Source organism: Variovorax paradoxus, assembly GCF_029919115.1.
GTDB classification, from domain to species: domain Bacteria; phylum Pseudomonadota; class Gammaproteobacteria; order Burkholderiales; family Burkholderiaceae_C; genus Variovorax; species Variovorax paradoxus_O.
In genome coordinates this window covers 3,356,143-3,576,838 of the sequence record NZ_CP123990.1, presented here as the reverse complement: position 1 = coordinate 3,576,838, position 220,696 = coordinate 3,356,143, and the positions used below count along the sequence as shown (strand labels likewise).

At 65.4% G+C, this 220,696-nt stretch carries 220 protein-coding genes, 2 tRNA genes and 3 pseudogenes (2 of these 225 running past the window's edge); 95 read left to right on the top strand and 130 right to left on the bottom strand.

The annotated features are described in order from the left end of the window. Window positions 1-1,065: the 5' portion of a WS/DGAT/MGAT family O-acyltransferase gene (locus tag QHG62_RS17315; RefSeq protein ID WP_281146786.1), read on the bottom strand. 627 nt of this gene lie to the left of the window's left edge; only the first 1,065 of its 1,692 coding nucleotides appear in the window; the start codon lies at window positions 1,063-1,065; the stop codon falls past the left edge of the window. A gap of 188 nt (window positions 1,066-1,253) precedes the next feature. On the opposite strand from QHG62_RS17315, the gene QHG62_RS17310 reads away from it, so the two are divergent. Continuing rightward, entirely contained in the window at window positions 1,254-3,302 is a 2,049-nt protein-coding gene (locus tag QHG62_RS17310) for a prolyl oligopeptidase family serine peptidase (protein WP_281146785.1), read from the top strand. Further along, window positions 3,299-4,222 carry an arginase gene (gene rocF, locus QHG62_RS17305; RefSeq protein ID WP_281146784.1) on the top strand — a complete coding sequence of 308 codons (924 nt, stop codon included), beginning with the start codon at window positions 3,299-3,301 and terminating at the stop codon, window positions 4,220-4,222. Before QHG62_RS17310 ends, rocF begins: the two co-directional genes overlap by 4 nt. Before the next feature lie 22 nt (window positions 4,223-4,244). Here rocF and QHG62_RS17300 read toward each other — a convergent pair whose 3' ends face one another. The 4 genes from QHG62_RS17300 to QHG62_RS17285 form a co-directional block, all read right to left on the bottom strand. Further along, window positions 4,245-4,940 (bottom strand): DUF2242 domain-containing protein, encoded by a 696-nt coding sequence (locus QHG62_RS17300; protein ID WP_281151689.1) that lies wholly within the window; start codon window positions 4,938-4,940, stop codon window positions 4,245-4,247. A 98-nt stretch (window positions 4,941-5,038) separates the two neighbouring features. After that, window positions 5,039-5,692, bottom strand: a complete 654-nt coding sequence (locus tag QHG62_RS17295) for a nucleoside/nucleotide kinase family protein (RefSeq protein WP_281146783.1) — start codon at window positions 5,690-5,692, stop codon at window positions 5,039-5,041. A 29-nt stretch (window positions 5,693-5,721) separates the two neighbouring features. Further along, on the bottom strand, window positions 5,722-6,993 hold the full coding sequence (locus QHG62_RS17290; protein WP_281146782.1) for a Glu/Leu/Phe/Val family dehydrogenase: 1,272 nt from the start codon (window positions 6,991-6,993) through the stop codon (window positions 5,722-5,724). 132 nt (window positions 6,994-7,125) lie between these two features. Then, window positions 7,126-10,104, bottom strand: coding sequence for an L-glutamate gamma-semialdehyde dehydrogenase (locus QHG62_RS17285; protein WP_281146781.1), 2,979 nt, complete (start codon window positions 10,102-10,104; stop codon window positions 7,126-7,128). An 88-nt stretch (window positions 10,105-10,192) separates the two neighbouring features. Between QHG62_RS17285 and QHG62_RS17280 the strand changes: the two genes are divergently transcribed. From QHG62_RS17280 to QHG62_RS17265, 4 genes are all read left to right on the top strand, one after another. Beyond that, window positions 10,193-10,666 carry an Lrp/AsnC ligand binding domain-containing protein gene (locus QHG62_RS17280; protein WP_281146780.1) on the top strand — a complete coding sequence of 158 codons (474 nt, stop codon included), beginning with the start codon at window positions 10,193-10,195 and terminating at the stop codon, window positions 10,664-10,666. Between the two features lie 171 nt (window positions 10,667-10,837). Then, the gene (locus QHG62_RS17275; protein WP_281146779.1) at window positions 10,838-12,625 is read left to right on the top strand and encodes a type IV secretory system conjugative DNA transfer family protein; all 1,788 of its coding nucleotides are present in this window, start codon (window positions 10,838-10,840) and stop codon (window positions 12,623-12,625) included. Window positions 12,626-12,948: 323 nt separating this feature from the next. After that, window positions 12,949-14,184 (top strand): WD40 repeat domain-containing protein, encoded by a 1,236-nt coding sequence (locus QHG62_RS17270; RefSeq protein WP_281146778.1) that lies wholly within the window; start codon window positions 12,949-12,951, stop codon window positions 14,182-14,184. A gap of 108 nt (window positions 14,185-14,292) precedes the next feature. Then, window positions 14,293-16,818 (top strand): hypothetical protein, encoded by a 2,526-nt coding sequence (locus QHG62_RS17265; RefSeq protein WP_281146777.1) that lies wholly within the window; start codon window positions 14,293-14,295, stop codon window positions 16,816-16,818. A gap of 3 nt (window positions 16,819-16,821) precedes the next feature. On the opposite strand, the gene QHG62_RS17260 is transcribed toward QHG62_RS17265, so the two are convergent. After that, window positions 16,822-17,523, bottom strand: a complete 702-nt coding sequence (locus tag QHG62_RS17260) for a YggS family pyridoxal phosphate-dependent enzyme (RefSeq protein ID WP_281151688.1) — start codon at window positions 17,521-17,523, stop codon at window positions 16,822-16,824. 51 nt (window positions 17,524-17,574) lie between these two features. On the opposite strand from QHG62_RS17260, the pseudogene QHG62_RS17255 reads away from it, so the two are divergent. Beyond that, a pseudogene (locus tag QHG62_RS17255) lies at window positions 17,575-18,411 on the top strand (type IV pilus twitching motility protein PilT); the annotation flags it as partial. An 84-nt stretch (window positions 18,412-18,495) separates the two neighbouring features. Further along, window positions 18,496-21,246 carry a ligase-associated DNA damage response DEXH box helicase gene (locus QHG62_RS17250; protein WP_281146732.1) on the top strand — a complete coding sequence of 917 codons (2,751 nt, stop codon included), beginning with the start codon at window positions 18,496-18,498 and terminating at the stop codon, window positions 21,244-21,246. A gap of 15 nt (window positions 21,247-21,261) precedes the next feature. On the opposite strand, the gene trxC (QHG62_RS17245) is transcribed toward QHG62_RS17250, so the two are convergent. Further along, entirely contained in the window at window positions 21,262-21,711 is a 450-nt protein-coding gene (gene trxC, locus QHG62_RS17245; RefSeq protein WP_281146733.1) for a thioredoxin TrxC, read from the bottom strand. An 80-nt stretch (window positions 21,712-21,791) separates the two neighbouring features. Here trxC (QHG62_RS17245) and pdeM (QHG62_RS17240) point away from each other — a divergent pair, with 80 nt between their 5' ends. Next, window positions 21,792-22,475, top strand: coding sequence for a ligase-associated DNA damage response endonuclease PdeM (pdeM, locus tag QHG62_RS17240; RefSeq protein ID WP_281146734.1), 684 nt, complete (start codon window positions 21,792-21,794; stop codon window positions 22,473-22,475). A gap of 115 nt (window positions 22,476-22,590) precedes the next feature. Here pdeM (QHG62_RS17240) and QHG62_RS17235 read toward each other — a convergent pair whose 3' ends face one another. The 3 genes from QHG62_RS17235 to QHG62_RS17225 are packed head-to-tail and all read right to left on the bottom strand — an operon-like array spanning window position 22,591 to window position 24,662. Beyond that, window positions 22,591-23,109 (bottom strand): TPM domain-containing protein, encoded by a 519-nt coding sequence (locus tag QHG62_RS17235; protein ID WP_281146735.1) that lies wholly within the window; start codon window positions 23,107-23,109, stop codon window positions 22,591-22,593. Between the two features lie 2 nt (window positions 23,110-23,111). Next, window positions 23,112-24,050, bottom strand: a complete 939-nt coding sequence (locus tag QHG62_RS17230; protein ID WP_281146736.1) for a TPM domain-containing protein — start codon at window positions 24,048-24,050, stop codon at window positions 23,112-23,114. Between the two features lie 12 nt (window positions 24,051-24,062). Next, a complete protein-coding gene (locus QHG62_RS17225) occupies window positions 24,063-24,662 on the bottom strand; it encodes a LemA family protein (protein ID WP_281146737.1) in 600 nt (199 codons plus the stop codon). A 46-nt stretch (window positions 24,663-24,708) separates the two neighbouring features. Here QHG62_RS17225 and QHG62_RS17220 point away from each other — a divergent pair, with 46 nt between their 5' ends. Beyond that, window positions 24,709-25,476, top strand: coding sequence for a hypothetical protein (locus QHG62_RS17220; protein WP_281146738.1), 768 nt, complete (start codon window positions 24,709-24,711; stop codon window positions 25,474-25,476). Here the strand turns inward: QHG62_RS17220 and QHG62_RS17215 are convergent. The 7 genes from QHG62_RS17215 to QHG62_RS17185 form a co-directional block, all read right to left on the bottom strand. Further along, a complete protein-coding gene (locus tag QHG62_RS17215) occupies window positions 25,473-26,159 on the bottom strand; it encodes a cysteine hydrolase family protein (protein WP_281146739.1) in 687 nt (228 codons plus the stop codon). The genes QHG62_RS17220 and QHG62_RS17215 overlap by 4 nt on opposite strands. Beyond that, entirely contained in the window at window positions 26,156-27,088 is a 933-nt protein-coding gene (locus QHG62_RS17210) for an ABC transporter permease (RefSeq protein WP_281146740.1), read from the bottom strand. Before QHG62_RS17210 ends, QHG62_RS17215 begins: the two co-directional genes overlap by 4 nt. Further along, entirely contained in the window at window positions 27,085-28,236 is a 1,152-nt protein-coding gene (locus QHG62_RS17205) for an ABC transporter permease (protein WP_281146741.1), read from the bottom strand. The genes QHG62_RS17210 and QHG62_RS17205 overlap by 4 nt, the downstream gene beginning before the upstream one ends. Beyond that, a complete protein-coding gene (locus QHG62_RS17200; protein WP_281146742.1) occupies window positions 28,229-29,761 on the bottom strand; it encodes an ABC transporter ATP-binding protein in 1,533 nt (510 codons plus the stop codon). The genes QHG62_RS17205 and QHG62_RS17200 overlap by 8 nt, the downstream gene beginning before the upstream one ends. Window positions 29,762-29,792: 31 nt before the next feature. Beyond that, window positions 29,793-30,899: a BMP family ABC transporter substrate-binding protein gene (locus tag QHG62_RS17195; RefSeq protein WP_281146743.1), complete on the bottom strand. Its 1,107-nt coding sequence runs from the start codon at window positions 30,897-30,899 to the stop codon at window positions 29,793-29,795. Window positions 30,900-30,965: 66 nt separating this feature from the next. Further along, window positions 30,966-31,352, bottom strand: a complete 387-nt coding sequence (locus QHG62_RS17190; RefSeq protein ID WP_281146744.1) for a VOC family protein — start codon at window positions 31,350-31,352, stop codon at window positions 30,966-30,968. A gap of 2 nt (window positions 31,353-31,354) precedes the next feature. Continuing rightward, window positions 31,355-32,359 carry an isopenicillin N synthase family dioxygenase gene (locus QHG62_RS17185; protein WP_281146745.1) on the bottom strand — a complete coding sequence of 335 codons (1,005 nt, stop codon included), beginning with the start codon at window positions 32,357-32,359 and terminating at the stop codon, window positions 31,355-31,357. Window positions 32,360-32,557: 198 nt separating this feature from the next. Between QHG62_RS17185 and rutR (QHG62_RS17180) the strand changes: the two genes are divergently transcribed. Next, window positions 32,558-33,301, top strand: a complete 744-nt coding sequence (rutR, locus tag QHG62_RS17180) for an HTH-type transcriptional regulator RutR (protein ID WP_281146746.1) — start codon at window positions 32,558-32,560, stop codon at window positions 33,299-33,301. Between the two features lie 76 nt (window positions 33,302-33,377). Here rutR (QHG62_RS17180) and rutF (QHG62_RS17175) read toward each other — a convergent pair whose 3' ends face one another. From rutF (QHG62_RS17175) to rutA (QHG62_RS17150), 6 genes are read right to left on the bottom strand one after another with little or no spacing between them, the layout of a single operon-like run. Further along, complete coding sequence (gene rutF / locus QHG62_RS17175) at window positions 33,378-33,920, bottom strand: NADH-dependent FMN reductase RutF (RefSeq protein WP_281146747.1); 543 nt, start codon at window positions 33,918-33,920, stop codon at window positions 33,378-33,380. Between the two features lie 20 nt (window positions 33,921-33,940). Beyond that, window positions 33,941-34,537: a malonic semialdehyde reductase gene (locus QHG62_RS17170; protein ID WP_281146748.1), complete on the bottom strand. Its 597-nt coding sequence runs from the start codon at window positions 34,535-34,537 to the stop codon at window positions 33,941-33,943. After that, window positions 34,534-35,334: a pyrimidine utilization protein D gene (gene rutD / locus QHG62_RS17165; RefSeq protein WP_281146749.1), complete on the bottom strand. Its 801-nt coding sequence runs from the start codon at window positions 35,332-35,334 to the stop codon at window positions 34,534-34,536. Before rutD (QHG62_RS17165) ends, QHG62_RS17170 begins: the two co-directional genes overlap by 4 nt. A 2-nt stretch (window positions 35,335-35,336) precedes the next feature. Then, window positions 35,337-35,729 carry a pyrimidine utilization protein C gene (gene rutC, locus QHG62_RS17160; RefSeq protein WP_281146750.1) on the bottom strand — a complete coding sequence of 131 codons (393 nt, stop codon included), beginning with the start codon at window positions 35,727-35,729 and terminating at the stop codon, window positions 35,337-35,339. A gap of 24 nt (window positions 35,730-35,753) precedes the next feature. After that, complete coding sequence (gene rutB / locus QHG62_RS17155; RefSeq protein ID WP_281146751.1) at window positions 35,754-36,545, bottom strand: pyrimidine utilization protein B; 792 nt, start codon at window positions 36,543-36,545, stop codon at window positions 35,754-35,756. A gap of 14 nt (window positions 36,546-36,559) precedes the next feature. Further along, window positions 36,560-37,672, bottom strand: coding sequence for a pyrimidine utilization protein A (gene rutA / locus QHG62_RS17150; protein WP_281146752.1), 1,113 nt, complete (start codon window positions 37,670-37,672; stop codon window positions 36,560-36,562). A 218-nt stretch (window positions 37,673-37,890) separates the two neighbouring features. On the opposite strand from rutA (QHG62_RS17150), the gene QHG62_RS17145 reads away from it, so the two are divergent. From QHG62_RS17145 to QHG62_RS17135, 3 genes are read left to right on the top strand one after another with little or no spacing between them, the layout of a single operon-like run. Continuing rightward, entirely contained in the window at window positions 37,891-38,343 is a 453-nt protein-coding gene (locus QHG62_RS17145) for a YybH family protein (protein ID WP_157616167.1), read from the top strand. A 36-nt stretch (window positions 38,344-38,379) separates the two neighbouring features. Then, entirely contained in the window at window positions 38,380-39,360 is a 981-nt protein-coding gene (locus QHG62_RS17140; RefSeq protein ID WP_281151686.1) for a YheT family hydrolase, read from the top strand. 35 nt (window positions 39,361-39,395) lie between these two features. After that, entirely contained in the window at window positions 39,396-39,944 is a 549-nt protein-coding gene (locus QHG62_RS17135; protein ID WP_281146753.1) for a DUF2946 family protein, read from the top strand. A 77-nt stretch (window positions 39,945-40,021) separates the two neighbouring features. Here the strand turns inward: QHG62_RS17135 and QHG62_RS17130 are convergent, their stop codons facing one another. The 4 genes from QHG62_RS17130 to QHG62_RS17115 all read right to left on the bottom strand — a co-directional run bounded on the left by QHG62_RS17130 (window position 40,022) and on the right by QHG62_RS17115 (window position 46,637). Beyond that, window positions 40,022-40,633: a c-type cytochrome gene (locus QHG62_RS17130; RefSeq protein ID WP_281146754.1), complete on the bottom strand. Its 612-nt coding sequence runs from the start codon at window positions 40,631-40,633 to the stop codon at window positions 40,022-40,024. Between the two features lie 114 nt (window positions 40,634-40,747). Further along, a complete protein-coding gene (locus QHG62_RS17125) occupies window positions 40,748-42,172 on the bottom strand; it encodes an efflux transporter outer membrane subunit (RefSeq protein ID WP_281146755.1) in 1,425 nt (474 codons plus the stop codon). Next, window positions 42,165-45,329, bottom strand: a complete 3,165-nt coding sequence (locus QHG62_RS17120) for an efflux RND transporter permease subunit (protein ID WP_281146756.1) — start codon at window positions 45,327-45,329, stop codon at window positions 42,165-42,167. The genes QHG62_RS17125 and QHG62_RS17120 overlap by 8 nt, the downstream gene beginning before the upstream one ends. Before the next feature lie 18 nt (window positions 45,330-45,347). Then, on the bottom strand, window positions 45,348-46,637 hold the full coding sequence (locus QHG62_RS17115; RefSeq protein WP_281146757.1) for an efflux RND transporter periplasmic adaptor subunit: 1,290 nt from the start codon (window positions 46,635-46,637) through the stop codon (window positions 45,348-45,350). Window positions 46,638-46,813: 176 nt separating this feature from the next. Between QHG62_RS17115 and QHG62_RS17110 the strand changes: the two genes are divergently transcribed. From QHG62_RS17110 to QHG62_RS17075, 8 genes are all read left to right on the top strand, one after another. After that, window positions 46,814-47,482 carry a TetR family transcriptional regulator gene (locus QHG62_RS17110; protein ID WP_281146758.1) on the top strand — a complete coding sequence of 223 codons (669 nt, stop codon included), beginning with the start codon at window positions 46,814-46,816 and terminating at the stop codon, window positions 47,480-47,482. A 43-nt stretch (window positions 47,483-47,525) separates the two neighbouring features. After that, a tRNA-Arg gene (locus QHG62_RS17105) sits at window positions 47,526-47,600 on the top strand. A gap of 459 nt (window positions 47,601-48,059) precedes the next feature. Continuing rightward, on the top strand, window positions 48,060-50,249 hold the full coding sequence (locus QHG62_RS17100) for an AAA family ATPase (protein ID WP_281146759.1): 2,190 nt from the start codon (window positions 48,060-48,062) through the stop codon (window positions 50,247-50,249). A 26-nt stretch (window positions 50,250-50,275) separates the two neighbouring features. After that, window positions 50,276-51,154, top strand: coding sequence for a hypothetical protein (locus tag QHG62_RS17095; RefSeq protein ID WP_281146760.1), 879 nt, complete (start codon window positions 50,276-50,278; stop codon window positions 51,152-51,154). 431 nt (window positions 51,155-51,585) lie between these two features. Next, complete coding sequence (locus QHG62_RS17090; RefSeq protein WP_281146761.1) at window positions 51,586-54,222, top strand: AAA family ATPase; 2,637 nt, start codon at window positions 51,586-51,588, stop codon at window positions 54,220-54,222. Between the two features lie 420 nt (window positions 54,223-54,642). Further along, window positions 54,643-55,200: a hypothetical protein gene (locus QHG62_RS17085; RefSeq protein WP_281146762.1), complete on the top strand. Its 558-nt coding sequence runs from the start codon at window positions 54,643-54,645 to the stop codon at window positions 55,198-55,200. Continuing rightward, the gene (locus QHG62_RS17080; RefSeq protein ID WP_281146763.1) at window positions 55,161-56,078 is read left to right on the top strand and encodes a hypothetical protein; all 918 of its coding nucleotides are present in this window, start codon (window positions 55,161-55,163) and stop codon (window positions 56,076-56,078) included. The genes QHG62_RS17085 and QHG62_RS17080 overlap by 40 nt, the downstream gene beginning before the upstream one ends. Window positions 56,079-56,103: 25 nt before the next feature. After that, on the top strand, window positions 56,104-56,277 hold the full coding sequence (locus QHG62_RS17075) for a hypothetical protein (protein WP_281146764.1): 174 nt from the start codon (window positions 56,104-56,106) through the stop codon (window positions 56,275-56,277). Window positions 56,278-56,462: 185 nt separating this feature from the next. Here QHG62_RS17075 and QHG62_RS17070 read toward each other — a convergent pair whose 3' ends face one another. Continuing rightward, window positions 56,463-56,969 carry a hypothetical protein gene (locus tag QHG62_RS17070; RefSeq protein WP_281146765.1) on the bottom strand — a complete coding sequence of 169 codons (507 nt, stop codon included), beginning with the start codon at window positions 56,967-56,969 and terminating at the stop codon, window positions 56,463-56,465. Between the two features lie 400 nt (window positions 56,970-57,369). On the opposite strand from QHG62_RS17070, the gene QHG62_RS17065 reads away from it, so the two are divergent. From QHG62_RS17065 to QHG62_RS17055, 3 genes are all read left to right on the top strand, one after another. After that, a complete protein-coding gene (locus QHG62_RS17065; RefSeq protein WP_281146766.1) occupies window positions 57,370-58,068 on the top strand; it encodes a hypothetical protein in 699 nt (232 codons plus the stop codon). 303 nt (window positions 58,069-58,371) lie between these two features. Beyond that, complete coding sequence (locus QHG62_RS17060) at window positions 58,372-58,632, top strand: helix-turn-helix domain-containing protein (RefSeq protein ID WP_281146767.1); 261 nt, start codon at window positions 58,372-58,374, stop codon at window positions 58,630-58,632. A gap of 58 nt (window positions 58,633-58,690) precedes the next feature. Next, window positions 58,691-59,119 (top strand): hypothetical protein, encoded by a 429-nt coding sequence (locus QHG62_RS17055; protein WP_281146768.1) that lies wholly within the window; start codon window positions 58,691-58,693, stop codon window positions 59,117-59,119. Between the two features lie 32 nt (window positions 59,120-59,151). Here QHG62_RS17055 and QHG62_RS17050 read toward each other — a convergent pair whose 3' ends face one another. Beyond that, on the bottom strand, window positions 59,152-60,039 hold the full coding sequence (locus tag QHG62_RS17050) for a LysR family transcriptional regulator (RefSeq protein WP_281146769.1): 888 nt from the start codon (window positions 60,037-60,039) through the stop codon (window positions 59,152-59,154). A 109-nt stretch (window positions 60,040-60,148) separates the two neighbouring features. Between QHG62_RS17050 and QHG62_RS17045 the strand changes: the two genes are divergently transcribed. Together QHG62_RS17045 and QHG62_RS17040 are read left to right on the top strand one after the other, a co-directional pair. Next, entirely contained in the window at window positions 60,149-60,781 is a 633-nt protein-coding gene (locus QHG62_RS17045) for an FMN-dependent NADH-azoreductase (protein WP_281146770.1), read from the top strand. A 54-nt stretch (window positions 60,782-60,835) separates the two neighbouring features. Next, window positions 60,836-61,564 carry a glutathione S-transferase gene (locus tag QHG62_RS17040; protein ID WP_281146771.1) on the top strand — a complete coding sequence of 243 codons (729 nt, stop codon included), beginning with the start codon at window positions 60,836-60,838 and terminating at the stop codon, window positions 61,562-61,564. 2 nt (window positions 61,565-61,566) lie between these two features. Here the strand turns inward: QHG62_RS17040 and rsmI (QHG62_RS17035) are convergent, their stop codons facing one another. Beyond that, window positions 61,567-62,526: a 16S rRNA (cytidine(1402)-2'-O)-methyltransferase gene (rsmI, locus tag QHG62_RS17035; protein WP_281146772.1), complete on the bottom strand. Its 960-nt coding sequence runs from the start codon at window positions 62,524-62,526 to the stop codon at window positions 61,567-61,569. A 45-nt stretch (window positions 62,527-62,571) separates the two neighbouring features. Here rsmI (QHG62_RS17035) and QHG62_RS17030 point away from each other — a divergent pair, with 45 nt between their 5' ends. From QHG62_RS17030 to QHG62_RS17020, 3 genes are all read left to right on the top strand, one after another. Beyond that, on the top strand, window positions 62,572-62,937 hold the full coding sequence (locus tag QHG62_RS17030) for a YraN family protein (protein ID WP_281146773.1): 366 nt from the start codon (window positions 62,572-62,574) through the stop codon (window positions 62,935-62,937). Between the two features lie 92 nt (window positions 62,938-63,029). After that, on the top strand, window positions 63,030-63,674 hold the full coding sequence (locus tag QHG62_RS17025; protein ID WP_281146774.1) for an SIS domain-containing protein: 645 nt from the start codon (window positions 63,030-63,032) through the stop codon (window positions 63,672-63,674). Continuing rightward, complete coding sequence (locus tag QHG62_RS17020; protein ID WP_281146775.1) at window positions 63,671-64,441, top strand: BON domain-containing protein; 771 nt, start codon at window positions 63,671-63,673, stop codon at window positions 64,439-64,441. The genes QHG62_RS17025 and QHG62_RS17020 overlap by 4 nt, the downstream gene beginning before the upstream one ends. A gap of 55 nt (window positions 64,442-64,496) precedes the next feature. On the opposite strand, the gene QHG62_RS17015 is transcribed toward QHG62_RS17020, so the two are convergent. From QHG62_RS17015 to QHG62_RS17005, 3 genes and pseudogenes are all read right to left on the bottom strand, one after another. Next, window positions 64,497-65,405 carry an NAD(P)-dependent oxidoreductase gene (locus QHG62_RS17015; protein ID WP_157616145.1) on the bottom strand — a complete coding sequence of 303 codons (909 nt, stop codon included), beginning with the start codon at window positions 65,403-65,405 and terminating at the stop codon, window positions 64,497-64,499. Between the two features lie 41 nt (window positions 65,406-65,446). Beyond that, on the bottom strand, window positions 65,447-66,583 hold the full coding sequence (locus QHG62_RS17010) for a PilT/PilU family type 4a pilus ATPase (protein WP_281146776.1): 1,137 nt from the start codon (window positions 66,581-66,583) through the stop codon (window positions 65,447-65,449). A 27-nt stretch (window positions 66,584-66,610) separates the two neighbouring features. Then, window positions 66,611-66,823, bottom strand: a pseudogene (locus tag QHG62_RS17005) (twitching motility protein PilT); the annotation flags it as partial. An 87-nt stretch (window positions 66,824-66,910) separates the two neighbouring features. On the opposite strand from QHG62_RS17005, the gene QHG62_RS17000 reads away from it, so the two are divergent. Next, window positions 66,911-68,047 carry a PilT/PilU family type 4a pilus ATPase gene (locus tag QHG62_RS17000; RefSeq protein ID WP_281146776.1) on the top strand — a complete coding sequence of 379 codons (1,137 nt, stop codon included), beginning with the start codon at window positions 66,911-66,913 and terminating at the stop codon, window positions 68,045-68,047. Window positions 68,048-68,088: 41 nt separating this feature from the next. Beyond that, a complete protein-coding gene (locus QHG62_RS16995) occupies window positions 68,089-68,997 on the top strand; it encodes an NAD(P)-dependent oxidoreductase (protein ID WP_157616145.1) in 909 nt (302 codons plus the stop codon). A gap of 55 nt (window positions 68,998-69,052) precedes the next feature. Here the strand turns inward: QHG62_RS16995 and QHG62_RS16990 are convergent, their stop codons facing one another. The 3 genes from QHG62_RS16990 to QHG62_RS16980 form a co-directional block, all read right to left on the bottom strand. Further along, window positions 69,053-69,823, bottom strand: coding sequence for a BON domain-containing protein (locus QHG62_RS16990; protein ID WP_281146775.1), 771 nt, complete (start codon window positions 69,821-69,823; stop codon window positions 69,053-69,055). After that, entirely contained in the window at window positions 69,820-70,464 is a 645-nt protein-coding gene (locus QHG62_RS16985; RefSeq protein ID WP_281146774.1) for an SIS domain-containing protein, read from the bottom strand. Before QHG62_RS16985 ends, QHG62_RS16990 begins: the two co-directional genes overlap by 4 nt. Window positions 70,465-70,556: 92 nt before the next feature. Then, window positions 70,557-70,922 carry a YraN family protein gene (locus tag QHG62_RS16980; protein WP_281146773.1) on the bottom strand — a complete coding sequence of 122 codons (366 nt, stop codon included), beginning with the start codon at window positions 70,920-70,922 and terminating at the stop codon, window positions 70,557-70,559. 45 nt (window positions 70,923-70,967) lie between these two features. On the opposite strand from QHG62_RS16980, the gene rsmI (QHG62_RS16975) reads away from it, so the two are divergent. Then, window positions 70,968-71,927, top strand: a complete 960-nt coding sequence (gene rsmI, locus QHG62_RS16975) for a 16S rRNA (cytidine(1402)-2'-O)-methyltransferase (protein WP_281146772.1) — start codon at window positions 70,968-70,970, stop codon at window positions 71,925-71,927. A 2-nt stretch (window positions 71,928-71,929) separates the two neighbouring features. Here the strand turns inward: rsmI (QHG62_RS16975) and QHG62_RS16970 are convergent, their stop codons facing one another. Together QHG62_RS16970 and QHG62_RS16965 are read right to left on the bottom strand one after the other, a co-directional pair. Next, window positions 71,930-72,658: a glutathione S-transferase gene (locus QHG62_RS16970; protein WP_281146771.1), complete on the bottom strand. Its 729-nt coding sequence runs from the start codon at window positions 72,656-72,658 to the stop codon at window positions 71,930-71,932. A 54-nt stretch (window positions 72,659-72,712) separates the two neighbouring features. Beyond that, the gene (locus tag QHG62_RS16965; RefSeq protein ID WP_281146770.1) at window positions 72,713-73,345 is read right to left on the bottom strand and encodes an FMN-dependent NADH-azoreductase; all 633 of its coding nucleotides are present in this window, start codon (window positions 73,343-73,345) and stop codon (window positions 72,713-72,715) included. A 109-nt stretch (window positions 73,346-73,454) separates the two neighbouring features. Between QHG62_RS16965 and QHG62_RS16960 the strand changes: the two genes are divergently transcribed. Continuing rightward, window positions 73,455-74,342, top strand: coding sequence for a LysR family transcriptional regulator (locus QHG62_RS16960; protein ID WP_281146769.1), 888 nt, complete (start codon window positions 73,455-73,457; stop codon window positions 74,340-74,342). Window positions 74,343-74,374: 32 nt separating this feature from the next. On the opposite strand, the gene QHG62_RS16955 is transcribed toward QHG62_RS16960, so the two are convergent. The 3 genes from QHG62_RS16955 to QHG62_RS16945 all read right to left on the bottom strand — a co-directional run bounded on the left by QHG62_RS16955 (window position 74,375) and on the right by QHG62_RS16945 (window position 76,124). Then, window positions 74,375-74,803, bottom strand: coding sequence for a hypothetical protein (locus QHG62_RS16955; RefSeq protein ID WP_281146768.1), 429 nt, complete (start codon window positions 74,801-74,803; stop codon window positions 74,375-74,377). A 58-nt stretch (window positions 74,804-74,861) separates the two neighbouring features. After that, on the bottom strand, window positions 74,862-75,122 hold the full coding sequence (locus QHG62_RS16950; protein ID WP_281146767.1) for a helix-turn-helix domain-containing protein: 261 nt from the start codon (window positions 75,120-75,122) through the stop codon (window positions 74,862-74,864). A 303-nt stretch (window positions 75,123-75,425) separates the two neighbouring features. Then, window positions 75,426-76,124 carry a hypothetical protein gene (locus tag QHG62_RS16945; protein ID WP_281146766.1) on the bottom strand — a complete coding sequence of 233 codons (699 nt, stop codon included), beginning with the start codon at window positions 76,122-76,124 and terminating at the stop codon, window positions 75,426-75,428. A 400-nt stretch (window positions 76,125-76,524) separates the two neighbouring features. Between QHG62_RS16945 and QHG62_RS16940 the strand changes: the two genes are divergently transcribed. Beyond that, window positions 76,525-77,031, top strand: coding sequence for a hypothetical protein (locus QHG62_RS16940; RefSeq protein ID WP_281146765.1), 507 nt, complete (start codon window positions 76,525-76,527; stop codon window positions 77,029-77,031). 185 nt (window positions 77,032-77,216) lie between these two features. On the opposite strand, the gene QHG62_RS16935 is transcribed toward QHG62_RS16940, so the two are convergent. The 8 genes from QHG62_RS16935 to QHG62_RS16900 all read right to left on the bottom strand — a co-directional run bounded on the left by QHG62_RS16935 (window position 77,217) and on the right by QHG62_RS16900 (window position 86,680). Further along, window positions 77,217-77,390 (bottom strand): hypothetical protein, encoded by a 174-nt coding sequence (locus QHG62_RS16935; protein ID WP_281146764.1) that lies wholly within the window; start codon window positions 77,388-77,390, stop codon window positions 77,217-77,219. Window positions 77,391-77,415: 25 nt separating this feature from the next. Beyond that, complete coding sequence (locus tag QHG62_RS16930; protein WP_281146763.1) at window positions 77,416-78,333, bottom strand: hypothetical protein; 918 nt, start codon at window positions 78,331-78,333, stop codon at window positions 77,416-77,418. Further along, on the bottom strand, window positions 78,294-78,851 hold the full coding sequence (locus tag QHG62_RS16925; RefSeq protein WP_281146762.1) for a hypothetical protein: 558 nt from the start codon (window positions 78,849-78,851) through the stop codon (window positions 78,294-78,296). Before QHG62_RS16925 ends, QHG62_RS16930 begins: the two co-directional genes overlap by 40 nt. Before the next feature lie 420 nt (window positions 78,852-79,271). After that, on the bottom strand, window positions 79,272-81,908 hold the full coding sequence (locus QHG62_RS16920) for an AAA family ATPase (protein WP_281146761.1): 2,637 nt from the start codon (window positions 81,906-81,908) through the stop codon (window positions 79,272-79,274). Window positions 81,909-82,339: 431 nt separating this feature from the next. Further along, window positions 82,340-83,218 (bottom strand): hypothetical protein, encoded by an 879-nt coding sequence (locus QHG62_RS16915; protein ID WP_281146760.1) that lies wholly within the window; start codon window positions 83,216-83,218, stop codon window positions 82,340-82,342. Window positions 83,219-83,244: 26 nt separating this feature from the next. Then, a complete protein-coding gene (locus tag QHG62_RS16910; protein ID WP_281146759.1) occupies window positions 83,245-85,434 on the bottom strand; it encodes an AAA family ATPase in 2,190 nt (729 codons plus the stop codon). A 459-nt stretch (window positions 85,435-85,893) separates the two neighbouring features. Beyond that, window positions 85,894-85,968: transfer RNA gene (locus tag QHG62_RS16905), tRNA-Arg, on the bottom strand. Between the two features lie 43 nt (window positions 85,969-86,011). Then, window positions 86,012-86,680, bottom strand: a complete 669-nt coding sequence (locus QHG62_RS16900; RefSeq protein WP_281146758.1) for a TetR family transcriptional regulator — start codon at window positions 86,678-86,680, stop codon at window positions 86,012-86,014. 176 nt (window positions 86,681-86,856) lie between these two features. Between QHG62_RS16900 and QHG62_RS16895 the strand changes: the two genes are divergently transcribed. The 4 genes from QHG62_RS16895 (at window position 86,857) to QHG62_RS16880 (ending at window position 93,472) form a co-directional block, all read left to right on the top strand. Beyond that, complete coding sequence (locus tag QHG62_RS16895; protein ID WP_281146757.1) at window positions 86,857-88,146, top strand: efflux RND transporter periplasmic adaptor subunit; 1,290 nt, start codon at window positions 86,857-86,859, stop codon at window positions 88,144-88,146. Between the two features lie 18 nt (window positions 88,147-88,164). Further along, entirely contained in the window at window positions 88,165-91,329 is a 3,165-nt protein-coding gene (locus tag QHG62_RS16890; protein ID WP_281146756.1) for an efflux RND transporter permease subunit, read from the top strand. Then, window positions 91,322-92,746: an efflux transporter outer membrane subunit gene (locus QHG62_RS16885; RefSeq protein WP_281146755.1), complete on the top strand. Its 1,425-nt coding sequence runs from the start codon at window positions 91,322-91,324 to the stop codon at window positions 92,744-92,746. Before QHG62_RS16890 ends, QHG62_RS16885 begins: the two co-directional genes overlap by 8 nt. Window positions 92,747-92,860: 114 nt before the next feature. Further along, a complete protein-coding gene (locus QHG62_RS16880; protein ID WP_281146754.1) occupies window positions 92,861-93,472 on the top strand; it encodes a c-type cytochrome in 612 nt (203 codons plus the stop codon). A 77-nt stretch (window positions 93,473-93,549) separates the two neighbouring features. Here the strand turns inward: QHG62_RS16880 and QHG62_RS16875 are convergent, their stop codons facing one another. From QHG62_RS16875 to QHG62_RS16865, 3 genes are read right to left on the bottom strand one after another with little or no spacing between them, the layout of a single operon-like run. Then, the gene (locus tag QHG62_RS16875) at window positions 93,550-94,098 is read right to left on the bottom strand and encodes a DUF2946 family protein (RefSeq protein WP_281146753.1); all 549 of its coding nucleotides are present in this window, start codon (window positions 94,096-94,098) and stop codon (window positions 93,550-93,552) included. A 35-nt stretch (window positions 94,099-94,133) separates the two neighbouring features. After that, complete coding sequence (locus QHG62_RS16870) at window positions 94,134-95,114, bottom strand: YheT family hydrolase (RefSeq protein ID WP_281151686.1); 981 nt, start codon at window positions 95,112-95,114, stop codon at window positions 94,134-94,136. Window positions 95,115-95,150: 36 nt separating this feature from the next. Beyond that, window positions 95,151-95,603, bottom strand: coding sequence for a YybH family protein (locus tag QHG62_RS16865; protein WP_157616167.1), 453 nt, complete (start codon window positions 95,601-95,603; stop codon window positions 95,151-95,153). Between the two features lie 218 nt (window positions 95,604-95,821). On the opposite strand from QHG62_RS16865, the gene rutA (QHG62_RS16860) reads away from it, so the two are divergent. From rutA (QHG62_RS16860) to rutF (QHG62_RS16835), 6 genes are read left to right on the top strand one after another with little or no spacing between them, the layout of a single operon-like run. Continuing rightward, window positions 95,822-96,934: a pyrimidine utilization protein A gene (rutA, locus tag QHG62_RS16860; RefSeq protein ID WP_281146752.1), complete on the top strand. Its 1,113-nt coding sequence runs from the start codon at window positions 95,822-95,824 to the stop codon at window positions 96,932-96,934. Window positions 96,935-96,948: 14 nt separating this feature from the next. Beyond that, window positions 96,949-97,740 carry a pyrimidine utilization protein B gene (gene rutB, locus QHG62_RS16855; RefSeq protein WP_281146751.1) on the top strand — a complete coding sequence of 264 codons (792 nt, stop codon included), beginning with the start codon at window positions 96,949-96,951 and terminating at the stop codon, window positions 97,738-97,740. 24 nt (window positions 97,741-97,764) lie between these two features. After that, window positions 97,765-98,157, top strand: coding sequence for a pyrimidine utilization protein C (gene rutC, locus QHG62_RS16850; RefSeq protein WP_281146750.1), 393 nt, complete (start codon window positions 97,765-97,767; stop codon window positions 98,155-98,157). Between the two features lie 2 nt (window positions 98,158-98,159). Further along, on the top strand, window positions 98,160-98,960 hold the full coding sequence (gene rutD, locus QHG62_RS16845; protein WP_281146749.1) for a pyrimidine utilization protein D: 801 nt from the start codon (window positions 98,160-98,162) through the stop codon (window positions 98,958-98,960). Further along, window positions 98,957-99,553 carry a malonic semialdehyde reductase gene (locus QHG62_RS16840; RefSeq protein WP_281146748.1) on the top strand — a complete coding sequence of 199 codons (597 nt, stop codon included), beginning with the start codon at window positions 98,957-98,959 and terminating at the stop codon, window positions 99,551-99,553. The genes rutD (QHG62_RS16845) and QHG62_RS16840 overlap by 4 nt, the downstream gene beginning before the upstream one ends. Window positions 99,554-99,573: 20 nt before the next feature. Further along, window positions 99,574-100,116 (top strand): NADH-dependent FMN reductase RutF, encoded by a 543-nt coding sequence (rutF, locus tag QHG62_RS16835; RefSeq protein WP_281146747.1) that lies wholly within the window; start codon window positions 99,574-99,576, stop codon window positions 100,114-100,116. 76 nt (window positions 100,117-100,192) lie between these two features. Here rutF (QHG62_RS16835) and rutR (QHG62_RS16830) read toward each other — a convergent pair whose 3' ends face one another. After that, complete coding sequence (gene rutR / locus QHG62_RS16830; protein ID WP_281146746.1) at window positions 100,193-100,936, bottom strand: HTH-type transcriptional regulator RutR; 744 nt, start codon at window positions 100,934-100,936, stop codon at window positions 100,193-100,195. Window positions 100,937-101,134: 198 nt separating this feature from the next. Between rutR (QHG62_RS16830) and QHG62_RS16825 the strand changes: the two genes are divergently transcribed. From QHG62_RS16825 to QHG62_RS16795, 7 genes are all read left to right on the top strand, one after another. Further along, the gene (locus QHG62_RS16825) at window positions 101,135-102,139 is read left to right on the top strand and encodes an isopenicillin N synthase family dioxygenase (RefSeq protein ID WP_281146745.1); all 1,005 of its coding nucleotides are present in this window, start codon (window positions 101,135-101,137) and stop codon (window positions 102,137-102,139) included. Between the two features lie 2 nt (window positions 102,140-102,141). Next, window positions 102,142-102,528 (top strand): VOC family protein, encoded by a 387-nt coding sequence (locus tag QHG62_RS16820; RefSeq protein WP_281146744.1) that lies wholly within the window; start codon window positions 102,142-102,144, stop codon window positions 102,526-102,528. A gap of 66 nt (window positions 102,529-102,594) precedes the next feature. Beyond that, on the top strand, window positions 102,595-103,701 hold the full coding sequence (locus QHG62_RS16815) for a BMP family ABC transporter substrate-binding protein (RefSeq protein WP_281146743.1): 1,107 nt from the start codon (window positions 102,595-102,597) through the stop codon (window positions 103,699-103,701). Window positions 103,702-103,732: 31 nt separating this feature from the next. Next, window positions 103,733-105,265: an ABC transporter ATP-binding protein gene (locus QHG62_RS16810; RefSeq protein ID WP_281146742.1), complete on the top strand. Its 1,533-nt coding sequence runs from the start codon at window positions 103,733-103,735 to the stop codon at window positions 105,263-105,265. Continuing rightward, complete coding sequence (locus QHG62_RS16805) at window positions 105,258-106,409, top strand: ABC transporter permease (protein ID WP_281146741.1); 1,152 nt, start codon at window positions 105,258-105,260, stop codon at window positions 106,407-106,409. The genes QHG62_RS16810 and QHG62_RS16805 overlap by 8 nt, the downstream gene beginning before the upstream one ends. Next, on the top strand, window positions 106,406-107,338 hold the full coding sequence (locus QHG62_RS16800) for an ABC transporter permease (protein ID WP_281146740.1): 933 nt from the start codon (window positions 106,406-106,408) through the stop codon (window positions 107,336-107,338). Before QHG62_RS16805 ends, QHG62_RS16800 begins: the two co-directional genes overlap by 4 nt. Further along, window positions 107,335-108,021: a cysteine hydrolase family protein gene (locus tag QHG62_RS16795; RefSeq protein WP_281146739.1), complete on the top strand. Its 687-nt coding sequence runs from the start codon at window positions 107,335-107,337 to the stop codon at window positions 108,019-108,021. The genes QHG62_RS16800 and QHG62_RS16795 overlap by 4 nt, the downstream gene beginning before the upstream one ends. Here the strand turns inward: QHG62_RS16795 and QHG62_RS16790 are convergent. After that, window positions 108,018-108,785: a hypothetical protein gene (locus tag QHG62_RS16790; protein WP_281146738.1), complete on the bottom strand. Its 768-nt coding sequence runs from the start codon at window positions 108,783-108,785 to the stop codon at window positions 108,018-108,020. The genes QHG62_RS16795 and QHG62_RS16790 overlap by 4 nt on opposite strands. Before the next feature lie 46 nt (window positions 108,786-108,831). Here QHG62_RS16790 and QHG62_RS16785 point away from each other — a divergent pair, with 46 nt between their 5' ends. The 3 genes from QHG62_RS16785 to QHG62_RS16775 are packed head-to-tail and all read left to right on the top strand — an operon-like array spanning window position 108,832 to window position 110,903. After that, entirely contained in the window at window positions 108,832-109,431 is a 600-nt protein-coding gene (locus QHG62_RS16785) for a LemA family protein (RefSeq protein WP_281146737.1), read from the top strand. A gap of 12 nt (window positions 109,432-109,443) precedes the next feature. Then, window positions 109,444-110,382: a TPM domain-containing protein gene (locus QHG62_RS16780; RefSeq protein ID WP_281146736.1), complete on the top strand. Its 939-nt coding sequence runs from the start codon at window positions 109,444-109,446 to the stop codon at window positions 110,380-110,382. Window positions 110,383-110,384: 2 nt separating this feature from the next. Next, the gene (locus tag QHG62_RS16775) at window positions 110,385-110,903 is read left to right on the top strand and encodes a TPM domain-containing protein (RefSeq protein WP_281146735.1); all 519 of its coding nucleotides are present in this window, start codon (window positions 110,385-110,387) and stop codon (window positions 110,901-110,903) included. A gap of 115 nt (window positions 110,904-111,018) precedes the next feature. On the opposite strand, the gene pdeM (QHG62_RS16770) is transcribed toward QHG62_RS16775, so the two are convergent. Next, window positions 111,019-111,702: a ligase-associated DNA damage response endonuclease PdeM gene (gene pdeM / locus QHG62_RS16770; RefSeq protein ID WP_281146734.1), complete on the bottom strand. Its 684-nt coding sequence runs from the start codon at window positions 111,700-111,702 to the stop codon at window positions 111,019-111,021. Between the two features lie 80 nt (window positions 111,703-111,782). On the opposite strand from pdeM (QHG62_RS16770), the gene trxC (QHG62_RS16765) reads away from it, so the two are divergent. Continuing rightward, the gene (gene trxC, locus QHG62_RS16765) at window positions 111,783-112,232 is read left to right on the top strand and encodes a thioredoxin TrxC (RefSeq protein WP_281146733.1); all 450 of its coding nucleotides are present in this window, start codon (window positions 111,783-111,785) and stop codon (window positions 112,230-112,232) included. A gap of 15 nt (window positions 112,233-112,247) precedes the next feature. Here the strand turns inward: trxC (QHG62_RS16765) and QHG62_RS16760 are convergent, their stop codons facing one another. From QHG62_RS16760 to QHG62_RS16670, 19 genes are all read right to left on the bottom strand, one after another. Continuing rightward, window positions 112,248-114,998, bottom strand: coding sequence for a ligase-associated DNA damage response DEXH box helicase (locus QHG62_RS16760; RefSeq protein WP_281146732.1), 2,751 nt, complete (start codon window positions 114,996-114,998; stop codon window positions 112,248-112,250). A 63-nt stretch (window positions 114,999-115,061) separates the two neighbouring features. Then, complete coding sequence (locus QHG62_RS16755; RefSeq protein ID WP_281146731.1) at window positions 115,062-116,717, bottom strand: ATP-dependent DNA ligase; 1,656 nt, start codon at window positions 116,715-116,717, stop codon at window positions 115,062-115,064. Next, window positions 116,714-117,835: a ligase-associated DNA damage response exonuclease gene (locus tag QHG62_RS16750; protein WP_281146730.1), complete on the bottom strand. Its 1,122-nt coding sequence runs from the start codon at window positions 117,833-117,835 to the stop codon at window positions 116,714-116,716. The genes QHG62_RS16755 and QHG62_RS16750 overlap by 4 nt, the downstream gene beginning before the upstream one ends. A 70-nt stretch (window positions 117,836-117,905) precedes the next feature. After that, the gene (locus QHG62_RS16745) at window positions 117,906-118,424 is read right to left on the bottom strand and encodes a DUF3617 domain-containing protein (RefSeq protein WP_281146729.1); all 519 of its coding nucleotides are present in this window, start codon (window positions 118,422-118,424) and stop codon (window positions 117,906-117,908) included. Window positions 118,425-118,514: 90 nt separating this feature from the next. Beyond that, window positions 118,515-119,219 carry a phosphatase PAP2 family protein gene (locus QHG62_RS16740; RefSeq protein ID WP_281146728.1) on the bottom strand — a complete coding sequence of 235 codons (705 nt, stop codon included), beginning with the start codon at window positions 119,217-119,219 and terminating at the stop codon, window positions 118,515-118,517. Window positions 119,220-119,271: 52 nt separating this feature from the next. Then, window positions 119,272-120,399, bottom strand: coding sequence for a Gfo/Idh/MocA family protein (locus QHG62_RS16735; RefSeq protein WP_432445620.1), 1,128 nt, complete (start codon window positions 120,397-120,399; stop codon window positions 119,272-119,274). Between the two features lie 37 nt (window positions 120,400-120,436). Beyond that, window positions 120,437-121,399, bottom strand: a complete 963-nt coding sequence (locus QHG62_RS16730) for a substrate-binding domain-containing protein (RefSeq protein ID WP_281146726.1) — start codon at window positions 121,397-121,399, stop codon at window positions 120,437-120,439. Window positions 121,400-121,445: 46 nt separating this feature from the next. After that, the gene (locus QHG62_RS16725; RefSeq protein ID WP_281146725.1) at window positions 121,446-122,447 is read right to left on the bottom strand and encodes an ABC transporter permease; all 1,002 of its coding nucleotides are present in this window, start codon (window positions 122,445-122,447) and stop codon (window positions 121,446-121,448) included. Next, window positions 122,434-123,969 (bottom strand): sugar ABC transporter ATP-binding protein, encoded by a 1,536-nt coding sequence (locus QHG62_RS16720; RefSeq protein ID WP_281146724.1) that lies wholly within the window; start codon window positions 123,967-123,969, stop codon window positions 122,434-122,436. Before QHG62_RS16720 ends, QHG62_RS16725 begins: the two co-directional genes overlap by 14 nt. Then, window positions 123,966-125,135, bottom strand: a complete 1,170-nt coding sequence (locus QHG62_RS16715) for an ROK family protein (protein ID WP_281151685.1) — start codon at window positions 125,133-125,135, stop codon at window positions 123,966-123,968. The genes QHG62_RS16720 and QHG62_RS16715 overlap by 4 nt, the downstream gene beginning before the upstream one ends. A gap of 240 nt (window positions 125,136-125,375) precedes the next feature. Continuing rightward, a complete protein-coding gene (locus QHG62_RS16710; protein ID WP_126749114.1) occupies window positions 125,376-125,795 on the bottom strand; it encodes a F0F1 ATP synthase subunit epsilon in 420 nt (139 codons plus the stop codon). A gap of 18 nt (window positions 125,796-125,813) precedes the next feature. Beyond that, entirely contained in the window at window positions 125,814-127,229 is a 1,416-nt protein-coding gene (gene atpD, locus QHG62_RS16705) for a F0F1 ATP synthase subunit beta (RefSeq protein WP_126749115.1), read from the bottom strand. Between the two features lie 48 nt (window positions 127,230-127,277). Beyond that, on the bottom strand, window positions 127,278-128,153 hold the full coding sequence (gene atpG, locus QHG62_RS16700) for a F0F1 ATP synthase subunit gamma (RefSeq protein ID WP_281146723.1): 876 nt from the start codon (window positions 128,151-128,153) through the stop codon (window positions 127,278-127,280). 21 nt (window positions 128,154-128,174) lie between these two features. After that, window positions 128,175-129,728 (bottom strand): F0F1 ATP synthase subunit alpha, encoded by a 1,554-nt coding sequence (gene atpA / locus QHG62_RS16695; protein WP_281146722.1) that lies wholly within the window; start codon window positions 129,726-129,728, stop codon window positions 128,175-128,177. Between the two features lie 49 nt (window positions 129,729-129,777). Beyond that, window positions 129,778-130,308 (bottom strand): F0F1 ATP synthase subunit delta, encoded by a 531-nt coding sequence (locus QHG62_RS16690; protein ID WP_281146721.1) that lies wholly within the window; start codon window positions 130,306-130,308, stop codon window positions 129,778-129,780. Window positions 130,309-130,315: 7 nt separating this feature from the next. After that, a complete protein-coding gene (locus tag QHG62_RS16685; RefSeq protein WP_157616184.1) occupies window positions 130,316-130,786 on the bottom strand; it encodes a F0F1 ATP synthase subunit B in 471 nt (156 codons plus the stop codon). A gap of 34 nt (window positions 130,787-130,820) precedes the next feature. Further along, window positions 130,821-131,078: a F0F1 ATP synthase subunit C gene (gene atpE / locus QHG62_RS16680; RefSeq protein WP_124958928.1), complete on the bottom strand. Its 258-nt coding sequence runs from the start codon at window positions 131,076-131,078 to the stop codon at window positions 130,821-130,823. A 49-nt stretch (window positions 131,079-131,127) separates the two neighbouring features. Next, complete coding sequence (atpB, locus tag QHG62_RS16675) at window positions 131,128-132,006, bottom strand: F0F1 ATP synthase subunit A (protein WP_281146720.1); 879 nt, start codon at window positions 132,004-132,006, stop codon at window positions 131,128-131,130. A gap of 24 nt (window positions 132,007-132,030) precedes the next feature. Further along, on the bottom strand, window positions 132,031-132,504 hold the full coding sequence (locus tag QHG62_RS16670) for an ATP synthase subunit I (protein WP_281146719.1): 474 nt from the start codon (window positions 132,502-132,504) through the stop codon (window positions 132,031-132,033). Between the two features lie 156 nt (window positions 132,505-132,660). Between QHG62_RS16670 and QHG62_RS16665 the strand changes: the two genes are divergently transcribed. From QHG62_RS16665 to QHG62_RS16595, 15 genes are all read left to right on the top strand, one after another. Continuing rightward, window positions 132,661-133,566: a D-amino acid aminotransferase gene (locus QHG62_RS16665; protein ID WP_281146718.1), complete on the top strand. Its 906-nt coding sequence runs from the start codon at window positions 132,661-132,663 to the stop codon at window positions 133,564-133,566. After that, window positions 133,563-133,871 carry a YbeD family protein gene (locus QHG62_RS16660; protein WP_281146717.1) on the top strand — a complete coding sequence of 103 codons (309 nt, stop codon included), beginning with the start codon at window positions 133,563-133,565 and terminating at the stop codon, window positions 133,869-133,871. The genes QHG62_RS16665 and QHG62_RS16660 overlap by 4 nt, the downstream gene beginning before the upstream one ends. 13 nt (window positions 133,872-133,884) lie before the next feature. After that, on the top strand, window positions 133,885-134,586 hold the full coding sequence (gene lipB / locus QHG62_RS16655; RefSeq protein ID WP_281146716.1) for a lipoyl(octanoyl) transferase LipB: 702 nt from the start codon (window positions 133,885-133,887) through the stop codon (window positions 134,584-134,586). A gap of 7 nt (window positions 134,587-134,593) precedes the next feature. After that, window positions 134,594-135,592 (top strand): lipoyl synthase, encoded by a 999-nt coding sequence (gene lipA / locus QHG62_RS16650; protein WP_281146715.1) that lies wholly within the window; start codon window positions 134,594-134,596, stop codon window positions 135,590-135,592. After that, entirely contained in the window at window positions 135,589-137,073 is a 1,485-nt protein-coding gene (locus QHG62_RS16645) for a glycosyltransferase family 4 protein (RefSeq protein ID WP_281146714.1), read from the top strand. Before lipA ends, QHG62_RS16645 begins: the two co-directional genes overlap by 4 nt. Continuing rightward, on the top strand, window positions 137,070-137,846 hold the full coding sequence (locus tag QHG62_RS16640; protein WP_281146713.1) for a hypothetical protein: 777 nt from the start codon (window positions 137,070-137,072) through the stop codon (window positions 137,844-137,846). The genes QHG62_RS16645 and QHG62_RS16640 overlap by 4 nt, the downstream gene beginning before the upstream one ends. Next, window positions 137,836-138,387: an adenylyl-sulfate kinase gene (gene cysC / locus QHG62_RS16635; protein ID WP_281146712.1), complete on the top strand. Its 552-nt coding sequence runs from the start codon at window positions 137,836-137,838 to the stop codon at window positions 138,385-138,387. The genes QHG62_RS16640 and cysC overlap by 11 nt, the downstream gene beginning before the upstream one ends. Continuing rightward, window positions 138,384-139,277, top strand: coding sequence for a sulfotransferase family protein (locus QHG62_RS16630; protein ID WP_281146711.1), 894 nt, complete (start codon window positions 138,384-138,386; stop codon window positions 139,275-139,277). The genes cysC and QHG62_RS16630 overlap by 4 nt, the downstream gene beginning before the upstream one ends. A 10-nt stretch (window positions 139,278-139,287) precedes the next feature. Beyond that, a complete protein-coding gene (locus QHG62_RS16625; RefSeq protein ID WP_281146710.1) occupies window positions 139,288-140,208 on the top strand; it encodes a Gfo/Idh/MocA family protein in 921 nt (306 codons plus the stop codon). Between the two features lie 38 nt (window positions 140,209-140,246). Further along, the gene (locus QHG62_RS16620; RefSeq protein ID WP_281146709.1) at window positions 140,247-141,359 is read left to right on the top strand and encodes a DegT/DnrJ/EryC1/StrS family aminotransferase; all 1,113 of its coding nucleotides are present in this window, start codon (window positions 140,247-140,249) and stop codon (window positions 141,357-141,359) included. Then, window positions 141,356-142,894, top strand: a complete 1,539-nt coding sequence (locus QHG62_RS16615) for a class I adenylate-forming enzyme family protein (RefSeq protein WP_281146708.1) — start codon at window positions 141,356-141,358, stop codon at window positions 142,892-142,894. The genes QHG62_RS16620 and QHG62_RS16615 overlap by 4 nt, the downstream gene beginning before the upstream one ends. Next, the gene (locus QHG62_RS16610) at window positions 142,875-144,008 is read left to right on the top strand and encodes an SLC13 family permease (RefSeq protein ID WP_281146707.1); all 1,134 of its coding nucleotides are present in this window, start codon (window positions 142,875-142,877) and stop codon (window positions 144,006-144,008) included. The genes QHG62_RS16615 and QHG62_RS16610 overlap by 20 nt, the downstream gene beginning before the upstream one ends. A 41-nt stretch (window positions 144,009-144,049) precedes the next feature. Continuing rightward, a complete protein-coding gene (locus QHG62_RS16605; RefSeq protein ID WP_281146706.1) occupies window positions 144,050-144,766 on the top strand; it encodes an AraC family transcriptional regulator in 717 nt (238 codons plus the stop codon). A 74-nt stretch (window positions 144,767-144,840) separates the two neighbouring features. Then, the gene (locus QHG62_RS16600; RefSeq protein WP_281146705.1) at window positions 144,841-145,692 is read left to right on the top strand and encodes a DMT family transporter; all 852 of its coding nucleotides are present in this window, start codon (window positions 144,841-144,843) and stop codon (window positions 145,690-145,692) included. A 73-nt stretch (window positions 145,693-145,765) separates the two neighbouring features. Then, window positions 145,766-146,089, top strand: a complete 324-nt coding sequence (locus QHG62_RS16595) for a hypothetical protein (protein WP_157616194.1) — start codon at window positions 145,766-145,768, stop codon at window positions 146,087-146,089. 6 nt (window positions 146,090-146,095) lie between these two features. Here the strand turns inward: QHG62_RS16595 and QHG62_RS16590 are convergent, their stop codons facing one another. The 11 genes from QHG62_RS16590 to QHG62_RS16540 form a co-directional block, all read right to left on the bottom strand. Continuing rightward, window positions 146,096-147,139, bottom strand: a complete 1,044-nt coding sequence (locus tag QHG62_RS16590; protein ID WP_281146704.1) for an NADP-dependent oxidoreductase — start codon at window positions 147,137-147,139, stop codon at window positions 146,096-146,098. 103 nt (window positions 147,140-147,242) lie between these two features. Continuing rightward, complete coding sequence (locus QHG62_RS16585) at window positions 147,243-148,595, bottom strand: HAMP domain-containing sensor histidine kinase (protein ID WP_281146703.1); 1,353 nt, start codon at window positions 148,593-148,595, stop codon at window positions 147,243-147,245. A gap of 38 nt (window positions 148,596-148,633) precedes the next feature. Beyond that, the gene (locus QHG62_RS16580) at window positions 148,634-149,350 is read right to left on the bottom strand and encodes a response regulator transcription factor (protein ID WP_281151683.1); all 717 of its coding nucleotides are present in this window, start codon (window positions 149,348-149,350) and stop codon (window positions 148,634-148,636) included. Between the two features lie 115 nt (window positions 149,351-149,465). Continuing rightward, the gene (locus QHG62_RS16575) at window positions 149,466-149,960 is read right to left on the bottom strand and encodes a DUF4260 domain-containing protein (protein WP_281146702.1); all 495 of its coding nucleotides are present in this window, start codon (window positions 149,958-149,960) and stop codon (window positions 149,466-149,468) included. Further along, a complete protein-coding gene (locus QHG62_RS16570) occupies window positions 149,953-150,420 on the bottom strand; it encodes a Spy/CpxP family protein refolding chaperone (RefSeq protein WP_281146701.1) in 468 nt (155 codons plus the stop codon). Before QHG62_RS16570 ends, QHG62_RS16575 begins: the two co-directional genes overlap by 8 nt. Window positions 150,421-150,462: 42 nt before the next feature. After that, window positions 150,463-150,834, bottom strand: coding sequence for a DUF4148 domain-containing protein (locus QHG62_RS16565; RefSeq protein WP_281146700.1), 372 nt, complete (start codon window positions 150,832-150,834; stop codon window positions 150,463-150,465). A 119-nt stretch (window positions 150,835-150,953) separates the two neighbouring features. Next, window positions 150,954-152,747, bottom strand: coding sequence for a phosphoenolpyruvate--protein phosphotransferase (ptsP, locus tag QHG62_RS16560; protein ID WP_281146699.1), 1,794 nt, complete (start codon window positions 152,745-152,747; stop codon window positions 150,954-150,956). Between the two features lie 184 nt (window positions 152,748-152,931). Beyond that, entirely contained in the window at window positions 152,932-153,201 is a 270-nt protein-coding gene (locus QHG62_RS16555) for an HPr family phosphocarrier protein (RefSeq protein ID WP_258502687.1), read from the bottom strand. After that, window positions 153,170-153,625 (bottom strand): PTS sugar transporter subunit IIA, encoded by a 456-nt coding sequence (locus tag QHG62_RS16550; RefSeq protein WP_281146698.1) that lies wholly within the window; start codon window positions 153,623-153,625, stop codon window positions 153,170-153,172. Before QHG62_RS16550 ends, QHG62_RS16555 begins: the two co-directional genes overlap by 32 nt. Beyond that, the gene (locus QHG62_RS16545) at window positions 153,622-154,893 is read right to left on the bottom strand and encodes an MFS transporter (RefSeq protein WP_281146697.1); all 1,272 of its coding nucleotides are present in this window, start codon (window positions 154,891-154,893) and stop codon (window positions 153,622-153,624) included. The genes QHG62_RS16550 and QHG62_RS16545 overlap by 4 nt, the downstream gene beginning before the upstream one ends. Next, window positions 154,890-155,435 carry a hypothetical protein gene (locus QHG62_RS16540; protein WP_281146696.1) on the bottom strand — a complete coding sequence of 182 codons (546 nt, stop codon included), beginning with the start codon at window positions 155,433-155,435 and terminating at the stop codon, window positions 154,890-154,892. The genes QHG62_RS16545 and QHG62_RS16540 overlap by 4 nt, the downstream gene beginning before the upstream one ends. Before the next feature lie 89 nt (window positions 155,436-155,524). On the opposite strand from QHG62_RS16540, the gene QHG62_RS16535 reads away from it, so the two are divergent. Then, window positions 155,525-156,022 (top strand): TlpA disulfide reductase family protein, encoded by a 498-nt coding sequence (locus QHG62_RS16535; RefSeq protein ID WP_281146695.1) that lies wholly within the window; start codon window positions 155,525-155,527, stop codon window positions 156,020-156,022. 30 nt (window positions 156,023-156,052) lie between these two features. On the opposite strand, the gene QHG62_RS16530 is transcribed toward QHG62_RS16535, so the two are convergent. After that, the gene (locus QHG62_RS16530; protein WP_281146694.1) at window positions 156,053-156,499 is read right to left on the bottom strand and encodes a c-type cytochrome; all 447 of its coding nucleotides are present in this window, start codon (window positions 156,497-156,499) and stop codon (window positions 156,053-156,055) included. A gap of 158 nt (window positions 156,500-156,657) precedes the next feature. Here QHG62_RS16530 and QHG62_RS16525 point away from each other — a divergent pair, with 158 nt between their 5' ends. Both QHG62_RS16525 and QHG62_RS16520 read left to right on the top strand, forming a co-directional pair. Beyond that, entirely contained in the window at window positions 156,658-157,371 is a 714-nt protein-coding gene (locus tag QHG62_RS16525; protein WP_281146693.1) for a cytochrome b/b6 domain-containing protein, read from the top strand. Further along, complete coding sequence (locus QHG62_RS16520) at window positions 157,368-157,955, top strand: GNAT family N-acetyltransferase (protein ID WP_281146692.1); 588 nt, start codon at window positions 157,368-157,370, stop codon at window positions 157,953-157,955. Before QHG62_RS16525 ends, QHG62_RS16520 begins: the two co-directional genes overlap by 4 nt. A gap of 4 nt (window positions 157,956-157,959) precedes the next feature. On the opposite strand, the gene QHG62_RS16515 is transcribed toward QHG62_RS16520, so the two are convergent. The 23 genes from QHG62_RS16515 to QHG62_RS16405 form a co-directional block, all read right to left on the bottom strand. Continuing rightward, entirely contained in the window at window positions 157,960-158,466 is a 507-nt protein-coding gene (locus QHG62_RS16515; RefSeq protein ID WP_281146691.1) for a peroxiredoxin, read from the bottom strand. Between the two features lie 94 nt (window positions 158,467-158,560). After that, the gene (gene rpsQ / locus QHG62_RS16510) at window positions 158,561-158,830 is read right to left on the bottom strand and encodes a 30S ribosomal protein S17 (protein ID WP_015867662.1); all 270 of its coding nucleotides are present in this window, start codon (window positions 158,828-158,830) and stop codon (window positions 158,561-158,563) included. 9 nt (window positions 158,831-158,839) lie between these two features. Continuing rightward, entirely contained in the window at window positions 158,840-159,049 is a 210-nt protein-coding gene (gene rpmC, locus QHG62_RS16505) for a 50S ribosomal protein L29 (protein ID WP_026284221.1), read from the bottom strand. A 55-nt stretch (window positions 159,050-159,104) separates the two neighbouring features. After that, window positions 159,105-159,521 (bottom strand): 50S ribosomal protein L16, encoded by a 417-nt coding sequence (gene rplP / locus QHG62_RS16500; RefSeq protein ID WP_007838137.1) that lies wholly within the window; start codon window positions 159,519-159,521, stop codon window positions 159,105-159,107. 28 nt (window positions 159,522-159,549) lie between these two features. After that, window positions 159,550-160,476 (bottom strand): 30S ribosomal protein S3, encoded by a 927-nt coding sequence (gene rpsC, locus QHG62_RS16495; RefSeq protein WP_028259872.1) that lies wholly within the window; start codon window positions 160,474-160,476, stop codon window positions 159,550-159,552. Window positions 160,477-160,493: 17 nt separating this feature from the next. After that, on the bottom strand, window positions 160,494-160,826 hold the full coding sequence (gene rplV / locus QHG62_RS16490) for a 50S ribosomal protein L22 (protein WP_007838134.1): 333 nt from the start codon (window positions 160,824-160,826) through the stop codon (window positions 160,494-160,496). Between the two features lie 9 nt (window positions 160,827-160,835). After that, the gene (rpsS, locus tag QHG62_RS16485) at window positions 160,836-161,114 is read right to left on the bottom strand and encodes a 30S ribosomal protein S19 (RefSeq protein ID WP_007838132.1); all 279 of its coding nucleotides are present in this window, start codon (window positions 161,112-161,114) and stop codon (window positions 160,836-160,838) included. A 10-nt stretch (window positions 161,115-161,124) separates the two neighbouring features. After that, window positions 161,125-161,949: a 50S ribosomal protein L2 gene (gene rplB, locus QHG62_RS16480; RefSeq protein WP_015867666.1), complete on the bottom strand. Its 825-nt coding sequence runs from the start codon at window positions 161,947-161,949 to the stop codon at window positions 161,125-161,127. Between the two features lie 2 nt (window positions 161,950-161,951). Further along, complete coding sequence (gene rplW, locus QHG62_RS16475) at window positions 161,952-162,287, bottom strand: 50S ribosomal protein L23 (RefSeq protein ID WP_007838129.1); 336 nt, start codon at window positions 162,285-162,287, stop codon at window positions 161,952-161,954. Next, entirely contained in the window at window positions 162,284-162,904 is a 621-nt protein-coding gene (rplD, locus tag QHG62_RS16470; protein ID WP_028259871.1) for a 50S ribosomal protein L4, read from the bottom strand. Before rplD ends, rplW begins: the two co-directional genes overlap by 4 nt. After that, a complete protein-coding gene (rplC, locus tag QHG62_RS16465) occupies window positions 162,904-163,584 on the bottom strand; it encodes a 50S ribosomal protein L3 (protein WP_157616207.1) in 681 nt (226 codons plus the stop codon). The genes rplD and rplC overlap by 1 nt, the downstream gene beginning before the upstream one ends. A 244-nt stretch (window positions 163,585-163,828) precedes the next feature. After that, a complete protein-coding gene (locus tag QHG62_RS16460) occupies window positions 163,829-164,365 on the bottom strand; it encodes a hypothetical protein (protein ID WP_281146690.1) in 537 nt (178 codons plus the stop codon). A gap of 11 nt (window positions 164,366-164,376) precedes the next feature. Further along, window positions 164,377-165,984 carry a hypothetical protein gene (locus tag QHG62_RS16455; protein WP_281146689.1) on the bottom strand — a complete coding sequence of 536 codons (1,608 nt, stop codon included), beginning with the start codon at window positions 165,982-165,984 and terminating at the stop codon, window positions 164,377-164,379. 150 nt (window positions 165,985-166,134) lie between these two features. Next, complete coding sequence (rpsJ, locus tag QHG62_RS16450; protein WP_007838118.1) at window positions 166,135-166,449, bottom strand: 30S ribosomal protein S10; 315 nt, start codon at window positions 166,447-166,449, stop codon at window positions 166,135-166,137. A gap of 21 nt (window positions 166,450-166,470) precedes the next feature. Next, on the bottom strand, window positions 166,471-167,664 hold the full coding sequence (tuf, locus tag QHG62_RS16445) for an elongation factor Tu (protein WP_012745744.1): 1,194 nt from the start codon (window positions 167,662-167,664) through the stop codon (window positions 166,471-166,473). A 141-nt stretch (window positions 167,665-167,805) separates the two neighbouring features. Next, complete coding sequence (gene fusA, locus QHG62_RS16440) at window positions 167,806-169,905, bottom strand: elongation factor G (RefSeq protein ID WP_281146688.1); 2,100 nt, start codon at window positions 169,903-169,905, stop codon at window positions 167,806-167,808. Between the two features lie 96 nt (window positions 169,906-170,001). Next, window positions 170,002-170,475: a 30S ribosomal protein S7 gene (rpsG, locus tag QHG62_RS16435; RefSeq protein ID WP_013543947.1), complete on the bottom strand. Its 474-nt coding sequence runs from the start codon at window positions 170,473-170,475 to the stop codon at window positions 170,002-170,004. 152 nt (window positions 170,476-170,627) lie between these two features. Then, entirely contained in the window at window positions 170,628-171,005 is a 378-nt protein-coding gene (gene rpsL, locus QHG62_RS16430; RefSeq protein WP_013543948.1) for a 30S ribosomal protein S12, read from the bottom strand. Between the two features lie 182 nt (window positions 171,006-171,187). Further along, entirely contained in the window at window positions 171,188-172,357 is a 1,170-nt protein-coding gene (locus QHG62_RS16425) for a D-alanyl-D-alanine carboxypeptidase family protein (protein ID WP_281146687.1), read from the bottom strand. Between the two features lie 40 nt (window positions 172,358-172,397). Then, window positions 172,398-173,030: an alpha/beta hydrolase gene (locus QHG62_RS16420; protein WP_281146686.1), complete on the bottom strand. Its 633-nt coding sequence runs from the start codon at window positions 173,028-173,030 to the stop codon at window positions 172,398-172,400. A gap of 72 nt (window positions 173,031-173,102) precedes the next feature. After that, window positions 173,103-173,456, bottom strand: coding sequence for a (2Fe-2S) ferredoxin domain-containing protein (locus QHG62_RS16415; RefSeq protein ID WP_281146685.1), 354 nt, complete (start codon window positions 173,454-173,456; stop codon window positions 173,103-173,105). A gap of 31 nt (window positions 173,457-173,487) precedes the next feature. Beyond that, window positions 173,488-174,615 (bottom strand): VanZ family protein, encoded by a 1,128-nt coding sequence (locus QHG62_RS16410; protein WP_432445534.1) that lies wholly within the window; start codon window positions 174,613-174,615, stop codon window positions 173,488-173,490. A gap of 4 nt (window positions 174,616-174,619) precedes the next feature. Beyond that, window positions 174,620-175,048 (bottom strand): CopD family protein, encoded by a 429-nt coding sequence (locus tag QHG62_RS16405; protein ID WP_281146684.1) that lies wholly within the window; start codon window positions 175,046-175,048, stop codon window positions 174,620-174,622. A gap of 53 nt (window positions 175,049-175,101) precedes the next feature. On the opposite strand from QHG62_RS16405, the gene QHG62_RS16400 reads away from it, so the two are divergent. The 3 genes from QHG62_RS16400 to QHG62_RS16390 all read left to right on the top strand — a co-directional run bounded on the left by QHG62_RS16400 (window position 175,102) and on the right by QHG62_RS16390 (window position 177,637). Next, window positions 175,102-175,392 carry a hypothetical protein gene (locus QHG62_RS16400; RefSeq protein WP_281146683.1) on the top strand — a complete coding sequence of 97 codons (291 nt, stop codon included), beginning with the start codon at window positions 175,102-175,104 and terminating at the stop codon, window positions 175,390-175,392. Window positions 175,393-175,415: 23 nt separating this feature from the next. Further along, window positions 175,416-176,405, top strand: coding sequence for a porphobilinogen synthase (hemB, locus tag QHG62_RS16395; protein WP_432445619.1), 990 nt, complete (start codon window positions 175,416-175,418; stop codon window positions 176,403-176,405). 71 nt (window positions 176,406-176,476) lie between these two features. Beyond that, window positions 176,477-177,637, top strand: coding sequence for a magnesium transporter CorA family protein (locus QHG62_RS16390; RefSeq protein WP_281146681.1), 1,161 nt, complete (start codon window positions 176,477-176,479; stop codon window positions 177,635-177,637). Window positions 177,638-177,753: 116 nt separating this feature from the next. On the opposite strand, the gene QHG62_RS16385 is transcribed toward QHG62_RS16390, so the two are convergent. After that, entirely contained in the window at window positions 177,754-178,122 is a 369-nt protein-coding gene (locus QHG62_RS16385; protein WP_281146680.1) for a DUF4148 domain-containing protein, read from the bottom strand. A gap of 227 nt (window positions 178,123-178,349) precedes the next feature. On the opposite strand from QHG62_RS16385, the gene QHG62_RS16380 reads away from it, so the two are divergent. Further along, window positions 178,350-179,258 carry a LysR family transcriptional regulator gene (locus QHG62_RS16380; protein WP_281146679.1) on the top strand — a complete coding sequence of 303 codons (909 nt, stop codon included), beginning with the start codon at window positions 178,350-178,352 and terminating at the stop codon, window positions 179,256-179,258. A 27-nt stretch (window positions 179,259-179,285) separates the two neighbouring features. Here the strand turns inward: QHG62_RS16380 and QHG62_RS16375 are convergent, their stop codons facing one another. Next, the gene (locus QHG62_RS16375; RefSeq protein ID WP_281146678.1) at window positions 179,286-179,969 is read right to left on the bottom strand and encodes a dienelactone hydrolase family protein; all 684 of its coding nucleotides are present in this window, start codon (window positions 179,967-179,969) and stop codon (window positions 179,286-179,288) included. Between the two features lie 63 nt (window positions 179,970-180,032). After that, complete coding sequence (locus QHG62_RS16370; protein WP_281146677.1) at window positions 180,033-180,638, bottom strand: 2-hydroxychromene-2-carboxylate isomerase; 606 nt, start codon at window positions 180,636-180,638, stop codon at window positions 180,033-180,035. 136 nt (window positions 180,639-180,774) lie between these two features. On the opposite strand from QHG62_RS16370, the gene QHG62_RS16365 reads away from it, so the two are divergent. Both QHG62_RS16365 and QHG62_RS16360 read left to right on the top strand, forming a co-directional pair. After that, window positions 180,775-181,521 carry an SDR family oxidoreductase gene (locus tag QHG62_RS16365; protein ID WP_281146676.1) on the top strand — a complete coding sequence of 249 codons (747 nt, stop codon included), beginning with the start codon at window positions 180,775-180,777 and terminating at the stop codon, window positions 181,519-181,521. A 61-nt stretch (window positions 181,522-181,582) separates the two neighbouring features. Beyond that, window positions 181,583-182,236 (top strand): MarC family protein, encoded by a 654-nt coding sequence (locus QHG62_RS16360; RefSeq protein WP_281146675.1) that lies wholly within the window; start codon window positions 181,583-181,585, stop codon window positions 182,234-182,236. 5 nt (window positions 182,237-182,241) lie between these two features. On the opposite strand, the gene QHG62_RS16355 is transcribed toward QHG62_RS16360, so the two are convergent. The 9 genes from QHG62_RS16355 to purT form a co-directional block, all read right to left on the bottom strand. Continuing rightward, window positions 182,242-182,703 (bottom strand): EVE domain-containing protein, encoded by a 462-nt coding sequence (locus tag QHG62_RS16355; RefSeq protein ID WP_126749864.1) that lies wholly within the window; start codon window positions 182,701-182,703, stop codon window positions 182,242-182,244. 8 nt (window positions 182,704-182,711) lie between these two features. Then, the gene (locus QHG62_RS16350) at window positions 182,712-183,875 is read right to left on the bottom strand and encodes an ABC transporter substrate-binding protein (RefSeq protein ID WP_281146674.1); all 1,164 of its coding nucleotides are present in this window, start codon (window positions 183,873-183,875) and stop codon (window positions 182,712-182,714) included. A gap of 45 nt (window positions 183,876-183,920) precedes the next feature. Next, window positions 183,921-185,801, bottom strand: a complete 1,881-nt coding sequence (locus QHG62_RS16345) for an AMP-dependent synthetase/ligase (protein ID WP_281146673.1) — start codon at window positions 185,799-185,801, stop codon at window positions 183,921-183,923. A 4-nt stretch (window positions 185,802-185,805) separates the two neighbouring features. After that, entirely contained in the window at window positions 185,806-186,579 is a 774-nt protein-coding gene (locus QHG62_RS16340) for an ABC transporter ATP-binding protein (RefSeq protein ID WP_281146672.1), read from the bottom strand. A 463-nt stretch (window positions 186,580-187,042) separates the two neighbouring features. After that, the gene (locus tag QHG62_RS16335) at window positions 187,043-187,864 is read right to left on the bottom strand and encodes an ABC transporter ATP-binding protein (protein WP_281146671.1); all 822 of its coding nucleotides are present in this window, start codon (window positions 187,862-187,864) and stop codon (window positions 187,043-187,045) included. Then, complete coding sequence (locus QHG62_RS16330; RefSeq protein ID WP_281146670.1) at window positions 187,861-188,937, bottom strand: branched-chain amino acid ABC transporter permease; 1,077 nt, start codon at window positions 188,935-188,937, stop codon at window positions 187,861-187,863. The genes QHG62_RS16335 and QHG62_RS16330 overlap by 4 nt, the downstream gene beginning before the upstream one ends. A 6-nt stretch (window positions 188,938-188,943) precedes the next feature. Then, window positions 188,944-189,819, bottom strand: coding sequence for a branched-chain amino acid ABC transporter permease (locus tag QHG62_RS16325; protein ID WP_281146669.1), 876 nt, complete (start codon window positions 189,817-189,819; stop codon window positions 188,944-188,946). Between the two features lie 15 nt (window positions 189,820-189,834). Next, a complete protein-coding gene (locus QHG62_RS16320) occupies window positions 189,835-190,662 on the bottom strand; it encodes a helix-turn-helix domain-containing protein (RefSeq protein ID WP_281146668.1) in 828 nt (275 codons plus the stop codon). Window positions 190,663-190,998: 336 nt separating this feature from the next. After that, a complete protein-coding gene (gene purT, locus QHG62_RS16315; protein WP_281146667.1) occupies window positions 190,999-192,201 on the bottom strand; it encodes a formate-dependent phosphoribosylglycinamide formyltransferase in 1,203 nt (400 codons plus the stop codon). A gap of 185 nt (window positions 192,202-192,386) precedes the next feature. Here purT and QHG62_RS16310 point away from each other — a divergent pair, with 185 nt between their 5' ends. Genes QHG62_RS16310 through QHG62_RS16300 form a run of 3 tightly spaced genes read left to right on the top strand, consistent with a single transcriptional unit; the run spans window position 192,387 to window position 195,465 of the window. After that, window positions 192,387-193,235, top strand: a complete 849-nt coding sequence (locus tag QHG62_RS16310) for a 3-hydroxybutyryl-CoA dehydrogenase (protein ID WP_281146666.1) — start codon at window positions 192,387-192,389, stop codon at window positions 193,233-193,235. 32 nt (window positions 193,236-193,267) lie between these two features. Then, window positions 193,268-194,092 (top strand): crotonase/enoyl-CoA hydratase family protein, encoded by an 825-nt coding sequence (locus QHG62_RS16305; RefSeq protein ID WP_281146665.1) that lies wholly within the window; start codon window positions 193,268-193,270, stop codon window positions 194,090-194,092. 35 nt (window positions 194,093-194,127) lie between these two features. After that, window positions 194,128-195,465 carry a serine hydrolase domain-containing protein gene (locus QHG62_RS16300; protein WP_281146664.1) on the top strand — a complete coding sequence of 446 codons (1,338 nt, stop codon included), beginning with the start codon at window positions 194,128-194,130 and terminating at the stop codon, window positions 195,463-195,465. A 14-nt stretch (window positions 195,466-195,479) separates the two neighbouring features. On the opposite strand, the gene QHG62_RS16295 is transcribed toward QHG62_RS16300, so the two are convergent. After that, on the bottom strand, window positions 195,480-196,256 hold the full coding sequence (locus tag QHG62_RS16295) for a type III pantothenate kinase (RefSeq protein WP_281146663.1): 777 nt from the start codon (window positions 196,254-196,256) through the stop codon (window positions 195,480-195,482). A 126-nt stretch (window positions 196,257-196,382) separates the two neighbouring features. Between QHG62_RS16295 and lysM the strand changes: the two genes are divergently transcribed. Then, window positions 196,383-196,844: a peptidoglycan-binding protein LysM gene (lysM, locus tag QHG62_RS16290; RefSeq protein WP_281146662.1), complete on the top strand. Its 462-nt coding sequence runs from the start codon at window positions 196,383-196,385 to the stop codon at window positions 196,842-196,844. Between the two features lie 251 nt (window positions 196,845-197,095). On the opposite strand, the gene QHG62_RS16285 is transcribed toward lysM, so the two are convergent. Beyond that, window positions 197,096-197,509 carry a rhodanese-like domain-containing protein gene (locus tag QHG62_RS16285; RefSeq protein ID WP_281146661.1) on the bottom strand — a complete coding sequence of 138 codons (414 nt, stop codon included), beginning with the start codon at window positions 197,507-197,509 and terminating at the stop codon, window positions 197,096-197,098. A gap of 220 nt (window positions 197,510-197,729) precedes the next feature. Here QHG62_RS16285 and QHG62_RS16280 point away from each other — a divergent pair, with 220 nt between their 5' ends. The 3 genes from QHG62_RS16280 (at window position 197,730) to QHG62_RS16270 (ending at window position 201,547) form a co-directional block, all read left to right on the top strand. Beyond that, a complete protein-coding gene (locus tag QHG62_RS16280; protein WP_281146660.1) occupies window positions 197,730-198,845 on the top strand; it encodes a TRAP transporter substrate-binding protein in 1,116 nt (371 codons plus the stop codon). Window positions 198,846-198,935: 90 nt separating this feature from the next. Next, window positions 198,936-199,556 (top strand): TRAP transporter small permease subunit, encoded by a 621-nt coding sequence (locus tag QHG62_RS16275; RefSeq protein WP_281146659.1) that lies wholly within the window; start codon window positions 198,936-198,938, stop codon window positions 199,554-199,556. After that, window positions 199,553-201,547 carry a TRAP transporter large permease gene (locus QHG62_RS16270; RefSeq protein ID WP_281146658.1) on the top strand — a complete coding sequence of 665 codons (1,995 nt, stop codon included), beginning with the start codon at window positions 199,553-199,555 and terminating at the stop codon, window positions 201,545-201,547. Before QHG62_RS16275 ends, QHG62_RS16270 begins: the two co-directional genes overlap by 4 nt. A gap of 10 nt (window positions 201,548-201,557) precedes the next feature. Here QHG62_RS16270 and QHG62_RS27800 read toward each other — a convergent pair. Continuing rightward, a pseudogene (locus QHG62_RS27800) lies at window positions 201,558-203,716 on the bottom strand (PEP/pyruvate-binding domain-containing protein). Window positions 203,717-203,855: 139 nt separating this feature from the next. Between QHG62_RS27800 and QHG62_RS16255 the strand changes: the two are divergent. Both QHG62_RS16255 and gorA read left to right on the top strand, forming a co-directional pair. Beyond that, the gene (locus QHG62_RS16255; RefSeq protein ID WP_281146655.1) at window positions 203,856-205,829 is read left to right on the top strand and encodes a DUF6600 domain-containing protein; all 1,974 of its coding nucleotides are present in this window, start codon (window positions 203,856-203,858) and stop codon (window positions 205,827-205,829) included. A gap of 96 nt (window positions 205,830-205,925) precedes the next feature. Next, window positions 205,926-207,284, top strand: coding sequence for a glutathione-disulfide reductase (gorA, locus tag QHG62_RS16250; protein WP_281146654.1), 1,359 nt, complete (start codon window positions 205,926-205,928; stop codon window positions 207,282-207,284). Here gorA and QHG62_RS16245 read toward each other — a convergent pair. Continuing rightward, a complete protein-coding gene (locus QHG62_RS16245; RefSeq protein ID WP_281146653.1) occupies window positions 207,281-208,192 on the bottom strand; it encodes a ketopantoate reductase family protein in 912 nt (303 codons plus the stop codon). The two genes, gorA and QHG62_RS16245, sit on opposite strands and share 4 nt — an antisense overlap. Window positions 208,193-208,295: 103 nt before the next feature. Between QHG62_RS16245 and QHG62_RS16240 the strand changes: the two genes are divergently transcribed. After that, the gene (locus QHG62_RS16240; protein ID WP_281146652.1) at window positions 208,296-209,813 is read left to right on the top strand and encodes an AMP nucleosidase; all 1,518 of its coding nucleotides are present in this window, start codon (window positions 208,296-208,298) and stop codon (window positions 209,811-209,813) included. 99 nt (window positions 209,814-209,912) lie between these two features. Next, window positions 209,913-210,923 carry a Bug family tripartite tricarboxylate transporter substrate binding protein gene (locus tag QHG62_RS16235; RefSeq protein ID WP_281146651.1) on the top strand — a complete coding sequence of 337 codons (1,011 nt, stop codon included), beginning with the start codon at window positions 209,913-209,915 and terminating at the stop codon, window positions 210,921-210,923. Between the two features lie 21 nt (window positions 210,924-210,944). Here QHG62_RS16235 and QHG62_RS16230 read toward each other — a convergent pair whose 3' ends face one another. Then, window positions 210,945-211,628: an ArsR/SmtB family transcription factor gene (locus tag QHG62_RS16230; RefSeq protein ID WP_281146650.1), complete on the bottom strand. Its 684-nt coding sequence runs from the start codon at window positions 211,626-211,628 to the stop codon at window positions 210,945-210,947. A 143-nt stretch (window positions 211,629-211,771) separates the two neighbouring features. Here QHG62_RS16230 and QHG62_RS16225 point away from each other — a divergent pair, with 143 nt between their 5' ends. Next, complete coding sequence (locus QHG62_RS16225) at window positions 211,772-212,914, top strand: cytochrome P450 (RefSeq protein WP_281151677.1); 1,143 nt, start codon at window positions 211,772-211,774, stop codon at window positions 212,912-212,914. A 9-nt stretch (window positions 212,915-212,923) separates the two neighbouring features. Here the strand turns inward: QHG62_RS16225 and QHG62_RS16220 are convergent, their stop codons facing one another. Both QHG62_RS16220 and QHG62_RS16215 read right to left on the bottom strand, forming a co-directional pair. After that, a complete protein-coding gene (locus QHG62_RS16220) occupies window positions 212,924-213,883 on the bottom strand; it encodes a pyridoxamine 5'-phosphate oxidase family protein (RefSeq protein WP_281146649.1) in 960 nt (319 codons plus the stop codon). After that, window positions 213,880-214,545: a glutathione S-transferase family protein gene (locus QHG62_RS16215; RefSeq protein ID WP_281146648.1), complete on the bottom strand. Its 666-nt coding sequence runs from the start codon at window positions 214,543-214,545 to the stop codon at window positions 213,880-213,882. The genes QHG62_RS16220 and QHG62_RS16215 overlap by 4 nt, the downstream gene beginning before the upstream one ends. Before the next feature lie 111 nt (window positions 214,546-214,656). On the opposite strand from QHG62_RS16215, the gene QHG62_RS16210 reads away from it, so the two are divergent. The 3 genes from QHG62_RS16210 (at window position 214,657) to QHG62_RS16200 (ending at window position 217,418) form a co-directional block, all read left to right on the top strand. Continuing rightward, window positions 214,657-215,547 (top strand): LysR family transcriptional regulator, encoded by an 891-nt coding sequence (locus QHG62_RS16210; protein ID WP_281146647.1) that lies wholly within the window; start codon window positions 214,657-214,659, stop codon window positions 215,545-215,547. An 83-nt stretch (window positions 215,548-215,630) separates the two neighbouring features. Further along, a complete protein-coding gene (locus QHG62_RS16205) occupies window positions 215,631-216,578 on the top strand; it encodes an ATP-binding cassette domain-containing protein (RefSeq protein WP_281146646.1) in 948 nt (315 codons plus the stop codon). Between the two features lie 3 nt (window positions 216,579-216,581). Then, window positions 216,582-217,418, top strand: a complete 837-nt coding sequence (locus tag QHG62_RS16200) for an ABC transporter permease (RefSeq protein ID WP_281146645.1) — start codon at window positions 216,582-216,584, stop codon at window positions 217,416-217,418. 432 nt (window positions 217,419-217,850) lie between these two features. On the opposite strand, the gene QHG62_RS16195 is transcribed toward QHG62_RS16200, so the two are convergent. Beyond that, window positions 217,851-220,460 (bottom strand): FtsX-like permease family protein, encoded by a 2,610-nt coding sequence (locus QHG62_RS16195; RefSeq protein WP_281146644.1) that lies wholly within the window; start codon window positions 220,458-220,460, stop codon window positions 217,851-217,853. Between the two features lie 114 nt (window positions 220,461-220,574). Next, window positions 220,575-220,696 carry the final stretch of an ADP-ribosylglycohydrolase family protein gene (locus QHG62_RS16190; protein WP_281146643.1) on the bottom strand. The gene runs 775 nt beyond the window's last position, so 122 of the gene's 897 nt are visible here — the last part of the coding sequence; the start codon falls outside the window, past its right edge — the gene reads right to left on this strand; its stop codon occupies window positions 220,575-220,577.

Genomic DNA, 220,696 nt, shown 5'->3' with positions numbered 1-220,696 from the left:
GGCCTTGAAACGGTTCATCGTCGACTTCGATGCATTCGACGACGCGTTGATGGCCTTCAGCCGCTGCACCGGGTCGGTAATGTCGGTGGCCAGGCTCACCAGGATCATGCTGGCCTGGTTGTTGGCCGTGTCGTCGCCCGCTTCGCGCAGGCTCACGGGCACGCCGGCCACCAGCGGCTTGGCGGGCAGCTCGTTGTTGTCGGCCAGGTAGTGGCGCAGCGCGCCGGCCACCGTGGCCATGACCACGTCGTTGAGCGACACGCCGAAGTGCTTGGCAATGTGCTTGGTCTCGGCCAGCGAGATGGTGCGGCCTGCAAACGTGCGCTGGTTGGTGATCGACACGTTCAGCGAGGTGCGCGGCGCAAAGAGGTTGAACTTCTTCGGCGCGGTGGCGGCGTCTTTCTCGGCCGCCTTTTCGTCGGGCTTGGCCAGGCCGCCGAGCGCCCGCGCAATGGCCGGCGCCATCTTGAAGAGCTTGACGTACTGCTGCGCCGTGTTGCGCAGCGCCGCGGTCGCGAGCTCGGCCATGCCAAGCTGGTAGCCGCTGCTGCGTGGGCGTGCGCGCGGCGGCTTCACCACGCGCCCCGTCGCCTCCAGGTCGAAGATGGCCTTGCCGAGCGCCACGCCGGCCTGCCCGTCGATGCCCGCATGGTGCACCTTGGTGTACAGCGCCACCTGGCCGCTCTTGAGCCCGTCGATGATGAAGAACTCCCACATCGGGCGGCTGCGGTCGATGAGCGTGGAATGCAGCCGCGCCACGTATTGCTGCAGTTGCCGGTTGGTGCCGGGCTTGGGCAGCGTGATGTGGCGCACGTGGTAGTCGAGGTCGATGTCGTCGTCTTCCACCCATACCGGGTTGGTCATGTCGAAGGGCATGAGCGCGAGCTTGCGCGTGAACACGTCGGCCAGGTGGATGCGGCTGGCCATGAACTGCTTGGCGTCTTCGTAGAAGTCGCCCTTGTAGCCTTTGGGCAAATCGAGCACGTTGAGCGAGCCCACGTGCATCGGCATCTCGGGGGTTTCCAGGTGCAGGAAGGTGGCATCAAGACCGCTCAGGTGTTTCATGTGACATGTCTCCTTGTGTGCGCAGGCGCCGTTCGGCAGGATACCCGTGGGCAGCCCCGCGAACAGGGGCGAATCCGTCGAACGCGGGTTTGTCCCGAGCCCCTGGTGCATCGCGCTATGAATTCAATAGCTTCCGACGGGCCGTCAGGGACATCTCTTCTTTCACGCCGGATTCGTACACTGCGGCAATGACTTCAACCTCTTCCATGCAGACCGACGAGTTCCTGTGGCTCGAAGACATCGACGGCGCCGAACAACTCGACTGGGCGCGCCAGCACAACGCGAAGACGGTGCAGCGCTACGCGCAGTCGCCGGCCTTCGAGCGTCTGGAGAAAGGCATTCTCGAAGTGCTCGATTCGGACGACCGCATTCCGATGGTTCGCAAGATCGGCCCGCTGTTCTACAACTTCTGGCGCGACAAGAAGAACCCCAAGGGCCTGTGGCGGCGCACCACGCTGGCCGAATACCGCAAGCCCCAGCCCGCCTGGGAAACCGTGATCGACCTGGACGCGCTGGCCGATGTCGACAAGGAGAACTGGGTGTGGCACGGCGCGCAGTGCCTGCAGCCCGAATACAAGCGTTGCCTGGTTTCGCTCTCGCGCGGCGGCGCCGACGCCAACGTGGTGCGCGAGTTCGACCTGGAGCTCAAGCAGTTTGTCGAAGGCGGCTTCACGCTGCCCGAGGCCAAGAGCAACGTGGCGTGGAAGGACATCGACCACCTCTACGTGGCCACCGACTTCGGCCCGGGCTCGATGACCAGCTCGAGCTACCCGCGCATCGTCAAGGAATGGAAGCGCGGCACGCCGCTGGAGAGTGCACTGACCGTGTACGAAGGCAGCGCCGACGACATGACCGTGAGCGCCTGGCGCGACAACACGCCGGGCTTCGAGCGCGACTTTGTCTCGCGCCAGATGGACTTCTACGACAGCGAGACCTGGCTGCGCCACGCCGACGGCCGGCTCGTGAAGATCGATGTGCCCGACGATTCCAACGCCGACATCACCCGCGAGTGGATGCTGGTCGAGCCGCGCAGCCCCTGGACCGTGGGCGGCACCACCTACAAGCCGGGCTCGCTGCTGGCCGCGAAGTTCGACGACTACATGGCGGGCAAGCGCGAGCTCACGGTGCTGTTCGAGCCCGACGACACCACCGCGCTCGACGACCATTCGTGGACCCGCAACCACCTGATCCTGAACGTGATGCACGACGTGGTGAACAAGCTCGAAGTGCTCACCCCGCAAGCCGGCGAATGGAAGCGCGAGAGCCTGGGCGGCGCGCCCGAGCTTTCGACCATTGCGGCCGGCGGCATCGACGAAGACGAGAACGACGATTTTTTTCTGACCGTGAGCGGCTTCCTGCAGCCCACCACGCTTTACATGGGCACCATCGGCAAGGGCGAGCCCGAGCCCCTGAAAGACAGCCCCGGCTTCTTCGACGCCTCGCGCTACCGCGTGAGCCAGCACTTCGCCGCGTCGAAGGACGGCACGCGCGTGCCGTATTTCGAAATCGCGCCGAAGAACCTTGAGGCCAACGGCAAGAACCCCACGCTGCAATACGCCTATGGCGGCTTCGAGATCTCGCTGCAACCCAGCTACAGCGGCGCCATTGGTCGCGCATGGCTCGAGCAGGGCGGCGTCTACGTGGTCGCCAACATCCGCGGCGGCGGCGAGTACGGCCCGCGCTGGCACCAGGCCGCGCTGCAGCAAAACCGCCTGCGCACCTGCGAAGACTTTGCGGCCGTTTCAGAGCACCTCATTGCGCGCAACATCACGTCGCCGCCGCATCTGGGCGCCATGGGCGGCAGCAACGGCGGGCTGCTGATGGGCAACATGCTCACGCTGTACCAGCAGCTCTACGGCGCCATCGTGAGCGAGGTGCCGCTGCTCGACATGAAGCGCTACACGCACCTGTCGGCGGGCGCCTCGTGGATTGCCGAATACGGCGACCCCGACCAGCCGGAAGAATGGGCGTGGATCAAGGCCTTCTCGCCCTACGAGAACGCGAAGAAGGGCCAGCCCTACCCGCCCGCGCTCTTCACCACATCGACCCGCGACGACCGCGTGGGCCCGGTGCATGCGCGCAAGATGTACGCAAAGCTGGCCGCCATGGGCTACGACGCCAGCTTTTACGAGAACATGGAAGGCGGCCACAGCGCGGCAACGGACAACAAGGAATCCGCCTTCATGGACGCATTGGGCTACGCCTACCTGTGGAAGCACATCGGGCCATCGACATGAGCAACGACAACGGCATTACCCTCGAACTGATCGGCGCACCCACCGACATCGGCGCCAGCGTGCGCGGCGCCGGCATGGGGCCCGACGCCCTGCGCGTGGCCGGCCTGCCAGAGGCCTTGGCGCGGCAGGGCTTTGCGGTGCTCGACCGCGGCAACCTCGCGGGCCCGGCCACACCGTGGACCGCCCCTGCCAACGGCCTGCGCCACCTGGACGAGGTGATTGCGTGGAACCGCTCGGTCTACGCAGCGGTCGACACGGCACTGGGCCTTGGCCACGTGCCGCTCATGATGGGCGGCGACCACTGCCTGGCCATCGGCTCCATCAGCGCGGTGGCCTGGCATGCGCGCAAGCGCGGCAAGAAGCTGCGCGTGGTGTGGCTGGATGCGCACTCCGACGTGAACACCGAAACCACCAGCCCGAGCGGCAACCTGCATGGCATGCCGGTGTCGTGCCTGCTGGGCCACGGGCCGGCAGTGCTCACCGGCTGGAGCGGCGAGCGCGCGGCGCTGGAGCACGACGCCATCCGCTTCATCGGCATCCGCAGCGTCGATGCCGACGAGAAAGAGGCCATTCGCACGCTGGGGCTCAACGTGTTCGACATGCGCCACATCGACGAGCACGGCATGCGCACCACCATGACCGAGGCGCTGCAGGACGTGGACGAAGACACCCACCTCCACGTGAGCTTCGACCTCGACTGCCTCGACCCTAACATCGCGCCCGGTGTAGGCACCGGCGTGCGCGGCGGCCCCACCTACCGAGAGATGCAGCTGTGCATGGAGATGATCGCCGACACCGGCCGGCTCGGCTCGCTCGATGTGGTGGAGCTCAACCCGGCGCTCGACGTGCGCAACCAGACTGGCGAGGTGGCCGTGGAGCTGATCGAGAGCCTGTTCGGAAAGTCGACGCTGGTGCGCTGACCGCCCTGGCGCGGACGCGCAATCAGCCCGGGCTGGGCACCGGCTTCACCGGAAAGGTGGTGGCGGGCGCTCCGGGGTTCAGCGGCGCGGCCGGCCGCGGCGCTTCGGGCGCCACGCTGGGCGCCTCCGGTTCTTCGCCGCCCTGGCCTTCCAGAAAGCGGTCGAGCAGCGCAAAGAAGCGGTCGTAGAAGAGCTCGTCCGTGAGGGTTTCGCTGGCCACCTTGACCATGGCGTCGTCGCTGCCCGCAAAGGGCAGCGAGAGCGAACCGATGGCGCCCACGCCCAGGCTGGCCGAGTTGTTGACCTTCTTGATGCCGTAGCGGTCTTGCAGCGCGGTGGCAAAGGCGACGGTGCTGCGCTTGCCCGACTTGCCGCCTTCGCGCGCGCACACCACCCGAAACTCGACCTCCACATGCACTTCGGCCGCGGGCTGGAAGCTCTTGCGGCCCGTCACCAGGTCGGAGTTGGCGGCGTTGATCATGTAGCCCTGGCTCAGCAGTGCGCGCCGCGCGGCTTCGCAGGTCTGGGCTTCGGTGGCCGTGTAGGTGCGCGTGTGGGTGGTGGTGGAGTCGAACTCCTCGGTCTCGTAGGAGACGCGGCGCGAACTGCTGCTGCCGCAACCGGCGAGCACCAGGGCGGACAACAATCCGAGCGCTAGAACCTTGAAATGAAAAGCAGAAAAGGCAGAGGAAGATAAATTGGGGTGCATGGTCGTCATGAAGCGGCGGCGAATGCTAACCGGCTGGCCTTGCAGCGCCGTCGGCGAAGCTTCGAGCATTGCGCCGCGCCGATGTTCCCCAACTGCACGGGAGATTTTCAGGACCAGTGCAGCACGAAGTGCGCGCGCCCGCGCGTTGCAGCAATGAGCCGCGCATTGGGCGCATCGGTGCCAGCCACCCAGTCGCGCGCGGCTTCGGGGCTGCGGCCGAACTGCTGGTGGCGCTTCAGCAGGCGTTCTTCGCGCACCGCATCGTCGATGTCGACATACCAGACCTCGTCGAGCATGCCCGCGGCGCCCGCCCAAGGCCCGGCATCGTGCAGCAGGTAGTTGCCTTCAGTGATGACCAGCTGGGTCTCTGGCAGCACCGCGATGGCGCCGGCAATCGGCTCTTCGATCTCGCGGCGGAACTCGGGCGCGTACACGATGGGGTCGCCCGGCCCCTGCCCACGCAGCCGCTGCAGCAGCGCGACGTAGCCGGCACTGTCGAAGGTGTCGGGGGCGCCCTTGCGGCCGGCGCGGCCGAGCCGTTGCAGCTCGACATTGGCCAGGTGAAAACCGTCCATCGGCACGACCTGTGCGCGGTCGGCGCCTGCGGCGCGGCGCAGTGCCGCTGCGAGCGTGGACTTGCCCGCGCCGGGCGCGCCGACGAGGCCGAGCAGCTTGCGCTGGCCGCCGGCCATCAGGGCCTGCAGGCGGGCCAGGCCGTCTGCGGGAATCGAGGGGAGTTGTTGCTCGGGGGTGGTGCTCATCCCCCGAGCGTACAACTTGCCTCAGCGAATCAGGGGTACAAACCGCGTTCCTGGCGAGCCATCAAAATGCGTTCGCAGGCGACCGCATAGGTGGCCGTACGCAGCGTGATCTTGTGCTTGTCGGCCGTGTCCCAGATCTGGTTGAGCGCGTTCATCATGATGCGGTCGAGCCGCACGTTGATCTCGTCCTCGTCCCAGAAGAAGGACGAGAAGTCTTGCACCCATTCGAAGTAGCTCACCGTCACGCCGCCGGCATTGCAGATCACGTCTGGCACCACCAGCACGCCGCGTTCGGCAAGGATGTCATCGGCCTGCGGCACCGTGGGGCCGTTGGCGCCTTCGAGCACCAGCTTGGCGGATGTCTTCTGCGCGCGCTCGGCCGTGATCTGGCCTTCGAGCGCGGCCGGAATCAGGATGTCGCACGCCGTGTCCCAGAAGGCTTCGTTCGGCACCACGTCGCCGCCCTTGAAGGCGACCACGCCTTCCTTGTTGGCAATGGGAATGAGCTTTGCCAGGTCGAGGCCGTTGGTGTTGACGATGGTGCCGGTGTGGTCCTGCACCGCGACGATCTTGGCGCCCGCTTCTGCAAAGAGTTCGGCCGCAACCGAGCCCACGTTGCCGAAGCCCTGCACCGCAATGCGCGCACCGCGCAGGTCCATGCCGAGGCGGCGGGCCGCCTCGCGGCCGGTAACGAACACGCCGCGGCCGGTGGCCTTGACGCGGCCGAGCGAGCCGCCCAGGTGCAGCGGCTTGCCGGTGACCACGCCCGTGGCGGTGCCGCCCACATTCATCGAATACGTGTCCATCATCCACGCCATGATCTGGCCGTTGGTGTTGACGTCGGGCGCGGGAATGTCGGTGTGCGGGCCGATGATGATGCCGATCTCGCTGGTGTAGCGGCGGGTGATCTTTTCGAGCTCTTGCAGCGAAAGCTTCTTGGGGTCGACGCGGATGCCGCCCTTGGCGCCGCCGTACGGCAGGTTGACCGCGGCGGTCTTGATGGTCATCCAGGCCGACAGGGCCATCACCTCTTCGAGCGTGACGTCGGGGTGGAAGCGCACGCCGCCCTTGCCCGGGCCGCGGCTCATGTTGTGCTGCACGCGGTAGCCCTCGAAGTGGGCGATGGTGCCGTCGTCCATCTCGATCGGCACGTCGACGATCAGCGCGCGCTTGGGGCGCTTGAGCGTTTCGACCCAGCGGGCCAGCGGGCCGAGGTACGGCACCACGCGGTCGACCTGCGAGAGGTACGTGCCCCAGGGGCTGTTGGCGGTCGGATTGACGAAGGAGAGCTTTTCACTCATGAGAGAACCCTTGGTTTGAACGGATGGCCGCAACAATAGACCTCTCGCGCCCGCTGCGCCATGGCTTATGCGCGCCGCGAAGGCGGTTATGCAAGAGAGGTTTGACCCCGCGGCCGCCCGCGCCTTGGCGCTCTATGCAACGGCGCTCAGCAATGCGGCATTGCCGCCGGCCGCGGTGGTGTTGACCGTGACCGTCTGCTCGGCGCAAAAGCGGTACAGGTAGTGCGGCCCGCCTGCCTTGGGCCCGGTGCCGCTCAGGCCCTCGCCGCCGAAAGGCTGCACGCCGACCACCGCGCCGATGATGTTGCGGTTCACATAGATGTTGCCCACGTGCGCACGCGAGGCCAGCGCCTGGGCGCGCGAATCGATGCGGGTCTGAATGCCGAGCGTGAGGCCGTAGCCCAGCGCGTTGATGCGCTCGATCACCTCCGCGGGGTCGCTCAGCGCGCCGTGGCCCCATCGTGCAATCTGCAGCACCGGGCCGAAGATCTCGCTGGTCACGCTTTCGATGGAAGACACCTCGTAGGCCTGCGGCGCAATCAGGTTGCCTTCCGCATCCGTTGAAGAAGAAGCCGGCGCGAGAAGACGCTTGGCCTCCGAATCCAGCCGCTTCAAATTGCGCCGGATGTTGTCGGCTGCTTCGCTGTCGATCACCGGGCCCACATCGGTCGACAGCAGCGCCGGGTCGCCGGCCGCCACTTCCCCGGCCGCGCCGCGGATCATTTCGATCACCGCGTCGGCAATGCCATCGTGCAGCACCAGCAGCCGCAATGCCGAGCAGCGCTGGCCGGCCGAACGGAATGCACTCTGCACCACGGCATCGACCACCTGCTCGGGCAGCGCGCTCGAGTCGACCAGCATCGCATTGATACCGCCGGTCTCCGCAATCAGCGGCACGATGGGGCCGTCTTTTGCGGCAAGCGCGCGGTGAATGATGCGCGCCACCTGCGTCGAGCCGGTGAACACCACCCCTGCCACGCCCGGCGCGGAGACCAGCGCGGCGCCCACCGTTTCACCCGGGCCGTGCAGCAGTTGCAGCGCATCGGCCGGCACGCCGGCGGCATGCAGCAGCTTCACGGCTTCGAGCGCGACGGCGGGCGTTTGCTCGGCCGGCTTGGCCAGCACGGTGTTGCCGGTGGCAAGCGCCGCCGCCACCTGGCCCATGAAGATCGCGAGCGGAAAATTCCACGGGCTGATGCACACCCACGGACCGCGCGCTGTCAGCCGCAACTCGTTGCTTTCTCCGGTAGGACCGGGCAGCGCCACGGGTTGCATGATGCGTTCCGCTTCATCTGCGTAGTAGCGCAAGAAGTCGATGGCCTCGCGCACTTCGGCCACCGCATCGCCCCACGTCTTGAACGCCTCTTTCACCAGCAGCGCGCAGAAGCGCGGCAGTTCGCGCTGCAGTGCGTCGGCGGCCTGGCGCAGCATGGCGGCGCGGGCCTCGACCGGCGTCTTGCGCCAGTGGCGAAAGCTGGCTGCGCTGGCGGCAACCGCTTTTGCTGTGCTGGCGGGGTCGAACTCTTCGACCCGGGGTACGGCGGTGGCATCCAGCGCCGCAAGCAGCGGCGCACGCATCGACTCGACCGCAAGGTCCACACCCTCGCTGTTGCGCCGCGCAGGCGGTGGGCCGTAGAGCGCCGGCGGCAGCGGCAAGGCGGCGTTCGTCGGTTCGAGCCAGAGGGGCGACATGAGTAGTTCGCCGATGTCCACGTCTTCATCGCCCAGCTGGTTCACGAACGATGAATTGGCGCCGTTCTCGAGCAGGCGCCGCACGAGGTAGGCGAGCAGGTCCTTGTGCTGGCCCACCGGGGCATACACGCGCACCGGCGCGGCGGTGCTCTTCATCACTTCGCGGTAGACGCCCTCGCCCATGCCATGCAACCGCTGCAGTTCGAAAGGTGCCTGGGCCGCCTCGGCCATCTGCAGGATGGCCGCGATGGTGCCCGCGTTGTGCGTGGCGAACTGCGGATAGATCGCATCGGGCGCCGAAAGCAGCGCGCGTGCGCAGGCCAGGTAGCTGATGTCGCTGTGGTGCTTGTGCGTGAAGACCGGGTAGTGCGGCAGGCCGAGCTCCTGCGCACGCTTGATCTCGGCGTCCCAGTAGGCGCCCTTCACCAGCCGGCACATCAGACGCAGGCCGTGTTTGCGCGCCACCGAAGTGACGTGCTCGATCAGTTCGAGCGCGCGCGTCTGGTAGGCCTGCAGTGCAAGGCCAAAGCCGCGCCACTGCGGCTGTTCGGCGGCCACGCGCGCGGCCAGCGCCTCGAACACATCGAGCGAAAGTTCCAGCCGGTCGACCTCTTCGGCGTCGATGGTGAGATTGAGGTTGGCAGCCGCCGCCAGCTCGCACAGCTGCCACACGCGCGGCACCAGCTCGCGCATCACCCGCTCGCTTTGCGTGTATTCGTAGCGCGGATGCAGCGCACTCAGCTTGATGGAAATGCCGTCGTTGTGCTCGGGCGCACGCGCCGCGTCGGCCCCGCCTGCAATGGCCGCGATGGCCTGCGTGTAGCTCTCGAGGTAGCGCAGCGCATCCGCATCGGTGCGCGCGCCTTCGCCGAGCATGTCGTAGCTGAAGCGCAGCGCACCCTGCTTGCGGTGCGCAGAGCGGGCCTCGTCCATGGCCTCTGCAATGGTCTGGCCCAGCACGAACTGGCGGCCCAGCAGTTGCACCGCGCGCAGCGTGGCAGCCACCACCGTGCGCGCGCCAAGCTTGGCCATCAGGCCGGGCGGGTGGTCGCCTTCAGGCAGGAACTTCTTCGACATCGCAATGGCGGCGGAAGACAGGCGCGACAGCGTCGAATCGGCGGTGCCTTCGAAGTCGGCTCGGCCCAATTGGTCGGCCGTGAGCGCAATGGCCGTGGCTGCGTCGGGCACGCGAAGCAGCGCCTCGGCCAGGCGCATGAGCGCCAGGCCTTCGGCACTCGAAATCGGGTACTCGCGCAGCAGGCTTTCCATGGCCCAGAACGGCGGCGGATGGCGGCGCACCGCCTCCACCCAAGGCTTGGCGGCGCTGGCCGCCGCGGCCCAATCGAGTGCGCCCGCCAGCGAGGCGAGCCGGTGAGAGACGACATCCGCTTCAGGGCGGTAGGGGGTGGGCAGGTGCATGGCAGTTCCTTGGTTCTATCCCCTATGGTCTTTGGATATAGGCCGAATCTTTTGCCAAAAAACGATGCGCAAACCGGATAATTCACCAATGCCCGACCTGGACCTGGACCGCATCGATATCCGGCTGCTGAAGATTCTTCAGGATGACGGACGCATTACCAACCTCAAGCTGGCCGAGGCGGTGGCGCTCTCGCCCACCGCGGTGCTGGCGCGGGTGCAGCGGCTCACACGCGACGGCTTCATCCAGGGCTACGAGGCGCGGCTCGATCCGCACAAGCTCGGGCGCGGCCTGACGGTGTTCGTCGAAATCCTGCTCGACCGCACCACCCCCAACGTGTTCGATCAGTTCAAGGCCGCCGTTCACGCGCGCGACGAAATCATGGAATGCCACATGGTTGCGGGCGGCTTCGACTACCTGCTCAAGACCCGCATGGCCGACATGGCGGCGTACCGCGACTTTGCGGGCACGGTGCTGTGGCAGCTGCCCGGCGTGCGAGAGACGCGCACCTACGCGGTGATGGAAGAAGTGAAGAGCAGCGCGCGGCTGCCGCTGGGTATATAGCGCGCGACAACGCGAGCAAAGGGTAGCGGCGGCTACTCAGTCAGTCGTGCTTTCCATGAAGAAGTTGGCAACAGGGCCGCAGTCTTGTGTTCGACGGGCCACTGCACAACCTGCCGCGGCTGACCCGGCTTGTATAAGCACTTCCTTATTAAAAGGGAGGTGACTCAGCATATGAGCACAAGCAAGGTACTTTTCGCGTTGGCGGTACTTCTGGGGGTCTTGGCAGGTGGCTGGTTCCTTTCCAATTACCTTGTTCTGCTCATCCTCGATCTGCGAGACGCACCGCTGGCCTGGAACACGTGGTGGCAATACATGCAGGCGGCAGGCCTGCCGCAGTACGCGCCCTACGCCACCAAGATCAAGCTCAGCGGCGCCATGGGCTTCGGCGTACCGCTGTTGGGCTGGGCCGCATTGCTCATCCCGCTCTTTCGGGCCAAGGCCGAATCCCTGCACGGCGACGCCAGCTTCGCCGAACTTTCCGATCTCAAGAAAGCCGGCCTGCTCGCGCAGACCCCGCAAAGCATCCTCATCGGCAAGTACAAAGGCCAGTACCTGTGGCTGGGCGGTGCCCAGCACGTCATCACGGTCAGCCCGACCCGTTCAGGCAAGACCACCAGCATTGCCATTCCGGTGCTGTTGTCGTATTTGCACTCGATGGTCGTGCTCGACCTCAAGGGCGAGCTGCGCAAAGCCACCAGCGGCTGGCGCGAGTCGCAGGGTCACACCATCTATGTGTGGGCCCCCTATGACGACCAGGGAAAGACCCATCGCTTCAACGCCTTCACCCTGCTGGTGGGCATGGATGCGGGCAAGCGCATTGGCGAAATCCAGACCATCGCCGCCATTCTTTACCCGGACGAGCCCGGCAAAGACCCCTTCTGGACGAGCCAGGGCCGCGCCGCCTTCACCGCCTTCGCCTCCTACATGTTCGAGGCATGGGACAACTGGGGCCGGACTCTCGGGCGCGCACAGGACCCGAACACCGACGAGAACTTTCCCAGTCTCGAACGCATCCTGCACCTGTCCAGCGGCGCCGACGGCCAGGGCACCTTGGCAATGCTCAAGGCGATCTTGAACGAACCGCAGCAGTCCCGCTTCATCAGCACGCAAACGCGCACTGTGTTCGGCAACCTCGCGGGCCTGGCCGAGCAGACTTTCTCGTCGGTGATCGCCACCATGCAGGCGCCGCTGCAGCAGTTCCTCAGTCCGGTGTTGGCCGCGGCCACCAACGCCACCGACTTCGACATTACCGCCATCCGCAAACGCCCGACCACCCTGTACGTCGATATCCCGACCAACAAGCTCGACGAAAGCGGCAAGCTGCTGAACATCTTCTTCAGCAGCGTGATCGGCAACAACCTTACCAAGCAACTGGGTGACGAGCCGGACCTGAAATACCAGATGCTCATGCTGATGGACGAATTCACCGCCATGGGGCGAGTGGATGTGTGGGCCAAGCGCATCTCGATTTCGGCCAGCTACGGCGTGCGCGACCTGTGCATCGTGCAAAGCCGCGCGCAGCTGCGCTCGGCCTACGGCGACAACGACGCACAGAACTTCATCACCAATCACGGCGCACAGATCGTGTTTGCGCCACGCGAGCAAAGCGATGCGGCCGAATACAGCGAGATGCTGGGCTACAAGACCATCCGCAAGGAGCACCGCAGCACCAGCCGAGGCGGCGGCTCCAACCAGGTCTCGACCAACCACACCGAAGAGCGCCGGGCCCTGTTTCTGCCGCAGGAGATCAAGGAGCTGCCCGCCGACGAGGAGTTGATCTTCTATGAAGGCTGCAAGCCCATCCGGGCGAACAAGAACTGGTTCTTCAAGGACAAGGTTTTCAAGGAGCGGGCGAGCATGGCGCCGGTGGAGATCAAGGCATCGACTTCGGAGACTCGATTCAAGGTCCCTGTCCATGCAACGGAGCAAGGACGGCATGTTCTTGAACAGGGTGGATGAAATAAGACTGTGCACTTCCATTGCGGCTGGATTGCGGCGGGGATTTCATGTCACAGATCGCGAACGTCAGACCTTTGCCAACTGGTGATCGGTGACACCCCTGACCGGCTCATTCATATCTACAAATTGCATCGCGGGCGCTGAGCGCCCTCGCAAATGACACACCAGGGAGTAGAAAAAATCATGTCGACCACACTCACGACTGCCCAACTGCTGGGGCTCACCCGGTCGCCATCGCCACCGCCGGGCTTTGTGGCCGTTCCGGCAGATCGATGGCCCTTGCCGCTGCACGTCGCAAGCGAAGAAGCAGCAGGGGCGGCCCCATGACCATCAAGACCTTTTTCGCCGGCGTGGCGGTGCTGGCGCTCCTCTTCCTGAACGGTTGCAGCGCGCGCGCCACACCCGTGATGGAAGAAACAGGTGTGCTGGAACTTCCCTACACCGTTCAATCGTTGGCTTGGCATCCCGATGGCCGCCTACTGGCGGTGGGCTACTTCATGCGCGATGTTGTGGAAGTGTGGGATGTGCATACGAAGAAGCCTGTGTTCTCGGTGCCAAGCAAGCGCTGGGTAGGGAATCACTCGGGGCAGGACCTGCTGTTCAGCCCGGATGGAAAGTATCTGATCGTCCAGGACTACCAGGATGTCAAGCATGGAGAGCTCAAGGTTCCAGAAAGCATCGATGAGGCCGCGGAGATCGCAGCGCGAAATGACAAGGATCGCTATGTGCTCGCTCGGGTGTGGGACGTTGTCCAGCGGCGGGAAGTGGCCCAGATCAAAGGTCCGGGAACAAGGCGCATAGGCGCTACGTCAAGAGCCATGTGCGTGCTGGCAAACGGCAGCACATTGGCCGTACTGCGTGCGACAGGCGTCGCAGTGTACGGCTTGCCATCTGGAGCACTCGAAAGCGAACTTGATCTTGCACATCCCTTCAACGACCGGCCACAAGTTGGACGCTCTTACGAGACGATGAGCTGCAACCCGCTCCGCGATGAGGTCTCTTTGGGGGCACTGCAGTTTTTTCGCGATGCGGAGAAGTTTGGCTTGACGAACTGGACGGGCGCAACGGCCATCGTCATTGCCGATCTTGAGCGAAATGCCATCAAGAAGGTCTTGTTCAGCGCCACTCCTCTCAACGGTGTGGCCTACAGCGCCGATGGCAGCAAGCTCGTGTCCTTCGGCATGTCGCCCATCCGGGTGTGGGATGCGAAGAGGGACTTCGCGGCGCTTGGCGAGATCGAGAACCCGCCCCAGCTGGACTGGGTTCGCGCACAGCGCACTCCTATAGACGTTCTTCATCCTCCAGCCGATGCACCGCGTGGTAACTCGGGCGACTTGACTGCCGTTCCTGCCTCGGACGTCATGGTTGGTGTGGCCTCTGACTTTCATTTCTGGGACGCGACGCAACGCCGCATCGTGGCGACAGTGCGCTCGCCTCGCGACGTATCGCGCCTTGCCGTGCACAAGCCAAGCGCCATCCTGGCGGCGGCTGTGATCAATCGGGTTCTTTTCTATCGGATCGATGCTGCGGCTTTGCAGCGCGCCACCAAGGGAGAGTAAGTAAGCATGAGAACTTTGACCACGGCCCAATTCTTGGCCCTGACGCGTCCAGACAGGGATACGCCACCGCCTACAGGATTTGTAGCGGTGCCTGCGAATCGATTGACCTTGCCGAGAGACGTGGAGAGCGTCCGCATTGATTACAAAGCCTTCTTCAACCCCACCACCAATGAACTGGTCATCACCGGCACGCCAAGGGCAATGCCCCGCCTGGATCTGGTGACGCAAAAAGAGATTGAAGACACCAACATCTTCTCGGACACCGTGCGCATCATCCGCGGCCCGCAGGCAGGGGGATTCAGCGAGCCGGCCGCTCCTGTAAATCAGACAGTGATGCTGGTTGAGGGTCTGGCTGGCAGCGACGAAAGCCCCTACCACAACGCCACCGTCAGCTTCGCTGCCGAAGGTGCGGTCGGCTTGGCCTTTTCCGCAGCGTCCTATGAGTTACGCAGCGGAACCAACTCACAGGTCAATGTCGGCAGCACGGTCACCCTGAACGCCTGGACCGGCCAATGGACACCCGACGCTAGCACCGACACGGGCGTGCTCGATGTCCGCACGCCCCACCCCGCCAACGGCGACCCCGGCATCGGCAGCCTGCGCGTGGGCCCTGAACCCTGGAAGCCGGGCGGCGTGGTGGCCGCGGTCAACACCGGCAACGCCCTGCTGGCCGGCGGACTGGCCGATATCGGCACCCAAGGCGCGATGGCCATGGCTGAATCGCTGACCGGCAAATTGGGCGGCAAGGTCCTTGGCGAAGGCGCCGCCTGGATCGCGGACAAGCTCATCGGCAATGGCGCCGAGGCCTTGACGGAACCGGCAGCCGACGCCGCCGCGAGCGCTGTCGCCAATTACATCGACAGCCCCGCGCGGGCCGTCAAGGCATTGGGCTGGCAGGCCCACCTCACGCCGGCCGAAACCGCTCAGGTCGTTCAGCAAGGCATCGGGCAAGGTCAGTGGAACGTCATGCATGGCCTGAGCCCCGCGGGCTATGCGGTCGACGGCACGTATTACGAGCACTCCGGAACAGCCACCGTCGCCGGCGCGGGCAGCACGGCGCAAACCCGGCAACCCGCCGTGCAGGTCACCACCTGGCGCGACGAGACGACCGGCGCCATCATGGAGGCGCGCCTCTCCGGCCAACGGGTAGATGATCAGTTCCAGGCCGGCCCGGCGAGCGTCTTCGCCTCGGGCATGGACACCGCGGGGCGCATGGTCCTGAAGGGGAGCGCGGCGCAAAGCGTGGCCGACTATCAGATGCGCCCCGCCGCTTCGGCGGGCACCGGGGGCGCAACTCCGGAAGACCCGGCTCTGGCACCCGTGGTGGTGGAGGCAGGAAGCGGCCTCGGCACCTACACCACCGTCAGCATCCAGACCCACGCCAATGGCGCCGCGAGCTTCGACTTCGTGGGCGAGGACGGCAGCCGCGCGTGGGTGATGCACGATGCGGAAACCGGCCACCGCACCGTGACCATCAACAGCGGGCAAGAGGTGGCAGGCGAGCCGCGCACCGTCATCTATGAACTTGACCGCAGCGGCGGGCGCGTCGGACACGAGCGCTACTTCGACGCCGCCGGCACACCCGTCAACGAGCAGGGGCTGGTGCCGCCGTCGCAGGCTGACGTGGTGCCTGCGCCTGCAAGGGCTCCTGCGCAGCAGGAACCCATTCCCCAGATCATCACGCATGAATCGCGCATCGTGCCCACGCCGGGCGGCATGAGCTTTGCCGAGGCGCACCGTCGCCGCGACGAGCCCGAGCAGATTTCTGCGGGCTCGTTGCAGCCGGTGGGCAAGCTCGATGAAATCCACCGGACAAAAGGCAGTCCGCTGTACCGGGTGCACCAAGCGCAGGAACAGGCCCTGATGCGCGACCTGGGCATCGCGCAGGCGCAGGACAGGGAGCGGTTCAGGAACGAGCCGAGTCCTCAAAGGACGCTGCAGCCTTCGGTGGAGCGCGCGCAGGAGCGTGCGCCGGAACGCGCGCAGGAACCCGTGCAGGAGCAGGCGCCGGCCCCGAGCCGAGGAGAGCATGTGCCGAACCGTCAAGGCGCCCCCGAGGAGCGCGCCGCCACGCCCCTGGCTTCGCAGCCGATGGCCCAGCCCGCTGCGGCAGCCATTGCGGCGGCGCACGCCGAATTGGCCGCGATGCGGCAGCAGGTGGCACGCATGGCCGAGCAGCACAGGCCAGTCGGCCTGGAGCGGCGCGATGAACGGGATCCGATATCCGCAACGGCCGCAACGGCTGTGGCTGACACGAGCCGCCCGCTTCTGCGCGATTTCAGCGACCCGAGCCATCCCCAAACTGCGCTGTACAGCACCCTCAAAGACCTCCTCCCGAAGGGCACCTCCGAAGAACGCCTGGCCCAAGGCACGGCCGCCTGCCACCGGTCGAGAATTACGGAGAAAGACCTGTCGGGTATTTATATTGGCGACAAGTCGGTGGTCTTCGCCTCCCGCTCGCTCTTTGCCGTGCCAGCACAGATGGACATCAGCCAGCCCGCACCCAGCGTTCAGCAGAGCGATCAGCACATCCTGCGAACCGACCAGCAGCGGGAGCAAATAATGAGCGAGATTCGGACACAGGCCGTAGCGCAAGCCAACCAGCAACAGGGCTCGGTGCTGGGCGGCCCCTGATTGTCAGGCAGGTTTTTGCGGCCGCCCACCGAAGATGGCCGTACCTATGCGAACCATCGTGCTACCCGCGCTGATGGCGGCTTCCAGGTCGGCACTCATGCCCAGCGAAAGCGTATCGATCTCGATGCCCGCCGCCCGAATGGCGTCGTAAACCGCACGGGCGCGCAGGCACAGTTCGCGTTGCGCGGCGAAATCCGGCGCCGGTTCCGGAATGGCCATGACCCCACGCAGCCGCAAATGTGGCAAAGCCGCCACAGCGCGCGCAAGCGGCAGAGCCTCTTCCGGAGGCACACCTGACTTGTTCGCGCCGCCGTCCACATTGACCTGCAGGCACACCTGCAGCGGCGGCAAATGCACCGGCCGCTGTGCCGAAAGGCGCTCGGCAATCTTGAGCCGGTCGATGCTGTGCACCCAGTCGAAATGCTCGGCCACGGGCCGCGTCTTGTTGCTTTGCAGAGGGCCGATGCAGTGCCACTCGAGCTCCGCACGCAGATCGGAAAGCGCCTCGATCTTGTCCAGGCCCTCTTGCACATAGTTCTCGCCGAACGCCCGCTGGCCTGCCCCGTGGGCCTCGCGCACGGCCTCCGGACCGAAGGTCTTGGACACCGCCAGCAGCCGGACTTCGGCCGGGTTGCGCCCCTCGGAGGCGCAGGCCCTTTCGATCCGGTTCTTTACTTGCTGGAGGTCGTCGCCAATCATCGTCATAATCGTCCAAAATCGTATCAAAACGTCACCGAACTCGAGCCGAGGAGCCCCGTGGACATTACCCAACTGCTGGCATTCAGCGTCAAGAACAAAGCCTCCGACCTGCATTTGTCGGCCGGCCTGCCCCCGATGATTCGCGTCCATGGCGACGTGCGGCGCATCAACGTCGATGCGCTCGACCACAAGGCGGTGCACGCCATGGTGTACGACATCATGAGCGACACCCACCGCAAGCACTACGAAGAGTTTCTGGAGGTCGACTTCTCCTTCGAGATCGACGGCCTCGCCCGCTTTCGCGTGAACGCCTTCAACCAGGCACGCGGCGCGGCCGCCGTGTTCCGGACCATTCCTTCGAAGATCCTGACGCTGGAGCAGCTCAACGCGCCCAAGATTTTCGCGGAACTGGCGCTCAAGCCGCGCGGCCTGGTGCTGGTGACGGGGCCCACGGGCTCGGGCAAGTCGACCACGCTGGCCGCGATGGTCAACTACCTGAACGAAAACGAGTACGGCCACATCCTCACGGTGGAAGACCCGATCGAATTCGTGCACGAATCGAAGAAGTGCCTCATCAACCAGCGCGAAGTGGGGCCGATGACGCTGTCGTTCTCGAACGCGCTGCGCTCTGCCCTGCGCGAAGACCCGGACGCCATTCTGGTGGGCGAGTTGCGCGACCTGGAAACCATTCGCCTGGCAATGACCGCCGCCGAAACGGGCCACCTGGTGTTCGGCACGCTGCACACCTCGTCGGCCGCCAAGACCATCGACCGGATCATCGACGTGTTCCCGGGCGAGGAAAAGGAAATGATCCGCGCCATGCTGTCGGAGTCGCTGCAGGCCGTGATCTCGCAAACGCTGTGCAAGACCAAGGACGGCCAGGGCCGCGTGGCGGCGCACGAGATCATGCTGGGCACGCCCGCCATCCGCAATTTGATTCGCGAGGCCAAGGTGGCGCCTGGCTGCGCTGCTGCCGTCATGACTGCGCCGGTGGACCCCGAATTTCTCCCTCCCCTCCCGGGGGAGGGCAGGGGTGGGGGCAAGCGGCGCAACAAAGGCCAGCCGCTTGTCGAAGGCCGCTTGCCCCCATCCCAGCCTTCCCCCGGGAGGGGAAGGAGCAAGACAGCAGTCAAGGCGGCGCTCGATGCATGGTTTGCCGCTCGCGGCTGGAAGCCCTTCAAGTTCCAGCGCGATGTGTGGAAAGCCATCGCGCAAGGAAAGTCCGGCATGCTGCATGCCACCACCGGCGCGGGCAAGACCTACGCCGTGTGGCTTGGCGCGCTTCAAGTCTTCTCTCAAGCCAAGAAGGAAACCGCGCGCCCCACAGCGCCGCCGCTCACGGTGCTGTGGCTCACACCCATGCGCGCGCTCGCGGCCGACACGCTGCGTGCGCTCAAGCAGCCACTCGAAGCGCTGGGCGCCGAGGTGCATCCGTGGAGCGCCGGCGCACGCAGCGGCGACACATCGTCCACCGAGCGCGCAGCGCAGAACGAGCGCCTGCCCACCGTGCTCGTCACCACGCCAGAGAGCCTCTCGCTGCTGCTCGCGCGCGCCGATGCCAGCGAGGTGCTCGGCCGCGTGAAGATGGTGGTGGTCGACGAATGGCACGAGCTGCTCGGCAACAAGCGCGGCGTGCAGGTGCAACTGGCGCTTGCGCGGCTCCGGCGCTGGAACGCGGGGCTCGCGGTGTGGGGCATGTCGGCCACGCTGGGCAACCTGCAAGAGGCCATGCGCGCATTGCTCGGCGACGAGGAGGGCGTGCTCGTTCAGGGCGCGGTGCCCAAGAAGCTGGTCGTCGATTCGCTGCTGCCCGGCCGCGCCGAGCGCTTTCCGTGGGGAGGGCACCTGGGGCTCACGATGCTGCCGCAAGTGCTCGATGAAATTGCCGCCAGCAGCACCACGCTGGTGTTCACCAACACGCGGTCGCAATCGGAGATCTGGTACCAGGCCATGCTCGAGGCGCGGCCCGAATGGGCGGGCACCATTGCGCTGCACCACGGCTCGCTCGACCGCGCGGTGCGCGAGTGGGTGGAGCTTGGCCTGAAGAGCGGCGAGCTCAAGGCGGTGGTCTGCACATCGAGCCTCGACCTGGGCGTCGACTTCCTGCCGGTCGAGCGCGTGCTGCAGATCGGCTCGCCCAAGGGCGTGGCGCGGCTGCTGCAGCGCGCCGGGCGTTCGGGCCATGCGCCGGGCCGGCCGTCGCGCATCACGCTCGTGCCCACGCACAGCATCGAGATGGTCGAAGGGGCTGCCGCGCGCGCGGCCATTGCGGCAGGGCACATCGAGGCGCGCCACACGCCGGTGCAGCCGCTCGACGTGCTGGTGCAGCACCTCGTCACGGTGGCGCTCGGCGGCGGCTTCGTGCCCGACGACCTCTATGCAGAAGTGCGCGGCACCGCGGCCTATGCAGGGCTCTCGCGGGAGAGCTGGGAGTGGTGCCTGTCCTTCGTCTCCCAGGGCGGCCCTTCGCTGGCCGCGTATCCCGACTACCGCCGCGCGGTGCCCGATGCGGAAGGCGTCTGGCGCGTGCCGGACGCGCGGCTCGCACGCCGGCACCGCATGAACATCGGCACCATCGTGAGCGATGCCAGCATGGCCGTGCAGTACATGGGCGGCGGCAAGATCGGCAGCGTCGAAGAAGGCTTTGTTGCGCGCATGAAGCCCGGTGATTGCTTCCTGTTCGGCGGCCGGTTGCTCGAGCTCGTGCGCATCCACGACATGACGGCCTGGGTGCGGCGCGCCACCGGCAAGCGCGCCGCGGTGCCGCGCTGGAACGGCGGGCGCATGCCGCTTTCGACCACGCTGGCCGATGCCGTGGTGCAGCAGCTCGCATTGGCCGGCGAAGGACGCTATGACTCACCCGAACTGCAGTGCGTGCGTCCGCTGCTGGAGATCCAGCAGCAATGGTCGGCCCTGCCCACGCCGCAAACCCTGCTGGCCGAAACGTTGACGACGCGCGAGGGCTCGCACCTGTTCCTCTATCCGTTCGCGGGGCGGCACGTGCACCTGGGGCTCGCGAGCCTGTTGGCCTGGCGCGTGGCGCAGCACGATGCGCGCACCTTCTCCATTGCGGTGAACGACTACGGCTTCGAACTGCTGAGCGCCGTGCCGGTCGATTGGCCCGCGCTGCTGCCGCAGGTCTTGCGCTTGCCGCAAGGCGAAGATGCGCACGCCGAACTGCTGCACGAAGTGCTGGCTTCGCTCAACGCGGGCGAATTGGCGCAGCGCCGCTTTCGCGAAATTGCGCGTGTGTCGGGCCTCATCTTCCAGGGCTACCCCGGCGAGAAGCGCAGCAACCGGCAGCTGCAGGCCTCGTCGTCGCTGTTCTGGGAGGTGTTCCGCAAGTACGACCCCGCCAACAAGCTGCTGCTGCAGGCCGAGCAGGAACTGCTCGCGCAAGAGCTCGAAATAGGCCGGCTGCGTGCCAGCCTCGCGCGCATGGCGACTCAGCAGCTGGTGCTGAGGCCGCTCGAGCGGCCGACGCCGTTTTCTTTTCCGCTCATGGTCGAGCTGTTCCGCGAAAAGCTGTCGAACGAGAACGTGGCCGACCGCATCGCGCGCATGGTCGAGCAACTCGAAAAAGCCGCGGGCGGCGTGGTCACCGCCGGAGGAATCGAACGCGTGAAGAGCACGCTCGCGTTCGGCCAGGAAGGGCCGGGCAAGCCACCCGCGCCGCAGCGCCAGCGCAGGCCGCCCTCGCGCCGCTCACGGCCTTTGCCGCCACTTTGAGGTGAGCCGCCCGGCTCAGCCCGCGCCGTGCGCCTTGACCCAGCGCACGATGTCCGCCGCGCCCATGGCACCGGCCTGCCGCGCCACCTCGCGGCCACCGCGAAACAGCGCCAGCGTGGGGATGCTGCGGATGTTGAAGCGCGCACCCAGGTTGGGCACGGCCTCCGTATCGACCTTGGCCAGCCGCACCCGCGGCTCCAGCTGGGCCGCAGCCTGCTCGTAGGCCGGCGCCATCTGGCGGCAGGGGCCGCACCATGGCGCCCAGAAGTCCACCAGCACCGGAATTTCATTGCGTGCAATGTGGCGGTCGAAGGTCTTTTCGTCCGGCAGCGCGGTCGAATGGCCGGCGAACAGCGGGCGATGGCAACTGCCGCAATCGGGCGCACTGCCCAGTTGTGCCGCGCGCACGCGGTTGGTCGTGTGGCAGTGCGGGCAGACGATGTGCAGCGATGGCGTTTCGGTCATGCCGAAGAACTGGGGTCCGCGGGGGTGAATTGCAAGTGACGGCCGGCCGCACCCGCCGGCTTTTGCGACACTTGGTGCCAGTGACTTCCCCGCAACTTTCCTCGTCGGCCCTGCCGCTCCGGTGGGCCGGCGAACTGCTTCATCTGCTGCCCGAACGTGCCATCTGGTGGCCCGACGGCCGTGTGCTGTTCATCGCCGACTTGCATATCGGCAAGGCCGCGACCTATCGGGCGCTGGGGCAGCCGGTGCCGGGCGGCACCACGCAGCAGAACCTGGCGCGGCTCGATGGATTGATCGCTGCCCATGCGCCGCAGCGCATCGTGTTTCTCGGCGACTTCATGCATGCGGCGCAGGCGCGCACGCCGCAAGTGCTGGCCGCGCTCGCCGACTGGCGCGCCGCGCACCGGGTCGTCGGCATGACGCTGGTGCGGGGCAATCACGACAGCCGTGCGGGCGATCCGCCAGAGGCCCTCGACATTGAGGTGGTCGACGAGCCCTATCTGCTCGGCCCCTTCGCCTGCTGCCACCACCCGCAATCGCATGCCACCCATTTCGTGTTGGCCGGGCACCTGCACCCGGTGTGCAAGCTTTACGGGCCGGGTCGGGACAGCGTGCGGCTGCCGTGTTTCGTGAGCGATGACCAGCAGGCCGTGCTGCCGGCGTTCGGCGAGTTCACGGGCGGATGGCTGTTGGAGCGGGCGCCCGGGCGGCGCTTCTACGCGGTGGGCGGTGAAACGGTGTGGGCGCTACCGGCGCCGGATTGAGGTCTTCGCTCCTTCCCCCTCCGGGGGAAGGCTGGGATGGGGGCAGGCAGAGCGCACCCATCGCCAGCGCCGCTTGCCCCCACCCCGGCCCTCCCCCGGGAGGGGAGGGAGAAATTCAAAGAACCACGGGCGCGTCCGGCAGCTCGTTGGTATCGGGCTGATCGTCCGCCAGCGGAAAGTGCTCGACCAGCAAGGCCGACATTTCTTCGAGCGCCTGCGTGATCCCGTCTTCGAACCGCCCTTCGCGAAACGCCGCTCCCATGCGCTGCGTCATCGCGGACCATTCGGCGGCACTGACCCGTGCGTTGATGCCGCGGTCGGCCACGATCTCTATCGCGTGCTCGGCCAGCAGCAGGTAGATGAGCACGCCGTTGTTGTGCTCGGTGTCCCACACGCGCAACTTGCCGAACATCGTGACGGCACGTTCGCGCGCCGAGGCATCCCGCCGCAGGTAAGACCAGGGCAGGCCCGCCTCCACGCAGATGCGGATCTCGCCGCTGTGGCGCCTTTCGCTTGCAGCCACGCGCGCGGCAAGGCGCTCCATGGCGGCGTCGGGCAGCACGCGGCGCACATCGGCCTCGTCCATCCACTGGTGGCGCCAGATGCGGCCGAGCCTGGAGAAAAGCGTTGCCATGCCTACCAGTCCCCCGAGGCGCCGCCGCCCCCGAAATCGCCGCCGCCGCCGGAGCTGAAACCGCCGCTGTCTCCGCTGCTGCCGCTGCCGCTGCTCCAGCCGCCGCCTCCACCACCGCCGCTCCAGCCGCCGCCGCCACCACCCCGGCCTCGGCGCGTGGGGGCCGATGCAGCCGCCGCCGAGAACAGCGAAACCATCAGCGCCACAAAGCCCGCCAGCACCGCGATGACGATGCTGGTCGTGATGAAGAACGCAATCGCGCCAATGCCGCCGCCCATGACCACCGAGCCGAGCTTCTTGCCGACGACCGAGCGCACGATGGGCGCCGCCACGAAGACGCCGACGAACAGGAAGATCGCCAGGTTCTCCCAGTCGATACCGTCGCCGAAGCCGGAGCTTTCGTCTCCACCGCTGGAAGGCTCGGGCAGCGCCTCGCCGTCGACCAGGCCGATGAGCCGGGCCACCGCCGCGTTCAGCCCGCCCGCAAAGTCGTTGTTGCGAAAGCGCGGCTTCATCTCTTCGTCGATGATGCGAATGGCGGCCAGGTCGGGCACCGCGCCTTCCAGCGTCTTGGCCACTTCGATGCGCATCTTGCGATCGTTCTTGGCCACGATCACCAGGATGCCGTCGCCCACGTCCTTGCGCCCGATCTTCCAGGCGTTGCCCACGCGGTTGGCATAGCTCGCAATGTCTTCAGGCTGGGTGGTGGGCACCATCAGCACCACCATCTGCGAGCCCTTGCGCTGCTCGAAGGCGGCCAGCTTGGCATCGAGGTCGGCGCGCTCCGGTTCGGCCAGCGTCTGCGTCTGGTCGATCACCCGCGCCGTGAGCGTGGGCACCGGCAGAAGGTCTTGCGCCCATGCACCGGCCGCAAGACCGGCCCACGCCGTGGCCGCCAGCAGAACGGCGGCCAGCACGCGGCGTATCAGGACAAGGGCCATCGAGTGGCTGTCTTACTTCTTGGGAGCGCTGAAATCGACGGTCGGCGGCGTCGAGATCTGCGCTTCGTTCTGCACCGAGAAGTTGGGCTTCGGCTCATAGCTGAAGATCTTGGCCGTGATGTTCGTCGGGAAGCTGCGCGCCAGCACGTTGTACTCCTGCACCGTCTGGATGTAGCGGTTGCGCGCCACGGTAATGCGGTTCTCGGTGCCTTCCAGCGTCACGCGCAGGTCGCGGAAAGCCTGGTTGGCCTTCAGCTCCGGGTAGCGCTCCGACACCACCATCAGCCGCGACAGCGCCGACGAGAGCTCGCCCTGCGCCTGCTGGAACTTGTTGAACGCCTCGGGGTTGTTCAGCGTCTCGGGCGTCACCTGGATCGACGTGGCCTTGGCCCGCGCCTCGATCACCTTGGTGAGCGTGTCCTGCTCGAAGCTGGCCTCACCCTTCACGGTGGCCACGATGTTGGGCACGAGGTCGGCACGCCGCTGGTACTGGTTGAGCACCTCGCTCCAGGCCGATTTGCTCGTCTCGTCGAGCGACTGGAACTGGTTGTAGCCGCATCCGCTCAGGGACAGGACCGCAGCAAGAATCAAGAGCCACCGTTTCAGCATCATTTTCATTACCTCCGCAGAAGAGCCGGAAGTTAGCATAGATGGCTCCATGGCCCTCGATCCCCTTCAAGCCCTGCAGGCTGCCAACCGCGTGGTATTGCCCCCGGCAGCCGCAACTGCCGCTACGGCCGGAACGCTCCTGATTGCCGGCGCCACCGGCGCCCTGGGCCAGGAGCTGCTGCGCCGGCTCGCAAGCGGCCACCGCTTTGCCCATGTGCGGGTGCTGTCGCGCGAGCCCATGCGCGACGGCATGCGCGGCGTCGAAACCTGCCTTTGCCCCGACGTGCCGATTGCGCAATGGGGGCTCACCTCGGCCGATACCGCGGTCATCGCCTTCGATCCGCCCCGGCTCTACCACGGCCGCGAGCGCGCACTGTGGGTGCCGCAGCCTTCCGATTTGCCCGAGCTTTCGCGCTGGCTGCGTGCCTGCGGCGTGCACACGCTCGCCATCGTGCAGCCGCACGACCAGGGCCGCCTGCCCGAGGCGCTCAAGCGCGGCCTTGCGAGCCTCGACGAGCAGGCCGTGGTCGCCAGCGGCTTCGAGCGCGTGATTCTCTTGCGTTCCGCGCGCAAGCCGCTCAACGCCAGGCTGGCAAACCCTGCCGAAAGGCTGGCCGCGTGGATGCTGTCGATCATGCGTTTCATGGTGCCGGCGAGCGAGCAGCCGGTGCGCCCCTCCAAGCTCGCCGAACTGGTCGACATGGCCCTGCGCATCGCACCCGCCGGCGTGCACGTGGCCGCGCCGGAGCTGGTGTGGCAGGCGGCGCAGGGCGACATGCAGCCTGTGCTGCGGCGCTGGTTGGGCCTTGCTGGCTAGCTTTGGCCAATGCCGCGCCACTGGCGCAGCAGTTCGGCCGAGTCGAGCACCAGCCCCAGGTGCAGCGACACCATGCTGAGCGCGGCGCTTTCCAGGTGCGGGTCGGTGCCGCGCACCAGGTCGCGCAGCACGATCACGCGGTAGTTGTGGTTGTTGGCGTCGAACGCGGTGTTGAGCACGCAGCAATCGGTAAACCCGCCGTTGAGCACCACCGTTTCAATGCGCTGGTTGCGCAGCAGAAAGTCGAGGTCGGTCGGATAGAAAGCCGACAGCCGGCGCTTGCTTTCCACGCGCATGTCGCCCGGCTCCACGCGGGTAACCCACTCGGTCCAGCGCGAGCCTTCGATGGCATGCGCATCGGCATTCGGTATGGCGCCCACGTGCAGCGGAAAGGTGCGCCGCCACGCAGCCGGAATGCCGTTGATGTCATCGGCGCCATCGGGCCGCAGCACCGACTTGACGTGCACGATGCGCACGCCCAGCGCGCGGGCATCGTCGTGAAAGCTGTCGATGGGCGCCACCACGTCGCGCGCACGCGGCGCGGGGCAGGGGCAGTCGGGGCTGTCGTCCAGGTGGCCGCGGTGCATGTCGATGGAAACCACAGCCGTGGTGGCCGGATCGAGGTAGTCCGCAAACTGCGCCGCGCCGAGTTCGCGCTCTTCGCCGTACACCCAGGCCTTCATCGCCGCTCCTCCCGAACATAGGGTTGGCCGAGCGCGCCCGGCTCGTCGTCTCCGCCGCGCCGGGCCAATGCGACCCACACCATTACGCCCAGCGTTACCGCATAGGGCGTCATCATCACGAAGTACTGCGGCAGCTGCACCCCGGCCGCCGCAAGCTGGGGAATGAGCGCCTCGATGCAGCCGAACAGCAGCGCACCCACCAGCGCCTTCCATGGCGACCAGCGCGCGAAGATCACCAGCCCCACCGCAATCCAGCCGCGCCCGCCGGTCATGCCTGCGATCCACAGCTTGGTGCTCACCACCGAGATGTAGGCACCCGCAAGGCCCACCAGCGCCGAGCCTGCGAGCACCGCGGCCAGCCGCCATGTGGTGACGCGGATGCCGGCCGCATCGGCCGCCTGCGGGTTTTCGCCCACCGCGCGCAGCCGCAGCCCGGCCGAGGTGCGCGAGAAAAACCACGCCACTGCAACGAAGATGGGCAACGTGAGCCACACCATCGCGTTCTGCTCGAACAGCCGGCCAACGCCGGGCAAGAGAGACAGCGGCCACAGCGCCATCGAGCCGATGCCTTCGGTGGCGTGGTTGGTCCATTCGGCCAGCGAGCCGACAAGCGCCGTGAAGCCTTGGCAGAAGAACACCAGCGCGAGCCCCGCAATTACTTGGTTCACGCGCAGCCAGATCACCATCACCGCGAACAGCAGCGACACCGCGCTGGCCGCAAGCATGGCAAGCACCAGCGACACGCCGGGCTGCCCCAGGACGATTTGCGCACCGATGCCCGCGAGCGCACCCACCAGCATCAGCCCTTCGGCGCCCAGCGAGAGCACGCCCGCCCGCTCGCTGATGATCAGCCCCAGCGCCGCGAGCGCATAAGGCACCGCGAAGTCGGGCGTGCTCGCGAGCCAGTTCAGAACAATGCTTCCGCTCACTGCGCTTGCTCCCCACCCACGCGCCGCACCCGGTGGCGAATGAAGAAATCGCTCGACGCCACGCACACCACGATGATGGCCTGGATGAGCTGCACCATCGAGAACGGCACCTGGTAGAACACCTGCAGGCTGCGGCCCGTGACGAACAGCGCCGCCACCAGCAGCGCCACCACGGTGGCCGCCAGCGGGTTATTGCGTGCGAGAAAGGCGATGAGGATGCCCGAGAAGCCGTAGCCCTGGTAGAAGGCCTGCGTGAGCCGCCCCTCCTGCCCCGAGGCCACCGCAAAGCCCGCGAGCCCGGCCATCGCTCCCGACAGCAGCACGGCGCCATAGATGGTGCGGCGCACCGGCACGCCGTTGGCATGCGCCACGCGCGGGCTGGCATCGACAAAGCGCAGGTACAGCCCGGCCCGGCTCACGCCCACCAGCCACCACGCCAGCAGCGCCACCACCGCCGCGAGCAAGATGGCGCTGCTCACGCCGGCGCCCAGTTCGGGCAGCCGCTCGAAGGCGCGGAACTGCGGCGAATACGGAAAGTTGTCCTTCGGGTCCTTCCAGCTGCCGTACACCAGGTGCAGCAAGAAGTTGGCCGCCATGTAGTTGAGCATCAGCGTGGAGATGATCTCGTTCACGCCGAGCCTGATCTTCAGCCACGCCGGCCCCAGCACCCAGAGCAGCCCGCAGCCGATGGCGGCCGCGAACATCAGCGGCAGGCGCAGCGGCTCGGGGCCCACCTGCCACATCGAGACGGCCGTGGCGCCGATGGCGCCCCACACCATCTGGCCCTCGAGCCCCAGGTTCCAGAAGCGCGCGCGAAACGCCAGCGAGCCCGCCAGGCCCACGAGGATCATCGGCGCAGCCTGGAACAGCACGGCGCGAAAGTTCTGGCCGTCGAAAAAGGTCTGCATCACGAACTCGTTGGCGAGTTCGTCCGCGGGAACCCCGGCGGCCACAAGAATCGCGGCAGAAATTGCCAGGCCGGCCAGCAGCGCCGCCGCAAGAATCAGTGCCTGCCGCCGCCACCCCATGTGCTGGCGGATCTCCAGCGCATAGCGCCGGCGCGCCAGCGGCTGGCGCCGCGCGCGGTGCGCGGCTTCCGGGTCGGTTTGCGCGGGCTGCGCAATGGCCGCGAGCGTTGCGTCAACCATGGTCCACCATCGCCTGTCCAATCGCCTGCCGGTCGGCTGGCTGCGCGAATTCACCGGCGATCCGGCCGCGCGTCATCACGCCCACGCGGTCGGCCAGCTGCAGCACCTCGTCGAGGTCTTCGCTGATCAGCAGCACCGCTGCGCCGCCGTCGCGCGCCGCGCGCAGCCGCGCATGCACCTCGGCGCTCGCGCGCACGTCGAGTCCCCGGCTCGGGCTGTGCGCCAGCACCAGCGAGGGCGACTTGCCGAACTCCCGCGCAAGCACCAGCTTCTGTGCATTGCCGCCGGAGAGCAGCGCTGCCTTCTGCACCACCGAGCGCACCCCCAGCACATCGAAGGCGCGAACCGCCTCTTGCGTATCGGCCCGGATGCGACCGCGCCGCAGGCGCCATGCCGGGCCGTAGCGGCCGGTGTGCACGCGGCCTATGGCGTAGTTCTCGGCCACCGAAAGGCCGCCGGCCAGCGCAAGGCCATAGCGGTCGGCCGGAATCGCGGCAATGCCTACGTTGCGGCGCTCTGGTGCACTCATGGCCTTCAGGTCGCCGTGGCCGCTGAGGTGAATCTCGCCTTCGAGCGCACCGCCCGCATCGGGCAGGCCCATGATGGCGCCGGCCAGCTCGCCCTGTCCGTTGCCGCCCACACCGGCAAGGCCGTAGATTTCGCCCGCATGCAGTTCGAGGTCGACGCCGTCGAGGATGCGGCGGCCTTCTGGCGACGGCGCCGAGCGCAAGCCACGCACCGCGAGCCGCACAGCGCCGCGCGGCGACTTTGCTACCTGGAAACTTTGCGTGGCAATCGATTCGCCCACCGTGAGCTTCACCAGCTCGGCGACCGATGCGGTGTCGGGCGCCAGCGTGGCCACCGTGCGGCCGCCGCGCATCACCGTTACCCGGTCGGCATACGTTTTCACGTCGGCCATCTTGTGCGTGACCAGCACCACGGCGGAGCCGCTTCGCGCAAGGCCGCGCACGGTTTGCAGAAGGCGCGCAGCCTCCTGGTCGGTAAGCACCGCGGTGGGTTCGTCGAGTATCAGGATGCGGGCGCCCGCAAGCAGCACCTTGAGAATTTCCACCCGCTGCTGCTCGGCAATCGAGAGCGAATCGACGCGCCTTGCGGGGTCGATGTCGAAGCCCAGCTCCGAGGCCTTGTTGCGGATGTCACGCGAGATCTCGCGCAGGCGTTCTCCGTGGCTTTGAAACCCGGCCGGCGGCGGGGCGGTGAGCAGAATGTTCTCTGCCACCGTGAACGGCCGCACCAGCTTGAAGTGCTGGTGAACCATGCCGATGCGTTGCCTTGCCGCGTCGGCCGGGCCGGCAAAGCGCACCACGTTGTCGTCGACCAAGAGCTGGCCGGCTTCAGGTGCATAGAGCCCGGCCGCAATGTTCATCAGCGACGACTTGCCCGCGCCGTTCTCGCCCAGGAGCGCATGCACCTCGCCCCAGCGCGCGGCAAAGTGCGCGTCGGTCAGCGCCGCAAAGCCATCGAAGCTCTTGCGGATGCCGGTGAGTTCGAGCGCGTTGGGCATGCCGGATCGCCTTGCTTTTTCTTCTCTTGGGTTACTTCTGTGTGACCACGCCCTTGACGAACCAGTCCATCTTCCACAGATCGGCGTCCGAAAGCACCGCGCCCTTGGCCACGCGCTCCTTGCCGTCGCGGTCGGCAAGCGGGCCGGCATAGACCTGCTTGCCCTTCATGATCGCGTCGCGCTCGGCGGTAATGGCCGCGGCCTTGTCCTTGGGCACCGCGGGGCCGAAGCCAGCAATGTCGGTGCCGCCGTCCTTCATCTCGATGAAGGCGCCGTACTGGCCGGGCTTCCAGTCACCGGCCATGATCTTCTTGAGCTCGGGCGTCAAAAAGCGGTCCCACACCCACACCGACGAGCACAGCGTGGCCTTGGGTGCAAACTGGCGCAGGTCGCGGTGGTGGCCGGTGCCGTACACGCCGCGCTCCTGTGCCACGATCTGCGGCGTGGGCGAGTCCACGTGCTGCCCGATCACGTCGGCGCCCTGGTCGATCAGCGCGGCCGCGGCGGCGCGTTCCTTCACGGGGTCGTTCCAGGCGCCGGTGTAGATCACGTTGACGGTGGCGTTGGGGTTCATCTTCTGCGCACCGAGCGCGAAGGCGTTGATGGTCCAGTTCACCACGCCGAACGGATTGGCCGCAACGAAGCCGAGCTTGCCCGTCTTGGAGGCCGCACCCGCGGCCATGCCGCAGAGGTACTGGCTCTCGTAGGTGCGGCCGTAGAACGATTCGAGGTTGCTGCCGTTGGTGGTGCCCGAGCCATTGAGAAAAGCCACCCCCGGGTACTTGGCGGCCAAGTCCTTGAAGCTGTCCGAATAGCCGAAGGCGGTGCCGATCACGATGTTGGCACCGCGCTGGATGAACTTCTCGGCCGCAGGCTTGATGGCCGATGCGTCTTCGGGAACGTTCTCCACAAACTGGATCTTCTGGCCGATTTCCTTCTCGATCTTCACGCGCGCTTCGTCGAAGGCCTGCGTCCAGCCGCCATCGTTCTTCGGGCCGAAGTAAAGCATCGCGATCTTCGGCTTGTCCTTCAGCGTAAAGCCGTCGGCGGCTGCCGCGGGCAGCGAGACGAACGCGACGCCGGCTGCAAGCGCCAGGGCAAGGCCGGAGGTGAAGCCGTGGGTGGGAGTGCGCAGCATGGAGCGACCTTTCGTGAGAAGCAAGCCAGGAAAAAAAAGCGTTTGAAGACGGAGGTGCTGCGCGCGTCACATCATGAAGTTGATGCGAAACACGTTGCCTTCGGGGTCGAGCAGCACCGACTGGTACCAGTTGTAGTAAGTGACGTAGGGCGGCTTCACCAGCGTTGCGCCGGCCTCGAGCGCAACGGGCACCATGCGGTCCACGTCGTCCTTGCTGTCGACGTCGATGTTCAGCAAAAACTTGACGCCGCGCGTGTCGGAAAATTCGGCCAGGTGCAGCAGCTCATAAGCATCGAGCGCGTTGAAGCCGAGGCTCGACTTGCCGGTGTCGAGTCCGCGAAAGATCGGTGAGCGGATGGCCTCGATTTCGGCAAAGCCGAACACGCGCTGGTAGAAGCCGCTGAGCGCGACCACGTCCTTGGCGAAGACGTTGACGTAGGAGAGATGCGCCATGCTCAGGCCACGGCCTTGGTGCCGCCGAACGTCGTCTGCTTCACGAACTTGGAGGTCAGGTGGTCGCCCGATGAAATGGGCGCGTACTTCGGCTGCTCGCCCGGCGCAAGGCAGCTTGGCAGGCACTCCACCATCGCGTCGTAGTTGGGCTGGTGAAAAAACACCAGCGACTGCCGGCGGTTGGTGCTGGCCACCTCGAACGGCGGATTGACCACGCGGTGCAGCGTCGACACCCACTGGTCGTTGGTCCACTGCATCATCAGGTCGGCAATGTTGACCACCAGGCCGCCTTCCACCTGCGGCACGTCGACCCACTGGCCCGCCTTGTTGAACACCTGCAGGCCCTTGTCGTCGGGCAGCACGATGGTGAGGCTCCCGTAGTCGCTGTGCGCGCCTGCGCGCAACTGGCCCGGCAGCGGCGCTTCACGCTGCGGCGGATAGCTCAGCACGCGGAACATGCTGATGTGCTTGTCGATCTTGTCGTCGAAGAACATCTCGGGCAGCGCAAGCCCAAGCGCGAAGATGCGCATCAGCGAGCGCGAGAGATCGCTCATCGCCTCGAAGTAGGCTTCATACGCTTCGCGAAAGCCGTCTATCGGCGGCCAGCTGTTGGGCTCGAAATGCGGCCCGGCAGCGGGGCCGCGATGGTAGTCGTCGTCGGGCACGCCCGAGGGGCCGATCGAGAACGACTCCTTCAGGTCGCCGGGCGCGGCCTCTTCCAGGCTGTACGAAAGCCCTTCTTCGCCCACTGCGCTGTAGCCGCGCACCGCGTCTTCGCGCGGCCGGTCGACCTTGCGCTTCTCGGCCAGCGGCATGTCGAAGAACTCGCGCGAGAGCTTCGACACGCGCGCGATCAGTTCGGCCGGAATGCCGTGGTTGGTAATGACCAGAAAGCCGATGCTGCGGCAGGCCTCGTCGACTTTTCTGGCGACCTGCGCCTTGCCTTCGGCCGTGCCGCCGAAGTAGGGCGCGAGATCGATGATGGGTACGGACAGCAGGGTTGTCATGTGTCGGTCCTCGTGCTTGGCATGCCTTTCGCCATGCAACGTCTGTGCCAGTTGGACCAAATGGACAAAAGGCATTTGTCGCGTCAGCATGGTGCGCGCCGCGCGTGCCGGAAGGCCCGGCCGGCGCAACGCGATGCACCGCGGCCTTACAGTGGTGCGCGTTCAATGAAGAGCCTGCAAATCGAGAAGCGAGGGAAGATGCCGAAGACCAAGGCGCTGGCCACAGCCAGCAGCACAAAGAAGACCCCGGCGAAGAGCGCTGTGAAGGGCGCCGCGAAGGGCCTGGTGCGCAAGTCCGCGAAGCCCGCGGTGCGCAGCGCCTCGGCGGTGAGCCGCAGGCTGCGCCAGATCGAGGACAAGCGCAGCGCCATCCTCGGCGCGGCGCTGGGCCTGTTCTCGCGCTTCGGATTGCACGGCACGTCGATCGACCAGGTGGCGGCGCGGGCCGATGTGTCCAAGAGCAATCTGCTCTATTACTTTGCGAACAAGGAAGAGCTGTACGTGAACGTGCTGCGCGACCTGCTCGCGCTGTGGCTGGAGCCGCTGCGCGGCTTCAGCGCCGAGCAGGACCCGGGCGAGGCCATTGGCGGCTACATCCGCCGCAAGCTCGTGGTCTCGCGCGACCGGCCCGATGCGTCGCGCCTTTTCTGCCTTGAAATGATCCAGGGCGCGCCTTTGCTGCGCGACGAGCTCGACCGCGAACTGCGCACGCTGGTGGAGCGCAAGTCGGAGGTCATCCGTTCATGGGTCGCGTCCGGCAAGCTCGCACCGGTCGATCCGCATCACCTGATCTTCGCGCTCTGGGCCGTCACGCAGCACTATGCGGATTTCGGCGTGCAGGTGCAGGCGCTGACGGGGCACACGCTGGAGGATCCGGTGTTCTTCGAGCAGACGGTGGAGAACGTGCAGCGGATCGTGCTGCATGGGATTGCCCCGCGTTAGGAGTTACTCCCTTGGGATGACAGGGGCGGGTTGCGGACTTGCTCCCTCTCCCAAAGGGAGAGGAGAGAAGACCAGGTCAGTGCGGCGGCGCTGCTATCTCGTGATACCGCCGGTCGAAATAGATCAGGCTCTGCGCTGCCCCGCCAATGGCAATCGCCAGCGCCTCGCAGAACAGCACGTCATGCGTGCCCGCACTCGTCGCCTGCACCACGCGGCAGTCGAATGAGGCCGCGGCATCTTCCAGCACCGGCGATCCGGTCGCCTTGCGCCCCCAGCGGCCCGCGGCAAAGCGCTCGTCCATTGGCGTCTTGCCGCCGAACAGGCCCGACAGCGCCTGGTGGCCCGCCGCCAGCACGTTCACGCAGAGCACGCCGTTGGCCGTGAACGCGGGGTACACCGATGCCGACCGGTTCAGGCACACCAGCAGCATCGGCGGTTCATCGGTCACGCTGCACACGGCGGACGCGGTGAAGCCGGCGCGGCCCGCGGGCCCGTCGGTGGTGATGATGTTGACCGCCGCGCCCAGCCGCGCCATGGCGTTGCGGTAGTCGGCCTTGGGCAGCGCATGCGGCGCACCGCTTGGCATGACGTGGTTGGTGGCCATTGCGTTCAGCAGCATGGGAGGTTTCCGGAATGGTTTCAGGCCAGGACGCAGGCTTCTTCGAAGCCGAGCCGCGGCAGGCGGCCGAACACCTTGGCCGCATCGCCATGGCCAAGATTGATGAGGAAGTTGGTCGTCCAGTCGCTGCCTTCGAAGAACGCGGCATCCACCTTCGCCTTGTCGAAGCCCGACATCGGGCCTGCATCGAGCCCCACCGCGCGCACGGCGAGCAGCAGGTAGCCCGCCTGCATGCTGGCGTTGCGAAAGGCGGTTTCGTGCGCGGCCTCGGGGCTGCCGGTGAACCAGCTGCGCGCATCGGTATGCGGAAACAGCGTGGGCAGCTTGTCGTAGAACTTGCGGTCCCACGCTGCGATGACCGTGACCGGTGCGGCCATGGTCTTGTCGAGGTTGCCCTTGGAAAGCGCAGGCGCAAGGCGCTGCTTGCCCTCGGGCGTGCGAACGAACACGAAGCGTGCGGGCGAGCAGTTGGCCGATGTCGGGCCCATGCGGGCTAGCGCATAGACCTGACGGAGTTGCGCATCCGTCACGGGCTCCGCGGTCCAGCCGTTGTGGCTGCGTGCTTCGGTAAAGAGAAGTGCCAGTGCGGCGTCGTCGAGGGCTGAGGTGGTGGTCATGCGGGAACGCCGGGTGCGCTGACCCGGGAAAGAAAGTCGAGCAGGCTGCGGTTGAAGGCGTCGGCCGCGGTCACGCTGTGCGCATGGCCGCCGTGCGGCATGAAGTGCAGCGTCACGTCGTGAAGGCCATCGGCCAGGTGCTGCGAGCAGGTCCACGGCACCAGCGCGTCGTCCATGGCGGCGGCCACCAACGTGGGCGCGGTGATGTCGCCAAGATGCGCGTCGATGTCGAAGGCGCGCAGCGCCGCAATGCGCGCACGCATGTTGGTCTCGCCCGGAAAGTGCGCAAACGCATGATCGACCTCGTCGGCCACGCGCTGTGCATGTTCCGCGCACCAGGCCGCGGGGTACAGGAAGATCGGCTGCGCTTCCACGTACGCGCGCGGCCCGCAGGCATCAAGCAGCGCAAGCCGCGTATCGAAACAGCGCGCTGAATGCGCATTGGGCTTCGACCACGCATTGACCAGCACCAGGCTCGCCACGCGCGAGGGCTCATCGAGCGCAAGCTGCAGACCCACGAGCCCTCCCAGCGCATGCCCCACCAGGTGGCATCGCGGCGTCGATGTGGCGTCCAGAATCTGCACCACGTCGCGCGCCATGTCGGCAATGGCGTAGCCCGCGTCCAGTGCGGCGGGGCTGCGGCCCGTGCCGCGCTGGTCGTACGCAATCACGCGATGGCCCGCCGCCACGAGCGCGCCGATCTGCGGTTGCCAGAAGGCGGCCGAACCGCCCAGGCCCGACGACAGCAGCACCGCCTCGCCGTCGGCCGGCCCATGCACTTCGTAGTGCAGCGGCATGCTCAGGCCTTGTTGCCGACGTGGGCGATGGAGGCGATTTCGACCAGCGCTTCGGGCTTTACCAGGCCGCACTGAATGCAGTAGCGCGCCGGCTTGGTGCCCGGAAAGAACTCGGCGTACACCGCGTTCACATTCGCGTAGTCGGCCCAGTCCTTGATCATGATCATGTTGAAGGTCACGTCGTCCATGGTGCCGCCGGCTGTTTTGATCACGTTCCGGATCGTCTCGAGCACGTGGCGTGTCTGCGCCGAGGCGTCGCCCACGTGCACCACGTTGTTGTCCTTGTCGAAGGGCAGCGTGCCCGACACGTAGACCACGCCGTCGGCCATGGTGCCGGGCACGAACGGGGCGATGGGCGTGGTGGTTCCGGCGGGGATGATGGCTTGCTTGGGCATGAGGACGGGCTCCTTTAAAAAAAATCAGGCAATGGCCGCTTCGGCCGGCACAGGCTGCGCGGCGGGCTCGGGTGCAAAGGTGGCGCAGAACTGGTCCACGGTCGAAACCCAGCCGAAGAAGGTCTCGACGTTGTAGACCGAGGCCTTCTGTATGGCTGCACCGCCAAGCTCGTGCGTGGCGTCTTCGAGCATCACCGCGAAGTATTCGAGGTGAAAGGCATCGCGCAGCGTCGACTCTACGCACACGTTGGTCGCAATGCCGGTGAACACCAGATGGCGGATGCCGCGTGCGCGCAGCGTGCTGTCGAGCGTGCTGTTGAAGAAGCCGCTGTAGCGCGTCTTGGGCACCACGATGTCGCCGGGCTGCGGCTTCATTTCTGCAATTAGCTCGTAGTCCCAGCCGCCCTTGGCGAGGAATTTGCCCGCCAGCTCGGGCTTGGCGCGCATGGTCTTGAGCGCGTTCGACTTGTGCCAGTTGGGCGAGCCTGGTCCGCCGGCCTCGACGTAGGCGGCGTCCCAGCCGTTCTGCAGAAACACGACCAGCATGCCGGCCGCGCGCGCCGCGGCAATGGTGCGCGCAATGTTGGCAATGGTGCCTTGCGCGCCGGAAATATCGAAGCCCGCGGAGTCGACATAGCCGCCGATGGATGCATAGGCGTTCTGCATGTCGACCACGATCAGGGCGGAGTCGGTCGCATGCAGCGCCAGCGGTTCGGGCCTGGCGGGCAGCACCAGCGGCGCGGGTGCGCCGGGCAGGCGCGGGGCGCCGACTGGCGTGGTCGAGGTGAGGGTGGTGTTGCGTGCGGGCGTGGCCATGCGCGTCTTTCCTTTCAGGCCGCAAGGCGCTCGGGTTCGGCCTGCGAGGGCACGGGGCTTTGCACATGCGCGCGGCTCTTCATCAGCGGCTGGATGCGCTCGCCGAAGGCTTGCACGCCCTGCACAAAGTCGTCGAAAGTGAGCAGCACGCCTTCGGTGCCCGGCACTTCGGCCATCTCGTCGAGCAGGCGCGCAACCGTGGCGTAAGAGCCCACCAGCGTGCCCATGTTGATGTTGACGGCCGAGGTCGGGTCGGACATCTGGCGCACATTGGTGTCGGCACCCGACCTGGTGTCGGCCGCGCCCTGCTGGCCCAGCCACGCAATGGCTTCGTGGTCGGCACCGGCCTTGTAGTGCTCCCACTTGGCGCGCGCGGCCTCGTCGGTTTCGTCGGCAATCACCATCATCAGCACGTAGGTGGTCACGTGGCGGCCGGTCTTGCGCGTGGCCTCGATCAGTTTCTCGGCCGCGGGCGCAAAGGCCTTGGGCGTGTTCACGCCCTTGCCGAAGCAGAAGTTGTAGTCGGCGTATTTGGCGGAAAAGTCCATGCCCGCATCGCTCTGGCCCGCGCAGATCACCTTCATGCCGGCCTGCGGCCGGGGGCTCAGGCGGCAGTCGTCCATCTGGAAGTGCGCGCCCTTGAAGTCGGACTGCCCGGTGCCCCACAGGTCGCGCAGCACCTGGATGTATTCGGAAAGGTATTGGTAGCGCGTGCCGAAGAACTGGTCGCCGGGCCACATGCCCATCTGCGAATACTCGGGCCGCTGCCAGCCGGTGACAAGGTTCAGGCCAAAGCGGCCGTTGGAGATCGAGTCGATGGTCGATGCCATGCGCGCGACGATGGCCGGCGGCATCACCAGCGAGGCCGCGGTGGCAAAGAGCTTGATCTTGGTGGTGACGGCCGCAAGCCCCGCCATGAGCGTGAACGACTCGAGGTTGTGGTCCCAGAACTCCGTCTTGCCGCCAAAGCCGCGCAGCTTGATCATCGAAAGCACGAAGTCGACGCCGTAGCGCTCGGCCGTGAGCGTGATCTCCTTGTTGAGTTCGAAACTCGGCTTGTACTGCGGTGCGTTTTCGGAGAGCAGCCAGCCGTTGTTGCCAATGGGAATGAAGATGCCGACGTTCATGCAGAAGCTCCAGTTGCGGTGTCGCAAAGCCCTATGCATGGCGCGTGCCAGTTGAAAAAGTCCTTTCAAATCAATGCGTTGTGTGTTTTTGAATGTTTCTTTTTGACCATTTGGTCCAAAGTGGAGCAGGCGAACTGCCCAACCTGCGGCAGCACGGTGCGCCCCAAGGCCAAACCGGTGCAGCGACCGCGTCATCGATCGCGCGGCAAAATCACCCCATGCCCAAGACCCCACTTCGCGCCGCCGCTGCCGTCGGCGGTACTGCAGACGACATCGAGGCCGCGTTCTATGAGGCGCTGCAACGCGGCGACATCGAAGCACTGATGGCGTGCTGGGCCGACGAGGACGAGGTGTTCTGCGTGCATCCCGGCGGCCCCCGCCTGGTGGGCGCCACGGCAATCCGCGCGGCTTTCGAGCAGATGTTCGGCAACGGCGCCATCCACGCCATGCCTGCGCGGGTGCGCAAGATCGAGTCGCTGGCAAGCGCGGTGCACAACGTGCTCGAACGCATCGAGGTGCTCACCGCCGAAGGCCCGAAGCACGCCTTTGTGCTAGCCACCAACGTCTATCACAAGACTGCCGAAGGCTGGCGCATGGTGGCGCACCATGCGAGCCCCGGCAGCGCGCGGGAGCCCGTCGACGCGAACGACCCGCCCCAAATCTTGCACTGAGAAATGCCTGGCGACGTTTCTTCCCCGCACTCATCCATGGGCTACGGCGCGCCGCGCTGGCTGCCCGGCGGCAACCTGCAGACCATCTGGGCGGCGCTCTATGCGCGCCGCTTCAACGGGCCGGCGCCGGTGTACCGCCGCGAGCGCTGGAACACGCCTGACGGCGACTTCATCGACGTCGATTTTGTCGATGCGGCCACACCGGGCCCACGGCCGCTGCTGGTGCTGTTCCATGGGCTGGAGGGCTCGTCGCGCAGCCACTATGCCGAAGCTTTTGCCACCTTTGCGGCCGAACGCGGCATGGCCTTTGCCGTGCCGCATTTCAGGGGCTGCAGCGGCGAACTCAACCTGGCCCCGCGCGCCTACCACTCGGGCGACTACGAAGAAATCGACTGGATCCTGCGGCGCATGCGCCAGCGCCAGGCACTCCACGGCGGCGGGCCTGTGCTGGCGGCGGGTGTTTCGCTGGGCGGCAATGCGCTGCTGCGCTGGGCCTGCGAGGCGGGCGAAACGGCCCATGCCTCGGTTGCCGCCGTGGCCTCGGTGTGTGCGCCGCTCGATCTTGCGGCGGGCGGCGAGGCCATCGGCCGCGGCTTCAACCGGCTGGTCTACACGCGCATGTTCCTGGCGACCATGAAGCCCAAGGCCTTGGCCAAGCTGGCCCAGTTTCCGGGGCTTTTCGACCGCGAGCGTCTGATGGCGGCAAGAGACCTCTACACCTTCGACGACGTGTTCACCGCGCCGCTGCACGGCTTTCGCAACACCGACGACTACTGGGCGCGGGGCTCGTCCAAGCCGCACCTGAGCGCGATTCGCGTGCCCGCGCTGGTGGTGAATGCGCTGAACGACCCGTTCATTCCGGCCCGCAGCCTGCCGGGCCCGGGCGAAGTGGGCCCGCACGTCACGTTGTGGCAGCCTGCGCATGGCGGCCATGTGGGCTTTCCGCTTGGCGCGCCGCCGGGGCACGTGCGCGGCATGCCGGAGAGCGTCGGTAGCTGGCTCGGGCAGTTCGCCTAGGCCCGGCTGCCGCGCAGGCGCGCAAAATAGCTTGCATGGACGACATCGTTAAACAAGCGCTCGCCAAGTGGCCCAACGTGCCGCATTGCTACGGCTGGCTTGGCCTGGACGCGCGCGGCAACTGGTACATGCGCGACGACCGCACCCAGGCCCAGGGCCCGTTTCCGGCCGCAAAGGGCTCGATGCTGCGGCACGACAAGCTGATCGATTTCATTCACCGCAACTACGAGCGCGACGCGGAAGGGCAGTGGTTCTTCCAGAACGGCCCCCAGCGCGTGTACGTCGAGCTGGAGGCGGCGCCCTTCGTCTGGCGCATTGCGGACGACAACGGCTTTGCCGTTACGGCCCATACCGGGCAGGCCGCCGATGTCTCGGGCTGCCTGCTCGACGAGGAGGGGCGCCTTTACCTGGTCGCTCCCATCGGGTTGGGGCTGGTTCATACGCAGGACGTGGGCCTGGCGGCCAATGCCATCGAGCAGAGCCTGTGGACGCCCGAACAGGTGCGCGCCGCCGACCTGCCGCAGCGCTTCGGCCATGTGCTGAGCCCCGCGGCCCGCCAGCCGGTGGCCGCTGCCAAACCCTGATTGGCCGCCCTGCAGGCGTAAAAAAGCCGGCGCGAAGCCGGCTTTTGCTTTTGGGGCAGCGCGCCCCCGGGTTCTGCTTACTTGGCCGCGCTGGCCGGTGCGGCAGCCGAGGCAGCACCTTCGGCAGGCGCCGCGCCTGCGGCGGGGCGGTCTGGCACCGGGAACTTGGCGCCGCCTGCATTGGCCAGGTAGACCACGGCACGGCCGATTTCGAGGTCTTCGAAGTCGCCGCCGCCCTGGGGAGGCATGGCGCCCTTGCCATGCAGCGCATGGTCGAGCAGCGTTTCATAGCCCTGGCCGATACGCGGGCCCCAGGCAGCGGCGTCGCTCAGGTGGGGCGCGCCGGGAATGCCGGGCGAGCCGTGGCAGGCAATGCACTGCGTCTTGAAAACCGTTTCGCCTGTTGCCAGGGGGCGGTTTGCGTCGCGGATTTCAATGGCACCGACCTTCTTGAGGCGGTCGGCCACTTCGCGGTTGCGCGCGTCTTGCGACACGCCGTAGAGCGCCATGTTGTCGCCCTCTGCCGTGCCCGCGGGCTTGTTGCCCGAAACCACATAGGCCACAAGGCCCACGATGATCAGGATGGGAGCAAGAAAGGAGAAAAATACCGCCAGCAGCAGTTGCTTCGGGTTTTTGATCGGGCCGGTGTGGGCGTCTTCTGTGGCCTGGTAATGCGGGTCTGCGCTCATGGCGTCCTCAATAACGGGGGCTCGTCGGGGGGCTTTTTCGAATCAACCGGCGATTATAGAGAGGCCCTCCGCCCAAAGGACGGAAGGCCGCTCCGGAGCCGTCGCGCGAAAGCCTCAGCCCTTGTTCTCGCGGCCTGTCCAGCCGCCGCCCAGCGTCTTGTAGAGCGTGACCTGGTTCTGCAGCTGCAAGAGCCGCGTGGTCACTGCCGACTGCTGCGCCGTGTACAGCGAGCGCTGCGCGTCGAGCAGGTCCAGCGCGCTGGCAATGCCGTTGCGGTAGCGCATGTCCGAAAGCTTGAAGCGCACCGCCTCGGCATCGGCCTGCGCACGCTGCGCCCGCACCTGTTCGCCCAGCGTGGCGCGGCCGGCCAGGGCGTCCGCCACTTCGCGGAAAGCGGTTTGAATGGATTTTTCGTACTGCGCCACCGCAATCTCGCGCCCGGCCTTGGCCGAGTCGAGCCCCGCGATGTTGCGGCCCGCATCGAAGATGGGCAGCGTGATCTGCGGCGCAAAGGCCCAGGCCTTCGATCCGCTGTCGAACAGGCCCGAGAACTCGCTGCTCGCGGTACCGATCGAGGTGGTGAGCGAGACGCGCGGAAAGAACGCCGCGCGCGCCGCGCCGATGTTGGCGTTGGCCGCAATCAGCTGCTGCTCGGCCGAGCGGATGTCCGGCCGCTCGGCCAGCAGGTCTGAGGGCAGGCCCGCGGGCACCTCGGGCATCGGCTTGATGCCGTCCAGGCCCCTGGCGCCGCCGGCCGTGGCTTCTGCCGGCACCGGCGCACCCAGCAGCAGGGCGAGCGCGTTCTCGTCCTGCTGGCGCGTGCGCAGCTGCTGCGCGTAAGAAGCACGTGCGGTTTCGGCCAGCGAGTTCGCGGCCTGGAAGTCCAGCTCCGACGACACGCCGTTGTCGAAGCGCAGCTTGGTCAGGCGCACCGATTCTTCGCGCGTCACCATCGTCTGGCGCGTGAGCTCGAGCAGTTCGTCGTCGGCAATCAGCGTGAGCCAGCCGGTGGCAACCGCGGCAATCAGGCTGATCTGCGCGGCCTTGCGCGTTTCTTCGGTGGCAAGGTATTGCGCCAGCGCCTGGTCCTTCAGGCTGCGGATGCGGCCGAAGAAGTCGATCTCCCAGGCGGTAATGCCCAGGTTCACGCTGTACTGCGACGACACGCTGCCCGCGCTGCTGTCGAAGGCCTGCAGCTGGTTGGGGCTCGAGCGCGAGCCGCTGCCGGTAAGGCCCAGCGCCGGAAAGAGGGCAGAGCGCTCGATCTGGAACTGCGCGCGCGCCTGCTCGATGTTGAGCACCGACACCCGCAGGTCGCGGTTGTTGGCCAGCGCGGTCTGGATCAGGCCGGCAAGGCGCGGATCGGTGAAGAAGTCTTGCCACGGCAGGGCGGCCGCGGCCTGGCCCGCCGGCTGCGCCGGATCGCCCGGAAAGGTGGTGGGCACCGGCGCCGCGGGGCGCTCGTAGGTTGGAATGAGCGAGCAGCCGGCCAGCAGCATGGCTGCGGCCAGGGCGGTAGGAATGAATTTCTTAGTCATGTGTCTTTTCCTCCGTGATGCCGGCGGCCTCTGCATGCCGCTTGTCGGCTTCATGCTGGCGCGCGCTGCCCTTGAACAGGCCGCGCACCACCACGAAGAAGACCGGCACGAAGATCACGGCCAGCACCGTGCCCGTGACCATGCCGCCGAGCACACCGGTGCCAATGGCGCGCTGGCTGGCCGAGCCGGCGCCGGAGGCAATGGCCAGCGGCACCACGCCCAGGCCAAAGGCCAGCGAGGTCATGATGATCGGGCGGAACCGCAGGTGCGCCGCGGCCAGGGCCGATTCAATGATGCCCTTGCCCTGCGCCTGCAGGTCTTTTGCAAACTCGATGATCAGAATCGCGTTTTTCGCCGAGAGGCCGATGATGGTGATCAGGCCCACCTGGAAGTACACGTCGTTTGAATAGGCGCGCAGCATGGTTGCCAGCAGCACACCCAGCACGCCCAGCGGCACCACCAGAATGACCGCCAGCGGAATCGACCAGCTCTCGTACAGCGCAGCCAGGCACAGGAACACCGCCAGAATTGCGAAGCCGTACAGGATGATGGCCTGCGAGCCCGCGAGCTTTTCTTCGCGCGACTGACCCGTCCACTCGAAGCCGAAGCCTTGCGGCAACTGCGCGGCGAGCTTTTCCATCTCGGCCATCGCAGCACCCGTGCTGAAGCCCGGCGCCGCGTCGCCGCTGATGCGGATGGCGGGGTAGCCGTTGTAGCGCACCGTTTGCGTGGCGCCCGTTACCCACTTGGTGGTGGCAAAGGCCGAGAGCGGCACCGGCTGGCCCTGCGAGTTGCTGGCGTTCAGCTTCAGCAGGTCGTCCGGCTGCATGCGCGCCGGCGCATCGGCTTGCACCACCACGCGCTGCAGGCGGCCGCGGTTCGGAAAGTCGTTGATGTAGCTCGAACCCAGGCCGGTCGACAGCGTGGCGTTGATCGCATCGAAGGTCACGCCCAGCGCACTGGCCTTGTCCCGGTCGATGTCGATCTGCAGCTGCGGCGCGTCTTCCAGGCCGTCAGGGCGAACCTGCGCCAGGATCTTGCTTTGGCTGGCCATGCCCAGCAGCTGGTTGCGCGCGTTGATGAGCGCCTCGTGGCCCGCACCCGAACGGTCTTGCAGCCGGAAGCTGAAGCCGCTCGCGTTGCCCAGTTCAGGAATGGGCGGCGGGCTCAGCGGGTAGATGAACGCGTCGCGAATGCCCGAGAGCGCACCGAAGGCGCGGCCCGCAAGCGCGCTGGCCGAATGGGCCGGGTCTTTGCGTTCTTCCCAGTCTTTCAGCGTCACGAAGGCAAGGCCGGCGTTCTGGCCCTGGCCCGAGAAGCTGAAGCCCATCACGCCGACCATGCTCTGCACTTCGGGCTGCTTCAGGATGAAGCCTTCGACCTGCTGCATGACCGACAGCGCACGCTCTTGCGTGGCGCCTGGCGGCAGCTGCACGTTCACGATGATGTTGCCCTGGTCTTCTGCCGGCAAGAACGAGCTTGGCAGCCGCAGGTAGGTAAACACCACCGCGCCGATGATCACGGCATAGATGATCAGGTAGCGCGCGGCGCGCCGCAGAATGCGCGCGACGATGCCTTCGTAGCCCTTGGCTGTGCGCGAAAAGCCGCGGTTGAACCAGCCGAAGAAGCCGCTCTTTTCATGGTGGTGGCCCGCTTCGACCGGCTTGAGCAGCGTGGCGCACAGTGCCGGCGTGAGAGACAGCGCCATGAAGGCCGAGAAGGCGATCGACGTCACCATGACCGCCGAGAACTGGCGGTAGATGTTGCCCGTGGAGCCCGCAAAAAATGCGAGCGGCACAAACACCGAGATCAGCACCACCGTCACGCCGATGATGGCGCCCGAGATCTGCCGCATGGCCTTGCGGGTGGCTTCGAGCGGCGAAAGCCCCTCTTCGCTCATGATGCGCTCGACGTTTTCGACCACCACAATGGCGTCGTCCACCACGATACCGATCACCAGCACCATGCCGAACATGGTCAGCACGTTGATCGAGAAGCCCAGCGCAAGCAGCGAGGCGAACGTGCCCAAGAGCGCAATTGGCACCACGATGGTTGGAATGATCGTGTAGCGCCAGTTCTGCAAGAACAGGAACATCACCACAAACACCAGCGCAATGGCTTCGAGCAGCGTCTTCACCACTTCGGTGATGGAGATCTGCACAAAGCGCGAGCTGTCGTACGGAATGTCCCACTTCACGCCCGGCGGAAAGAAGCGCTGCAGCTCTGCCATCTTGGCGCGGATGGCCTTGGCCGACTGAAGCGCGTTGCCGTTGGGCGTGGGCTGCACGCCCACACCCACCGCCGGCACGCCGTTGAGCCGCGCCGAGGTGGCATAAGACTGGCCGCCAAGCTCGACCCGCGCCACGTCTTGCAGCCGCACGGTCGAGCCGTCGGGGTTGGCGCGCAACACAATCTTCTTGAACTGGTCGACGTTGGCCAGCTGGCCGTTGACCACCACCGTGGCTGCAATGGCCTGGCCGGGAATGTTGGGCAGGTCGCCCAGCGTGCCCGAAGACACCTGCGCATTCTGTGCGCGAATCGCGTTGTTCACGTCCGTGGCCGACAGGTTGAAGCCTTGCAGCTTGGCCGGGTCGATCCAGATGCGCATCGCGTTTTCGGAGCCGAACAGCTGGGCCTGGCCCACGCCCACCACGCGCTGCAGTTCAGGCACCACGTTGCGCGCGGCATAGTCGCCAAGCGCCACCGGGTCGAACTGCGGGTTGTCCGAAGACAGCATCACGAACATCAGGAAGTTGTTGCGCGACTTGTCTACGCGCACACCCTGCTGCGTTACCGCGGCCGGCAGGCGCGGCGTTGCGCGCGAAAGCCGGTTTTGCACGTCCACCTGTGCAAGGTCGGGGTTGGTGCCCGCCTCGAAGCTGATGGTGATGGTGCCGGTGCCGTCCGCCTGGGCCACCGATTCCATGTAGATCAGGCCCGGCGAACCGTTCATTTCGCGTTCGATCACGGACAGCACGCTGTCTTCCAGCGTCTGGGCCGAGGCGCCGGGGTACGCCACGTTGATCACGATGGCCGGCGGTGCCACCGGCGGGTATTGCGAGATCGGCAGCTGGGTAATTGCCACGCCGCCCATCACCAGGACGAACAGGGCGATCACCCAGGCGAAGATCGGGCGGTCGATAAAGAATTTGGCCATGCGGGCGCGCTCCTGCTATTACTTCTTTTCGGCCGGCGCAGCCGCCGCACCGCTGGCTGGCGCCGCCGCGGCAGACGCCGCCGGCGCTGCCGGTTTTGCCGCACCGTTGGGCGCCGGCTTGGTCCATGGCACCGCCTTTACCGGCGTGCCGGGCGGCATCATCTGCAGCTTCTGGAAGCCGTCGACCATTACCTGTTCGCCCGCCTTCAGGCCGTCGAGCACCACCCACTGGTTGTCCTTGGCGGCGCTGATCTTCACCGTGCGCTGGCTGATCTTGCCGTCGGCACTGACCACAGACACCGTGTCGCCCTGCTGCGTGCGCGTAACCGCCTGCTGGGGAATGGTGATTGCGTTTGTGGCCTGCGCCTGCTCAAGCTTTACGCGCACATACAGGCCGGGCAGCAGCTCGCCCTTCGGGTTGGGCACCTCGGCGCGCAGCGTGACCTGGCCCGTGGCCTGGTCCACCGTCAGGTCGGAGAACAGCAGCTTGCCCGGCAGCGTGTAGTCGGTGCCGTCTTCGAGCACCACCGTGACGCTGGCGGCCTCTTCGCCGTTGGCGCGCTTGTACTGGCCCGCAGCCAGTGCGCGGCGCAGCTTCAGCACGTCGGATGCCGACTGCGTGAAGTTCACGTACATCGGGTTGATCTGCTGCACCACCGCCAGCTCGGTTGCGTCGCCCTGGCCCACCAGCGCGCCTTCGGTTACCAGCGCGCGGCCGATGCGGCCTGCAATGGGCGAGGTTACGTCGGCGTAGCCAAGGTTGATCTTGGCGGTTTGCACGGCGGCGCGGCCCGCGGCCACATCGGCCTCGGCCGTTTTTTGCGCGGCCACGGCGTTTGCGTATTCCTGCTTGCTGACTGCGTTGGCCTCGACCAGCGGCTTGTAGCGGTCGGCCAGCGCCTTCGCCTGCACGGCGTTGGCCTCTGCCCGGGCCAGCGTGGCCTGCGCGTTTTGCGAGGCTGCCACCAGCGGTGCCGGGTCAATGCGGAACAGCAGCTGGCCCGCCTTTACATCGCTACCTTCGCGGAACTCGCGCTTCAGCAGAATGCCCGAGGCACGGGCGCGAACCTGCGCCACGCGCGAGGCTTCGAGCCGGCCCGGCAGCTCGGTTACCAGGCCCACGTCTGTTGGCGTGGCAACCACCACCCCCACTTCAGGCGCCGGGCGGGCGCCGCCACCGGCTGCGCCACCCTTGCCAGCGGGCGCATCGCCCTTGGAACAGGCCGCGAGCGTCAGCACCACAACGGCGGCCACGATCGCGAGGCGCGGCGAGAACGAAGATTGACGCGAAACATGCAGGAGAGGCATGCGAATCCTTTGAAGCAAAGACAGGAGATGGCGCGTTCGCGATGCGAACAGAAAGCCAGCATAAACAGCCGGGCCATCGGGGAAGCCCGATAGTTTACATACATTCATGGATGTATAGTGACAGCATTGAATGGCCCCATGGTTCGGAAAGGGCTTGGCTTTACAAATCAGGAGACTTGGTGGCACGTCGTACGAAGGAAGAAGCACTGGCTACACGGAATCGGTTGCTCGATGCCGCGGAGCTGCTGTTTCAGGCGCAGGGTGTTTCGCAAACCTCGCTGCAGCAAATTGCGCAGCAGGCCGGCGCGACCCGTGGCGCAATTTATTGGCACTTCAAGGACAAGGCCGACCTGTTCAACGCCATGATGGAGCGCGTCATCCTGCCGCTGGAGGCCGGCCCCCGGGCCGCCGCGGCGGCCGGCACCGACGACCCCCTGGCCGAGATTGAAGAGGGCATGGTGCATGCGCTTACCCTCATGACCACCGACCCCCAGGTGCGCCGCGTGTTCGACGTGGCCACCCACAAGGTTGAATACACGCACGACATGGCCTCGGTGCAGCAGCGCCACCTGGACGCGCGCAACGCCTGCGTGACCGATTTTGAAAAAGCCCTGCGCCTGGCCGCCCGCCGCGACCAGGTCAAGCTGCCCGTGCCCGGCCACGTGGCCGCACAGGGCCTGCACGCACTGCTGAGCGGGCTCATACAGAACTGGCTGCTCGACCCCACCGCCTTCGAGCTGGTGTCTACCGGCAGGCGCACCTTTCGCGTTTACCTGGCCGGCCTGGGTTTTGAACGGAACTCGACCGCGGGTGTCGGAAACGAAGCAGAAGAAGTCGCCGCCTGATAGGCGATAATGCGTGGCTCCGGTTCTGCCGGAACCCAGATTCCTCGCTGTATTTCAACGGATAGAATTCGGCCCTCCGAAGGCTGAGATCCAGGTTCGATTCCTGGCGGCGGGACCAAATGCGAAAGCCGGACACTTTTAAAGGTGTCCGGCTTTTTTTGTTTCTTATCTGGGCGATGCTTTTCTATCGCCAGATTGGTCCGAGTAATTCCATGGAATCCGATGGTGGTGAGGGCGAGGTACAAAATCGGCGGATCAGGAGGGCGAAAACCAATTTCCTCCTCATTTTCCTGAGACATTCGCGGTCTGCGGCTCGGATGGCGGCAGTGTCCACTATCACTGGACCGTCTGAGACTAGGCCTCGCAGGATGCACACTAGTTCCGACGGGGCGCGATCTTTGTTCTACACACCTGCTTCCAAACCCGTCAGGCGCTGCTAGGGGCGTTCCTTACCAAAAGCGACCGTTTACCCGGGCATCCTGCTCAAGCCGGAAGATCAACTCATAACACTTCTGCAGGTAGCCACAGGCCCTTCTAAACGTCGCTAGACTGACGCCTCAAAACGAGGAGGCGATGGATGAGAAAGGTGAACCGTGGAAGCGCGACGTTGCCCGAAATCCTGCATGGGGACGAGGTGCGTGCGGCCAAGGCTGCGTTGGCCGAGCACTATCGGCTTGACCCGCAGGAGCGTGCCCGCAGAAGGCCGCCGCTCAATGCCAAGATCTGGACGTCGGCCATGGTGCGACGGCAGGTTGCCGAGGTTTTCTTGTCCAAATGCGCCTATTGCGAGACCCCGCTGGACAGCTCCAATTCTGGCGACGTCTCGCATCACCGGCCACCCGGCAATGCGGTCGGCTTTCGGGACCAATCAGACGTTGCCAGTCCTGACCATTACAGCTGGTTTGCCTATGAATGGGAGAACATTTTTCTCTCATGCGCGGCCTGCAACCGGGCAAAGCGCAACTTGTTTCCCGTCCAAGGCCCGCGCGCGCGCTTGCGTTCTAGCTGGGCTGAGGCCGAGAACGGTGAAGAGGCGCTTTTGGTCAACCCCTGTCGGGTTGAACCGCGCAAGCACATGCGCTTTGGGGTCGATGGCAGCGTCGTTGGAGCGGATGAGGTGGGGCGCGTCACTGTGGAGGTATTGAATCTCAACCGACCCGACTTGACCCAGGTCAGAGCTCAAACATTCAGGCAATGTTTCGAGTTGCTCGATCAAGGACGAACCGACGAAGAATACTTAAACGGATTCCGCCGAGCCTTGCTCGACGAGGCCCCCTTTTGCGGCGCTATGCGCGTCATATTTTTCGAGCTTCTCTCCGACTTCAACTCGTCGGCCAGTCTCCCGAAGCCATCGTTTCGAACCATTGTTGACGATGCCATCCACACTTCGAAGGTTGCCAGCGACAAACAGTGGCGAGAGCTAGTCGACCATGCGGAATCTGGCGCACCGCTTCTGGATCGGAACTCGTGGCGCCCGCTTGAAGAGCAGCTCATGACGCGCTTTCAGTGGGAGCCCCGCACGTCGCAGCTGCGCCGAGTTCGTATCCAGAATTTCAAAGGTATAGCGAACCTTGATCTTGAAATCCCGCACGCCGATCCTCATGAGACCGGCGCGCCTTGCATGATGCTGCTCGGAGAAAACTCCACAGGCAAGAGCACCACATTGCAAGCCATTGCACTGGCGATGATGGGGTCACCCATGCGCGCACGCATGGGGGTGTTGCCGGAGGACTTTCTTCCGCGCGAGGTTTCCGGTTGGCAACTTGATGACACCGTCATGCCGGAAGTCATCCTGGATTTCGACACCGGTGAGCCTGTGCGCCTGCAGATCGACCCGCTGACCAAGCGCTTCATCGGGGAAGAGCAACCGACCATGATGCTGATGTCTTTCGGCTCTCGTCGTTTCTTTGGCAAGGAGGGCGTTCGCCGGCAACCCGCCTCGACGCTGCGCTCCTTGTTTGATCCTTTTGCCAAGCTCCAGCATCCGGGCCGGTGGCTCCAGGGGCTCGCTCCAGATGCCTTTGACGCGCTCGCACGCGCATTGCGCGAGGTGCTGGTGCTCCAACCGGAAGACCGCATTGGGCGAGACGAAGAGGGGCGCCTGTTCGTTCATGCACATGGGCGCGACACGCCATTGGAGCGACTGAGTGATGGCTACCGCTCCCTGATCGCAATGGTCCTGGACATCATGCGTGACATGCTCAAGGCATGGGGTGACCTAGAAAACGCGCGCGGCCTGGTGCTGATCGACGAGATCGAAACGCATCTGCATCCGCGATGGAAGTTGCGCGTTGTCTCGGCACTTCGCAAGGCCATGCCCAACGTTCAGTTTGTTGCCACCACACACGATCCGCTGTGTCTCAGAGGCATGCGGGACGATGAGGTGCAGGTGTTCGTGCGCGACGAGGCGCACAGGATCGAGGTTCTGAGCGGCTTGCCTGACGTTCGTGGGCTGCGCGCGGAGCAGCTCCTGACGTCCGACTACTTCGGTCTCGCCAGTACGGCGGATCCTGACGTAGAGAGCGCGTTGGAGCACCTCGCGCTGCCTGCGGGCATCCGATCACAGGCACGCGACGAGGACATTCGCGCGTTGCAGGCTTTCAAGTGGCTCGGTGACACGCCGGTTGAGCAGATCGTCAACGAAGCGCTGCGCCGGTTCGTCGACGAGGGCGCAGGCTTGCCGCAGGACCGGGGGCAACTCAGGGAGGCCGCGGTGACGGGCGTGCTCGCCCGGCTGCGGGCGCTGCGCGCGGGGCCTCAAGCATGAGGCGGGTGGACAGAACGCGGGTGCCGGTGCCCGCATCGCTGGAAGGTCCTCACAGTCCCGCGGCGCGTGAGCGTCTTCGAGCGGCGCAGCATTTCCTGGACACCCCTAACGAAGCGTTCACTTTTAGCGTCTATAAGCGGCAGGATGTGGTCGACGCCCTGAATGCATTGTTTTTGGGTAAGTGCGCGTACTGCGAGTCGAGCATCAAGGCGGTCGAACCGACGGATATCGAGCACTTCCGTCCCAAAGGTCGCGTTGCCGAATGTCCTGGCCATCCTGGCTATTGGTGGCTTGCGGCCGCCTGGGACAATCTCTTGGCAAGTTGCATCGACTGCAATCGCCGCCGCCATCACGACGCCTGTGACGCGGGCCACGCTACCGGAGGGCAAGTGGCCAATGCCCCGGTGAATCTGGGCAAGAGCGACCTGTTCCCGATTCTGGGGCCGCAATACGCCCTGGCTGAAGGGGACGACCACGAGGCCGAAGACGCCGCGCTAATTGATCCCACGCGACGGGATCCGGGTGCCCACCTGAGTTGGCGGGAAGAAGGTGACTGGTGCCTGCTGGGGCCTCGCGTGCACGCCGGTGTTCTCGACCGCTACGGTGACCATACTGCGCGCGTGTTCGGGCTTAACCGTCAGGGACTGGTAGAAGTGCGTACCGCGCGGCTGCGGGAGATTCAGGCGCGCGTTGTGCTGATCGAGAGGCGCATCGACAGAGCCATCGCAATGCCGGAGCCGTTTTCCTCTGAGGAACTGAACGAAACCTTCGAGGAGTTCCTGTCCCTTTATGCATTCGCGGAGCCGGACCAGCCGTATTGCGCGATGGTGGACGACCTGTTGGCTCGGGAGTCACAGCGATTGACGAGCAAATACGAGGCTTTGGCTGCGCCTGCGAGGGCCTGAACACGGATTGGGAGCAACGTGGTGACGCACGAACGACAGCGGTTTGTCGGCTCGGTGCGAACGATCTCTGAATAGCCTGCGCGATGTGCAGCGACAAAAAGCTGCTGCACCTCACGGTCGTCCATCGCGTCGAGCGGTGAGGGGACGACCTTGGTCGGACTATTGCCAAATGGCAGTTATCGATCGCAGAGTGAGCATTCCGGTAGAGGTGCAAAGAGCCACGAGATCAGTAAAGACTATGGCTTCAGGTCGCGGATTGGAGTTGGTGCGTGAGGCACTCATCGGATGCTTCCCATCGGCCGAGACCGCCATCGTTCCTCGAGCGATATGGTCGCACCGATCTAAATCCACTACAGTTGGTTACCAGATCAAACCTAGGATCACATTCCGGTCCCAGCTTCTTTGGTGTGACCGCTGAAAGGAAATCGCTGATGACGATCCTGCAGGAAATCCATGCTTGGTCCAAGGGCCTTCCGGCCTGGCAACAAGATGCCATCGCCAGGCTCTACGCCGACCGGATGCTCGGCGCGGTCGACATAGACGACCTCTATGCCCTGGCGAAGACTGAGGTCGGTATCCCAGATCCGGGAGGGCGCACACCAAAAAAACTCGAGGATGCCCAAGTGGCGCCGCTGGCGAATCCGGCTCGCGTCGTCTTGCTAACGGCCATCAGAGAGTTGGCGAACGTCAATGCATTGGCAAACGGTGCGCGCCTGCCCATCGCGCGGGTCGGCGTAACGACCATCTACGGTGAGAACGGTGTTGGGAAGTCAGGCTACTCGCGCGTGTTCAAGAAGGCCTGCCGAGCGCGCGATCGACGCGAACCCATCCTGCCCAACGCGAACCTGGAGCCCGGGAAGAGCGGACCGGCTCAGGCGACGTTCGAGGCGGAGATAGACGGCGTTGCAACCGATCTGCCTTGGAAAGACGGCACCGAGCCCCCCGAACCGCTATCGGACATCGCCATCTTCGATTCGCACTGCGCTCGTGCTTATATCGACAATCAGGGCGACTTCGCTTACGCCCCGTATGGCTTGGACATCTTGGAGGGATTGGCCGGCGCTTGCAACAAGCTCAAGACTCGCGCTACGGCAGAGAAGGTTGCGAACACCCCAAGCAATGCTGCCTATGCGGTTCTCGCCGGGGAGCAAACGGAGGTCGCCAAGAAATTGCTTGGCATCCCGGCCAAGACCAAGGCCGAGGACATCGAGACGCTGGCCACGCTCAGTGAGGCTGAGGTGGCGCGGCTCGCCCTGCTGAACGAGACCTTGGCCGAAGTCGATCCGAAGCAGAAGGTCTTGGCCCTACGCCAGAAGGCCACCCGCTTGACCTCGTTGAAGGACCGGATCGCAGCGGCGGTCGGCGTCTTGAACGAAGAGAAGGTCGGTTCGCTTCAAGCGCTGATCGACAAGTCGAATGCTGCCAAGGGAGCAGCGGAAGTAGCGGCACGCGAGTTCAAGACGACGCCTGGCCAGTTGGCCGGCACGGGCGGCGAAGAGTGGAAGGCCCTCTTTGAGGCCGCACGAGCTTTTGCCGAGCTCAGCCACGCAGGCCACGAGTTCCCTGGTCTTCCCGCCGACGCAGTCTGTCCCCTCTGTCAGAACGCCCTCGGACAGGATGGGGCGGCGCGGCTGCTGCGATTCGACGCTTTCGTCAAGGCGGCTGCAGAGGAGGCGGCAAAGGATGCACGCGAGGCCGCTGCTGTCCCCTTTAGAGTCATTCAGCAGGCGAACGTGGACCTGATGTTCAGCGATGCTCTGGTTGAGGAAGTGACCGAACTCGCGCCAGAAGTCGCAGCGGCCTGCGCAGCCCTTCAGGAGGGCCTCAAGGCCCGCCAGTCGGGCGTGCTTCAGGCGGCTGCGGGCAAACTACCCTGGGATGCGCTCCCTAAACTTTCCACCGACCCACAACCCGAACTAGCCGAAATCATCAACCGTCTGCTGGAACAGGCCAAGGCACTTGATGCCACTGCCGACGAGAAGCTAAAGGCGGCTATGGTTTCAGAGCGGATGGAACTCGACGCGCGTCGCAGGTTGGCTGAAGTCAAGGCCGCTGTGCTCGAGGCGATGACTAAGCACGAACTCTGTCGCAAGCTGCAGGTCTGCATCGATGGCATGGAAACTCGGGGCATCTCCCGGAAGTCGACGGATCTCTCTCGAACGACGGCCAGTCAGGAGCTGGCCGATGCCCTAAATGCCGAACTCAAGCTACTTAAGGTCCATCACCTCAGCGCCGTGATGAAGCCTGAGTCGCCAGGCGGCAAAACGCAGTTCAAGCTCACCCTGCAGTTGCCCGGCGGTGGTACGCCGGCGGCCATCCTCAGTGAAGGAGAGCAGCGAGCTATTGCCATCGCGTCATTCATGGCAGAGATCCGCCTCGGCAAGGGGCGCGGCGGCATTGTGCTCGATGACCCCGTCTCGTCGTTGGACCATCGGCGCCGCTGGGAGGTCGCCGAGCGGCTGGCGAGCGAATCGCTGACCCGGCAGGTTATCGTATTTACGCACGACATCTACTTCCTCCTTATTCTGGAGCAGAAGGCTGAGGAGGTCGGCGCAACACTGACCAAAAACTACATCCGCAAAACCGCTGACGGCTACGGCGTCCATTCCGAGGACCTGCCCTTCGACGTCCTTGGAACGAAGGATCGTTTGGGCCGCCTTAGGCAGATGCTCATCGCTGTCCGCAAGGCGGCGAAGGACGGCGACGAAGATCTGCAGCGCGTCCTGACAACCAAGTGTTACGGCCACCTCCGCCTCGCATGGGAACGCTGCATCGAGGAGGTCTTGCTCAACGGTGCCGTACAGCGCTTTGGTGAGGGCGTGTCTACCCAGCGCCTCAAAGGGGTGACGGTAACGGACGATGACTATCGCGAGATCGACTCCGGCATGACCAAGTCTTCGAAGTTCGAACACGACGCTGCAGCGGCGATTGGCAGGCTACCGATACCAGAGCCAGACGAACTCAGTGACGACATCGAGCGATTGGCCAAGTGGCGCGAGACGCTCAATAAGCGAGTGGAAGCGATTGCCAAAGGCATGGCTAGTAGGTCAGCCCTCTTCGCCACTTGATTTCCCTTCTGGTCAGTTACGGAGGTATCGCTGATGGAGAAAGGCAGTACGCCACGGCTTGTGCACGGACTCGATCCAGACGACACAAGCCGTCCTCCGGTCGCCAGACTGAACTCTGGAGGGTTGCCAATCGACGCAGGCCAAACCCACAAAGTCTGGCGCGGTCAAGTGCAAGTGGATGGCTGTCTTGAGCCGTGCATACCCGTTGCAATCAAGTGGATGCCCGGGCAAGCAAAATTGCCGATCGAGCTTGCGTGCTCCTTGGCTGCCGCTGAACTGAGCTTGCCGGTGCCTCGTGGAGTAGTTGTACTTGCAATGCGCGACCAACTGCCAGGACTCCCAGCAACTGCACGCCCTTTGCCTGGAACGAGCGACTACTTATGCTTCGGCAGCCTCTATCAATGGCCGGACGACAGCACTATGCGATTCCTTGACGACGAGGCCGTCGCGGAATACACATGGCGAAAGCTGTGTGATCTGCCCGTAGCTTCGCAAGGGGCCGCTTGGGATGAACTCGCAGCGAATCATGACAGGCATGTGAAGAACTTGATCTACACAGGTACTGACCGGCGCGAGTACATGTTCATCGATCATGAACTGGCATTGGAGCCCATCGCGACTGCAATGCGCAACTGGGCCGCTCAGCGGGCGCGACAAAGCATTCTGGACCATCGAGCCAGAGTGAATCAAGTGGCTGCACAGTTGACAAAGCGGCGTCCGAACGACCACGACATGCTGGCGCAACCTGCCCGGTTGTCGCGTGCCCAGCGGCGAGTTGAGCTTCTGGCTGACAAGGTGCGCCAGTGGTCTACCGGCCATTCTCAGATCGATCCTATCTGGCCGCTCGTTGAAGTAGTATTGCGCGGCATAGCCACTCGACTTCCCGCCCTCGACCTCATGATGCATGAACGACTTCGAGTACCGAGCGCGAAAGACTTATGGAACTCCTCGTCCAACCCAAAGAATCCAGCCGGCTGATCGGCGTTACACCGCCGTTTGTTGCGAGGTATAGGGCTGTGCTGTGGGAGCCAATATTCGGCACCGGGGAGCGTCTTGTTGCGCTTGTAGCCATTGAGCCGCACGAAGCGACAGGCCAGGCCGTCTCACCTGCTACCTACCCTGTCATTGCCGCGCCACGGCTACGCCGACTCCTCGGACGCGAGCGCGGCAATGCGTCGGCCAACACTCTGCGGGAATGTGCGCAGTTCATGACGCAGCGGCAGCAGGCAGGCTTACCTCTTGACGAATTGCGACCGCTGTTTCGCGGCTTCGAGCCCGGTCCAGTGATGGTAGCCAGGGCTTGGGGAATCGAGCAGTTGCTTGATGCTGCAGTTCGCAGCGTTAGTGCATTCGGATCGGCGGAGGAAATGATAGAGGAAGAGGAATCCCGACAGAGTCCAAGACACACAGTCCGCACCGGTGAGTTCTTGACTCAACTGCGTCGAATTTTCATTGGCCACGCTAAGGAACTCGCTTCACGATTCGATGTTCCTTTGAATGGACTCGGCGATGTTCCAGATGTAGTCGTGGACTATGCGGACGGCCCTCTAGTCGTTCAAGTAACGAGCCTGCCAAGCACTGAACGGCAGGCCGAGCATACGGAACGCGAGGCAGAGGCCAAGCTGTTCCAACTCGGCGTCGCACGTAAGCAGATGTCGGGCAATGCGTTCACTCCTACCCTACTGTTCAATACCGATGCGCTAGCTGAAAGTGCGGGAAGTGAGGCACATAAGCACGCGGAGGCAACATATGCCCGTTTGGTCCGATTTGCGAAATTCGAGGGTGTCCGCATTCTTGAGGCACCCAGTCCGAGTATTGCCGCGCGCTTACTCGACACTCAGCACGACTACGGTTGATCGTCTGTTCGCACAGAGGCCTGACATGTCGGGTTTCAACTTCGTGACCGAATGGCCAGCCAGTGCCCATTACACCGTGCTCGGCCTGCGAATGACTTCATTGCACAAAGGTGTCGCTCGACCGCCGGTCTCCTATTCGCCATCGCTGCTGCGTGCCTCGTGCAACATCGTCAGCAAGCGCAAACGGCCTGACTTGTGATCATGCTGGATCTATATCTTTGTCGCCGAATGACCGCAAGTACGCCTAGACCGGGCATTCGGTCGGTCAGTGTCAAGGCCTACAACGCTGCTGCGAAGCAGACATACGCGACGGTTGGATGAATGATCGCAAAAGGTCCCTCACAGCCTTAGGTTTCAGCGTTCTCGCTATCCCACGGAAGCCGTTCAATGCTCTTGCGTGTCTGTTGAACGAACATTTAGAGGCCAACGCCACTCCTTCGGGTCCGTGCTGAAAGATTCCTGCTCAAGACGTCGAAGCTCTGCGAAGCCGGACGACCGCGCCTTGATCTCGGTCCAAGCGCGCACGAACGCAGGTAGTTCCAGGTTTGACTTCATCCCCTCCGACCAACTGCGCCAAACTTCCGGGGTAATGCGTCCACGAGCGCGGAGCGAGATCTGTTCGTTGGTCAGGTCCACGTAACGATAAAGCTCGTCGAATGCATCCTCGTATTCTGTATCGGCTAGAACCTCGCCCATCAAAGCCTTCTTCGACAGTTGTCCCGCCAGTTCGCGGTACTCCTTCGCCAAGGCATCTTCAAAGGAAAGTTGTGCGAGCTCGCGGCTCGTCTTGAGCTGGTGCCTCGCATACCAGACGCCAACCGCTGCCACACAGGCTGCGACTGCCGATATGACGCTGCCGACTGCGCTAACGATATCGGTGGTATCAGACATGGAGTCCTTGAACTTAAACGACTAAATTCCGCAGCCGCCGAAGTCGTGCCAGTGGAATGACGAGTTGCGGCCGACTGTAGCCGAAGGCCGGCCGGCGGTGCGGGGCCCAAAAGAATCAGCCGAGGTGATAGGCCGCTTGCCCGAAACCGGACCTTTGGACGGAGCTGAAGCGACTGGCCACCGCGCCGCTTTGGGCTTGGCGCTGCTATTCGCCGGCGTGTGAGCCGACATCTGACACAAGACGAAGGCTGGCGGCCGGCACTTGCGTCTCTCTAAGGGCATGAAGAAACCCGCAACTATGCGCGGTGGCCTCTCGCCCTGTGTAGAGAGCTATTTTCACGGATCGGAAATGCGCTGTGACAACCAGCCTACACTCGCCAGCACCGCTAGGGAGAAGCAAATGGCAATGTCCGATGCTCGGCGAATTTCGGAAGCCGTAGGTAGCTGGCTTCATCTTGAGTTTGCCTGCTATCGCGGAGGACTCTTTTCGGAAGCGGCGTTAAAGGCCGCGGTGGGGAGCGTTCTAAGCTCATTTCCGATTGAGGTCCATGGGGCGAGGGCCCACGCTGAAGTGAGGCACGACGCGCTCGGAACCAAGCGTCGACTGGACTATGCACTGTGTTTACGGAAAGATAACGAGATAGTTCAATCTGTCCAAGTCGCTGTTGAGTCGAAGTGGGCCGGATCCTCCTACTGCAAGACGGAAAACATTGCCCAAGATTTCATGCGACTGATGCTGGTAAAGCGCGCGAATCCGTCAGCAAAATGCGTTTTTTTACTCGCGGGCTCTGCAACGAATCTTGCGTCAGTGCTTTCCTTGCCGCCGTTCACGACAAATGCAAAAAGCAATGTTGGGCTAAGAGCGAGCCAGACCCAGACTCGTATCACTTTCGATCGTAGTCGGCCGACCCACATCGCAGCCTTTACTAAAGCAATCCAAGATTGGCATCCCAAAGTCGCGATTCCTGCAGGTTTTTTAGCGAAGAGCTACGGATTGCACCCGCAACAAACAGTGGTGAGAACAGTCAGGTTTCAAGCGATCGCGTGGGAGGTGATTAGTGTGGCAACCACAAACCTTGACAATGCAAGCTCCTGGTGAATGTCCTTGGAACCCGACCCGTGCTTCTTCATTCGCGCTTGACAGTCGTCTCTTGAAATAGGTCCACTGCTGGGTGGATGTCTACGAAGCAGACAGCTGCGACCAGTCGCTCTTGGCCGAAGGCTGAGGTGGCCTCGGTCGGCGACAGTCCGCTTCCACTGCATACGAGTCACTACTCCACTGTGGCCTCAGCAGAGGAAACGAGGTATCGGAACTTCTTCCGGATATCGCCATACTGCTCGCGGGACCGCATCTCGAAAAGTCGCGTTACGACTATTCCTGAATGGGCCAGACCATGAGCGCATGGCCGTTTCTCTTTATCACGCTGAATACGAGGCGCTGCGCAATCTCATGCGTAGCCTTCGGGTGACGGCCGGACTGACGCAGGCGCAGATGGCCGAAGCCTTGGGGGTGGGCCAGTCCTACGTCTCTAAGCTTGAACGTGGCGAGAACTTCGTTGACGTGCTGCTGTTTGCCCGGTGGTGTTCGGTTTGCGGGGTCAAGCCAGACATCGGGTCGGAAGGAGAACAAGCTATTGAGGGCCGTTCCCATGAAACGGAATGAAGGCAGACTCAAGCCTCTCTCTTGCCTCTCTCCAGATACGCCTTTCAACAGAGCTTTGATGGCGTGCAAGACCTTGGATGACCATCGTGCCTCCAGTGAAATTCGCGCGAGGCAGAGCGGCGTCGAGGAGACTCGGCGCGCAGAATTTCCGCGTCTAACGGTGTGGACGCTCGGCTCCGGGCTTTGGTCTCTGCGGGTCCCAAAAGAAAGCACCGCAACCGCCTCGAGCCGCACGCTCAAGTTGATGGCGATTGGCGGCAAACTGATCCGCCGCAGCTTGACGGGTGCCGAGGACGCGGAGCCACTGATCTCCGCATTCGCGCAGGGAGTGGTGCTGGGGTTCTACCGGCTTGCACGGAGCGACATTCCCAGCGAGTTGGAGGGCGTGGGTTTCTGGCGGCATTGCGAGTTGGCCATCGTCCACCAAGCTGGCGTGGCCGGCGGCCGGCGGATTCGCGCGCAGGATGATCGAAACCCGAGCCGGTAAGTTGTCAGCAGTGCAGCGCCGCTCGCCCGGCGCTATACCCCGGTCGCTCCCGCACGCGACCCCCTCCACCGAAAGCAGGCCTCCCGCACCTCGTCAACCAGCGCCGACAGTGCCTCAGGCGCGGCGCCGCTCCCACCGCGCTGAATCACAAACCGCGCTGGCGGCAGCGCCGGCAAAAAGCTCCCCGCCGCAATGGCCTTCAGCCCCGGCGACATGCCCGAGGGCGTCAGCGCGGTAATGGCCAGCCCAGTAGCGGCCGCTGCCGTCAACGCGCTCGAGCCCTGAGCGGTCAGCACGATCTGCCAATTGGCCGCGCCATGGCCCGCCAGCGATGCCAGCGCGGCTTCGCGAAAAGGGCAGGGCTCCGAAAGAAAGGCGAGCGGAATCGGCCCCTCGGGGTCGAGCAGCGACTTTTCTGAAAACGCCCAGACGAGCGGTTCCATCCACAGGGTTTCGGTGTCGCTGCCGGCATCGCACACGGTGCCGACCATCAGGTCGAGCGAGCATTCGCGCACCTGCCTGGCAAGCACGGTGCTGATGCCGCAGGTCACTTCCACATGCACGCCCGGCCTGCGGCTGCGAAAGCTCGCCAGCGCGGCAAACAGCCATTCGCTCGGAAACCCTTCAGAACAGCCTAGGCGCAGCGTGGTCGGCGCATGCCGCGGCGCCGCAAGCCTGGAGACGGCCTGCTGCTGCAGGCTGAGAATGCTCCTGGCATAACTCAGCAGCACGCTGCCTTGCGCGGTGAGCTGCAGCGAGCGGGTGGTGCGCTCGAACACGCGGCAACCCAGCTGCTCTTCCAGCCGCTTGATCTGCGCGCTCACGGCCGATTGGGTCAGGTGCATGGCGTCGGCCGCGCGGGTCACGCTGGCGTGGTCGGCAACCGAGACAAAGGCACGCAGCAGTTGGGAGTCGAGCATGGCGGTTCAGTGCGAATGGTTCTGAATGTCTGCAAATTATGTTGCTTGTGTGCTTTGTGCGGCGTGCCTAGCCTCGGCTCACCGCAACCACTCACACTGCACACACGCCATGAAAGAACTGCTGTACATCGAAACGTCGCCAAGAAAAACGCGCTCCGCCAGCATCGAGGTGGCCGGCGCGTTCATCGACGAGGTGCGGCGCATGCACCCGCAATGCCGCCTGACCACGCTGAACCCCTGGACGATGGATTTGCCCGAGCTGTCGCAAGACATGCTCGACGCCAAGTACGCCGGCATCAACGGCGTGCCGCTCACCGCCGCGCAGCAAACGGCGTGGGACGAAGTGCGGCGCATTGCCGCGCCCTTTCACACGGCAGACCACATCGTGCTTGCGGTGCCGCTCTGGAACTTTGGCATTCCCTACAAGCTCAAGCAGCTGATCGACGTGGTCTCGCACAAAGACGTGCTTTTTCGCTTCGACGCATCGGGCCTCTCGGGCATGCTGCAGACGCGCATGGCAACGGTGGTCTGCGCGCGGGGGCTCGACTATCCGCTGGGCAACGATGGCTCCGCGCACAAACTCGACTTTCAGCTGCCCTACATCGAAACGTGGCTGCGCTTTATCGGCGTGCGCGAGGTGCGTTCGGTCATCGTCGAAAAAACGCTGATGGGGCCAGAGGTCGATGCCGATGCAAGAGCCTCCGCAAAGCGCAGGGCCACAGAGCTTGCCAAGGGGCTCTAAGGGTCTGAACGCCGGGCGGTTGCAGGGCCGCGCAGACTTTGACACCATGGCCGCATGACCTACCAACTTCACTACTGGCCCACCATCCAGGGCCGAGGCGAATTCGTGCGGCTCGCGCTTGAGGCGGCCGGTGCCGACTACGTGGACGTGGCGCGGCTGCCTGAGTCGAAGGGCGGCGGTGAATCTGCATTGGGCGGCCGGCTCGATGACCCGGAGATCGTGCGCCCGGCCTTCGCGCCGCCGTTCCTCATCGACGGCGACATCGTCGTCGGGCAGACCGCGGCCATCCTGCTGTACCTTGGGCCAAGGCTGGGGCTCGCGGGCGTGGGCGAATCGGACGGGCTGTGGACGCACCAGCTGCAGCTCACCATTGCCGACGTGGTGGCCGAGGCGCACGACACGCACCACCCCATATCCACCGGCGCCTACTACGAAGACCAGCGCGACGCGGCCATGCAGCGGGCGCGGGCCTTTCGCGAAGAGCGCATTCCAAAGTTTTTGAACTGGTTCGAGCGGGTGCTGCAGCGCAACCCCGCAGGGCCGGCGCACCTTGTGGGCGATGTGCTCACCTACGCCGACCTGTCGCTGTTCCAGCTGGTGGATGGGCTGCGCTATGCGTTCCCCAAGGCCGCTGCAAGGGCGCTGGCCGACACGCCCCGGGTCGAAAAGCTGCACGACAACGTCAAGCGCCGCCAGCGCGTGCACGACTACCTGCAAAGCCCGCGCCGCATCGCGTTCAATGAAGACGGGATCTTCAGGCGCTATGCGGAGCTGGATGGTTGAAGTTATTCGGCGTCGTCCGCCGAGCCGCCATCGTTGCGAATGCGCAGCGCCGTTTCATACAGCGCATTGCGCGGCGCGCCGCTGATTTCCGCCGCCAGGCGCACGGCGGTTTTCACCGGCAGCTCGGCCAGCAATAGCCGCAGCACGCGTTCTCCCTCGGCGCCGTCGTCGCCGGCCACTGCCACGGGGTGCAGCACCAGCGCGAATTCGCCGCGCGTGCGGTCGCGGCCGGCCGCAAACCAGTCGGGCAGGGTGCTGGCGGGCACGGTCGCAATTTCTTCGAATTGCTTGGTGAGCTCGCGCCCGACGGTAATGGGCCGCTCGCCCAGCACCGCGAGTGCGCGGGCCAAAGCCTCGATGCGGTGCGGGGCCTCCAGCAGCACCACGGCGCGGGGCTCTTGCGCAAGCGCCTGCACGGCGGTGTCGCGCTCGCCCGCCTTGCTCGGGAGAAAGCCCGCAAAAACGAAGGCGCTGCTGGCGTTGCCGTCGCTGCCGTCGGCCACCAGCCCGGCCGCACCGATGAGCGTGGTCACGCTGCTGGCACCCGGCAGGGGCAGCACGCGCTGGCCGGCCGCGCGCACGGCAGCCACCAGCCGCGCGCCGGGGTCGCTTACGCCGGGCGTGCCGGCGTCGCTTACGTAGGCAATGCGCTCACCCTGGGCAAGCCGTGCGGCCACGGCCTGCGCGGCCTCGGCCTCGTTGTGCTGGTGCACGGCCAGCAGCTGGGCGTTGGGACGGTCGATGCCGTAGGCGCGCAGCAGGCTTTGGGTGTGGCGCGTGTCCTCGCAGGCCACGGCGTCGACAAGCTGCAGCACATGCAGCGCCCGCAGGGTGATGTCGGCCAGGTTGCCGATGGGCGTGGCCACCACGTAGAGCGTGCCCTGCGGATAATGCTGCGCACCCGAGGCATCGCGCGCTGCCGCAAGAGCGGCGCCGAAGGTGGCGGGAGCGAGTGAAGCCAATGGATTTCTCCGAAGAAACAAAAAGAAAGCCGGCAGGGAGCAAGCATGAAAACCATCACGACGAAGCATCGGGGCGATGCGGCGGAAGACGCCGCGCTCGACCATCTTCAAAATGCCGGCCTCGCGCTGGTTGGCCGCAATTATCGAACGCCCGGGCGCGGGGGCGGCGAGATCGACCTGATCATGCGCGATGCGCGCGACCAGACGCTGGTGTTCGTCGAGGTTCGCCAGCGCAGCACGGCCTCGCATGGCGGTGCCGGCGGCAGCATCACGGGCGTGAAGCAGCGGCGCATCATTTTTGCCGCGCGGCACTACCTGAACGGGCTGCGCACGCTGCCGCCGTGCCGCTTCGACGTGGTGCTGGTCGAAGAGCGCATTACCTGGCTGCAGGGGGCGTTCGACGCGGGCTAGCGTCTTTGGCGGCGGCGCGGGAACTCGGCGCGCGCTGGAGGCTCCACACCGCAAACGTCTTGTTTCATTGCCCCCCGGTATCATCCCGCCCCATGCTCGAGCAACGGATTCAGCAACATTTCATCGATAGCGCCGACCTTAAATACCAGGCCGGCCCAGTCCTCAGCAAACCCATATCGCAAGCCATGCAGGCCATCCTGGCGTGCGTGACGAGCGGCGGCAAGGTGCTGGCCTGCGGTGCGGGCGTGTCGGGCCTGCTTGCGGCCCAGTTCGCGGCGCAGTTTGTGGGCCGCTTCGAACGCGAGCGGCCCGAGCTGGGCGCCATTGCGCTGCCCGGCGACAGCACCGACCCCATGGCCGACAGTGCCAACGCAATAGACGCCGACCGTTTTGCCCGCCAGGTGCGCGCGCTCGGCCAGGCCGGCGACGTGCTGCTTGCCATCAGCGCCAGCGGGCACTCGGCCGCGGTTCTGGCCGCGGTGCTGGCTGCGCATGAGCGCGACATGACGGTGGTGGCCCTGCTCGGCAATGCCAGCATCGGCCAGCCGGCGGCGCCCGCTGCGGGCAGCACCGGCACCGGCGGCGCCATCGGCCGCGCGCTGCGCGAAACTGATGTTCAGATTGGTGTGTCGCACGAGCGTGCGGCACGCATCCACGAAGTCCACCTGCTCGCACTGCATTGCCTGTGCGACGGCGTGGATGCCCAGCTACTCGGAGAACAGGAAGCTTCCACATGACGACGACACCATTCCAACGCCTCGCCATTGCATTCGCCTCGGGAGCCGTGCTGGTTGCCGGGCTTTCCGGCTGCGTGCCGCTTGTGGTGGGCGGCGCGGCCGCAATGGGCGTGGGCATGGTGGCGACCGACCGCCGCAGCTCCGGCGCCCAGCTGGACGACCAGGGCATCGAGCTGCGCGCGGCCGCCCGCGTGCGCGAGATTGCCAACGACAACATGTACGTGAGCGTGACCAGCTACAACCGCCAGGTGCTGCTGACCGGCGCCGTGGGCAACGAGGCCGACCGCCGCCGCGTCGAAGAGGTGGTGCAGCGCGTGGACAACGTGCGCACGGTGGTCAACGAGCTCACCATCGGCCAGCCCAGCACCTTCCAGGACCGCTCGAACGACGTGTTCATCAGCGGCAAGGTCAAGGCCTCGCTGCTCGACGCCAAGGACATCTTCGCCAATTCGTTCAAGGTGGTAACCGAACGCGGCGTGGTCTACCTGATGGGCATCGCCACCCGCCGCGAGACCGACCGCGCGACCGAAATCACCCGCGGCATTGCCGGTGTGCAAAAGGTGGTGCGCGTGGTCGAGATCGTGAGCGAGGCCGAGCTGGCCAGCCAGGCCCAGCGCGGCGGTACGGGCGCTGCCCCTGCGCCGGCACCTAGCTCGGTGGCTCCGGCGCCTTCTTCGTCATCGTCGTCGCGCGTGCCGCTGCCGCCGATGGAGCCGCTGCCGCCGGCCGGCCAGCCGGGCGCCGCAACCACTACGCCCGTGCGCTGATCTCTGGCGAGCGCCAGGCCAGGCAAAACAAAAAGCCCGCTTGCGCGGGCTTTTTTCATTTGAGCCGGATGATCAGGCTCGACGTGTCCCAGCGGCTGCCGCCGGCCTGCTGCACGTCGGCATAGAACTGGTCGACCAGCGCGGTCACCGGCACGCGCGAGCCGTTGCGCTTGGCCTCGTCGAGCACCAGGCCCAGGTCCTTGCGCATCCAGTCGACGGCAAAGCCATAGTCGAACTTGCCTTCGATCATGGTCTTGCCGCGGTTGTCCATTTGCCAGCTTTGCGCGGCGCCCTTGCCAATCACTTCGAGCACGGCTTTCATGTCGAGGCCGGCGCGCTGGCCGAATGCAATCGCTTCGGAGAGGCCCTGCACCAGGCCGGCAATGGCAATCTGGTTGACCATTTTGGCGAGCTGGCCCGCACCGCTGGCGCCCAGCAACGTAACGGCGCGCGCAAAGGCGTTGATGACTGGCTTGACGCGCTCGAAGCTGGCCTTGTCGCCGCCGCACATCACGGTGAGCGCGCCGTTCTGCGCGCCGGCCTGGCCGCCGGAAACCGGTGCGTCGATGAAGTGCAGGCCCAGTGCCTGTGCCGCGCTCGAAAGCTCGCGCGCCACGTCGGCCGAAGCGGTGGTGTGGTCGACGAACACGGCGCCTTTTTTCATGCTTGCGAAGGCGCCGTTGGGGCCCAGCACCACGGAGCGCAGGTCGTCGTCGTTGCCCACGCAGCTGAACACGATGTCGGCGCCGGCGGCGGCATCGCGCGGCGTGGCTGCGTAGCGGCCCGGCGGGCCGAATTCGGCAACCCAAGCCTCGGCCTTGGCCGGTGTGCGGTTGTAGACCGTGACGTTGTGGCCGGCCTTGGCCAGGTGGCCGGCCATCGGCCCGCCCATGACGCCAAGGCCCAGAAAGGCCACCGTCTGCGCAGGGGTGGATTCGTAGGTTCGGGTGTTGATGCTGCTCATGGGCAAGAGCTTAAGCCCAACCCCGCACCCGAGTCACGCGGCTAAACAATCGCGAAATGCTCCGTGCCGGCCGAAAGGTCGGTGCTGCGCGCGCGCTGGCTGTTGAGCTTGATCTGCAGCCGCAGGTCGTTGGCCGAGTCGGCGTTGCGAATGGCGTCTTCGAAGGTGATCGAGTGGCTTTCGAACAGGTCGAACAGCGCTTGGTCGAAGGTCTGCATGCCGAGGTTCCGGCTCTTCCTCATGATTTCCTTGATCTCGCCCACTTCGCCCTTGAAGATCAGGTCGGAGATGAGCGGCGTGTTCAGCAGCACTTCGACTGCGGCAACGCGGCCCAAGCCGTCTTCGGTAGGAATCAGGCGCTGCGAAACCAGCGAACGCAGGTTCAGCGACAAGTCCATCAGCAGCTGCGCGCGGCGTTCTTCGGGAAAGAAGTTGATGATCCGGTCCAGCGCCTGGTTGGCGCTGTTGGCGTGCAGCGTGGCCATGCAAAGGTGGCCGGTTTCGGCAAAAGCCACCGCGTGTTCCATGGTTTCGCGGTCGCGAATTTCGCCCATCAAGATCACGTCGGGCGCTTGGCGCAGCGTGTTCTTGAGCGCGGCTTCCCAGCTGTCGGTGTCAATGCCTACTTCGCGCTGGGTTACCACGCAGTTCTTGTGCGGGTGCACAAACTCCACCGGGTCTTCCACCGTGACGATGTGGCCGTAGGAGTTTTCGTTGCGCCAGTCGATCATGGCCGCAAGCGTGGTCGACTTGCCCGAGCCCGTGGCGCCCACCATGATGGTGAGGCCGCGCTTGGTCATCGACACGTCCTTCAGCACCTGCGGCATGCCCAGGCCGTCGATGGTCGGCAGCTTGGCCGGAATGGTCCGCAGCACCATGCCCACCTTGCCCTGCTGCACGAAAGCGTTCACGCGGAACCGGCCAATGCCGGTGGGCGAGATCGCAAAGTTGCACTCCTTGGTGCGCTCGAACTCAGCCGTTTGCCGGTCGTTCATGACCGAGCGCGTGAGCGCCAGCGTGTGCTGCGCGCCCAGCGCCTGCTGCGACACCTTGGTGACCTTGCCGTCTACCTTGATGGCGGGCGGAAAGTCCGCCGTAATGAACAAGTCGCTGCCGTTGCGGCTCACCATGAGCTTGAGCAGGTCGTTGATGAACTGGCTGGCTTGATCGCGTTCCATGATGTCGGTGCTCCGAAGGGCTGTGGATCAGCCGGGGAAATTCTCGGGGATCTTGGCCTTGCCGCGTGCTTCCGCAGCCGAAATGGCATTGCGGCGCACGAGGTCGGTCAGGTTCTGGTCCAGCGTCTGCATGCCCGAGCCCTGGCCGGTCTGGATGGCCGAATACATCTGCGCCACCTTGGCCTCGCGAATCAAATTGCGGATGGCGGGCGTGCCCAGCATGATCTCGTGCGCCGCAATGCCATTTCGGCTGCGGAAGCACGCGGCAAGGCCAAGATCCCCGAGAATTTCCCCGGCTGATCCACAGCCCTTCGGAGCACCGACATCATGGAACGCGATCAAGCCAGCCAGTTCATCAACGACCTGCTCAAGCTCATGGTGAGCCGCAACGGCAGCGACTTGTTCATTACGGCGGACTTTCCGCCCGCCATCAAGGTAGACGGCAAGGTCACCAAGGTGTCGCAGCAGGCGCTGGGCGCGCAGCACACGCTGGCGCTCACGCGCTCGGTCATGAACGACCGGCAAACGGCTGAGTTCGAGCGCACCAAGGAGTGCAACTTTGCGATCTCGCCCACCGGCATTGGCCGGTTCCGCGTGAACGCTTTCGTGCAGCAGGGCAAGGTGGGCATGGTGCTGCGGACCATTCCGGCCAAGCTGCCGACCATCGACGGCCTGGGCATGCCGCAGGTGCTGAAGGACGTGTCGATGACCAAGCGCGGCCTCACCATCATGGTGGGCGCCACGGGCTCGGGCAAGTCGACCACGCTTGCGGCCATGATCGACTGGCGCAACGAAAACTCCTACGGCCACATCGTCACGGTGGAAGACCCGGTGGAGTTTGTGCACCCGCACAAGAACTGCGTGGTAACCCAGCGCGAAGTAGGCATTGACACCGACAGCTGGGAAGCCGCGCTCAAGAACACGCTGCGCCAAGCGCCCGACGTGATCTTGATGGGCGAAATTCGCGACCGCGAAACCATGGAACACGCGGTGGCTTTTGCCGAAACCGGCCACCTTTGCATGGCCACGCTGCACGCCAACAGCGCCAACCAGGCGCTGGACCGGATCATCAACTTCTTTCCCGAAGAACGCCGCGCGCAGCTGCTGATGGACTTGTCGCTGAACCTGCGTTCGCTGGTTTCGCAGCGCCTGATTCCTACCGAAGACGGCTTGGGCCGCGTTGCCGCAGTCGAAGTGCTGCTGAACACGCCGCTCATCTCCGACCTGATCTTCAAGGGCGAAGTGGGCGAGATCAAGGAAATCATGAGGAAGAGCCGGAACCTCGGCATGCAGACCTTCGACCAAGCGCTGTTCGACCTGTTCGAAAGCCACTCGATCACCTTCGAAGACGCCATTCGCAACGCCGACTCGGCCAACGACCTGCGGCTGCAGATCAAGCTCAACAGCCAGCGCGCGCGCAGCACCGACCTTTCGGCCGGCACGGAGCATTTCGCGATTGTTTAGCCGCGTGACTCGGGTGCGGGGTTGGGCTTAAGCTCTTGCCCATGAGCAGCATCAACACCCGAACCTACGAATCCACCCCTGCGCAGACGGTGGCCTTTCTGGGCCTTGGCGTCATGGGCGGGCCGATGGCCGGCCACCTGGCCAAGGCCGGCCACAACGTCACGGTCTACAACCGCACACCGGCCAAGGCCGAGGCTTGGGTTGCCGAATTCGGCCCGCCGGGCCGCTACGCAGCCACGCCGCGCGATGCCGCCGCCGGCGCCGACATCGTGTTCAGCTGCGTGGGCAACGACGACGACCTGCGCTCCGTGGTGCTGGGCCCCAACGGCGCCTTCGCAAGCATGAAAAAAGGCGCCGTGTTCGTCGACCACACCACCGCTTCGGCCGACGTGGCGCGCGAGCTTTCGAGCGCGGCACAGGCACTGGGCCTGCACTTCATCGACGCACCGGTTTCCGGCGGCCAGGCCGGCGCGCAGAACGGCGCGCTCACCGTGATGTGCGGCGGCGACAAGGCCAGCTTCGAGCGCGTCAAGCCAGTCATCAACGCCTTTGCGCGCGCCGTTACGTTGCTGGGCGCCAGCGGTGCGGGCCAGCTCGCCAAAATGGTCAACCAGATTGCCATTGCCGGCCTGGTGCAGGGCCTCTCCGAAGCGATTGCATTCGGCCAGCGCGCCGGCCTCGACATGAAAGCCGTGCTCGAAGTGATTGGCAAGGGCGCCGCGCAAAGCTGGCAAATGGACAACCGCGGCAAGACCATGATCGAAGGCAAGTTCGACTATGGCTTTGCCGTCGACTGGATGCGCAAGGACCTGGGCCTGGTGCTCGACGAGGCCAAGCGCAACGGCTCGCGCGTGCCGGTGACCGCGCTGGTCGACCAGTTCTATGCCGACGTGCAGCAGGCCGGCGGCAGCCGCTGGGACACGTCGAGCCTGATCATCCGGCTCAAATGAAAAAAGCCCGCGCAAGCGGGCTTTTTGTTTTGCCTGGCCTGGCGCTCGCCAGAGATCAGCGCACGGGCGTAGTGGTTGCGGCGCCCGGCTGGCCGGCCGGCGGCAGCGGCTCCATCGGCGGCAGCGGCACGCGCGACGACGATGACGAAGAAGGCGCCGGAGCCACCGAGCTAGGTGCCGGCGCAGGGGCAGCGCCCGTACCGCCGCGCTGGGCCTGGCTGGCCAGCTCGGCCTCGCTCACGATCTCGACCACGCGCACCACCTTTTGCACACCGGCAATGCCGCGGGTGATTTCGGTCGCGCGGTCGGTCTCGCGGCGGGTGGCGATGCCCATCAGGTAGACCACGCCGCGTTCGGTTACCACCTTGAACGAATTGGCGAAGATGTCCTTGGCGTCGAGCAGCGAGGCCTTGACCTTGCCGCTGATGAACACGTCGTTCGAGCGGTCCTGGAAGGTGCTGGGCTGGCCGATGGTGAGCTCGTTGACCACCGTGCGCACGTTGTCCACGCGCTGCACCACCTCTTCGACGCGGCGGCGGTCGGCCTCGTTGCCCACGGCGCCGGTCAGCAGCACCTGGCGGTTGTAGCTGGTCACGCTCACGTACATGTTGTCGTTGGCAATCTCGCGCACGCGGGCGGCCGCGCGCAGCTCGATGCCCTGGTCGTCCAGCTGGGCGCCGGAGCTGCGGCGGTCGGTCGCCACCATGCCCACGCCCATTGCGGCCGCGCCGCCCACCACAAGCGGCACGCAGCCGGAAAGCCCGGCAACCAGCACGGCTCCCGAGGCGAATGCAATGGCGAGGCGTTGGAATGGTGTCGTCGTCATGTGGAAGCTTCCTGTTCTCCGAGTAGCTGGGCATCCACGCCGTCGCACAGGCAATGCAGTGCGAGCAGGTGGACTTCGTGGATGCGTGCCGCACGCTCGTGCGACACACCAATCTGAACATCAGTTTCGCGCAGCGCGCGGCCGATGGCGCCGCCGGTGCCGGTGCTGCCCGCAGCGGGCGCCGCCGGCTGGCCGATGCTGGCATTGCCGAGCAGGGCCACCACCGTCATGTCGCGCTCATGCGCAGCCAGCACCGCGGCCAGAACCGCGGCCGAGTGCCCGCTGGCGCTGATGGCAAGCAGCACGTCGCCGGCCTGGCCGAGCGCGCGCACCTGGCGGGCAAAACGGTCGGCGTCTATTGCGTTGGCACTGTCGGCCATGGGGTCGGTGCTGTCGCCGGGCAGCGCAATGGCGCCCAGCTCGGGCCGCTCGCGTTCGAAGCGGCCCACAAACTGCGCCGCGAACTGGGCCGCAAGCAGGCCCGACACGCCCGCACCGCAGGCCAGCACCTTGCCGCCGCTCGTCACGCACGCCAGGATGGCCTGCATGGCTTGCGATATGGGTTTGCTGAGGACTGGGCCGGCCTGGTATTTAAGGTCGGCGCTATCGATGAAATGTTGCTGAATCCGTTGCTCGAGCATGGGGCGGGATGATACCGGGGGGCAATGAAACAAGACGTTTGCGGTGTGGAGCCTCCAGCGCGCGCCGAGTTCCCGCGCCGCCGCCAAAGACGCTAGCCCGCGTCGAACGCCCCCTGCAGCCAGGTAATGCGCTCTTCGACCAGCACCACGTCGAAGCGGCACGGCGGCAGCGTGCGCAGCCCGTTCAGGTAGTGCCGCGCGGCAAAAATGATGCGCCGCTGCTTCACGCCCGTGATGCTGCCGCCGGCACCGCCATGCGAGGCCGTGCTGCGCTGGCGAACCTCGACGAACACCAGCGTCTGGTCGCGCGCATCGCGCATGATCAGGTCGATCTCGCCGCCCCCGCGCCCGGGCGTTCGATAATTGCGGCCAACCAGCGCGAGGCCGGCATTTTGAAGATGGTCGAGCGCGGCGTCTTCCGCCGCATCGCCCCGATGCTTCGTCGTGATGGTTTTCATGCTTGCTCCCTGCCGGCTTTCTTTTTGTTTCTTCGGAGAAATCCATTGGCTTCACTCGCTCCCGCCACCTTCGGCGCCGCTCTTGCGGCAGCGCGCGATGCCTCGGGTGCGCAGCATTATCCGCAGGGCACGCTCTACGTGGTGGCCACGCCCATCGGCAACCTGGCCGACATCACCCTGCGGGCGCTGCATGTGCTGCAGCTTGTCGACGCCGTGGCCTGCGAGGACACGCGCCACACCCAAAGCCTGCTGCGCGCCTACGGCATCGACCGTCCCAACGCCCAGCTGCTGGCCGTGCACCAGCACAACGAGGCCGAGGCCGCGCAGGCCGTGGCCGCACGGCTTGCCCAGGGTGAGCGCATTGCCTACGTAAGCGACGCCGGCACGCCCGGCGTAAGCGACCCCGGCGCGCGGCTGGTGGCTGCCGTGCGCGCGGCCGGCCAGCGCGTGCTGCCCCTGCCGGGTGCCAGCAGCGTGACCACGCTCATCGGTGCGGCCGGGCTGGTGGCCGACGGCAGCGACGGCAACGCCAGCAGCGCCTTCGTTTTTGCGGGCTTTCTCCCGAGCAAGGCGGGCGAGCGCGACACCGCCGTGCAGGCGCTTGCGCAAGAGCCCCGCGCCGTGGTGCTGCTGGAGGCCCCGCACCGCATCGAGGCTTTGGCCCGCGCACTCGCGGTGCTGGGCGAGCGGCCCATTACCGTCGGGCGCGAGCTCACCAAGCAATTCGAAGAAATTGCGACCGTGCCCGCCAGCACCCTGCCCGACTGGTTTGCGGCCGGCCGCGACCGCACGCGCGGCGAATTCGCGCTGGTGCTGCACCCCGTGGCAGTGGCCGGCGACGACGGCGCCGAGGGAGAACGCGTGCTGCGGCTATTGCTGGCCGAGCTGCCGGTGAAAACCGCCGTGCGCCTGGCGGCGGAAATCAGCGGCGCGCCGCGCAATGCGCTGTATGAAACGGCGCTGCGCATTCGCAACGATGGCGGCTCGGCGGACGACGCCGAATAACTTCAACCATCCAGCTCCGCATAGCGCCTGAAGATCCCGTCTTCATTGAACGCGATGCGGCGCGGGCTTTGCAGGTAGTCGTGCACGCGCTGGCGGCGCTTGACGTTGTCGTGCAGCTTTTCGACCCGGGGCGTGTCGGCCAGCGCCCTTGCAGCGGCCTTGGGGAACGCATAGCGCAGCCCATCCACCAGCTGGAACAGCGACAGGTCGGCGTAGGTGAGCACATCGCCCACAAGGTGCGCCGGCCCTGCGGGGTTGCGCTGCAGCACCCGCTCGAACCAGTTCAAAAACTTTGGAATGCGCTCTTCGCGAAAGGCCCGCGCCCGCTGCATGGCCGCGTCGCGCTGGTCTTCGTAGTAGGCGCCGGTGGATATGGGGTGGTGCGTGTCGTGCGCCTCGGCCACCACGTCGGCAATGGTGAGCTGCAGCTGGTGCGTCCACAGCCCGTCCGATTCGCCCACGCCCGCGAGCCCCAGCCTTGGCCCAAGGTACAGCAGGATGGCCGCGGTCTGCCCGACGACGATGTCGCCGTCGATGAGGAACGGCGGCGCGAAGGCCGGGCGCACGATCTCCGGGTCATCGAGCCGGCCGCCCAATGCAGATTCACCGCCGCCCTTCGACTCAGGCAGCCGCGCCACGTCCACGTAGTCGGCACCGGCCGCCTCAAGCGCGAGCCGCACGAATTCGCCTCGGCCCTGGATGGTGGGCCAGTAGTGAAGTTGGTAGGTCATGCGGCCATGGTGTCAAAGTCTGCGCGGCCCTGCAACCGCCCGGCGTTCAGACCCTTAGAGCCCCTTGGCAAGCTCTGTGGCCCTGCGCTTTGCGGAGGCTCTTGCATCGGCATCGACCTCTGGCCCCATCAGCGTTTTTTCGACGATGACCGAACGCACCTCGCGCACGCCGATAAAGCGCAGCCACGTTTCGATGTAGGGCAGCTGAAAGTCGAGTTTGTGCGCGGAGCCATCGTTGCCCAGCGGATAGTCGAGCCCCCGCGCGCAGACCACCGTTGCCATGCGCGTCTGCAGCATGCCCGAGAGGCCCGATGCGTCGAAGCGAAAAAGCACGTCTTTGTGCGAGACCACGTCGATCAGCTGCTTGAGCTTGTAGGGAATGCCAAAGTTCCAGAGCGGCACCGCAAGCACGATGTGGTCTGCCGTGTGAAAGGGCGCGGCAATGCGCCGCACTTCGTCCCACGCCGTTTGCTGCGCGGCGGTGAGCGGCACGCCGTTGATGCCGGCGTACTTGGCGTCGAGCATGTCTTGCGACAGCTCGGGCAAATCCATCGTCCAGGGGTTCAGCGTGGTCAGGCGGCATTGCGGGTGCATGCGCCGCACCTCGTCGATGAACGCGCCGGCCACCTCGATGCTGGCGGAGCGCGTTTTTCTTGGCGACGTTTCGATGTACAGCAGTTCTTTCATGGCGTGTGTGCAGTGTGAGTGGTTGCGGTGAGCCGAGGCTAGGCACGCCGCACAAAGCACACAAGCAACATAATTTGCAGACATTCAGAACCATTCGCACTGAACCGCCATGCTCGACTCCCAACTGCTGCGTGCCTTTGTCTCGGTTGCCGACCACGCCAGCGTGACCCGCGCGGCCGACGCCATGCACCTGACCCAATCGGCCGTGAGCGCGCAGATCAAGCGGCTGGAAGAGCAGCTGGGTTGCCGCGTGTTCGAGCGCACCACCCGCTCGCTGCAGCTCACCGCGCAAGGCAGCGTGCTGCTGAGTTATGCCAGGAGCATTCTCAGCCTGCAGCAGCAGGCCGTCTCCAGGCTTGCGGCGCCGCGGCATGCGCCGACCACGCTGCGCCTAGGCTGTTCTGAAGGGTTTCCGAGCGAATGGCTGTTTGCCGCGCTGGCGAGCTTTCGCAGCCGCAGGCCGGGCGTGCATGTGGAAGTGACCTGCGGCATCAGCACCGTGCTTGCCAGGCAGGTGCGCGAATGCTCGCTCGACCTGATGGTCGGCACCGTGTGCGATGCCGGCAGCGACACCGAAACCCTGTGGATGGAACCGCTCGTCTGGGCGTTTTCAGAAAAGTCGCTGCTCGACCCCGAGGGGCCGATTCCGCTCGCCTTTCTTTCGGAGCCCTGCCCTTTTCGCGAAGCCGCGCTGGCATCGCTGGCGGGCCATGGCGCGGCCAATTGGCAGATCGTGCTGACCGCTCAGGGCTCGAGCGCGTTGACGGCAGCGGCCGCTACTGGGCTGGCCATTACCGCGCTGACGCCCTCGGGCATGTCGCCGGGGCTGAAGGCCATTGCGGCGGGGAGCTTTTTGCCGGCGCTGCCGCCAGCGCGGTTTGTGATTCAGCGCGGTGGGAGCGGCGCCGCGCCTGAGGCACTGTCGGCGCTGGTTGACGAGGTGCGGGAGGCCTGCTTTCGGTGGAGGGGGTCGCGTGCGGGAGCGACCGGGGTATAGCGCCGGGCGAGCGGCGCTGCACTGCTGACAACTTACCGGCTCGGGTTTCGATCATCCTGCGCGCGAATCCGCCGGCCGCCGGCCACGCCAGCTTGGTGGACGATGGCCAACTCGCAATGCCGCCAGAAACCCACGCCCTCCAACTCGCTGGGAATGTCGCTCCGTGCAAGCCGGTAGAACCCCAGCACCACTCCCTGCGCGAATGCGGAGATCAGTGGCTCCGCGTCCTCGGCACCCGTCAAGCTGCGGCGGATCAGTTTGCCGCCAATCGCCATCAACTTGAGCGTGCGGCTCGAGGCGGTTGCGGTGCTTTCTTTTGGGACCCGCAGAGACCAAAGCCCGGAGCCGAGCGTCCACACCGTTAGACGCGGAAATTCTGCGCGCCGAGTCTCCTCGACGCCGCTCTGCCTCGCGCGAATTTCACTGGAGGCACGATGGTCATCCAAGGTCTTGCACGCCATCAAAGCTCTGTTGAAAGGCGTATCTGGAGAGAGGCAAGAGAGAGGCTTGAGTCTGCCTTCATTCCGTTTCATGGGAACGGCCCTCAATAGCTTGTTCTCCTTCCGACCCGATGTCTGGCTTGACCCCGCAAACCGAACACCACCGGGCAAACAGCAGCACGTCAACGAAGTTCTCGCCACGTTCAAGCTTAGAGACGTAGGACTGGCCCACCCCCAAGGCTTCGGCCATCTGCGCCTGCGTCAGTCCGGCCGTCACCCGAAGGCTACGCATGAGATTGCGCAGCGCCTCGTATTCAGCGTGATAAAGAGAAACGGCCATGCGCTCATGGTCTGGCCCATTCAGGAATAGTCGTAACGCGACTTTTCGAGATGCGGTCCCGCGAGCAGTATGGCGATATCCGGAAGAAGTTCCGATACCTCGTTTCCTCTGCTGAGGCCACAGTGGAGTAGTGACTCGTATGCAGTGGAAGCGGACTGTCGCCGACCGAGGCCACCTCAGCCTTCGGCCAAGAGCGACTGGTCGCAGCTGTCTGCTTCGTAGACATCCACCCAGCAGTGGACCTATTTCAAGAGACGACTGTCAAGCGCGAATGAAGAAGCACGGGTCGGGTTCCAAGGACATTCACCAGGAGCTTGCATTGTCAAGGTTTGTGGTTGCCACACTAATCACCTCCCACGCGATCGCTTGAAACCTGACTGTTCTCACCACTGTTTGTTGCGGGTGCAATCCGTAGCTCTTCGCTAAAAAACCTGCAGGAATCGCGACTTTGGGATGCCAATCTTGGATTGCTTTAGTAAAGGCTGCGATGTGGGTCGGCCGACTACGATCGAAAGTGATACGAGTCTGGGTCTGGCTCGCTCTTAGCCCAACATTGCTTTTTGCATTTGTCGTGAACGGCGGCAAGGAAAGCACTGACGCAAGATTCGTTGCAGAGCCCGCGAGTAAAAAAACGCATTTTGCTGACGGATTCGCGCGCTTTACCAGCATCAGTCGCATGAAATCTTGGGCAATGTTTTCCGTCTTGCAGTAGGAGGATCCGGCCCACTTCGACTCAACAGCGACTTGGACAGATTGAACTATCTCGTTATCTTTCCGTAAACACAGTGCATAGTCCAGTCGACGCTTGGTTCCGAGCGCGTCGTGCCTCACTTCAGCGTGGGCCCTCGCCCCATGGACCTCAATCGGAAATGAGCTTAGAACGCTCCCCACCGCGGCCTTTAACGCCGCTTCCGAAAAGAGTCCTCCGCGATAGCAGGCAAACTCAAGATGAAGCCAGCTACCTACGGCTTCCGAAATTCGCCGAGCATCGGACATTGCCATTTGCTTCTCCCTAGCGGTGCTGGCGAGTGTAGGCTGGTTGTCACAGCGCATTTCCGATCCGTGAAAATAGCTCTCTACACAGGGCGAGAGGCCACCGCGCATAGTTGCGGGTTTCTTCATGCCCTTAGAGAGACGCAAGTGCCGGCCGCCAGCCTTCGTCTTGTGTCAGATGTCGGCTCACACGCCGGCGAATAGCAGCGCCAAGCCCAAAGCGGCGCGGTGGCCAGTCGCTTCAGCTCCGTCCAAAGGTCCGGTTTCGGGCAAGCGGCCTATCACCTCGGCTGATTCTTTTGGGCCCCGCACCGCCGGCCGGCCTTCGGCTACAGTCGGCCGCAACTCGTCATTCCACTGGCACGACTTCGGCGGCTGCGGAATTTAGTCGTTTAAGTTCAAGGACTCCATGTCTGATACCACCGATATCGTTAGCGCAGTCGGCAGCGTCATATCGGCAGTCGCAGCCTGTGTGGCAGCGGTTGGCGTCTGGTATGCGAGGCACCAGCTCAAGACGAGCCGCGAGCTCGCACAACTTTCCTTTGAAGATGCCTTGGCGAAGGAGTACCGCGAACTGGCGGGACAACTGTCGAAGAAGGCTTTGATGGGCGAGGTTCTAGCCGATACAGAATACGAGGATGCATTCGACGAGCTTTATCGTTACGTGGACCTGACCAACGAACAGATCTCGCTCCGCGCTCGTGGACGCATTACCCCGGAAGTTTGGCGCAGTTGGTCGGAGGGGATGAAGTCAAACCTGGAACTACCTGCGTTCGTGCGCGCTTGGACCGAGATCAAGGCGCGGTCGTCCGGCTTCGCAGAGCTTCGACGTCTTGAGCAGGAATCTTTCAGCACGGACCCGAAGGAGTGGCGTTGGCCTCTAAATGTTCGTTCAACAGACACGCAAGAGCATTGAACGGCTTCCGTGGGATAGCGAGAACGCTGAAACCTAAGGCTGTGAGGGACCTTTTGCGATCATTCATCCAACCGTCGCGTATGTCTGCTTCGCAGCAGCGTTGTAGGCCTTGACACTGACCGACCGAATGCCCGGTCTAGGCGTACTTGCGGTCATTCGGCGACAAAGATATAGATCCAGCATGATCACAAGTCAGGCCGTTTGCGCTTGCTGACGATGTTGCACGAGGCACGCAGCAGCGATGGCGAATAGGAGACCGGCGGTCGAGCGACACCTTTGTGCAATGAAGTCATTCGCAGGCCGAGCACGGTGTAATGGGCACTGGCTGGCCATTCGGTCACGAAGTTGAAACCCGACATGTCAGGCCTCTGTGCGAACAGACGATCAACCGTAGTCGTGCTGAGTGTCGAGTAAGCGCGCGGCAATACTCGGACTGGGTGCCTCAAGAATGCGGACACCCTCGAATTTCGCAAATCGGACCAAACGGGCATATGTTGCCTCCGCGTGCTTATGTGCCTCACTTCCCGCACTTTCAGCTAGCGCATCGGTATTGAACAGTAGGGTAGGAGTGAACGCATTGCCCGACATCTGCTTACGTGCGACGCCGAGTTGGAACAGCTTGGCCTCTGCCTCGCGTTCCGTATGCTCGGCCTGCCGTTCAGTGCTTGGCAGGCTCGTTACTTGAACGACTAGAGGGCCGTCCGCATAGTCCACGACTACATCTGGAACATCGCCGAGTCCATTCAAAGGAACATCGAATCGTGAAGCGAGTTCCTTAGCGTGGCCAATGAAAATTCGACGCAGTTGAGTCAAGAACTCACCGGTGCGGACTGTGTGTCTTGGACTCTGTCGGGATTCCTCTTCCTCTATCATTTCCTCCGCCGATCCGAATGCACTAACGCTGCGAACTGCAGCATCAAGCAACTGCTCGATTCCCCAAGCCCTGGCTACCATCACTGGACCGGGCTCGAAGCCGCGAAACAGCGGTCGCAATTCGTCAAGAGGTAAGCCTGCCTGCTGCCGCTGCGTCATGAACTGCGCACATTCCCGCAGAGTGTTGGCCGACGCATTGCCGCGCTCGCGTCCGAGGAGTCGGCGTAGCCGTGGCGCGGCAATGACAGGGTAGGTAGCAGGTGAGACGGCCTGGCCTGTCGCTTCGTGCGGCTCAATGGCTACAAGCGCAACAAGACGCTCCCCGGTGCCGAATATTGGCTCCCACAGCACAGCCCTATACCTCGCAACAAACGGCGGTGTAACGCCGATCAGCCGGCTGGATTCTTTGGGTTGGACGAGGAGTTCCATAAGTCTTTCGCGCTCGGTACTCGAAGTCGTTCATGCATCATGAGGTCGAGGGCGGGAAGTCGAGTGGCTATGCCGCGCAATACTACTTCAACGAGCGGCCAGATAGGATCGATCTGAGAATGGCCGGTAGACCACTGGCGCACCTTGTCAGCCAGAAGCTCAACTCGCCGCTGGGCACGCGACAACCGGGCAGGTTGCGCCAGCATGTCGTGGTCGTTCGGACGCCGCTTTGTCAACTGTGCAGCCACTTGATTCACTCTGGCTCGATGGTCCAGAATGCTTTGTCGCGCCCGCTGAGCGGCCCAGTTGCGCATTGCAGTCGCGATGGGCTCCAATGCCAGTTCATGATCGATGAACATGTACTCGCGCCGGTCAGTACCTGTGTAGATCAAGTTCTTCACATGCCTGTCATGATTCGCTGCGAGTTCATCCCAAGCGGCCCCTTGCGAAGCTACGGGCAGATCACACAGCTTTCGCCATGTGTATTCCGCGACGGCCTCGTCGTCAAGGAATCGCATAGTGCTGTCGTCCGGCCATTGATAGAGGCTGCCGAAGCATAAGTAGTCGCTCGTTCCAGGCAAAGGGCGTGCAGTTGCTGGGAGTCCTGGCAGTTGGTCGCGCATTGCAAGTACAACTACTCCACGAGGCACCGGCAAGCTCAGTTCAGCGGCAGCCAAGGAGCACGCAAGCTCGATCGGCAATTTTGCTTGCCCGGGCATCCACTTGATTGCAACGGGTATGCACGGCTCAAGACAGCCATCCACTTGCACTTGACCGCGCCAGACTTTGTGGGTTTGGCCTGCGTCGATTGGCAACCCTCCAGAGTTCAGTCTGGCGACCGGAGGACGGCTTGTGTCGTCTGGATCGAGTCCGTGCACAAGCCGTGGCGTACTGCCTTTCTCCATCAGCGATACCTCCGTAACTGACCAGAAGGGAAATCAAGTGGCGAAGAGGGCTGACCTACTAGCCATGCCTTTGGCAATCGCTTCCACTCGCTTATTGAGCGTCTCGCGCCACTTGGCCAATCGCTCGATGTCGTCACTGAGTTCGTCTGGCTCTGGTATCGGTAGCCTGCCAATCGCCGCTGCAGCGTCGTGTTCGAACTTCGAAGACTTGGTCATGCCGGAGTCGATCTCGCGATAGTCATCGTCCGTTACCGTCACCCCTTTGAGGCGCTGGGTAGACACGCCCTCACCAAAGCGCTGTACGGCACCGTTGAGCAAGACCTCCTCGATGCAGCGTTCCCATGCGAGGCGGAGGTGGCCGTAACACTTGGTTGTCAGGACGCGCTGCAGATCTTCGTCGCCGTCCTTCGCCGCCTTGCGGACAGCGATGAGCATCTGCCTAAGGCGGCCCAAACGATCCTTCGTTCCAAGGACGTCGAAGGGCAGGTCCTCGGAATGGACGCCGTAGCCGTCAGCGGTTTTGCGGATGTAGTTTTTGGTCAGTGTTGCGCCGACCTCCTCAGCCTTCTGCTCCAGAATAAGGAGGAAGTAGATGTCGTGCGTAAATACGATAACCTGCCGGGTCAGCGATTCGCTCGCCAGCCGCTCGGCGACCTCCCAGCGGCGCCGATGGTCCAACGACGAGACGGGGTCATCGAGCACAATGCCGCCGCGCCCCTTGCCGAGGCGGATCTCTGCCATGAATGACGCGATGGCAATAGCTCGCTGCTCTCCTTCACTGAGGATGGCCGCCGGCGTACCACCGCCGGGCAACTGCAGGGTGAGCTTGAACTGCGTTTTGCCGCCTGGCGACTCAGGCTTCATCACGGCGCTGAGGTGATGGACCTTAAGTAGCTTGAGTTCGGCATTTAGGGCATCGGCCAGCTCCTGACTGGCCGTCGTTCGAGAGAGATCCGTCGACTTCCGGGAGATGCCCCGAGTTTCCATGCCATCGATGCAGACCTGCAGCTTGCGACAGAGTTCGTGCTTAGTCATCGCCTCGAGCACAGCGGCCTTGACTTCAGCCAACCTGCGACGCGCGTCGAGTTCCATCCGCTCTGAAACCATAGCCGCCTTTAGCTTCTCGTCGGCAGTGGCATCAAGTGCCTTGGCCTGTTCCAGCAGACGGTTGATGATTTCGGCTAGTTCGGGTTGTGGGTCGGTGGAAAGTTTAGGGAGCGCATCCCAGGGTAGTTTGCCCGCAGCCGCCTGAAGCACGCCCGACTGGCGGGCCTTGAGGCCCTCCTGAAGGGCTGCGCAGGCCGCTGCGACTTCTGGCGCGAGTTCGGTCACTTCCTCAACCAGAGCATCGCTGAACATCAGGTCCACGTTCGCCTGCTGAATGACTCTAAAGGGGACAGCAGCGGCCTCGCGTGCATCCTTTGCCGCCTCCTCTGCAGCCGCCTTGACGAAAGCGTCGAATCGCAGCAGCCGCGCCGCCCCATCCTGTCCGAGGGCGTTCTGACAGAGGGGACAGACTGCGTCGGCGGGAAGACCAGGGAACTCGTGGCCTGCGTGGCTGAGCTCGGCAAAAGCTCGTGCGGCCTCAAAGAGGGCCTTCCACTCTTCGCCGCCCGTGCCGGCCAACTGGCCAGGCGTCGTCTTGAACTCGCGTGCCGCTACTTCCGCTGCTCCCTTGGCAGCATTCGACTTGTCGATCAGCGCTTGAAGCGAACCGACCTTCTCTTCGTTCAAGACGCCGACCGCCGCTGCGATCCGGTCCTTCAACGAGGTCAAGCGGGTGGCCTTCTGGCGTAGGGCCAAGACCTTCTGCTTCGGATCGACTTCGGCCAAGGTCTCGTTCAGCAGGGCGAGCCGCGCCACCTCAGCCTCACTGAGCGTGGCCAGCGTCTCGATGTCCTCGGCCTTGGTCTTGGCCGGGATGCCAAGCAATTTCTTGGCGACCTCCGTTTGCTCCCCGGCGAGAACCGCATAGGCAGCATTGCTTGGGGTGTTCGCAACCTTCTCTGCCGTAGCGCGAGTCTTGAGCTTGTTGCAAGCGCCGGCCAATCCCTCCAAGATGTCCAAGCCATACGGGGCGTAAGCGAAGTCGCCCTGATTGTCGATATAAGCACGAGCGCAGTGCGAATCGAAGATGGCGATGTCCGATAGCGGTTCGGGGGGCTCGGTGCCGTCTTTCCAAGGCAGATCGGTTGCAACGCCGTCTATCTCCGCCTCGAACGTCGCCTGAGCCGGTCCGCTCTTCCCGGGCTCCAGGTTCGCGTTGGGCAGGATGGGTTCGCGTCGATCGCGCGCTCGGCAGGCCTTCTTGAACACGCGCGAGTAGCCTGACTTCCCAACACCGTTCTCACCGTAGATGGTCGTTACGCCGACCCGCGCGATGGGCAGGCGCGCACCGTTTGCCAATGCATTGACGTTCGCCAACTCTCTGATGGCCGTTAGCAAGACGACGCGAGCCGGATTCGCCAGCGGCGCCACTTGGGCATCCTCGAGTTTTTTTGGTGTGCGCCCTCCCGGATCTGGGATACCGACCTCAGTCTTCGCCAGGGCATAGAGGTCGTCTATGTCGACCGCGCCGAGCATCCGGTCGGCGTAGAGCCTGGCGATGGCATCTTGTTGCCAGGCCGGAAGGCCCTTGGACCAAGCATGGATTTCCTGCAGGATCGTCATCAGCGATTTCCTTTCAGCGGTCACACCAAAGAAGCTGGGACCGGAATGTGATCCTAGGTTTGATCTGGTAACCAACTGTAGTGGATTTAGATCGGTGCGACCATATCGCTCGAGGAACGATGGCGGTCTCGGCCGATGGGAAGCATCCGATGAGTGCCTCACGCACCAACTCCAATCCGCGACCTGAAGCCATAGTCTTTACTGATCTCGTGGCTCTTTGCACCTCTACCGGAATGCTCACTCTGCGATCGATAACTGCCATTTGGCAATAGTCCGACCAAGGTCGTCCCCTCACCGCTCGACGCGATGGACGACCGTGAGGTGCAGCAGCTTTTTGTCGCTGCACATCGCGCAGGCTATTCAGAGATCGTTCGCACCGAGCCGACAAACCGCTGTCGTTCGTGCGTCACCACGTTGCTCCCAATCCGTGTTCAGGCCCTCGCAGGCGCAGCCAAAGCCTCGTATTTGCTCGTCAATCGCTGTGACTCCCGAGCCAACAGGTCGTCCACCATCGCGCAATACGGCTGGTCCGGCTCCGCGAATGCATAAAGGGACAGGAACTCCTCGAAGGTTTCGTTCAGTTCCTCAGAGGAAAACGGCTCCGGCATTGCGATGGCTCTGTCGATGCGCCTCTCGATCAGCACAACGCGCGCCTGAATCTCCCGCAGCCGCGCGGTACGCACTTCTACCAGTCCCTGACGGTTAAGCCCGAACACGCGCGCAGTATGGTCACCGTAGCGGTCGAGAACACCGGCGTGCACGCGAGGCCCCAGCAGGCACCAGTCACCTTCTTCCCGCCAACTCAGGTGGGCACCCGGATCCCGTCGCGTGGGATCAATTAGCGCGGCGTCTTCGGCCTCGTGGTCGTCCCCTTCAGCCAGGGCGTATTGCGGCCCCAGAATCGGGAACAGGTCGCTCTTGCCCAGATTCACCGGGGCATTGGCCACTTGCCCTCCGGTAGCGTGGCCCGCGTCACAGGCGTCGTGATGGCGGCGGCGATTGCAGTCGATGCAACTTGCCAAGAGATTGTCCCAGGCGGCCGCAAGCCACCAATAGCCAGGATGGCCAGGACATTCGGCAACGCGACCTTTGGGACGGAAGTGCTCGATATCCGTCGGTTCGACCGCCTTGATGCTCGACTCGCAGTACGCGCACTTACCCAAAAACAATGCATTCAGGGCGTCGACCACATCCTGCCGCTTATAGACGCTAAAAGTGAACGCTTCGTTAGGGGTGTCCAGGAAATGCTGCGCCGCTCGAAGACGCTCACGCGCCGCGGGACTGTGAGGACCTTCCAGCGATGCGGGCACCGGCACCCGCGTTCTGTCCACCCGCCTCATGCTTGAGGCCCCGCGCGCAGCGCCCGCAGCCGGGCGAGCACGCCCGTCACCGCGGCCTCCCTGAGTTGCCCCCGGTCCTGCGGCAAGCCTGCGCCCTCGTCGACGAACCGGCGCAGCGCTTCGTTGACGATCTGCTCAACCGGCGTGTCACCGAGCCACTTGAAAGCCTGCAACGCGCGAATGTCCTCGTCGCGTGCCTGTGATCGGATGCCCGCAGGCAGCGCGAGGTGCTCCAACGCGCTCTCTACGTCAGGATCCGCCGTACTGGCGAGACCGAAGTAGTCGGACGTCAGGAGCTGCTCCGCGCGCAGCCCACGAACGTCAGGCAAGCCGCTCAGAACCTCGATCCTGTGCGCCTCGTCGCGCACGAACACCTGCACCTCATCGTCCCGCATGCCTCTGAGACACAGCGGATCGTGTGTGGTGGCAACAAACTGAACGTTGGGCATGGCCTTGCGAAGTGCCGAGACAACGCGCAACTTCCATCGCGGATGCAGATGCGTTTCGATCTCGTCGATCAGCACCAGGCCGCGCGCGTTTTCTAGGTCACCCCATGCCTTGAGCATGTCACGCATGATGTCCAGGACCATTGCGATCAGGGAGCGGTAGCCATCACTCAGTCGCTCCAATGGCGTGTCGCGCCCATGTGCATGAACGAACAGGCGCCCCTCTTCGTCTCGCCCAATGCGGTCTTCCGGTTGGAGCACCAGCACCTCGCGCAATGCGCGTGCGAGCGCGTCAAAGGCATCTGGAGCGAGCCCCTGGAGCCACCGGCCCGGATGCTGGAGCTTGGCAAAAGGATCAAACAAGGAGCGCAGCGTCGAGGCGGGTTGCCGGCGAACGCCCTCCTTGCCAAAGAAACGACGAGAGCCGAAAGACATCAGCATCATGGTCGGTTGCTCTTCCCCGATGAAGCGCTTGGTCAGCGGGTCGATCTGCAGGCGCACAGGCTCACCGGTGTCGAAATCCAGGATGACTTCCGGCATGACGGTGTCATCAAGTTGCCAACCGGAAACCTCGCGCGGAAGAAAGTCCTCCGGCAACACCCCCATGCGTGCGCGCATGGGTGACCCCATCATCGCCAGTGCAATGGCTTGCAATGTGGTGCTCTTGCCTGTGGAGTTTTCTCCGAGCAGCATCATGCAAGGCGCGCCGGTCTCATGAGGATCGGCGTGCGGGATTTCAAGATCAAGGTTCGCTATACCTTTGAAATTCTGGATACGAACTCGGCGCAGCTGCGACGTGCGGGGCTCCCACTGAAAGCGCGTCATGAGCTGCTCTTCAAGCGGGCGCCACGAGTTCCGATCCAGAAGCGGTGCGCCAGATTCCGCATGGTCGACTAGCTCTCGCCACTGTTTGTCGCTGGCAACCTTCGAAGTGTGGATGGCATCGTCAACAATGGTTCGAAACGATGGCTTCGGGAGACTGGCCGACGAGTTGAAGTCGGAGAGAAGCTCGAAAAATATGACGCGCATAGCGCCGCAAAAGGGGGCCTCGTCGAGCAAGGCTCGGCGGAATCCGTTTAAGTATTCTTCGTCGGTTCGTCCTTGATCGAGCAACTCGAAACATTGCCTGAATGTTTGAGCTCTGACCTGGGTCAAGTCGGGTCGGTTGAGATTCAATACCTCCACAGTGACGCGCCCCACCTCATCCGCTCCAACGACGCTGCCATCGACCCCAAAGCGCATGTGCTTGCGCGGTTCAACCCGACAGGGGTTGACCAAAAGCGCCTCTTCACCGTTCTCGGCCTCAGCCCAGCTAGAACGCAAGCGCGCGCGCGGGCCTTGGACGGGAAACAAGTTGCGCTTTGCCCGGTTGCAGGCCGCGCATGAGAGAAAAATGTTCTCCCATTCATAGGCAAACCAGCTGTAATGGTCAGGACTGGCAACGTCTGATTGGTCCCGAAAGCCGACCGCATTGCCGGGTGGCCGGTGATGCGAGACGTCGCCAGAATTGGAGCTGTCCAGCGGGGTCTCGCAATAGGCGCATTTGGACAAGAAAACCTCGGCAACCTGCCGTCGCACCATGGCCGACGTCCAGATCTTGGCATTGAGCGGCGGCCTTCTGCGGGCACGCTCCTGCGGGTCAAGCCGATAGTGCTCGGCCAACGCAGCCTTGGCCGCACGCACCTCGTCCCCATGCAGGATTTCGGGCAACGTCGCGCTTCCACGGTTCACCTTTCTCATCCATCGCCTCCTCGTTTTGAGGCGTCAGTCTAGCGACGTTTAGAAGGGCCTGTGGCTACCTGCAGAAGTGTTATGAGTTGATCTTCCGGCTTGAGCAGGATGCCCGGGTAAACGGTCGCTTTTGGTAAGGAACGCCCCTAGCAGCGCCTGACGGGTTTGGAAGCAGGTGTGTAGAACAAAGATCGCGCCCCGTCGGAACTAGTGTGCATCCTGCGAGGCCTAGTCTCAGACGGTCCAGTGATAGTGGACACTGCCGCCATCCGAGCCGCAGACCGCGAATGTCTCAGGAAAATGAGGAGGAAATTGGTTTTCGCCCTCCTGATCCGCCGATTTTGTACCTCGCCCTCACCACCATCGGATTCCATGGAATTACTCGGACCAATCTGGCGATAGAAAAGCATCGCCCAGATAAGAAACAAAAAAAGCCGGACACCTTTAAAAGTGTCCGGCTTTCGCATTTGGTCCCGCCGCCAGGAATCGAACCTGGATCTCAGCCTTCGGAGGGCCGAATTCTATCCGTTGAAATACAGCGAGGAATCTGGGTTCCGGCAGAACCGGAGCCACGCATTATCGCCTATCAGGCGGCGACTTCTTCTGCTTCGTTTCCGACACCCGCGGTCGAGTTCCGTTCAAAACCCAGGCCGGCCAGGTAAACGCGAAAGGTGCGCCTGCCGGTAGACACCAGCTCGAAGGCGGTGGGGTCGAGCAGCCAGTTCTGTATGAGCCCGCTCAGCAGTGCGTGCAGGCCCTGTGCGGCCACGTGGCCGGGCACGGGCAGCTTGACCTGGTCGCGGCGGGCGGCCAGGCGCAGGGCTTTTTCAAAATCGGTCACGCAGGCGTTGCGCGCGTCCAGGTGGCGCTGCTGCACCGAGGCCATGTCGTGCGTGTATTCAACCTTGTGGGTGGCCACGTCGAACACGCGGCGCACCTGGGGGTCGGTGGTCATGAGGGTAAGCGCATGCACCATGCCCTCTTCAATCTCGGCCAGGGGGTCGTCGGTGCCGGCCGCCGCGGCGGCCCGGGGGCCGGCCTCCAGCGGCAGGATGACGCGCTCCATCATGGCGTTGAACAGGTCGGCCTTGTCCTTGAAGTGCCAATAAATTGCGCCACGGGTCGCGCCGGCCTGCTGCGCAATTTGCTGCAGCGAGGTTTGCGAAACACCCTGCGCCTGAAACAGCAGCTCCGCGGCATCGAGCAACCGATTCCGTGTAGCCAGTGCTTCTTCCTTCGTACGACGTGCCACCAAGTCTCCTGATTTGTAAAGCCAAGCCCTTTCCGAACCATGGGGCCATTCAATGCTGTCACTATACATCCATGAATGTATGTAAACTATCGGGCTTCCCCGATGGCCCGGCTGTTTATGCTGGCTTTCTGTTCGCATCGCGAACGCGCCATCTCCTGTCTTTGCTTCAAAGGATTCGCATGCCTCTCCTGCATGTTTCGCGTCAATCTTCGTTCTCGCCGCGCCTCGCGATCGTGGCCGCCGTTGTGGTGCTGACGCTCGCGGCCTGTTCCAAGGGCGATGCGCCCGCTGGCAAGGGTGGCGCAGCCGGTGGCGGCGCCCGCCCGGCGCCTGAAGTGGGGGTGGTGGTTGCCACGCCAACAGACGTGGGCCTGGTAACCGAGCTGCCGGGCCGGCTCGAAGCCTCGCGCGTGGCGCAGGTTCGCGCCCGTGCCTCGGGCATTCTGCTGAAGCGCGAGTTCCGCGAAGGTAGCGATGTAAAGGCGGGCCAGCTGCTGTTCCGCATTGACCCGGCACCGCTGGTGGCAGCCTCGCAAAACGCGCAGGCCACGCTGGCCCGGGCAGAGGCCAACGCCGTGCAGGCGAAGGCGCTGGCCGACCGCTACAAGCCGCTGGTCGAGGCCAACGCAGTCAGCAAGCAGGAATACGCAAACGCCGTGGCCGCGCAAAAAACGGCCGAGGCCGATGTGGCCGCGGGCCGCGCCGCCGTGCAAACCGCCAAGATCAACCTTGGCTACGCCGACGTAACCTCGCCCATTGCAGGCCGCATCGGCCGCGCGCTGGTAACCGAAGGCGCGCTGGTGGGCCAGGGCGACGCAACCGAGCTGGCGGTGGTGCAGCAGATCAACCCGATGTACGTGAACTTCACGCAGTCGGCATCCGACGTGCTGAAGCTGCGCCGCGCACTGGCTGCGGGCCAGTACAAGCGCGCCAACGGCGAAGAGGCCGCCAGCGTCACGGTGGTGCTCGAAGACGGCACCGACTACACGCTGCCGGGCAAGCTGCTGTTCTCCGACCTGACGGTGGACCAGGCCACGGGCCAGGTCACGCTGCGCGCCGAGGTGCCCAACCCGAAGGGCGAGCTGCTGCCCGGCCTGTATGTGCGCGTAAAGCTTGAGCAGGCGCAGGCCACAAACGCAATCACCATTCCCCAGCAGGCGGTTACGCGCACGCAGCAGGGCGACACGGTGTCTGTGGTCAGTGCCGACGGCAAGATCAGCCAGCGCACGGTGAAGATCAGCGCCGCCAAGGACAACCAGTGGGTGGTGCTCGACGGCCTGAAGGCGGGCGAACAGGTAATGGTCGACGGCTTCCAGAAGCTGCAGATGATGCCGCCCGGCACGCCGGTAAAGGCGGTGCCATGGACCAAGCCGGCGCCCAACGGTGCGGCAAAACCGGCAGCGCCGGCGGCGTCTGCCGCGGCGGCGCCAGCCAGCGGTGCGGCGGCTGCGCCGGCCGAAAAGAAGTAATAGCAGGAGCGCGCCCGCATGGCCAAATTCTTTATCGACCGCCCGATCTTCGCCTGGGTGATCGCCCTGTTCGTCCTGGTGATGGGCGGCGTGGCAATTACCCAGCTGCCGATCTCGCAATACCCGCCGGTGGCACCGCCGGCCATCGTGATCAACGTGGCGTACCCCGGCGCCTCGGCCCAGACGCTGGAAGACAGCGTGCTGTCCGTGATCGAACGCGAAATGAACGGTTCGCCGGGCCTGATCTACATGGAATCGGTGGCCCAGGCGGACGGCACCGGCACCATCACCATCAGCTTCGAGGCGGGCACCAACCCCGACCTTGCACAGGTGGACGTGCAAAACCGGCTTTCGCGCGCAACGCCGCGCCTGCCGGCCGCGGTAACGCAGCAGGGTGTGCGCGTAGACAAGTCGCGCAACAACTTCCTGATGTTCGTGATGCTGTCTTCGGACAACCCGCAGTTCGACCCGGTGGCGCTTGGCGACTATGCCGCGCGCAACGTGGTGCCTGAACTGCAGCGCGTGGTGGGCGTGGGCCAGGCCCAGCTGTTCGGCTCCGAAAACGCGATGCGCATCTGGATCGACCCGGCCAAGCTGCAAGGCTTCAACCTGTCGGCCACGGACGTGAACAACGCGATTCGCGCACAGAATGCGCAGGTGTCTTCGGGCACGCTGGGCGACCTGCCCAACATTCCCGGCCAGGCCATTGCAGCCACGGTGGTGGTCAACGGCCAGCTGGCCAACGTCGACCAGTTCAAGAAGATTGTGTTGCGCGCCAACCCCGACGGCTCGACCGTGCGGCTGCAAGACGTGGCGCGGGTCGAGCTTGGCGGCCAGTCTTATGCCACCTCGGCGCGGCTCAACGGCGTGCCGGCGGTGGGTGTGGGCGTGCAGCCCACGCCCAACGGCAACGCGCTTCAGTCGGCCAAGGCCATCCGCGCCAAGATGGCAGAGCTGCAGCGCTTCTTTCCGCCGGGCGTGAAGTGGGACATTCCGTACGACAGCTCGCGCTTTGTGCAGATCTCCATCACCGAAGTGGTGAAGACGCTGCTCGAAGCCATTGCGCTGGTGTTTGTGGTGATGTTCCTGTTCTTGCAGAACTGGCGCTACACGATCATTCCAACCATCGTGGTGCCAATTGCGCTCTTGGGCACGTTCGCCTCGCTGCTTGCGCTGGGCTTCTCGATCAACGTGCTGACCATGTTCGGCATGGTGCTGGTGATCGGTATCGTGGTGGACGACGCCATTGTGGTGGTCGAAAACGTCGAGCGCATCATGAGCGAAGAGGGGCTTTCGCCGCTCGAAGCCACCCGCAAGGCCATGCGGCAGATCTCGGGCGCCATCATCGGCGTGACGGTGGTGCTGATCTCGGTGTTTGTGCCGCTCGCATTTTTTGCGGGCTCCACGGGCAACATCTACCGCCAGTTCTCGGCGGTCATGGTGACGTCGATCGCCTTCTCGGCCTTCATGGCGCTGTCTCTCACGCCGGCACTGTGCGCCACGCTGCTCAAGCCGGTCGAAGCGGGCCACCACCATGAAAAGAGCGGCTTCTTCGGCTGGTTCAACCGCGGCTTTTCGCGCACAGCCAAGGGCTACGAAGGCATCGTCGCGCGCATTCTGCGGCGCGCCGCGCGCTACCTGATCATCTATGCCGTGATCATCGGCGCGGTGGTGTTTACCTACCTGCGGCTGCCAAGCTCGTTCTTGCCGGCAGAAGACCAGGGCAACATCATCGTGAACGTGCAGCTGCCGCCAGGCGCCACGCAAGAGCGTGCGCTGTCGGTCATGCAGCAGGTCGAAGGCTTCATCCTGAAGCAGCCCGAAGTGCAGAGCATGGTCGGCGTGATGGGCTTCAGCTTCTCGGGCCAGGGCCAGAACGCCGGCCTTGCCTTCGTGACGCTGAAAGACTGGGAAGAACGCAAAGACCCGGCCCATTCGGCCAGCGCGCTTGCGGGCCGCGCCTTCGGTGCGCTCTCGGGCATTCGCGACGCGTTCATCTACCCGCTGAGCCCGCCGCCCATTCCTGAACTGGGCAACGCGAGCGGCTTCAGCTTCCGGCTGCAAGACCGTTCGGGTGCGGGCCACGAGGCGCTCATCAACGCGCGCAACCAGCTGCTGGGCATGGCCAGCCAAAGCAAGATCCTGGCGCAGGTTCGCCCTGACGGCCTGGAAGACGCGCCGCAGCTGCAGATCGACATCGACCGGGACAAGGCCAGTGCGCTGGGCGTGACCTTCGATGCGATCAACGCCACGCTGTCGACCGGCCTGGGTTCGAGCTACATCAACGACTTTCCGAACCGCGGCCGCCTGCAGCGCGTGGTGGTGCAAGCCGATGCGCCGGCGCGCATGCAGCCGGACGACCTGCTGAAGCTGAACGCCAGCAACTCGCAGGGCCAGCCGGTGCCGCTCTCGGCCTTTGCCACCACCAAGTGGGTAACGGGCGCCACGCAAACGGTGCGCTACAACGGCTACCCCGCCATCCGCATCAGCGGCGACGCGGCGCCGGGCTTCAGCACGGGTGCTGCGATGGCCGAGATGGAAAAGCTCGCCGCGCAGTTGCCGCAAGGCTTCGGCTTCGAGTGGACGGGTCAGTCGCGCGAAGAAAAGCTCGCGGGCTCGCAGGCCATCATCCTGTACGGCTTCGCAATTCTGGCGGTGTTCCTGTGCCTGGCTGCGCTGTACGAGAGCTGGTCGATTCCGCTGGCGGTCATTCTGGTGGTGCCGCTGGGCGTGCTGGGTGTGCTGCTGGCAACCATGCTGCGCGCCTATTCAAACGACGTGTACTTCCAGGTGGGCCTGATCACCATCATCGGCCTCTCGGCGAAAAACGCGATTCTGATCATCGAGTTTGCAAAAGACCTGCAGGCGCAGGGCAAGGGCATCATTGAATCGGCCCTGGCCGCGGCGCACCTGCGGTTCCGCCCGATCATCATGACCTCGCTGGCCTTTGGCCTGGGCGTGGTGCCGCTGGCCATTGCCTCCGGCGCCGGCTCGGCCAGCCAGCGCGCCATTGGCACCGGTGTGCTCGGCGGCATGGTCACGGGCACGGTGCTGGCCGTGATCTTCGTGCCGGTCTTCTTCGTGGTGGTGCGCGGCCTGTTCAAGGGCAGCGCGCGCCAGCATGAAGCCGACAAGCGGCATGCAGAGGCCGCCGGCATCACGGAGGAAAAGACACATGACTAAGAAATTCATTCCTACCGCCCTGGCCGCAGCCATGCTGCTGGCCGGCTGCTCGCTCATTCCAACCTACGAGCGCCCCGCGGCGCCGGTGCCCACCACCTTTCCGGGCGATCCGGCGCAGCCGGCGGGCCAGGCCGCGGCCGCCCTGCCGTGGCAAGACTTCTTCACCGATCCGCGCCTTGCCGGCCTGATCCAGACCGCGCTGGCCAACAACCGCGACCTGCGGGTGTCGGTGCTCAACATCGAGCAGGCGCGCGCGCAGTTCCAGATCGAGCGCTCTGCCCTCTTTCCGGCGCTGGGCCTTACCGGCAGCGGCTCGCGCTCGAGCCCCAACCAGCTGCAGGCCTTCGACAGCAGCGCGGGCAGCGTGTCGTCGCAGTACAGCGTGAACCTGGGCATTACCGCCTGGGAGATCGACTTCTTCGGCCGCATCCGCAGCCTGAAGGACCAGGCGCTGGCGCAATACCTTGCCACCGAAGAAACGCGCAAGGCCGCGCAGATCAGCCTGATTGCCGCGGTTGCCACCGGCTGGCTCACGCTGATTGCCGACGACGAACTGCTCGAGCTCACGCGCCAGACGATGGTGACGCGCGAAGAATCGGTGCGCCTGACCAAGCTGCGCTTCGACAACGGCGTGTCGTCGGAGCTGGACTTCCAGGCCGCGAACTCGCTGGCCGAAACCGCACGTGCTTCTTACGCGCAGCAGCTGCGCACGCGCCAGCAGGACGAGAACGCGCTCGCCCTGCTGCTGGGTGCGCCGGTGCCGGCAGAAGCCACGGCCGGCGGCGCCAGGGGCCTGGACGGCATCAAGCCGATGCCCGAGGTGCCCGCGGGCCTGCCCTCAGACCTGCTGGCCGAGCGGCCGGACATCCGCTCGGCCGAGCAGCAGCTGATTGCGGCCAACGCCAACATCGGCGCGGCGCGCGCGGCGTTCTTTCCGCGCGTCTCGCTCACCACCTCGATCGGTACCGCGAGCAGCGAGTTCTCGGGCCTGTTCGACAGCGGATCGAAGGCCTGGGCCTTTGCGCCGCAGATCACGCTGCCCATCTTCGATGCGGGCCGCAACATCGCGGGGCTCGACTCGGCCAAGGCCGGGCGCGAGATTGCGGTGGCGCAGTACGAAAAATCCATTCAAACCGCTTTCCGCGAAGTGGCGGACGCCCTGGCCGGCCGCGCCACGCTGGGCGAACAGGTGCGGGCGCAGCGTGCGCAGGCCGATGCCGAGGCGGTGCGCTTCAAGCTTTCGGACATGCGCTACCGCAACGGCATTGCCAGCGCGCTGGACCTGCTCGACGCGCAGCGCTCGCTGTACACGGCGCAGCAGTCGGCAGTGACCACGCGGCTCTTGCAGCTGCAGAACCAGGTCACGCTCTACAAGACGCTGGGCGGCGGCTGGACAGGCCGCGAGAACAAGGGCTGAGGCTTTCGCGCGACGGCTCCGGAGCGGCCTTCCGTCCTTTGGGCGGAGGGCCTCTCTATAATCGCCGGTTGATTCGAAAAAGCCCCCCGACGAGCCCCCGTTATTGAGGACGCCATGAGCGCAGACCCGCATTACCAGGCCACAGAAGACGCCCACACCGGCCCGATCAAAAACCCGAAGCAACTGCTGCTGGCGGTATTTTTCTCCTTTCTTGCTCCCATCCTGATCATCGTGGGCCTTGTGGCCTATGTGGTTTCGGGCAACAAGCCCGCGGGCACGGCAGAGGGCGACAACATGGCGCTCTACGGCGTGTCGCAAGACGCGCGCAACCGCGAAGTGGCCGACCGCCTCAAGAAGGTCGGTGCCATTGAAATCCGCGACGCAAACCGCCCCCTGGCAACAGGCGAAACGGTTTTCAAGACGCAGTGCATTGCCTGCCACGGCTCGCCCGGCATTCCCGGCGCGCCCCACCTGAGCGACGCCGCTGCCTGGGGCCCGCGTATCGGCCAGGGCTATGAAACGCTGCTCGACCATGCGCTGCATGGCAAGGGCGCCATGCCTCCCCAGGGCGGCGGCGACTTCGAAGACCTCGAAATCGGCCGTGCCGTGGTCTACCTGGCCAATGCAGGCGGCGCCAAGTTCCCGGTGCCAGACCGCCCCGCCGCAGGCGCGGCGCCTGCCGAAGGTGCTGCCTCGGCTGCCGCACCGGCCAGCGCGGCCAAGTAAGCAGAACCCGGGGGCGCGCTGCCCCAAAAGCAAAAGCCGGCTTCGCGCCGGCTTTTTTACGCCTGCAGGGCGGCCAATCAGGGTTTGGCAGCGGCCACCGGCTGGCGGGCCGCGGGGCTCAGCACATGGCCGAAGCGCTGCGGCAGGTCGGCGGCGCGCACCTGTTCGGGCGTCCACAGGCTCTGCTCGATGGCATTGGCCGCCAGGCCCACGTCCTGCGTATGAACCAGCCCCAACCCGATGGGAGCGACCAGGTAAAGGCGCCCCTCCTCGTCGAGCAGGCAGCCCGAGACATCGGCGGCCTGCCCGGTATGGGCCGTAACGGCAAAGCCGTTGTCGTCCGCAATGCGCCAGACGAAGGGCGCCGCCTCCAGCTCGACGTACACGCGCTGGGGGCCGTTCTGGAAGAACCACTGCCCTTCCGCGTCGCGCTCGTAGTTGCGGTGAATGAAATCGATCAGCTTGTCGTGCCGCAGCATCGAGCCCTTTGCGGCCGGAAACGGGCCCTGGGCCTGGGTGCGGTCGTCGCGCATGTACCAGTTGCCGCGCGCGTCCAGGCCAAGCCAGCCGTAGCAATGCGGCACGTTGGGCCACTTGGCGAGCGCTTGTTTAACGATGTCGTCCATGCAAGCTATTTTGCGCGCCTGCGCGGCAGCCGGGCCTAGGCGAACTGCCCGAGCCAGCTACCGACGCTCTCCGGCATGCCGCGCACGTGCCCCGGCGGCGCGCCAAGCGGAAAGCCCACATGGCCGCCATGCGCAGGCTGCCACAACGTGACGTGCGGGCCCACTTCGCCCGGGCCCGGCAGGCTGCGGGCCGGAATGAACGGGTCGTTCAGCGCATTCACCACCAGCGCGGGCACGCGAATCGCGCTCAGGTGCGGCTTGGACGAGCCCCGCGCCCAGTAGTCGTCGGTGTTGCGAAAGCCGTGCAGCGGCGCGGTGAACACGTCGTCGAAGGTGTAGAGGTCTCTTGCCGCCATCAGACGCTCGCGGTCGAAAAGCCCCGGAAACTGGGCCAGCTTGGCCAAGGCCTTGGGCTTCATGGTCGCCAGGAACATGCGCGTGTAGACCAGCCGGTTGAAGCCGCGGCCGATGGCCTCGCCGCCCGCCGCAAGATCGAGCGGCGCACACACCGAGGCCACGGCGGCAACCGAGGCATGGGCCGTTTCGCCCGCCTCGCAGGCCCAGCGCAGCAGCGCATTGCCGCCCAGCGAAACACCCGCCGCCAGCACAGGCCCGCCGCCGTGGAGTGCCTGGCGCTGGCGCATGCGCCGCAGGATCCAGTCGATTTCTTCGTAGTCGCCCGAGTGGTAGGCGCGCGGGGCCAGGTTGAGTTCGCCGCTGCAGCCCCTGAAATGCGGCACGGCAAAGGCCATGCCGCGTTCGGCCGCAAAGGTGGCAAAAGCTTCGGCATAGTGGCTGCGCGACGAGCCCTCCAGCCCATGGAACAGCACCAGCAGCGGCCGTGGGCCCGGTGTGGCCGCATCGACAAAATCGACGTCGATGAAGTCGCCGTCAGGCGTGTTCCAGCGCTCGCGGCGGTACACCGGCGCCGGCCCGTTGAAGCGGCGCGCATAGAGCGCCGCCCAGATGGTCTGCAGGTTGCCGCCGGGCAGCCAGCGCGGCGCGCCGTAGCCCATGGATGAGTGCGGGGAAGAAACGTCGCCAGGCATTTCTCAGTGCAAGATTTGGGGCGGGTCGTTCGCGTCGACGGGCTCCCGCGCGCTGCCGGGGCTCGCATGGTGCGCCACCATGCGCCAGCCTTCGGCAGTCTTGTGATAGACGTTGGTGGCTAGCACAAAGGCGTGCTTCGGGCCTTCGGCGGTGAGCACCTCGATGCGTTCGAGCACGTTGTGCACCGCGCTTGCCAGCGACTCGATCTTGCGCACCCGCGCAGGCATGGCGTGGATGGCGCCGTTGCCGAACATCTGCTCGAAAGCCGCGCGGATTGCCGTGGCGCCCACCAGGCGGGGGCCGCCGGGATGCACGCAGAACACCTCGTCCTCGTCGGCCCAGCACGCCATCAGTGCTTCGATGTCGCCGCGTTGCAGCGCCTCATAGAACGCGGCCTCGATGTCGTCTGCAGTACCGCCGACGGCAGCGGCGGCGCGAAGTGGGGTCTTGGGCATGGGGTGATTTTGCCGCGCGATCGATGACGCGGTCGCTGCACCGGTTTGGCCTTGGGGCGCACCGTGCTGCCGCAGGTTGGGCAGTTCGCCTGCTCCACTTTGGACCAAATGGTCAAAAAGAAACATTCAAAAACACACAACGCATTGATTTGAAAGGACTTTTTCAACTGGCACGCGCCATGCATAGGGCTTTGCGACACCGCAACTGGAGCTTCTGCATGAACGTCGGCATCTTCATTCCCATTGGCAACAACGGCTGGCTGCTCTCCGAAAACGCACCGCAGTACAAGCCGAGTTTCGAACTCAACAAGGAGATCACGCTCACGGCCGAGCGCTACGGCGTCGACTTCGTGCTTTCGATGATCAAGCTGCGCGGCTTTGGCGGCAAGACGGAGTTCTGGGACCACAACCTCGAGTCGTTCACGCTCATGGCGGGGCTTGCGGCCGTCACCACCAAGATCAAGCTCTTTGCCACCGCGGCCTCGCTGGTGATGCCGCCGGCCATCGTCGCGCGCATGGCATCGACCATCGACTCGATCTCCAACGGCCGCTTTGGCCTGAACCTTGTCACCGGCTGGCAGCGGCCCGAGTATTCGCAGATGGGCATGTGGCCCGGCGACCAGTTCTTCGGCACGCGCTACCAATACCTTTCCGAATACATCCAGGTGCTGCGCGACCTGTGGGGCACCGGGCAGTCCGACTTCAAGGGCGCGCACTTCCAGATGGACGACTGCCGCCTGAGCCCCCGGCCGCAGGCCGGCATGAAGGTGATCTGCGCGGGCCAGAGCGATGCGGGCATGGACTTTTCCGCCAAATACGCCGACTACAACTTCTGCTTCGGCAAGGGCGTGAACACGCCCAAGGCCTTTGCGCCCGCGGCCGAGAAACTGATCGAGGCCACGCGCAAGACCGGCCGCCACGTGACCACCTACGTGCTGATGATGGTGATTGCCGACGAAACCGACGAGGCCGCGCGCGCCAAGTGGGAGCACTACAAGGCCGGTGCCGACCACGAAGCCATTGCGTGGCTGGGCCAGCAGGGCGCGGCCGACACCAGGTCGGGTGCCGACACCAATGTGCGCCAGATGTCCGACCCGACCTCGGCCGTCAACATCAACATGGGCACGCTGGTGGGCTCTTACGCCACGGTTGCGCGCCTGCTCGACGAGATGGCCGAAGTGCCGGGCACCGAAGGCGTGCTGCTCACTTTCGACGACTTTGTGCAGGGCGTGCAAGCCTTCGGCGAGCGCATCCAGCCGCTGATGAAGAGCCGCGCGCATGTGCAAAGCCCCGTGCCCTCGCAGGCCGAACCCGAGCGCCTTGCGGCCTGAAAGGAAAGACGCGCATGGCCACGCCCGCACGCAACACCACCCTCACCTCGACCACGCCAGTCGGCGCCCCGCGCCTGCCCGGCGCACCCGCGCCGCTGGTGCTGCCCGCCAGGCCCGAACCGCTGGCGCTGCATGCGACCGACTCCGCCCTGATCGTGGTCGACATGCAGAACGCCTATGCATCCATCGGCGGCTATGTCGACTCCGCGGGCTTCGATATTTCCGGCGCGCAAGGCACCATTGCCAACATTGCGCGCACCATTGCCGCGGCGCGCGCGGCCGGCATGCTGGTCGTGTTTCTGCAGAACGGCTGGGACGCCGCCTACGTCGAGGCCGGCGGACCAGGCTCGCCCAACTGGCACAAGTCGAACGCGCTCAAGACCATGCGCGCCAAGCCCGAGCTGGCGGGCAAATTCCTCGCCAAGGGCGGCTGGGACTACGAGCTAATTGCAGAAATGAAGCCGCAGCCCGGCGACATCGTGGTGCCCAAGACGCGCTACAGCGGCTTCTTCAACAGCACGCTCGACAGCACGCTGCGCGCACGCGGCATCCGCCATCTGGTGTTCACCGGCATTGCGACCAACGTGTGCGTAGAGTCGACGCTGCGCGATGCCTTTCACCTCGAATACTTCGCGGTGATGCTCGAAGACGCCACGCACGAGCTTGGCGGTGCAGCCATACAGAAGGCCTCGGTCTACAACGTCGAGACCTTCTTCGGCTGGGTTTCGACCGTGGACCAGTTCTGCGCCACCTTTGCACCCGAGCCCGCCGCGCAGCCTGTGCCGGCCGAAGCGGCCATTGCCTGATTTTTTTTAAAGGAGCCCGTCCTCATGCCCAAGCAAGCCATCATCCCCGCCGGAACCACCACGCCCATCGCCCCGTTCGTGCCCGGCACCATGGCCGACGGCGTGGTCTACGTGTCGGGCACGCTGCCCTTCGACAAGGACAACAACGTGGTGCACGTGGGCGACGCCTCGGCGCAGACACGCCACGTGCTCGAGACGATCCGGAACGTGATCAAAACAGCCGGCGGCACCATGGACGACGTGACCTTCAACATGATCATGATCAAGGACTGGGCCGACTACGCGAATGTGAACGCGGTGTACGCCGAGTTCTTTCCGGGCACCAAGCCGGCGCGCTACTGCATTCAGTGCGGCCTGGTAAAGCCCGAAGCGCTGGTCGAAATCGCCTCCATCGCCCACGTCGGCAACAAGGCCTGAGCATGCCGCTGCACTACGAAGTGCATGGGCCGGCCGACGGCGAGGCGGTGCTGCTGTCGTCGGGCCTGGGCGGTTCGGCCGCCTTCTGGCAACCGCAGATCGGCGCGCTCGTGGCGGCGGGCCATCGCGTGATTGCGTACGACCAGCGCGGCACGGGCCGCAGCCCCGCCGCACTGGACGCGGGCTACGCCATTGCCGACATGGCGCGCGACGTGGTGCAGATTCTGGACGCCACATCGACGCCGCGATGCCACCTGGTGGGGCATGCGCTGGGAGGGCTCGTGGGTCTGCAGCTTGCGCTCGATGAGCCCTCGCGCGTGGCGAGCCTGGTGCTGGTCAATGCGTGGTCGAAGCCCAATGCGCATTCAGCGCGCTGTTTCGATACGCGGCTTGCGCTGCTTGATGCCTGCGGGCCGCGCGCGTACGTGGAAGCGCAGCCGATCTTCCTGTACCCCGCGGCCTGGTGCGCGGAACATGCACAGCGCGTGGCCGACGAGGTCGATCATGCGTTTGCGCACTTTCCGGGCGAGACCAACATGCGTGCGCGCATTGCGGCGCTGCGCGCCTTCGACATCGACGCGCATCTTGGCGACATCACCGCGCCCACGTTGGTGGCCGCCGCCATGGACGACGCGCTGGTGCCGTGGACCTGCTCGCAGCACCTGGCCGATGGCCTTCACGACGTGACGCTGCACTTCATGCCGCACGGCGGCCATGCGCACAGCGTGACCGCGGCCGACGCCTTCAACCGCAGCCTGCTCGACTTTCTTTCCCGGGTCAGCGCACCCGGCGTTCCCGCATGACCACCACCTCAGCCCTCGACGACGCCGCACTGGCACTTCTCTTTACCGAAGCACGCAGCCACAACGGCTGGACCGCGGAGCCCGTGACGGATGCGCAACTCCGTCAGGTCTATGCGCTAGCCCGCATGGGCCCGACATCGGCCAACTGCTCGCCCGCACGCTTCGTGTTCGTTCGCACGCCCGAGGGCAAGCAGCGCCTTGCGCCTGCGCTTTCCAAGGGCAACCTCGACAAGACCATGGCCGCACCGGTCACGGTCATCGCAGCGTGGGACCGCAAGTTCTACGACAAGCTGCCCACGCTGTTTCCGCATACCGATGCGCGCAGCTGGTTCACCGGCAGCCCCGAGGCCGCGCACGAAACCGCCTTTCGCAACGCCAGCATGCAGGCGGGCTACCTGCTGCTCGCCGTGCGCGCGGTGGGGCTCGATGCAGGCCCGATGTCGGGCTTCGACAAGGCGAAGGTGGATGCCGCGTTCTTCGAAGGCAGCGACTGGACGACCAACTTCCTCATCAATCTTGGCCATGGCGATGCGGCCAAGGTGTTCGGCCGCCTGCCGCGGCTCGGCTTCGAAGAAGCCTGCGTCCTGGCCTGAAACCATTCCGGAAACCTCCCATGCTGCTGAACGCAATGGCCACCAACCACGTCATGCCAAGCGGTGCGCCGCATGCGCTGCCCAAGGCCGACTACCGCAACGCCATGGCGCGGCTGGGCGCGGCGGTCAACATCATCACCACCGACGGGCCCGCGGGCCGCGCCGGCTTCACCGCGTCCGCCGTGTGCAGCGTGACCGATGAACCGCCGATGCTGCTGGTGTGCCTGAACCGGTCGGCATCGGTGTACCCCGCGTTCACGGCCAACGGCGTGCTCTGCGTGAACGTGCTGGCGGCGGGCCACCAGGCGCTGTCGGGCCTGTTCGGCGGCAAGACGCCAATGGACGAGCGCTTTGCCGCGGGCCGCTGGGGGCGCAAGGCGACCGGATCGCCGGTGCTGGAAGATGCCGCGGCCTCATTCGACTGCCGCGTGGTGCAGGCGACGAGTGCGGGCACGCATGACGTGCTGTTCTGCGAGGCGCTGGCGATTGCCATTGGCGGGGCAGCGCAGAGCCTGATCTATTTCGACCGGCGGTATCACGAGATAGCAGCGCCGCCGCACTGACCTGGTCTTCTCTCCTCTCCCTTTGGGAGAGGGAGCAAGTCCGCAACCCGCCCCTGTCATCCCAAGGGAGTAACTCCTAACGCGGGGCAATCCCATGCAGCACGATCCGCTGCACGTTCTCCACCGTCTGCTCGAAGAACACCGGATCCTCCAGCGTGTGCCCCGTCAGCGCCTGCACCTGCACGCCGAAATCCGCATAGTGCTGCGTGACGGCCCAGAGCGCGAAGATCAGGTGATGCGGATCGACCGGTGCGAGCTTGCCGGACGCGACCCATGAACGGATGACCTCCGACTTGCGCTCCACCAGCGTGCGCAGTTCGCGGTCGAGCTCGTCGCGCAGCAAAGGCGCGCCCTGGATCATTTCAAGGCAGAAAAGGCGCGACGCATCGGGCCGGTCGCGCGAGACCACGAGCTTGCGGCGGATGTAGCCGCCAATGGCCTCGCCCGGGTCCTGCTCGGCGCTGAAGCCGCGCAGCGGCTCCAGCCACAGCGCGAGCAGGTCGCGCAGCACGTTCACGTACAGCTCTTCCTTGTTCGCAAAGTAATAGAGCAGATTGCTCTTGGACACATCGGCCCGCGCCGCCACCTGGTCGATCGACGTGCCGTGCAATCCGAAGCGCGAGAACAGGCCCAGCGCCGCGCCGAGGATGGCGCTGCGCTTGTCCTCGATCTGGCGCAGCCTGCGGCTCACCGCCGAGGCGCTGCGCACCGCGGGCTTCGCGGACTTGCGCACCAGGCCCTTCGCGGCGCCCTTCACAGCGCTCTTCGCCGGGGTCTTCTTTGTGCTGCTGGCTGTGGCCAGCGCCTTGGTCTTCGGCATCTTCCCTCGCTTCTCGATTTGCAGGCTCTTCATTGAACGCGCACCACTGTAAGGCCGCGGTGCATCGCGTTGCGCCGGCCGGGCCTTCCGGCACGCGCGGCGCGCACCATGCTGACGCGACAAATGCCTTTTGTCCATTTGGTCCAACTGGCACAGACGTTGCATGGCGAAAGGCATGCCAAGCACGAGGACCGACACATGACAACCCTGCTGTCCGTACCCATCATCGATCTCGCGCCCTACTTCGGCGGCACGGCCGAAGGCAAGGCGCAGGTCGCCAGAAAAGTCGACGAGGCCTGCCGCAGCATCGGCTTTCTGGTCATTACCAACCACGGCATTCCGGCCGAACTGATCGCGCGCGTGTCGAAGCTCTCGCGCGAGTTCTTCGACATGCCGCTGGCCGAGAAGCGCAAGGTCGACCGGCCGCGCGAAGACGCGGTGCGCGGCTACAGCGCAGTGGGCGAAGAAGGGCTTTCGTACAGCCTGGAAGAGGCCGCGCCCGGCGACCTGAAGGAGTCGTTCTCGATCGGCCCCTCGGGCGTGCCCGACGACGACTACCATCGCGGCCCCGCTGCCGGGCCGCATTTCGAGCCCAACAGCTGGCCGCCGATAGACGGCTTTCGCGAAGCGTATGAAGCCTACTTCGAGGCGATGAGCGATCTCTCGCGCTCGCTGATGCGCATCTTCGCGCTTGGGCTTGCGCTGCCCGAGATGTTCTTCGACGACAAGATCGACAAGCACATCAGCATGTTCCGCGTGCTGAGCTATCCGCCGCAGCGTGAAGCGCCGCTGCCGGGCCAGTTGCGCGCAGGCGCGCACAGCGACTACGGGAGCCTCACCATCGTGCTGCCCGACGACAAGGGCCTGCAGGTGTTCAACAAGGCGGGCCAGTGGGTCGACGTGCCGCAGGTGGAAGGCGGCCTGGTGGTCAACATTGCCGACCTGATGATGCAGTGGACCAACGACCAGTGGGTGTCGACGCTGCACCGCGTGGTCAATCCGCCGTTCGAGGTGGCCAGCACCAACCGCCGGCAGTCGCTGGTGTTTTTTCACCAGCCCAACTACGACGCGATGGTGGAGTGCCTGCCAAGCTGCCTTGCGCCGGGCGAGCAGCCGAAGTACGCGCCCATTTCATCGGGCGACCACCTGACCTCCAAGTTCGTGAAGCAGACGACGTTCGGCGGCACCAAGGCCGTGGCCTGAGCATGGCGCATCTCTCCTACGTCAACGTCTTCGCCAAGGACGTGGTCGCGCTCAGCGGCTTCTACCAGCGCGTGTTCGGCTTTGCCGAAATCGAGGCCATCCGCTCACCGATCTTTCGCGGACTCGACACCGGCAAGTCGAGCCTCGGCTTCAACGCGCTCGATGCTTATGAGCTGCTGCACCTGGCCGAATTTTCCGACACGCGCGGCGTCAAGTTTTTGCTGAACATCGACGTCGACAGCAAGGACGACGTGGACCGCATGGTGCCCGTTGCGCTCGAGGCCGGCGCAACGCTGGTGAAGCCGCCCTACGTCACTTACTACAACTGGTACCAGTCGGTGCTGCTCGACCCCGAAGGCAACGTGTTTCGCATCAACTTCATGATGTGACGCGCGCAGCACCTCCGTCTTCAAACGCTTTTTTTTCCTGGCTTGCTTCTCACGAAAGGTCGCTCCATGCTGCGCACTCCCACCCACGGCTTCACCTCCGGCCTTGCCCTGGCGCTTGCAGCCGGCGTCGCGTTCGTCTCGCTGCCCGCGGCAGCCGCCGACGGCTTTACGCTGAAGGACAAGCCGAAGATCGCGATGCTTTACTTCGGCCCGAAGAACGATGGCGGCTGGACGCAGGCCTTCGACGAAGCGCGCGTGAAGATCGAGAAGGAAATCGGCCAGAAGATCCAGTTTGTGGAGAACGTTCCCGAAGACGCATCGGCCATCAAGCCTGCGGCCGAGAAGTTCATCCAGCGCGGTGCCAACATCGTGATCGGCACCGCCTTCGGCTATTCGGACAGCTTCAAGGACTTGGCCGCCAAGTACCCGGGGGTGGCTTTTCTCAATGGCTCGGGCACCACCAACGGCAGCAACCTCGAATCGTTCTACGGCCGCACCTACGAGAGCCAGTACCTCTGCGGCATGGCCGCGGGTGCGGCCTCCAAGACGGGCAAGCTCGGCTTCGTTGCGGCCAATCCGTTCGGCGTGGTGAACTGGACCATCAACGCCTTCGCGCTCGGTGCGCAGAAGATGAACCCCAACGCCACCGTCAACGTGATCTACACCGGCGCCTGGAACGACCCCGTGAAGGAACGCGCCGCCGCGGCCGCGCTGATCGACCAGGGCGCCGACGTGATCGGGCAGCACGTGGACTCGCCCACGCCGCAGATCGTGGCACAGGAGCGCGGCGTGTACGGCACCGGCCACCACCGCGACCTGCGCCAGTTTGCACCCAAGGCCACGCTGTGCTCGTCGGTGTGGGTGTGGGACCGCTTTTTGACGCCCGAGCTCAAGAAGATCATGGCCGGTGACTGGAAGCCCGGCCAGTACGGCGCCTTCATCGAGATGAAGGACGGCGGCACCGACATTGCTGGCTTCGGCCCCGCGGTGCCCAAGGACAAGGCCGCGGCCATTACCGCCGAGCGCGACGCGATCATGAAGGGCAAGCAGGTCTATGCCGGCCCGCTTGCCGACCGCGACGGCAAGGAGCGCGTGGCCAAGGGCGCGGTGCTTTCGGACGCCGATCTGTGGAAGATGGACTGGTTCGTCAAGGGCGTGGTCACACAGAAGTAACCCAAGAGAAGAAAAAGCAAGGCGATCCGGCATGCCCAACGCGCTCGAACTCACCGGCATCCGCAAGAGCTTCGATGGCTTTGCGGCGCTGACCGACGCGCACTTTGCCGCGCGCTGGGGCGAGGTGCATGCGCTCCTGGGCGAGAACGGCGCGGGCAAGTCGTCGCTGATGAACATTGCGGCCGGGCTCTATGCACCTGAAGCCGGCCAGCTCTTGGTCGACGACAACGTGGTGCGCTTTGCCGGCCCGGCCGACGCGGCAAGGCAACGCATCGGCATGGTTCACCAGCACTTCAAGCTGGTGCGGCCGTTCACGGTGGCAGAGAACATTCTGCTCACCGCCCCGCCGCCGGCCGGGTTTCAAAGCCACGGAGAACGCCTGCGCGAGATCTCGCGTGACATCCGCAACAAGGCCTCGGAGCTGGGCTTCGACATCGACCCCGCAAGGCGCGTCGATTCGCTCTCGATTGCCGAGCAGCAGCGGGTGGAAATTCTCAAGGTGCTGCTTGCGGGCGCCCGCATCCTGATACTCGACGAACCCACCGCGGTGCTTACCGACCAGGAGGCTGCGCGCCTTCTGCAAACCGTGCGCGGCCTTGCGCGAAGCGGCTCCGCCGTGGTGCTGGTCACGCACAAGATGGCCGACGTGAAAACGTATGCCGACCGGGTAACGGTGATGCGCGGCGGCCGCACGGTGGCCACGCTGGCGCCCGACACCGCATCGGTCGCCGAGCTGGTGAAGCTCACGGTGGGCGAATCGATTGCCACGCAAAGTTTCCAGGTAGCAAAGTCGCCGCGCGGCGCTGTGCGGCTCGCGGTGCGTGGCTTGCGCTCGGCGCCGTCGCCAGAAGGCCGCCGCATCCTCGACGGCGTCGACCTCGAACTGCATGCGGGCGAAATCTACGGCCTTGCCGGTGTGGGCGGCAACGGACAGGGCGAGCTGGCCGGCGCCATCATGGGCCTGCCCGATGCGGGCGGTGCGCTCGAAGGCGAGATTCACCTCAGCGGCCACGGCGACCTGAAGGCCATGAGTGCACCAGAGCGCCGCAACGTAGGCATTGCCGCGATTCCGGCCGACCGCTATGGCCTTGCGCTGGCCGGCGGCCTTTCGGTGGCCGAGAACTACGCCATAGGCCGCGTGCACACCGGCCGCTACGGCCCGGCATGGCGCCTGCGGCGCGGTCGCATCCGGGCCGATACGCAAGAGGCGGTTCGCGCCTTCGATGTGCTGGGGGTGCGCTCGGTGGTGCAGAAGGCAGCGCTGCTCTCCGGCGGCAATGCACAGAAGCTGGTGCTTGCGCGGGAGTTCGGCAAGTCGCCCTCGCTGGTGCTGGCGCACAGCCCGAGCCGGGGACTCGACGTGCGCGCGAGCGCCGAGGTGCATGCGCGGCTGCGCGCGGCGCGCGACGGCGGCGCAGCGGTGCTGCTGATCAGCGAAGACCTCGACGAGGTGCTGCAGCTGGCCGACCGCGTGGGCGTGATGACGCGCGGCCGGATCGCCGGTGAATTCGCGCAGCCAGCCGACCGGCAGGCGATTGGACAGGCGATGGTGGACCATGGTTGACGCAACGCTCGCGGCCATTGCGCAGCCCGCGCAAACCGACCCGGAAGCCGCGCACCGCGCGCGGCGCCAGCCGCTGGCGCGCCGGCGCTATGCGCTGGAGATCCGCCAGCACATGGGGTGGCGGCGGCAGGCACTGATTCTTGCGGCGGCGCTGCTGGCCGGCCTGGCAATTTCTGCCGCGATTCTTGTGGCCGCCGGGGTTCCCGCGGACGAACTCGCCAACGAGTTCGTGATGCAGACCTTTTTCGACGGCCAGAACTTTCGCGCCGTGCTGTTCCAGGCTGCGCCGATGATCCTCGTGGGCCTGGCGGGCTCGCTGGCGTTTCGCGCGCGCTTCTGGAACCTGGGGCTCGAGGGCCAGATGGTGTGGGGCGCCATCGGCGCCACGGCCGTCTCGATGTGGCAGGTGGGCCCCGAGCCGCTGCGCCTGCCGCTGATGTTCGCGGCCGCCATCGGCTGCGGGCTGCTCTGGGTGCTGGGGCCGGCGTGGCTGAAGATCAGGCTCGGCGTGAACGAGATCATCTCCACGCTGATGCTCAACTACATGGCGGCCAACTTCTTGCTGCACCTGGTGTACGGCAGCTGGAAGGACCCGAAGGACAACTTTCCGTATTCGCCGCAGTTCCGCGCCTTCGAGCGGCTGCCCGAACTGGGCGCCGGCGTGAGCAGCGCCATCTTGCTCGCGGCGGTGGTGGCGCTGCTGGCGTGGTGGCTGGTGGGCGTGAGCCGGGCCGGGCTGTACCTGCGCTTTGTCGATGCCAGCCCGCGCGTGGCGCATGCCAACGGCGTGCCGGTGCGCCGCACCATCTATGGCGCCGTGCTGCTGTCGGGAGCGATGGCCGGGCTCGCGGGCTTTGCGGTGGCCTCGGGGCAGGAGGGGCGGCTCACGCAGGCCTTCTACCAGGGCTACGGCTTCTCGGGCATCCTCATCGCCTTTCTCGCACGCAATAACCCGCTGGCGGCCACCGTGGTGGCGCTGCTGGTGGCGGCGCTGTTCGTCACGGGCCGCAGCCTGCAGGTGTTCTACCAGGTGCCGTTCTCGATGGTGCAGCTCATCCAGGCCATCATCGTGGTGTGCGTGGCGTCGAGCGATTTCTTCATTCGCCACCGGGTGCGGCGCGTGGGTGGGGAGCAAGCGCAGTGAGCGGAAGCATTGTTCTGAACTGGCTCGCGAGCACGCCCGACTTCGCGGTGCCTTATGCGCTCGCGGCGCTGGGGCTGATCATCAGCGAGCGGGCGGGCGTGCTCTCGCTGGGCGCCGAAGGGCTGATGCTGGTGGGTGCGCTCGCGGGCATCGGTGCGCAAATCGTCCTGGGGCAGCCCGGCGTGTCGCTGGTGCTTGCCATGCTTGCGGCCAGCGCGGTGTCGCTGCTGTTCGCGGTGATGGTGATCTGGCTGCGCGTGAACCAAGTAATTGCGGGGCTCGCGCTGGTGTTCTTCTGCCAAGGCTTCACGGCGCTTGTCGGCTCGCTGGCCGAATGGACCAACCACGCCACCGAAGGCATCGGCTCGATGGCGCTGTGGCCGCTGTCTCTCTTGCCCGGCGTTGGCCGGCTGTTCGAGCAGAACGCGATGGTGTGGCTCACGTTGCCCATCTTCGTTGCAGTGGCGTGGTTTTTCTCGCGCACCTCGGCCGGGCTGCGGCTGCGCGCGGTGGGCGAAAACCCGCAGGCGGCCGATGCGGCCGGCATCCGCGTCACCACATGGCGGCTGGCCGCGGTGCTCGCAGGCTCGGCGCTGGTGGGCCTTGCGGGTGCCTACATCTCGGTGGTGAGCACCAAGCTGTGGATCGCAGGCATGACCGGCGGGCGCGGCTGGATTGCGGTGGGGCTGGTGATCTTCGCGCGCTGGTCGCCATGGAAGGCGCTGGTGGGTGCGCTGCTGTTCGGCTGCATCGAGGCGCTCATTCCCCAGCTTGCGGCGGCCGGGGTGCAGCTGCCGCAGTACTTCGTGATGATGACGCCCTATGCGGTAACGCTGGGCGTAATGGTGTGGGTCGCATTGGCCCGGCGCGGCGGAGACGACGAGCCGGGCGCGCTCGGCCAACCCTATGTTCGGGAGGAGCGGCGATGAAGGCCTGGGTGTACGGCGAAGAGCGCGAACTCGGCGCGGCGCAGTTTGCGGACTACCTCGATCCGGCCACCACGGCTGTGGTTTCCATCGACATGCACCGCGGCCACCTGGACGACAGCCCCGACTGCCCCTGCCCCGCGCCGCGTGCGCGCGACGTGGTGGCGCCCATCGACAGCTTTCACGACGATGCCCGCGCGCTGGGCGTGCGCATCGTGCACGTCAAGTCGGTGCTGCGGCCCGATGGCGCCGATGACATCAACGGCATTCCGGCTGCGTGGCGGCGCACCTTTCCGCTGCACGTGGGCGCCATACCGAATGCCGATGCGCATGCCATCGAAGGCTCGCGCTGGACCGAGTGGGTTACCCGCGTGGAGCCGGGCGACATGCGCGTGGAAAGCAAGCGCCGGCTGTCGGCTTTCTATCCGACCGACCTCGACTTTCTGCTGCGCAACCAGCGCATTGAAACGGTGGTGCTCAACGGCGGGTTTACCGATTGCTGCGTGCTCAACACCGCGTTCGACGCCAACAACCACAACTACCGCGTGATCGTGCTGCGCGACCTGGTGCGCGGCACCGACCCGCACCTGGAAAGCGCCGCGCTCAGCATGGTGTCGCTGCACCTGGGGCTGGTGCTCGACTCGGCCGAACTGCTGCGCCAGTGGCGCGGCATTGGCCAAAGCTAGCCAGCAAGGCCCAACCAGCGCCGCAGCACAGGCTGCATGTCGCCCTGCGCCGCCTGCCACACCAGCTCCGGCGCGGCCACGTGCACGCCGGCGGGTGCGATGCGCAGGGCCATGTCGACCAGTTCGGCGAGCTTGGAGGGGCGCACCGGCTGCTCGCTCGCCGGCACCATGAAACGCATGATCGACAGCATCCACGCGGCCAGCCTTTCGGCAGGGTTTGCCAGCCTGGCGTTGAGCGGCTTGCGCGCGGAACGCAAGAGAATCACGCGCTCGAAGCCGCTGGCGACCACGGCCTGCTCGTCGAGGCTCGCAAGGCCGCGCTTGAGCGCCTCGGGCAGGCGGCCCTGGTCGTGCGGCTGCACGATGGCGAGCGTGTGCACGCCGCAGGCACGCAGCCAGCGCGAAAGCTCGGGCAAATCGGAAGGCTGCGGCACCCACAGTGCGCGCTCGCGGCCGTGGTAGAGCCGGGGCGGATCGAAGGCGATGACCGCGGTATCGGCCGAGGTGAGCCCCCATTGCGCAATCGGCACGTCGGGGCAAAGGCAGGTTTCGACGCCGCGCATGCCGTCGCGCATGGGCTCGCGCGACAGCACCCGCACATGGGCAAAGCGGTGGCCGCTTGCGAGCCGGCGCAGCAGCTCCTGGCCCAGGGCGCCGGTGGCGCCGGCAATCAGGAGCGTTCCGGCCGTAGCGGCAGTTGCGGCTGCCGGGGGCAATACCACGCGGTTGGCAGCCTGCAGGGCTTGAAGGGGATCGAGGGCCATGGAGCCATCTATGCTAACTTCCGGCTCTTCTGCGGAGGTAATGAAAATGATGCTGAAACGGTGGCTCTTGATTCTTGCTGCGGTCCTGTCCCTGAGCGGATGCGGCTACAACCAGTTCCAGTCGCTCGACGAGACGAGCAAATCGGCCTGGAGCGAGGTGCTCAACCAGTACCAGCGGCGTGCCGACCTCGTGCCCAACATCGTGGCCACCGTGAAGGGTGAGGCCAGCTTCGAGCAGGACACGCTCACCAAGGTGATCGAGGCGCGGGCCAAGGCCACGTCGATCCAGGTGACGCCCGAGACGCTGAACAACCCCGAGGCGTTCAACAAGTTCCAGCAGGCGCAGGGCGAGCTCTCGTCGGCGCTGTCGCGGCTGATGGTGGTGTCGGAGCGCTACCCGGAGCTGAAGGCCAACCAGGCTTTCCGCGACCTGCGCGTGACGCTGGAAGGCACCGAGAACCGCATTACCGTGGCGCGCAACCGCTACATCCAGACGGTGCAGGAGTACAACGTGCTGGCGCGCAGCTTCCCGACGAACATCACGGCCAAGATCTTCAGCTATGAGCCGAAGCCCAACTTCTCGGTGCAGAACGAAGCGCAGATCTCGACGCCGCCGACCGTCGATTTCAGCGCTCCCAAGAAGTAAGACAGCCACTCGATGGCCCTTGTCCTGATACGCCGCGTGCTGGCCGCCGTTCTGCTGGCGGCCACGGCGTGGGCCGGTCTTGCGGCCGGTGCATGGGCGCAAGACCTTCTGCCGGTGCCCACGCTCACGGCGCGGGTGATCGACCAGACGCAGACGCTGGCCGAACCGGAGCGCGCCGACCTCGATGCCAAGCTGGCCGCCTTCGAGCAGCGCAAGGGCTCGCAGATGGTGGTGCTGATGGTGCCCACCACCCAGCCTGAAGACATTGCGAGCTATGCCAACCGCGTGGGCAACGCCTGGAAGATCGGGCGCAAGGACGTGGGCGACGGCATCCTGGTGATCGTGGCCAAGAACGATCGCAAGATGCGCATCGAAGTGGCCAAGACGCTGGAAGGCGCGGTGCCCGACCTGGCCGCCATTCGCATCATCGACGAAGAGATGAAGCCGCGCTTTCGCAACAACGACTTTGCGGGCGGGCTGAACGCGGCGGTGGCCCGGCTCATCGGCCTGGTCGACGGCGAGGCGCTGCCCGAGCCTTCCAGCGGTGGAGACGAAAGCTCCGGCTTCGGCGACGGTATCGACTGGGAGAACCTGGCGATCTTCCTGTTCGTCGGCGTCTTCGTGGCGGCGCCCATCGTGCGCTCGGTCGTCGGCAAGAAGCTCGGCTCGGTGGTCATGGGCGGCGGCATTGGCGCGATTGCGTTCTTCATCACGACCAGCATCGTCATCGCGGTGCTGGCGGGCTTTGTGGCGCTGATGGTTTCGCTGTTCTCGGCGGCGGCTGCATCGGCCCCCACGCGCCGAGGCCGGGGTGGTGGCGGCGGCGGCTGGAGCGGCGGTGGTGGAGGCGGCGGCTGGAGCAGCGGCAGCGGCAGCAGCGGAGACAGCGGCGGTTTCAGCTCCGGCGGCGGCGGCGATTTCGGGGGCGGCGGCGCCTCGGGGGACTGGTAGGCATGGCAACGCTTTTCTCCAGGCTCGGCCGCATCTGGCGCCACCAGTGGATGGACGAGGCCGATGTGCGCCGCGTGCTGCCCGACGCCGCCATGGAGCGCCTTGCCGCGCGCGTGGCTGCAAGCGAAAGGCGCCACAGCGGCGAGATCCGCATCTGCGTGGAGGCGGGCCTGCCCTGGTCTTACCTGCGGCGGGATGCCTCGGCGCGCGAACGTGCCGTCACGATGTTCGGCAAGTTGCGCGTGTGGGACACCGAGCACAACAACGGCGTGCTCATCTACCTGCTGCTGGCCGAGCACGCGATAGAGATCGTGGCCGACCGCGGCATCAACGCACGGGTCAGTGCCGCCGAATGGTCCGCGATGACGCAGCGCATGGGAGCGGCGTTTCGCGAAGGGCGGTTCGAAGACGGGATCACGCAGGCGCTCGAAGAAATGTCGGCCTTGCTGGTCGAGCACTTTCCGCTGGCGGACGATCAGCCCGATACCAACGAGCTGCCGGACGCGCCCGTGGTTCTTTGAATTTCTCCCTCCCCTCCCGGGGGAGGGCCGGGGTGGGGGCAAGCGGCGCTGGCGATGGGTGCGCTCTGCCTGCCCCCATCCCAGCCTTCCCCCGGAGGGGGAAGGAGCGAAGACCTCAATCCGGCGCCGGTAGCGCCCACACCGTTTCACCGCCCACCGCGTAGAAGCGCCGCCCGGGCGCCCGCTCCAACAGCCATCCGCCCGTGAACTCGCCGAACGCCGGCAGCACGGCCTGCTGGTCATCGCTCACGAAACACGGCAGCCGCACGCTGTCCCGACCCGGCCCGTAAAGCTTGCACACCGGGTGCAGGTGCCCGGCCAACACGAAATGGGTGGCATGCGATTGCGGGTGGTGGCAGCAGGCGAAGGGGCCGAGCAGATAGGGCTCGTCGACCACCTCAATGTCGAGGGCCTCTGGCGGATCGCCCGCACGGCTGTCGTGATTGCCCCGCACCAGCGTCATGCCGACGACCCGGTGCGCGGCGCGCCAGTCGGCGAGCGCGGCCAGCACTTGCGGCGTGCGCGCCTGCGCCGCATGCATGAAGTCGCCGAGAAACACGATGCGCTGCGGCGCATGGGCAGCGATCAATCCATCGAGCCGCGCCAGGTTCTGCTGCGTGGTGCCGCCCGGCACCGGCTGCCCCAGCGCCCGATAGGTCGCGGCCTTGCCGATATGCAAGTCGGCGATGAACAGCACACGGCCGTCGGGCCACCAGATGGCACGTTCGGGCAGCAGATGAAGCAGTTCGCCGGCCCACCGGAGCGGCAGGGCCGACGAGGAAAGTTGCGGGGAAGTCACTGGCACCAAGTGTCGCAAAAGCCGGCGGGTGCGGCCGGCCGTCACTTGCAATTCACCCCCGCGGACCCCAGTTCTTCGGCATGACCGAAACGCCATCGCTGCACATCGTCTGCCCGCACTGCCACACGACCAACCGCGTGCGCGCGGCACAACTGGGCAGTGCGCCCGATTGCGGCAGTTGCCATCGCCCGCTGTTCGCCGGCCATTCGACCGCGCTGCCGGACGAAAAGACCTTCGACCGCCACATTGCACGCAATGAAATTCCGGTGCTGGTGGACTTCTGGGCGCCATGGTGCGGCCCCTGCCGCCAGATGGCGCCGGCCTACGAGCAGGCTGCGGCCCAGCTGGAGCCGCGGGTGCGGCTGGCCAAGGTCGATACGGAGGCCGTGCCCAACCTGGGTGCGCGCTTCAACATCCGCAGCATCCCCACGCTGGCGCTGTTTCGCGGTGGCCGCGAGGTGGCGCGGCAGGCCGGTGCCATGGGCGCGGCGGACATCGTGCGCTGGGTCAAGGCGCACGGCGCGGGCTGAGCCGGGCGGCTCACCTCAAAGTGGCGGCAAAGGCCGTGAGCGGCGCGAGGGCGGCCTGCGCTGGCGCTGCGGCGCGGGTGGCTTGCCCGGCCCTTCCTGGCCGAACGCGAGCGTGCTCTTCACGCGTTCGATTCCTCCGGCGGTGACCACGCCGCCCGCGGCTTTTTCGAGTTGCTCGACCATGCGCGCGATGCGGTCGGCCACGTTCTCGTTCGACAGCTTTTCGCGGAACAGCTCGACCATGAGCGGAAAAGAAAACGGCGTCGGCCGCTCGAGCGGCCTCAGCACCAGCTGCTGAGTCGCCATGCGCGCGAGGCTGGCACGCAGCCGGCCTATTTCGAGCTCTTGCGCGAGCAGTTCCTGCTCGGCCTGCAGCAGCAGCTTGTTGGCGGGGTCGTACTTGCGGAACACCTCCCAGAACAGCGACGACGAGGCCTGCAGCTGCCGGTTGCTGCGCTTCTCGCCGGGGTAGCCCTGGAAGATGAGGCCCGACACACGCGCAATTTCGCGAAAGCGGCGCTGCGCCAATTCGCCCGCGTTGAGCGAAGCCAGCACTTCGTGCAGCAGTTCGGCGTGCGCATCTTCGCCTTGCGGCAAGCGCAAGACCTGCGGCAGCAGCGCGGGCCAATCGACCGGCACGGCGCTCAGCAGTTCGAAGCCGTAGTCGTTCACCGCAATGGAGAAGGTGCGCGCATCGTGCTGCGCCACGCGCCAGGCCAACAGGCTCGCGAGCCCCAGGTGCACGTGCCGCCCCGCGAACGGATAGAGGAACAGGTGCGAGCCCTCGCGCGTCGTCAACGTTTCGGCCAGCAGGGTTTGCGGCGTGGGCAGGGCCGACCATTGCTGCTGGATCTCCAGCAGCGGACGCACGCACTGCAGTTCGGGTGAGTCATAGCGTCCTTCGCCGGCCAATGCGAGCTGCTGCACCACGGCATCGGCCAGCGTGGTCGAAAGCGGCATGCGCCCGCCGTTCCAGCGCGGCACCGCGGCGCGCTTGCCGGTGGCGCGCCGCACCCAGGCCGTCATGTCGTGGATGCGCACGAGCTCGAGCAACCGGCCGCCGAACAGGAAGCAATCACCGGGCTTCATGCGCGCAACAAAGCCTTCTTCGACGCTGCCGATCTTGCCGCCGCCCATGTACTGCACGGCCATGCTGGCATCGCTCACGATGGTGCCGATGTTCATGCGGTGCCGGCGTGCGAGCCGCGCGTCCGGCACGCGCCAGACGCCTTCCGCATCGGGCACCGCGCGGCGGTAGTCGGGATACGCGGCCAGCGAAGGGCCGCCCTGGGAGACGAAGGACAGGCACCACTCCCAGCTCTCCCGCGAGAGCCCTGCATAGGCCGCGGTGCCGCGCACTTCTGCATAGAGGTCGTCGGGCACGAAGCCGCCGCCGAGCGCCACCGTGACGAGGTGCTGCACCAGCACGTCGAGCGGCTGCACCGGCGTGTGGCGCGCCTCGATGTGCCCTGCCGCAATGGCCGCGCGCGCGGCAGCCCCTTCGACCATCTCGATGCTGTGCGTGGGCACGAGCGTGATGCGCGACGGCCGGCCCGGCGCATGGCCCGAACGCCCGGCGCGCTGCAGCAGCCGCGCCACGCCCTTGGGCGAGCCGATCTGCAGCACGCGCTCGACCGGCAGGAAGTCGACGCCCAGGTCGAGGCTCGATGTGCAGACCACCGCCTTGAGCTCGCCGCTCTTCAGGCCAAGCTCCACCCACTCGCGCACCGCGCGGTCGAGCGAGCCGTGGTGCAGCGCAATGGTGCCCGCCCATTCGGGCCGCGCCTCGAGCATGGCCTGGTACCAGATCTCCGATTGCGACCGCGTGTTGGTGAACACCAGCGTGGTGCTGCTGGCGGCAATTTCATCGAGCACTTGCGGCAGCATCGTGAGCCCCAGGTGCCCTCCCCACGGAAAGCGCTCGGCGCGGCCGGGCAGCAGCGAATCGACGACCAGCTTCTTGGGCACCGCGCCCTGAACGAGCACGCCCTCCTCGTCGCCGAGCAATGCGCGCATGGCCTCTTGCAGGTTGCCCAGCGTGGCCGACATGCCCCACACCGCGAGCCCCGCGTTCCAGCGCCGGAGCCGCGCAAGCGCCAGTTGCACCTGCACGCCGCGCTTGTTGCCGAGCAGCTCGTGCCATTCGTCGACCACCACCATCTTCACGCGGCCGAGCACCTCGCTGGCATCGGCGCGCGCGAGCAGCAGCGAGAGGCTCTCTGGCGTGGTGACGAGCACGGTGGGCAGGCGCTCGTTCTGCGCTGCGCGCTCGGTGGACGATGTGTCGCCGCTGCGTGCGCCGGCGCTCCACGGATGCACCTCGGCGCCCAGCGCTTCGAGTGGCTGCTTGAGCGCACGCAGCGTGTCGGCCGCGAGCGCGCGCATGGGTGTGAGCCACAGCACCGTGAGCGGCGGCGCTGTGGGGCGCGCGGTTTCCTTCTTGGCTTGAGAGAAGACTTGAAGCGCGCCAAGCCACACGGCGTAGGTCTTGCCCGCGCCGGTGGTGGCATGCAGCATGCCGGACTTTCCTTGCGCGATGGCTTTCCACACATCGCGCTGGAACTTGAAGGGCTTCCAGCCGCGAGCGGCAAACCATGCATCGAGCGCCGCCTTGACTGCTGTCTTGCTCCTTCCCCTCCCGGGGGAAGGCTGGGATGGGGGCAAGCGGCCTTCGACAAGCGGCTGGCCTTTGTTGCGCCGCTTGCCCCCACCCCTGCCCTCCCCCGGGAGGGGAGGGAGAAATTCGGGGTCCACCGGCGCAGTCATGACGGCAGCAGCGCAGCCAGTCCCCCGGGAGGGGAGGGAGAAATTCGGGGTCCACCGGCGCAGTCATGACGGCAGCAGCGCAGCCAGCGTCTGCAACGTATCCGCCTCCGCCACCGGCTTGTCCTCGCGCCAGCGCAGCATGCGCGGAAAGCGCACGGCAATGCCGCTCTTGTGGCGCGTGCTGCGCGCAATGCCCTCGAAGCCGAGCTCGAACACAAGGGTGGGCTCCACGCTGCGCACCGGGCCGAAGCTCTCCACCGTGGTCTTGCGGATGATCGCGTCCACGCGCGCCATCTCTGCATCGGTCAGGCCCGAATAGGCCTTGGCAAAGGGCACGAGCTTGCGGTCCTGCTGTTCGGGCGGGCCGTCCCAAACGGCAAAGGTGTAGTCGCTGTAGAGGCTGGCGCGCCGGCCGTGGCCGCGCTGCGCGTAGATGAGCACGGCGTCGACGCTGAGCGGATCGATCTTCCACTTCCACCACACGCCCACGTCCTTGGTGCGACCCACGCCGTACTGCGCATCGCGGCGCTTGAGCATCATGCCTTCGACACCCATGCTGCGCGCTGCTTCGCGCTGGCGGGCAAGGTCGCCCCACTCGGCGCCGGTGAGCATCGGGCTGGGCAGCAGCGACGGATGCTGCATGCGTGTGACCAAGTCGTCGAGCAGCACGCGGCGTTCCCATTGCGGCAGCGCGCGCAGGTCGCGGCCTTCCCATTCGAGAATGTCGTAAGCCAGCAGCACCACCGGTATTTCGCGCAGCAGCTTCGCGCCCAGGGTCTTGCGGCCGATGCGCTTCTGCAGCTCCGCAAAGGGCTGCACCCTGTCTTCGCGCCAAACGGCAATTTCGCCGTCGAGCACCGTGCCGTCTGGCAATGCCTCGCCGAGCACGGCAAGTTCGGGAAAGCGCTCGGTCACCAGTTCTTCACCGCGCGACCACAGCCAGACCGCACCCGCGCGCTTCACCAGTTGCGCGCGGATGCCGTCCCACTTCCATTCGACGACCCAATCGGCCGGCGGACCGAGCGCCGCATCGAACTGTTCGAGCGGCAGGTTGAACGCATGCGCCAGAAAGAAGGGGTACGGCTGCCCGCTGGTCTTTTGCACCTGCTCCGCACCCGACTCCGGCGCGATGAGTGCGCGGTACTCGTCGGCGCGTGGGCGGCCGCCAATGTGGGTGTAGCCCATGAGCCGCTGCGCCACGCGCTTGGGGTCGATGCCGCCCACCGCCGCGAGCGCCTGCGTGACTTGCAGCTTCGACACGCCCACGCGGAAGGCGCCGGTGATGAGCTTGAAATACACCAGCCGCTCTTCGGCCGCAAGCTGGCGCCACTGCGCGCGCAGCCGCGCGGGCAGTTCGTCGGGCGCCGACTTGCCCGCCTCGCGCAGCGGCAGCAGGTGCTCCTCGACCCAGCGCGCCAGGCCCAGGTCGTGCGCCTCGGTGGGCGGTGGCAGCAGCAGCGCGATGGTTTCCGCGAGGTCGCCGACCGCCTCGTAGCTTTCGTCGAACAGCCATTCGGGAAGGCCCGCCGCCTCTTGCGCGAGCAGGCGCAGCAGCTTGGTGGGCACCAGCTGGCGCGGCTTGCCGCCGGCCAGGAAGTACACGGCCCATGCCGCATCGGCAGGGTCGGCCTCGCGCAAGTAGCGCTGCAGCGCGGCCTGCTTGGCAAGGCTCGAGGTGCTGGCGTCGAGCTCGCGGTAGAGCGCGGCAAAGTCCTTCATGCCTTTGCTCCTTCCCCCTCTGGGGGAAGGCCGGGATGGGGGCTGCCAGCGTCCGCATCGAGCGCCGCTGGCCCCCTCCCCGGCCCTCCCCCGGAAGGGGAGGGAGTTTCCTGGTCATCTTCATCGCCGTATTCGGTCTTGAAGCCCTGTGCCTCCAGCCCGTTCTCGGTGAGCCAGCGCACCATGACCGCCACGCTGCCATGGGTGACGAACACCCGGCTCGCGCCAGTGCCCGCGATCGCCTGCTGCAGGCCGGGCCAGTCGGCGTGGTCGGACATGACGAAGCCCCGGTCCACGCCGCGCCGGCGGCGCGTGCCGCGCAGCTGCATCCAGCCGCTCGCAAAAGCATCGGCATAGTTGCCGAAGCGGCGCATCCACGGCGTGCCCTGCGCCGATGGCGGCGCCAGCACCAGCGCGCGCTTCAAGAGCGCGGCGTCCACACCGGGGTCGGTTACGCGCAGCGTCTCGGGCAAGGCCACGCCCGCGGCGCGATACACGGCGTTGAGCGGCTCGACCGCGCCATGCACCACGATCGGCCCGATGGAAGCATCCACACCATGCAGGATGCGCTGCGCCTTGCCGAAGGCATAGCAGAACAGCACCGATGCGCGGCCGGCCTCCGCGTTGGCGTGCCACCATGCATCGATCTCGGCGAACAGCGCGGCCTGCGTGGGCCAGCGATAGATCGGCAGCCCGAAGGTCGATTCGGTGATGAAGGTGTCGCAGGGCACGGGCTCGAAGGGCGTGCAGGTTCCGTCGGGCTCGGTCTTGTAGTCGCCCGAGGCCACCCACACGCGCCCGCCGTGTTCGAGGCGAACCTGCGCCGAGCCCAGCACGTGGCCGGCCGGGTGCAGCGAGACGCGCACGCCGTGGTGCTCGATGGCTTCGCCGTAGCCGAGCGTCTGTAGCGCAATGTCGCTGCCCAGGCGGGTGCGCAGCGTGCCGGCGCTGTCGGTATGCGCCAGGTAGTGCGCATGGCCCACGCGCGCGTGGTCCGAATGGGCGTGCGTGATGACGGCCCGCGCCACCGGCCGCCAGGGGTCGATGTAGAAATCGCCCGGCGGGCAATACAGCCCTTCGGGGCGAGCGACGACGAGATCTTCTTCCTTCGCGGCCATGGCCGCATCGTAGGCGGTGGCGGCCTTGCGCGTTGCCGAACGCGGGCCGCGAAGCGCTGTGGGCCGGCGCCTACTTCTTGCGCCCGCCCGCCATTTCGAGCACGTTCATCTTCATGCCGTTGGACATGATCATGTCGCCGGGCTTCTGGCCCGCCTTGCAGGGGCCGATCCACTTGGCTTCGATCACGGCCGAGCCTTCGGCGCGGCCCATCAGCGGCGGGCTGTAGGTCGACTTGCTTTCCATGCGGTAGGCCGAGCTGAAGTCGCCGCTCATCACCGCGTGCGAGGTGGCAGTGGTGGAGCCGATCTTGCAGACCGAATCGACAACCAGCTTGCCGCCTTCGTTGCGCAGCTCCTGCTTGGAACACGCATCCTTGCCCATGCCCTGGCCCATGTCGCGCAGGGCCTTGTCGCTGGCCGCATCGATGCACTGCTGGATGGTCTGGCTCGCGCCCTTGGCGGCGGTGCCGTCGCCGGTCTGGATTTCCCAGAGGCCGGGCTTGCGCGCCGGGTAGTCGATGGCCATGGCGGGCATGGCGGCCGCGCCGGCCAGCGTGAGAAAGGCAATGGCGGTCTGGCGAATCTTCATGAAGGGCTCCGCGTCAGGGATCTGGGAACGTTGAACGAACGAATGCCGGGTTGTACCGCAGGCGCCGGCCGGGCGGAATAGTGCAATCGCCTACGCCGGCTTCGCCTGCACAGCCGCTGCCGCAACGACGTGGCGCGGCCGCGAAGCCAGCCCGAACGCGATGCCCAGCGCCAGCCCGCCGAGCACGTCGACGAGCACATGCTGGCGCACCGCCATGGTCGAATAGACGATGGCTGCGGCCCATGCAATGTTGAACGCGCGGAGCCACATGGGCGCGGCCACATCGCGCAATTGCCGCGCCAGCACCACGCAGGCAAGCACCGAGAACGACACGTGCAGCGACGGGAACGCATTGCCGGCCGCATCGACCGATTTCAGGAAATGAAGCGAGGTGCCCGGCGTCGCATCGATGGTGAAGTTGGGTATGGCCGTGGGCACGAACCAGAACACCGCGAGCGAGATGAAGGTCATGACCGCGCAGCTCAATGCAAAGCCCTGAAACTCCCGCCTGTCCTTGGCAAGGAACACGGGCAACGCAATGTAGGCCCACAGCGAAAGATAGACCGGCAGCAGCGCGGGCCAGAAGGCGACGAGCCGGTCGAACGCGGTGAGCGGCAGCGTCCAGGGCTGGCCGGCGTTCTTCATGATCCAGAAGTACAACGGGAAGAAGCCGATGGTGGCCACCGTGTTGCCGACGAGCTTCAGCGGCCAGAGCGCAAGGCATCGCCGGCCCAGGGCGCGAAGCCAGGGCGGCGGGCCGCGAAGCGGCAGCTCTCGAAGGGAGGAACGTGTCATGGGCGCCAGGCGCCGTGCGTTGCATGCCCGCGGGTGCGGGCATGCGGCACGGCTACCAGGGCGTCCACTTTAATTCGCTTTTTGCTGAAGCCACCGTGCGCTCGATAAAGCGGACGCCGCGGGCGCCGTCTTCCACGCGCGGATAGTCGGCCGCAATGGCATCGGCCTGCTGGCCCGCGATGCGGGCGCGGATGTCCGCGGCCACGCCGCCGTAGATGTTGGCAAAGGCTTCGATGAAGCCTTCGGGATGCCCTGCGGGCAGGCGGCTCGCGCGCTGCGCCGATTCGCACAGCCACGGCGAGCCGCGGGTGAGAGTGCGCTTGGGTCCGTCGTGCGGCAGGTGCAGCAGTTCGCTCGGCCGCTCCTGGCGCCATTCGAGCGTGCCCAGCGCGCCCGAGATGCGCAGGCGCAGGTCGTTCTCCAGCCCGGTGTTGATTTGCGACGCAATCAGCACGCCGCGCGCGCCGCCCTTGAAGCGCAAGAGCAGGCTGCCGTCGTCGTCGAGCATGCGGCCGGGCACCAGCGCGCTCAGGTCGGCGCAGAGGCTTTCGATTTCCAGCCCCGTCACGCTCGCGACGAGGTTCTCGGCATGCGAGCCGATGTCGCCGATGGCACCGGCCGCGCCGCTGCGTGCGGGGTCGGTGCGCCAGTCGGCCTGCTTGTTGCCGGTGTCTTCGAGCTGGCTCGCGAGCCAGCCCTGGTTGTATTCGACGACCACCTTGCGCAGTTCGCCGAGCTGGCCCGAGCGGACCATTTCGCGCGCCTGCCGCACCATCGGGTAGCCGGTGTAGTTGTAGGTCACGCCGAAGACCGTGCCCTGCCTTGCCACGGTGGCCACGAGCGCATCGGCCTGCTCGCGCGTGTGCACCAGCGGTTTGTCGCACACCACATGAAAGCCCGCCTCGGCAAAGGCCTGCGCCACCGGAAAATGCACGTGGTTGGGCGTGACGATCGAGACGAAGTCGATGCGCTCTTGCGGCGGGCGCTTGAGCTCGTCGGCCAGCAGCGACTGCCAGTCGCCGTGGTTGCGGTCGTCGGCCAGCCCGAGGTCGCGGCCCGAGGCGCGCGCCTTCTCGGGGCTCGAAGACAGCGCGCCGGCCACGAGTTCGATCTGCCCATCCAGCGCCATGGCCTTGCGGTGCACGGCGCCGATGAAGGCGTCGCGCCCGCCGCCGACCATGGCGCAGCGGAGCTTGCGAAAAGCGTTCTCGGTCACCTTAGAACGGCGAGTTCGGGTGGTAGAAGTCTTTCGCGTTTTCCTTGGTGATCAGCACCGAAGGAATGATGGTGGTCGCGGGCAGCTTCTCGCCCTTCAGCCGCGCCTCGGCCGTGAGCTTGATGGCGTCGTAGATGAACTTGGGCGAGTAGCTCACGTCAGCGCCAATGCGCTTGTCCTTGCCGTCCATGATGGTCTTGACCATGCCCTTTGCGCCCGCGCCGCCAAAGACGATCTTGATGTCGTCGCGCTTGGCCTGCTCGATGGCCTTGAGCACGCCCACGGCCATGTCGTCGTCGGCCGCCCAGATGGCGTCGATCTGCTTGAAGCGCGTGAGGTAGTCCTGCGTGACCTTGAAGGCGTCGTCGCGGTTCCAGTTGGCGTACTTGGCGTCGAGCAGCTTGATGTCCGGATGGTTCTTGAGCACCGCGTTGAAGGCGTCCATGCGCTCGTTGTCGAGCGTGGTGGCAATGCCGCGCAGTGCAACCACGTTGCCCTTGCCGCCGAGCTGCTTGGCAATGTACTCAGCCGGGATGCGGCCGAAGGCGGTGTTGTCGCCGGCCACGTACGCATCCTGCGCGCTGGTGTCGGTGAGGCCGCGGTCGACCACGGTCACGTAGGCGCCCTTGGCCTTGACCTGCGCCACCGGCTTGGTCAGCGCAGCCGATTCGAACGGGAACACCACGAGCGCGTTGATCTTGGTGACGGTCGAGAGGTCTTGCAGCTGGTTCGCCTGCTCGGGTGCGTTGGCGGCGGTCTTGATCGTGATCTTCAGGTCCTTGTGTTCCTTCTCGAGATCTTTCTTCGCCTGGTTGGCCCAGTAGTTGATGCCGCCCATGAAGCTGTGCGTGGCCGCGGGAATCGAAACGCCGAGGTTCACTTTCTCGGCGGCGAGCGCGGGCAGGCTCGCGAGCGCTGCTGCGGCCACGGCCGTGAGTGCGATGCGGCGGGTGAAGCTTGTCATGCTGGATGTCTCCTTGTGGTTGATGGTGAAGCGGAACGGGAACGAACTAGCGGCGGCCGCGCTGCAGGAACGCGACGATGATGATCACGAAGCCCTGCACCGCGGCGTTGAGGTACACGCTGATGATGCTGGTGAGGTTCAGAATGTTGCTGATGACCGAGAGCAGGATGGCGCCCACCACGGTGCCGGTGATGCTGCCTGCACCGCCCTTGAGCGCGGTGCCGCCGACGATGACCGCGGCAATCGCCTCGAGCTCCCACAACAGGCCCGTGGTCGGAGACGCCGAGCCCAGGCGCGGCACGTAGAGCAGCGTTGCAATGCCCACGCACACGCCCAGCAGCACGTAGGTCAGGATCTTCACGCGGTCGACATCGACCGCCGCATAGCGCGCCACCTGCTCGTTGGAGCCAATGGCCTGCACATACCGGCCGTAGGCCGTGCGGTTCAAGATGACGCCGCCGATGATCGCGACGATCACGAACACCCACACCGGCACCGGAATGCCCGCAAGGCTTGCGTAATACACCGGCGCATAGAGGTCCGACAGGTCGTTGTCGAGCGTGAGCGCGCCGCCGTCGGCAAAGTAGGTGAGGTAGGCGCGAAAGATGCCGAGCGTGCCCAGCGTGACGATGAAGGGCTCGATGCGCCCCTTGGTAATGAGCAGGCCGTGCGCCAGGCCGAACAGCGCGCCCAGCACCACCGCGAGCACCGCGCCCATCACCACCGCCATGAGCGGCGAGCCCGAGGCAGGCCCGGCCCAGTTGATGAACATGATCACGCTGCCCGCGATGAGTGCCGCCATCGAGCCCACCGAAAGATCGATGCCGCCCGAGATGATCACGAAGCACATGCCCACCGCAATGATGCCGATGAAGGCCGTGCGCGTAAGCACGTTCATGGCGTTGTCGACGGTGGCGAAGTCGCTGTTGAGCAGCGTGCCAGCGATGCACAGCAGCACCAGGCCGATGACCGGGCCGAGGCCGTGCAGGCGCTCGGTCCAGCGCGGCTTGCTTTCGCTGCGGTGCTGCGCGGCTTCAGGCTGCGGCATGGGTGTCTGCTGTTCCGGTGGCATGAGCGATGAGCTCCTCTTCAGTCAGGTTGTCGGCATTGAGCGTGGCGACGAGGCGCCCCGCGCGCATCACCGCCACGCGGTGGCACAGGCCGATGAGTTCCATCAGTTCCGACGAAACGACGATCACCGCGAGCCCTTCACGGGCGAGTCGCTGGATCAGGAAATAGATGTCGCGCTTGGCGCCGATGTCGACGCCGCGCGTGGGCTCGTCGAGCACCACCACCTTGGGCTTGGGCTGCAGCACCTTGGCGAGCGCGAGCTTCTGCTGGTTGCCGCCCGAGAGCGACGATGCGCGCACGTCGAGCGAGCCGGTGCGAATGCCGTAGTCCTTCACGGCCTCGGCCAGCGCGCCGCGTTCGGCATCGGGCTGGAGCCATGGGCGGGTGTAGCGCTCGAGCGCCATCAGCGTGAGGTTCTGGCGCAGCCCGAAGTTCACGTGCAGGCCCTTGCCCTTGCGGTCCTCGCTCAGGTAGGTGAGGCCGTGCTTGGCGGCGTCGCGCGGATTGCGCCATCCCTTCTGGTCGGGCACCGGCTTGCCGAGCATCTCGACCTGGCCGCTGGCCGGCCGGAGTCCGAGCAGGCCTTCGAACAGCTCGGTGCGGCCCGCGCCGACCAGGCCCGCAAAGCCGAGGATCTCTCCGGGGCGCACTTCAAAGCCGACGTCATTCGCCCAGCCCGGCACGCTGAAGTTGCGCACGCGCATGGCAGGCGCATCGGCGGCCACCACCACGTCGCGCGGCGGGTACAGGTCGGCCAGTTCGCGGCCCACCATGAGGTTGGCCATCTGCTGGCGCGAAACCTCGGGCGTGGGCGCACGCGCGACAAAGCGGCCGTCGCGCATCACGATCACCTCGTCGGTCACCTGCTCCACTTCGTCGAGCTTGTGCGAGATGTAGACGATGGTCACGCCGTCGGCGCGCAGCTGCGCAATGAGCTTGAAGAGCCGCTCGGTCTCGCCGGGCGTGAGCGTGGCGGTGGGCTCGTCCATGATGAGCAGGCGCGCGCGGCGTGCAATGGCCTTGGCAATTTCGACGAGCTGCTTTTCCGCGACGATGAGCCGGCGGACCTTGGTGCGCGGATCGACCTGCAGCCCGACTGCGGCCAGTGCTGCGGCGGCATCGCGTTCCATCGACGCGTCGTCGAGCAGCCAGCCCTTCTTCTTCTCGTGGCCGAGAAAGATGTTCTGCGCCACGCTCAGGTCTTCGGCAAGATTGAATTCCTGGTGGATCAGCACGATGCCCAGCGCCTCCGCATCGCGCGAGCTCGCGAAGTGCCGGGGCTCGCCGTTGATGCGCAGCGTGCCGCCGGTCGGCTGTTCGTAGCCCGAGAGAATCTTCATCAACGTGGACTTGCCCGCGCCGTTTTCGCCGAGCAGCCCGTAGACGCGGCCCGGCGCCAGCGCAAAGCTCACGCCGTGCAGCACCTGCACGGGGCCGAAGGCCTTCACCACATCGGCAAACTCGACCGCGACGCTTCCCTTGGTTTCTGCTGCGGTCATGGCGCCACTCCGCGGACTTTGAGTGTTTCGTGCATCGCGAGCACGCCGGCGCCGATCAGCCCGCCCTGCACGCCCAGCGGCGTGTACTGGATCTCCAGGTGCCGAGTCGAAAGCGCCAGCGAACGCTGATACACGCTCTGCCGCACGGCCGCCAGAAAGAGCGGCCCGATGCGCGTGATGCCGCCGCCGATGAACACGTGCGACGGGTTGAAGAAATTCACCACCGACGCCAGCATCTGGCCGATGAGGTTGCCGGCGCGCTGGATGATGCCGTTGGCCGCCGTGTCACCGGCGCGGCTCGCCTGGCCGACGTCGACGGCATCGATGTGCCCATGCACGCGCAGGCATTCGGCGAGCATCGCGCTTTCGCCGGCTTCGGCCGCCCGCACGGCCATGCGCGTGATGGCCGGCCCCGCCGCCATGGCTTCCACGCAGCCCACATTGCCGCAGTGGCAGCGCGGGCCTTCCTGGTCGACGCAAATGTGGCCCACGTCGCCGGCCGACCCCGCGGCGCCGCGATAGACCTCGCCGTGGCAGACGATGCCGCAGCCGATGCCGGTGCCGATCTTGATCACGAGAAAGTTGTTGAGCGAGCGCTTGAGCCGCCAGAGCTCGCCAAGGGCCATCAGGTTCACGTCGTTGTCGACGAAGACGGGCGCCGCGTAGTCCTCGCGCAGATAGTCGCGAATCGAGAAGCTATCCCATGCCGGCATGAGCGGCGGGTTCACGAGCTGCCCGATCTCGAAGTTGACGGGGCCCGGCACGCCGATGCCGATGCCAAGCACGTTCCTGGCGCTGCTGTTGCAGCGTGCGAGCAGCTCGCGCATCAGCACGCGCACCCGGGCCAGTACCACGGCGGGGCCTTCGCGCACGTCGGCGGGTTCGTCGTGCTGTGCAAGCACGGTGAGGTCCGGGCGCAGCACCGCAACGTCGAGGCTGGTGGCGCCAATGTCGATGCCGACCAGCACGCCCAGGCCTGCATGCAGCTGCAGGTTTTCGGCACGCCGCCCGCCGGATGAGCGCTGGAGACCGGCTTCGGCAAGGAGGCCTTGCTCGACCAGGCCCGCAATCAATGCGTTTGCCTTGCTCTTGGAAAAGCCGAGCTGTTCAGCCATGGCATGGCGCGAGCCGCCGGCCGACCAGAACGTAGTCTCCAGCAACCGCATTTCGTCCGCAGTGATGCCGCTCCAGCGTGTCACGCGTTGTTGTCTCCGTCTTGTTTGCCTGCGCAGAAACTTGCCGCAGGTGATTGATCGCGAATACTAGAGGCAGGTCTTCAGCCGGACAAGGCTGAACTTCGACCAAATTCAGATCGAAGAGAGATGCAAATCAGATTTCGCGGACGAAAAAAAGCCGCCCGGGGGCGGCTTTCTTCTGGCGCAGCCTCGATCGGGCTGCTGCAGTATTTACTTCTTCTGGCGGTACTTGCGAAGCGCCGCGATCTGGGCAGCCATGACGGCGAGTTCGGATTGCGCCATGGCAATGTCGATGTCGCTCTTGGCGTTCTTGAGCGCTTCTTCCGCGGCGGCCTTGGCCTGGTTGGCCTTTTCGTCGTCGAGGTCCTTGCCGCGAATGGCGGTGTCGGACAGCACGGTGACGGTGTCGGGCTGCACTTCGAGAATGCCGCCAGCCACGAAGACGAACTCTTCGCCGCCGTCGGCCGTTTCGATGCGCACTGCACCCGGGCGGATGCGCGTGATCAGCGGCGTGTGGCGCGGATAGATGCCGAGCTCGCCGGCTTCACCGGGCAGCGCGACGAACTTGGCCTCACCCGAGAAGATCGACTCTTCTGCGGAGACCACGTCGACGTGAATGGTGTTTGCCATGTGCGTTCCTGCGCCGCTTTACGCGACCTTCTTGGCCTTCTCGAAAGCCTCGTCGATGGTACCGACCATGTAGAACGCTTGTTCCGGCAGGTGGTCGGCTTCGCCGTTCACGATCATCTTGAAGCCGCGGATGGTTTCGGCCAGCGGCACGTACTTGCCAGGCGAGCCGGTGAACACTTCGGCCACGTGGAACGGCTGCGACAGGAAACGCTGGATCTTGCGGGCGCGGGCCACGGCAAGCTTGTCTTCCGGCGCCAGTTCGTCCATACCCAGAATTGCGATGATGTCGCGCAGTTCCTTGTAGCGCTGCAGCGTGCCCTGCACGGCGCGGGCCACGTTGTAGTGCTCTTCGCCGACCACGTTCGGGTCGAGCTGGCGCGAGGTCGAGTCGAGCGGGTCCACGGCGGGGTAGATACCGAGCGAAGCGATGTCGCGCGACAGCACCACGGTGGAGTCCAGGTGGGCGAAGGTGGTGGCGGGCGACGGGTCGGTCAAGTCGTCGGCCGGCACGTACACGGCTTGGATCGAGGTGATCGAGCCGACCTTGGTCGACGTGATGCGCTCTTGCAGGCGGCCCATTTCTTCGGCGAGCGTCGGCTGGTAGCCCACGGCGGAAGGCATGCGGCCCAGCAGAGCCGACACTTCGGTACCGGCCAGCGTGTAGCGGTAGATGTTGTCCACGAAGAACAGCACGTCGCGGCCTTCGTCGCGGAACGATTCGGCAATGGTCAGGCCGGTCAGGGCCACGCGCAGGCGGTTGCCCGGGGGTTCGTTCATCTGGCCGTAGACCATGGCCACCTTCGAGTCTTCGAGCTTCTCGAGGTTCACGACGCCGGAGTCGGCCATCTCGTGATAGAAGTCGTTGCCTTCGCGGGTACGTTCACCCACGCCGGCGAACACCGACAGACCCGAGTGAGCCTTGGCGATGTTGTTGATGAGTTCCATCATGTTCACGGTCTTGCCCACGCCGGCGCCGCCGAACAGGCCCACCTTGCCGCCCTTGGCGAACGGGCACACCAGGTCGATCACCTTGATGCCGGTTTCCAGCAGGTCTTGCGAGGGCGACAGTTCGTCGTATGCGGGTGCCTTGCGGTGGATCGAAGCGGTGAGCTCCTGGCCGACCGGGCCGCGCTCGTCGATGGGCGCGCCGAGCACGTCCATGATGCGGCCCAGCGTGGCCTTGCCGACCGGCACCGTGATGGGCGCGCCGGTGTTGGTGACGATCAGGCCGCGGCGCAGGCCGTCGGACGAGCCGAGTGCAATGGTGCGCACCACGCCGTCGCCGAGCTGCTGCTGGACTTCGAGGGTCAGCGCGCTGCCTTCGAACTTCAAAGCGTCATAGACCTTCGGCATCTGGTCGCGCGGGAACTCCACGTCGACCACAGCGCCGATACATTGAACGATCTTGCCTTGCACTGCGTTTGCTTGAGCCATGTGTGCTCCGATAAAAATTGTTTGTAGGGGGACGACCGTGAAACTGGCTTACACGCCCGCGGCTGCCGCCGCGCCCGAGACGATCTCGGAGAGTTCCTTGGTGATGCCGGCCTGACGGGTCTTGTTGTAGACCAGCTTGAGCTCGCTGATCACATTGCCGGCGTTGTCGGTTGCAGCCTTCATCGCAACCATGCGGGCCGAGTGCTCGGACGCCATGTTCTCGGCCACGGCCTGGTAGACCAGCGACTCCACATAGCGCACCAGCAGCTCATCGATCACGCTTTCAGGATCGGGCTCGTAGATGTAGTCCCACGAGTGCTGGCCTTCTTCCATCTTCAGCGACTCGGCCGCGAGCGGAAGCAGGGGCTCGACGATCGGCTCTTGCTTGATGGTGTTGATGAACTTCGTGTAGCACAGGTACACCGCCGACAGCTTGCCTTCGGCATAGGCGTCGAGCAGCGTCTTGACCGGGCCGATGAGCTTGTCCAGGTGAGGCGTGTCGCCCAGATGGGTGACGTGCGCGACCACGCGGGCACCGATGCGGTTCAGGAAGCCCAGGCCCTTGCTGCCGATGGCCACCGACTCGATGGCCGTGCCGGCCGCCTGCGCTTCGCGCAGCTTGGTGGTCACGGCGCGCAGCAGGTTGGTGTTCAAGCCGCCGCACAAGCCCTTGTCGCTCGTCACGATGATGAAGCCGATGGCCTTGGCCTCGTTCGTCTTCATGAACGCGTGAACGTATTCGGGGTTTGCACGGCCCAGGTTGGCCGCGATGTTGCGAATCTTCTCGCTGTAGGGGCGCGCGGCGCGCATGCGCTCCTGCGCCTTGCGCATCTTGGAGACCGAGACCATTTCCATGGCCTTGGTGATCTTCTTGGTGTTTTCCACCGATTTGATCTTGCCGCGGATTTCCTTACCAGCTGCCATGGGGGCTCCTTGTCAGGTCGATCAGGCGAACGACTTCTTGAACGCGGTGATCGCGCTCGTCAGTTCGGCCTCGGCGTCCTTGTCGAGCGCCTTGGCTTGCTCGATCTTGTCGAGCAGGGGACCGTGGCTGGTCTTCAGGAACTGGTGCAGGCCATGCTCGAAGGGCAGAACCTTCTTGATGTCCAGGTCGTCCATGAAACCCTTGTTCACGGCAAACAGCGTGGCACCCATCAGCGAGATCGGCAGCGGGCTGTACTGGGCCTGCTTCAGCAGTTCGGTCACGCGGGCACCGCGGTCGAGTTGCTTGCGGGTGGCTTCGTCCAGGTCGGAGGCGAACTGCGCGAACGCAGCCAGCTCGCGGTACTGCGCGAGGTCGGTACGGATACCGCCCGACAGGCCCTTGATGATCTTGGTCTGGGCTGCCGAACCCACGCGCGACACCGAGATACCGGCGTTGATGGCGGGGCGGATACCTGCGTTGAACAGGTTGGTTTCCAGGAAGATCTGGCCGTCGGTGATCGAGATCACGTTGGTCGGCACGAAAGCGGACACGTCGCCGGCTTGCGTTTCGATGATCGGCAGCGCGGTGAGCGAGCCGGTCTTGCCCTTGACTTCACCCTTGGTGAAGGCTTCCACGTAGTCGGCGTTGACGCGCGCGGCGCGCTCGAGCAGACGGCTGTGGAGATAGAACACGTCGCCGGGGTAGGCTTCGCGGCCTGGCGGGCGGCGCAGCAGCAGCGACACCTGGCGGTACGCAACGGCTTGCTTGGAGAGGTCGTCATAGACGATCAGCGCGTCCTGGCCGCGGTCGCGGAAGTATTCGCCCATGGTGCAGCCCGAGTAGGCCGACACGTATTGCATGGCTGCCGATTCGGAGGCCGATGCGGCCACCACGATCGTGTAGTCCATGGCGCCCACTTGTTCGAGCGCGCGCACCACGTTCTTGATCGACGAAGCCTTCTGGCCGATCGCGACGTAGATGCAGGTCACGCCCTGGCCCTTCTGGGCAATGATGGCGTCGATGGCCACGGCGGTCTTGCCGGTCTGGCGGTCGCCGATGATCAGCTCGCGCTGGCCGCGGCCGATCGGCACCATCGAGTCGATGGACTTCAGGCCGGTTTGCAGGGGCTGGTCGACCGACTTGCGGGCGATCACGCCCGGAGCGACCTTTTCGATCACGTCGGTCATCTTGGCGTTGATCGGACCCTTGCCGTCGATCGGCTGGCCCAGCGCATTGACCACGCGGCCGATGAGCTCGGGGCCGACCGGCACTTCCAGGATGCGGCCGGTGCACTTGACCGTGTCGCCTTCGGAGATGTGCTCGTATTCGCCCAGAATCACGGCGCCGACCGAGTCGCGCTCGAGGTTCAGCGCCAGGCCGAACGACGGCGTGCCGTCAGCGCTCGGCGGGAATTCAAGCATTTCGCCTTGCATCGCGTCGGACAGGCCGTGCACGCGCACGATGCCGTCGGTCACCGAAACCACGGTGCCTTCGTTGCGGATGTTGGCACTGACGCCGAGACCCTCGATGCGGCTCTTGATCAGTTCGGAAATTTCTGCGGGATTGAGTTGCATGACTCTTTCCTTCTTTCTGTAAATGGGGCCAACTGGCTGCCGCCCGCCGTCAGGCGGTCAGCGCCGCTTTCATTTGTTCGAGGCGCGCCTTGACCGAGGTGTCGAGCACTTCGTCGCCGACCACGGCACGGATGCCGCCGATGAGCGAGGGGTCGAGTTCGACCCGCGTCGTGAGCTTGCGCGCAAAGCGCCGCTCCAGCGCCGCGCCAACTTCCTGCAGCGCCGCGTCGTCGATCGGAAAAGCGCTGTAGATCACGGCATCGGCAGCCCCGCTGCGCGCATTGCACAAGGCACGGAACTGGATTGCCACTTCGGGCAATGCAGCCAGCCGGCCGTTGTCGATGACGGCGCGCAGAAAGTTCTTGCCCGCATCGGGCAAGGGCTGCTTCAAAAGCCCGGAGATCAGCTCGAACACCTGCTCGGGCGGCACCTTCGGGTTGGCCGCGAACTCCAGGAGCTGCGGGCTGCCGGCGACGGACGCCAGCTGGTCGAGCCAGCCAGCCGTGCCTTCGAGGTCGCCCGGGCAAGCCTTGAACAGCGCCTCGGCGTAAGGACGGGCAATGGTCGCGAGTTCGGCCATGTCGTCCTCAGAGCTCGGTCTTCAGGCGGCTGAGCAAGTCGGCATGAACGCCGGCATTGACTTCCTTGCGGAGAATCTGCTCGGCACCCTTGACGGCCAGTGCGGCCACCTGCTCGCGCAGCGCCTCACGCGCACGCACGGATTGCTGGTTGGCCTCTTCGCGCGCGGCGGCCACGATCTTGTTGGCCTCCTCGGTTGCGCGGCTCTTGGCCTCTTCGATGATCTGCTGGGCACGGCGCTCGGCATCGGCCAGGCGATTGGTAGTCTCGTTGCGAGACGCCACCAGTTCCTGCTCGACACGCTGGTTGGCGGAGGCCAGTTCGGCCTTGGCCTTCTCGGCGGCCGCCAGGCCCGCAGCGATCTTTTGTGCTCGTTCGTCCAAGGCCTTCGCGATCGGCGGCCACACGAATTTCATCGTGAACAGCACAAGCAGCAGGAAGACGATGGCCTGAACGAACAGGGTCGCGTTGATACTCACGGCAACACCTTTCTGGAGTGGCGTTGAACGGAAATTACTTCGGCAGAGCGGCGATGAACGGGTTGGCGAAAGCGAACAGCAGGGCAATTGCCACGCCGATCAGGAACGCAGCGTCGATCAGACCGGCCAAGATGAACATCTTGGTTTGCAGTTCGTTCATGAGTTCAGGTTGACGAGCCGACGACTCGAGGAACTTGCCGCCCATCAGTGCAATACCGATGGAAGCACCGATCGCGCCGAGACCGACGATCAAACCACAAGCCAGAGCGACGAGACCGAGAACGTTTTCCATGATGACTCCTTAATACAGATTGAAAGCAAACGAAAAGAAAAAAGAAAACTCAATGCGCTTCATGAGCCTGGCCAAGATAGATCAAGGTCAGCATCATGAAAATGAATGCCTGAAGCGTGATCACCAGGATGTGGAAGATCGCCCAGACGGTACCGGCAATGATGTGCCCGATGGGCAGCATCACTCCCGAGAACGAGGCCGCCATCGCACCACCCATGAGCGCGATCAGCATGAAAACGAGTTCACCCGCATACATGTTGCCGAACAACCGCATGCCGTGCGAAACAGTCTTTGCCAGGTATTCGATGACCTGCATCAGCAGGTTGATCGGCCAGAGCACGGGGTGCGCACCGAAAGGCGCCGTGATGAGCTCATGGCCCCAGCCGCCCAGGCCCTTGATCTTGACGCTGTAGAACAGGCACAGCAGCAGCACCGAGGTGGACAGGCCCAGCGTGGTGGACAGGTCGGCCGTGGGCACGACGCGCATGTAGGCATGGTGCGGATCGTGTCCGGCTGCCTCGAAGACCTTGGCCCAGAGCGAGGGCAGCAGGTCGACCGGCAGCATGTCCATGGCGTTCAAGAGGAAGATCCAGACGAACACGGTGAGTGCCAGCGGCGCAATGAACTTGCGGCTTTTTGCATTGTGGATGTTCGACTTGGCCTGGTTGTCGACCATTTCGACGAGCATTTCGACCGCAGCCTGAAACCGGCCCGGTACGCCCGGCGTGGCCTTGCGTGCAGCCAGCCACAGCACGAAGCAGCCCAGGACACCGACGACCAGCGCATAGAGCACCGAGTCGAGGTTGATGACATTGAAGTCGACGATGGCCTTCTGGACCACGGGATTGAGGCTCCAGTCAACTTGCCAGTGCTGGAGGTGGTGAACGATGTATTCACTCGCGGTCGGGGCGTGTCCTTCGGCGGCCATCTTTCAGCGTCTCTTTTTAAACAGTCAAATCCGGTTCAACAATCCGGGCCGCACCAGCAGGGCCACCCAGTACATTTTCATGGCGACCACCACGCCGGCCAACAAGGCCAGCCAACTGATGCCCTCGATCAGCCACGGTGCCGCCGCCAGCAAGGCAACGGTCAACGCGATCTTGATCAACTCCCACACAAAAAACTGCAGCATGACAGCAGATTGCGACACGGCACCCCGTGCCCGCCGCACACCCCGGACGAACAATGCCGCCGGAATGGCTACCGCCATGGCTCCGTAAAAAGCCGACACCGCGGCACTTGGCCGCCGAGTCCACATCCATGCCACTCCGGCCACAAGCAATCCCATGGCCACCTGGGCCCCAATCACCCACCAGGGCGACATTTCGGGATTTTTCTCGCGAAGCCGCTGGGCCTCTTCGGCGGTCAGCGGCTTGAAGTCGGAGACTTCAGCATCGATCTCGGAGACAGGAGCGCTGGTTGTCATTGGAATGCCGCTCGCGTTGTCAGCCGTGAATTTAACAAAGCCATTGATTATAAGTAGAAACCCAGCCTGCCCGACCACCCGATCTGTCACGTTTGCAAAACGAGGCCTCCTTGGCTGACCGGAGCCCGACCGGGCGCGCACAACCATAATTCCCGCATGCACCCTCTTACTGCCGCTCTCCCCTCCACGCTCTGCTACCTCGACGGCGAGTACACCGCCCTCAAGGACGCAAAGATCAGCGTGCTCGACCGTGGCTTCATTTTCGGCGACGGCATCTATGAAGTCGTCCCCGTCTACGGCGGCCAGCCCTTTTGCTTCGAAGAACACATGGCGCGGCTCGATCGTTCGCTGGCCGAGCTGCAGATTGCGAATCCGCTCACGCTTGCCCAATGGCGCGGCATCGTGATGCGGCTGGCCGAACCAGGCGGCGATGCGCCCCAAGCCGTGTACTTTCAGATTACCCGTGGCGTGGCGCCGCGCGATCATGCCATGACCAAGGGCGTGCGCCCGACGGTGTTCGTGATGGTGAATCCGCTGCCGCCGGTGGCCGATGCCGTGCGCGCCAAGGGCGTGGCCTGCGTGACCGCGGCCGACTTCCGCTGGGAGAAGGCGCACATCAAGAGCACCAGCCTTCTGGGTGCCGTGCTGGCGCGGCAGATCAGCGTGGAAGCCGGCGCGGCCGAAACCGTCATGTTCAGGGGCGAATGGCTGAGCGAAGCCTCCTCCAGCAACGTGTGGATCGTCAAGGACGGCCAACTCATCGGTCCGCCCAAGGACAACCTGGTGCTGACCGGCATCCGCTACGGCCTGCTGGAGCGCCTGTGCGCCGAGCGCGGCATTCCGTTTGCCCTGCGCCGCGTTTCGCGCGACGAAGTGTTCGGCGCGGATGAGTTGCTGCTCTCGTCGGCCAGCAAGGAAGTGCTGCCGGTGGTGACGCTCGACGGCCAGGCCATTGGGAACGGCCGACCCGGCCCCATCTATCAGGCCTTGTACGCGGCTTACCAAGAGGCCAAGCAGCGCAACGCAGAGAAGCCACAGAAACAAGGAGTGACCCCCGCATGACCAGCAGCAGCACCACCGACACGAGCACTCCGATTCCCGATCCGCGCAAGGAATCGCTGATCGAATACCCCTCGCAGTTCCCGATCAAGGTCATGGGCGTCAAGGCGGACGGCTTCGTGCATGCCATCACGCAGATTGCGGAACGCTTCGACCCGACCTTCGACGCCACCACGGTCGAGCTGCGCGACAGCAAGGCGGGTAACTACCTGGGCGTGACGATCACCGTGACCGCCACCAGCCGCGAGCAGCTCGACGACCTGTATCGCGCGCTGTCGACGCATCCGTCGGTCAAGGTCGTCCTCTGACACCAAGGCACTGATGACGGTCGCAGAACACGCACCGGCCACCGCAATTGCCCCGCGATGGCTGGGCCGCGTCGGCTATGCCGAGACCTTCGAGGCAATGAAGCGGTTCACGCTCGAGCGCGAGGCTGAAACGGCCGACGCGCTATGGATGTGCGAGCACGCACCCGTGTTCACGCAAGGCATTGCGGGCAAGCAGGACCACATCCTGAACCCCGGCGACATTCCGGTGGTGCAGACCGACCGAGGCGGGCAGGTCACCTTCCACGGCCCCGGCCAAGTGGTGGGCTATCCGCTCATCGACCTGCGCCGCGCCGGCTACTACGTGAAGGAATACGTCTACCGCATCGAGGAATCGGTGCTGCGCACGCTGGCGCACTTCGGCGTGACGGGGCACCGCGTGGCAGGCGCGCCGGGCATCTACGTGCGGCTGGACGACCCGTTTTCACATGCCGCACTGACCGGCCCGCTGCCAGCGGCCAACCCGTTTCGGGGCCTGGGCAAGATCGCAGCGCTGGGCATCAAGGTGAGCCGCCATGCCACCTACCACGGGGTGGCGCTCAACGTTGAAATGGACCTGGAACCCTTCTCGCGGATCAACCCTTGCGGATATGCGGGGCTGCAAACGGTCGATCTTTCTACAATCGGCATTCAAACCACATGGGAAGACGCTGCCCGGGTCCTGAGCCAGAAGCTCACCACCTACCTGGCGCCCTAGCAATCCAATGAGCACCACCGAAGTCGTCCGCGACGCGCAAAGCGCCGAAAACTACAACCCGCTGGCCAAGCAGAAGGCCGCGGCCAAGCTCTCGCGCATCCCCGTCAAGGTGGTTCAGGGCGAAGTGCTCAAGAAGCCCGAGTGGATTCGCGTGAAGGCCGGCAGCCCCACCACCCGCTTCTACGAAATCAAGCAGATCCTGCGCGAAAGCAACCTGCACACGGTCTGTGAAGAGGCTTCGTGCCCGAACATCGGCGAGTGCTTCGGCAACGGCACAGCCACCTTCATGATCATGGGCGACAAGTGCACGCGCCGCTGCCCGTTCTGCGACGTGGGCCATGGCCGGCCCGATCCGCTCGACAAGGACGAGCCGCTCAACCTGGCCAAGACCATTGCCAAGCTGCGCCTGAAGTACGTGGTGATCACCAGCGTCGACCGGGACGACCTGCGTGACGGCGGCAGCCAGCATTTCGTCGACTGCATCAAGAACATCCGCGAGCTCTCGCCGATGACGCAGATCGAGATCCTGGTGCCCGACTTCCGCGGCCGCGACGACCGCGCGCTCGAGATCCTGAAGGCCGCGCCGCCGGACGTGATGAACCACAACCTCGAGACCGCACCCCGTCTTTATAAAGAAGCGCGCCCCGGCAGCGACTACCAGTTCAGCCTGAACCTGCTCAAGAAGTTCAAGGCGCTGCACCCCGACGTGCCGACCAAGAGCGGCATCATGGTGGGCCTGGGCGAAACCGACGAAGAGATCCTGCAGGTGATGCGCGACATGCGCGCCCACGACATCGACATGCTGACCATCGGCCAGTACCTGTCGCCGTCGGGCTCGCACCTGCCGGTTCGCCGCTATGTGCACCCGGACACCTTCAAGATGTTCGAGGAAGAGGCCTACAAGATGGGCTTCAGCCACGCGGCAGTGGGCGCGATGGTGCGGTCCAGCTATCACGCGGACCAGCAGGCAGGGCACGTTCTGGCGGGCACGCCGCTCGGCGATTGAACGCGTCCGCATCCGAAGGGGAAGCAGGCGCTTCCACGACGGGGCGGCCACAGCGCATCCTGATTGCGATGTGCTACCTCGTGCACCGCACGGGCGCGGAGATGTTCACCCGGGATCTCGCACTGTGGCTGCGGCGGCGCGGGCATGCCGTCACCATTTTTGCAACGGCCTTCGGCGACATGGCCGACGAACTGCGCCACGCGTCGATCGCATGCATCACCGATGTGGCCGACATGGCGGCGCGGCCGGATGTGATCATCGGCAACACCCATCACGAGACGGTGCGGGCCCTGCTCCATTTTCATGACGTCCCCGTTCTCACGATCTGCCACGACCGTAGCGCGGAGCACGGCCGCCCCCCGCAGTTTTCGCAGGTGGTGCGGCATATCGCAGTCGACGAAAACTGCGCCGAGCGGCTGGAGCACGAGTTCGGCATCGAGCGCGAGCAGATCGAACTGATCCAGAACGGAATCGATCTTTCACGCTTCCTGCCGCGTGCGACGTTGCCCGCCGCGGCCCGCACGGCGCTGGTCTTCAGCAACTATGCGTCGCACGATGCCCAACTAGAGGAAATTCGCGCCGCATGCGCGGACCGCGGCCTCGCGCTGGATGTGATCGGCAGCGGCACCGGCAACCACCTGCCCGACCCGGCCGGCGCGCTCGGCCGCTACGACATCGTGTTCGGCAAGGGACGCTGTGCCACCGAGGCGCTGGTCACGGGCAACGCCGTGGTGGTGCTCGACCCCAGCTCTGGCATGGGCGAAATGGTGTTGGCCGCCACGGTAGCGCATGCGCGGCGCTGGAACTTTGGCCGGGCGCTGATGACGCGGCCGATCACGCGGCAGAACGTGATGGCCGAGCTCGATAAATTCGACGCGCAGGATGCAGCGCAGGCCGCGTCATGGATGCGTGCGAATGGAGGCCTGGACGCGACGCTGTCCGCCCTCGAGGCGTGCATCCGGCGCATGACGGACGGCCGGGCAGTCATTGCAGTGCCCGCCGAGCGGCGTGCACGCGAGATGGCGCGCTACATGGACGACTGGATCCGGCGCGGAAGCACCACCAGCGCGCACATCGGCCTTGCATCGTTGCATCAGCACGTCGCGTGGCTGCAGCAGACATCCAACGACCAGCAGCGCGCGCATCAAGCCCAGGCCGAGGTCTTGCGCGCCGATGCTCGGCGGCAGTCGGAGCATGCGGCGGCCCTGGCCCCGCGGTTGCAGGCCGCCGAAGCCGAACTGGCCGCACAAAAGCGGGATGCGGAATCCGCAATGGCTGCGGCATCGAGTGCGCAGGCCGTGCTCAGCGCACGGCTGGACGAAGCCGGTTCACGCCTGGCCGAAGCCGAGCGGCATGCGATCGAAACCGCCGCGGGCATGGACGCGCGGCTCCGCGAGATTTATGCGAGCCGGTCCTGGCGGGTCACCGCTCCGCTGCGCAAGATTTCCACCTTCATACAGGCCAGAGTTCAACGTCCATGAAACACCTGTTGATCGCCGCGCATCCGGGCCACGAGCTCCTGCTCTGGAAATGGCTTCGGAACGAACGCCCGGATGTCGTGGTGCTCACCAACGGCGCCGGATCGAACGAAGCGCCGCGGCTCGCTCCCACGGCCGACAACCTGGCGCAGGCAGGCGCCAACTGGATCTCGCAGGTGGTATCGCCCGTGGCCGATGCCGAGATCTACCAGGCACTGCTGGACGGCGATGCCGGAATGTTCGCGCAATGGGTCGAGCGCCTCACGGCGTACGTTATTTCGCAGGGCATCGAGTGCATCGTCGCGGACGAAGCGGAGGACTACAACCCTTCCCATGACCTGTGTCGCCTGCTGGCGAATCAGGTTGCCGGCCACGCAACGGCGCGCGGCCATCCGATACTGTCTTTCGGGTACTCCACGGTCGGCCATCCCAGCCCGCCGGCGCGGCTTTCGGTCGAGAACCATCTCGTGGTCGAGCTCGATGCACAGGAGCTGCGGGCCAAGCTGGCCGACATGCGCGGCTACGCGCAGCACTTCGGCGGACAGCTGCAGCGCGAACTCGACAGCTTCATTGCGGAGTTCGGCGAAGAAGCCTATGGCAGGGAATGCCTCTTTGCCGCGCGGCCCACGCGCTACGAGGAGGCAGACGCGCCCGTTGCCAAGCCATTCTTCGAGATTGCAGGCGAACAGCGCGTTGCGGCCGGCGTCTACAAGCACGTCATTCGCGGCACCCACCTGCAGGCGGTGGCCGACCGGCTGCGCGGTGATGGTCGCTGAAGCATCGATGCGCACCGATGCGCCTTGCACCCTGTGGCTCACTGGCCTGTCCGGCGCCGGCAAGACCACCCTGGCAAAGGCGCTGGCGCAAACGCTCGAGGACAGCGGGCGCCGCTGCGTCGTGCTGGACGGCGATGCCTTGCGCCTTGGGCTGAACCGGGACCTCGGTTTCAGCCCGGCGGAGCGCAGCGAGAACATTCGCCGTACTGCCGAGGTTGCGCGCTTGATGAACGATGCCGGCCTGTTAGTGGTTGCGGCGCTGATATCTCCTCTGCGGGTTGACCGGGCGCAAGCGCGCCTCATCGTCGGCGCCCGCCGCTTCTTCGAAATCCACGTCAGCACCCCGCTGGACGTTTGCGAGGCGGCGGATGTCAAGGGCCTCTACCGCAAGGCCCGGCTGGGCGAGCTTGCCCAATTTACCGGCGTCAGTGCGCCTTACGAGGCACCGGAGGGCCCAAGCCTGGCGATCGATCCCATGCGCATCGGCCTGGGGCTCGCCGTGGCAAAACTACTTGCCCTGTGTGGGGGCACAGCCCCATGAGCAATCGCTCGCCGATGCCGGTCATCGTGGGCGCGCCGCGCTCGGGCACGACCCTGCTGCGGCTGATGCTCGATGCCCATCCAGACCTGGCGATCCCGCCGGAAACCAGCTTCGTCGCCGCAGTCGCGGCGCTCGATGGGCGGGGTGACGATCTTCGCTCCCGCTTTTTGGACACGATTACCGCCTTTCCGCCAGCCGCGCCCAACTGGCAGGACTTCGGCCTCCCGCGCGAAACACTCGCCGAAGCTGTGCACGCACTCGAACCCTTCACAGTGGCTGACGGACTGCGGTCGTTCTACCGGCTCTACGCACAGCGCTTCGGCAAGTCGCGCTGGGGCGAAAAGACGCCGGACTATTCGTTTCACATCGGAATCATTGCCGCGCTGTTGCCGGAAGCCCGGTTCGTTCATCTCGTTCGCGATGGCCGCGACGTGGCGGCTTCGTGGCGCCAGCAGTGGTTCTCCCCGGGCCACGAGCCCGAAGTGCTGGCGCGCGCGTGGATGGACCGCGTTGAAGCTGCTCGCAGTGCAGGCTCCGCTTGCGCTCACTACACCGAGGTGCTCTACGAAGACCTTGTGTCGCGGCCGGAACCAGTGCTGCGCCGCCTGTGCGAGTTTCTGGAGCTTCCTTGGTCGAGCCAGATGCTGAACCACCATGAACGCGCCCCCGCCAGGCTTGAGGAACACCGGGCTCGCGTCTCGCTCGACGGCAGTTTCGTTGTGAGCCATGCGCAGCGCCTTCACCAGCAACGCAGAACGATGGAGCAACCCGGGACCGGACGCATCGGCTCCTGGCGCGAGTCGATGAGCGACGAAGAAGTGCGTCGCTTCGAGCGCATTGCGGGTGGCCTCCTGTGTCAGCTCGGCTATGAATTGCAAAGCAACGGTTGACAGCGCAGAGGTGATCTCCGGCGGCGGCGAAGCCGACGCGGAGGCCGCGCTCGTCGGTGCCGACCTGCCTCATGCGGTCGTCGGCCTGGGGCGTTTCGGCAGCACCCATGCGCGCAAGCTCGGCGGGTTGCCGGGCTTCCAGCTTTGCGCCGTGGTGGACCGCTCTCCTGCAGCCCGACTCGCAGCCGATCTCGCTGCGCTGCCGCTGCTGTCGAACGTCGACGATTTGCCGCCCGGCATCGAGTCGGCCACGGTAGCCACAAACGACGGAACGCACGCGGAAGTCGCAATGGCGCTCATGCGGCGCGGTTGCCATGTACTGGTCGAAAAGCCGCTCTGCATCGACCGGCTGGACGGAGCGCAGATGCTGCGAACGGCGCAGCGGTGCGGCGTCGTCCTGAGCACAGGGCACATCGAACGCTTCAATGCCGCGTTCGATGCAGCCTCGCTGTCATGGATACGCCGCGCTGCCCTCCTCCACCGCGGCAGCACCCACCCCTTCTTGCGATTTCGCCGTTTTTCCTGCCGTGAGGCCAGCGCGGTGGACAGTGTGCTTGACCTGATGGTGCACGACCTGGACCTGCTCGCCTGGCTCTGCGGCATTCCGGCCGATGCGCAGTTGCACTTGATCGGCCGGCAGATCGGCGCGCGCAGCGTCCGTGCCCGCGTGCGCCTTGGCGGCCTGGTCGCGGAGCTGGAAAGCGGCTACGGCAGCATTCTTCCCGCCGCCCGGCTGCAGGTGTGCAGCAGCGGCCGGCAACATGTACTGGACTTGCGCAAGCCCGACAGTACGACGGAGGGCGACGACGATGCACTGGCGCGCCAGTACCGGGATTTTCGCCGCGCCGTTCAGGGCAGTGGCGGACGCATTGCCTCTGGCATTGATGGCCTGGCCGCCGTAGTGCGCGCGTCCCAGGTGCTGCACGCATGAAGATTCCGCTGTTCCGTTCGGCGGCTTGTGCCGAGCCCATGGCCGAACGCCTGGCCGAGGCATGTGCCGCGGTATTGCGAAGTGGCGCCTATGTTCTCGGTCCACAGGTCCGCACGCTCGAGGCCAGGCTGTCTGAACTATTGCTACAACGCCAGGTGGTGGCGGTCAGCTCGGGTTCGGACGCGCTGTTGCTCGCCCTCAAGAGCCTGGGCATCGGCAGCGCGGCGGGTGGACATGCCGAAGACGAAGTCCTGCTTCCTTCCTACACATTCGTCGCCTGCGCCGAGGCAGTGATCGCCGCTGGTGCACGGCCAGTGTTCGTAGACAGCGCGCCCGACGATTTTCTGGTGCCGCTCGCGCATTTCCGCGATGCACGAACGCCGCGCACGCGTGCCATTCTTGCGGTCGGACTGTTTGGCGACCCCACCGGTCTGCCAGAACTAGCCGCGTACTGCCGCGACGAGCAGCTTCAGCTGATAGAGGACGTGGCCCAATGCCTGGGCGCCAACGCTCGCGGCGCCGATGGCCTCTCGCAGCCTGCGGGCACCTGGGGCGATGCAGCGGCGATGAGCTTCTACCCGACCAAGACACTGGGCGCTGCCGGCGACGCAGGAGCCCTTGCATTCAAGCACCCGCACCATGCCGAGAAAGCCCGGCTGCTGCGCAATCACGGGTACCAGGACGGACTTCATACATGCCTGGGCCAGAACAGCCGAATGGACGAACTGCAGGCGTGCCTTCTGCAGGTAGCGCTGGACGATTTTCCTCGCGCCATTGCCCGGCGCCGGGCCATTGCCGCGCACTACTTGGAGGCATGGGCCGGCTGCGCAATGCAATTGCCGCGAGACGCAGAGGGCCATGCCTGGAACTATTTCGTCGTTGTCCTGCACGACCCGCATGAGCGGAATGCGCTGGCGGTCCAACTGGCGACAAAGGGAATTGCCACCCGCGTTTACTATGAACAGCCGCTGCACCTTCACGAGGCGCTGCAGCGCTGGCGAGGCGAGAGCCCATTGCCGCACAGCGAGCGGCTGGCGCGCTGCGCGCTGGCTCTGCCGCTCTATCCGATGCTCGGCGACGAGGAAATCGAATACATCACTCACACCGTACGACACGCAGTCGGCAACGTAAATACACAGAGTCAGACATGAACACGATGCAGGACTTCGGCACCATCCCTGAGTTGATTCACGAGCACGCCACACAGGCGCCTGGCCGCGCGGCGCTGGCCGACTCCGAGCGGAGCCTGGACTACGGCGCGCTCGACGCGCTGATGGACCGCATCGCGGCCAGCCTTCAGCAGGCCGGACTCAAGCCCGGCGACGCCATTGCGGTCTGCGCGGCGTCGTCGGTGAACTATGCAGCGGTGTTCCTCGGCGCCCTGCGCGCCGGCGTTGCGGTCGCGCCGCTCGCGCCCGGCTCCACGCCGGCCAGCCTGGCCCGCATGATCGAGGACGCCGATGCGCGCGTTCTCTTCACCGACGCCGCAGCGGCTGAAGTCATCGGCCCGGCGCGGGAAGGCGGCATTTCGCGCGTGGCGCTCGACGGCTCGGCCGCCGGGCAAAGCCTGGAGAGCTGGCTGGCTCCCGCGGGCACACGGCCCACCCCCGTCGAAACGCAACCGTCCTGGCCCTTCAACATCATCTATTCCTCGGGCACCACCGGCGAGCCCAAGGGCATCGTTCAGGGCCACGGCATGCGCTGGGCCCATGTGCAGCGCGGTGCCAAGTACGAGTACGGCCCGGACACCGTCACGCTGCTGTCGACACCGCTTTATTCGAACACCACGCTGGTGGTGTTCTTCCCCACCATCGCCTTCGGCGGCTGCGTGGTGCTGATGCCGAAGTTCGACGCGCTCGGCTACCTGCAGCTGGCCGAACAGCGCCGCGTGACGCACACCATGCTGGTGCCGGTGCAGTACCAGCGGCTGATGGCGCATCCGCGCTTCGACGCGCACGATCTCTCGTCGTTCCGCTTCAAGTTCAGCACCAGCGCGCCCTTCAATGCCGCGCTCAAGGCCGACGTGCTCAAGCGCTGGCCGGGCGGGCTGATCGAGTTCTACGGCATGACCGAGGGCGGCGGCACCTGCATCCTGGAGGCCCACCTCAACCCCGACAAGCTTCATACCGTGGGCCGCCCGGCCGAAGGCAGCGATATCCGCCTGATCGACGAAGACGGCCATGAAATCCCGCGCGGCAACACCGAGCTGGCCGGCGAGGTGGTGGGGCATTCGGCCGGCATGATGACCGGCTATCACCGCCAGCCCGCCAAGACACGTGAGGCCGAATGGTTCGACGCCACCGGCAAGCGCTTCATCCGCACCGGCGACGTGGGACGCTTCGATGCCGACGGCTTCCTGACGCTGTTCGACCGCAAGAAGGACATGATCATCAGCGGCGGCTTCAACATCTACCCCAGCGATCTCGAAACCGTGGTGCGCGCCCATGCGGCGGTGGCCGATGTGGCCGTGGTGGGCGTGCCTTCCGAGCAATGGGGCGAGACGCCGGTGGCCTTCGTGGTGCGACGCGAGGGCGACGGCACCACCGAAGCCGCACTGCTGCAATGGACCAACGAGCAGCTCGGCAAGACGCAGCGCCTGGCCCGCCTGCATTTCATCGACGAGCTCCCGCGCAGCGCGATCGGCAAGGTGCTCAAGCGCGAGTTGCGTGACCTCGTCGGCCGCTGAAGCCGGGCCGAACCCGTCGGACGAACACGGCGGCGGCGGGAACGGCCTGCTGTGGGTGCTGGTCGCCGTTGCGGTGGCATTCGCCTTCGTGCGTCCGCGCGCGCCGATGGACTGGCTGCGGCTGGTCGACTGGCAAACCGTGGGCGCACTGGCGGGGCTGCTGGCCATTACACAGGGTGTGGAAAAAAGCGGCATGCTGCAGGCCGCCGCACAGCGCCTGCTCGCGCGCACTCACAACCAGCGCAGCCTTGCGCTGCTGCTGACCGCGAGCGCGGCCTTTCTTTCGGCGCTGGTGACCAACGACGTGAGCCTGTTCCTGCTGGTGCCGCTCACGCGGGTGCTCGCCAACCAGGCGCACCTGCCGCTTGCGCGGCTCGTGGTGCTCGAGGCGCTGGCGGTGAATGCGGGCTCTGCGCTCACGCCCATCGGCAATCCGCAGAACCTCTATCTCTGGCACCGCTCGGGCGAGAGCTTCTTCGCCTTCATGGCCATGATGGGGCCGACGATGGCGGTGATGCTGTTCTGGCTCTTCGTGGCCGTGTGGCTGCTGGTGCCGCGCACGCCCATTGCGCTCAAGCCCGAGGCCGAGGCCACACCGGTGCAGCCGCGCCTTCTCGCATTGGCGGGCGTGCTGTTCGTCGGCTTCGTCGTCGCGCTCGACCGCCACTGGCTGCTGGCGGGCCTGGGCGTGGTGTTCGGCGCGTTCCTGGTGGCCTATCCGCGCGTGCTGCGCGGCATCGACTGGGCCCTGCTCGCAATCATCGCGTTGATGTTCGTGGACCTGCGCCAGCTGGCCGAGCTACCCGCCGTGGTGGCCCTGCTGAACCATTGGCCGATTACCGAAGGATGGCGCGCCTACCTTGCCGCCATTGCCGCGTCGCAGCTCATCAGCAACGTGCCGGCTGCCATCCTGCTCGACGGCCATGTGCGCGATCTGCCGGCACTCGCCGCCGGGGTGAGCGTGGGCGGCTTCGGCTGCGTGCTGGGTTCGCTGGCCAACCTGATCGCGCTGCGGCTCGCCCGGGTGCCGCACGGCCTGCGGGAGTTTCACCGCATCAGCATTCCGTTCCTGCTGGTGTGCGCGGCTTCGGCGCTGCTGCTTCGGCTGGGGTGACAGCCGCAGGGCTCGGAACGACAATTCGAGCGAGCTTGTCCATGCAAACACCAGCAACTTGCCCGTCCCCGGAGCCGCACGGCCTTTCGCTGCGCGACTACGGGCCATCGCGCGGCAGCCACGCACACGAACACTTCCAGGTGCTGGTCGGCCTGGCGGGCGTGCTCGAACTCGAAGTGGAAGGCCGCGGAGCGCGCGTCGGCGCCGGCGAGGCGCACGTGGTGGTGCCGGGCGACCGGCACGACTTCGAATCCCGCGGCGGCAGCCGGTGCCTCGTTCTCGATACCCATCAGCCGCAGTGGGCGCGCTGCGCAGGGCGCCTGCCGGCAGATGCATCGCGGCTGCATGCCCTGGCGAACTACCTCGCGCAATGCGCGCAGCATCCGCAGGCGTCCTCCGTCGCGCTGCAGCACGGCCCGGCGCTGCTGCTCGAGGCCTGGGGAGCGGCAGCCCCGGCCCACGGGCGAGGCCGCGCCATCGACTGGACCGCGCTCGCAGCCTGGGCCCGTGCCCACTGGCATGAGCCGCTGGGCGTGGCCGATCTCGCACGCATGGCATGCCTGAGCCCGAGCCAGTTCGCGCAGCGATGCCGCGACGAGCAAGGCATGAGCGCAATGAACTGGCTGCGCACGCTGCGGCTGGCGCATGCGCGCGAACTGCGGCTGGCCGGCGTGGGCGTGGCCGAAACGGCGCGCCGCACGGGCTACCGTTCGCCTTCCGCGCTCACGGCGGCATTGCGCAGGCTCGACGGCCGCTGAGCCGCACCGAAGACCGTCGCTGCGCGACGATTCACCGGCGCTGCGCGCCGACGGCGCCGCTTAAGCTTGGAGCGATGTCTCCAACGCTCCTCGCCCTGGCCGCCATCGCACTATGGGCCACTCTCGCCTCGCTGGGCACAGCGCTTTCGCACCTGCCGCCGTTCCTGCTGACGGGCCTCGCGCTGATCATCGGCAGCATCCCGAGCTGGCCGCTGGTGCTGCGCGACCGCAGCGCCTGGCGCGTGCCGCCGCGCACGCTTGCGCTGGGCATCTACGGCCTGTTCGGCTTTCACTTCCTGCTGTTCATCGCATTGCGGCACGCCCCGCCGGTCGAGGCCAATCTGGTGAACTACCTGTGGCCGCTCTTCATGGTGGTGCTCGCGCCGGTGCTGCTGCCAGGCATGTCGCTGCGGCCGTTGCATGTGGTGGCCGCCTTGCTGGGCTTCGCGGGCGCCGCAATCGCGATTCTCGGGGCTCGCGAAGGCGCCGCTTCCACCTCGGGCACCGCAGGGCAGTACTGGGGCTTTCTGCCGGCGCTGGGCTCGGCTTTCATCTGGGCCAGCTATTCGCTGTGGACGAAGCGCGTGGCGGCCTTCCCCACCTCGGCCATCGGCCTGTTCGGCCTGGTCTCGGGCGTGCTGTCGCTGGCCTGCCACGCGCTACTCGAGGCCTCGGTCGTGCTCTCCGCCAAAGACTGGCTGCTGGTCGCGCTGTGCGGCCTGGGCCCGCTCGGCGCGGCATTCTTTGTCTGGGACATGGCGCTCAAGCGCGGGGATGCGCGGCAGATCGGCATCCTGAGCTACATCACGCCATTGGGCTCCACCGCGCTGCTGCTGGCCGTGACCGGGCGTCCGCTCACCTGGAGCATTGCACTTGCGGCGGGGCTGATCATTTCGGCTGCGGTAATGGGCACGCGCGCGCGCTGAATACGTTCGTGTCCGACGGATTGGCGCCGTTTTTATGGCTAGAGTGGAAGCTCCGGAAAAAAGGAGCCAACCCATGGACAACAAGAACAATAACGAAGACTTCGAGATCACCCCCAAGCTGGTGTTCGACCTGAACCTGGCGCTGTACCTCGACCTGGTGGCCGCGCTCCAGGGTGCGGGCGCCATCACCTACCGGCAGATGGCGGCCCGCGTGCTCAACATCAGCATGGATGCCCGCGCAGACGGCGAGACCGGCCTGTCGACCGTGCTCGAAGGCATTGCCAAGGGCTTTGCCGGCCACGGCGACGGCCTGTCGATCGAAACCCTGAAGGCCGCCCGCGGCCTGCGCGAGGACGAGGCCATGGGCGACATCCCGATGCGGCCCAGCGAGCCCTGAACGCTCTCAGTCTTCAGCCACCTGCAGCACCAGCTTGCCGAAGTTCTCCCCGGCAAACAGCTTGTTGAGCGACTCGGGGAAGGTGTCGAGCCCCTTCACGATGTCTTCCTTGCTCTTCATGCGGCCGTCCTTCAGGTAGCCGGCCATCTCGGCGATGGCGATGTGGAACCGGTCGGCATAGTCGAACACCACAATGCCTTCCATGCGCGCGCGGTTCACCAGGAGGCTCAGGTAGTTCCTGGGGCCGGCGCCCGGCATGCTGTTGGCGTTGTTGTACTGGCTGATGGCACCGCAGATGATCACGCGGGCCTTGCGCGCGAGCCGCGCCAGCACCGCGTCGAGGATTTCTCCGCCCACGTTGTCGAAGTAGATGTCGACGCCCGTCGGGCAATGCGTCTTGAGGCCCTCGCGCACCGCGCCGGCGCCGGCCTTGTAGTCGATGCAGGCGTCGAAACCGAGCTCCTTCACCACCCAGTCGCACTTGGCGGCGCCGCCGGCAATACCGACCACGCGGCAACCCTTGATCTTGGCCAGCTGGCCCACGGTCTGCCCCACGGCGCCGGCCGCGCCGGAAACCACCACGGTTTCGCCCGGCCTGGGCTGGCCCACGTCCATCAGGCCGAAATAGCCGGTCATGCCCGGCATGCCGAGCACGTTGAGCCACTGGGTGATGGTGCCGACATTCAAGTCGATCTTCACGAGGCCGTTGCGCTTGATCTGGTCCTGGGGAATGAGGATGTATTCCTGCACGCCGAGCGTGCCGTAGACCGCCTCTCCCACCGCGAACTGCGGGTTCTTCGAGGCGACCACGCGGCCGACGCCGCCGGCGCGCATCACTTCGTCGATGGCCACGGGTGCGATGTAGCTCTTGGCATCGTTGAGCCAGCCGCGCATGGCCGGGTCGAGCGACAGCGACAGCGTCTTGACCAGCACCCCGCCTTCGGCCGGCTCACCGACGGGTTCGGTGGTGAACTTCCAGTTCTCGCGCGTGGCCGCGCCTTCCGGGCGCTTGGCAAGGCGAACCTGGTGGTTGGTAAGTGGGCTGCTCATGGTGTCTCCTGGATTGACGGGGCGCTGGCACGGAGGCGCATCGTAGCGCCGCACTTCGCGCCTCCTGGTAGCGCAGGCGACACCCGAAAATGCCGCAGGCGAACTAGAGCCGAACCAAGATCTGCAGGCCCGGATGCGCATTGCGCACGGTCAACGTGCCGCCATGCGCCTCGGCAATCAGCCGGCACAGGTACATGCCCAGACCCACGCCGCCCGTGGCCCGGGCCCGCGCCCCGTCGGTGCGGTAGAAGGGCTCGGTCAGGCGTTCGACCTGCGCTTCGTCGACGCCGGGCCCGTAGTCCCGCACCTCGAGTTCGATGCCTTGCACCTTGCCGTCCACCGCTGCGCGCAGCGACACGCATGGCGGCCGGGGCGCACCGGTGCTGTAGCGCAAGGCGTTGTCCAGCAGGTTGCGCACCATCAGGCGAATGCGCATGCGGTCGATGGCATGCGGCGGAAGGCCTTCGGCCAGGTCGAGATGCACGTGCTGCGCGCCCGGCATTTCGGCCACGATGTCGCGCACCAGCAAGGCCAGGTCGACCGGCTCGCGCTGCAATGCCACGTGCGGGCTTGCCAGGCGCTCGCTTTCGAGCAGGTCGCTGATCAGGTCGCGCATCTCGTTCAGGTCGCGCAGCAGCGCCTCGCGCTCGGCGGCTCCCTCGGGCGTGGCCGGCAGCAGCTCGGCATTGAGCCGGGCGCGCGTGAGCGGTGAACGCAGTTCGTGGCTCAGAGCGAGCAGCAGGCCGCGCTTGGCGTCGAGCATGGCCTGGATGTCGTCGGCCATGGTGTTGATGCGCTCCGCAAGGTCGCCAAGGTCGTCGTTGCGGCGAACGGGGATGGGCTGCGTGAACTCGCCGCGGCCGAAGCGCTGCGCGCCCTCGCGGATGTCGATCAACGGCCGCAGCAACCGGCTCACATAGGCATAGCCCAGCACCACGAGCAGCAGCAGCGCGCACAGGGTGGCCCAGCCTGCGGCGCGCGGCGCGAGCTTCCAGAGCTTGGGCGCCCAGCCGAAAATCACGCGGTGGCCGTCGGCCGTGGGGCGGATGAACCACTTGTCGTTCCACGGCTCCTCGTCGCGGTCGTGCATCCAGCCACCGGGGCTGTTGGCACCGCCGGGGTTCGAATCCCAATTGACCTGGGGTCCCACGATTCGGATGGTGATGGGCAGCCGGGCTACCAGCGCCTGGGCGCGCGCAATGTCGGGCGGCGTGCCGATCTCGGCAACAAGCCGGTCGGCATAGTCCACCAGCATCGGCTTGGCGGCCTCGGCCCAGCCAGTGGAGAAGGACTTCTTCATGCCGCCCATGAACACCACGGCCATCACCAACGCGAGCAACACGAACATCATCACGAGCCGGATGCGCAGCGAGCGGCGCCAGCGGCGCTTGCCCTGCACCTTCTCGTGCCACTGCTCATGCCATTGCCTGTGCAGTTCCGCGCGGCGGCATCTCATTTCATGCCACGCGTTGCGCCAACCTCTCCGGCGAGACCTCATGCGGGCTCGCTGCGCGCGACGGCCAGCGCATAGCCGGCGTTGCGAAGCGTCTTGATGCAGTCCAGCGGCTCGAGCTTCTTGCGCAGGCGGCTCACCACGATGTCGACCGCGCGGGTATAGAGCTCGGCTTCATGGCCGCGAAGACGGTTAAGGATGTCGTCGCGGCTGAACACCTTGCCGGGTTCGGCCGCAAGCAGTGCGAGCAGCTCGAACTCGGTGCCGGTCAGCTCCACACGCTCGCCATGGCGAAGCACCTGGCGGCGGTCGAGGTCGATCGACAGGCCGTCGAACACGCGGTGCTGCGTGCTGCTGACATTGCCGTTGCCGTTCCCGTTGGCCATGGCGGGCGTGCTGCGCTGCCGCCGCAGGATGGTCTGCACGCGCGCCACCAGTTCGCGCGGCTCGAAGGGCTTGGGCACATAGTCGTCGGCCCCGAGCTCCAGGCCGACCACGCGGTCCATCACCTCGCCGCGCGCGGTGAGCATCACGATGGGAATGTCACTCTCTTTGCGGATCTCGCGGCACAGCGCAAAGCCGTCCATCTCGGGCAGCATCACGTCGAGAATGGCCGCGTCGTACTGGCCGGCACGCAGCATGGCGAGCCCTTCGCTCGGACGAACGGCGTTCTCGAGCGTGCAGCCGAAGCGTGCAAAGTAGGTGGTCAGCGGCGCGGCGAGGTGTTCGTCGTCGTCGATCAGCAGGATGCGCGGCATGACGGGATTGTGCCTCCTGGCAAACAGCTGGCTGACGATCAGGCCTGCGGGCATCGCACCCCCGCTGGCGTTCGGGTTTTCGCTGCCAGCCGCAGTGCGGGCCATCGTCCGGCCCTCACCACGGGTCGGCCGGCCCGATTCGGCCCAGGTGCGTGGCGCCGAAGCCCGAGCCGTACTTGAGCCCGTAGCCGAGCGCGCGGTCGAGCCCGATGTGCACGCACCAGATCAGGCCACCGGCCACGGCCCATGGCATTGCGGCAAGCGCGCCGAGCACCAGCAATGCAACGGCGCCGGCGTATGAATGCGCCGCGTTGTAGAGCGCCGCGCCCACGCGCGGGCCCGTAAGGTAGCCGAGCATCGAAAGGTCAGGCGCGAGCAGCCACACCGTAAACACGCCCCAGCCCGCGCCGAACTGCGCATAGGCTGCAAGCGCCGCTGCAAGCACGACGACGCCTTCGGCGCGCAGCAGCAGACGCACACCGCCGCCAACGCCCTGTTCGCGAGAGACCGTGGATGCGGCTTCGCCGGACCAGAGCTGCCGCCCCCACGAAGAGGGTTGGCGAAGCGGCACGAAGTGCGCCAGGCCCGGGGGCGAGTCAAGCTCAGCCACGATGGCCCCAGCGGCGGCCGCCGCGGTCCATGAAGTCGCGCACCTTCTGCTGCTGCGCGGCGTTCAGGCTGTCAAAGAAATCAGCGGCGGCGGCGATGATTTCGGGGCTGCCATTGCGCACCGCCGTGGTCTTCTCGTCGACCAGCCGCGCGGCGCCGGCCTGGTCGAGCTTGTTGCCCGCGAACAGCGCCTTGAACTGCGAACGCGGATCGCCCGCACCGCCTGCGCCGCGCATGGCTTCGCGCTGCGCCTGCAGTTTTTCGGCGAGTACGGTGAGCTTCTGCTTTTGCGATGCATCGAGTTCCAGCTTGCTGCCGACACGCTCGACCATCTTGGTGCGGAACTCGGCGCTGTCGCCGCCGCCCCATCCGTGCCGATGGCCGGCGCAGCCGGCCATGCTGCCAGCCACCACCGCAAGGCCGGCAAAACCGAAGAGAGTGCGTTTGATCCAGTGTTTCATGATGTTCCTTGCAGCCCCAGGGGTCTCCTGCGGGCGTGAGTCTTAAAGCTTGTTGCTGTTGCCGGCGGCTGCGGCACGCGCATCGACCGGGTTCTGCATCGTGGAGATGACCTTGCTGTTCACACGCGAGCCCGAGGTCACGTTCTGGTCGGGTGCGGCGGCGGTGCGCATCGCTTCGAAGACAACGCCGGCGCGGTCCCTCGACGTGGCCATGGTCTCGGCGCCGCGCGAGCCGCGCACCACGTTCTGGTCGGGGGCGGATGCCGTGCGCACGGCTTCGGCGTTGACTTCGGCGCGGCTCTTGGCCGAGGCGAGCGGCTGGACGCCTTCGTAGGTTTCAGCCTTGGCGCCGGCCGCGGCGAGCAAAGCGAACGAGCCGACGGCGACGATCTGGGTGAGGGAGAGAGCTTTCATGATCAGGCCTTTCTGTTTGTGGAAGAGGAGACCTGATGGTGCTTGCCGCGGCGCAGCAAGTCCTTTCACCGCCGTTTCGGCGTGTTTCGTTATGTTTCGCCCGCCCCCCTGCGCGCGGCTCAGCCTGCCAAAGCGGCTGCCGGGTCGTCCGACTCGAGCACGCCCTGCGCCCAGGCTTCGAGCTTGCCGGTGTCGGCGCGCAGCACTTCCTGCTTGACGGCAAGGATGCGCGAGGGATGCATCGAGAAGCTGCGCAGCCCGAGGCCGAGCAAGAGGCGCGTGAAGGCCACGTCGCCCGCCATTTCGCCGCACACGGCCACGCCCTTGCCCTGGCGGCGGCATTCGGCAATGGTGTCGGCCACGAGCTTCAGCACCGCCGGGTGGGCTGGGTCGTAGAGATGGGCCACGGCCTCGTCGGCGCGGTCGATGGCCAGCGTGTACTGGATCAGGTCGTTGGTGCCGATCGACAGGAAGTCGAAGTACTTGAGAAAGGTCTTGAGCGTGAGCGCCGCGGCCGGAATCTCGATCATGGCGCCGAGCTTCACCTTGCCGTATACGGCACCGCGGTTGTCGAGCTCGGTGCGCGCAAACTCGATCAGCGAGAGCGTCTGGCGAATCTCGCTGGCGTGCGCGAGCATGGGAATCAGCAGGTGGATTTCGCCGTGCGCTGCCGCACGCAGGATGGCGCGCAGCTGCGTGAGGAACATGGCCGGATCGGCCAGGCTCCAGCGAATGGCGCGCAAGCCGAGCGCGGGGTTCAGGTGCTCCTGCTTGATGCCCGCCTTGCCGTCGAGCGGCTTGTCGGCGCCCACGTCGATGGTGCGGATGGTGACGGGCATGCCCTGCATGCCCTCCACCGCGCGCTTGTAGGCCTGGTACTGCTCTTCTTCGTCGGGCAGCCGGGTCTGGCGCTGCGACTCGCGGCCCATGAAGAGGAACTCGCTGCGAAACAGCCCGACGCCGACAGCGCCGGCTTTCATGGCGCCGACGGTGTCCTCGGGCATTTCGATGTTGGCGAGCAGTTCGACTCGCTGCCCATCGAGAGTGACTGCGGGCTTGTGGCGCAGGCGTGCGAGCCGGCCGCGCTCAAGGTCACCCTGGCGCTGCTTGAAGCCGTACTCCGCAAGAATGATGGGCGAGGGATCGACGATCACCACGCCGGCGTCGCCGTCGATGATCACCCAGTCGTCCTGGCGCACCAGCTGGCTTGCAGTGCGCGCGCCCACCACGGCCGGAATGTCCATGCTGCGCGCGACGATGGCGGTGTGCGAGGTGCGCCCGCCCACGTCGGTCACAAAGCCTGCGAACACGCTCTTCTTGAACTGGAGCATGTCGGCCGGGGACAGGTCGTGCGCAATCAGCACCAGCGGCGCATCGATGCCGTCGCCGGCGGTGGGGTCGTCCTCGTCTTCGGCGGCGGGGCGCTTGCGGCGCGGTGGGCTCGGCGCGAGTACTGCGGCCGTGCCTTTCATTCGATGCAGCAGCCGCTCGACCACCTGCTCCAGGTCGGCCTTGCGCTCGCGCAGGTACTCGTCCTCCATCTCGTCGAATTGGCGGGCGATGATTTCAAGCTGCGTGGTCAGCGCCCATTCGGCGTTGTAGAGACGGTCGGTAATCCAGTGCTTCACGCCACCGGTGAGCGCCTCGTCCTGCAGCAGCATCTGGTGCACTTCGAGCAGGGCCGCAAGCTCGTGCGGCGCGTCATTGGGGCCCATCTGCGCGACGCTGGTCTGCAGCTTGGCGAGCTCGTCGGCCACCGCGTTGCGCGCCGTGCGGACGCGATCGATTTCGGTCTCGATCTCTTCGGGCTTGATGAAGTAGTGGGCCACGTCGATGCGGCTCGACACCACCAGCACTGCGCGGCCAATGGCTATGCCACGGGCGACGGGAAGGCCGTGGACTGCGAAGGTCATGGGAGCTGGCCGAAGGTTACCGGCCGCCGCCGGGCCGCCCCAAGGCGGCCGAGCCCCTCAGGGGCAGCGGCGACGCGCAGTGTGGAGCGTGGGGACCACATCGGCCGCCGCCGGGCCGCCCCAAGGCGGCCGAGCCCCCTCGGGGGGCAGCGACGACACGCAGTGCGGAGCGTGGGGGCCACATTCACTCGCCTTCGCCGAATTTGTCGTTCATTAGTTGAACGATGGCGTCCATCGCTTCTTCTTCCTGCTGGCCGTTCGTTTCGAGCTCGACCGTGGAGCCCAGCCCGGCGGCAAGCATCATGACGCCCATGATGCTCTTGGCATTGATGCGGCGGTCGCCGCGCGAGAGCCACACTTCGCAGGGAAAGCTGCCTGCGAGTTTGGTGAGCTTGGCCGATGCGCGCGCATGCAAGCCCAGCTTATTGCTGATGGTCACGGATTTCTTGATCACTGTGCTTTCTCTTCGCCTGGTTCTGGGGTGCGGCCACGGCCACCTGCATGACTCCGGCCGTGCCGCCCGCAATGGCGCGCTGCACCAGCGTGTCGAGCGGCTCGTGGCGGTAGGTTACCGCCCGCAGCAGCATCGGCAGGTTGACGCCCGCCACCAGCCGCGAGCGGACGCCGTCCACCAGCTTCTGGGCCACATTGCACGGCGTTGCGCCGAACACGTCGGCCAGCACGAGCACCTGCGAGCGCGGTGCGATGAGCTGCTGCTCGAGCGTGATGCGGGCTGCGGCCAGCGTTTCTTCCGGCGACACGTTGGGCAGCACGTCGAGCGCGACCACTGCCTGCTCGCAATCCGGGAACACATGCAGCGCGCACCGCCGCAGCGCCTGCGCGAACGGTGAGTGGGCGATGATGAGAATGCTGTTCATGCGGGTCGAGGGACTACGCGCCGATTATGCGGGGGCGCCCAAAGGAAGTAGGTATACGACATAACGCAGCAGGCCAGGAAAACGGCCAAGGCCGCGCGAAAGGACCCGACGGTGTCGAGCCCCGCACGCGCAAACAGGTCGATCAGCAGGCCGATACCCCACTGCACGACGAATACACCCGCAAAAACCACCAGGTTGTAGGCCGACAGCGCACGCCCGGCGAGGGCAGGCGGCAAGGCAAGCGCCACCGCGGGCTGGGCCAGCGTGACCACGGTGGAGATACACAGAAAGCAGATCCAGGCGACGGTTCCCGCAGCCGGACCTGCTACCAAAATGAGAGCAAGCGCGAGCATCGCGAGCGGCATGCCCCAACACAAGAGCCGGGTGGCCGGAATGCCGCGATGCGCGAGCTTGGGATTGGTCACGCCCCAGAGCCAGTAAGTAGCCAGCAGGGCGATGCTGATCCAGAACAGGGCGCCGGCCGCCTGCTGCGGCGTGTAGCCTGCCACGCGGGTGAGCCAGGGGACCACCCAGAGCGTCTGCATCGCGACGAAGCCGCCGTAGTTGAAGAAGCCGACCGGCGCGAGCTTGCGAAAGAAGGGGTCGCGCCACACGGCAGCGTAGCCGCCCGGTTTCTGTTCGCCGCTGCCGTTATCTGTTTCTTGGCCGCGATGCCACGCAGGTGCAGCCCACGCAATCAGCGCCATGGAAACCAGCACGCCCGCCGCCAGCAGCCAGAACAGCGGCCGCCAGCCCAGGAGCGGCATCAGCCATTGCACCGGCAGAGTGGCGCCGACGAGGCCGAAGGAGCCCACCATCAGCATCCACGAGTTGCTGCGCAACTGCATCGGCGGGGTCAACCAGCGCCGGTAGCCGGTGAGCGGCGCCATGAGGCAGGCACTGACGCCCACACCGGTCAGCACGCGAGCGGCAAGCAGGAGCGTAAAACTCGTCGCCGCAGAGAACAGCAGGCACCCGATGACGGCGACAGAAAGGAAAGAGACGATGACCCGCTTCGGGCCGTAGCGGTCGAGCCAGGTGCCCATGGGCAACTGCGTGAACGCAAAACCCAGGAAGTAGCCTCCCGCGAGCAGACCGAGGTCGCGCGATTCGAGGTCGAACTCGGCAGTGAGGGTCGGCGACAGCGTGGCCGTGATGGCGCGCACCAGCGTCGAGAAAAAGTAGGCGACGGCAAAGGCCAGGAAAACGGCGGCAATCCGCTTCCGCCCGGCGAGCAGGCCGCCGGTCGAGGTACTTGCGGCGTTCACGGAAGACGCAGGCCGTCGAAGAAGGTTTTCGCTGCGTCGGGCGCCGAAGGCCGGCCGAGCACCGTGGCCTGGTAGAGAGACACGCGGCCGTCCCTTTGCGATTGGGCAAACCAAAGGACCTGCACGGTCGCAGCGCCTTGCTGCTCCGGCTGCGCGTCGAGCTTTACCGGTGCGGGCGCCGCAGTGGCACGTTTCAGCGTTGCCGGTGCTTCCGTCACCTGCGCATTGCCGAGCTGGTTCCGGGTGGCTGCGCGCCAGGCACGGAGCCAGGCCTCGGCCTGTTCGGGGCTGCCGGCGGATGCGTGGGCAATGGCAAAGGTCGCACCGCCCGCCTCGCAGCCCGCCATATCGACCTTCACGGACTCGGCGCCGAGCGGCAGGGCGCGGTCGGCGCGGTCGGGTTTGCAGGGAAGCATGGCGACCAGGCCGGCATCGGCAATCGGCGTCTCGCGCCAGTTGAAGGTGGGGCTGCAGGCGGCAAGCGCAACGGCGGCGGTGGCTGCGGACAGCGCAGGCCAGGAGCGAGGAACAAGCGAGAGCATCGGAGAAGCATTATCGAGCGACCGTGGCATGCGCCAGCGCAATCCGGCCGGCGGAACTAAAATCACGCCGCCCTCCTCTTTCAGTTGCCATGAAAAAATACATCGCCGCCGCAGCAGTCGTCCTTGCAATGGCCGCCGGCGTGGGCGTGTACTTCGGTTCCGGCGCCACGGCGGCACCGGCATCGACCTTCGTGCTGCTCGACGGCAGCAAGAAAAGCACCGACGACCTGAAGGGCAAGGTCACCCTGGTCAACTTCTGGGCCACGAGCTGCGTGACCTGCGTGGCCGAAATGCCGAAGGTCATTGCAACCTACGACAAGTACAAGTCGAAGGGCTACGACACGCTGGCCGTGGCCATGAGCTACGACCCGCCGAGCTATGTCGTCAACTTTGCCGAAACGCGCAAGCTGCCGTTCAAGGTGGCCATCGACAACACCGGCAGCGTGGCGCAGGCCTGGGGAGACGTGAAGCTCACGCCCACCACCTACCTGGTCAACAAGAAGGGCGAGATCGTGAAGCGCTACGTGGGCGAGCCCGATTTCGCAGAGCTCCACAAACTGATCGAAAAGCTGCTCGCCGAGGCCTGAACCCCGGCTCGCTGCGTCTTTTTCGGCGGCTTACTGGTTGCGGAAGCTGTCGTGGCAAGCCTTGCAGCTGCCGGCGGTGGCGCCGAACTGGGCCTTGAGTGCGTCGATGTTTCCGGCCTTGGCGGCGACCGCCAGCTTGCCGGTCTCGGCAATCATCTTGTCCTGGTGCTCCTTGAACTTGGCTGATTCCTTCCAGATCTCGGGCTTGCCCTTGCCCCCTTCGGTGCCTGCGCCAAAACCGGCCCAGGGCAGTTTGGCCATCTCGGCCACGATGTCGGCATTTGCGGCGGCGACCGCAGCGTCGTAGGGAACGCGGCCATTGGCCATGGCGCCCACGCGGCCGAAATGCTGGCCCATCACGAACAATGCGCTCTGGCGGTACTTGATGGCGTCATCGGGCTTGGCGAACTGGGCCGCGGCCGGCAGGGAGATTGCGGCGACGGCAGCGGCCAGGGCGAACGAGGCGAGTCGAATCATCGGGGGTCCTTGTTGTTGATTCGGCACCGCCGAAAGCGGCGCCGCGCAGAGTGTAGGGGCAGCATTGCCGCCGGGCATAGCAACAACCCGATGCATGCGGCGGCCTGGACTTTGCTAATCTGCGCCTTCCGCAATTTATTGCGCACTTTGCCTCTTCGATGACCGACTCCTCCGTGGCCGCCTTGCAGGCCGCCGCGTCCCACCGCCCCGTGCGAGCGCGCATCTGGGATCTGCCGACGCGCGTTTTTCACTGGGCGTTGAGCGTCGTGGTCATTGGCCTGATTGCCACCGGCCTCGGCGGCATCATGGAATGGCACTTTCGCTTGGGCTATGTGGTTCTTGCGCTGCTTCTGTTCCGGCTGCTGTGGGGTTTCGTGGGCGGGCGCTGGTCGCGTTTTGCCTCGTTCTTCTACGGGCCGGGCTCCGTTCTTGCCTATCTGCGCGGCCGAGCCCATCCCGATCACGTGATCGGGCACACCCCCCTGGGCGGCTTGTCGGTATTTGCGGTTCTGGCCGTGCTGGCGCTACAGGTTGCGACCGGGCTGGTGGCGGATGACGAGATTTCCGCAGCCGGACCACTCACGCGCTTTGTTTCAGGTGAAGTGGTGAGCCTTGCAACGGGCTGGCACAAGGCGCAAGGAAAGACGATCGTGATCGCGCTGGTCAGCCTGCATGTTCTGGCCGTGCTGTTCTATGTACTGGTCAAGCGCCATCGGCTGGTGCGGCCCATGGTTTCGGGCGACAAGCTGATCAGGTCCGCCGGCAGCCAGGTGGCAACCAGCCGCGATGACGCCGCCTCGCGCTGTTTCGCGCTGGCTTTGTTCGCAGTGTGCGCGGGCGCGGCCTACTGGATTGCATCGCTGCGCGTATGAGCTTTTCAGTTTCACGGCCCCTGCCGCTCGCAGACACGCCGGCCGTCGTACTGCTGACGCCGGACGAAGCCCATGAGTTCGATGCGGCGCGCGCGATATTTCGGGACTACGCGGCCTCGCTGAACATCGACCTGTGCTTTCAGAACTTCGAAGAGGAAGTTGCCGCGCTTCCGGGAGACTACGCAGAACCGCGCGGCGCACTGTTGCTCGCCCTGGTCGACCCGGCCCATATCAAGGAGGCCGCCGGACAAGAGGCGCCCACCCTTTTGCGCCCGAACGGAGCCCTGGCGCACGTGGCCGGCTGCTGCGCCCTGCGGCCGCTCGACAACGCCGACTACGCCAATGCCGCCGAGATGAAGCGCCTGTTCGTGCGGCCCGGTTTTCGCGGACTGGGTGTCGGCCGCCAGCTGGCCGAAGCCATTCTCGATGCGGCTCGCGGCGCGGGCTACGCCTGCGTGCTGCTCGACACGCTGGACGACATGGAATCGGCCCGCGCGCTCTATGAAGACCTGGGTTTCGAGGAAGTGCCGCCCTACTATCACAACCCGATTGCTGGCGCGCACTACCTCAAGGCCGATCTCTGAGCTATCAGCCGCGGGCCTGGGCCAGCAGCGTCTCGGCGTTGCTGACTTCGAACTTGCCCGGTGCCTCGACGTTGAGCGCTGCCACCTTGCCGTCCTTCACGAGCATTGAATAACGGTTGCTGCGCAGGCCCATGCCGCGAGCAGTCAGGTCGAGCGTAAGCCCAGTGGCCTTGGCGAAGTCGGCGCTGCCGTCGGCCAACATGCGCACCTTGGTGCCGGTCTTCTGGTCGCGCGCCCAGGCGCCCATCACGAACGCGTCGTTCACGCTCACGCACCAGATCTCATCCACGCCAGCGGTCTTGAAGTCGTCGAAATGCTGCACATAGCCCGGCACGTGCTTGGCCGAGCAGGTGGGCGTGAAGGCGCCCGGCAGAGCGAACAGCGCAATGGTCTTGCCAGCCGTCGCCTTGCTCACGTCCACAGGGTTGGGGCCGATGCTGCAGCCTTCGCCCTCGACCTCGGAGTATTCCTGCAGGGTTGCCGAAGGAAGGGTGTCGCCGACTTTGATCATCTAGATGCTCCTGAAAAAGAAAAACGGCCCACATTGTGGGCCGTTTCGGGTTGGGTTGCCTTCAAGAGGCCTCCCGATGCGTATCAACCGGCGATCAGACCAGCACGGCCTTCTCGACCAGACGGGTCACGACCCAGTTCTTGGTCTTCGAAATCGGACGGCTTTCCGTGATCTCGATGGTGTCGCCCAGCTTGTACTCGCCCTTTTCGTCATGGGCGTGGTACTTGCTCGTCTTGGCCACGATCTTGCCGTAGAGCTCGTGCTTCACACGGCGCTCGACCAGCACGGTCACGGTCTTGGCACGCTTGTCGCTGACCACCTTGCCGATCAAGGTGCGCTTGAGGGATTTTTTAGCTTCCGTCATGTTCACTCCTTACTTGGCGGCTTGGGTTTCTTGCTGCTTCTGAGCAAGAATGGTCTTGGCGCGCGCGATGTCGCGGCGCGTCACGCGCAGCGTCGAGGTGTTCGACAGCTGTTGCGTGGCTTTCTGCATGCGCAGGCCGAAATGGGCCTTCTGCAGGTCCTTGATTTCAGCTTGCAGGCCTGCGACGTCCTTCGTGCGCAGGGTTGCAGCCTTGGTCACCTTGGCCGGAGCCGCGGTTTCTTTTTTCTTACGTGTTGCCATGGATGTTCTCCTCTCAGGCGCCGAGCTGGCGAGCGACAAACGTCGTACGCAGCGGAAGCTTGGCGGCGGCCAGGCGGAACGCTTCGCGGGCGAGTTCTTCGGGCACGCCGACGATCTCGAACACGATCTTGCCAGGCTGGATTTCAGCGACGTAGTACTCGGGGTTGCCCTTACCGTTACCCATCCGCACTTCGGCGGGCTTGGTAGAGATCGGCTTGTCCGGGAACACGCGGATCCAGATACGGCCACCACGCTTCACGTGACGCGAAATCGCGCGGCGAGCGGCTTCGATCTGGCGCGCCGTGAGGCGGCCGCGGTCGGTGCATTTGAGACCGAAGTCACCGAACGCAACCGAGTTACCCGTGGTTGCGATGCCGGTGTTGCGGCCCTTTTGTTCCTTGCGGAACTTTCTGCGTGCAGGTTGCAGCATTTTTAATACTCCGTAGTTCTAAGACCGATCACTCGGTCTTGGCACCGTCAGCTGCTGCAGCTGGCGCGGCTTTGCGGACGCGCTTAACGGCGGGTTTCGAGTCTGCACCCGGCGCAGCGGGAGCTGCGCCAGTAGCTTCTGCGGGCTTGTCGCTGCCGTCGGCCGGAGCGGTGTTGCCACCGATCGGACCACGGGCACCGGCGCGCGGGCCGGGACCACGACGATCCGAACCCGGACGGTCGCCACCGGGGCGGCCATCGCGGCGCGGACCACGCGGGCGACGCTCTTCATCGGGACGCGGCGTTTCGACGGCCGGCAGGTCGTTACGACCCAGCGTGTCGCCCTTGTAGACCCAGACCTTGACGCCGATGACGCCGTAGGTGGTCTTGGCTTCCGAGGTGCCGTAGTCGATGTCGGCGCGCAGCGTGTGGAGGGGCACGCGACCTTCGCGATACCACTCGGTACGAGCAATTTCGATACCGTTCAGGCGGCCAGCCGACATGATCTTGATGCCTTGGGCACCCAGACGCATGGCGTTTTGCATGGCGCGCTTCATGGCGCGGCGGAACATGATCCGCTTTTCGAGCTGCTGCGTGATGCTGTCGGCGATCAGCTGGGCATCGATTTCAGGCTTGCGCACTTCTTCGATGTTCACTGCCACAGGCACGCCGAGCTGCTTGCCCAGTTCGCGCTTGAGGTTCTCGATGTCTTCGCCCTTCTTGCCGATCACGACGCCCGGACGAGCCGAGTAGATCGTGATGCGTGCGTTCTTGGCGGGACGCTCGATCATGACGCGCGACACCGAAGCGTTCTTCAGCTTCTTCTTGAGGTATTCGCGAACCTTGATGTCTTCAGCCAGCATGCCCGCGAAATCGCGGTCGCTTGCGTACCAGCGGCTGGACCAGTTACGGGTAACCGCAAGGCGGAAGCCGGTCGGATGGATTTTCTGTCCCATATTTCTTCCAGGCGTTCTTAGTTGCCAACCGTCACGTACACATGGCACGTGGGCTTGCTGATGCGGTTACCGCGACCCTTGGCTCGCGCGGTGAAGCGCTTGAGCGTTGCGCCCTGTTCGACGTAGATGGTCTTGACCTTCAGTTCGTCGATATCGGCGCCATCGTTGTGCTCGGCGTTGGCAATTGCCGACTCGAGCACCTTCTTGATGATCACAGCGGCCTTTTTCTGCGTGAATTGCAGAACGTTGAGCGCTTGATCAACCTTCTTGCCGCGGATCAGGTCAGCGACCAGACGGCCCTTGTCGACCGAGAGGCGGACACCGCGGAGGACTGCACGTGTTTCAGACATGGTCGTTCCTTACTTCTTCTGGACTTTCTTGTCCGCGGGGTGCCCCTTGAACGTACGCGTGAGCGCAAATTCGCCGAGCTTGTGGCCGACCATTTGATCGGTAATGTAGACAGGCACGTGCTGCTTGCCGTTGTGCACGGCAATGGTCAGGCCGATGAACTCGGGCAGAACCATCGAGCGGCGCGACCAGGTCTTGATCGGCTTCTTGTCCTTCGTCGTCACTGCCTTGTCGGCCTTGGCCACGAGGTGATGGTCAACAAACGGACCCTTTTTGAGAGAGCGAGTCATTTGCTATCCCTTACTTCTTGCGGCGCGACACGATGAAGACCTGCGTGCGCTTGTTGTTACGGGTACGGTAGCCCTTGGTCAGGTTGCCCCATGGGTCGACAGGATGGCGGCCTTCGCCGGTCTTGCCTTCGCCACCACCGTGCGGGTGGTCGACCGGGTTCATCACCACGCCGCGAACGGTCGGGCGAATACCCATGTGGCGCTTCACACCGGCCTTGCCGAGTTGGCGCAGGCTGTGCTCTTCGTTTGCGACTTCACCAATGGTGGCGCGGCATTCGATGTGGATGCGGCGCACCTCACCCGAACGCATGCGGACCTGGGCGTAGACGCCTTCGCGAGCCAGCAGCGTGGCCGACGTACCAGCCGAACGCGCGATCTGCGCACCCTTGCCGGGTTGCAGTTCGATGCAGTGGATCGTCGAGCCGACCGGAATGTTGCGGATCGGCAGCGTGTTGCCTGCGCGGATCGGGGCTTCCGAACCGCTCAGCAGCGTTGCACCGGCTTCAAGACCGCGCGGGGCGATGATGTAGCGGCGCTCGCCGTCGGCGTAGCAGACCAGGGCAATATGGGCGGTGCGGTTCGGGTCGTATTCGATGCGTTCGACCTTGGCCGGGATGCCGTCCTTGTTGCGCACGAAGTCGACAACGCGGTAGTGGTGCTTGGCACCGCCGCCACGATGACGGATCGTGATGTGGCCGTTGTTGTTGCGGCCGGCCTTCTGGAACTGGGGCTCCAGCAGAGGCGCGTGAGGAGCACCCTTGAACAGGTGGTCCCGCGAGATCTTCACCGCGCCGCGTTGGCCCGGCGAAGTGGGTTTCATCTTGATGACGGCCATGATTAAGCGCCTTCCCCGACGAGGTTGAGCTCTTGACCGGGCTTCAGGGTCACATAGGCCTTGCGAACGTTGTCGCGGCGGCCGATGGACTTGCCAAAGCGCTTGGTCTTGCCCTTGGTGTTGAGCACCGACACGCCCTGGACTTCGACCTTGAACATCAGTTCGACAGCGGCCTTGATCTCGGGCTTGGTGGCGTCTTGCAGCACCTTGAAAGTGACAGCGTTCGACTTCTCGCCGACCATCGTGGCCTTTTCGGACACGATCGGGGCGACCAGCACCGCCATCAGGCGGCCTTCTTCGAACGTACGTTCAGCGGCGGTAGGGTTCACGCGGCTCATGCGAACATCTCCTTGAGCTTGTCGACGGCACCCTTGGTGACCAGCACCTTCTTATAGTGAACGAGCGACACCGGATCGGCGTAGCGGGGTTCGACCACGAGAACGTTCACCAGATTGCGCGAGGCAAGGTACAGGTTTTCGTCGACTTCTTCGGCGATCACGAGCACGGACTCGAGATTCATTGCCTTGAAACGGGCTGCCAGCGGCTTCGTCTTGGGCGAATCCACGGTCAGCGAATCCACCACGGCCAGACGGCCTTCGCGAGCGAGCTGCGAGAAGATGGCGGCCATGCCGGCGCGGTACATCTTCTTGTTGATCTTCTGCGAGAAGTTTTCGTCAGGCATGTTCGGGAAAATCCGGCCACCCCCGCGCCACAGCGGCGAGGACGTCATACCGGCGCGGGCGCGGCCCGTTCCCTTTTGCTTGAAAGGCTTCTTGGTCGAGTGCTTGACCTGCTCGCGGTCCTTCTGGGCGCGCGTGCCTTGGCGGGCGTTGGCCTGGAATGCAACGACGATCTGGTGAACCAGGTCTTCGTTGTAGTCACGGCCGAACACGGTCTCGGGGGCGTCGTACTTCGACGCGGCCTGGCCTTGTTCGTTCAGGAGTTCGAGTTGCATTACTTCGCTCCTTCAGCCGCTTGCGGCTTGGCCTTGATGGCGGGACGCACGGTGACGAAGCCACCCTTTGCGCCCGGGATCGCGCCCTTGATGAGCAGCAGTTGACGAGCTTCGTCGATGCGGAACACATCGAGGTTCTGCGTCGTCTTGGTGACGTCACCGAGGTGGCCCGTCATGCGCTTGCCGGGGAACACGCGACCGGGGTCTTGTGCCATGCCGATCGAGCCGGGAACGTTGTGCGAACGGCTGTTACCGTGCGACGCGCGTTGCGAGCTCATGTTGTGGCGCTTGATGGTACCGGCGTAGCCCTTACCGATCGAGGTGCCTTGCACGTCGACCTTCTGGCCCACGGAGAACACGCTGCTTGCGGCAATGACGCCGCCAGCCTTGTGCTGACCTGCGGTATCGGCGGTCACGCGGAATTCGCGGATGATTTCACCAGCTTCGACACCCGCCTTGGCGAGGTGGCCGGCTTGGGGCTTGGTCACGCGCGATGCCTTGCGCGAACCGAACGTCACTTGCAGCGCGACGTAGCCGTCGGTCTCTTGCGACTTGATCTGGGTCACACGGTTGTTGGACACATCCACCACCGTGACAGGAACTGCGTCCCCGTCATCGGTGAAGAGACGCATCATCCCCACCTTGCGGCCCAGCAACCCGAGGGAGTTGCTCAGACTCATTTGTTTTCTCCAAAAATGGATCCTCTTTCGCCGCTGTCACTTCAATTGGCAACAGCGTTTAGCCGATCGCCCGAAGGCTTCCCGGCTTGCGAAAGAAGGTTGATAAATCTCCGCACTTGCAGCGCCCATATAGGCGCAACTAGGGCAGAGCCAGCGATTATAGCCCGCTATGCGGGCGCTGTGCAAGCAGCGTTACGGGCGGGGTTTCGAGCGCGCCACGCCCCGCTTTTGCCCGTTTTCCTGCCTATTTGACGGGCATGGTGATGATGCTCTCGCCGCCCGGCGTGGACTTCATCTCACCTGTCGACTTGAGAGCGGGCGCCACCGCGCCGGTCTGGACGGGGACCGAAACAGCGCTCGATGCGCCCCCCTGGCGGATGAACACATTGAGGTAGGCGAGCCCTTCGGCTTCACTGACCACGACGACGGTGGCCGTGGTGCGCTTGCCCGCCGGCAGCGTCAGCGTACTGCCGCCCTGCAAGGTCAGCCCGCTGTCGGCGCTCAGGCGGACCGCAGCCCCGTCAGCGTCGGTAACACCTTCGAATTGCAGCACGATGGGCGTGGCTCGCCCCACCTGCGGCGTGCCTTCCAGGCGGTATTGGAGCTTGACCCCGGAACTGCCGGGTTTCTGTGGCGCCGTGGTCATGGGAGCGGCATGGCGATGCGACGCCGCAGGCCTGGGATTGCGCGCGGCAGGCTCGCCGTCCGCCGCGGCTGGCGCCGGCAACGTCGCCAAGGCGAGACATGCCGCTGCCATCATGGAGGTTGAACGGGTGTTCATGGCGGCCTTTCTTACTGAATGGAGACGTCGAAGCACGGATCGCCGGTGCCGAGGTTCGTCACAGCCAAAACGTACTCGCCGGCCGGGAGGCTGGCCGTATTGCCGGTTCGGGCAACCGGTCCGCCCCTGAAGATGTCGAAATCCGGAATGGCTCCCGGCGGCCCGTTCACAAGGATCTGATAGCTGCGGCTGGCAGGCACGGTGAAGCGGACATAGGCGTAGTTGCCGAGCTTGTTGTTGCTGTCCGTACCAGCGTCGTCGGAGACGCATGCCTGGGTGATGCCGCCGCCCACGGCGGCGTTCCGGTACATCGGAATCGTGACCGGAATGCCGCCGTTGTTCGTTTCGGCGTCGCCGAATGGGTCGTTGGGCGCCGCGCTGATGCTCTGCCCGGTGAGCAAGGCAGCCAGTGCCGCGGCACTGCCCGGGGCAACGGCGTTGAAGGCGGCGGAGAACGGATGAATCGAGGTGACAGCAGCGCTGCCCCTGAATTGAACGCTGGTCAGCGCGTCATGTATGGGCTTGAAGCCGACCTGCTGGTTGAGGTTCCAGAAAACCGACTGGATCGACGGCTCGCGGTACCAGCCCGGCGTCGTTGCGGCGCCTGCACCCAGATCGATGTTGATGCTGAACTGCGCGGTCGACTGCTGGGGGCCACCCGAGTCGACATAGTTTCGGCGCTCGAGCGCGATGCCCGACCAGGCATTGCCCCAGCCTTCGGAAAAAGCCAGCCGCCGATCGAGCCGCTGGCTCTGCGAATGGGAGCCGCCCATCGAGTCGTCACGGCTGAAGGCCGACTGGTAGTAATGGCCCCATTCATGCGCGATCACCGAGTTGTCGTATTCGTCGGTGTCCACGTCTTCCTTGCCGAGCACGTAGATCTCGCGGCCAGTGCTTCTGCTCACAAAGAACGTGGTGCCGATCTGGCCCGCCGCAACGCTGCCGGAAGAAGGGGCATTGTTAATACTCCAGTACACGCGCAACGCCGGAAAAGCCGCCGCGGGCGCACCCGACACCACCTTCTGCATGGCGGCGTAGACCGTATCCAGGATGGCGAACGGCGCTGCCACCCGATCTCCGGTGTAGCTCGAACCGCCCCAGCCCGAAGGCGCATGAAGGTCGCGCACCGAGGCAGCGGCCCCGGACGAGAACGCGGGGCTCTGCATGGAATACAGCGCACTGGAACGGGTGTTGTCCCGCACCGTCACGTCCCAGTTCGGCCCCGCACCGCCGCGCGCCAGTTGCGCCTTGACCCGCACTGCAATCGCCGTGTTCGCAGGCACAGACACGGAGTAGGCACCGTTGTCGTCGGTGGTTGCCGTGGCCAGTTGCGCAGAAGTCGATGCATCGATCACATCCACCGCGGCACCGCGCACAGGCCTGGAAGTGGCGCTGGCATAGACGAGAGTGCCGTTTGGATTGGGCACAGACTCATAGGTGGCCGTGCCGCTCAGCGTCACCGATCCCGCTGCAGGAGGAGGAGCAGGGGGAACTACCGGCAGGAACGGAAGACCGCCGCCCCCTCCACCGCCCCCACCTCCACCGCAGCCGGCCAGCAAAGCCGCCGCCGCGATGCATGCCGCTACCGCCGACGCAAAAGAAGAGTTGCCGTGTCTCATGCTGTGCTGTCCTCGATTCAACTCAACAAGGCCTCGACGGAGGGAGGCCGCCGCCCAGCGAGGATGCCACATCCGCGGAACAAAAAACAAAGCCCGCCTGCATTTCTGCAGGCGGGCTTTGTCACAAGATGCGGCGCGAGGCCGCAATGTTTATTGCAACTTGATTTCGACGTCCACGCCGGCCGGCAGGTCGAGCTTCATCAGCGCGTCCACGGTCTTGTCGGTCGGGTCGACGATGTCCATCAGGCGCTGGTGCGTGCGGATCTCGAGCTGGTCGCGCGACGTCTTGTTGACGTGCGGCGAACGCAGGATGTCGAAACGCTTCATGCGGGTCGGCAGGGGCACGGGGCCCTTGACGATCGCGCCGGTGCGCTTGGCGGTATCGACGATTTCGGCTGCCGACTGGTCGATCAGCTTGTAATCGAAAGCCTTCAGGCGGATGCGGATTTTTTGCTTGGTAGCCATGGTGATTCCTTTGCGTCCGGCTTAGATGTCGAGGATCTTTGCCACGACGCCCGAACCCACGGTGCGGCCGCCTTCACGGATGGCGAAGCGCAGGCCTTCTTCCATCGCGATCGGGTTGATCAGCTTCACGGTGATGCTGACGTTGTCGCCAGGCATGACCATTTCCTTGTCCTTGGGCAGCTCGATCGCGCCGGTCACGTCCGTCGTGCGGAAGTAGAACTGCGGACGGTAGTTGTTGAAGAACGGCGTGTGACGGCCACCTTCGTCCTTGGACAGCACGTACACCTCGGCGGTGAAGTGCGTGTGCGGCTTGATCGAGCCGGGCTTGCACAGCACTTGGCCGCGCTCGACTTCTTCGCGCTTGGTGCCGCGCAGCAGCACGCCCACGTTGTCGCCAGCCTGGCCCTGGTCCAGCAGCTTGCGGAACATTTCCACGCCGGTGCAGGTGGTCTTGACGGTCGGGCGGATGCCGACGATCTCGATTTCCTCGCCGACCTTGATCACGCCGCGCTCGACGGCGCCGGTCACAACGGTGCCGCGGCCGGAGATCGAGAACACGTCTTCGACGGGCATCAGGAAGGTGCCGTCCACGGCGCGCTCGGGCGTCGGGATGTACGTGTCCAGCGCTTCGGCCAGCTTCATGATGGCTTCTTCACCGAGCTTGCCCTTGTCGCCTTCGAGGGCGAGCTTGGCCGAGCCGTGGATGATGGGGGTGTCGTCGCCAGGGAACTCGTACTTGTCCAGGAGCTCGCGCACTTCCATTTCGACGAGCTCGAGCAGTTCGGCGTCGTCGACCATGTCGCACTTGTTCAGGAAGACGATGATGTAGCCCACACCCACTTGACGCGCCAGCAGGATGTGCTCGCGGGTCTGGGGCATCGGGCCGTCGGCGGCCGAGCACACGAGAATGGCGCCGTCCATCTGGGCGGCACCGGTGATCATGTTCTTGACGTAGTCGGCGTGGCCGGGGCAGTCGACGTGTGCGTAGTGGCGGTTGGCCGTTTCGTACTCGACGTGGGCGGTGTTGATGGTGATGCCGCGGGCCTTTTCTTCGGGCGCCGCGTCGATCTGGTCGTAGGCCTTGGCTTCGCCGCCGAACTTGGCCGACAGCACCGTCGCGATCGCAGCCGTCAGCGTGGTCTTGCCGTGGTCAACGTGACCGATCGTGCCCACGTTCACGTGCGGCTTGGTGCGGGTGAATTTACCTTTTGCCATTTTTCAATCCTTGAAAGAGCATTCCCGTGCATTGGTTTTATGTCTGCACCCGATTGCTGGTTCGCCTCGCACGGGAACGCGGCGGCACCGGATCGCAGACAACGAGGGCCGCGCACCGCGCGGCCCTGCATTCTTGAAAACTTACTTGGCCCGTGCGGCCACGATGGCTTCGGCAACGTTGCGCGGAGCTTCAGCGTAGTGCTTGAACTCCATCGTGTACGTGGCGCGGCCTTGCGACATCGAGCGCAGCGTGGTCGAGTAGCCGAACATTTCCGACAGCGGCACTTCGGCCTTGATGGCCTTGCCGCCACCGACCATGTCGTCCATGCCCTGCACCATGCCGCGGCGTGAGGACAGGTCGCCCATCACGTTGCCGGCGTAGTCTTCGGGCGTTTCGACTTCCACGGCCATCATCGGCTCGAGGATGACCGGGTTGGCCTTGCGGGCGCCTTCCTTGAAACCGAAGATCGCGGCCATCTTGAACGCCATTTCGTTCGAGTCCACGTCGTGGTACGAACCGAAGTGCAGCGTGACCTTGACGTCCACGACGGGGTAGCCCGCCAGCACGCCTTGCGTCAGCGCTTCGACAACGCCCTTTTCCACCGCGGGGATGTATTCGCGAGGAACCACACCGCCCTTGATGGCGTCGACGAATTCGAAGCCCTTGCCGGCTTCCTGCGGCTCGAGCTTGAGCACGACGTGGCCGTACTGGCCCTTGCCGCCCGACTGGCGAACGAATTTGCCTTCGGCTTCTTCGACGGTCTTGCGGATGGTTTCGCGGTAAGCCACCTGCGGCTTGCCCACGTTGGCTTCCACGCCGAACTCGCGCTTCATGCGGTCCACGATGATTTCGAGGTGGAGTTCGCCCATGCCGGCAATGATGGTCTGGCCCGATTCTTCGTCGGTCTTGACGCGGAACGAGGGGTCTTCCTGAGCAAGACGCTGCAGGGCGATACCCATCTTTTCCTGGTCGGCCTTGGTCTTGGGCTCGACGGCCTGCGAGATCACCGACTCAGGGAACACCATGCGCTCGAGCGTCACGATGGCTGCCGGATCGCACAGGGTTTCGCCCGTGGTGACTTCCTTCAGGCCCACGCATGCGGCGATGTCGCCGGCGCGGATTTCGTTGACTTCTTCGCGGTTGTTCGCGTGCATCTGCACGATACGGCCGATACGCTCTTTCTTGCCGCGCACCGGGTTGTAGACGCTGTCGCCCTTGGTCAGCACGCCCGAATAGACGCGCACGAAGGTCAACTGGCCCACGAACGGGTCGGTCATCAGCTTGAATGCGAGCGCAGAGAACTTCTCGTTGTCGTCAGCCTTGCGGGTCACGGGCGCTTCGTCTTCGTCGAGGCCGGCAACCGGAGGAATATCCAGCGGCGACGGCATGTATTCGACGACGGCGTCGAGCATGGCCTGCACGCCCTTGTTCTTGAAGGCAGAGCCGCACAGCATCGGCTGGATTTCACCGGCGATGGTGCGCTGGCGCAGGGCCTTCTTGATTTCTTCCTCGGTCAGCTCATTGCCTTCGAGGTACTTGTTCATCAGCTCTTCGCTCGCTTCGGCAGCGGCTTCGACGAGCTTTTCGCGGTATTCGTTGCAGACGTCGGTCAGGTTCGCGGGGATTTCACCGTAGGTGAAGGTCACGCCCTTGTCTTCGTCCCAGATGATGGCCTTCATCTTCACGAGGTCGACGATGCCCTGGAAGTGCTCTTCGGCACCGATCGGGATCTGGATCACGACGGGGTTGGCCTTCAGGCGGTCGACCATCATCTGGCGCACGCGCAGGAAGTCGGCGCCGGTGCGGTCCATCTTGTTGACGAACGCGAGGCGCGGAACCTTGTACTTGTTGGCCTGGCGCCAGACGGTTTCCGACTGGGGCTGCACGCCGCCAACGGCGTCATACACCATCACGGCACCGTCCAGCACGCGCATCGAGCGCTCGACTTCAATGGTGAAGTCCACGTGGCCGGGGGTGTCGATGATGTTGATGCGGTGTTCGTCGAACTTGCCGGCCATGCCCTTCCAGAAGCAGGTGGTGGCAGCCGAGGTGATCGTGATGCCACGCTCTTGCTCTTGCTCCATCCAGTCCATCGTGGCGGCGCCATCGTGCACTTCACCGATCTTGTGGTTCACACCGGTGTAGAACAGGATGCGCTCGGTCGTCGTGGTCTTGCCGGCGTCGATGTGCGCGGAGATGCCGATGTTGCGGTAGCGCTCGATGGGGGTCTTGCGGGACATGATTTACTTTCGGGTTAAATGCGTTGAGCGCTGGGCCTTGAGCACGGGCGACGTCGCCCGACACTCAATACCCAACGCCCAAGCGAAGTTTGATTCTTAGAAGCGGAAGTGGCTGAAAGCGCGGTTGGCTTCTGCCATGCGGTGCACTTCGTCGCGCTTCTTCATGGCGCCGCCACGGCCTTCCGTGGCTTCCATCAGTTCGTTGGCCAAACGCAGGGCCATCGACTTTTCGCCGCGCTTGCGAGCGGCTTCCTTGATCCAGCGCATCGAGAGCGCCAGACGGCGCACGGGACGCACTTCGACCGGCACCTGGTAGTTGGCACCGCCCACGCGGCGCGACTTGACTTCGACCATCGGCTTCACGTTGTTGATGGCAACGGTGAAAGCTTCGAGCGGGTCCTTGTCAGGGTTCTTCTTTTCGATGAAGTCGAGTGCACCGTAGATGATGCGCTCGGCGATCGCCTTCTTGCCGCCTTCCATGATCACGTTCATGAATTTCGACAGCTCGACATTGCCGTACTTGGGATCCGGCAGGATTTCACGTTTGGGGACTTCGCGACGACGTGGCATGTTACTAACCTCTTTGCTTCAGTTGGCACCGGTTCCGGCACCGCGAGAGCCATTCCGGACTCTCACTTACTCGACCCGACATTGGGTCACTTCGTTCGATGTGCCCGCCAAGGCAACCGAACACCGTTTGTTTGTTTTTACGACAGGAAGGCTTAAGCCTTCTTGGGACGCTTGGCGCCGTACTTGGAGCGCGACTGCTTGCGGTCTTTCACGCCTTGCAAGTCGAGCGAACCGCGCACGATGTGGTAGCGAACACCGGGCAAGTCCTTGACACGACCGCCGCGAACCAGCACGACGCTGTGTTCCTGCAGGTTGTGGCCTTCGCCGCCGATGTAGGAAATGACTTCGAAGCCATTGGTCAGACGGACCTTGGCAACTTTACGAAGCGCCGAGTTGGGCTTCTTTGGCGTCGTGGTGTAGACGCGGGTGCAGACACCGCGGCGTTGCGGCGAGTTCTGCATGGCAGGGCTCTTCGAATTGATCTTTTCGACCGTTCGACCCTGACGCACCAGTTGATTGATGGTTGGCATGAATGAATTAGTCCCAAAACAACCCGGCCTTTGGCTGCAAACCGCCCTTGTCCTTGACGTGACGCAAGGAAAGGAAGCCGGGAATAACGAAAACGTGAAACCCTTCGGAAAATTCCGAAAAGCCCACGAGTATAGCAGTCGGCCCCGCTAGCGGCAAATGAACCGGGAGGGCGCGCGCAAAATCACTTGATCCAGAGGCGAACGGCGTCCCAGGCGCGGCCAAAGACGCCCGCCTGCTCGACACCTTCGAGCGCCACCAGCGGCACGTCGGCCAGGGGTTGGTCATCCAAAGTGACCTTGAGCGAGCCCACCGGCTGGTACTTGGTGAACGGCGCCACCAGCGGCTCCGGACGAGCCACCTGCGTCTTGATCTTGCTGGCGGTACCAGCAGGTACCGCGACCACGATGGCTTCCGGCCGGCCGAGCTTGAGCGTGTTGACCTTGCCCTTCCAGACCGCCGGCGTGGCGGCCGGCTGCCCCGCATCGAACAGCCGGACGGCGTCGTAGGCGGTGTAGCCCCAGTTCAGCAGCTTTTGCGACTCGTTGGCGCGCACGGTTTCACCCGAGGTGCCCAGCACGATCGACAGCAGGCGGCGGCCGCCGGTGAGGTTGGGAAAGTCGCGCTTGGCGGTGGCAATCATGCAGTAGCCGGCCGCCTCGGTATGGCCGGTCTTCAGGCCGTCGACGGTAGGGTCGCGAAACAGCAACAGGTTGCGGTTGGTGTCGTTGGTGGAAGGCGTGCCGGGGTAGCGGTACTTCTTGATGGCGTAGTACTTGGCTTCTTCGGGAAAGTCGCGCACCAGGCGCGTTGCAAGAATGCTCAGGTCGCGGGCCGTGGTGGTGTGGCCGGGCGCGGTCAGGCCTTCGGGGTTCTTGTAGCTCGTGTTCTTCATGCCAAGCGCCTTGGCCTGGGCGTTCATGAGTTCGACAAAGTGCTCCACGGTACCGCCCACGCCCTCGGCCAGCGCCACGGTGGCGTCGTTGCCCGACTGCACGATCAGCCCCTTGATCAGGTCTTCGACGGGCACCTGCATCTTGGGATCGATGAACATGCGCGAGCCCGGCATCTTCCAGGCGCGCTGGCTCACCGGAAAGGTCTGGGTCAGCGTGATCTTCTTGGCGCGCAGGGCGTCGAACACGATGTATGCCGACATCAGCTTGGTGAGCGAGGCGGGTTCGACGGGGCTGTCGATGTCTTTCTGCGCAAGGATCTGGTTGGCGGTGACGTCGAGCAGCAGGTAGCTGCGCGCGGCAATTTCGGGCGGCGCCGGCACCTGGGCGGCGGCGATCATGCAAACCGATGCGGCGGCGGCAAGCACCAGCGCGCGAAATGCGTCAAAGAAACGATTCATTGGGAAAATTGGAGAAAACGAAAACAAGCCCGCGGGGCTTTCATGCGGCGCCGGCGCGCAAATGGCGCACGACCAAGCTCTTGAGCAGCGGCAATTGTCCGTGAAAGAAATGGCCGCCCCCGGGAACAACCGTGACAGGAAGTGACTGCGGCCGAGCCCAGTCCATGACAGCCGCGAGCGGCACCGTGTCATCGGCTTCGCCGTGGACCACCAGCGTGCGCTCATGCGCCTCCATTGGCAGCGCGGCCACCGAGAAGCGCGAAGCCGCCGTTCCCACCAGCACAAGCTGCCGCACGTCGCGCGAAGCCCAGAGCTTTTCGGCCGCGCAGCTTGCAACGAAGGCACCGAAAGAAAACCCGGCAATGGCCAACGGCCCTTCTGCGGCAAGCTGGCTCACCACATTCAGCATGTCCTCGCACTCGCCGCGCCCCTCGTCGTGCACGCCTTCGCTCGCGCCCACGCCGCGAAAGTTGAAGCGCACCGCCGTCCAGCCGCAGGAGACAAACGCACGGGCGAGGGTCTGGACCACCTTATTGTCCATGGTGCCGCCGAACAGCGGATGGGGATGAGCGATGACCGCGATGCCGCGCGAAGCGTCGGCCGGCAGATCGCGCTGAACCTCGATAACGCCGGCGGGGCCTTGGAGACGGATCTTTTCGGTCTGGGAATTCATGGTGCAGGAATTAAGAGCGCCGGCCACGGTGCGCCGGGGCGCACGGTACGAGCGTGGAATTTCCGAAAAAGTTCAGCGGCCCACATCCGGAGGCAGCAGAAGCCGCTCGACTACTTCACCGTTCTTCAGATGCGACTCGACGATTTCGTCGATGTCATCGGTATCGACAAAGGTGTACCAGACCGCTTCCGGGTAAACCACCGCCACCGGCCCGCCAGCACAGCGGTCGAGGCAGCCGGCCTTGTTGACCCGCACCTTGCCCGGTCCGGCCAGCCCTGCTTCTTTTACCTTTGCCTTGCAGCGGTCGAAGCCCTGCTGCGCGTTGTGCAGGGCGCAGCTGTCTTCCCCGTTCTTGCGCTCGTTCAGGCAGAAGAAGATATGGCGGCCGTAGTAGCCGCGCGGTGCGGCAGAGTTGGAACTGGGCATCGGGTGATTTTAGTGACGCGCGCCGTTTGCTTCAGGCTGCGGCCTTGCTTCGCCGCGACAGCGCAGCCACCACATAGGCAAGCACCGCAAAAGGCCAGAGCCAGCCCAGCCACTGCGCCAGGCCGTGAAAACGGATGAAGCGCCCCTGCTCCCAGGTTGCGAGCGTCTGTGCGAAGTAGGCACTTTCGGGCGCCTGGTTCAAAAGACTCAGCTGGATCACCAACCCCACCAGCAGCAAGGCGGCGCACAAGCGGCGCGGCGCTCCCAGCAACAGCATGCCGGCGACAAGCGCCGTTGCAATGCCCACCTGCACCGGCAGGCCCAGCCAGGCCCACGCATGCTCCGGCCCATAACTCAGCGCCGCCGACAACGCCGACGCGCCGATGCCTGCCAGCAGCGTGAGCGGCAGCAGCACGGCACGCCGCACGACTGTGCGCGTCACCAGAAAAGCCAGCAGGCACGGCACCAGTGCGCCGAGCATCACACAGAGCAACTCGGCCGCCGGCACCAGCGGCTCGAGCTCGAACTGGCGCAGCGGCATCCAGTCGATGAATGGCGTGTCGAGCAGCCACTCGGAGATCGCGACCTCCAGCCGCTCGAACACCTGGCCCAGCCCGAACGTCACCGCCGCCGGAAAAAGAAGAGCGAACGGCCACAACGCCAGCAGCACCAGAGCACCGCGCGAATCTTCGACAAACCACTGCGAGCGCGTGCGGCTCCAGTGCGCCACGGCTCCCAGGCGCTCCAGCCCCGCGGCCAGCATGGCTCCCAGAAGGGCGCCGGACGTGTTCAAACCCAGGTCCACATTGGAAGGAATGCGCGCCGGCAGATAGCTTTGCAGCGTCTCCATGGCAAAGGCCAGCGCCGCGCCGGCCAGGGTGGCGCGCAGCATCGCTCGCCAGCCGCTGGCGTCCTGCCGGGTACGCAGCACGGCCAGCGCGCAGAGGAACCCAAAGGGAACGTAGCCGGCCACATTGACCGCAAGATCAAAGCCCGTCCAGTATTTGGGCCACGACGCCGACAGGTAGGCCCAGGGGGCGATGCCCTGGTCGCGCCAGTCCGCAAAAGGGTACAGGCTGGCATAGACGATCAACGCCGCATAGGCGAGCGCAAGGGGCAGCGCGGCGGACTTGTGCTGCTGCTTCTCCACCGTGGACACCGGCTCAGAACGGCTTGACGACCACCAGCACCACGATGCCGAGCAGCAGCAGGACCGGCAGTTCATTGAACCACCGGTACCAGCGGTCGTTGCGCCGGTTGCCGCCCGCCGCAAACCGCCGCAACAGCACGATGCAGCCATGGTGATAACCGATGACCACGAGCACCAAGGCCAGCTTGGCATGCATCCAGCCATTGCCGGGGCCCCTGCCGATGCCGTAGCCCAGCCAGAGCCAAAGTCCGAAGCCGATGGCCGGAACGGCCAGGAAGGTGGTAAAGCGCAACAGCTTGCGCGCCATCAGCAGCAGGCGCTCACGCTCAGCGACCGACTCGGGCGGCACCATCGCGAGGTTGACGAAGATCCGCGGAAGATAAAAAAGCCCTGCGAACCAGCTTGCGATGAAGACGATATGAAGAGATTTGACCCAGAGCATGGAGCCAGTTTAGTGGTGGCTGCGCCATCTACCGGCCTTTACCCGCCGAACCGATGCGAACGACGGGCAAAAAAAAGCCCGACGTCTTCACGCCGGGCTGGGAAGCCCTTTTGCTGTCACACATCAAGGCACCCGCTCAGGGAGGAAAAGCGGGGAGCGGCAAGCCGCCCGCTTCAGAATTTAACAAAGACGAAACAAGGTTTCAAGCGACTCGGCCACTTTCTTTGACATTTTTGTATAAAAAAAGAGAACCTTCGAACTACCAATTTGTCGTGTCATCAGACAACCATGCCGCACGGAACGTGCTGCGATTTGACGCTTCAGGCACAATTTTCAGCTTATGACGCGTCCCTCTCCTTCCTTCGCCATGTACCCGGCCGGCCGGCCCCGCCGTTTGCGGCGCGACACTTTCACCCGCAACCTGGTCAGGGAGCATGCGTTGACGGCGCATGACCTCATCTACCCGGTGTTCGTGCAAGAAGGCGAGAAAAAGCGCGATGCCGTGTCTTCGATGCCCGGTGTGGAGCGCCTGAGTCTCGATTTGCTGCTGCCCCTGGCAGAACAATGCGTAGAAGCCGGCATTCCGGTAATGGCGCTTTTTCCTGTCATCGATGCAAGCCTCAAGACACCGGCAGGTGACGAGGCTTTCAATCCCGAGGGGCTCATTCCGCGCGTGGTAGCCGCCCTGAAGGCGCGCTTTCCGGAATTGGGCGTGATGACCGACGTCGCGCTCGACCCCTACACCAGCCATGGGCAGGACGGCCTCCTCGACGACACCGGCTACATCATCAACGACGCCACTGTTGAAGTTCTCACGAAGCAGGCACTCACACAGTCGCAAGCGGGCGTGGACATTGTCGCGCCCAGCGACATGATGGACGGGCGCATCGGCGCGATCCGCGCGGCGCTCGAAGCCCGCGGCGACGTTCACACCCAGATCATGGCCTACAGCGCCAAGTACGCCAGCGCCTTCTACGGCCCGTTCCGCGATGCTGTCGGTTCGGCCGCCACGCTCGGCAAGAGCAACAAGAAGGTCTACCAGATGGACCCCGGCAACAGCGACGAGGCGCTGCGCGAAGTGGCGCTCGACATCGCCGAGGGTGCCGATATGGTGATGGTGAAGCCGGGCATGCCGTACCTGGACATCGTGCGCCGCGTAAAAGACGAGTTTCACGTGCCCACCTTCGCCTACCAGGTGAGCGGCGAATACGCGATGCTCAAGGCCGCCGCCCAGAACGGCTGGCTCGACCACGACGCGGTCGTGCTCGAAAGCCTGCTTGCCTTCAAGCGCGCCGGCGCCGACGGCGTGCTCACCTACTTCGCGCTTGACGCCGCACGCTTGCTACAAAAACAATAGCCGAACGCCTTCTCGCCCGCAGCCTGGGCCGATGAAAATCCAGAAGAAAAAGAAAGCAACAAGGCGGTCCCATGCGCATTTTTGAAATCAATCGCTCGCAAGTGAGCGAGCATCCGGCGCTGACGCCGCTCACGGTGCCGGGAGCCTGCGCTGCACAGGGCTATCTCTGGATTTCGCTCACGCGGGACGAGTTTCGCGCGTCGCTGGCCGAAGTCCAGCAGATCCTGCAGTCGCTCTGCCTCACCCAACTGGTCGACCTGCACGTGGCCGACCTGCTCAACGACCAGTTGCCTTCGCATTACGACTACACCTCGAAGTACGACGTGCTGGTGTTCCGGCGCCTTTCGGCCGGGCCGGGCCAGGCGGCGCTGGGCAACGGCAAGGGCACCTCGGGCGGCGAGCCGCCCCTGCCCACGCCGTCGCGCCGCGGCCCTCCGGTGCTGCGCCGGGTCGATACCCGGCCGGTGGGTTTTGCATTGTTCGACCGCGTGCTGCTGTCGGTGCACCCGGAAGACGGCGCGGTGCGCGACGCCTTTGCCGCCCGCCTGCTGGCCGCGGGATCGCCGGACGACAAGGGCGCCCCGGCGCTCGACGTGCGGGCCACTTCGGCCCGCGTACCCACCGGCACCGCAGACCTCATGCTGCGCGTCATCAACCAGATCGTCGACGGCTACCTGGACATGCGCCGCGAGCTCACGCGCCAGCTCGACCATTGGCAAACCGAACTGATCGATCCGCGCAGCCGCTTTACCAACTGGGGCGCGCTGATGGAAGCCCGGCAGTCGCTGCACCACCTGGACGAAATCTGCGAAGACCAGCGCGCCGCCATTCAGGACTGGATCGATTCGCTGGAAACGCTGCCAACGCCGAAGAACGAAACAGAACAGCGCGAGCGCGAACTGATCATGGTGCGCAGCCGCGACGTGCTCGAACACATCGAACGGGTGGTGCACCACGTGCACCGGCTGGAGCAGAACGCCGAAACCGCCGTGCAGATGCACTTCAGCGTGCAGGGCCACCGCGCCAACGACATCATGCGGGTGCTCACGGTGCTGACGGCCATCTTTCTGCCGCTCAACCTCATTGCCGGCATCTTCGGCATGAACTTCGAATTCATTCCGCTGGTGCACAAGGCGGACGGGTTCTGGATTGCGATGGCGGCCATGCTGGTCATCGCGCTGGTGCTGGTGGTGGTGTTCTGGCGCAAGCGCTACCTTGCGCGCACGCGCTGAGCGCCGCCCTTCCCTTTCTCTTTCCAATACCCCGCAAGTTCCCAAAAGCAAAAAGGCCACGCAGTTGCGTGGCCTTTTCTTGTTGCCGCCCGCAAAGGCAGCGACTCGCGCCCGATTTACTTGGCGACAGCGCCCGAGCCTTGCTGGGCTTGAACGCGTGCGTCCATCGGGTGCGGCATCGTCGAGACAACCTTGCTGTTGACGCGCGAGCCGCTGGTCACGTTCTGGTCGGGAGCGAAGGCGGTGCGAACAGCTTCGGCTTCGACAAGGGCGCGGTCTTTCGACACGGCGACGGTTTCCGGGCCGCGCGAACCGCGGGTCACGTTCTGGTTCGGAGCCGATGCGGTGCGCACGGCTTCGGCGTTCACTTCGTCGCGACTCTTGGTCGAGACGGCGGTGTTCACGCCTTCGTAGGATTCAGCTTGAGCGCCGGCGGCGGCCAAAAGGGTGAGGGCTGCAGCGGCGAGGATGTGCGAGGTCTTCATTTTCAGTTCCTTGTATTCGTTGGATGGTTCGTCCACCAGGCTCGCTGGTTGCTCACCTGTGCGGCGAGTTTCCAACTGAATCGCCGCGGCAAAACACGTGGAACAGAGACACCGTGTTTCCTCTATTGAAACAATGACAACCGGAAGGCATGTCCGCGATGGAACGCGTTCGCCGGAAAATCCGCGCATGCCGTTCCCGGAACGGAAACAACAATAGGCGCTTTGACATGGACAGTCTCGATCTGATCAGAACCTTCCGGGAGGTTGCTTCACACGGCAGCTTTTCGCATGCGGCCAAGAAGCTCGACATGTCGAAAGCCACCGTCAGCAAGTATGTGGCCGAACTCGAAACGCGCTTTGGGGTGCGGCTTCTCAACCGGTCCACGCGTTCCGTGAGCCTTACCGATGCCGGGCAATTGCTGCTCGAGCGCAGCACCCCCGTGCTCGAGATGGTGGAGCTCACGCAGGCCGAACTGCAAGAGCGCGCCACGCAGCCCGGCGGCCGCTTGCGCATTTCGGCGCCGCACGGCATGGGAAACGGGGAGTTTCCGAGCCTCTTGGCGGACTTCATGCGCTACTACCCCGATGTGAGCATCAGCCTGCAGCTCACCAATCGCACGGTCGATCTTGCCGAAGAAGGCATCGACGTCGATATTCGCAGCGGCCCGGTTGCCGATGCCAACCTGATCGTGCGCAAGCTGATGCTCATGGAGATGGTCGTCTGCGCCTCTCCCGTGTACTGGAAAAAGCACGGCAAGCCCGAGCATCCGCGCGACCTTGCCGGACACGAAGCGCTCACGCACTCTCTGCTGGGCGCCCAGCCGGTCTGGCGCTTCGAAGACGGCGACCAGCCGCTGGACGTCCCGGTGAAAAGCCGCATGGACTGCACCGAGGGCGCGCCGCTGATCCGGGTTGCGATGCGCGGCTTCGGTGTGCTCTACCTGCCCTCGATCCTCGTTCAATCGCACATCGAGAGCGGCGAACTGGTGCCGGTGCTGCAAGACTATGCGCGCAAGGACATGTGGCTCTCGGCCGCCTATCTGCAGCGGCGCCACAACAGCGCCGCGCTTCGCGCCCTGCTCGACTTTCTTCAGACTCGGGTCGGCAAAGGGCCCGGTTCGCAAAAGAAACGATAGGAAAGCCCGGCGTGGGCCAGGCTTCGCTCAGCCGACGTGCTTGGCAAAGAACTCCAGCGTGCGCGCACGCGCCAGCTTCGCGGCCTCGGCGTTGTACGAGCCGCGCTGGTCGCAATTGAAGCCGTGGCCCGACTCATACACATGCACTTCCACCTCGGGGTGCGCCTTCTTGAAGGCCTCGATGGTGTCGAGCGGAATCCAGTGGTCCTGGTTGCCGAAATGCGCCAGTACAGGCACCTTGGGCTGGCGCGCGGTTTCTTCCGACGTCGTCATGCCGCCGCCGTAATACGGGGCCGCGGCGGCAAGCCCGGGAACCAGGCTTGCCGCGCGCCAGACCAGCAGGCCGCCCCAGCAATAGCCCACGATGCCCACCTTGCCGGCCTTTGCCGCGTAGGCCACGGCGGCTTCGACGTCTTGCAGCACACCCGGTGCGGGCAGCGCCTCGACCGCGGTCTTCAGCCCGAAGCCGGTCTTCATGTCCTCATCGCTGTAGCCAAGCTCGACGCCGGGCTTCACGCGGTGAAAAGTCGAAGGCGAAACCGCGAGATAGCCGTCGGCCGCATACCCGTCGGCCACGGAGCGGATGTGCGAGTTGACGCCAAAAATCTCCGGCACCACCACGACGGCGCCTCGCGGCTTGCCGGCCGGCTCGGCCACGTAGGCCGGAAAAACAAAACCGTCCTTGGCGGTGAGATCGATGAATTGGCCCATGGTTGTCGTGCTCCTTGAATTTCGAAATGCGCGGTGGATGACTGAATAAATGAGTGACCTGCGCTAGCGCTTTTGCTGCAGCGCGCGCTCGACAAAATCGAGCCGGTCCTGACCCCAGAATATCTCGCCATCGATGACATAACTGGGTGCGCCGAAGACCTGGATGTCGATGGCCTCTTGCGTGTAGGCCTCGTAGCGCTCCTGCACTGCCTGGCTCAGCGACTGCTCCATGCGCTTGGGCGGCAGGCCGCATTCTGCGACCAGCGCTTCGAGCACCTTCGGGTCGCCGATGTTCCGCTCCTGCACCCAGACGGCGGCAAACACCGCGCCGCACACCCGCATGGCCACTTCGGTCCCGTCATGCAGGTCCACCGCAATGATCAGCCGTGCCGCGTCGTCGCCCGACACCGGAAAGAACTTCGGCTTCAGGTTCAGCGGCAGGTTGAGATAGCGCGAAAAGCGCGCCAGTTCGACCAGCCGGTAGGCCTGGCGCTGAGGCGCCCGCTTGCCGAGCGGGAGCCCGCCGGAAATCGGGTACACGCTGCCCAGGTCCACGGGCCGTATGCGCACCGTGGCGCCCGCCGCGGCCGCAATGGCTGCAAACCGGGCATGCCCCAGGTAAGTCCAGGGACTTTGCGGCGCAAAGTAATAGTCGATCGTATGGCTCATTCGTTAACCTCCGCCCTGACGGGCTGCGGCGCATGCCCCTTCGGGCGGCCGGGCGGGGCTCAGGCGCTCGCCCTCGATGATGTAATCCAACCCAGCCGTTTTAACTGACACTCGGTTTTTCTGCAGGAGGTCGGATTTGGACCAGGTACTCTTGATCACGGGCGGCGGACGCGGCATTGGCGCTGCAACCGCCTTGCTGGCAGCGCAGCGCGGCTACGCGGTGGCCGTCAACTACGCCAGCAACTCGCTCGCCGCCGACGAAGTGGTGCGCACCATCCGCGCGGGCGGCGGCACGGCCATTGCCGTGCAGGCCGACGTGGGCGACGAAGCCCAGGTGCTTGCCATGTTCGAGACGGTCGATGCCAAGCTCGGCCGCCTCACGGCACTGGTCAACAACGCCGGCGTGGTCGACGTGCAGGCGCGCGTCGAGCAGATGAGCGTGGCGCGCCTGGAGCGCATGTTCCGCATCAACGTGATCGGCAGCTTCATCTGCGCGCGCGAGGCCGTCCGGCGCATGAGCACCCGGCACGGCGGCTCGGGCGGCGCCATCGTCAACATTTCCAGCGGCGCCGCGCGGCTCGGCTCACCCGACCAGTACGTGGACTACGCGGCCAGCAAGGGCGCCATCGACACCTTCACCATCGGCCTGGCCAAGGAGGTCGCCGCCGATGGCATCCGCGTCAACGCGGTGCGCCCCGGCCTTATCGATACCGAAATCCACGCATCGGGCGGCATGCCCGACCGCGCCTTCGAGCTGGCACCCACCGTACCGATGCAGCGCACCGGCAGCGCCGAAGAAATTGCCGGCGCCATTCTCTGGCTGCTCTCCGCCGAGGCCAGCTACACCACCATGGCCCTGCTCGACGTCACGGGGGGGAGGTAGCCATGAGCCGCAGGGCCGCTCCCAAGGCGAATACCGCAGCGCGCACCGCGGAGGCTGTCCGATGAGCACTTCGATGGACCTGATCAAGCCGCTGGTCACGCTGGTGGCCATCGTCAACCCGCTGGCCATCGTGCCCTTCTTCATCCACTACACGCAGGGGTATTCGGATGCGCAGCGCCGCCACACGGTGCGCATGTCGGCCTTCAGCGCGTTCGTGGTCATTGCGGTCAGCGCGCTGCTCGGGTTGCAGCTGCTGGCGTTCTTCGGCATTTCGATTGCCAGCTTCCAGGTGGGCGGCGGCCTGCTGCTTCTCATGAGCTCGCTCTCGATGCTCAATGCAAAGCCCGCCGAGAGCAAGACCAACGTCGAGGAGCTCCGTGCCACCGAGGTGAAAGCCTCCATGGGCGCATCCATTGCCGTGGTGCCGCTCACCATTCCGCTGCTCACCGGGCCGGCCACCATATCGACGGTGGTGATCTATGCCGACAAGACGCAGCACCTGTGGGAGCTTGGCGTGCTGGTCGGCTACGGCGTGGTGGTGGCGCTGGCTACTGCGCTGGCTTTTTCGCTTGCGCAGCCCATCGCGCGCGTGCTGGGCAAGACCGGCATCAACATCATGACGCGGCTCATGGGGCTGATTCTTGCGGCGCTCGCGGTCGAGGTGATGGCAGACGGCCTCGGCAAGCTGTTTCCCATTCTCCAGCGCGTGGGCTGACCGGTTCAGGCCAGCATTTTCTCGATGACCCGCCAATGCGCGGGATCGACCGGCGTGATCGACAGCCGGTTGCCCTTGCGCAGCACGACCAGCTCGGCCAGCTCGGGCTTGGCGCGCAGCTCGGGCAACGCCAAGAGCCGCGTCTTGCGCACCGCCTGCACGTCGACCAGCAGCCAGCGCGGGTCTTCCTTCTTCGAGGCCGCGTCGTAGTACGGAGATTTGGGGTCGAACTGCGTCGGGTCGGGCTTGATGCCCGAGGCCACACGCGCGATGCCCGCGATGCCGGGCTCCGGGCAGCTCGAGTGATAGAACAGCACGCCATCGCCGACCTTCATGCCGTCGCGCATGAAGTTGCGTGCCTGATAGTTGCGCACGCCGGTCCACGCCACCGTGGCGTTGGGCGCGGCGAGCGCATCGTCGATCGAGACCTCGTCGGGCTCGGATTTCATCAACCAGTAATTGGGCATGGTGCCCGTTATGGTGTCACATAGTCGGAGACCACGACCCATTTCCCGTCCTTGATCTGGGACAAGCGGGATTGGTCGTTGCCCAGGCGCTTGGCGGCGGTGTAGCTGCTCTTCGGGCTGCCGAACATGTCGGGCTCGAAAGTCATGCTGTCCATGGCCTTGATGAAGCTGTCGGTCGACAGGCCCGGGCCGGCCTTTTGCGCCGCCTTGATGAACGAGTCGATGATGACGTAGCCGTACACGGAGAACACCGTCGGGTCTTCGTTGAACTTGGTCTTGTACTTGTTGGCCCAGAAGCGCAGCGGCTGCGACTGCTCGTCGGTGTAGGGGTTCTGCACCGTCATGGTGGCGTAGACGCCGTCCATTGCCTTGCCGCCCAGCTTGTGGATCAGGTCGGTGTAGGCCGCGCTGGAACCCAGGAAGGTCGGGTTGAAGCCGGTCTTGCGCGCCTCGCCCACGGTGCCGATGGTCTCGCGGATGATGGTGCCGAGCACCACCAGGTCGCAGTTGGCAGCCTTCATTTTTGCGACCTGCGAACTGAAGTCGGTGGCGCCGCGCTTGAACGAGGTTTTCTCGGCCAGTTCCATTCCCGCCGTCTTCAGGCCCGCCTCGGCGCCGCGCTGCACCTCGAGCCCGAACTCGTCGTCCTGGTAGATGGTGCAGACCTTCTTCGCGCCCTTTTCCTTGATCATCTTGGGCAACGCCAGGCGGATCTGGTCGTAGTAGGTGGCGGCAAACGAATACTTCAGGCGGTGCAGCGGCTCGTACATTTCGCGCGCCGCGGTAATGGGCATGAAGTTGACGATGTTCTTGTCGAACTGCACCGGCATGGCCGCCATGTTCTGCGCCGTGCCGATGTGGCCGGCCATGATGAAGATCTTTTCCTGGTTGACCAGTTTCTGCGCCGCGAGCACGGCCTTCTTCGGGTCGTAGCCCGAATCTTCGACAAAGAGCTTGAGCTTGCGGCCGTTGATATTGCCCTGCTCGTTGAGTTCGTCCACGCGCAGTTGCATGCCGTTGCGCGCCTGCTTGCCAAAGCCCGCGAGCGGCCCCGACAAGTCCTGGATCGTGCCGATCCGGATCTCGTCCTTGCTCACGCCCTGTTGCTGCGCGGACGCGAACGTCGCGGCCAGGCCCAGCACGGTCAGAGTCGTCACTGTCTTGAGCTTCATGGGGTTGTCTCCTCGGGTTGACAAAAAACGGTTTGGCAATGTCCGTCAGCGATACATCGCCTCGATGCGCTCGGCGTACTTGGTCTGCACCAGTTTTCGCTTGAGCTTCATCGTGGGCGTGAGCTCTTCGTCCTCGGCACTCAGCTGCGTTTCGAGCAGGAAGAACTTCTTGATCTGCTCGACCCGCGCAAACTTGGCATTGACGCGATCGATCTCGCCCTGGATCAGGTCCAGCACTTCTTGCGCACGCGTCAGGCTTTCGTAGTTGCTGAAAGGCACATCGTGGTCCTGCGCAAACTTCTCGACGTTCTCCTGGTCGATCATGACGATCACCGTCAGGTACGGTCTCTTGTCGCCGATCACCACTGCGTCGGTGATGTAGGGGCTGAACTTGAGCTCGTTCTCCAGCTCGCTCGGCGTGATGTTCTTTCCACCTGCCGTGATGATGATGTCCTTCATGCGGTCGGTGATGCGGAAATACCCTCCCGCATCGACCGTGCCGACGTCGCCGGTATGCAGCCAGCCGTCGGCGTCGATGGTTTCGGCCGTTTTCTCCGGCAGGTTGAGGTACCCCATGAAGACATTGGGGCCGCGCACCAGGATTTCGCCGGTCTGCGGGTCGAGCCGAACCTCGTTGTAGCTGGTGGCCGGCCCGATCGAGCCCGGCATGATGCGCGACGGCGGCACACCGGTGGCGGCGCCGCAAGACTCCGTCATGCCCCACACCTCCAGCATGGGTACGCCCAGCGCCAGGTACCAGCGCACGAGGTCGGGCGAAATCGGCGCCGCGCCGGTGACCAGAAAACGCGCGCGGTGAATGCCGATGAGCTTGCGCACATTGTCGAGCGCCAGCCAGCGCGCCAGGCGAAACTTGAAGCGCAGCCCCGCACCCACCGGCTGGCCCTGCAGCACGCGCTCGGCAATCTGCCGGCCTACGCCAATGCTCCAGCCGTAGGCGGCCTGCTGCAGCCGGCTCGCCTCCTTCAGCGCGATCATCACGCCCGAATAGAACTTCTCCCATACGCGCGGCACGGCGGTGAACACGGTGGGCGAAATTTCGCGCACGTTCTCTGGCACCGTTTCGGGGTTTTCGACGAAGTTGAGAATCGAGCCGGTGTACATCGCGAAGTATTCGCCGCCCATGCGCTCGGCGATGTGGCACAGCGGCAAGAAGCACATGCGCTCGTCGCCCTCGCCCTGCGCCAGCAGGGAGTTGTAGCCGCGCATGGTGTACACCAGCCCGCGGTGGCTGTGCATGGCGCCCTTGGGCTTGCCGGTGGTGCCCGATGTATAGACAAGAATGGCCAGGTCCTCGGGCCGGCAGGCGGCAATGCGCTGCTCCAGCGCCTGCGGATGGGCCTGCAGGTATTCACGGCCGAGCATGCGCAAAGCGTCGAGACTGATGACGCCCGGGTCGTCTAGGTCCCGCAGGCCTTCCATGTCGAACACGACGATCTTGCGCAGCATGGGCAACCGCGCGCGCACTTCGAGCGCCTTGTCCAGCTGCTCGTCGTCTTCCACGAAGAGCACCGTGGTGCGGGAGTCTTCGCAAAGATAGTGAACCTGCGAAGCCGCGTCGGTAGGGTAGATGCCGTTGGACACGCCGCCGCAGCTGAGCACGGCCACATCGCACAGCACCCATTCGATGACGGTGTTGGCAAGAATCGATGCGCACTCGCCCTGGCCAAAGCCGAGCGCCAGCAGCCCACCCGCAATCTCGCGCACCGCATCGGCCGTTTGCCGCCAGGTCCAGGCGCGCCAGATGCCGAATTCCTTCTGCCGCATCCAGACTTTGTCGGCGCGCAGTTCCACGGCCTTCCAGAACACGGCGGGAATGGTGTCGCCGGGCACGACGATGCCGGGCTTCGGCTGCAGGTGCGCCAGGTCCCAGAGGCCGGCGGGAGCGCGCAAGGCAGTTGTGCTCATGCCGTCATCTCCAGGTCTTCTTCTTTTTCCAGCGCCGCTCGCCGCGCACGCCGTCGTCTTTCACGCCGAGGTAGAACTCCTTGATGTCCTCCTTCTCGCGCAGGCGTTCGCACGTGTCTTCCATGACGATGCGGCCGTTCTCGAGCACATAGCCATGGTCGGAGGCGTTGAGCGCCATGTTGGCGTTCTGCTCGACCAGCAAGATGGTGGTGCCGCGCTCGCGGTTGATGCGCACGACGATCTCGAAGATCTCCTTCGTCAGCTTGGGGCTGAGGCCAAGGCTAGGCTCGTCGAGCAGGATCAAATGCGGCGCCGCCATGATGGCGCGCGAAATGGCGAGCATCTGCTGCTGGCCGCCGGAGAGCAGGCCGGCGTCCTGCGTGGCGCGTTCCCGCAAGATGGGAAAGTAGCTGTAGACGCTATCCATGTCCCGCGCCACGCCGTCGCGGTCCTTGCGGGTGTAAGCCCCCATCAGCAGGTTGTCTTTCACCGAAAGCAACGGAAACACCTCCCGGCCTTCGGGCACGTGGCTCAGGCCTTGCTGCACGATGTGGGCCGGGTCCTTGGCGGTGATGTCTTTGCCCTGGAATTCGATGCTGCCTTTTCTGGGATCGATGATTCCCGAGATCGTTTTCAGGATGGTTGTTTTTCCTGCGCCGTTCGATCCCAGGACGGTCACTATTTCGCCTTGCCTGACTTTCAGGCTCACGCCACGGATGGCCTTGATGGGGCCGTAGGCGCTTTCAACGTTGAGCAGTTGGAGGACGACGTCGGTCATGGCGTCGCCTCGTTTGCTTCGGACTGGGGGCGGCGTTGGAGCCCCTGCCCCGGTCGGGCCGACGTCACCGGCCCTTCGGGCTGCCCTGCGCTGCTCACGACAGGCGGGGTCTCGCAGAACTCGCTTCGCTCAAACAGCTGCGAGCCCTGATCCGCCTGCCGCTCCGCTGCTCGGCGGCGCCTCAACGGCCCGCCCGCGGCAGGGGCCCCAACGCCGTCGACACGCTCAGGGTCGTTCCTCCTCCGCTCGAGCCCGGTGTGCGGTGCGGGGTGGGCGCCCCCTCTGCGCCGCTGAGGAGCGCAGTTTTCCGCGGATAAGGGCTCGCCCTTGTTTGAGCGAAGCGAGTTTGGGCGAGACCCCGCGGAAAGCGAGCACCGGAAGGGAGCCCGGAGGGCCGGCGTAGTGGGGGCGTCCGCGCCGTACCGCATACCGGGCGTCTCCAACGAAGCAGCGAACAGGACATTCACGCCGCCACCCTCCTCAAGCTGCTCACGTCATCCACAGTCCCAAGATACGCCTCGACAACCCGCAAATCAGCCTGCACCTCACGCGGCGTGCCGGTCGCCAACACCTCGCCCATGTTCATGGCAAGCACACGGTCCGACACCTTCGACACCAAAGACATGTCGTGCTCCACCATCAGCACCGAAACACCCAGCTCATGCTGGATGTCCTGGATCCAGAACGCCATGTCCGCCGTCTCCTCGACGTTGAGCCCTGAAGAAGGCTCATCGAGCAGCAGCAGCTTCGGCTCAGTGCACAGCGCGCGCGCCAGCTCCACCACCTTGCGCACGCCGTAAGGCAAGCCGGCCACCATCGAATCGCGGTGATGCTGCAAGTCCAGCAGGTCGATCACCTGCTCCGCCTTTTCGCGTGCCGCAATCTCGGCACGCCGGGTGGCCGGCGTAAAGAAAACCTCGCTCCAGAAACCCGTCTGCCGATGCGTGTGGCGGCCTATCAGCAGGTTGTGCAAGACAGTCGCGTGCTCGAAGAGTTCGATGTTCTGGAAAGTGCGCGCAATGCCCAGCGCCGCAATCTCGTGCGGTGCCTGCTGCGTCAACGCCAGCGGGCCCGATGTCTCGCCATGCCATGTGATCTCGCCCATCGTCGGCGTGTAGATGCGGCTGATCAGGTTGAACACCGTCGTCTTGCCCGCGCCGTTCGGGCCGATCAGCGTGAACACCTCGCCGCGGCGCACATCGAAACTCACCTTGTTGACCGCAAGCACGCCGCCGAAGCGCACACTCAGGTCCTTGGCCGAAAGAAGGACGTCCGCGCTGCTCATCTCAGCCGGTCCGATTTGGTGAACGACTTCTGCCGCTTGAACAGGCCCTTGCGGTAGAACGGAAAGAGCTGCAGCCAGGTGCGGATCTTCAGCCAGCGCCCATACAGGCCCAACGGTTCGAACAGCACAAACGCGATCAGCACCAGGCCGTACACCAGCCCCTGCAGCCCCGGCGCCTGGCCGACAACGGCCGGCAGCCAGTCCTTGCCCATCGAGATCAGCTGCGGCATTGCAATCAAAAAGATCGCGCCCAGGAACGCACCGTGCACCGAGCCGAGTCCACCGATCACCACCATCAGCAGCAGATCGATCGACTGCAGGATGTTGAACTGGTCCGGCGAAATGAAGCTGAGCTTGTGCGCGTACAGCGCACCACCGAGCCCCGCGAGCGCGGCCGAAATCGCGAACGACATCGTCTTGTAGCGCGCCAGGTGAATGCCCATGCTCTGCGCCGAGATTTCCGAATCGCGAATGGCAACGAAGGCGCGCCCGGTCGGCGAGCGCAGCAGATTCAAAATGCCCAGCGTGCTGAGCACCGCCACCACCAGACACAGAAAGTAGAAGCCGTTGCCCGACCCGAGCGACCAGCCGAAGAGCTGCGGTGACTTCACATGCAGACCCGCGTTGCCGCCCGTCACGCTCTCCCAGCGCGCGAACACCTCTTCGACGATGAAGCCGAACGACAGCGTCGCAATACCCAGGTAGATGCCCTTCACGCGCAAGGCAGGCAATGCGACCACCACGCCCACCGCCGCCGACAGCGCTGCGGCCGCGAGAAGCGCAATCGGAAACGGCACGCCCATGTTGGTAAGCACGCCTTGCGTGTACGCACCCGCCCCGAGAAACGCCGCATGCCCGATGGAAAACTGCCCTGTAAAGCCGGCGAGCAACATCAAACCCAACCCGACGATGCCGTAGATCAGCACAAAGGTCAGCTGCGCGAGCCAGTACTCGTCGATGGCCCACGGCGCAACGATGAGGAAAGCCACGAGCAGGCCGTACCAGAACACATGGCCGCCGTGCCGCGCAAGGCGGACGTCCTGGTCGTAGCTGGTCTTGAAGATGAAGCGCATATCGAGCTAGACCTTCTTGCGCAGCTTCTCGCCGAACAACCCGTTCGGCTTGATCATCAGCATCAGCAGCACCACGATGTATGGCGCCGTGTCCTTGAAACCGTCGGGCAGGTAGAACCCGGCAAACGATTCGACGATGCCGATCACCAGCCCGCCGACGATGGCACCCGGCAGGCTGCCGAACCCGCCCACCACCGCGGCCGGGAAGGCCTTGAGCCCGATGAAGCCCATGTTCGCGTGCACGAAGGTAATGGGCGCGAGCAGCATGCCGGCAATGGCCGCCACCGCCGCCGCCAGCCCCCACACCAGCCCGTTGAGCCGCTTCACCGGAATGCCCATGTAGTAGGCCGCGAGCTGGTTCTGCGAAGAGGCCTGCATCGCAATGCCCAGCTTGCTGTAGCGGAACATCGCGAACAGCAACCCGCAGAGGATGGCGGTGGCAATGATGATGGCGAGCTGCTCCAGGTTGACCACCAGCTCGCCCACCTTCCAGATCTGGTCCTTGTAGGGAACGGCCAGCGTGTGCGTGTCGGTGCCGATGCCCGGCACCATGGTGATGAGCCCGCGCGCCACATACGCAATGCCGATGGTCAGCATCACGATGGAGAACTGCGGCTGCCCGAGGATGGGACGAATCACCACCAGCTCCAGCAGCACGCCGAAAGCCGCCATGGCCACCAGCGCCAGCACGGCCGCAAGCCAGAACGGCATGCCGAACAGCGACATGCCGGCAAAGGCACCGAAAGCGCCGAGCATCATCAGGTCGCCCTGCGCAAAGCTCACGGTTTCGGTGGCCTTGTAGATGAGCACGAAGCCCAGCGCGATCAACCCATAGATGCAGCCTTGCGCAATGCCCGACAGCAGGAGCTGAAGTATTTGCATGCGGCCTCTTTTGCGCTACTGCCTGTAGCCGCCGGCCGCATCGTGCAGCGCGAGGCGGCGCGAACCGGCGACGATGTCGCTCGGCTTGAGCCCATACACCTGCCGGATCGAATGGCTGAAGTGCGTCGAATCGGGGTATCCGGTGTCCAGCGCGATGTCGGTCAGTGTGCTGGTCTGGCGCACGTAGCGCAACAGGCTTCGCGCGCGCTTCCAGGCGCGGAAGGCACGAAACGCCGTGCCGGTCTCCTGTTTGAACAAGTGCAGGAAGCGCGAGAAGGACAGGTGCACCGAAGCCGCGCAGTCTTCGGCCGAAGTGGGCGCAGCCGGGTCGGCGTTGATGGCATCGATGACCTTGCGGATGCGCGGATCGAGTGCACGCGGCGCCAGGTCTTCGCCGAAGAACAGGCGATCGAACTCCAGCCCTTCGAAGCTCTGACGGCCCGACAGTGCGAGCAGGTGGGTGTGTACATCGCGCATGCGCTGCACGAAAGCGGGCGCATCGACCGGGCCGCAGTGCTGCATGAAACCAGGCAGGCGCGCGGGATCGACCGATTCCGATTCGACCAGCAGATTGAAGATGAGCGGGTGCGCGCTTTCAACGCGGTGCGGCACCTGCGGCGGCACCACGAACAGTTCGCCCGCCTGCCATGCACCTCCGCCGATGCGCAGGCGGTTGGGCGGTGCGCCGGCGGGCGACACATACACGCCATACCCGCCCATGGTGCGTTCGGCTGCGGCCCCGAGCAGCCCTGCATAGAACACGCGCTGGTGCGTGAGCCACATCAGGCGCTCTCCGCGCTGCCCGGCGCCGCTGCCTGGCAACGTCGTGTTCGATCGCTGCATGCTGTCTGTCTCCTGCATCGGGCCGCTGCCGGCCGATGGCCAGTGCTGCGTTGGCAGGATCGTAGCGGCGGGGGCTCGCTGCGCGGCATGCATTTGCGCGGGGACTTTCCCTAGGCTCATGCGAACGGCCGGCGCGTTCCGGCGTTCGGCGATGCTTCGGGTTGCGCGGCAGTGCGCTGGGCGCCTTCGAACAGGGCGCGGGCCTGGGGGTGCGGCATGGTGTCTCCGGTGGCCGGGCGGCGTTCGCCCGGTCCTGTGCACGATGCCTTCGAGCCCCCCGGCCCGGCTTGCGAAAACTGGCTGTGCTTGCTTACGGCCTACTTGCGCACGGGCCGGTCAGGCCTTGCGCGGCTTCACGCGCGAGGCAGCTTCCTTGGCATTGACCCGCGCCGTTTCCACATCGCCCGCATGTGCGAGCGCCACGCCCATGCGGCGCTTGGCAAAGCTCTCTGGCTTGCCGAACAGGCGGATGTCGCTGCCGGGCACCTGCAGCGCCTCGGCCACGCCGTCGAACGCAATGCCGGCCGCATCGATACCGCCGTAGATCACTGCGCTGGCACCCGGGCTCTTGAGCGACGTATCCACCGGCAGGCCGAGGATCGCGCGCGCATGCAGCTCGAACTCGTTCTGCCACTGGGTAGCCATGGTCACCATGCCGGTGTCGTGCGGACGCGGGCTCACTTCGCTGAACCAGACCTCGTCGCCCTTCACGAACAGCTCGACGCCGAAGAGGCCCTGGCCGCCGAGGTCAGCCGTGACGGCCTGCGCAATCTGCTGCGCCTTCTGCAGCGCGGCAGGTGCCATGGGGTGCGGCTGCCAGCTTTCGACATAGTCGCCGCTCACCTGCACATGGCCGATGGGTTCGCAGAACTGGGTCTGCACCGCGCCGGCGGCGTCCTTTGCGCGTACGGTGAGCAGCGTGATCTCGTAGTCGAAGTCGATGAAGCCTTCGACGATGACGCGGCCATGGCTCACTCGGCCGCCGGCCATGGCGTAGTCCCACGCCTTCTGCACGTCGGCCGGGCCGTCGATCTTGCTCTGGCCCTTGCCCGAACTGCTCATCACGGGCTTGACGATGCAGGGGTACCCAATGCCGGCGTCGATGGCGGCCTGCAGTTCGGCCAGCGAGTCGCAGAACTTGTAGGGGCTGGTGGGCACGCCCAGCGTCTCGGCGGCCAGGCGGCGGATGCCTTCGCGGTCCATCGTGAGGCGGGCGGCGCGGGCGGTGGGAATCACGCGCACCACGCCGGCGTCTTCGAGCTGCTGCAGCATCGGCGTGGCGATGGCCTCGATCTCGGGCACCACGAGCATGGGCTTCTCGGCCTCGATCAGCGCCTTGAGTTGTTCGGGGTCACTCATGGTGATGGTGCGCGCATGGTGCGCCACCTGCTGCCCGGGCGCGTTCTCGTAGCGGTCGACCGCAATGGTTTCGACGCCGAGGCGTTGCAGGGCGATCAGCACCTCCTTGCCGAGCTCGCCGGAGCCGAGCAGCATCACGCGGGTGGCCGAGGGGGAAAGAGGGGTGCCGAGGGTGGTCATGGTCGGGGTCGAAAAAGAGAAGAGAAAAAAAGCGATCGCCGCACTGTAAGCCACCCGGTGGCGGCCGTGTCACTCGCGGCAACAGCGGCCCGGCGGGGCTGCTTCACAATCGATCTCCTGCAGCGTGGCAGCCTTCGCGCCACGCGCCCCTTATCCCGTTCTTTCTTTATTCAAGGAGTTTTCTCATGACGATCCAGACCGTCGGCATCATCGGCGCCGGAACGATGGGCAATGGCATTGCGCAGGCCTGCGCGGTGGCCGGCGTCAATGTGGTGATGGTCGACATTGCCCAGGCGGCGGTCGACAAGGGCTTGGCCACTGTCTCGGGCAGCCTCGACCGCTTGATCAAGAAAGAAAAGCTCACGGCCGAGCAGAAGACCGCGGCGCTCGCGCTGATCAAGGGCTCGACCAACTATGACGACCTGAAGAGCGCGCAGCTCGTGATCGAAGCCGCCACCGAGAACCATGCGCTCAAGCTCAAGATCCTGAAGCAGGTCGACGACATGCTGGCACCCGAGGTGATCATTGCGTCGAACACCTCGTCGATTTCCATCACCCAGCTCGCGGCCGCCACCTCGCGCGCCGACCGCTTCATCGGCATGCACTTTTTCAACCCGGTGCCGATGATGGCGCTGGTGGAGCTGATCCGCGGCTATCTGACAAGCGACGCCACGCATGACGCGGTGAAGGCGCTGGCCGAGAAGCTGGGCAAGTCGCCCATCACGGTGAAGAACGCGCCGGGCTTCGTGGTCAACCGCATCCTGGTGCCGATGATCAACGAGGCCTTCTTCGTGCTGTCCGAAGGCATTGCCACCGCCGAAGACATCGACGCCGGCATGAAGCTGGGCTGCAACCAGCCCATCGGCCCGCTGGCGCTGGCTGACATGATCGGCCTGGATGTGTGCCTGGCCGTGATGGAGGTCTACCTCGAGCAGTTCGGCGATTCCAAGTACCGGCCGTGCCCGCTGCTGAAGGAAATGGTCGCGGCCGGCCAGCTGGGCCGCAAGACCGGGCGCGGCGTGTACACCTACTGAGCGCCCCGAAAGAACAACAAAGGAGACAAGCCATGACCGCCGCGCCCATCACCGCAACCACCCCACCCGCCGAAGGCTGCATCGACACGCAGGTCATCGACCATGTGCTGCTGATCGGCATCAACCGCCCCGCCAAGCGCAACGGCTGGACGCCGCCGATGTTCAGGCAGTTGGCCGAGGCCTACACCCGGCTGGACGACGACCCGGAGCTGCGCGTGGGCGTGCTGCATGCGTTCGGCGACCACTTCACGGCGGGCCTGGATCTGCCGGCGGTGACCGAATACATGAAGCGCGGCGAAAAGGCGGTTCCGCCGGGCTTGGTGGAGCCGCACGACTTCGGCCTGCCCGGCTACCGCCGCCGCACCAAGCCGATGGTGGTGGCGGTGAAGGGCATCTGCTTCACGGTCGGTATCGAGCTGATGCTGGGCGCCGACATCGTGGTGGCGGCCGACAACTGCCGCTTCTCGCAGATGGAAGTGCAGCGCGGCATCATGGCCACGGGCGGCGCCACGCTTCGCATGGCCGAGCGCGCGGGCGTGGGCAATGCCATGCTGCACCTGCTCACGGCCGACGAGTTCGACAGCGCCGAGGCTTATCGCCTCAACTTCGTGCAGAAAGTGGTGCCCGCCGGGCAGGAGCTCGACGCGGCGCTGGCCATTGCGCAGCGCATCGCGGCGCAGGCGCCGCTGGCCGTGGTGGCCACCCGGCTCAACGTGATCAAGGCCGTCGAGCAAGGGCCGCTCGCCGCCGTGTCGGAATTCATCGAAACACAGAAGCGCCTGTCGAACAGCGAAGATGCGGCTGAAGGCGTGCGTTCTTTTGTCGAGCGCAGGCCGGCACGCTTCAGCGGCCGTTGACGAGCAAGTTGAAGATGAATTCCACCGGAGCCACGATGCCCATGTCCTTTTTCCAACGCACGGCGCTCGTCGCCGCCTTCGCACTGCTCGCCGTGAACACCTCCTCGAATGCCCAGACGTCCGCGCCCGCCGCGCTTCCCGATCCGGCGGCCACCTCGGTCGAGGCCATGGGCTGGATGAAGGGCTTCCCGCCGCCGCCCGACAAGCTGATTACCTTCGACAACCCGGTCGGCGGCGTGTTTCCGCGCACGCGCTGGAGCTTTTCGCATGTGCGCGAAACCGTGCCCACGGCCAACGTGTGGCGCGGCAGCGGCACGCCCAGCCCGTTGCCGGCGGCGCCGCGCACCGACATCGAAGCCGTCACGTTCAAGCCCCTCGGGAGTACAGGCGAAACCGTGACCTTCGCGCAGATGATTCCGCGCACCTACACCGACGGCGTCCTGGTGATGCATCGCGGCCGTGTGGTCTACGAGAAGTACTTCGGCGCGCTCACGCCCGAGCGGCCGCACATCGCGATGTCGGTCACCAAGTCCTTCGTGGGCACGCTGGCGGCCATCCTCGCGGACGAAGGCAAGCTCGACCCTGCGGCACCGGTCACCAAATACCTGCCTGAACTGAAGGACACGGCGTACGGCGACGCCACGGTGCGCCAGGTGATGGACATGACCATCGGCGTTCGCTACTCCGAGAACTACGCAGACCCGAAGGCCGAGGTCTGGGACTATGCGCGCGCCGGCGGCATGCTGACCCAAGGCCCGAACTACACCGGCCCGAAGTCGTTCTACGAATTCCTCGCCACGCTGCAGAAGGAAGGCACGCATGACGCCGCGTTTGCCTACAAGACAGTCAACGCCGAAGTGCTCGCCTGGATCCTGCGCCGTGTCAGCAACCAGCCGCTCGGCGACTTGCTGAGCGAGAAGATCTGGCGCCGCATCGGGGCCGAGCAGGACGCCTATTTCATGGTCGACCGCATCGGCACAGAGTCAGGCGGCGGCGGGCTCAATACCGTGCTGCGCGACCTGGCGCGCTTCGGCGAAACCATGCGCAACGGCGGCCGGGCACCCGATGGGCAGCAGGCCATCCCGAAAGCCGTGGTCGAAGACATCCAGCGCGGTGGCGATGCGGCCAAGTTCGCCAAGGCGGGCTACACGCTGCTGCCGGGCTGGTCGTACCGCAACATGTGGTGGGTGTCGAACAACCCGCACGGCGCCTACATGGCGCGCGGCATCCACGGGCAGAGCATCTATGTCGATCCGAAGGCCGAGATGGTGATCGTGCGCTATGCCGCGCATCCGGTGGCGGGCAATGCCGGAAACGACCCGCTGACGCTGCCCGCATTCCACGCAGTCGCTGAAGCGCTCATGCGCCCCTGACTTCCAGACGCGCTCTACTCGCTGGCCCGTTCCCGGGCAATGACCAGCAGGCCGTCCATGATCAGGCTTTCGACGAGTTCGAAGTCTCCGTTCATGACGGGCGCCATCTTCCAGCCCGCGCCGCCGGTCATGTAGCAGGCGGGCTCGGCGCCGCAGTGCGAGCGCACGTGCTGCACCATGCGCTCCACCGCACCGGCAATGGCGTAGGTGCCGCCGCTGGTGAGCGCATCGCTGGTGTTGGTGGGAAATTCGCGCACCTCGCCCGTGGGCACGTGCAGCCCGGCCGTACCCGATTCGAGCGCCCGCAGCATGATGCCGTGGCCCGGCAGGATCAACCCGCCCAGGAACTTGCCGCTGGCGTCGATGGCCTCCACCGTGACGGCGGTGCCGATCATCACCACCACCATCGGCCGGGCGGGGCCGGTGCCGAGCATGCGATGGCGTGCGCCGATCATCGCCACCCAGCGGTCGGCGCCCAGCCGCGTCGGATGGTCGTAGCCATTGATGATGCCGGCCTCGGCCGCGCTCGCCACCACCCAGCGGGGCGCGCATTCGAAGCGTTCCTCGATTTGTTCCTCGGCGCGGCGGCGCACCGCATCGCCGGCCACCACGCAGCCCAGCATGGCGCCGGGCGCGGGCAGGTCGGCCCACGGACCTTCGGCAAGGCGCTCGATATGGTCGAGAAACTCCGCACCGTGCGCCTGCAGCGCGGCCCCCGGATGCGCGCCATCGTAGAGAGCCCATTTGAGGCGGGTGTTGCCGATGTCGATTGCGAGGAAGGGGGAAGCCATGGGCGGGATTATTGCGACTTTATGCCGCTTACCGTCGCTTGCACTTGCGGCAAGGGACTACGCGCCAGGGTCGCTTGCCGCCGTTACAGTCGCGATTCCCACCTACCACGGCAAAAGGAGTACCCCATGGGTTTGCTGAGTTTCATCAAGGAAGCAGGAGAAAAGCTGTTCGGCGGTTCGTCGGCCCAGGCTGCCGAGCCGGACGCGAACACCAAGGCCGCGGCTGCCATCAAGACCTACATCGAGACGCAGAATCTCGGGCTCACGGGCCTTGAGGTAACGTACACGGCTGCAACGGGGGTCGTGACGCTGGCAGGCCAGGCACCGTCGCAGGAAGCGAGCGAAAAGGCCGGGCTTGCCGCTGGCAACGTCGCCAACGTGACGAGTGTCGACAACAAGCTGGTCGCACCCGCCGCGCCGCCGGCGCAGTACCACGACGTGGTGAAGGGCGACACGCTCTCGGCCATTTCCAAAAAGTACTACGGCGACGCCAACAAGTACAACGCGATCTTCGAGGCGAACAAGCCGATGCTGAGCCACCCGGACAAGATCTATCCTGGGCAGAAGCTGCGCATTCCGGCGCTTTGAGCTGATTCAGCTCGCCGATGAAAAAGGCCCACTGGAGACGGTGGGCCTTTTGTTTTTTGTGCTGTTGTTCTTGGCGCTGCTGTTCAGGGCTGCTGTTCAGGGCGTGTGCAAAGGCCACCGGGTACTCCCCTCCGCGAATGTCCCCCGGGGCGGAGGAGGCCGCAGGCCGGGGGACATTCGCGGAGAAAGGTACCCCGTCGGCGGGTGCGCCGCCCTGATGCGCCCCCTCAAACCCAACCCAAACCCCGCGCCTAGTTCTGCTTCCAGGGCAACCCGCGCTTGCGCCAGCCGCCAAGCACCCCACGGTGCCCGTTGTCGTCCGGATTGCCTTCAAAGCCCTCGAGGATGTTGTACGCCTCCAGGCCCAGCTCTGTCGCGCGCCTGGCGGCGGCGATGGAGCGCACGCCGCTGCGGCACAGCAGCACCAGCTTCTTGTTGCCGTCCTCGCCCGCAGCTCTGATGCCGCCGTCGAAGGCCGGGTTGAGCGTCATGCCCGGCCACTGCTTCCAGGCGAGCGGCACGGCGCCCGGTACGTAGCCGACCCATTCGCGCTCGGCGTCGCTGCGCACGTCGACCAATACGGCCTCGCCGCTTGTCATCCACTCTGCGGCCTGCTCGGGCGTCACGTCGCCGGCATAGCCCTTTTCCCCAACGGGTTCAGTCATGTCTTTGAGTCCTTTTGATGGACGGGGCTCTCGACACAGGCAACAGCGCCTTTGCGCCGCCTCCGGAGGCCCCGCCGGATGATGGAATTTTTCACCAGTTCGTGAAAACCCTGTTTGTCGCATATTCCAGCGCGCCAAAGATGCGCATGGGCCTGCCGAACATAGCGCCAAGAAGGCGGGCAGGGTTTCTTCAGTCAGAACTTGTATGGAGCGAGACAACATGACAGAGAGCAAATCACCCCGCCGCCGCAATCTTCTCAAAGGTGCAGCTGTGGCCGCAGGCGCCATGTCGGCGCCCATGGTCAGCATGGCCCAGACCACTTCGCTGCGCTTTCAGAGCACCTGGCCGGCCAAGGACATCTTCCATGAGTACGCGCAAGACTTCGCAAAGAAGGTCAACGACATGGCGGGCAGCCGCCTGAAGATCGAAGTGCTGCCGGCGGGCTCCGTGGTGCCCGCCTTTCAGCTGCTCGACGCGGTCGCCAAGGGCACGCTCGACGGTGGCCACGGCGTGGTGGCCTATTGGTACGGCAAGAACTCGGCGCTCGCGCTCTGGGGGTCGGGCCCCGGCTACGGCATGGATGCCAACATGGTGCTGGCCTGGCACAACTACGGCGGCGGCAAGGCGCTGATCGAGGAAATCTACAAGAGCCTGAACCTGGACGTGGTCTCGTACCTCTACGGTCCCATGCCGACGCAGCCGCTGGGCTGGTTCAAGAAGCCGGTGGCCCGCGTGGAAGACATGAAGGGCCTGAAGTTCCGCACCGTGGGCTTGGCGGTCGACGTGTTCACCGACATGGGCACGGCCGTGAACCCGCTGCCGGGTGGCGAGATCGTGCCGGCGCTGGACCGCGGCCTCATCGATGCGGCCGAGTTCAACAACGCGTCGAGCGACCGCGTGCTGGGCTTCCCGGACGTGGCGAAGAACTGCATGCTGCAAAGCTTCCACCAGTCGGGCGAGCAGTTCGAGATCCTGTTCAACAAGGGCAAGCTCGCGGCGTTGCCGGCCGAACTGAAGTCGATCATCGACTACGCAGTGCAGGCGTCCAGCGCCGACATGAGCTGGAAGGCCATCCAGCGCAACTCGCAAGACTACATCGAGCTGAAGAAGGCCGGCATCAAGTTCTACAAGACGCCCGACGCCATCTTGCGCGCGCAGCTTGCGTCGTGGGACAAGACCATTGCCAAGAAGGCTGCCGAGAACCCGATGTTCAAGAAGGTACTCGACTCGCAAAAGGCTTTTGCCGAGCGCGCCGGCCAGTGGCACAACGACTACACGGTCGATTTCAAGATGGCCTACAACCACTACTTCGGCTCGCAAGCCAAGAAGTCCTGACGTCGATCCGTTGATGCGAGGGCACCCGGCGCGGTGCCCTCTTTTCGTGCCCGCCCATGCTGCGCCGGCCGCAGCGAGGAGTTCTTTTCGATGCAATCTTTCCTGTTGGCCGTCGATCGTTTCTCGACATGGATCGGCAAGACCTTCGCATGGTGCGCGCTGCTGCTCACGCTGCTGATCAGCTGGGAGGTGTTTTCGCGCTATGCGCTCAACCGCCCGCACGCCTGGGTGCTCGACGCGCAGATCATGCTGTACGGCGCCATGTTCATGACGGCCGGCGCGTACACGCTCTCCAAGAACGGCCATGTGCGCGGCGACGTGCTCTATGGCTTCTTCCGTCCCCGCACGCAGGCGCTGGTCGACCTGGTGCTGTACATCGTCTTCTTCCTGCCCGGCATCGTGGCGCTGACCTGGGCCGGGTGGATCTATGCAGGCGAATCGCTCGCCATTCGCGAGCAGACCTTCTCGGCCGAGCCGCTGCCGCTCTATCCGTTCAAGTACATCATTCCGCTCGCCGGTTTCACGCTGCTGTTGCAGGGGCTGGTCGAGATCATCCGCTGCGTGCAGTGCATCCAGAGCGGCGCGTGGCCTTCGCGCGAGCAGGACGTGGAAGAGGTCGACGTCGAGAAGCTCAAGGAGATGGTCAACGTCAAGGACGAAGACATTGCCGCGCTCGACCGCGTGGTGGCTTCCAACGAGGCCGCACGATGATCCGCCGCGAACTCTGGTTCGGCCTGTCGTTCATGGCGCTGATCGTGGGCGGCGCGGCCGCGGTGCTCGTGAGCGCCGACACCATCACCAACGGCCACCTGGGCCTGCTCATGCTCTCGCTGGTGGTGGTGGCCATCATGCTGGGCTTTCCGACCGCGTTCACGCTGATGGGCATGGGCATGCTCTTCACCTGGCTGGCTTACGACCGCGACTGGCACCGCACGCTCGACCTGATGGTGCAGGCCGCCTACAAGACCATGGCCAACGACGTGCTCATTGCGGTGCCGCTGTTCGTCTTCATGGGCTACCTGGTGGAGCGCGCCAATCTCATCGAGTCGCTGTTCAAGAGCCTGCACTTGGCGCTGGCACGGCTGCCGGGTGCACTGGCCGTGGCCACGCTGGTCACCTGCACCATCTTTGCCACCGCCACCGGCATCGTCGGCGCGGTGGTCACGCTGATGGGCCTGCTGGCCCTGCCTGCCATGCTGCGCGCCGGCTACAGCGTGCCGCTGGCCGCGGGTGCCATCACCGCCGGCGGGTGCCTGGGCATCCTGATTCCGCCCTCGGTGCTGCTGATCGTCTATGGCGCGACCGCAGGTGTCTCGGTGGTGCAGCTGTATGCGGGCGCATTCTTTCCGGGGCTGATGCTCGCCTCGCTCTATGTGGTGTACGTGATCATCATCGCGCGGCTCAAGCCCCAGTGGGCACCGCCGCTGTCGCAGGCGGAACGCGAGGTGCCGCTGCCGCCGCTGTCGCAGCGGCTGGCCGACAGCCCCGCTGCGCATGCGGTGATCGGGCTGCTGAAAGGCCGGCGCAACGCGGACGTGCCGTTTTCGCATGTGCTGCGGCAGCTTGGCATCGTCGCAATGCCCGGCCTTATCTTTCTGCTTTTTGCCGGCTTCAGCTACAAGGCCGTAACCACCGTCGAGGCACAGGCGCGCTACGAGATCGAGGAGATCGGCGCCACCCGCAGCGGCACCGCCGAAAGCACAGGCGGCGGGGGATTGCAGGAGCCGCCTTCCGCCGGTGGCCTCCAGCAGCCGCCGGCCGCCGGCGGTCTTCAGGAGCCCCCTTCCGCCGACACGCCTTCTTCGCCTGCGGCACCTTCCTCTTCAGGCCCGCTGGCCGAACCGCCCGGCGCAGCCGCACCAGCCGCACCAGCCGAGGCAACCGCGGCGCAGCCGCCCGCCGCAGGCACGGCCGCCGCAGCATCGGCGACAGAAGGCGCTTCGGTACGCCCCGCACCCACCTGGTGGTGGGTCACCTTTGCCGTCTTCGGCGCGATGGTCGCGCTGTTCTACCTGTTCCTGAGCTTTGCGCGGCTCGAGATCTTCAAGATGCTGCTGGCCTCGTTCTTTCCGCTGGTGCTGCTGATCCTGTCGGTGCTCGGCTCGATCGTGCTGGGCCTGGCAACGCCCACCGAGGCGGCGGCCATGGGTGCGCTCGGCGGCATGCTGCTGGCGGCGGCCTACCGGCGGCTGAACCTGTCGGTGCTGAAGGAATCGGTGTTTCTCACGGCCAAGACCTCGGCCATGGTGTGCTGGCTATTCGTGGGCTCGGCCATCTTCTCGGCGGCGTTCGCGCTGCTCGGCGGACAGGCGCTGGTGGAAGAGTGGGTGCTGGGCATGAACCTCACGAAGGTGCAGTTCCTGGTGCTGAGCCAGGTGATCATCTTCCTGCTGGGCTGGCCGCTGGAGTGGACCGAGATCATCGTGATCTTCATGCCCATCTTCATCCCGCTGCTGGACAACTTCGGTGTCGATCCGCTGTTCTTCGGCTTGCTGGTGGCGCTGAACCTGCAAACCGCGTTCCTGAGCCCGCCGGTGGCAATGGCGGCTTTCTACCTGAAGGGCGTGAGCCCGCCGCACGTGACGCTGAACCAGATTTTCCTGGGCATGCTGCCCTTCATGGGCATCCAGGTACTGGCCATCGTGCTGCTGTACATCTGGCCGCAGATCGGGCTCTGGCTGCCGCAGCTGTTGTACAAGTAAGCAGCAAGGATCAGCGGCGCCGCTCCACATAGGGGCGCGCCTGCAGCAGCACGACGCGGTCGCCCACGGTGGCCCATTCGATGTCCTGGTCGACGCCGCCGAACGCGCGCTTCACGGCCGCGCCCACGTTGGCCAGACGCACCACCAGTTCATCGGTGAGCACGGTGCGGCCGGCCTCCACAGGCACTTCCTTCACGCCGCCGTCCTTGTCCAGCTGCAGCGCCGTTTCTTCGGCCGAGCGGCTCAGCACCTGGACGGCCTTGGACCAGCTCGAATACATGACCTGCTCCGCCACGCGCTTGCCTTCGACCACGCGGATGCCGATGCCGCGCTTGGCCGAGATGTAGGTGGCATGCGGATGGCCGGCGTCGAACGGGTCGCGCGTGATCATCACGCCAGCATTGGCCGAATCGATGGCGGTCTGCACGAACACGCCCATCAGCACCGACTCGGCGCCAAAGCCCGCGGCGCTGCGCGCTTCCCACGCTTCGGGGTTGAAGACCGATGCCCACACCTTCTTTACCGCCAGTTCGAGTGCATCGCCAGTCTTGACGTTGGGCACCGTCGTGTAGAGCCCCGCGCCGCTGAAGCCGGGCAGGTCTTCCGAGTTGGACGAGCTGCGCACGAACACGCCGCCGCCGCCCAGCTGCGATTGCCATGCGGCGCGCCACGCCGCAGCAGTGGCCGCATCGACCGGCCACTGCACGATTTCTTCGCGAAGTTGCGCGAGCGCCTTCTGCCGGATCTGCGGGTCGCTTGCAAAACCTGGTTGCTGCTGCATTCGCGCGATGCGGTCGGCAAGACCGTTGGTGCGCATGAAGCGGTCATAGTGAGCAAACGGAATGCAGAAGCCGTCCGGCACCGTGGTCTGCGGAATGCGCGCAGCCAGCACCGCGCCGAGGTTGGCGGCCTTGGAGCCGCACTGCATGCTGTTGCGCGTGCGCAGTGAGGCAAGCGGCAGCAGGCGGGTTTCGCGCAGGTCGGGCCTTGCGGCTTTTGCGCCACCGGGCACCGCGCCGATGGCGGCGGTGCGCACATTGCGCGGCGGCAGCGCCGCGATCTCGTCGGGTGCAAGGCGGCGCAACTGGTAGCCAGAGGCCGCGACCTTCAGCGCCACCCACTGGCCTTCATGCTCGCGCAGCACGCCTTGCACCCGACGAGATCGCGGCGTGCCCGGTGGCGCAACTGGTAGCCAGAGGCCGCGACCTTCAGCGCCACCCACTGGCCTTCATGCTCGCGCAGCACGGCCGCGGCATCGCGCACATAGGCGTTGGGAATGCCCCAACCCTTGGCCAGCAGGTTGACGTGCGAAAGCGCCGTCGAAGGGCGCTCGGTCAGCACGCCGGCCACGGGCGGCAGATTGATCGGCACCTGGCGCAGCACCGCAATGTCGTCGGGCAGCAGCGCGTTCAACACGTTCGCACCCGAGGCCTCGTCGACGATGCGCACCCGGCCCGTGGCCGTGCCGAGGTTCATGGGCATGTAGGGCTGTTCGCGGATCAGCGCTTCCTGGCTGACAAAGTCGATGCCGGTTTCTTTTGCAACACGCTCGTGCAGCGTCGAATTGGTCTTGAACCTGACCGGTGCAAAGAAGCTGGCCTTCACCTGCGCATCGGCCTGCCGCAGCAGCGCGGGGGTGAGCTGGTCGCCCTCCCAGAACTCGTAGGTGAAGGCGCCGATGTTCTGCTGCCAGCTGAGCGTGCCGAACAGGAAGCGGCGGTCCGGCACAAGATAGTTGCGGTCGATCTCGCGCTTGCCCGCGCCGGGCGCAAGGCCGGTGTCGCGCACGAAGCGCACGTGGAGCTGGAAGCGCGGGGTGTCGATGTAGTAGGTGCGCACGGGCTTGGCGCGGCGGTCGACGGCGAAGAGCACGTGCGCCAGCTGCATCGGCGTGCCGGCGTCGTAGACACGCGCCAGGGCGTCGAAGTCGCCCCGGCTGCGAAGCGCGGCCAGCGACGCGGGCGCCGCCGGTCGCGAGGGCGCGGCTTCGGGCGCGGCCTTGTTGTTCTGCTGCTGGTAGTAAGAGGGCTTGCGCGCCAACTGAGCCTGGGCATCCGGGGCCGCGATGAAGACCGCCGCACCGAAGGCGAGCGCCGCCATCCCCCACGATTTGCTATGGTTCCGGTAGCGCACTTTGCCCGATGCACCTGGGTTGTTATGGTTTTTCATGCAGAGTCCCTCATTACAAGCGGTTGCCGAATGTGCGTGCGCTTCACCAAGCAGTGGGCATGCGCTGACAGCGGCAGCGGATTCTCGCGCGTTACATGTGCATCGCTTCAACTCGGTCCCGCGAACCAGAGACAAACCCATGAACCGCCCCGCCTTTTCTCTTCTTCACCGGCCGCTGCACCGATGGCTGCTCGGCCTTGCGCTGCTGTGCCTTGGCGCCGCCGCCAGCGCGCAGCAAGACCCGCCGGGCCGTGTGGCGCGCCTGAACCTGCAGCAAGGCACGGTGAGCTTCGCGCCGGCCGGCGAAGACAGCTGGTACGACGCTCAGCCCAACCGCCCCATCACCACCGGAGACCGCCTTTGGACCGACCGCGGTGCGCGCGCCGAAATCCACGTCGGCTCGGCGGCGTTGCGGATGGACGGTCAAACGCACGTCGAATTCTCCGAACTGGACGACGACACCGTGCGCATCACCGCGAACCAGGGCAACCTGCAATTGCGCGTGCGCGACGATCTTTCGGGCCAGCGTGTCGAGGTCGATACCGGCAACCTCGCGGTGGTGATCGACGCACCCGGCGAATACCGCATTGCGGCCGACCCGTCCGCCGGCACCACCTGGGTGGCCGTGGCCTCCGGCCGCGCGACGCTCCATGGTGAAAACGGCCAATCGCAAACACTGGGCGCGCGGCAGCAACTCACCGTGTCCGGCCGCGACCTTGCCGCGGTAAACAGCTTCCCGCCGCAGAACGGCAGCTTCGACACATGGGTGGCCGAGCGCAACCGCATCGAGGACCAGTCGGTTTCGGCACGCTACGTGTCGCGCGAGGTGGTCGGCTACCAACAGCTCGACAACTATGGCGATTGGCAGAACGACCCCTCCTACGGCGCCGTCTGGTTCCCGCGCAACGTGGACGCCGACTGGGCGCCCTACCGGGACGGCCAGTGGGTCAATGTCGCGCCCTGGGGCCTGACCTGGGTCGACGCCGCTCCCTGGGGCTTTGCGCCCTTCCACTACGGCCGCTGGGCCCGCGTGGGTCCGCGCTGGGCCTGGGTGCCGGGGCAGGCGACCGCACGGCCCGTGTATTCGCCCGCGCTGGTCGGCTTTGTGGGCGGCGGCGGCGGTGCGAATGCCACCTTGCAGATCGGCGACGGCCGCAGCGGCGTGGGCTGGTTCCCGCTCGCGCCCGGCGAGCAATGGCGGCCCGCCTATGGCGCGAGCCCGCGCTACATCGACCGGGTCAACCGCATGGCGGCCTACCGGAACCGCCAGGCCGAGATGCGCAACGACTTCTATGCCAACCAGCGGATGCCGGGCGCAGTGACCGTGGTGCCTGCTGACCGTTTCGGCCGCGGCCCCTTCGGCCGCCGCGACCTGGTGCGTTTGCCCGACGACCGCTTTGCGCGCGTGCCGGTGGCGCCGGCGCCGGGCATTCCGATGCATGGCTTTGGCGGCGGCTTCGGCCGGCCCGCCGCCATGCAGCCGCCGCCGCAGCTGCGGGCGCGCCAGCAGCAGGAGTTTCAATACGAGCAGGCGCGGCAAGTCCAGCAGATGCAGCAGGCCCAGAACATCCAGGCCATGCAGCAGCGCGCGGCGCAGCAGCAGGCGGCTCAGCAACAACAGCAGCAAATGGAATGGCAGCGGCAGCAAGGCCAGCGCCAGCAGCAGGATTGGCAGCAGCAGCGCGGCCATCAGAACCAAAACCAGTGGCAGCAACAACAGCAGCAGGTGCAGATCCAGCAGCAACAGCAACAGGCGCTCCGGCAACAGCAGGAGTTGCAGCAGCGTGCCGCCCAGGCGCAGGCCCAGCAGCAACAGATGCAACAGCAGCAGCAACGCGCTGCGCAGCAGGCGCTCGCCCAGCAGCAGATGATTCGCCAGCAGCAGGAGATGCAGCAGCGCGCCGCGCAAATGCAACAGCAGGCCCTGGCCCAGCAACAGGCCCAGCAGAACGCCATGCGCCAGGCCCAGGAAGCGCAGGTGCGCGCGATGCAGCAGCAACGCGGCATCGCTCCGCCGCCCCAGCCCCAGCAAGCCCAGCCCCAACCGGCACCTGGCCAGCGTGGCGGCGACGAACGGCGCCGGATGATGGCGTCTCCAGATTCGCAACGCTGAGGGCGAACGCGCGGCAGCGCATCACCCCGCGCAAGACCCGCACAACCCGGTGCTCCCCGCTGGCGGCTAAAGTCGCCCGCAAGGAGCACCGTTCACATGCGCACATTCGACTTCGACCTTTTCGTCATCGGCGGCGGCAGCGGCGGGGTACGGGCCGCGCGCATGGCGGCGCAGCACGGCGCGCGCGTGGGCCTGGCCGAAGCGGCGGACCTTGGCGGCACCTGCGTCAATGTGGGCTGCATTCCCAAAAAGCTCTACAGCTACGCAGCGGGCTATGCCGAATCGTTCGAAGAGGCGGCGGGCTACGGCTGGAACCTGCCGAAGGCGCCGAAGTTCGACTGGGCCCACCTCAAGGCCCAGCGCGCAAAAGAAATTGCGCGGCTCAATGGCGTGTACGCCTCGCTGCTGAAGAATTCGGGCGTCAAGCTGGTCACGGGCTGGGCGCAGCTGGTCGACGCCCACACGGTGCAAGTCGACGGCAAGCGCCACACCGCGCGCCACCTGCTCGTTGCCACCGGCGGCACGCCCTTCGTGCCTGACATTCCGGGTCGCGAGCACATTGCCACTTCGGATGCGATGTTCGACCTCGACCCCTTTCCCAAGCGCCTGCTGGTGGTGGGCGGCGGCTACATCGCCTGCGAATTCGCATCGATCTTCAACGGCCTGGGCTCCAAGGTAACGCAGTTGCATCGCCGCGCGCACCTGCTCACCGGTTTCGATGATGACGTGCGGCAGTTCGTCGCCAATGAAATGGGCAAGGCAGGCGTCGAAGTGCGGCTCAACGTCGAGGCTGCGTCGGTTGCGCGCGGGCCGCACGGCCTCGTGGTAACGCTTGCGCGCGGCCAGCAGCTCGAGGCCGACACGGTGCTCTTTGCCACCGGCCGGGTACCCAACACGCAGGGGCTGGGCCTGGAAGCCGCAGGCGTTGCGCTCGACGATCGCGGTGCGGTTGCGGTCGATGCGCAGTACCGCAGTTCGGTGCCCTCGATCTACGCGGTGGGCGACGTGTCCACCCGCGTGCAGCTCACGCCGGTGGCGCTTGCCGAGGCCATGGCCGTGGTCGATGCTTTGTTCGGCCAGGGCAAGCGCAAGCTCGACTACGAATTCATTCCGACCGCGGTGTTCACGCACCCGAACATCGGCACCTGCGGCTACACCGAGATCGACGCGCGCGCCAGGTTCGGAGACGTGACGGTGTTCTCGAGCGAGTTCAAGTCGCTGCGCCACACGCTCTCCGGCCGCAGCGAGCGCACCTTCATGAAGCTGGTGGTGCAGAAGTCGACCGACCGCGTGGTGGGCCTGCACATGGTCGGCGCCGATGCAGGCGAGGTGGTGCAGGGCTTTGCGGTAGCCATGCGCGCGGGCGCGACCAAGGCGCTGTTCGACAGCACCGTGGGCATCCATCCCACGGCGGCCGAAGAGTTCGTGACCATGCGCGAACCGATGCCCGGCTAGAGCCCAGACTTCTGCTGCTGCTTGCCTTCGAGCAGCTTCACAAGCACCAGCAGCACGCGGTTCGCCGGCGTGGGCACGCCGAGCGCTTCGCCGCGCCGCACGACAAAGCCGTTGAGGTGATCGATTTCGCTCGGCTTGCCGCGCGCAAGATCCTGGGCGGTCGACGAGTATTGCGAAGGCATCGTCTGCACGATGGCGCGCACGGCGGCACCGGTGTCTCCGGGAATGACGATGCCCCCCGCCTTGGCAACGGCAAGGCATTCGTCGACCACGTCGCGAATCACGTCGTCGACACCCTGGCCTTTTGCCAGCTCGCCGTACGGTAGCTGGGTAATGGCGGACAGCGCGTTGTAGGCGCAGTTCAGCACCAGCTTGGCCCAGAGCGAGCCGCGCACGTTATCTGAAATCTGCGTCGGCACGCCCGCGGCTGCGAGGTGCTGCGCCACCTGCTCGCAGGTGCGCGAAGGCGCAATCACCAGTTCGCCCCGGCCGTGGTGCTTCACGTGGCCCGGCCCGGCCATCTCGGTAGCCACGTAGACGACGGCGGCTGCCACCTCGTGGCGCGGCAGCACCGAGCGCACGCGCTCGTCGTTGTCGACGCCGTTCTGCAGCGTGAGCACCAGCGCATCGGCCGCAAGATGCGGTTCGATCTGGGCCGCGGCCAGCTCGGTGTCGGTGGACTTCACGCAGAACAGCACGAGGCCGGCGCCCTGCACTGCGCTGGCTTCGGTGCTCGCATCGAGCCGCACCTGTTCGTCGAACGCCTTGGTCTCCAGCCGCAGCCCCTTTGCGCGAACGGCGTCCACGTGCGGCGGCCTACCGATCAGCACCACCTCGTGGCCTGCGCGCGCCAGCATGGCACCGTAATAGCAGCCGACTGCACCGGCGCCCATCACTGCGACCTTCATTGCTTCACCTTTCGGGATGTTCGGGAGATCGCCCGAGGTTAATCGCTTCGCCCGCGCCTTTCTTGTCGAGGCTCTGCAGGCACGGGCATTGCACAATGCCGTCATGCCTCACATGCCCACTTTCGTTGCTCCCGCCCGCTTCAACGACGCCAACGCGGCGCTGGAGCAGGTCAAGTCCATCTACCAGGGCGGCCTCGCGCACCTGAGGGAATCGATGCTGCGCTTTGTCGCCGGCGAAGCACTGCCCGGCCGGGTGCGCGCCTGCTACCCCTTTGTGCGGGTGCACACCCACACAGTGTCGCGCCACACGCCGCCCGCCAACGCCGGTTTGAGCTACGGCTTTGTCGCAGGGCCGGGCCGCTACGAAACCACGCTGACGCGGCCCGATCTTTTTTCGCGCTACTACCTGGACCAGTTCCGGCTGCTGCTCGAAAACCACCAGGTCGAAATCGAGGTGGGCACCAGCACGCAGCCGATCCCGATCCATTTCTCGTTCGCTGAAAACGACCACATCGAAGGCACCATGAGCGACGAGCGGCGTGCCCTGATGCGCGACGTGTTCGACCTGCCCGACCTGGGCGTGATGGACGACGGCATTGCCAACGGCACCTACGAAGCGCAGGCCGGCGAGGCGCAGCCGCTGTCGCTCTTTACGGCGGCGCGGGTCGACTATTCGCTGCACCGCCTGCGGCACTACACCGGCACTGCGCCCGAGTGGTTCCAGAACTTCGTGCTGTTTACCAACTACCAGTTCTACATCGACGAGTTCGTGCGCCTCGGCCACGAGGCCATGGCCGACGAGAAGAGCGAATACATCGCCTTCATCGAGCCCGGCAACGTGATCACGCGCCGCCGCGGCTTGCCCGCGGGCGCGAGCACCAACTTTGGCGCCTTGCTCGACGGCAGCCAGGGCACCGCGCCCCCGCGCCTGCCGCAGATGCCGGCCTACCACCTGGTGCGCGAAGACTGCAGCGGCATCAGCATGGTGAACATCGGCGTGGGGCCCGCCAACGCCAAGACCATTACCGACCACATTGCCGTGCTGCGCCCCCATGCCTGGATGATGCTGGGCCACTGCGCGGGCCTGCGCAACGCGCAGCAGCTCGGCGACTACGTGCTGGCCCACGCCTACGTGCGCGAGGACCACGTGCTCGACGAAGAACTGCCGCTGTGGGTGCCGATTCCGGCGCTGTCCGAAATCCAGCTCGCGCTGGAGAAAGCGGTGGCCGACGTCACGCGCTACACCGGCCCCGACCTGAAGAAGATCATGCGCACCGGCACAGTGGCGAGCACCGACAACCGCAACTGGGAGCTGCTGCCGGGCAACCAGCCGCAGCGCCGCTTCAGCCAGAGCCGGGCGGTGGCACTGGACATGGAAAGCGCCACCATTGCCGCCAACGGCTTCCGGTTCCGGGTGCCGTACGGCACTTTGTTGTGCGTGAGCGACAAACCGCTGCACGGCGAAATCAAGCTGCCGGGCATGGCCAACCACTTCTATCGCGAGCGGGTGGAGCAGCACCTTCGCATCGGTATGCGGGCCATCGACATCCTTCGCGAGCAGGGTTCGACAAGGCTGCACAGCCGCAAGCTCCGGAGCTTCGCGGAGGTCGCTTTTCAGTAATATTTAACACTTATTAGGGTTTACACCTAGATTGACAGGTAGGTGACAGACTCATTTCGCGGACATCATTGGTTACTTGTGCCAACAACTGGAAACGAAATGCCTAGTTCGTCGCCTGCGAGCCTTTCTCGCCGCAACTTCAATGCATGGATGGCGAGCGCAGCCGCGGTCGCGGGCGCCGGCCAGGCCGCGCTCTGGTCCCGCCCCGCGGGCGCCGCCGAACCGCAGCTCATTTCCAAGCTGCGCATCGTCATTCCGGCCAACGAAGGCGGCGGCTGGGACCAGACCGGCCGCGCACTCGGCGCCGCGCTGGTCGCCTCCGGCGCCGCGGGCGAGGTTGTCTACGAAAACATCGGCGGCAAGGGCGGCACGATCGGCCTGGCCAAGTACGTCGAGAAATACGATGCCGACCCCGACACCCTGCTGATGAGCGGCATGGTCATGGTCGGCGCGGTGGCGCTGCAGAAGCCGCCTGTCACCATGGCGCAGGTCGCGCCCGTCGCGCGCCTCACCAGCGACTACGAAGTGGTGGCGGTCAAGGCCGATTCGCCCATCAAGACGCCCAAGGACCTGATCGCCCAACTGCGCGCCGATGCGGCCAAGACTGTCATCGCCGGCGGTTCTGCGGGCGGCGTGGACCACATGTACGCCGGCATGCTGGCGCGCGTGGCCGGCAACACCGCGGGCCTGGTCTACCAGCCGTATCCGGGCGGCGCGCAGGTGGTCGAGGCGCTGGTCACGGGCAAGGCGGTGGCGGGCATCTCGGGCTTCAGCGAATTCAGCGAAAGCCTCGCGAGCGGCAAGCTGCGAGCCATCGGCGTTTCGTCGAAGCGGCCGTTCCTCGGCATTCCGTCAGTGCGCGAGCAGGGTGTCGACGCCGACTTGGCCAACTGGCGCGGCGTGCTCACCGGCAAGAAAGTGCCCGCCGACCGCAAGGCCGTGCTGCTGGAAGCCGTGCACCGCGCCACCACCGCCGATGTGTGGAACAAGACCATCAAGCGCAACAACTGGGATTCGTTCTGGATGGCCGGCAAGGATTTCGAGAGCTTCCTCGAGCTCGACCTGGCCATGGCCGGCCCGATGATCTATCTGCTCAAGCTGAAGGCCTGAGCGGCGCCTCGGGCAAAGAGTTCAGGCAAAGAGCTCCGGCAGTTCGCGCAGCGCCTTGGGCGTGAGCGCCAGTTCGCGGCTGTCGAGCGCCTGGCGCACCCAGCCGCGGCGCAGCGACAACTGGAGCCACGCCGCGCCGAGCGCACCGCCCAGATGCGGGCGGCGCTCGCTCCAATCGAGGCAGGCGCAGGCAAAGCGCCGGCGCGAGCGGCGCACCGCATCGATCTCGACACCCAGGCTCTCCAGCGCCACCGCACCTTGAGGCGTGAGTTCGTAAGAACCGCTCTGCAGCCCGCTGAGCCAGCCCTGCGCATGCAACCGGTCATGCAGCGCAACGCCGGCCGTGCCGGCCATGTGGTCGTAGCAGGTGCGCGCGGTGCGCAGCCGGCTCGGCGTGCTCGGCTCGAACGCAGCCGTGCGCGGCGTGCCCGCCACGACCATCAGGCTTTCGAGTGCGGCGGCCACGTTGCCGTCGGCCAGGCGAAAGTAGCGGTGCTTGCCTTGCACCAGCAGTTCGACCAGCCGCTCGTCCTTCAGCCGCGCCAGGTGCGCGCTGGCGGTGGATGCGGCCACTTCGGCCACTGCCGCGAGCTCGGTCGCGGTGCGCGCGTGGCCGTCCATCAGGCAGCTCAGCATGCGTGCGCGCGCGGGTTCGGCAATGGCGCCGGCCAGGCGTGCCAGCTGGACGTCCGCATTTGCGGACATGGCTCCGCGGGGCGGTGAAGGAGTGTTCATCCTGCCATCGTAAAGCGCCGCTGCATCCGACACTTCGCTCATGGGCGAAGTGTGCCGGCCGCTTCGGTTGCACACTGCGCGGCATGAATCCAAGCTTCTCTTCTTCCTTCGGCATGCCCGCCGATCCGGTCGCGGCCGTCACGCATGCCGACCCCTATCCCTTCTACGAAACCCTGCGTGCCGGGCCGCCGCTCGCGTGGAACGAAAACCTCCGCCTCTGGGTTGCGAGCCGCGCCGACGTTATAGAAGCACTGCTGCTTTCGCCAGGCGCCTTGCGGGTCCGGCCGGTTGCAGAACCGGTGCCGCGCGAGATTGCCGGCAGCCCCGCGGGCGAGGTGTTCGGCCACCTAGTGCGAATGAACGACGGCCCGGCGCACACGGCGCACAAGCCGGCACTGCAGCGCGCACTGGCCGGAATGGATCTGAACGCCGCGCATGCCGATGCGCTGCAGGTTGCGCGGCTCGTGCCCGAGGAGCCCCTGTCGGATGCCTTGTTTGCCATGCCCATCCAGGCAGTGGCCCACCTGCTCGGCTTTGCCTCCGAAACGCTGCCGCAAGTCACCGTTTGGATGCGTGACTTTGTCGCGTGCCTTTCGCCGCTGTCGACCGAGGCGCAATTGCAGCGCGCCAGCGGCGCAGCCGATGCATTGATGACGCGATTCGAAGCCTTGGCTGCAATCGCGCCACCGCGGCACGGCACGCTGCTGGCGGCTGTGCTTTCGGAAGGCGCAGCGGGTTCGCCGCCTTCGCGAGCGTTGCTTGCCAACCTGGTCGGCCTGCTGTCGCAGACCTGCGATGCAACGGCCGGGCTGCTGGGCAACAGCCTTGTCGTGCTGATGCGCGAGCCCGACCTGCGCGCTGCCGCACGCACGCAAGGCGGCTTGCATGCCATCGTGGAGGAAACGGCGCGACACGACCCCGCGGTGCAGAACACGCGGCGCTTCGTGGCGGAGCCCGTCACTATGGCGGGCGTGCAGTTGGGTGCAGGCGAGGCGGTGCTGCTGGTTCTGGCTTCGGCCAACAGGGACCCCGAATTCAACGCCGAGCCCGACCGCTTCATGCCCATTCGCACGCGGCGGCGCATGCTGGGCTTCGGACACGGAGTGCACGCCTGCCCCGGCCAGGCGCTGGCCTGCACCCTCGCGGCCGCCGGGCTCGAGGCACTGCTCGCGCGAGGCCTCGACCTGGACGCCCTGCGAGAGCGCGGCTGGCACTACAGGCCTTCGGCCAACGCCCGCATTCCGGTCTTCGCCTGAAGCCTGGCTTCAGCCTACCCAACGGCCCGTGCGGGCCAGGTGCGGCGACAGTTCGGCGCCGCCCCAGCGCAGCGGCAGCGCGCCCCGACGCCGCAGCACTTGCTCGACACGCAGGCGCAGCAGACGTTCGGCGCCTTCGAAAGCAGCGACCTCGGGGCCGTCCCACACGATTTCCGCAGTGGCCGACACATGCAGCAGGTCGCCGTTCTCGAAATCGATGAACAGCAGCCCCGCGCGCGGATGAACCGACAGGTTGCCCAGCGTGTTGAAGAAGCGGTTGCCGGTGAAGTCGGGCACGGTGAGCACGCCGTCTTCGCCGACCCGCACGAAGCCCGGCAGCCCGCCGCGGTGCGATACGTCCACACCCTGCGCAGCCGGATCGGCTTCGTCGCCAGCAGCCGCATGCTGCGGCAATGCCGATGCGATGAAGAAGGTGTCGGCGCGCCCGATGAGCGCGCGCGCCGCATCGTCGAGGCCGTCGAGCCGCTCTGCCGGCGCGTCCGTCAGACCCGCCGCAAACAACGGCTCGCGCGCCTGGATGTACTTGGGGCAATTGCCGAAGCTCTGCTGCACCTCCACCGTGAAGCCCGTGGCATCGATTGCCTCGACATTGCCATTCATGCGATTGCGCCGGCGTGTGTGCGGCTGTATGCCGAGCAGGCCGAGCGATGCACCTTGTGCCAGCTGTGCCGCCAGCGGATCGTCCGCCGTGGGCAGCGCATCGATGCGCAAATGCGTCGGGTCCGGAGAATGCGCAAAGCCCGGCGGAGCCGCCAGCACGCTGGCCCAGGGCTGCAGCTGCGCATCCATGCTGCCGACGACGAGGAACGGCAGTTGCGCGAAGAACTCGCGATGCTGGTCGGGCATGAAGTCGCGAATCACGCGCGAACCGGCCGCGGCCATGACCTCGCGCGAACCCGCCAGCGTTTGCAACGCGCGTTCGCCTGCGTGGAACGGTGCGGCAATCATGCGGCCGCCGCAAGCCCGATGGGCGTACGCACCATGGGCACGAAGCCTGGCAACGCCTCGATGCGTTCGAGCCAGCCGCGCAACTGCGGATACGGCTCGAGCGACACGCTGCCCTCCGGCGCATGCGCCACATAGGCATAGTTGGAAAGGTCCGCCAGCGTGACCGACGGGCCCGCAAGAAAAGCCTCGCGCTGCAGGTGCGTCTCCATGACCGACAGCAGCAGGTGCGAGCGCGACACCGTTTCGGCCGGGTCCACCGGCAGCCCGAACAGCGCCACCACGCGTGCTGCCGCCGGGCCGTACGCCAGCGGCCCCGCCGCCACCGAGAACCACCGCTGCACGCGCGCCGCACCCACCGGATCGCGCGGCATCCACCGGGCCGGATCGGCGGCATAGCGCTCGTTCAGGTACACCAGGATCGCATTTGAATCGGCCAGCGTGACATCGCCGTCTTCAATGACCGGAACCTGGCCGAAGGGATTGCGCGCGAGGAATTCCGGCGTGCGCGTGGCCTTCTTGCGAAGGTCGAGCTCGATGAACTCGGCGGGTAGCCCTAGCAGCGAGAGAAAAAGCCGCACGCGGTGCACGTGGCCCGAGATCGGCGTGCCATAGAGCTTGATGGGCTGCGCGGGAAGGCGGGCGGCTGCGGTGCTTGCGTGCATGTGAATTCCTCGAAGGGCTGTGGGATGGCAGTATTCTTTTCTAATCCGATAAATGAATGAATAGCCTTTGGCGGATTTCACTGCTGCGTTTTTCGGTTTAATAATCCCGCCATGGACCGCTTCAAAGCCATGCAGACCTTCGTGGAGATTGCCGAACAGGGCAGCCTCACCCGCGCCGCCGAATCGCTGGGCAGCTCGCTGCCCGCCGTGGTCCGCTCGCTCGCGGCACTGGAGGCGCACCTGGGCGTGCGGCTTTTTCACCGCACCACGCGCCGCCTGTCGCTCACCGAGGAGGGCCGCCATTACCTGGCCAGTGCACGCGAGGTGCTGCTCGCGGCCGACGCGGCCGACCTCGCGCTCAAGGCCGAAGCCCACGAGCCGGCAGGCCAGCTCACCATTACCGCCCCCGTGCTCTTCGGCCACATGTACGTGGGGCCCGCCATAACGCGCTTCATGAAGCGCTACGACAAGGTGCGCTGCAGCGTGCTGCTGTACGACCGCACGGTGAACCTGCTGGAAGAAAACATCGACATCGGCATTCGCATCAGCCCGCTGCAGGATTCGTCGCTGGTGGCCCAGACGCTCGGCACCATCCGGCGCGTGGTGGCGGCCAGTCCCGACTTTCTTGCGCAGCACGGCACGCCGCGGCATCCGCGCGACCTGGCCGGCGCTCCGTGCGTGCGCGGCCGCATCGACGCACCGCCCCAATGGCAGTTTCACGAAGGCGGCAAGACCGTGAGCGTGACGCCGAGCAACCGCCTGGAGTTCAACCACCTCGCGCCCGCCGTGGAGGCTTGTGCGGCGGGCATGGGCTTTGGCACCTTCTTTTCTTACCAGGTGCTGCCGTATGTGGCGCAAGGGCGGCTGAAGCTGGTGCTCGAAGACTACGAACCGCCACCTCGGCCGGTGAGCGTGATCTACCCCAGCGCGCGCCTGCTGCCGGCCCGAACACGGGCTTTCATCGACTGGATGAAGACCGAGTTCAGCGGCATGCGGATGTAGGACGCGGCGCCGGTTGCTCCGAACTCGGCGGGGCTGTCCATCGGATGAACCGATGGCGGCAGGTTTCGCGTGCCTGGGCCAGAATGGCCGGCGTGCAATCTTCCTCTTCCACCCCCCTCTTCCACGCCAGCCATCTCCTCAAGCGCTATGGCAGCACCACGGTCGTCGACGATCTGTCGTTCGAGATCGCGCCCGGCGAATGCCTTGGCGTGATCGGCCCGAACGGCGCAGGCAAGACCACCACCATTCGCATGTGCCTGGGCCTGACCACGCCCGACGGCGGCGAGATCTCCGCGCTGGGCTTGCAGATGCCGCGCGATGCGCTGGCCATCAAGGCGCAGCTTGGCGTGGTCTCGCAGTTCGACACGCTCGACCCTGACTTCAGCTGCGCCGAGAACCTGGTGGTGTACGGCCGCTACTTCGGTTTCAGCAAGGCGCAGGTGCGCGAGCGCGTGCCGCAGCTGCTGGAGTTTGCGGCGCTTTCGCACAAGGCAGATGCGAAACCGGGCGAACTGTCGGGCGGCATGCGGCGGCGCCTTTCGCTCGCGCGTTCGCTGGTGAACGACCCGAAGCTGCTGCTGCTCGACGAGCCCACCACCGGGCTCGACCCGCAGGCCCGCCACCTGATGTGGGAGCGGCTGCAGGTGCTGCTGCAGCAGGGCAAGTCGATCCTGCTGACCACGCACTTCATGGACGAGGCCGAGCGCCTGTGCTCCCGCCTGCTGGTGCTCGACCATGGCCGCAAGATTGCCGAAGGACGGCCGCGCGACCTGATTGCCGAGCACCTGGAGCCCGACGTGGTCGAGGTGTATGGCAACGGCGCCCTCTCGCTCGCCGAGTCGCCCGAGCTCAAGGCCCTGGCGGCGCGTGTGGAGGTGAGCGGCGAGACCGTGTTCTTCTACACGCAGGACGCGCGCCGCCTGCTCGATGCGCTGGCGCACCACGGCCGGCTGCGCACCTTTCACCGGCCGGCGAACCTCGAAGACCTTTTTCTCAAGCTCACCGGACGGCAGATTCGCGAGGACGGCTAGCCAATGAACGACATGACGACGACAACGACAGCAGCCGCTCCCCCGGCACCATCCGTATGGCGTGCCCCCGAACTCTCGCTGCGCTGGTGGCCTGTGTTTTTGCGCAACCTGCTCGTGTGGCGCAAGCTCGCGATACCGAGCCTCATCGGCAACATTGCCGAGCCCTTGATCTGGCTCGTGGCTTTCGGCTACGGCATGGGAGCGCTGGTGGGGCAGGTGTCGGTGGATGGCGTGAAGGTGCCGTACATCCTCTTCCTGGCCAGCGGGTCGATCTGCATGAGCGCAATGAACGCCGCGAGCTTCGAGGCGCTGTACTCGGCCTTTTCTCGCATGCATGTGCAGAAGACTTGGGACGGCATCATGAACGCGCCGGTGGGGCTCGACGACATCGTGCTGGCCGAGATGCTGTGGGCTGCATTCAAGTCGATCTTTACGGTGACCGCGATCCTGTTCGTGATGCTCGGGCTGGGGATCAGCCACAGCCCCAAGCTCATCGTTGCGTGGATGGTGCTGATGGGCGCGGGGATCACGTTTTCGTCGATTGCGCTGATCTTCAATGCACTGGCGAAGGGGTATGACTTTTTTACCTATTACTTCACGCTGTTCATGACGCCGATGATGTTCTTGAGTGGGGTGTTCTTTCCTTTGGAGCAGTTGCCTTCTGCCGTGCGTGCTGTGGCGGCTTGGCTGCCGTTGACCAATGCGGTGGCTTTGGTGAGGCCTCTTTTTATGGATCAGTGGCCTGTGGGGTGGTGGCGGCATGCATTGGTGTTGACTGTTTATGCGGTTGCTGCGTTTTGGGTGGCGTTGGGGTTGACTCGGAAGAGGTTCCGGGCTTAACGGGGCTTGGTTTGTTTTCCGAGGCCGGGTGTCGCCCCGGCGGGCGACTCACTTTCTTTGCTTCGCCAATCGGTTTCCAAGCCCCTCTGTATGCGCCGAGGAGCGGAGGGTTTCGCGGATCAGGGCTCGCAGCTGTCTGAGCGAAGCGAGTTCTGCGAGACCCCGCGAAACGGATCAGGGCTCGCAGCTGTCTGAGCGAAGCGAGTTCTGCGAGACCCCGCGAAACACGAGCACCGCAGGTTGCCCGCAGCGCAGCGGAGGGTCGCAGACAGTGGGGTCGCCTTTTCTTTGCTTACTTTCTTTTGGCGAAGCAAAAGAAAGTGAGTTTGCTTACTTTCTTTGGCGAAGCAAAGAAAGTGAGTCGCCCGCCGGGGCGACACCCGGCCTCGGAAAACAAACCAAGCCCACTATCGGCAGGCAAACCGACGCCCTTTACCAGTCCTCTTTCACTGCGAGCACCACGTCCCTGCCTGCGGCAGCCCGTCCCGCCAGCCACGCGGTGACGGTGCCAGCCACCACCACCGCCCCGCAAAGCACCAACAGCCTCCCCCAAGGCACCAGCAAATCCATACTCCAGTGAAAGCTCTGCGGATTCACCACCTTCACCAGCACCACCGAAACCGCCAACCCCAGCAAGAGGCCAGCAACTGCACCAATGGCCGTCCATGCCGCACCTTCACCCGCCACCACCGCCAGCACCTGCCGCCGCGTGAACCCCAGGTGCGCGAGCAGCCCGAACTCCTTGCGCCTTGCCAGCACCTGCGCGCTGAAGCTCGCCGCAATGCCGAAGAGTCCGATGGCAATCGCCACGGCCTGGAGCCAGTAGGTCACCGCAAAGCTGCGATCGAAGATGCGCAGCGAGGTTGCGCGGATCTGCCCGACCGATGAAATCTCGATGCTGGAATCGGACCCGTCGATGCCGCTCGGCCGGCGTGCCGCCAGTTCGCGAATTGCAGCCTGAACCGCGCCTTCCGATGCACCCGGTGCGAGCCACAGCGACACGTCGCTCACCTCGCGCTCGCCCGTCAGCCGTTCGAAGTCGCGCGCGTCCATGGTGATGGCGCCGAACTGCCGCGCGTAGTCGCGCCACACGCCTGCCACGAAGAACGCAGCCGGCGCGGCCCCGCTGGCGGTGCCCAACGCGTTCGACATCGGCGCAAACACGGTGCCCGGCTTCGCGCCGTACAGCTCTACCATCGGCTCGCTCACGTAGATGCCGATCTGCCCGGCCGGCACCGGCAGCGCGGCGCCTACCAGCGGCAGCGCCTGCGAAGCACCACCTTCGAGGGTTCGCGCGATCAGCGTGACGGCGGGTTGCGCGGGGTCCAACTGCAGCGATCGGGTGCGCAGCGTGCCAGTGCGCTCCACGCCCGGCAAGTGCGCCAGCGCCTGCACGAACGCCGGAGAAAAAGTGGCGGTATCGCTGCTGCTCTGCGTGCCCGAATTGGCAGAGCGGCCGCTCGACGTGGCACGCAGATAGAGATCTGCCGGCAGCACCACGTCGAGCCAGCGCGTCACCGAATCGCGAAAGCTCGCGACCATGACCGTGAGCGCGACCGCAAGGCTCAGGCTGGCGACCACGCCGCTGACGGCCACCGCCGCCGTGCCGCGCATGCGCCGTGCGCGCTCGATGGCCAGCATCGGCAGCACGCGTTGCGCAAACGCGGGTGCAATGCGGTCGTACAGCAGCGCAATAAGCCAGGGCAATGCAGTGATGCCGCCCACCAGAAGGCAACCGACCGAGAGATATGCCGCCACCGGAATGCCGCCGACAGCCGGCATGTTGGCCAATGCCGCGCTTGCGGCAATAAGGCCGAGCGCCAGCCAATGGCTCTTGCTTTGGACCGGCGCCGCGCCCAGGCCCTTGAGCGTTTGCGCCTCGGGCAGGGCCTGCGCCGCACGGGCGGGCCACCAGCCGCCCACCAGCGCCGCAAGTACACCCAGCCCGCCGTACAGCAAAGCCGAGCCGCTGCTCCAGTGCAGCGTGGGCGCCACGCCCTGAAAGTAGCCGCCGCCCAGGTCGCCGCCCAGCACCCGCAGCGCAAGGGCCGCGAGCGCGGTGCCCAATGCCAGGCCGGCGGCGCTACCTATCAGGCCAAGCACCAGCGACTCCGCCAGCACAAGGCGCAGCCGCTCGCGCGGCGTGAGGCCCAGCACGCCAAGCAAAGCGAATTGCTGTGCGCGCTTGGCAACGCTGAGCGCCAGCACCGAGAACACCAGGAACGCGCCGGTAAAAAGCGCCACCAGCGCAAGCACCGTCAGGTTGACGCGGTAGGCACGCGAGAGATTGCTCACGCGCTCGGCCGCGTCGCCGGGCTCGGCAAACTGCAGGCCGGCGGGCCAGCCCGACGACTTCTGCAACGAGGCGATGAGAGCCACACGGTCTGTGCCTGGAGCAAGCCTCAAGTCGACGCGGCTGAGCTGGCCGATTCTGTCGAACAGGTCTTGTGCAGCGCCGATATCCATCACCGCGAGCGCGGAGCCGGTGGCCGCCACATGGCCCGCCACTTCGAGCCGCTGCCAGCCGCCGCCGCTTCGCAACTGCACTGTTTCGCCGCCGCCTTCGGCCGCTTGTGCAGGCAGGCCCAGCACATTGCGCGCAGCGGCATTCACAAACACGTGGCCGGGCGCCAGCATTGCAAAGCGGTCGGCATTCTTGTGGGGCTGCGGCATCAACGCCGGCGCAATGGCGGGCAGTGTCAGCGCGTCGACCCCGATCACCCGCATCGGCACCTGCCGTTCATCAACCAGCGCGAAGCCCTGGAACTCGAGCACCGCGCTTGCCAAGGCCACCTGCGGATGCCGGGCAAGCTGCGCGAACACCGCTTCGTCGAAGCTGCCTTGAACCGCGCGCACCTCGAGGTCCGGCTGGCCGTTGACAGACCTCACGGCGCTGGAGAACTCGTCGAGGGCGGAGGCGTTGATGAGCTGCACCGAGAACGCAAGCGCCACGCCCAGCATCACGGCCAATACCGCTGCGGCATTGCGCCAGGGGTGGTGGCGCAGTTCCTGCCAGGAAAAGGTGGTGAGCAAGGCACGCATGCCGCCATTGTGGCCTTTGCCGCAATAGTCGAGTCACTGCCATCTCAACCGGCGCTCTGCATCCGAAAGAGGATGTTTGTCGTCGCGTCCTGCGCACAAGAGCGAAGCTTGTAATCAGCGCGCTAGTTCGAAAAGCTGCTGTGCCATCTCGTGGATCTCATCGCGCATCGCGAGTTGTTCAAGCCAATTCATCGGAATGCCGTGGATGCCGTAGAAGGCGCCTGCGAGTTGACCGC

Excerpts from the sequence above, each read along its gene's own strand:
- QHG62_RS17040 (WP_281146771.1), top strand. The coding sequence starts at position 60,836 with ATGACCTACCAACTTCACTACTGGCCCACCATCCAGGGCCGAGGCGAA.
- QHG62_RS16245 (WP_281146653.1), bottom strand. The coding sequence starts at position 208,192 with ATGAAGGTCGCAGTGATGGGCGCCGGTGCAGTCGGCTGCTATTACGGT.
- QHG62_RS16355 (WP_126749864.1), bottom strand. The coding sequence starts at position 182,703 with ATGCCCAATTACTGGTTGATGAAATCCGAGCCCGACGAGGTCTCGATC.
- QHG62_RS16920 (WP_281146761.1), bottom strand. The coding sequence starts at position 81,908 with ATGACGATCCTGCAGGAAATCCATGCTTGGTCCAAGGGCCTTCCGGCC.
- QHG62_RS16985 (WP_281146774.1), bottom strand. The coding sequence starts at position 70,464 with ATGCTCGAGCAACGGATTCAGCAACATTTCATCGATAGCGCCGACCTT.
- QHG62_RS17065 (WP_281146766.1), top strand. The coding sequence starts at position 57,370 with ATGGCAATGTCCGATGCTCGGCGAATTTCGGAAGCCGTAGGTAGCTGG.
- gorA (WP_281146654.1), top strand. The coding sequence starts at position 205,926 with ATGCGCACATTCGACTTCGACCTTTTCGTCATCGGCGGCGGCAGCGGC.
- QHG62_RS16955 (WP_281146768.1), bottom strand. The coding sequence starts at position 74,803 with ATGGCGTGCAAGACCTTGGATGACCATCGTGCCTCCAGTGAAATTCGC.
- QHG62_RS16840 (WP_281146748.1), top strand. The coding sequence starts at position 98,957 with ATGACCACCACCTCAGCCCTCGACGACGCCGCACTGGCACTTCTCTTT.
- rutF (WP_281146747.1), bottom strand. The coding sequence starts at position 33,920 with ATGCTGCTGAACGCAATGGCCACCAACCACGTCATGCCAAGCGGTGCG.
- QHG62_RS16425 (WP_281146687.1), bottom strand. The coding sequence starts at position 172,357 with ATGAATCGTTTCTTTGACGCATTTCGCGCGCTGGTGCTTGCCGCCGCC.
- QHG62_RS17020 (WP_281146775.1), top strand. The coding sequence starts at position 63,671 with ATGACGACGACACCATTCCAACGCCTCGCCATTGCATTCGCCTCGGGA.
- QHG62_RS16965 (WP_281146770.1), bottom strand. The coding sequence starts at position 73,345 with ATGAAAGAACTGCTGTACATCGAAACGTCGCCAAGAAAAACGCGCTCC.
- QHG62_RS16380 (WP_281146679.1), top strand. The coding sequence starts at position 178,350 with ATGGACAGTCTCGATCTGATCAGAACCTTCCGGGAGGTTGCTTCACAC.
- QHG62_RS16225 (WP_281151677.1), top strand. The coding sequence starts at position 211,772 with ATGCCCGCCGATCCGGTCGCGGCCGTCACGCATGCCGACCCCTATCCC.
- rplC (WP_157616207.1), bottom strand. The coding sequence starts at position 163,584 with ATGAGTCTGAGCAACTCCCTCGGGTTGCTGGGCCGCAAGGTGGGGATG.
- QHG62_RS16600 (WP_281146705.1), top strand. The coding sequence starts at position 144,841 with ATGTCTCCAACGCTCCTCGCCCTGGCCGCCATCGCACTATGGGCCACT.
- QHG62_RS16910 (WP_281146759.1), bottom strand. The coding sequence starts at position 85,434 with ATGAGAAAGGTGAACCGTGGAAGCGCGACGTTGCCCGAAATCCTGCAT.
- QHG62_RS16875 (WP_281146753.1), bottom strand. The coding sequence starts at position 94,098 with ATGGACGACATCGTTAAACAAGCGCTCGCCAAGTGGCCCAACGTGCCG.
- trxC (WP_281146733.1), bottom strand. The coding sequence starts at position 21,711 with ATGACCGAAACGCCATCGCTGCACATCGTCTGCCCGCACTGCCACACG.
- QHG62_RS16515 (WP_281146691.1), bottom strand. The coding sequence starts at position 158,466 with ATGATCAAAGTCGGCGACACCCTTCCTTCGGCAACCCTGCAGGAATAC.
- QHG62_RS16640 (WP_281146713.1), top strand. The coding sequence starts at position 137,070 with ATGAAACACCTGTTGATCGCCGCGCATCCGGGCCACGAGCTCCTGCTC.
- rutR (WP_281146746.1), top strand. The coding sequence starts at position 32,558 with ATGCCGAAGACCAAGGCGCTGGCCACAGCCAGCAGCACAAAGAAGACC.
- QHG62_RS16530 (WP_281146694.1), bottom strand. The coding sequence starts at position 156,499 with ATGATTCGACTCGCCTCGTTCGCCCTGGCCGCTGCCGTCGCCGCAATC.
- QHG62_RS16220 (WP_281146649.1), bottom strand. The coding sequence starts at position 213,883 with ATGATTGCCGCACCGTTCCACGCAGGCGAACGCGCGTTGCAAACGCTG.
- QHG62_RS16960 (WP_281146769.1), top strand. The coding sequence starts at position 73,455 with ATGCTCGACTCCCAACTGCTGCGTGCCTTTGTCTCGGTTGCCGACCAC.
- QHG62_RS17220 (WP_281146738.1), top strand. The coding sequence starts at position 24,709 with ATGGCCCTCGATCCCCTTCAAGCCCTGCAGGCTGCCAACCGCGTGGTA.
- QHG62_RS16615 (WP_281146708.1), top strand. The coding sequence starts at position 141,356 with ATGAACACGATGCAGGACTTCGGCACCATCCCTGAGTTGATTCACGAG.
- ptsP (WP_281146699.1), bottom strand. The coding sequence starts at position 152,747 with ATGACCTTCGCAGTCCACGGCCTTCCCGTCGCCCGTGGCATAGCCATT.
- rutD (WP_281146749.1), bottom strand. The coding sequence starts at position 35,334 with ATGCCGCTGCACTACGAAGTGCATGGGCCGGCCGACGGCGAGGCGGTG.
- QHG62_RS17310 (WP_281146785.1), top strand. The coding sequence starts at position 1,254 with ATGACTTCAACCTCTTCCATGCAGACCGACGAGTTCCTGTGGCTCGAA.
- QHG62_RS16825 (WP_281146745.1), top strand. The coding sequence starts at position 101,135 with ATGACAACCCTGCTGTCCGTACCCATCATCGATCTCGCGCCCTACTTC.
- rocF (WP_281146784.1), top strand. The coding sequence starts at position 3,299 with ATGAGCAACGACAACGGCATTACCCTCGAACTGATCGGCGCACCCACC.
- QHG62_RS16325 (WP_281146669.1), bottom strand. The coding sequence starts at position 189,819 with ATGCAAATACTTCAGCTCCTGCTGTCGGGCATTGCGCAAGGCTGCATC.
- QHG62_RS16405 (WP_281146684.1), bottom strand. The coding sequence starts at position 175,048 with ATGCTCTGGGTCAAATCTCTTCATATCGTCTTCATCGCAAGCTGGTTC.
- rutB (WP_281146751.1), top strand. The coding sequence starts at position 96,949 with ATGGCCACGCCCGCACGCAACACCACCCTCACCTCGACCACGCCAGTC.
- QHG62_RS16885 (WP_281146755.1), top strand. The coding sequence starts at position 91,322 with ATGACTAAGAAATTCATTCCTACCGCCCTGGCCGCAGCCATGCTGCTG.
- purT (WP_281146667.1), bottom strand. The coding sequence starts at position 192,201 with ATGACCACCCTCGGCACCCCTCTTTCCCCCTCGGCCACCCGCGTGATG.
- rpsS (WP_007838132.1), bottom strand. The coding sequence starts at position 161,114 with ATGACTCGCTCTCTCAAAAAGGGTCCGTTTGTTGACCATCACCTCGTG.
- QHG62_RS16690 (WP_281146721.1), bottom strand. The coding sequence starts at position 130,308 with ATGGCCGAACTCGCGACCATTGCCCGTCCTTACGCCGAGGCGCTGTTC.
- QHG62_RS16235 (WP_281146651.1), top strand. The coding sequence starts at position 209,913 with ATGCCTAGTTCGTCGCCTGCGAGCCTTTCTCGCCGCAACTTCAATGCA.
- QHG62_RS16295 (WP_281146663.1), bottom strand. The coding sequence starts at position 196,256 with ATGGCTTCCCCCTTCCTCGCAATCGACATCGGCAACACCCGCCTCAAA.
- QHG62_RS17030 (WP_281146773.1), top strand. The coding sequence starts at position 62,572 with ATGAAAACCATCACGACGAAGCATCGGGGCGATGCGGCGGAAGACGCC.
- QHG62_RS16360 (WP_281146675.1), top strand. The coding sequence starts at position 181,583 with ATGAGCACTTCGATGGACCTGATCAAGCCGCTGGTCACGCTGGTGGCC.
- QHG62_RS16780 (WP_281146736.1), top strand. The coding sequence starts at position 109,444 with ATGGCCCTTGTCCTGATACGCCGCGTGCTGGCCGCCGTTCTGCTGGCG.
- QHG62_RS16460 (WP_281146690.1), bottom strand. The coding sequence starts at position 164,365 with ATGAACACCCGTTCAACCTCCATGATGGCAGCGGCATGTCTCGCCTTG.
- QHG62_RS17045 (WP_281146770.1), top strand. The coding sequence starts at position 60,149 with ATGAAAGAACTGCTGTACATCGAAACGTCGCCAAGAAAAACGCGCTCC.
- hemB (WP_432445619.1), top strand. The coding sequence starts at position 175,416 with ATGTACCCGGCCGGCCGGCCCCGCCGTTTGCGGCGCGACACTTTCACC.
- QHG62_RS17070 (WP_281146765.1), bottom strand. The coding sequence starts at position 56,969 with ATGTCTGATACCACCGATATCGTTAGCGCAGTCGGCAGCGTCATATCG.
- QHG62_RS16950 (WP_281146767.1), bottom strand. The coding sequence starts at position 75,122 with ATGGCCGTTTCTCTTTATCACGCTGAATACGAGGCGCTGCGCAATCTC.
- QHG62_RS16725 (WP_281146725.1), bottom strand. The coding sequence starts at position 122,447 with ATGCCGCAGCCTGAAGCCGCGCAGCACCGCAGCGAAAGCAAGCCGCGC.
- QHG62_RS17090 (WP_281146761.1), top strand. The coding sequence starts at position 51,586 with ATGACGATCCTGCAGGAAATCCATGCTTGGTCCAAGGGCCTTCCGGCC.
- QHG62_RS16750 (WP_281146730.1), bottom strand. The coding sequence starts at position 117,835 with ATGGCCGCGAAGGAAGAAGATCTCGTCGTCGCTCGCCCCGAAGGGCTG.
- QHG62_RS17115 (WP_281146757.1), bottom strand. The coding sequence starts at position 46,637 with ATGCCTCTCCTGCATGTTTCGCGTCAATCTTCGTTCTCGCCGCGCCTC.
- QHG62_RS16970 (WP_281146771.1), bottom strand. The coding sequence starts at position 72,658 with ATGACCTACCAACTTCACTACTGGCCCACCATCCAGGGCCGAGGCGAA.
- QHG62_RS17200 (WP_281146742.1), bottom strand. The coding sequence starts at position 29,761 with ATGCCCAACGCGCTCGAACTCACCGGCATCCGCAAGAGCTTCGATGGC.
- QHG62_RS17130 (WP_281146754.1), bottom strand. The coding sequence starts at position 40,633 with ATGAGCGCAGACCCGCATTACCAGGCCACAGAAGACGCCCACACCGGC.
- QHG62_RS16865 (WP_157616167.1), bottom strand. The coding sequence starts at position 95,603 with ATGCCCAAGACCCCACTTCGCGCCGCCGCTGCCGTCGGCGGTACTGCA.
- QHG62_RS16210 (WP_281146647.1), top strand. The coding sequence starts at position 214,657 with ATGGACCGCTTCAAAGCCATGCAGACCTTCGTGGAGATTGCCGAACAG.
- QHG62_RS16375 (WP_281146678.1), bottom strand. The coding sequence starts at position 179,969 with ATGGGCCAATTCATCGATCTCACCGCCAAGGACGGTTTTGTTTTTCCG.
- fusA (WP_281146688.1), bottom strand. The coding sequence starts at position 169,905 with ATGTCCCGCAAGACCCCCATCGAGCGCTACCGCAACATCGGCATCTCC.
- QHG62_RS16195 (WP_281146644.1), bottom strand. The coding sequence starts at position 220,460 with ATGCGTGCCTTGCTCACCACCTTTTCCTGGCAGGAACTGCGCCACCAC.
- QHG62_RS17230 (WP_281146736.1), bottom strand. The coding sequence starts at position 24,050 with ATGGCCCTTGTCCTGATACGCCGCGTGCTGGCCGCCGTTCTGCTGGCG.
- QHG62_RS17195 (WP_281146743.1), bottom strand. The coding sequence starts at position 30,899 with ATGCTGCGCACTCCCACCCACGGCTTCACCTCCGGCCTTGCCCTGGCG.
- QHG62_RS16345 (WP_281146673.1), bottom strand. The coding sequence starts at position 185,801 with ATGAGCACAACTGCCTTGCGCGCTCCCGCCGGCCTCTGGGACCTGGCG.
- QHG62_RS16665 (WP_281146718.1), top strand. The coding sequence starts at position 132,661 with ATGCACCCTCTTACTGCCGCTCTCCCCTCCACGCTCTGCTACCTCGAC.
- QHG62_RS16455 (WP_281146689.1), bottom strand. The coding sequence starts at position 165,984 with ATGAGACACGGCAACTCTTCTTTTGCGTCGGCGGTAGCGGCATGCATC.
- QHG62_RS16370 (WP_281146677.1), bottom strand. The coding sequence starts at position 180,638 with ATGAGCCATACGATCGACTATTACTTTGCGCCGCAAAGTCCCTGGACT.
- QHG62_RS16755 (WP_281146731.1), bottom strand. The coding sequence starts at position 116,717 with ATGAAGGACTTTGCCGCGCTCTACCGCGAGCTCGACGCCAGCACCTCG.
- rplB (WP_015867666.1), bottom strand. The coding sequence starts at position 161,949 with ATGGCCGTCATCAAGATGAAACCCACTTCGCCGGGCCAACGCGGCGCG.
- atpB (WP_281146720.1), bottom strand. The coding sequence starts at position 132,006 with ATGGCCGCCGAAGGACACGCCCCGACCGCGAGTGAATACATCGTTCAC.
- QHG62_RS17260 (WP_281151688.1), bottom strand. The coding sequence starts at position 17,523 with ATGACGATGATTGGCGACGACCTCCAGCAAGTAAAGAACCGGATCGAA.
- QHG62_RS17185 (WP_281146745.1), bottom strand. The coding sequence starts at position 32,359 with ATGACAACCCTGCTGTCCGTACCCATCATCGATCTCGCGCCCTACTTC.
- lipB (WP_281146716.1), top strand. The coding sequence starts at position 133,885 with ATGACGGTCGCAGAACACGCACCGGCCACCGCAATTGCCCCGCGATGG.
- rutB (WP_281146751.1), bottom strand. The coding sequence starts at position 36,545 with ATGGCCACGCCCGCACGCAACACCACCCTCACCTCGACCACGCCAGTC.
- QHG62_RS17140 (WP_281151686.1), top strand. The coding sequence starts at position 38,380 with ATGGGCTACGGCGCGCCGCGCTGGCTGCCCGGCGGCAACCTGCAGACC.
- QHG62_RS16275 (WP_281146659.1), top strand. The coding sequence starts at position 198,936 with ATGCAATCTTTCCTGTTGGCCGTCGATCGTTTCTCGACATGGATCGGC.
- QHG62_RS16350 (WP_281146674.1), bottom strand. The coding sequence starts at position 183,875 with ATGAAGCTCAAGACAGTGACGACTCTGACCGTGCTGGGCCTGGCCGCG.
- rutD (WP_281146749.1), top strand. The coding sequence starts at position 98,160 with ATGCCGCTGCACTACGAAGTGCATGGGCCGGCCGACGGCGAGGCGGTG.
- QHG62_RS17300 (WP_281151689.1), bottom strand. The coding sequence starts at position 4,940 with ATGACGACCATGCACCCCAATTTATCTTCCTCTGCCTTTTCTGCTTTT.
- QHG62_RS16280 (WP_281146660.1), top strand. The coding sequence starts at position 197,730 with ATGACAGAGAGCAAATCACCCCGCCGCCGCAATCTTCTCAAAGGTGCA.
- QHG62_RS16990 (WP_281146775.1), bottom strand. The coding sequence starts at position 69,823 with ATGACGACGACACCATTCCAACGCCTCGCCATTGCATTCGCCTCGGGA.
- QHG62_RS16945 (WP_281146766.1), bottom strand. The coding sequence starts at position 76,124 with ATGGCAATGTCCGATGCTCGGCGAATTTCGGAAGCCGTAGGTAGCTGG.
- QHG62_RS16230 (WP_281146650.1), bottom strand. The coding sequence starts at position 211,628 with ATGTCCGCAAATGCGGACGTCCAGCTGGCACGCCTGGCCGGCGCCATT.
- QHG62_RS16540 (WP_281146696.1), bottom strand. The coding sequence starts at position 155,435 with ATGCTCTCGCTTGTTCCTCGCTCCTGGCCTGCGCTGTCCGCAGCCACC.
- QHG62_RS16880 (WP_281146754.1), top strand. The coding sequence starts at position 92,861 with ATGAGCGCAGACCCGCATTACCAGGCCACAGAAGACGCCCACACCGGC.
- QHG62_RS17285 (WP_281146781.1), bottom strand. The coding sequence starts at position 10,104 with ATGCACCTGCCCACCCCCTACCGCCCTGAAGCGGATGTCGTCTCTCAC.
- QHG62_RS16660 (WP_281146717.1), top strand. The coding sequence starts at position 133,563 with ATGACCAGCAGCAGCACCACCGACACGAGCACTCCGATTCCCGATCCG.
- tuf (WP_012745744.1), bottom strand. The coding sequence starts at position 167,664 with ATGGCAAAAGGTAAATTCACCCGCACCAAGCCGCACGTGAACGTGGGC.
- QHG62_RS17055 (WP_281146768.1), top strand. The coding sequence starts at position 58,691 with ATGGCGTGCAAGACCTTGGATGACCATCGTGCCTCCAGTGAAATTCGC.
- QHG62_RS17025 (WP_281146774.1), top strand. The coding sequence starts at position 63,030 with ATGCTCGAGCAACGGATTCAGCAACATTTCATCGATAGCGCCGACCTT.
- QHG62_RS16300 (WP_281146664.1), top strand. The coding sequence starts at position 194,128 with ATGCCCATGTCCTTTTTCCAACGCACGGCGCTCGTCGCCGCCTTCGCA.
- lysM (WP_281146662.1), top strand. The coding sequence starts at position 196,383 with ATGGGTTTGCTGAGTTTCATCAAGGAAGCAGGAGAAAAGCTGTTCGGC.
- QHG62_RS16775 (WP_281146735.1), top strand. The coding sequence starts at position 110,385 with ATGGCAACGCTTTTCTCCAGGCTCGGCCGCATCTGGCGCCACCAGTGG.
- rutR (WP_281146746.1), bottom strand. The coding sequence starts at position 100,936 with ATGCCGAAGACCAAGGCGCTGGCCACAGCCAGCAGCACAAAGAAGACC.
- cysC (WP_281146712.1), top strand. The coding sequence starts at position 137,836 with ATGGTCGCTGAAGCATCGATGCGCACCGATGCGCCTTGCACCCTGTGG.
- QHG62_RS16715 (WP_281151685.1), bottom strand. The coding sequence starts at position 125,135 with ATGCGGTTGCTGGAGACTACGTTCTGGTCGGCCGGCGGCTCGCGCCAT.
- QHG62_RS17295 (WP_281146783.1), bottom strand. The coding sequence starts at position 5,692 with ATGAGCACCACCCCCGAGCAACAACTCCCCTCGATTCCCGCAGACGGC.
- lipA (WP_281146715.1), top strand. The coding sequence starts at position 134,594 with ATGAGCACCACCGAAGTCGTCCGCGACGCGCAAAGCGCCGAAAACTAC.
- QHG62_RS17225 (WP_281146737.1), bottom strand. The coding sequence starts at position 24,662 with ATGATGCTGAAACGGTGGCTCTTGATTCTTGCTGCGGTCCTGTCCCTG.
- atpD (WP_126749115.1), bottom strand. The coding sequence starts at position 127,229 with ATGGCTCAAGCAAACGCAGTGCAAGGCAAGATCGTTCAATGTATCGGC.
- rpsQ (WP_015867662.1), bottom strand. The coding sequence starts at position 158,830 with ATGACGGAAGCTAAAAAATCCCTCAAGCGCACCTTGATCGGCAAGGTG.
- QHG62_RS17010 (WP_281146776.1), bottom strand. The coding sequence starts at position 66,583 with ATGGAACGCGATCAAGCCAGCCAGTTCATCAACGACCTGCTCAAGCTC.
- QHG62_RS16670 (WP_281146719.1), bottom strand. The coding sequence starts at position 132,504 with ATGACAACCAGCGCTCCTGTCTCCGAGATCGATGCTGAAGTCTCCGAC.
- QHG62_RS17275 (WP_281146779.1), top strand. The coding sequence starts at position 10,838 with ATGAGCACAAGCAAGGTACTTTTCGCGTTGGCGGTACTTCTGGGGGTC.
- atpG (WP_281146723.1), bottom strand. The coding sequence starts at position 128,153 with ATGGCAGCTGGTAAGGAAATCCGCGGCAAGATCAAATCGGTGGAAAAC.
- QHG62_RS17120 (WP_281146756.1), bottom strand. The coding sequence starts at position 45,329 with ATGGCCAAATTCTTTATCGACCGCCCGATCTTCGCCTGGGTGATCGCC.
- QHG62_RS17125 (WP_281146755.1), bottom strand. The coding sequence starts at position 42,172 with ATGACTAAGAAATTCATTCCTACCGCCCTGGCCGCAGCCATGCTGCTG.
- QHG62_RS17250 (WP_281146732.1), top strand. The coding sequence starts at position 18,496 with ATGACTGCGCCGGTGGACCCCGAATTTCTCCCTCCCCTCCCGGGGGAG.
- QHG62_RS16870 (WP_281151686.1), bottom strand. The coding sequence starts at position 95,114 with ATGGGCTACGGCGCGCCGCGCTGGCTGCCCGGCGGCAACCTGCAGACC.
- QHG62_RS16630 (WP_281146711.1), top strand. The coding sequence starts at position 138,384 with ATGAGCAATCGCTCGCCGATGCCGGTCATCGTGGGCGCGCCGCGCTCG.
- QHG62_RS16255 (WP_281146655.1), top strand. The coding sequence starts at position 203,856 with ATGAACCGCCCCGCCTTTTCTCTTCTTCACCGGCCGCTGCACCGATGG.
- QHG62_RS16745 (WP_281146729.1), bottom strand. The coding sequence starts at position 118,424 with ATGAAGATTCGCCAGACCGCCATTGCCTTTCTCACGCTGGCCGGCGCG.
- QHG62_RS16805 (WP_281146741.1), top strand. The coding sequence starts at position 105,258 with ATGGTTGACGCAACGCTCGCGGCCATTGCGCAGCCCGCGCAAACCGAC.
- QHG62_RS16620 (WP_281146709.1), top strand. The coding sequence starts at position 140,247 with ATGGCCGAACGCCTGGCCGAGGCATGTGCCGCGGTATTGCGAAGTGGC.
- QHG62_RS17060 (WP_281146767.1), top strand. The coding sequence starts at position 58,372 with ATGGCCGTTTCTCTTTATCACGCTGAATACGAGGCGCTGCGCAATCTC.
- QHG62_RS16710 (WP_126749114.1), bottom strand. The coding sequence starts at position 125,795 with ATGGCAAACACCATTCACGTCGACGTGGTCTCCGCAGAAGAGTCGATC.
- QHG62_RS17075 (WP_281146764.1), top strand. The coding sequence starts at position 56,104 with ATGTCGGGTTTCAACTTCGTGACCGAATGGCCAGCCAGTGCCCATTAC.
- QHG62_RS16570 (WP_281146701.1), bottom strand. The coding sequence starts at position 150,420 with ATGAAACACTGGATCAAACGCACTCTCTTCGGTTTTGCCGGCCTTGCG.
- QHG62_RS16535 (WP_281146695.1), top strand. The coding sequence starts at position 155,525 with ATGAAAAAATACATCGCCGCCGCAGCAGTCGTCCTTGCAATGGCCGCC.
- QHG62_RS16795 (WP_281146739.1), top strand. The coding sequence starts at position 107,335 with ATGAAGGCCTGGGTGTACGGCGAAGAGCGCGAACTCGGCGCGGCGCAG.
- atpA (WP_281146722.1), bottom strand. The coding sequence starts at position 129,728 with ATGCAACTCAATCCCGCAGAAATTTCCGAACTGATCAAGAGCCGCATC.
- QHG62_RS16815 (WP_281146743.1), top strand. The coding sequence starts at position 102,595 with ATGCTGCGCACTCCCACCCACGGCTTCACCTCCGGCCTTGCCCTGGCG.
- QHG62_RS17000 (WP_281146776.1), top strand. The coding sequence starts at position 66,911 with ATGGAACGCGATCAAGCCAGCCAGTTCATCAACGACCTGCTCAAGCTC.
- QHG62_RS16895 (WP_281146757.1), top strand. The coding sequence starts at position 86,857 with ATGCCTCTCCTGCATGTTTCGCGTCAATCTTCGTTCTCGCCGCGCCTC.
- QHG62_RS17015 (WP_157616145.1), bottom strand. The coding sequence starts at position 65,405 with ATGAGCAGCATCAACACCCGAACCTACGAATCCACCCCTGCGCAGACG.
- QHG62_RS16585 (WP_281146703.1), bottom strand. The coding sequence starts at position 148,595 with ATGAGATGCCGCCGCGCGGAACTGCACAGGCAATGGCATGAGCAGTGG.
- QHG62_RS16525 (WP_281146693.1), top strand. The coding sequence starts at position 156,658 with ATGACCGACTCCTCCGTGGCCGCCTTGCAGGCCGCCGCGTCCCACCGC.
- QHG62_RS16595 (WP_157616194.1), top strand. The coding sequence starts at position 145,766 with ATGGACAACAAGAACAATAACGAAGACTTCGAGATCACCCCCAAGCTG.
- QHG62_RS16995 (WP_157616145.1), top strand. The coding sequence starts at position 68,089 with ATGAGCAGCATCAACACCCGAACCTACGAATCCACCCCTGCGCAGACG.
- QHG62_RS16305 (WP_281146665.1), top strand. The coding sequence starts at position 193,268 with ATGACCGCCGCGCCCATCACCGCAACCACCCCACCCGCCGAAGGCTGC.
- rutA (WP_281146752.1), bottom strand. The coding sequence starts at position 37,672 with ATGAACGTCGGCATCTTCATTCCCATTGGCAACAACGGCTGGCTGCTC.
- QHG62_RS16400 (WP_281146683.1), top strand. The coding sequence starts at position 175,102 with ATGCGAACGACGGGCAAAAAAAAGCCCGACGTCTTCACGCCGGGCTGG.
- rutF (WP_281146747.1), top strand. The coding sequence starts at position 99,574 with ATGCTGCTGAACGCAATGGCCACCAACCACGTCATGCCAAGCGGTGCG.
- QHG62_RS17190 (WP_281146744.1), bottom strand. The coding sequence starts at position 31,352 with ATGGCGCATCTCTCCTACGTCAACGTCTTCGCCAAGGACGTGGTCGCG.
- QHG62_RS16820 (WP_281146744.1), top strand. The coding sequence starts at position 102,142 with ATGGCGCATCTCTCCTACGTCAACGTCTTCGCCAAGGACGTGGTCGCG.
- QHG62_RS17135 (WP_281146753.1), top strand. The coding sequence starts at position 39,396 with ATGGACGACATCGTTAAACAAGCGCTCGCCAAGTGGCCCAACGTGCCG.
- QHG62_RS16930 (WP_281146763.1), bottom strand. The coding sequence starts at position 78,333 with ATGGAACTCCTCGTCCAACCCAAAGAATCCAGCCGGCTGATCGGCGTT.
- QHG62_RS16420 (WP_281146686.1), bottom strand. The coding sequence starts at position 173,030 with ATGAATTCCCAGACCGAAAAGATCCGTCTCCAAGGCCCCGCCGGCGTT.
- rplP (WP_007838137.1), bottom strand. The coding sequence starts at position 159,521 with ATGCTGCAACCTGCACGCAGAAAGTTCCGCAAGGAACAAAAGGGCCGC.
- QHG62_RS16740 (WP_281146728.1), bottom strand. The coding sequence starts at position 119,219 with ATGACACGTTCCTCCCTTCGAGAGCTGCCGCTTCGCGGCCCGCCGCCC.
- QHG62_RS16270 (WP_281146658.1), top strand. The coding sequence starts at position 199,553 with ATGATCCGCCGCGAACTCTGGTTCGGCCTGTCGTTCATGGCGCTGATC.
- QHG62_RS16240 (WP_281146652.1), top strand. The coding sequence starts at position 208,296 with ATGCCTCACATGCCCACTTTCGTTGCTCCCGCCCGCTTCAACGACGCC.
- QHG62_RS16605 (WP_281146706.1), top strand. The coding sequence starts at position 144,050 with ATGCAAACACCAGCAACTTGCCCGTCCCCGGAGCCGCACGGCCTTTCG.
- rplW (WP_007838129.1), bottom strand. The coding sequence starts at position 162,287 with ATGAGCCGCGTGAACCCTACCGCCGCTGAACGTACGTTCGAAGAAGGC.
- QHG62_RS17235 (WP_281146735.1), bottom strand. The coding sequence starts at position 23,109 with ATGGCAACGCTTTTCTCCAGGCTCGGCCGCATCTGGCGCCACCAGTGG.
- QHG62_RS17170 (WP_281146748.1), bottom strand. The coding sequence starts at position 34,537 with ATGACCACCACCTCAGCCCTCGACGACGCCGCACTGGCACTTCTCTTT.
- QHG62_RS16730 (WP_281146726.1), bottom strand. The coding sequence starts at position 121,399 with ATGACAAGCTTCACCCGCCGCATCGCACTCACGGCCGTGGCCGCAGCA.
- QHG62_RS16205 (WP_281146646.1), top strand. The coding sequence starts at position 215,631 with ATGGCCGGCGTGCAATCTTCCTCTTCCACCCCCCTCTTCCACGCCAGC.
- QHG62_RS16735 (WP_432445620.1), bottom strand. The coding sequence starts at position 120,399 with ATGGTCGGCGGCGGGCGCGACGCCTTCATCGGCGCCGTGCACCGCAAG.
- rplD (WP_028259871.1), bottom strand. The coding sequence starts at position 162,904 with ATGCAACTCGAACTCCTGAACGAACAAGGCCAGGCCGCGTCGAAGTAC.
- rutC (WP_281146750.1), bottom strand. The coding sequence starts at position 35,729 with ATGCCCAAGCAAGCCATCATCCCCGCCGGAACCACCACGCCCATCGCC.
- QHG62_RS16285 (WP_281146661.1), bottom strand. The coding sequence starts at position 197,509 with ATGACTGAACCCGTTGGGGAAAAGGGCTATGCCGGCGACGTGACGCCC.
- rpsL (WP_013543948.1), bottom strand. The coding sequence starts at position 171,005 with ATGCCAACCATCAATCAACTGGTGCGTCAGGGTCGAACGGTCGAAAAG.
- QHG62_RS16215 (WP_281146648.1), bottom strand. The coding sequence starts at position 214,545 with ATGCACGCAAGCACCGCAGCCGCCCGCCTTCCCGCGCAGCCCATCAAG.
- rpsJ (WP_007838118.1), bottom strand. The coding sequence starts at position 166,449 with ATGGCTACCAAGCAAAAAATCCGCATCCGCCTGAAGGCTTTCGATTAC.
- QHG62_RS16720 (WP_281146724.1), bottom strand. The coding sequence starts at position 123,969 with ATGACCGCAGCAGAAACCAAGGGAAGCGTCGCGGTCGAGTTTGCCGAT.
- QHG62_RS17280 (WP_281146780.1), top strand. The coding sequence starts at position 10,193 with ATGCCCGACCTGGACCTGGACCGCATCGATATCCGGCTGCTGAAGATT.
- atpE (WP_124958928.1), bottom strand. The coding sequence starts at position 131,078 with ATGGAAAACGTTCTCGGTCTCGTCGCTCTGGCTTGTGGTTTGATCGTC.
- QHG62_RS17145 (WP_157616167.1), top strand. The coding sequence starts at position 37,891 with ATGCCCAAGACCCCACTTCGCGCCGCCGCTGCCGTCGGCGGTACTGCA.
- QHG62_RS17100 (WP_281146759.1), top strand. The coding sequence starts at position 48,060 with ATGAGAAAGGTGAACCGTGGAAGCGCGACGTTGCCCGAAATCCTGCAT.
- QHG62_RS16310 (WP_281146666.1), top strand. The coding sequence starts at position 192,387 with ATGACGATCCAGACCGTCGGCATCATCGGCGCCGGAACGATGGGCAAT.
- QHG62_RS16580 (WP_281151683.1), bottom strand. The coding sequence starts at position 149,350 with ATGCCGCGCATCCTGCTGATCGACGACGACGAACACCTCGCCGCGCCG.
- QHG62_RS16415 (WP_281146685.1), bottom strand. The coding sequence starts at position 173,456 with ATGCCCAGTTCCAACTCTGCCGCACCGCGCGGCTACTACGGCCGCCAT.
- QHG62_RS16760 (WP_281146732.1), bottom strand. The coding sequence starts at position 114,998 with ATGACTGCGCCGGTGGACCCCGAATTTCTCCCTCCCCTCCCGGGGGAG.
- QHG62_RS16590 (WP_281146704.1), bottom strand. The coding sequence starts at position 147,139 with ATGAGCAGCCCACTTACCAACCACCAGGTTCGCCTTGCCAAGCGCCCG.
- QHG62_RS16565 (WP_281146700.1), bottom strand. The coding sequence starts at position 150,834 with ATGAAAGCTCTCTCCCTCACCCAGATCGTCGCCGTCGGCTCGTTCGCT.
- QHG62_RS16335 (WP_281146671.1), bottom strand. The coding sequence starts at position 187,864 with ATGAGCAGCGCGGACGTCCTTCTTTCGGCCAAGGACCTGAGTGTGCGC.
- rutA (WP_281146752.1), top strand. The coding sequence starts at position 95,822 with ATGAACGTCGGCATCTTCATTCCCATTGGCAACAACGGCTGGCTGCTC.
- QHG62_RS16320 (WP_281146668.1), bottom strand. The coding sequence starts at position 190,662 with ATGCAGCGATCGAACACGACGTTGCCAGGCAGCGGCGCCGGGCAGCGC.
- QHG62_RS16935 (WP_281146764.1), bottom strand. The coding sequence starts at position 77,390 with ATGTCGGGTTTCAACTTCGTGACCGAATGGCCAGCCAGTGCCCATTAC.
- QHG62_RS17050 (WP_281146769.1), bottom strand. The coding sequence starts at position 60,039 with ATGCTCGACTCCCAACTGCTGCGTGCCTTTGTCTCGGTTGCCGACCAC.
- QHG62_RS17215 (WP_281146739.1), bottom strand. The coding sequence starts at position 26,159 with ATGAAGGCCTGGGTGTACGGCGAAGAGCGCGAACTCGGCGCGGCGCAG.
- QHG62_RS17085 (WP_281146762.1), top strand. The coding sequence starts at position 54,643 with ATGCGATTCCTTGACGACGAGGCCGTCGCGGAATACACATGGCGAAAG.
- rpsG (WP_013543947.1), bottom strand. The coding sequence starts at position 170,475 with ATGCCACGTCGTCGCGAAGTCCCCAAACGTGAAATCCTGCCGGATCCC.
- QHG62_RS16790 (WP_281146738.1), bottom strand. The coding sequence starts at position 108,785 with ATGGCCCTCGATCCCCTTCAAGCCCTGCAGGCTGCCAACCGCGTGGTA.
- QHG62_RS16890 (WP_281146756.1), top strand. The coding sequence starts at position 88,165 with ATGGCCAAATTCTTTATCGACCGCCCGATCTTCGCCTGGGTGATCGCC.
- QHG62_RS16385 (WP_281146680.1), bottom strand. The coding sequence starts at position 178,122 with ATGAAGACCTCGCACATCCTCGCCGCTGCAGCCCTCACCCTTTTGGCC.
- QHG62_RS16390 (WP_281146681.1), top strand. The coding sequence starts at position 176,477 with ATGCGCATTTTTGAAATCAATCGCTCGCAAGTGAGCGAGCATCCGGCG.
- QHG62_RS16810 (WP_281146742.1), top strand. The coding sequence starts at position 103,733 with ATGCCCAACGCGCTCGAACTCACCGGCATCCGCAAGAGCTTCGATGGC.
- QHG62_RS16200 (WP_281146645.1), top strand. The coding sequence starts at position 216,582 with ATGAACGACATGACGACGACAACGACAGCAGCCGCTCCCCCGGCACCA.
- QHG62_RS17080 (WP_281146763.1), top strand. The coding sequence starts at position 55,161 with ATGGAACTCCTCGTCCAACCCAAAGAATCCAGCCGGCTGATCGGCGTT.
- QHG62_RS16785 (WP_281146737.1), top strand. The coding sequence starts at position 108,832 with ATGATGCTGAAACGGTGGCTCTTGATTCTTGCTGCGGTCCTGTCCCTG.
- QHG62_RS16940 (WP_281146765.1), top strand. The coding sequence starts at position 76,525 with ATGTCTGATACCACCGATATCGTTAGCGCAGTCGGCAGCGTCATATCG.
- QHG62_RS17205 (WP_281146741.1), bottom strand. The coding sequence starts at position 28,236 with ATGGTTGACGCAACGCTCGCGGCCATTGCGCAGCCCGCGCAAACCGAC.
- QHG62_RS16925 (WP_281146762.1), bottom strand. The coding sequence starts at position 78,851 with ATGCGATTCCTTGACGACGAGGCCGTCGCGGAATACACATGGCGAAAG.
- trxC (WP_281146733.1), top strand. The coding sequence starts at position 111,783 with ATGACCGAAACGCCATCGCTGCACATCGTCTGCCCGCACTGCCACACG.
- QHG62_RS16550 (WP_281146698.1), bottom strand. The coding sequence starts at position 153,625 with ATGAACAGCATTCTCATCATCGCCCACTCACCGTTCGCGCAGGCGCTG.
- QHG62_RS16330 (WP_281146670.1), bottom strand. The coding sequence starts at position 188,937 with ATGCGCTTCATCTTCAAGACCAGCTACGACCAGGACGTCCGCCTTGCG.
- rpsC (WP_028259872.1), bottom strand. The coding sequence starts at position 160,476 with ATGGGACAGAAAATCCATCCGACCGGCTTCCGCCTTGCGGTTACCCGT.
- QHG62_RS16520 (WP_281146692.1), top strand. The coding sequence starts at position 157,368 with ATGAGCTTTTCAGTTTCACGGCCCCTGCCGCTCGCAGACACGCCGGCC.
- QHG62_RS16980 (WP_281146773.1), bottom strand. The coding sequence starts at position 70,922 with ATGAAAACCATCACGACGAAGCATCGGGGCGATGCGGCGGAAGACGCC.
- rplV (WP_007838134.1), bottom strand. The coding sequence starts at position 160,826 with ATGTCTGAAACACGTGCAGTCCTCCGCGGTGTCCGCCTCTCGGTCGAC.
- QHG62_RS17270 (WP_281146778.1), top strand. The coding sequence starts at position 12,949 with ATGACCATCAAGACCTTTTTCGCCGGCGTGGCGGTGCTGGCGCTCCTC.
- QHG62_RS17290 (WP_281146782.1), bottom strand. The coding sequence starts at position 6,993 with ATGAGTGAAAAGCTCTCCTTCGTCAATCCGACCGCCAACAGCCCCTGG.
- rutC (WP_281146750.1), top strand. The coding sequence starts at position 97,765 with ATGCCCAAGCAAGCCATCATCCCCGCCGGAACCACCACGCCCATCGCC.
- QHG62_RS16340 (WP_281146672.1), bottom strand. The coding sequence starts at position 186,579 with ATGACCGACGTCGTCCTCCAACTGCTCAACGTTGAAAGCGCCTACGGC.